The sequence below is a fragment of the Streptomyces sp. NPDC001515 genome (assembly GCF_053597115.1).
The window spans coordinates 54,773-246,056 of record NZ_JBSFHN010000006.1 but is presented as its reverse complement, the minus strand read 5'-3'; the positions used below and the strand labels follow the sequence as shown (position 1 = coordinate 246,056).

171 protein-coding genes, 2 tRNA genes and 1 pseudogene (1 of these 174 only partly in view) are annotated in these 191,284 nt (G+C 72.4%); 98 read left to right on the top strand and 76 right to left on the bottom strand.

Annotated features, from left to right (window positions below; genetic code table 11):
- Positions 1-216: 216 nt before the first annotated feature.
- Positions 217-1,248: a class II fructose-bisphosphatase gene (gene glpX / locus ACWCXC_RS09925; RefSeq protein ID WP_450683603.1), complete on the bottom strand. Its 1,032-nt coding sequence runs from the start codon at positions 1,246-1,248 to the stop codon at positions 217-219.
- Positions 1,249-1,389: 141 nt separating this feature from the next.
- Here glpX and ACWCXC_RS09920 point away from each other — a divergent pair, with 141 nt between their 5' ends.
- Complete coding sequence (locus ACWCXC_RS09920) at positions 1,390-1,908, top strand: DUF4245 domain-containing protein (RefSeq protein WP_450887840.1); 519 nt, start codon at positions 1,390-1,392, stop codon at positions 1,906-1,908.
- 97 nt (positions 1,909-2,005) lie between these two features.
- Here ACWCXC_RS09920 and ACWCXC_RS09915 read toward each other — a convergent pair whose 3' ends face one another.
- The 4 genes from ACWCXC_RS09915 to ACWCXC_RS09900 form a co-directional block, all read right to left on the bottom strand.
- Positions 2,006-2,596, bottom strand: a complete 591-nt coding sequence (locus tag ACWCXC_RS09915) for a malonic semialdehyde reductase (protein WP_450683601.1) — start codon at positions 2,594-2,596, stop codon at positions 2,006-2,008.
- Positions 2,597-2,729: 133 nt separating this feature from the next.
- A complete protein-coding gene (locus tag ACWCXC_RS09910; RefSeq protein WP_450683600.1) occupies positions 2,730-2,981 on the bottom strand; it encodes an exodeoxyribonuclease VII small subunit in 252 nt (83 codons plus the stop codon).
- A gap of 10 nt (positions 2,982-2,991) precedes the next feature.
- Positions 2,992-4,245 (bottom strand): exodeoxyribonuclease VII large subunit, encoded by a 1,254-nt coding sequence (gene xseA, locus ACWCXC_RS09905; protein WP_450887837.1) that lies wholly within the window; start codon positions 4,243-4,245, stop codon positions 2,992-2,994.
- Between the two features lie 101 nt (positions 4,246-4,346).
- Positions 4,347-5,711: an APC family permease gene (locus ACWCXC_RS09900; RefSeq protein WP_450887835.1), complete on the bottom strand. Its 1,365-nt coding sequence runs from the start codon at positions 5,709-5,711 to the stop codon at positions 4,347-4,349.
- Between the two features lie 104 nt (positions 5,712-5,815).
- Here ACWCXC_RS09900 and ACWCXC_RS09895 point away from each other — a divergent pair, with 104 nt between their 5' ends.
- Entirely contained in the window at positions 5,816-6,805 is a 990-nt protein-coding gene (locus tag ACWCXC_RS09895) for a 4-hydroxy-3-methylbut-2-enyl diphosphate reductase (protein ID WP_450683597.1), read from the top strand.
- 77 nt (positions 6,806-6,882) lie between these two features.
- Positions 6,883-7,620 (top strand): polyphosphate--glucose phosphotransferase, encoded by a 738-nt coding sequence (gene ppgK, locus ACWCXC_RS09890; protein ID WP_450683596.1) that lies wholly within the window; start codon positions 6,883-6,885, stop codon positions 7,618-7,620.
- An 81-nt stretch (positions 7,621-7,701) separates the two neighbouring features.
- On the opposite strand, the gene ACWCXC_RS09885 is transcribed toward ppgK, so the two are convergent.
- Positions 7,702-8,244: a DUF6542 domain-containing protein gene (locus ACWCXC_RS09885; protein ID WP_450683626.1), complete on the bottom strand. Its 543-nt coding sequence runs from the start codon at positions 8,242-8,244 to the stop codon at positions 7,702-7,704.
- A gap of 469 nt (positions 8,245-8,713) precedes the next feature.
- On the opposite strand from ACWCXC_RS09885, the gene ACWCXC_RS09880 reads away from it, so the two are divergent.
- The 7 genes from ACWCXC_RS09880 to ychF all read left to right on the top strand — a co-directional run bounded on the left by ACWCXC_RS09880 (position 8,714) and on the right by ychF (position 18,253).
- Entirely contained in the window at positions 8,714-9,580 is an 867-nt protein-coding gene (locus ACWCXC_RS09880; RefSeq protein WP_450683595.1) for a helix-turn-helix domain-containing protein, read from the top strand.
- A 317-nt stretch (positions 9,581-9,897) separates the two neighbouring features.
- Positions 9,898-10,764, top strand: coding sequence for an ABC transporter ATP-binding protein (locus ACWCXC_RS09875; protein WP_450683594.1), 867 nt, complete (start codon positions 9,898-9,900; stop codon positions 10,762-10,764).
- Between the two features lie 91 nt (positions 10,765-10,855).
- Entirely contained in the window at positions 10,856-11,923 is a 1,068-nt protein-coding gene (locus ACWCXC_RS09870) for an ABC transporter substrate-binding protein (RefSeq protein WP_450683593.1), read from the top strand.
- Between the two features lie 191 nt (positions 11,924-12,114).
- The gene (locus ACWCXC_RS09865; protein WP_450887857.1) at positions 12,115-14,217 is read left to right on the top strand and encodes an iron ABC transporter permease; all 2,103 of its coding nucleotides are present in this window, start codon (positions 12,115-12,117) and stop codon (positions 14,215-14,217) included.
- Positions 14,218-14,306: 89 nt separating this feature from the next.
- Positions 14,307-15,491, top strand: coding sequence for a peptidase C39 family protein (locus tag ACWCXC_RS09860; RefSeq protein WP_450887831.1), 1,185 nt, complete (start codon positions 14,307-14,309; stop codon positions 15,489-15,491).
- A gap of 107 nt (positions 15,492-15,598) precedes the next feature.
- Positions 15,599-16,927 (top strand): GNAT family N-acetyltransferase, encoded by a 1,329-nt coding sequence (locus ACWCXC_RS09855; RefSeq protein ID WP_450887855.1) that lies wholly within the window; start codon positions 15,599-15,601, stop codon positions 16,925-16,927.
- 237 nt (positions 16,928-17,164) lie between these two features.
- Entirely contained in the window at positions 17,165-18,253 is a 1,089-nt protein-coding gene (ychF, locus tag ACWCXC_RS09850; RefSeq protein ID WP_450683591.1) for a redox-regulated ATPase YchF, read from the top strand.
- 133 nt (positions 18,254-18,386) lie between these two features.
- Here ychF and ACWCXC_RS09845 read toward each other — a convergent pair whose 3' ends face one another.
- The gene (locus ACWCXC_RS09845; protein ID WP_450887828.1) at positions 18,387-18,650 is read right to left on the bottom strand and encodes a type II toxin-antitoxin system RelE family toxin; all 264 of its coding nucleotides are present in this window, start codon (positions 18,648-18,650) and stop codon (positions 18,387-18,389) included.
- Positions 18,643-18,912, bottom strand: a complete 270-nt coding sequence (locus ACWCXC_RS09840; protein ID WP_007266282.1) for a type II toxin-antitoxin system Phd/YefM family antitoxin — start codon at positions 18,910-18,912, stop codon at positions 18,643-18,645. The genes ACWCXC_RS09845 and ACWCXC_RS09840 overlap by 8 nt, the downstream gene beginning before the upstream one ends.
- A gap of 517 nt (positions 18,913-19,429) precedes the next feature.
- On the opposite strand from ACWCXC_RS09840, the gene ACWCXC_RS09835 reads away from it, so the two are divergent.
- From ACWCXC_RS09835 to ACWCXC_RS09820, 4 genes are all read left to right on the top strand, one after another.
- Positions 19,430-19,714 (top strand): hypothetical protein, encoded by a 285-nt coding sequence (locus tag ACWCXC_RS09835; protein ID WP_450887826.1) that lies wholly within the window; start codon positions 19,430-19,432, stop codon positions 19,712-19,714.
- A complete protein-coding gene (locus tag ACWCXC_RS09830) occupies positions 19,696-20,109 on the top strand; it encodes a DNA-binding protein (protein ID WP_450887824.1) in 414 nt (137 codons plus the stop codon). Before ACWCXC_RS09835 ends, ACWCXC_RS09830 begins: the two co-directional genes overlap by 19 nt.
- Positions 20,110-20,303: 194 nt before the next feature.
- Positions 20,304-20,720 (top strand): hypothetical protein, encoded by a 417-nt coding sequence (locus ACWCXC_RS09825; RefSeq protein ID WP_450887822.1) that lies wholly within the window; start codon positions 20,304-20,306, stop codon positions 20,718-20,720.
- Positions 20,721-20,743: 23 nt separating this feature from the next.
- Positions 20,744-21,265 carry a hypothetical protein gene (locus ACWCXC_RS09820; RefSeq protein ID WP_450887820.1) on the top strand — a complete coding sequence of 174 codons (522 nt, stop codon included), beginning with the start codon at positions 20,744-20,746 and terminating at the stop codon, positions 21,263-21,265.
- Between the two features lie 551 nt (positions 21,266-21,816).
- On the opposite strand, the gene ACWCXC_RS09815 is transcribed toward ACWCXC_RS09820, so the two are convergent.
- The 5 genes from ACWCXC_RS09815 to ACWCXC_RS09795 form a co-directional block, all read right to left on the bottom strand.
- Positions 21,817-23,244 (bottom strand): hypothetical protein, encoded by a 1,428-nt coding sequence (locus ACWCXC_RS09815; protein WP_450887818.1) that lies wholly within the window; start codon positions 23,242-23,244, stop codon positions 21,817-21,819.
- A 107-nt stretch (positions 23,245-23,351) separates the two neighbouring features.
- Positions 23,352-23,981, bottom strand: coding sequence for a DUF6000 family protein (locus ACWCXC_RS09810; protein WP_450887816.1), 630 nt, complete (start codon positions 23,979-23,981; stop codon positions 23,352-23,354).
- A gap of 63 nt (positions 23,982-24,044) precedes the next feature.
- Complete coding sequence (locus tag ACWCXC_RS09805; RefSeq protein WP_450683587.1) at positions 24,045-24,863, bottom strand: SAM-dependent methyltransferase; 819 nt, start codon at positions 24,861-24,863, stop codon at positions 24,045-24,047.
- A gap of 136 nt (positions 24,864-24,999) precedes the next feature.
- On the bottom strand, positions 25,000-25,251 hold the full coding sequence (locus ACWCXC_RS09800) for a DUF397 domain-containing protein (protein ID WP_450683586.1): 252 nt from the start codon (positions 25,249-25,251) through the stop codon (positions 25,000-25,002).
- Entirely contained in the window at positions 25,248-26,117 is an 870-nt protein-coding gene (locus tag ACWCXC_RS09795) for a helix-turn-helix domain-containing protein (RefSeq protein WP_450683585.1), read from the bottom strand. The genes ACWCXC_RS09800 and ACWCXC_RS09795 overlap by 4 nt, the downstream gene beginning before the upstream one ends.
- A gap of 315 nt (positions 26,118-26,432) precedes the next feature.
- Between ACWCXC_RS09795 and ACWCXC_RS09790 the strand changes: the two genes are divergently transcribed.
- Positions 26,433-26,879, top strand: coding sequence for an ATP-binding protein (locus ACWCXC_RS09790; protein ID WP_450683584.1), 447 nt, complete (start codon positions 26,433-26,435; stop codon positions 26,877-26,879).
- Positions 26,880-27,013: 134 nt separating this feature from the next.
- Complete coding sequence (locus tag ACWCXC_RS09785; RefSeq protein ID WP_450683583.1) at positions 27,014-27,445, top strand: hypothetical protein; 432 nt, start codon at positions 27,014-27,016, stop codon at positions 27,443-27,445.
- A gap of 100 nt (positions 27,446-27,545) precedes the next feature.
- Here ACWCXC_RS09785 and ACWCXC_RS09780 read toward each other — a convergent pair whose 3' ends face one another.
- From ACWCXC_RS09780 to ACWCXC_RS09765, 4 genes are all read right to left on the bottom strand, one after another.
- On the bottom strand, positions 27,546-28,118 hold the full coding sequence (locus ACWCXC_RS09780; RefSeq protein WP_450887813.1) for an SMI1/KNR4 family protein: 573 nt from the start codon (positions 28,116-28,118) through the stop codon (positions 27,546-27,548).
- A gap of 122 nt (positions 28,119-28,240) precedes the next feature.
- The gene (locus tag ACWCXC_RS09775; protein WP_450887811.1) at positions 28,241-30,841 is read right to left on the bottom strand and encodes a glycosyl hydrolase family 65 protein; all 2,601 of its coding nucleotides are present in this window, start codon (positions 30,839-30,841) and stop codon (positions 28,241-28,243) included.
- A gap of 232 nt (positions 30,842-31,073) precedes the next feature.
- A complete protein-coding gene (locus ACWCXC_RS09770) occupies positions 31,074-32,171 on the bottom strand; it encodes a threonine synthase (RefSeq protein WP_450683580.1) in 1,098 nt (365 codons plus the stop codon).
- Between the two features lie 120 nt (positions 32,172-32,291).
- Positions 32,292-33,686: a glycoside hydrolase family 18 protein gene (locus ACWCXC_RS09765; RefSeq protein ID WP_450683579.1), complete on the bottom strand. Its 1,395-nt coding sequence runs from the start codon at positions 33,684-33,686 to the stop codon at positions 32,292-32,294.
- A 262-nt stretch (positions 33,687-33,948) separates the two neighbouring features.
- Here ACWCXC_RS09765 and ACWCXC_RS09760 point away from each other — a divergent pair, with 262 nt between their 5' ends.
- The 6 genes from ACWCXC_RS09760 to ACWCXC_RS09735 all read left to right on the top strand — a co-directional run bounded on the left by ACWCXC_RS09760 (position 33,949) and on the right by ACWCXC_RS09735 (position 40,986).
- Positions 33,949-34,701, top strand: coding sequence for a GntR family transcriptional regulator (locus ACWCXC_RS09760; RefSeq protein WP_450683578.1), 753 nt, complete (start codon positions 33,949-33,951; stop codon positions 34,699-34,701).
- A 254-nt stretch (positions 34,702-34,955) separates the two neighbouring features.
- Positions 34,956-36,695 (top strand): purine-cytosine permease family protein, encoded by a 1,740-nt coding sequence (locus ACWCXC_RS09755; protein ID WP_450887808.1) that lies wholly within the window; start codon positions 34,956-34,958, stop codon positions 36,693-36,695.
- Positions 36,696-36,941: 246 nt separating this feature from the next.
- Positions 36,942-37,142 (top strand): SPOR domain-containing protein, encoded by a 201-nt coding sequence (locus tag ACWCXC_RS09750; protein WP_450683576.1) that lies wholly within the window; start codon positions 36,942-36,944, stop codon positions 37,140-37,142.
- A gap of 73 nt (positions 37,143-37,215) precedes the next feature.
- Positions 37,216-37,620 (top strand): (deoxy)nucleoside triphosphate pyrophosphohydrolase, encoded by a 405-nt coding sequence (locus tag ACWCXC_RS09745; RefSeq protein ID WP_450887805.1) that lies wholly within the window; start codon positions 37,216-37,218, stop codon positions 37,618-37,620.
- 177 nt (positions 37,621-37,797) lie between these two features.
- Positions 37,798-38,226, top strand: coding sequence for an ATP-binding protein (locus ACWCXC_RS09740; RefSeq protein WP_450887853.1), 429 nt, complete (start codon positions 37,798-37,800; stop codon positions 38,224-38,226).
- Positions 38,227-38,418: 192 nt separating this feature from the next.
- Positions 38,419-40,986 carry a SpoIIE family protein phosphatase gene (locus tag ACWCXC_RS09735; protein ID WP_450887851.1) on the top strand — a complete coding sequence of 856 codons (2,568 nt, stop codon included), beginning with the start codon at positions 38,419-38,421 and terminating at the stop codon, positions 40,984-40,986.
- A gap of 55 nt (positions 40,987-41,041) precedes the next feature.
- Here the strand turns inward: ACWCXC_RS09735 and ACWCXC_RS09730 are convergent, their stop codons facing one another.
- The 7 genes from ACWCXC_RS09730 to ACWCXC_RS09700 form a co-directional block, all read right to left on the bottom strand.
- Complete coding sequence (locus tag ACWCXC_RS09730; RefSeq protein WP_450683574.1) at positions 41,042-41,755, bottom strand: PspA/IM30 family protein; 714 nt, start codon at positions 41,753-41,755, stop codon at positions 41,042-41,044.
- 59 nt (positions 41,756-41,814) lie between these two features.
- Entirely contained in the window at positions 41,815-43,920 is a 2,106-nt protein-coding gene (locus tag ACWCXC_RS09725; RefSeq protein ID WP_450887803.1) for a TPM domain-containing protein, read from the bottom strand.
- 174 nt (positions 43,921-44,094) lie between these two features.
- The gene (locus ACWCXC_RS09720; protein WP_450887801.1) at positions 44,095-45,567 is read right to left on the bottom strand and encodes a glucoamylase family protein; all 1,473 of its coding nucleotides are present in this window, start codon (positions 45,565-45,567) and stop codon (positions 44,095-44,097) included.
- A 161-nt stretch (positions 45,568-45,728) separates the two neighbouring features.
- Positions 45,729-46,931: a glycoside hydrolase family 1 protein gene (locus ACWCXC_RS09715; RefSeq protein WP_450887799.1), complete on the bottom strand. Its 1,203-nt coding sequence runs from the start codon at positions 46,929-46,931 to the stop codon at positions 45,729-45,731.
- Positions 46,932-47,046: 115 nt separating this feature from the next.
- Entirely contained in the window at positions 47,047-47,958 is a 912-nt protein-coding gene (locus ACWCXC_RS09710) for a carbohydrate ABC transporter permease (protein ID WP_450683570.1), read from the bottom strand.
- Positions 47,955-48,941 carry a carbohydrate ABC transporter permease gene (locus ACWCXC_RS09705; protein WP_450683569.1) on the bottom strand — a complete coding sequence of 329 codons (987 nt, stop codon included), beginning with the start codon at positions 48,939-48,941 and terminating at the stop codon, positions 47,955-47,957. The genes ACWCXC_RS09710 and ACWCXC_RS09705 overlap by 4 nt, the downstream gene beginning before the upstream one ends.
- 5 nt (positions 48,942-48,946) lie before the next feature.
- Positions 48,947-50,197 carry a sugar ABC transporter substrate-binding protein gene (locus ACWCXC_RS09700; RefSeq protein ID WP_450887797.1) on the bottom strand — a complete coding sequence of 417 codons (1,251 nt, stop codon included), beginning with the start codon at positions 50,195-50,197 and terminating at the stop codon, positions 48,947-48,949.
- A gap of 257 nt (positions 50,198-50,454) precedes the next feature.
- On the opposite strand from ACWCXC_RS09700, the gene ACWCXC_RS09695 reads away from it, so the two are divergent.
- On the top strand, positions 50,455-51,435 hold the full coding sequence (locus ACWCXC_RS09695; protein WP_450683567.1) for an acetylxylan esterase: 981 nt from the start codon (positions 50,455-50,457) through the stop codon (positions 51,433-51,435).
- Between the two features lie 258 nt (positions 51,436-51,693).
- On the opposite strand, the gene ACWCXC_RS09690 is transcribed toward ACWCXC_RS09695, so the two are convergent.
- Complete coding sequence (locus tag ACWCXC_RS09690) at positions 51,694-52,749, bottom strand: LacI family DNA-binding transcriptional regulator (protein ID WP_450887794.1); 1,056 nt, start codon at positions 52,747-52,749, stop codon at positions 51,694-51,696.
- A 193-nt stretch (positions 52,750-52,942) separates the two neighbouring features.
- Between ACWCXC_RS09690 and ACWCXC_RS09685 the strand changes: the two genes are divergently transcribed.
- A complete protein-coding gene (locus ACWCXC_RS09685; protein WP_450887792.1) occupies positions 52,943-53,395 on the top strand; it encodes a MarR family winged helix-turn-helix transcriptional regulator in 453 nt (150 codons plus the stop codon).
- A 67-nt stretch (positions 53,396-53,462) separates the two neighbouring features.
- Positions 53,463-54,017, top strand: a complete 555-nt coding sequence (locus ACWCXC_RS09680) for an isochorismatase family protein (RefSeq protein WP_450887790.1) — start codon at positions 53,463-53,465, stop codon at positions 54,015-54,017.
- An 83-nt stretch (positions 54,018-54,100) separates the two neighbouring features.
- Here the strand turns inward: ACWCXC_RS09680 and ACWCXC_RS09675 are convergent.
- A pseudogene (locus ACWCXC_RS09675) lies at positions 54,101-54,283 on the bottom strand (succinate dehydrogenase/fumarate reductase iron-sulfur subunit); the annotation flags it as partial.
- Positions 54,284-54,489: 206 nt separating this feature from the next.
- Here ACWCXC_RS09675 and ACWCXC_RS09670 point away from each other — a divergent pair.
- The 7 genes from ACWCXC_RS09670 (at position 54,490) to ACWCXC_RS09640 (ending at position 65,472) form a co-directional block, all read left to right on the top strand.
- Entirely contained in the window at positions 54,490-56,844 is a 2,355-nt protein-coding gene (locus tag ACWCXC_RS09670; protein WP_450887788.1) for an ABC transporter family substrate-binding protein, read from the top strand.
- Between the two features lie 405 nt (positions 56,845-57,249).
- Complete coding sequence (gene typA, locus ACWCXC_RS09665; RefSeq protein WP_383634564.1) at positions 57,250-59,124, top strand: translational GTPase TypA; 1,875 nt, start codon at positions 57,250-57,252, stop codon at positions 59,122-59,124.
- Between the two features lie 459 nt (positions 59,125-59,583).
- On the top strand, positions 59,584-61,224 hold the full coding sequence (locus tag ACWCXC_RS09660) for a peptide ABC transporter substrate-binding protein (protein WP_450685117.1): 1,641 nt from the start codon (positions 59,584-59,586) through the stop codon (positions 61,222-61,224).
- A gap of 170 nt (positions 61,225-61,394) precedes the next feature.
- On the top strand, positions 61,395-62,327 hold the full coding sequence (locus ACWCXC_RS09655) for an ABC transporter permease (protein WP_383635400.1): 933 nt from the start codon (positions 61,395-61,397) through the stop codon (positions 62,325-62,327).
- Complete coding sequence (locus ACWCXC_RS09650) at positions 62,320-63,267, top strand: ABC transporter permease (protein ID WP_450685118.1); 948 nt, start codon at positions 62,320-62,322, stop codon at positions 63,265-63,267. Before ACWCXC_RS09655 ends, ACWCXC_RS09650 begins: the two co-directional genes overlap by 8 nt.
- A gap of 11 nt (positions 63,268-63,278) precedes the next feature.
- Complete coding sequence (locus tag ACWCXC_RS09645; protein ID WP_450685119.1) at positions 63,279-64,337, top strand: ABC transporter ATP-binding protein; 1,059 nt, start codon at positions 63,279-63,281, stop codon at positions 64,335-64,337.
- Positions 64,330-65,472, top strand: coding sequence for an ABC transporter ATP-binding protein (locus ACWCXC_RS09640; RefSeq protein ID WP_450685120.1), 1,143 nt, complete (start codon positions 64,330-64,332; stop codon positions 65,470-65,472). The genes ACWCXC_RS09645 and ACWCXC_RS09640 overlap by 8 nt, the downstream gene beginning before the upstream one ends.
- Positions 65,473-65,553: 81 nt before the next feature.
- On the opposite strand, the gene ACWCXC_RS09635 is transcribed toward ACWCXC_RS09640, so the two are convergent.
- From ACWCXC_RS09635 to ACWCXC_RS09610, 6 genes are all read right to left on the bottom strand, one after another.
- On the bottom strand, positions 65,554-66,087 hold the full coding sequence (locus tag ACWCXC_RS09635; protein WP_450887785.1) for a hypothetical protein: 534 nt from the start codon (positions 66,085-66,087) through the stop codon (positions 65,554-65,556).
- A 262-nt stretch (positions 66,088-66,349) separates the two neighbouring features.
- On the bottom strand, positions 66,350-67,420 hold the full coding sequence (locus ACWCXC_RS09630) for an ABC transporter ATP-binding protein (protein ID WP_450685122.1): 1,071 nt from the start codon (positions 67,418-67,420) through the stop codon (positions 66,350-66,352).
- Between the two features lie 26 nt (positions 67,421-67,446).
- Entirely contained in the window at positions 67,447-68,487 is a 1,041-nt protein-coding gene (locus tag ACWCXC_RS09625; RefSeq protein ID WP_450887783.1) for an ABC transporter ATP-binding protein, read from the bottom strand.
- 58 nt (positions 68,488-68,545) lie between these two features.
- Entirely contained in the window at positions 68,546-69,526 is a 981-nt protein-coding gene (locus tag ACWCXC_RS09620; RefSeq protein ID WP_450685124.1) for an ABC transporter permease, read from the bottom strand.
- A 127-nt stretch (positions 69,527-69,653) separates the two neighbouring features.
- Positions 69,654-71,423, bottom strand: coding sequence for an ABC transporter substrate-binding protein (locus ACWCXC_RS09615; protein ID WP_450685125.1), 1,770 nt, complete (start codon positions 71,421-71,423; stop codon positions 69,654-69,656).
- A gap of 59 nt (positions 71,424-71,482) precedes the next feature.
- Complete coding sequence (locus ACWCXC_RS09610) at positions 71,483-72,517, bottom strand: ABC transporter permease (protein WP_450685126.1); 1,035 nt, start codon at positions 72,515-72,517, stop codon at positions 71,483-71,485.
- 402 nt (positions 72,518-72,919) lie between these two features.
- Between ACWCXC_RS09610 and ACWCXC_RS09605 the strand changes: the two genes are divergently transcribed.
- The 6 genes from ACWCXC_RS09605 (at position 72,920) to ACWCXC_RS09580 (ending at position 80,230) form a co-directional block, all read left to right on the top strand.
- Positions 72,920-74,551 (top strand): peptide ABC transporter substrate-binding protein, encoded by a 1,632-nt coding sequence (locus ACWCXC_RS09605; protein WP_450887780.1) that lies wholly within the window; start codon positions 72,920-72,922, stop codon positions 74,549-74,551.
- Between the two features lie 120 nt (positions 74,552-74,671).
- A complete protein-coding gene (locus tag ACWCXC_RS09600; RefSeq protein ID WP_450685128.1) occupies positions 74,672-75,595 on the top strand; it encodes an ABC transporter permease in 924 nt (307 codons plus the stop codon).
- Positions 75,588-76,562 (top strand): ABC transporter permease, encoded by a 975-nt coding sequence (locus ACWCXC_RS09595; protein WP_450685129.1) that lies wholly within the window; start codon positions 75,588-75,590, stop codon positions 76,560-76,562. Before ACWCXC_RS09600 ends, ACWCXC_RS09595 begins: the two co-directional genes overlap by 8 nt.
- Before the next feature lie 13 nt (positions 76,563-76,575).
- A complete protein-coding gene (locus ACWCXC_RS09590) occupies positions 76,576-77,553 on the top strand; it encodes an ABC transporter ATP-binding protein (RefSeq protein ID WP_450685130.1) in 978 nt (325 codons plus the stop codon).
- Positions 77,543-78,934: an ABC transporter ATP-binding protein gene (locus ACWCXC_RS09585; protein ID WP_450685131.1), complete on the top strand. Its 1,392-nt coding sequence runs from the start codon at positions 77,543-77,545 to the stop codon at positions 78,932-78,934. The genes ACWCXC_RS09590 and ACWCXC_RS09585 overlap by 11 nt, the downstream gene beginning before the upstream one ends.
- Positions 78,935-79,153: 219 nt before the next feature.
- Positions 79,154-80,230, top strand: coding sequence for a hypothetical protein (locus tag ACWCXC_RS09580; RefSeq protein ID WP_450685132.1), 1,077 nt, complete (start codon positions 79,154-79,156; stop codon positions 80,228-80,230).
- Positions 80,231-80,234: 4 nt separating this feature from the next.
- Here ACWCXC_RS09580 and ACWCXC_RS09575 read toward each other — a convergent pair whose 3' ends face one another.
- The gene (locus tag ACWCXC_RS09575; protein ID WP_450887849.1) at positions 80,235-82,316 is read right to left on the bottom strand and encodes a prolyl oligopeptidase family serine peptidase; all 2,082 of its coding nucleotides are present in this window, start codon (positions 82,314-82,316) and stop codon (positions 80,235-80,237) included.
- Between the two features lie 210 nt (positions 82,317-82,526).
- Between ACWCXC_RS09575 and ACWCXC_RS09570 the strand changes: the two genes are divergently transcribed.
- The 9 genes from ACWCXC_RS09570 (at position 82,527) to ACWCXC_RS09530 (ending at position 91,115) form a co-directional block, all read left to right on the top strand.
- On the top strand, positions 82,527-82,721 hold the full coding sequence (locus ACWCXC_RS09570; RefSeq protein ID WP_450685140.1) for a hypothetical protein: 195 nt from the start codon (positions 82,527-82,529) through the stop codon (positions 82,719-82,721).
- A gap of 72 nt (positions 82,722-82,793) precedes the next feature.
- The gene (gene mshB, locus ACWCXC_RS09565) at positions 82,794-83,693 is read left to right on the top strand and encodes an N-acetyl-1-D-myo-inositol-2-amino-2-deoxy-alpha-D-glucopyranoside deacetylase (RefSeq protein ID WP_450887777.1); all 900 of its coding nucleotides are present in this window, start codon (positions 82,794-82,796) and stop codon (positions 83,691-83,693) included.
- Complete coding sequence (locus tag ACWCXC_RS09560) at positions 83,690-84,139, top strand: DUF6113 family protein (RefSeq protein ID WP_450887775.1); 450 nt, start codon at positions 83,690-83,692, stop codon at positions 84,137-84,139. The genes mshB and ACWCXC_RS09560 overlap by 4 nt, the downstream gene beginning before the upstream one ends.
- Before the next feature lie 335 nt (positions 84,140-84,474).
- Positions 84,475-86,763, top strand: a complete 2,289-nt coding sequence (locus ACWCXC_RS09555) for a hypothetical protein (protein ID WP_450887773.1) — start codon at positions 84,475-84,477, stop codon at positions 86,761-86,763.
- A gap of 164 nt (positions 86,764-86,927) precedes the next feature.
- Positions 86,928-87,863, top strand: coding sequence for an ABC transporter ATP-binding protein (locus ACWCXC_RS09550; protein WP_450887771.1), 936 nt, complete (start codon positions 86,928-86,930; stop codon positions 87,861-87,863).
- Positions 87,860-88,615: an ABC transporter permease gene (locus ACWCXC_RS09545; protein WP_450685137.1), complete on the top strand. Its 756-nt coding sequence runs from the start codon at positions 87,860-87,862 to the stop codon at positions 88,613-88,615. The genes ACWCXC_RS09550 and ACWCXC_RS09545 overlap by 4 nt, the downstream gene beginning before the upstream one ends.
- Positions 88,612-89,790 carry a histidine kinase gene (locus tag ACWCXC_RS09540; RefSeq protein ID WP_450887769.1) on the top strand — a complete coding sequence of 393 codons (1,179 nt, stop codon included), beginning with the start codon at positions 88,612-88,614 and terminating at the stop codon, positions 89,788-89,790. Before ACWCXC_RS09545 ends, ACWCXC_RS09540 begins: the two co-directional genes overlap by 4 nt.
- 10 nt (positions 89,791-89,800) lie before the next feature.
- On the top strand, positions 89,801-90,412 hold the full coding sequence (locus ACWCXC_RS09535) for a response regulator (RefSeq protein WP_383634608.1): 612 nt from the start codon (positions 89,801-89,803) through the stop codon (positions 90,410-90,412).
- Positions 90,413-90,473: 61 nt separating this feature from the next.
- On the top strand, positions 90,474-91,115 hold the full coding sequence (locus ACWCXC_RS09530) for a class I SAM-dependent DNA methyltransferase (protein WP_450887767.1): 642 nt from the start codon (positions 90,474-90,476) through the stop codon (positions 91,113-91,115).
- A 29-nt stretch (positions 91,116-91,144) separates the two neighbouring features.
- Here ACWCXC_RS09530 and ACWCXC_RS09525 read toward each other — a convergent pair whose 3' ends face one another.
- The gene (locus tag ACWCXC_RS09525; RefSeq protein WP_450685989.1) at positions 91,145-91,702 is read right to left on the bottom strand and encodes a TetR/AcrR family transcriptional regulator; all 558 of its coding nucleotides are present in this window, start codon (positions 91,700-91,702) and stop codon (positions 91,145-91,147) included.
- 19 nt (positions 91,703-91,721) lie between these two features.
- Positions 91,722-92,300 carry a sugar O-acetyltransferase gene (locus ACWCXC_RS09520; RefSeq protein ID WP_450887764.1) on the bottom strand — a complete coding sequence of 193 codons (579 nt, stop codon included), beginning with the start codon at positions 92,298-92,300 and terminating at the stop codon, positions 91,722-91,724.
- An 83-nt stretch (positions 92,301-92,383) separates the two neighbouring features.
- Between ACWCXC_RS09520 and ACWCXC_RS09515 the strand changes: the two genes are divergently transcribed.
- Positions 92,384-93,691 carry an MFS transporter gene (locus tag ACWCXC_RS09515; RefSeq protein ID WP_450887762.1) on the top strand — a complete coding sequence of 436 codons (1,308 nt, stop codon included), beginning with the start codon at positions 92,384-92,386 and terminating at the stop codon, positions 93,689-93,691.
- Here the strand turns inward: ACWCXC_RS09515 and thrS are convergent.
- The 5 genes from thrS to ACWCXC_RS09490 all read right to left on the bottom strand — a co-directional run bounded on the left by thrS (position 93,681) and on the right by ACWCXC_RS09490 (position 98,987).
- Positions 93,681-94,910, bottom strand: a complete 1,230-nt coding sequence (thrS, locus tag ACWCXC_RS09510) for a threonine--tRNA ligase (protein ID WP_450887760.1) — start codon at positions 94,908-94,910, stop codon at positions 93,681-93,683. The two genes, ACWCXC_RS09515 and thrS, sit on opposite strands and share 11 nt — an antisense overlap.
- 199 nt (positions 94,911-95,109) lie before the next feature.
- The gene (locus tag ACWCXC_RS09505; RefSeq protein ID WP_450887758.1) at positions 95,110-95,838 is read right to left on the bottom strand and encodes a class F sortase; all 729 of its coding nucleotides are present in this window, start codon (positions 95,836-95,838) and stop codon (positions 95,110-95,112) included.
- A 195-nt stretch (positions 95,839-96,033) separates the two neighbouring features.
- A complete protein-coding gene (locus ACWCXC_RS09500) occupies positions 96,034-96,765 on the bottom strand; it encodes a hypothetical protein (RefSeq protein ID WP_450887756.1) in 732 nt (243 codons plus the stop codon).
- 378 nt (positions 96,766-97,143) lie between these two features.
- A complete protein-coding gene (locus tag ACWCXC_RS09495; RefSeq protein ID WP_450887754.1) occupies positions 97,144-97,983 on the bottom strand; it encodes a transglutaminase family protein in 840 nt (279 codons plus the stop codon).
- Between the two features lie 2 nt (positions 97,984-97,985).
- Entirely contained in the window at positions 97,986-98,987 is a 1,002-nt protein-coding gene (locus tag ACWCXC_RS09490; RefSeq protein ID WP_450887752.1) for a GNAT family N-acetyltransferase, read from the bottom strand.
- A 117-nt stretch (positions 98,988-99,104) separates the two neighbouring features.
- Here ACWCXC_RS09490 and fdxA point away from each other — a divergent pair, with 117 nt between their 5' ends.
- A complete protein-coding gene (fdxA, locus tag ACWCXC_RS09485; RefSeq protein WP_014154250.1) occupies positions 99,105-99,425 on the top strand; it encodes a ferredoxin in 321 nt (106 codons plus the stop codon).
- A gap of 118 nt (positions 99,426-99,543) precedes the next feature.
- A complete protein-coding gene (locus ACWCXC_RS09480; RefSeq protein WP_450685727.1) occupies positions 99,544-100,638 on the top strand; it encodes a bifunctional succinyldiaminopimelate transaminase/glutamate-prephenate aminotransferase in 1,095 nt (364 codons plus the stop codon).
- A gap of 56 nt (positions 100,639-100,694) precedes the next feature.
- On the opposite strand, the gene ACWCXC_RS09475 is transcribed toward ACWCXC_RS09480, so the two are convergent.
- The gene (locus ACWCXC_RS09475) at positions 100,695-101,081 is read right to left on the bottom strand and encodes an ATP-binding protein (RefSeq protein WP_450685726.1); all 387 of its coding nucleotides are present in this window, start codon (positions 101,079-101,081) and stop codon (positions 100,695-100,697) included.
- 416 nt (positions 101,082-101,497) lie between these two features.
- On the bottom strand, positions 101,498-102,451 hold the full coding sequence (locus ACWCXC_RS09470; protein ID WP_450685725.1) for a hypothetical protein: 954 nt from the start codon (positions 102,449-102,451) through the stop codon (positions 101,498-101,500).
- A gap of 97 nt (positions 102,452-102,548) precedes the next feature.
- On the opposite strand from ACWCXC_RS09470, the gene dapE reads away from it, so the two are divergent.
- Complete coding sequence (gene dapE / locus ACWCXC_RS09465; RefSeq protein ID WP_450685724.1) at positions 102,549-103,628, top strand: succinyl-diaminopimelate desuccinylase; 1,080 nt, start codon at positions 102,549-102,551, stop codon at positions 103,626-103,628.
- A gap of 97 nt (positions 103,629-103,725) precedes the next feature.
- Positions 103,726-104,511, top strand: coding sequence for an LOG family protein (locus ACWCXC_RS09460; RefSeq protein WP_450685723.1), 786 nt, complete (start codon positions 103,726-103,728; stop codon positions 104,509-104,511).
- Between the two features lie 60 nt (positions 104,512-104,571).
- Here ACWCXC_RS09460 and folP read toward each other — a convergent pair whose 3' ends face one another.
- Positions 104,572-105,444 (bottom strand): dihydropteroate synthase, encoded by an 873-nt coding sequence (gene folP / locus ACWCXC_RS09455; protein WP_450685722.1) that lies wholly within the window; start codon positions 105,442-105,444, stop codon positions 104,572-104,574.
- Positions 105,445-105,563: 119 nt separating this feature from the next.
- Between folP and ACWCXC_RS09450 the strand changes: the two genes are divergently transcribed.
- Both ACWCXC_RS09450 and ACWCXC_RS09445 read left to right on the top strand, forming a co-directional pair.
- Entirely contained in the window at positions 105,564-105,986 is a 423-nt protein-coding gene (locus ACWCXC_RS09450; RefSeq protein WP_450887748.1) for a hypothetical protein, read from the top strand.
- Positions 105,983-106,579, top strand: a complete 597-nt coding sequence (locus ACWCXC_RS09445; RefSeq protein ID WP_450887746.1) for a DNA-3-methyladenine glycosylase I — start codon at positions 105,983-105,985, stop codon at positions 106,577-106,579. Before ACWCXC_RS09450 ends, ACWCXC_RS09445 begins: the two co-directional genes overlap by 4 nt.
- Here ACWCXC_RS09445 and chcB read toward each other — a convergent pair.
- Positions 106,576-107,391 carry a 2-cyclohexenylcarbonyl CoA isomerase gene (gene chcB / locus ACWCXC_RS09440; protein WP_450685719.1) on the bottom strand — a complete coding sequence of 272 codons (816 nt, stop codon included), beginning with the start codon at positions 107,389-107,391 and terminating at the stop codon, positions 106,576-106,578. The genes ACWCXC_RS09445 and chcB overlap by 4 nt on opposite strands.
- A 326-nt stretch (positions 107,392-107,717) precedes the next feature.
- On the opposite strand from chcB, the gene ACWCXC_RS09435 reads away from it, so the two are divergent.
- Complete coding sequence (locus ACWCXC_RS09435) at positions 107,718-107,885, top strand: DUF3117 domain-containing protein (protein ID WP_003966491.1); 168 nt, start codon at positions 107,718-107,720, stop codon at positions 107,883-107,885.
- A 94-nt stretch (positions 107,886-107,979) separates the two neighbouring features.
- Here the strand turns inward: ACWCXC_RS09435 and ACWCXC_RS09430 are convergent, their stop codons facing one another.
- Positions 107,980-108,645, bottom strand: a complete 666-nt coding sequence (locus ACWCXC_RS09430; protein ID WP_450685718.1) for an O-methyltransferase — start codon at positions 108,643-108,645, stop codon at positions 107,980-107,982.
- A gap of 180 nt (positions 108,646-108,825) precedes the next feature.
- Between ACWCXC_RS09430 and sigE the strand changes: the two genes are divergently transcribed.
- From sigE to ACWCXC_RS09405, 5 genes are all read left to right on the top strand, one after another.
- The gene (gene sigE, locus ACWCXC_RS09425) at positions 108,826-109,587 is read left to right on the top strand and encodes an RNA polymerase sigma factor SigE (protein ID WP_450685717.1); all 762 of its coding nucleotides are present in this window, start codon (positions 108,826-108,828) and stop codon (positions 109,585-109,587) included.
- Complete coding sequence (locus tag ACWCXC_RS09420; protein ID WP_450887743.1) at positions 109,584-110,549, top strand: zf-HC2 domain-containing protein; 966 nt, start codon at positions 109,584-109,586, stop codon at positions 110,547-110,549. Before sigE ends, ACWCXC_RS09420 begins: the two co-directional genes overlap by 4 nt.
- A gap of 125 nt (positions 110,550-110,674) precedes the next feature.
- The gene (locus ACWCXC_RS09415) at positions 110,675-112,462 is read left to right on the top strand and encodes a S1C family serine protease (protein ID WP_450887741.1); all 1,788 of its coding nucleotides are present in this window, start codon (positions 110,675-110,677) and stop codon (positions 112,460-112,462) included.
- Positions 112,463-112,561: 99 nt separating this feature from the next.
- Positions 112,562-113,044, top strand: a complete 483-nt coding sequence (locus ACWCXC_RS09410; protein WP_450685222.1) for a sec-independent translocase — start codon at positions 112,562-112,564, stop codon at positions 113,042-113,044.
- A gap of 117 nt (positions 113,045-113,161) precedes the next feature.
- Complete coding sequence (locus tag ACWCXC_RS09405) at positions 113,162-113,818, top strand: hypothetical protein (protein WP_450887739.1); 657 nt, start codon at positions 113,162-113,164, stop codon at positions 113,816-113,818.
- 69 nt (positions 113,819-113,887) lie between these two features.
- On the opposite strand, the gene ACWCXC_RS09400 is transcribed toward ACWCXC_RS09405, so the two are convergent.
- From ACWCXC_RS09400 to ACWCXC_RS09390, 3 genes are read right to left on the bottom strand one after another with little or no spacing between them, the layout of a single operon-like run.
- On the bottom strand, positions 113,888-115,021 hold the full coding sequence (locus tag ACWCXC_RS09400; protein ID WP_450887737.1) for an Mrp/NBP35 family ATP-binding protein: 1,134 nt from the start codon (positions 115,019-115,021) through the stop codon (positions 113,888-113,890).
- A 44-nt stretch (positions 115,022-115,065) separates the two neighbouring features.
- Positions 115,066-115,620, bottom strand: a complete 555-nt coding sequence (locus tag ACWCXC_RS09395; RefSeq protein ID WP_450685219.1) for a DUF1003 domain-containing protein — start codon at positions 115,618-115,620, stop codon at positions 115,066-115,068.
- Entirely contained in the window at positions 115,610-116,884 is a 1,275-nt protein-coding gene (locus tag ACWCXC_RS09390; protein WP_450685218.1) for a magnesium transporter MgtE N-terminal domain-containing protein, read from the bottom strand. Before ACWCXC_RS09390 ends, ACWCXC_RS09395 begins: the two co-directional genes overlap by 11 nt.
- A gap of 211 nt (positions 116,885-117,095) precedes the next feature.
- Here ACWCXC_RS09390 and ACWCXC_RS09385 point away from each other — a divergent pair, with 211 nt between their 5' ends.
- The gene (locus tag ACWCXC_RS09385) at positions 117,096-117,860 is read left to right on the top strand and encodes a hypothetical protein (protein WP_450685217.1); all 765 of its coding nucleotides are present in this window, start codon (positions 117,096-117,098) and stop codon (positions 117,858-117,860) included.
- Positions 117,861-117,867: 7 nt separating this feature from the next.
- Here the strand turns inward: ACWCXC_RS09385 and ACWCXC_RS09380 are convergent, their stop codons facing one another.
- Both ACWCXC_RS09380 and ACWCXC_RS09375 read right to left on the bottom strand, forming a co-directional pair.
- A complete protein-coding gene (locus ACWCXC_RS09380; RefSeq protein ID WP_450685216.1) occupies positions 117,868-118,386 on the bottom strand; it encodes a hypothetical protein in 519 nt (172 codons plus the stop codon).
- Between the two features lie 45 nt (positions 118,387-118,431).
- Entirely contained in the window at positions 118,432-119,553 is a 1,122-nt protein-coding gene (locus ACWCXC_RS09375; RefSeq protein ID WP_450685215.1) for a magnesium and cobalt transport protein CorA, read from the bottom strand.
- A 407-nt stretch (positions 119,554-119,960) separates the two neighbouring features.
- Between ACWCXC_RS09375 and ACWCXC_RS09370 the strand changes: the two genes are divergently transcribed.
- Positions 119,961-120,545: a suppressor of fused domain protein gene (locus tag ACWCXC_RS09370; protein ID WP_450685214.1), complete on the top strand. Its 585-nt coding sequence runs from the start codon at positions 119,961-119,963 to the stop codon at positions 120,543-120,545.
- Positions 120,546-120,707: 162 nt separating this feature from the next.
- On the opposite strand, the gene ACWCXC_RS09365 is transcribed toward ACWCXC_RS09370, so the two are convergent.
- On the bottom strand, positions 120,708-121,940 hold the full coding sequence (locus ACWCXC_RS09365; protein ID WP_450685213.1) for an MFS transporter: 1,233 nt from the start codon (positions 121,938-121,940) through the stop codon (positions 120,708-120,710).
- A gap of 156 nt (positions 121,941-122,096) precedes the next feature.
- Between ACWCXC_RS09365 and ACWCXC_RS09360 the strand changes: the two genes are divergently transcribed.
- The 3 genes from ACWCXC_RS09360 (at position 122,097) to ACWCXC_RS09350 (ending at position 124,436) form a co-directional block, all read left to right on the top strand.
- The gene (locus ACWCXC_RS09360) at positions 122,097-122,741 is read left to right on the top strand and encodes a DUF6758 family protein (RefSeq protein ID WP_450685212.1); all 645 of its coding nucleotides are present in this window, start codon (positions 122,097-122,099) and stop codon (positions 122,739-122,741) included.
- 75 nt (positions 122,742-122,816) lie between these two features.
- The gene (locus tag ACWCXC_RS09355; RefSeq protein ID WP_450887732.1) at positions 122,817-123,683 is read left to right on the top strand and encodes a PHP domain-containing protein; all 867 of its coding nucleotides are present in this window, start codon (positions 122,817-122,819) and stop codon (positions 123,681-123,683) included.
- Positions 123,684-123,830: 147 nt separating this feature from the next.
- Complete coding sequence (locus ACWCXC_RS09350; RefSeq protein ID WP_450685210.1) at positions 123,831-124,436, top strand: MarC family protein; 606 nt, start codon at positions 123,831-123,833, stop codon at positions 124,434-124,436.
- 74 nt (positions 124,437-124,510) lie between these two features.
- Here the strand turns inward: ACWCXC_RS09350 and ACWCXC_RS09345 are convergent, their stop codons facing one another.
- The gene (locus ACWCXC_RS09345; protein WP_450685209.1) at positions 124,511-124,663 is read right to left on the bottom strand and encodes a hypothetical protein; all 153 of its coding nucleotides are present in this window, start codon (positions 124,661-124,663) and stop codon (positions 124,511-124,513) included.
- A gap of 220 nt (positions 124,664-124,883) precedes the next feature.
- Here ACWCXC_RS09345 and ACWCXC_RS09340 point away from each other — a divergent pair, with 220 nt between their 5' ends.
- Complete coding sequence (locus tag ACWCXC_RS09340; protein WP_450685208.1) at positions 124,884-125,771, top strand: NYN domain-containing protein; 888 nt, start codon at positions 124,884-124,886, stop codon at positions 125,769-125,771.
- A gap of 25 nt (positions 125,772-125,796) precedes the next feature.
- Here the strand turns inward: ACWCXC_RS09340 and ACWCXC_RS09335 are convergent, their stop codons facing one another.
- Positions 125,797-126,642 carry an alpha/beta fold hydrolase gene (locus ACWCXC_RS09335; protein WP_450887730.1) on the bottom strand — a complete coding sequence of 282 codons (846 nt, stop codon included), beginning with the start codon at positions 126,640-126,642 and terminating at the stop codon, positions 125,797-125,799.
- A gap of 207 nt (positions 126,643-126,849) precedes the next feature.
- Positions 126,850-128,787: a DEAD/DEAH box helicase gene (locus ACWCXC_RS09330; RefSeq protein ID WP_450685223.1), complete on the bottom strand. Its 1,938-nt coding sequence runs from the start codon at positions 128,785-128,787 to the stop codon at positions 126,850-126,852.
- A gap of 445 nt (positions 128,788-129,232) precedes the next feature.
- Between ACWCXC_RS09330 and ACWCXC_RS09325 the strand changes: the two genes are divergently transcribed.
- Positions 129,233-129,967 (top strand): ferritin-like fold-containing protein, encoded by a 735-nt coding sequence (locus ACWCXC_RS09325; protein ID WP_383634696.1) that lies wholly within the window; start codon positions 129,233-129,235, stop codon positions 129,965-129,967.
- Positions 129,968-130,060: 93 nt separating this feature from the next.
- On the opposite strand, the gene ACWCXC_RS09320 is transcribed toward ACWCXC_RS09325, so the two are convergent.
- From ACWCXC_RS09320 to ACWCXC_RS09305, 4 genes are all read right to left on the bottom strand, one after another.
- Positions 130,061-130,330, bottom strand: a complete 270-nt coding sequence (locus ACWCXC_RS09320) for a hypothetical protein (protein ID WP_450685206.1) — start codon at positions 130,328-130,330, stop codon at positions 130,061-130,063.
- Positions 130,331-130,653: 323 nt separating this feature from the next.
- Entirely contained in the window at positions 130,654-130,881 is a 228-nt protein-coding gene (locus tag ACWCXC_RS09315) for a DUF3107 domain-containing protein (RefSeq protein WP_450685205.1), read from the bottom strand.
- 130 nt (positions 130,882-131,011) lie between these two features.
- The gene (locus ACWCXC_RS09310) at positions 131,012-131,653 is read right to left on the bottom strand and encodes a TetR/AcrR family transcriptional regulator (protein WP_383634702.1); all 642 of its coding nucleotides are present in this window, start codon (positions 131,651-131,653) and stop codon (positions 131,012-131,014) included.
- Between the two features lie 168 nt (positions 131,654-131,821).
- Entirely contained in the window at positions 131,822-132,037 is a 216-nt protein-coding gene (locus ACWCXC_RS09305; RefSeq protein ID WP_450685204.1) for a hypothetical protein, read from the bottom strand.
- 170 nt (positions 132,038-132,207) lie between these two features.
- Between ACWCXC_RS09305 and ACWCXC_RS09300 the strand changes: the two genes are divergently transcribed.
- The 7 genes from ACWCXC_RS09300 (at position 132,208) to moeZ (ending at position 141,577) form a co-directional block, all read left to right on the top strand.
- Positions 132,208-133,173: an alpha/beta fold hydrolase gene (locus ACWCXC_RS09300; protein ID WP_450685203.1), complete on the top strand. Its 966-nt coding sequence runs from the start codon at positions 132,208-132,210 to the stop codon at positions 133,171-133,173.
- Positions 133,158-134,543, top strand: a complete 1,386-nt coding sequence (locus ACWCXC_RS09295; RefSeq protein WP_450887726.1) for a DUF3152 domain-containing protein — start codon at positions 133,158-133,160, stop codon at positions 134,541-134,543. The genes ACWCXC_RS09300 and ACWCXC_RS09295 overlap by 16 nt, the downstream gene beginning before the upstream one ends.
- Before the next feature lie 189 nt (positions 134,544-134,732).
- Complete coding sequence (locus ACWCXC_RS09290) at positions 134,733-136,541, top strand: glycosyltransferase (protein WP_450887724.1); 1,809 nt, start codon at positions 134,733-134,735, stop codon at positions 136,539-136,541.
- A 607-nt stretch (positions 136,542-137,148) separates the two neighbouring features.
- Positions 137,149-138,384, top strand: coding sequence for a hypothetical protein (locus ACWCXC_RS09285; RefSeq protein ID WP_450887846.1), 1,236 nt, complete (start codon positions 137,149-137,151; stop codon positions 138,382-138,384).
- Between the two features lie 133 nt (positions 138,385-138,517).
- Entirely contained in the window at positions 138,518-139,483 is a 966-nt protein-coding gene (locus ACWCXC_RS09280) for an NAD-dependent epimerase/dehydratase family protein (protein ID WP_450685199.1), read from the top strand.
- On the top strand, positions 139,471-140,313 hold the full coding sequence (locus ACWCXC_RS09275) for a spherulation-specific family 4 protein (protein WP_450887722.1): 843 nt from the start codon (positions 139,471-139,473) through the stop codon (positions 140,311-140,313). The genes ACWCXC_RS09280 and ACWCXC_RS09275 overlap by 13 nt, the downstream gene beginning before the upstream one ends.
- Positions 140,314-140,398: 85 nt before the next feature.
- On the top strand, positions 140,399-141,577 hold the full coding sequence (gene moeZ, locus ACWCXC_RS09270; protein WP_450685197.1) for an adenylyltransferase/sulfurtransferase MoeZ: 1,179 nt from the start codon (positions 140,399-140,401) through the stop codon (positions 141,575-141,577).
- 74 nt (positions 141,578-141,651) lie between these two features.
- Here moeZ and ACWCXC_RS09265 read toward each other — a convergent pair whose 3' ends face one another.
- The 3 genes from ACWCXC_RS09265 to ACWCXC_RS09255 form a co-directional block, all read right to left on the bottom strand.
- Positions 141,652-143,250, bottom strand: coding sequence for an alpha/beta hydrolase (locus tag ACWCXC_RS09265; RefSeq protein WP_450887720.1), 1,599 nt, complete (start codon positions 143,248-143,250; stop codon positions 141,652-141,654).
- Between the two features lie 70 nt (positions 143,251-143,320).
- The gene (locus ACWCXC_RS09260) at positions 143,321-144,928 is read right to left on the bottom strand and encodes an alpha/beta hydrolase (protein WP_450887718.1); all 1,608 of its coding nucleotides are present in this window, start codon (positions 144,926-144,928) and stop codon (positions 143,321-143,323) included.
- Between the two features lie 75 nt (positions 144,929-145,003).
- The gene (locus tag ACWCXC_RS09255) at positions 145,004-147,733 is read right to left on the bottom strand and encodes a lysylphosphatidylglycerol synthase domain-containing protein (protein ID WP_450684282.1); all 2,730 of its coding nucleotides are present in this window, start codon (positions 147,731-147,733) and stop codon (positions 145,004-145,006) included.
- Between the two features lie 221 nt (positions 147,734-147,954).
- On the opposite strand from ACWCXC_RS09255, the gene ACWCXC_RS09250 reads away from it, so the two are divergent.
- Both ACWCXC_RS09250 and ACWCXC_RS09245 read left to right on the top strand, forming a co-directional pair.
- Positions 147,955-148,335: an MGMT family protein gene (locus ACWCXC_RS09250; protein ID WP_450684281.1), complete on the top strand. Its 381-nt coding sequence runs from the start codon at positions 147,955-147,957 to the stop codon at positions 148,333-148,335.
- A 436-nt stretch (positions 148,336-148,771) separates the two neighbouring features.
- Complete coding sequence (locus ACWCXC_RS09245; RefSeq protein ID WP_450887716.1) at positions 148,772-152,383, top strand: ATP-dependent helicase; 3,612 nt, start codon at positions 148,772-148,774, stop codon at positions 152,381-152,383.
- Positions 152,384-152,413: 30 nt separating this feature from the next.
- Here the strand turns inward: ACWCXC_RS09245 and ACWCXC_RS09240 are convergent, their stop codons facing one another.
- Positions 152,414-153,319, bottom strand: coding sequence for an SAM-dependent methyltransferase (locus ACWCXC_RS09240; RefSeq protein ID WP_450887714.1), 906 nt, complete (start codon positions 153,317-153,319; stop codon positions 152,414-152,416).
- A gap of 96 nt (positions 153,320-153,415) precedes the next feature.
- Here ACWCXC_RS09240 and ACWCXC_RS09235 point away from each other — a divergent pair, with 96 nt between their 5' ends.
- Genes ACWCXC_RS09235 through nudC form a run of 3 tightly spaced genes read left to right on the top strand, consistent with a single transcriptional unit; the run spans position 153,416 to position 159,440 of the window.
- Complete coding sequence (locus tag ACWCXC_RS09235; RefSeq protein ID WP_450887712.1) at positions 153,416-157,048, top strand: UvrD-helicase domain-containing protein; 3,633 nt, start codon at positions 153,416-153,418, stop codon at positions 157,046-157,048.
- 10 nt (positions 157,049-157,058) lie between these two features.
- Positions 157,059-158,453 carry a dipeptidase gene (locus tag ACWCXC_RS09230; RefSeq protein ID WP_450684277.1) on the top strand — a complete coding sequence of 465 codons (1,395 nt, stop codon included), beginning with the start codon at positions 157,059-157,061 and terminating at the stop codon, positions 158,451-158,453.
- 42 nt (positions 158,454-158,495) lie between these two features.
- On the top strand, positions 158,496-159,440 hold the full coding sequence (gene nudC / locus ACWCXC_RS09225) for an NAD(+) diphosphatase (protein WP_450684276.1): 945 nt from the start codon (positions 158,496-158,498) through the stop codon (positions 159,438-159,440).
- A 120-nt stretch (positions 159,441-159,560) separates the two neighbouring features.
- Here nudC and ACWCXC_RS09220 read toward each other — a convergent pair whose 3' ends face one another.
- Positions 159,561-159,803 (bottom strand): mycoredoxin, encoded by a 243-nt coding sequence (locus ACWCXC_RS09220; RefSeq protein ID WP_073744993.1) that lies wholly within the window; start codon positions 159,801-159,803, stop codon positions 159,561-159,563.
- A 345-nt stretch (positions 159,804-160,148) separates the two neighbouring features.
- Between ACWCXC_RS09220 and ACWCXC_RS09215 the strand changes: the two genes are divergently transcribed.
- The 5 genes from ACWCXC_RS09215 to ACWCXC_RS09195 all read left to right on the top strand — a co-directional run bounded on the left by ACWCXC_RS09215 (position 160,149) and on the right by ACWCXC_RS09195 (position 164,222).
- A complete protein-coding gene (locus tag ACWCXC_RS09215; RefSeq protein WP_450887709.1) occupies positions 160,149-162,341 on the top strand; it encodes an ATP-dependent DNA helicase UvrD2 in 2,193 nt (730 codons plus the stop codon).
- A gap of 165 nt (positions 162,342-162,506) precedes the next feature.
- Positions 162,507-162,842, top strand: a complete 336-nt coding sequence (locus ACWCXC_RS09210) for a hypothetical protein (RefSeq protein WP_450887707.1) — start codon at positions 162,507-162,509, stop codon at positions 162,840-162,842.
- A 173-nt stretch (positions 162,843-163,015) separates the two neighbouring features.
- Entirely contained in the window at positions 163,016-163,384 is a 369-nt protein-coding gene (locus tag ACWCXC_RS09205; RefSeq protein ID WP_450684273.1) for a WhiB family transcriptional regulator, read from the top strand.
- The gene (locus ACWCXC_RS09200; RefSeq protein ID WP_450684272.1) at positions 163,381-163,740 is read left to right on the top strand and encodes a hypothetical protein; all 360 of its coding nucleotides are present in this window, start codon (positions 163,381-163,383) and stop codon (positions 163,738-163,740) included. The genes ACWCXC_RS09205 and ACWCXC_RS09200 overlap by 4 nt, the downstream gene beginning before the upstream one ends.
- A gap of 278 nt (positions 163,741-164,018) precedes the next feature.
- Positions 164,019-164,222 (top strand): hypothetical protein, encoded by a 204-nt coding sequence (locus tag ACWCXC_RS09195; RefSeq protein ID WP_450887704.1) that lies wholly within the window; start codon positions 164,019-164,021, stop codon positions 164,220-164,222.
- A gap of 37 nt (positions 164,223-164,259) precedes the next feature.
- Here ACWCXC_RS09195 and ACWCXC_RS09190 read toward each other — a convergent pair whose 3' ends face one another.
- Both ACWCXC_RS09190 and ACWCXC_RS09185 read right to left on the bottom strand, forming a co-directional pair.
- The gene (locus ACWCXC_RS09190; protein WP_450887702.1) at positions 164,260-165,738 is read right to left on the bottom strand and encodes an ABC1 kinase family protein; all 1,479 of its coding nucleotides are present in this window, start codon (positions 165,736-165,738) and stop codon (positions 164,260-164,262) included.
- A 41-nt stretch (positions 165,739-165,779) separates the two neighbouring features.
- Entirely contained in the window at positions 165,780-166,925 is a 1,146-nt protein-coding gene (locus ACWCXC_RS09185) for a ThiF family adenylyltransferase (protein WP_450887700.1), read from the bottom strand.
- Positions 166,926-167,112: 187 nt separating this feature from the next.
- Here ACWCXC_RS09185 and ACWCXC_RS09180 point away from each other — a divergent pair, with 187 nt between their 5' ends.
- The 4 genes from ACWCXC_RS09180 (at position 167,113) to ACWCXC_RS09165 (ending at position 170,966) form a co-directional block, all read left to right on the top strand.
- On the top strand, positions 167,113-167,733 hold the full coding sequence (locus ACWCXC_RS09180; protein WP_450887698.1) for a M48 metallopeptidase family protein: 621 nt from the start codon (positions 167,113-167,115) through the stop codon (positions 167,731-167,733).
- Between the two features lie 106 nt (positions 167,734-167,839).
- Entirely contained in the window at positions 167,840-169,498 is a 1,659-nt protein-coding gene (locus ACWCXC_RS09175; RefSeq protein ID WP_450887696.1) for a TerD family protein, read from the top strand.
- 11 nt (positions 169,499-169,509) lie between these two features.
- Positions 169,510-170,190: an AIM24 family protein gene (locus ACWCXC_RS09170; protein WP_450684266.1), complete on the top strand. Its 681-nt coding sequence runs from the start codon at positions 169,510-169,512 to the stop codon at positions 170,188-170,190.
- A gap of 20 nt (positions 170,191-170,210) precedes the next feature.
- Complete coding sequence (locus ACWCXC_RS09165) at positions 170,211-170,966, top strand: AIM24 family protein (RefSeq protein ID WP_450887694.1); 756 nt, start codon at positions 170,211-170,213, stop codon at positions 170,964-170,966.
- 105 nt (positions 170,967-171,071) lie between these two features.
- Here ACWCXC_RS09165 and ACWCXC_RS09160 read toward each other — a convergent pair whose 3' ends face one another.
- Both ACWCXC_RS09160 and ACWCXC_RS09155 read right to left on the bottom strand, forming a co-directional pair.
- Complete coding sequence (locus ACWCXC_RS09160) at positions 171,072-171,620, bottom strand: NUDIX hydrolase (protein WP_450684264.1); 549 nt, start codon at positions 171,618-171,620, stop codon at positions 171,072-171,074.
- Entirely contained in the window at positions 171,617-173,077 is a 1,461-nt protein-coding gene (locus tag ACWCXC_RS09155; RefSeq protein WP_450684263.1) for a zinc-dependent metalloprotease, read from the bottom strand. Before ACWCXC_RS09155 ends, ACWCXC_RS09160 begins: the two co-directional genes overlap by 4 nt.
- 190 nt (positions 173,078-173,267) lie before the next feature.
- On the opposite strand from ACWCXC_RS09155, the gene ACWCXC_RS09150 reads away from it, so the two are divergent.
- The 4 genes from ACWCXC_RS09150 (at position 173,268) to ACWCXC_RS09135 (ending at position 176,561) form a co-directional block, all read left to right on the top strand.
- On the top strand, positions 173,268-174,422 hold the full coding sequence (locus ACWCXC_RS09150) for an SDR family oxidoreductase (RefSeq protein ID WP_450887692.1): 1,155 nt from the start codon (positions 173,268-173,270) through the stop codon (positions 174,420-174,422).
- A gap of 126 nt (positions 174,423-174,548) precedes the next feature.
- Positions 174,549-175,010, top strand: coding sequence for a molybdenum cofactor biosynthesis protein MoaE (locus tag ACWCXC_RS09145; RefSeq protein WP_450887690.1), 462 nt, complete (start codon positions 174,549-174,551; stop codon positions 175,008-175,010).
- Positions 175,011-175,138: 128 nt separating this feature from the next.
- Positions 175,139-175,327: a hypothetical protein gene (locus tag ACWCXC_RS09140; RefSeq protein WP_450887688.1), complete on the top strand. Its 189-nt coding sequence runs from the start codon at positions 175,139-175,141 to the stop codon at positions 175,325-175,327.
- 145 nt (positions 175,328-175,472) lie between these two features.
- Entirely contained in the window at positions 175,473-176,561 is a 1,089-nt protein-coding gene (locus ACWCXC_RS09135) for a YlbL family protein (protein WP_450684260.1), read from the top strand.
- A 31-nt stretch (positions 176,562-176,592) separates the two neighbouring features.
- Here ACWCXC_RS09135 and ACWCXC_RS09130 read toward each other — a convergent pair whose 3' ends face one another.
- Positions 176,593-177,162: a PPA1309 family protein gene (locus ACWCXC_RS09130; RefSeq protein ID WP_450684259.1), complete on the bottom strand. Its 570-nt coding sequence runs from the start codon at positions 177,160-177,162 to the stop codon at positions 176,593-176,595.
- Positions 177,163-177,289: 127 nt separating this feature from the next.
- Here ACWCXC_RS09130 and ACWCXC_RS09125 point away from each other — a divergent pair, with 127 nt between their 5' ends.
- From ACWCXC_RS09125 to ACWCXC_RS09110, 4 genes are all read left to right on the top strand, one after another.
- Positions 177,290-180,223, top strand: a complete 2,934-nt coding sequence (locus ACWCXC_RS09125; protein ID WP_450684285.1) for a UPF0182 family membrane protein — start codon at positions 177,290-177,292, stop codon at positions 180,221-180,223.
- Between the two features lie 51 nt (positions 180,224-180,274).
- A tRNA-Met gene (locus ACWCXC_RS09120) sits at positions 180,275-180,348 on the top strand.
- A gap of 213 nt (positions 180,349-180,561) precedes the next feature.
- A complete protein-coding gene (locus ACWCXC_RS09115) occupies positions 180,562-182,556 on the top strand; it encodes a sel1 repeat family protein (protein WP_450887685.1) in 1,995 nt (664 codons plus the stop codon).
- A 95-nt stretch (positions 182,557-182,651) separates the two neighbouring features.
- Positions 182,652-182,725: transfer RNA gene (locus ACWCXC_RS09110), tRNA-Met, on the top strand.
- 67 nt (positions 182,726-182,792) lie between these two features.
- On the opposite strand, the gene ACWCXC_RS09105 is transcribed toward ACWCXC_RS09110, so the two are convergent.
- From ACWCXC_RS09105 to ACWCXC_RS09090, 4 genes are all read right to left on the bottom strand, one after another.
- A complete protein-coding gene (locus ACWCXC_RS09105; protein ID WP_450887683.1) occupies positions 182,793-183,938 on the bottom strand; it encodes an ABC transporter substrate-binding protein in 1,146 nt (381 codons plus the stop codon).
- Positions 183,939-183,961: 23 nt separating this feature from the next.
- Positions 183,962-184,831: an ABC transporter permease gene (locus ACWCXC_RS09100; RefSeq protein WP_450887681.1), complete on the bottom strand. Its 870-nt coding sequence runs from the start codon at positions 184,829-184,831 to the stop codon at positions 183,962-183,964.
- The gene (locus ACWCXC_RS09095; RefSeq protein WP_450684255.1) at positions 184,828-185,643 is read right to left on the bottom strand and encodes an ABC transporter ATP-binding protein; all 816 of its coding nucleotides are present in this window, start codon (positions 185,641-185,643) and stop codon (positions 184,828-184,830) included. The genes ACWCXC_RS09100 and ACWCXC_RS09095 overlap by 4 nt, the downstream gene beginning before the upstream one ends.
- A gap of 187 nt (positions 185,644-185,830) precedes the next feature.
- Entirely contained in the window at positions 185,831-186,250 is a 420-nt protein-coding gene (locus ACWCXC_RS09090; RefSeq protein ID WP_383634775.1) for a Fur family transcriptional regulator, read from the bottom strand.
- A 175-nt stretch (positions 186,251-186,425) separates the two neighbouring features.
- Here ACWCXC_RS09090 and ACWCXC_RS09085 point away from each other — a divergent pair, with 175 nt between their 5' ends.
- Positions 186,426-187,877 carry a catalase gene (locus tag ACWCXC_RS09085; RefSeq protein WP_450684254.1) on the top strand — a complete coding sequence of 484 codons (1,452 nt, stop codon included), beginning with the start codon at positions 186,426-186,428 and terminating at the stop codon, positions 187,875-187,877.
- Positions 187,878-187,890: 13 nt separating this feature from the next.
- Here the strand turns inward: ACWCXC_RS09085 and ACWCXC_RS09080 are convergent, their stop codons facing one another.
- Together ACWCXC_RS09080 and hisN are read right to left on the bottom strand one after the other, a co-directional pair.
- On the bottom strand, positions 187,891-188,292 hold the full coding sequence (locus ACWCXC_RS09080; protein ID WP_450684253.1) for a CBS domain-containing protein: 402 nt from the start codon (positions 188,290-188,292) through the stop codon (positions 187,891-187,893).
- Between the two features lie 181 nt (positions 188,293-188,473).
- Entirely contained in the window at positions 188,474-189,274 is an 801-nt protein-coding gene (gene hisN / locus ACWCXC_RS09075; protein WP_450684252.1) for a histidinol-phosphatase, read from the bottom strand.
- A 141-nt stretch (positions 189,275-189,415) separates the two neighbouring features.
- Between hisN and ACWCXC_RS09070 the strand changes: the two genes are divergently transcribed.
- Positions 189,416-190,030: a TetR family transcriptional regulator gene (locus ACWCXC_RS09070; RefSeq protein WP_450887677.1), complete on the top strand. Its 615-nt coding sequence runs from the start codon at positions 189,416-189,418 to the stop codon at positions 190,028-190,030.
- Positions 190,031-190,049: 19 nt separating this feature from the next.
- Here ACWCXC_RS09070 and ACWCXC_RS09065 read toward each other — a convergent pair whose 3' ends face one another.
- Together ACWCXC_RS09065 and rsgA are read right to left on the bottom strand one after the other, a co-directional pair.
- The gene (locus tag ACWCXC_RS09065; RefSeq protein ID WP_450887675.1) at positions 190,050-190,373 is read right to left on the bottom strand and encodes a DMT family transporter; all 324 of its coding nucleotides are present in this window, start codon (positions 190,371-190,373) and stop codon (positions 190,050-190,052) included.
- 123 nt (positions 190,374-190,496) lie between these two features.
- A protein-coding gene (gene rsgA / locus ACWCXC_RS09060) for a ribosome small subunit-dependent GTPase A (protein ID WP_450887673.1) crosses the window boundary here: on the bottom strand, positions 190,497-191,284 show its 3' portion. It continues 229 nt past the right edge of the window; only the last 788 of its 1,017 coding nucleotides appear in the window; the start codon falls outside the window, past its right edge; its stop codon occupies positions 190,497-190,499.

The window sequence follows — 191,284 nt, the reverse complement described above, 5'->3', positions numbered from 1 at the left end:
AACGGCCCGGGGCCCGGAAACGGCCCGGGGCCCGGAAACGGCCCGGGGCCCGGAAACGGCCCGGGGCCCGGAAACGGCCCGGGGCCCGGAAACGGGCCGGGTCCCGCCCGCGCGAAGAGGCGCCCCCACCGCACATGGGGGGCGCCTCTTCGGGCGGACGGGACCGGCGCGTCCGGTCCGCCGCGCGCGGCGGGGTTCACCTCGCGCGGCGGGGGCTCACTTCGCGCGGTCGAAGTCGATCGCGCTGTACGCGCGCAGCTTCGAGAGCCGGTGGGTGGAGGCGATCGTGCGGATCGTGCCGGACTTGGACCGCATGACGATGGACTCGGTGGTCGCGGTCTCCGAGCGGTAGCGCACCCCGCGCATCAGCTCGCCGTCGGTGATGCCGGTCGCCACGAAGAACACGTTGTCGCCGCTGACCAGGTCGTCCGTGGACAGCACCCGGTCCAGGTCGTGCCCGGCGTCCAGGGCCCGCTGCCGTTCGGCCTCGTCCTTCGGCCAGAGCTTGCCCTGGATGACACCGCCGAGGCACTTTATGGCGCAGGCCGAGATGATCCCCTCGGGCGTGCCGCCGATGCCCATGAGCAGATCGACGCCGGTTCCCTCGCGGGCGGCCATGATGGAGCCGGCCACATCGCCGTCGGAGATGAACTTGATCCGGGCGCCGGTCTCCCGGATCTCCTTCACGATGCCCTCGTGGCGCGGCCGGTCCAGGACGACGACCGTGACGTCCTCGGGCATCGAGTTCTTGGCGCGCGCGACGCGGCGGATGTTGACGGAGACGGGGGCGTTGATGTCGACGAACTCGGCCGCCTCGGGGCCCGTCACCAGCTTGTCCATGTAGAACACGGCGGACGGGTCGAACATGGCGCCCCGGTCGGCGGCGGCCAGCACGGCGATCGCGTTGGGCATGCCCTTGGCGTTCAGCGTCGTGCCGTCGATCGGGTCGACCGCGATGTCGACCTCGGGCCCGGTGCCGTCGCCGACGCGCTCGCCGTTGAACAGCATGGGGGCCTCGTCCTTCTCGCCCTCACCGATGACGACGACACCGTTCATCGACACGGTGGAGACGAGGGTCCGCATGGCCTTCACGGCGGCGCCGTCGGCGCCGATCTTGTCCCCGCGGCCGACCCAGCGCCCGGCGGCCATGGCGGCGGCCTCGGTGACCCGGACCAGCTCCAGAGCGAGGTTGCGGTCGGGGGCCTCCGGGGAGACCTCCAACTGCGACGGCAGATGATGCTCGGACATCGGAGCGCACCTTTCTGTACGACGACGACCGGATGAGGGTGATGTGACTCTATCGTCACGTCGATAAAATGAGCAGACCGGGTCACTTTTGAGCGGGCGCCCCCGGTTCGGCCGGGCCGGCGCTGATGCGACGATGGGTCCGTGGCAAAGCAGCGTGGCAAGCAGACAGCGCGGGACATGTTCCTGTCGGTGATGGTGATCGCCGCCGTGGCGGGCGTCGTCTACCTCTTCGTTCCGCACGACGACAAGGCCGATCCGGTCAAGGCCGTCGACTACCGGGTGGAGCTCCTGACGGCCCGGCGCGCGGCCCCGTACCCGGTGGCGGCCCCCGGCGGTCTGACGGATGAGTGGAAGGCGACCTCCGTGCGGTACGACGGCGCCTCCGGCAACAGCTGGCACCTGGGCTTCCTCGACCCGGACGGCAAGTACGTCGCGGTCGAGCAGTCCACCGCCGCGGTCCAGAAGTACGTCACCGAGGTGAGCCAGCAGGCCAAGGACACCGGCCGCACCCAGCAGGTGGCCGGGGAGACCTGGCAGCGCTGGGAGGGCCCGCGCTACGACGCGCTGGTGCGCCACGACAAGGGCACGACGACGGTCGTGACCGGCTCCGCGTCGCCGGAGCGGCTGGCCGAGATGGCGGCGGCGCTCAAGACCTCCTGAGCGGAGCGCGTGCGCCAAGGGCTGGCGGACACGGCAAAGGCCCCGGAGCGCTGCTCCGGGGCCTTCCTCGTGTGCGTACGCCCCTGGGGGCGGCGGCTCAGACGGTCGTGACGACCTCGTCGTACGCGAGACGCGGCAGACGCGGGAACCAGGCGTCCTCGCCCGGCTTGCCGATGTTGACGACCATGAGGAGGCTGTGGTCGGCGTCCAGGAACTCCTTCTCGATGCCCGCGGCGTCGAAGCCGGTCATCGGGCCCGCGGCCAGGCCGGCGGCGCGGACGCCGATGATGAAGTAGGCGGCCTGGAGGGCGGCGTTCAGACCGGCGGCCGACTCGCGGACCGGGCGCTCGGAGAAGAACGCGTCCTTGGCCTGCGGGAAGTGCGGCAGCAGGGCCGGGAGCTCCTCGTGGAACTCGTTGTCGGCGGCCAGGATCGCGACCAGCGGGGCGGTCGAGGTCTTGGGCTGGTTGCCCTCGGCCATGTGGGAGACCAGACGGGCGCGGGCCTCGTCCGAGCGGACCAGGACGACGCGCAGCGGCGACTGGTTGAACGCGGTGGGGCCGTACTTGACCAGGTCGTAGATCGCCTGGACCTGCTCGTCGCTGACCGGCTCGTCGGTGAACGTGTTGGCGGTACGGGCCTCGCGGAAGAGGAGGTCCTGGGCGGCGGGGTCAAGAACGAGGGACATCGGGGGATTACCTTCCGGACGTACGCGGGGATCGGGCAACGCGGATCACCGTACGGCAGGATTAGGTTAACTTTCAACTAAAACGGTGGGGGAGTGATCCACTCCACAGCGCGGGCCCCTTGCGCCCGCGCAGCTACTCCGTACCCGCGGACGGCCGGCTCTCCGCCCCGTCGTCCGGGTCCGCCAGGGCCGCGTCGAGCCGGGCCCGCGCGCCCTCCAGCCAGCGGCGGCACACCCCGGCCAGCTCCTCGCCGCGCTCCCAGAGCGCGAGGGAGTCCTCCAGCGAGGTCCCGCCGGCCTCCAGCCGGCGCACCACCTCGATCAGCTCGTCGCGCGCCTGCTCGTAGCCGAGCGTGCCCGTGGCCGCTGCCGCCTCGTCCGTCATGTGATCCACCCTATGCGTCGCTTCGGTCGGTCTGATCGGGTGCGGCCCCGTCCGGCTCCGCGACCCGTACGGTGAACTCGCCGCCCGCGACCCGGGCCCGCAGGGCGTCACCGGCCGGGCCGGCGTCCCCGGGGGAGCGCACGACGTGCCCGTCCGCCCGCTGGAGGACCGCGTAACCGCGCTCCAGGGTCGCGGCGGGGGAGAGCGCGACGACCCGGGCCCGGGTGTGGGCCAGCTCCGAGTCCGCCCGGTCCAGCAGATGGCCCAGGACCCGCCGGCCCCGGCCGATCAGCGCGTCCACCTCGGCGGCGCGCTCGTCGACCATGCGGTGCGGGTGCTCCATCGAGGGCCGCCCCAGGGCGTGGGCCAGGCCCCGCTCCTCCCGGTCGAGCAGCCCCCGTACCGTCCTCAGTGCCCGGTCCCGCAGCTGCCGCACCCGGTCCAGCTCCTCGCCCACGTCCGGCACGACCTTCTTCGCCGCGTCGGTCGGCGTGGAGGCGCGGACGTCCGCGACCAGGTCGAGCAGCGGGGAGTCCGGCTCGTGCCCGATCGCGGAGACGACCGGGGTGCGGCACCGCGCCACCGTACGGATCAACTGCTCGTCCGAGAACGGCAGCAGGTCCTCCACGCTGCCGCCGCCGCGCGCCACGACGATCACGTCCACCTCGTCGAGCGCGTCCAGCTCCTCGACCGCCCGCACCACCTGGTTCACCGCGTGCACCCCCTGCACCGCGGCGTTGCGCACCTCGAAGCGGACGGCCGGCCAGCGGCGGCGGGCGTTCTCCAGCACATCGCGCTCGGCCGCCGAGGCCCGTCCGCAGACCAGCCCGATCAGCTGCGGCAGGAACGGCAGCGGCTTCTTCCGGTCGGCGGCGAACAGGCCCTCGCCCGCCAGGGACCGCTTCAGCTGCTCCAGCCGCACCAGCAGCTCACCGATGCCCACCGGCCGTATCTCCGTGGCCCGCAGTGAGAGCTGGCCGCGCGGCGCGTACCACTCGGGCTTGGCGAGGACGACGACTCGCGCGCCCTCCGTCACCACGTCCGCGATCCGGTCGAACACCTGCCGGAAGCAGGTCACGCTCACCGAGATGTCGTGCGAGGGATCGCGCAGCGTCAGGAAGACCACCCCGGCCCCCGGCCGCCGCGAGAGCTGCGTGATCTGCCCCTCGACCCAGACCGCGCCCAGCCGGTCGATCCAGCCCCCGATCAGCCGCGACACGTCACCGACCGGCAGCGGGGCGTCCGGAGAAGTTTGCAGAGCCATGCGGCGAGCGTATCGGCCGCCACCGACAGCGAAGGGTTCCATGGGCCCCCGGTACCGACGGCGAGCGGTTCCAGGGCCCCCGGCACCGGCGGCGAACGGTTCTACGACCGTCCCGCCACCCGGCCCCGCTGGGCGACGAGCACCGCCAGCCCCACCGCCAGCCAGCAGGCGCCGACGATCTGGGCGCTGCCCGTCGCCTCCACGATCACCGCGATCAGGATCCCCGCCCCGACCACGGGGATCAGCACATGACGCCACCACACGGGCGGCCCCTCCATCCGGCGGACGGCGAACCAGCCGACCACCGACGCGTGCAGCAGGACGAACGCGGTCAGCGCCCCGATGTCCACCACCGAGACCAGATGGTCGAGACCGTCGTCGCGCCGGGCCGCCCACACCGCCGCGACCAGGGTGATGGCGGCGGCGATCAGGATCGCCGGACGCGGCACGCCCGACCGCGCGTCGACCTTGGACAGCAGCGCGGGCAGCCGCCGCTCCCGGGCCATCGCGAAGACCAGCCGCCCGGCGGCCGCCTGCCCCGCCAGCGCCGCGAACGCCGCCCCGATGGCCTTGCTGACCGCCACGAGATCGTGCAGCCAGGTGCCGACCGAGGCGTCCACCGTGTCGTAGAAGGCCGACCCCTGCGCCTCCGGATCGGCGGCCAGCTCGGCCGACGACATCGGCTCCAGGAGCGCCGCCAGATACCCCTGGGCGACGAACAGCGCCCCCGCCAGCACCAGGCAGAAGAGCACCGCGCGGGCCACCTTCCGCGAACCGCCGGCCACCTCCTCCGCGAACGAGGCGATGGCGTCGAAGCCCAGATACGAGAGCACCGCCACCGACACCGCGCCCAGCACGGCCGTCGTGGAGAACCCGGAGTCACCGGTGAGCGGGGTCAGCCAGCCGCGCCGCGCCCCGTCCCGGACGAGCACGACCACCGCCGAGCCCAGGAAGACCAGCAGGACGGCGATCTCCATGGCCAGCACCGCGAAGCCCACCCGGGCCGCCGCCCGGACCCCCCAGAGGTTGAGGAAGGTGGTGACGACCACCGCGAGGGCCGTCCACACCCAGCGCGAGACCTCCGGCACCAGGGCGTTCATCGCGATCCCCGAGAAGAGGTACGCGACGGCCGGGATCAGCAGGTAGTCGAGCATCGCCATCCACCCGGCGATGAACCCCGGCCCCTCCCCGAGCCCCTTGCGCGCGTACGTGAAGACCGAACCGGCCAGCGGGGCGACCCGCACCATCTGGGCGTAGCTGAAGGCGGTGAACGCCATCACGACGGTCGCGGCCACGTAGACGAGCGCCACGGCACCGTCCGACTTGGCGTCCAGGGTGCCGAACACGCCGACCGGGGCCATCGGGGCGATGAACAGCAGCCCGTAGACCACCAGGTCCCGGAAGCCGAGCGTCCGCCGCAGGCGCGCCTGCTCCGTGGAGCCGGAATCCGTCCCGTTGCCGGCCATGAGCCCTCCGTAGGTAGCGTCGGGACCAGTCTCCGTACCCGCCGCCCCGCGCGCCCGTCGGGTACGGCCTTACGGCCCCACCCGCCGAGGAGGAGGCCGTTACGATGGGGCGCATGACTGCTACGACCCCCCGACGCGTCCTCCTCGCCGCTCCCCGTGGCTACTGCGCGGGCGTGGACCGTGCCGTGATCGCCGTGGAGAAGGCCCTGGAGCAGTACGGCTCCCCGGTCTACGTGCGCCACGAGATCGTCCACAACAAGTACGTCGTGCAGACCCTGGAGAAGAAGGGCGCGATCTTCGTCGAGGAGACGGCGGAGGTCCCCGAGGGCTCGATCGTCATGTTCTCCGCGCACGGCGTCGCCCCGACCGTGCACCAGGAGGCGGCCGAGCGGAAGCTCGCCACGATCGACGCCACCTGCCCGCTCGTCACGAAGGTCCACAAGGAGGCCGTCCGCTTCGCGCAGGACGACTTCGACATCCTGCTGATCGGCCACGAGGGCCACGAGGAGGTCATCGGCACCTCCGGAGAGGCCCCCGACCACATCACCCTGGTCGACGGCCCCGAGGACGTGGCGAACGTCGAGGTGCGCGACCCGTCCAAGGTCGTCTGGCTCTCCCAGACCACCCTGTCGGTCGACGAGACGATGGAGACCGTCGGCGCGCTCAAGCAGAAGTTCCCGCTCCTGGTCTCGCCGCCCAGCGACGACATCTGCTATGCCACGCAGAACCGTCAGGTCGCCGTGAAGCAGATGGGCGCCGACGCCGATCTGGTGATCGTCGTCGGCTCCAAGAACTCCTCGAACTCGGTCCGCCTGGTCGAGGTCGCCCTCGGCGCCGGCGCGGGCGCCTCCCATCTGGTCGACGGCGCCGACGAGATCGACGAGTCCTGGCTGGAGGGCGTCTCCACGGTCGGTGTCACCTCCGGCGCCTCCGTGCCCGAGGTGCTGGTCGACGGGGTGCTGGCGTGGCTGGCCGAGCGCGGTTTCGAGGACGTGGAGATCGTCAAGGCGGCCGAGGAGTCCATCGTCTTCTCGCTGCCGAAGGAACTCCGCCGCGACCTGCGCGCGGAGGCGGCGGAGCTGGCGGCCGAGTAGCCGGGGCGGCGGGACGCCGTCCCCCGGGCTTCGCGTTCCGGAAGTGGGCGGGCCCCGCTGCCCGTACCGTGGATCCCATGGAGATCTTCGGTGTGGACATCGGCGGTTCCGGGATCAAGGGCGCGCCCGTGGACCTGGACCGCGGCGATCTGGCGCAGCCGCGCCACAAGGTGCTCACCCCGCATCCGGCCACCCCTGAGGACGTGGCCGGATGCGTGGCCGAGGTGGTCGGCCACTTCGACTGGAAGGGGCCGGTCGGCATCACGTTCCCGGGCGTCGTCACGGACGGAGTGACGCGCACGGCGGCCAATGTGGACAAGGGCTGGATCGACCTGGACGCCCGCGCCCTGCTGACCGGGAAGCTTGGCCTCCCCGTCACCGTCCTGAACGACGCCGACGCGGCCGGGATCGCGGAGATGACCTTCGGCGCGGGCCGGGGCCGCAAGGGCACGGTGATCGTGCTGACGCTCGGTACGGGCATCGGCAGCGCGCTGTTCATCGACGGCAGGCTCGTCCCCAACACGGAGCTGGGCCATCTGGAGCTGCACGGCCACGACGCCGAGAAGCACGCCTCCACGAAGGCCAAGGAGGACGAGGACCTGAGCTGGCACCACTGGGCGCACCGGGTGCAGAAGTACCTGGCCCATGTGGAGATGCTGTTCTCGCCTGAGCTGTTCGTCATCGGCGGGGGCGTCAGCCGCAAGGCCGACAAGTTCCTGCCGCTGATCGAGCACGTACGGGCCGAGACGGTGCCGGCGGAGCTCCAGAACAACGCGGGGATCGTCGGCGCGGCCATGGCGGCGGCGGGGCGCTGAGCCCTCTCCGCACTGCGGACGACGCCCCGCCCGTTCACGGTGGACGCCCCCTCCGCGCACTGCGGACGAGGCCCCTCACGCTTACTGCGGCGAGGTGCGGCGAGGCGTCCGGGGTGCGGCGGCGGGCGGCCCGGCGGGCCGGGATGCGGCAGCGGACGGTCCGGCGGGCCGGGCGGTGTGCGCGGCGATGAGGAGCCGCCGCTGCCGGGCCCGCATCAGCCGGACCTTGCGCACGGTGGCGATGACACCGGCCACCAGCGTGCCGCCGTACAGCCAGCCGGCGTGCACGGCGAGCGCGGTGACGACGGCCATGGTCCGGCCGCCGAAGCCGCCCGTGCCGCCGGCGATCGGGATGATGCCGACGGCGAAGGCGATCGGCACGCTGATCGGCGCGGTGACCAGGTCGGCGGGGCGCACCCAGAGCGCGGTGAGCGCGCTGACCGGGAGGAAGAGCACGCCGTAGACGGTCGGCGAGGCGTCGAGGACCAGCCAGTCCAGGCAGGCGAGGACGAACATCACGGCGGCGGCGAAGAGCCCCGCCCCGATGCCCGTCAGCCGGGGGTTGGGCAGTCGCCGCAGGGCGGGAACGGCCGGGCGCCCCGGGCGCCCCGCCCCGTTCGTCACCCGGTAGACGGTCGCCCCGGAACCCCGTCCGGCGCGGGCGCCGGCACCCGGGGCGCCCGAGGGCCCGGCGGCACCCGGGGCCGCTTTGGTGCCGAGCGGGGACAGGGGGGTCTGCCGGGTCTGCCTGCGCTGCGGGGGACGTGTCCTGGGCTGCTCCACCGGGACAACGTAGGTCGCCGGGTGCCGGGAAGCGGGTGTGGGACACGCGCTTTCGCCGACCTTGGCGATGAGTTCGATGCCACACGGCCCAATGGGAACCGGTTCGGACCGGGGGTTGCGGGGTCTGGACACGGGCGTCCGGGGCTTGTACCGGGCGCCCGGGGTTTGTACGGAGTTCCCCGTACAGAGTTCCCCGTACGGAGTTCCCCGTACAGAGTTCCCCGTCGTCGGCCCGGAGGGCGCCGGGGCGACGGACGGGGGACGGGGACGGGGTGCGGGACGTTCCGGACACGCGCCTAGACTCGTCCGCATGGTCCGGACGTCCCGAGGTGCGATGACCCCGGGGATGTGGCGGCGCGAGGCGGGCACGGTGACCCGCCGGGCCGGTGCCCTGCCCGAGCGGCCCGGGGCCCCCGGTGCCGTCCGCGCGGAGTTCCGGATCGTCCCCGCCCCCACGGAATGGGAGCCCCACGCCCATCACCTGCATGAACTCGTCTGGGTGCGCGGCGGGACGCTGACCTCCCGGGTGGGCGACCGCGTCTTCACCGTGTTCGAGGGCCACGGACTGTGGATGCCCGCCGGCGTGGTGCACGCGGGCCGGGCGACCGAGGGCGCGCGGTTCCACGACGCCTTCTTCGCCCCCGACCGCACCCCCATCGCGTTCGGGGAGCCGAAGGCGATCGAGATGACGCCGCTGCTCACGTCCCTGCTGACCCATCTGGCGCGGACCGATCTCGACGACGCGGCCCGGCTGCGGGCGGAGGCCGTCGTGTTCGACGTGATCCGGCCCTCGGAGCACCAACTGGCGCTGCGGCTGCCCGGTGACCGGCGGATCGACGCGATCGCCGAAGCCCTGCTCCACGACCCGGCCGACGGCCGCTCGCTGGAGGACTGGGCGCGGGAGGCGGGGAGCAGCGACCGGACGATCACCCGCGCGTTCCGCCGGGCGACGGGCCTGTCCTTCGCGCAGTGGCGGCAGATGCTGCGGGTGCACCGGGCGCTGATGCTGCTCTCCGGCGGATGGGATGTGACGTCGGTCTCCGAGAGCCTCGGTTACGCGCAGCCCTCCACCTTCATCGCCGCGTTCCGGCGGGTCATGGGGACCACGCCCGGCGCGTTCTTCGGCACCGCGGACCCGGCGCCCGAGCCGGTCCGGCAGCCGCCGCACCACGGCTGACGCGGACTGCCGGGGGCCCCGCGCCACGGCCGCGCGGCTTTCCGGGCGGTCCGGGTCCTCCGTACGGCGGAACCCGGCGCGGCGGGCCCGGCTCTTCCGGTTTCCGGCGTCCGGGTGTCCGGAATCCCGTATCGGGTGGCGAGAACACCTGATTGTCGGCCCGGTAAGCGGAATATAGACTTCCCGAAGTTAGGTAACCCTTAGTTGTTGCTCGACGTGCTCGGCGCTGCCCGCGTGCGGCCGGGCATGCGGCCCGGCCGGTGACGGCCGGGCGGGGTACCCGGCGTCCGCGCCCCTCCGATCATCCGGACCCTCTCATGTTCACAAGCTCCTTCCGGCGTGCCGGAGAACTCCAGGCCCGTTCCGCTTCCGCCCCGGCGGCGGCGCTCAACGGGCGCGACCTGGTGCTGCGTTACGGCGGCGCCCAGGTCGTCCACGGTGTCTCGGTCACTCTGGAATCCGGGCGGGTGACCGCCCTCGTGGGACCGAACGGCAGCGGGAAGTCCACGCTGCTGCGCGCGCTCTCCCGGCTGCACCGGGCGGACGCGGGCCGGGTGACGCTCGGCGCCCCCGACGGGCCCGACGAGTACGACGCGGCCCTGCTCACCCCCCGCCGGTTCGCCCGCGAGGTGACCCTGTTCTCCCAGTCGAGGCCCGCTCCCCAGGGGCTGACGGTCGCGGAGGTCGTGGCGTTCGGACGCCACCCCTACCGGCGCGGCTTCGCCGGACCGGCCCCCGAGGACACGGCCGCCGTCGACCGGGCCATGGGCGTCACCGGCGTACGCGACATGGCGGGGCGTCAGGTCGGCGAGCTGTCGGGCGGCGAGATGCAGCGGGTCTGGCTCGCCGCCTGCCTCGCCCAGGACACCGGCGTCGTCCTGCTGGACGAGCCGACCAACCACCTGGACCTCAGGTACCAGTTCGAGACGCTCGATCTGGTGCGGGACCTCGTGGAGGAGCACGGCATCGCGGTCGGCATCGTGCTGCACGACCTGGACCACGCCGCCCGGGTCGCGGACACGCTCGTCCTCATGCGGGACGGCCGGGTGTACGCGGCCGGCCCGCCCGCCGACGTCCTCACCGCCGAGAACATCGGCGAGGTCTACGACATCCGGGTCGAGGCCGGCATCGACCCGCGTACGGGCCGCCTGCGCATCGACCCCCTCGGGCGCCACCTCTCCTGACGTGACGCCCCTTCCCCGAGCGGCCCGTACGCCGCCCCCTTCGCATCGTTCCGGCCCGGTCCGTCCGACCGGCCGGAGAAAGAGGATCCCCATGAACCGTGCCCGTCGCCTGACGTCCGCAGCCGCCTCGACCGGGCTCGCCCTGTTCGCCCTCACGTCCTGCGGGACGACCGACGCCGAGACGATCACGTCGGGCAGCAGCGCCGCCCCGTCCGCCGCGTCCAAGGACTGCGCCCAGGACACCACGGCCACCTCGACCGGGCCGGTCACCCTCACCGACGGCGTCGGCCGCCAGGTGAAGCTCGACAAGCCCGCCCAGCGCATCGCCGTCCTGGAATGGCAGCAGGTCGAGGACGCGCTGACCCTCTGCGTCACCCCCACCGCCGTCTCCGACGTCAAGGGGTACAGCACCTGGGTCAGCGCGGAGAAGCTGCCCGCCGGGGTGACGGACATCGGCACCCGCGAGGAGCCCGACCTCGACACCCTCTACGCGGCCAAGCCCGACCTCATCGTCGTCGAGGCGTTCGACGCCGACGACGAGACGGTCAAGAAGCTGGAGAAGCGCGGCGTCCCCGTCATGGCCACGCGCGGGGCGAACCCCAAGGACCCGATCGGGAACATGCGCGACGTGTTCAGCATGATCGGCAAGGCGACGGGCCGCACCGAGCGGGCCGACCAGGTGCTCAAGGAGTTCGACGCGCACCTGGCGGAGGCCAAGCAGAAGGTCGTCGACGCCGACCTGCCGACCCGGGACTTCGTGTTCTTCGACGGCTGGCTGGAGGGCGGCAACCTCACCGTCCGCCCCTACAGCGACGGCGCCCTCTTCACCGAGCTCGGCAAGGAACTCGGCCTGAAGCCCGCCTGGACCAGCAGCGTCGACAAGAAGCACGGCAACGGAGGCGTCGACCCCTCCTACGGCCTCGCGCAGACGGACGTCGAAGGACTCGTCGCCGTCGGCGGAGCCAACCTCTTCTACGCCAACGACGAGGGCGCCGGCGGATACGTCGCCGCGCTGGAGAAGAACCCGATCTGGAAGACCCTCCCGGCCGTGAAGGAAGGCCGCGCCCACGCCTTCCCGGCACGGGTCTGGGGCGCCGGCGGCCCCCGCTCCAACGAGCAGGCGATCGACGCCTACGTCGACGTACTCGACAAGAAGTGAGCACCACGCACACGGCGGCTCCGGACGGGGCGGCGTCGGACGGGGCGGCGTCGGACGGGGCGGCGAGGGGAGCGGCTGTGCCGGGCGGAGCTGCGTCGGACGGGGCCGCGAGGGAGCGGGCCGCGCCGGACGGGACCGTGCTGGACCGGGCTGCGTCGGACCCCGCTGCCCCGCACGGGGCCGCACCGGACCTGACCGGGCCCGACGGGTCGTCGCCGGGCCGGGCCGCGCTGCCGCGCGCCGAGCGTGGCGGCGGCCCGGCCGGGGCGGCCGTCCTGGCCGTCCTGCTCGCCGCGACGGTCCTGGTGGGGCTCTGGCATCTGACCCAGGGAACCTCCGGCGTCGGCGTCGGAGACCTGCTGCGCCATCTCACCGGGCAGCCGGAGAACGCCGACGGAGCGCCGGTCGGCGAGATCCTCACCGGCTCACGGCTGCCGCGCCTGTTCGCGGGCGTGGCGGTGGGCTTCGCCCTCGGCTGCGCGGGGACCCTGCTCCAGTCCGTCACGCACAACACCCTCGCCTCGCCCGACACCCTCGCCGTCTCGGCCGGCTCCTACTGCGCCGTCACACTCGTCGCCGCCTTCGGTATCACCGCCCCGCTGTGGGCGTCGGGCGCGGTCGCCTTCGCCGGCGGCCTGGTCGCGGCGGCGTTCGTCCTGCTCCTCGCGGGCCGGGCCGCCGGCACCTCCGGCACCCGACTCGTCCTCGCCGGATCGGCCATGGCGATGGCCCTCGACTCCGCGACCGGGATGCTCCTCATCCTGTTCAAACAGAACACGACCGGCCTCTACGCCTGGGGCAGCGGCTCCCTCTCCCAGCTGAACATCGACGCGTCGCTGCGCGCGATCCCGCTGATCCTCCTGGTGCTCTGCGCCGCCCTGGCCCTCTCCCGCCGGCTGGACGTCATGAACCTCGGCGACGACACGGCGGCCACCCTCGGCGTGCCGGTCCGCTCCACCCGGGTGGCCGCCGTGGTCTGCGCGGTCCTCCTGACCAGCACCTCGGTGACCCTCGCCGGACCGATGGCCTTCGTCGGCCTGGGCGCCCCCGTCCTGGCCCGGCTGATCGCGGGGCGGGTCCGCGCGCTGCGCCGGCACCTGCTCCTCGTCCCCGCCGCCGGTCTGCTCGGCGCGCTGCTCATCCTGTTCGCGGACGCGGTGCTGCGCGCCGTGCAGGGGGCGGACGGGGCAGCCTCCATCCCCACCGGTGTGCCGACCACCCTGCTCGGCTCGGTCGTGATCGTGGTCCTCGCGCTGCGGCTGCGCGATACGGGCCGGCTGCGGCAGCCCCCGCCGGCCCGGGTCGCCGTACGCTCCCGCCGGGGGTACCTGCTCCTCGTGGCCGGCGCGGTGGTCCTGCTCGCCGTCGCCGTCCTCGTCGCGGTCCTGGCGGGCAGCCTCTGGCTCCGCACCGGGGACCTCGCCCTCTGGGCCCGGGGCACCGCCCCCGGCCTGATCGGCCAGGCACTCGACGACCGGGTGCCCCGGGTGACCGCCGCCGTGCTCGCGGGCGCGGCGCTCGGACTGGCCGGATGCGTCGTCCAGGGCACGGTGCGCAACCCGCTCGCCGAGCCGGGCATCCTGGGTATCACGGCGGGCGCCGGCCTGGGCGCGGCGGGCGTCGCCACCTCGGGTCTGGGCGGCGGACGCCCGGTGCTCATCGCGGTCGCCGTCACGGCCGGCCTCGCCACCTTCGCGGTGATCGCCCTGCTCGCCCGGCGCGGGGGGTTCCTGCCGGACCGGTTCGTCCTGATCGGCATCGGTACGGGATACGGACTCAGCGCCGTCACCACCTTCCTCCTGCTCCGCGCCGACCCGTACAACACGCCCCGCATCTTCACCTGGCTCTCCGGCACGACCTACGGCCGCACGTTTCCCGACGTCGTCCCGGTCGCGGTGGGCCTGGCGCTCGCCCTACCCGTCCTGCTGCTCCTGCGCGAGCGGCTGGACCTGCTCGCCGTCGACGAGGACACCCCGCGCATCGTCGGCGTCCGCGTGGAGCGCACCCGCTTCACCGCCCTGGCGATCGCCGCGGTGCTCGCGGCCCTCGCCGTCGTCGCCGTCGGCGTCGTCGGCTTCGTGGGACTCGTCGCCCCGCACCTCGCCCGCTCCCTCGTGGGCGCCCGCCAGGCCCGATCGATCCCGGTCGCGATGCTGCTCGGCGGCCTGCTGGTGTGCGTGGCCGACGCACTGGGCCGCACGGTCGTCGCCCCCGCGCAGGTGCCGGCGGGCCTGATGATCGCGCTGGTCGGCGCCCCGTACTTCATCTGGGTGCTCCGGCGGTCGCGGGCGTGAGGCCCGGCCCGCCCGCGTCCCCGTACCGCCCCGTCCCCCACCCGTATCGCGTCCCCGTCCCCCATCCGTATCGCGTCAGGAGAGCCGGTATGCCGTCCCCGCGGAAGAGCCCCGTGCGGCCCGTGAAGAGTGCCGTCGTCATGCCCTACGAGCCGACGGAAGAGGTGTCGGCCCGGCTGGCGCGGCTCGGGCACCCCGGGGTGGCGGAGCGCTGGCGGTCCGTGGACCGCTCGGCCCATGCCCCACACGTGGTGGCCGTACCGGGCGGGGACGGCGAGGAGTGGACCGCCGCCGCGCTGGTGACGGCCCGCCCGGGGACGGCGTACCTGAAGATCGTCGATGCCGTGGGCGACGTACCGGCGGCGCTCGCGGCAGTCACCGCCCAGGCGGACCGCCGGGGACTGGTCCAGCTGAAGTGGGAGGGGTGGACGGCGGACCCCCAGGAGGCGGCTGCCTCGGGCTTCACCGCGCTGGACCCGCCGCTCGCGCAGTCGGAGGGCGCGGCCGGACCGGAGACCGGCTACGTGCGCTGGCTGCACGAGAACGGCACGGCGGCGGAGCGCGCGTACGCGGACAAGGCGGTGGCCCCCGTGCGGGGGGACGTGGAGCTTCCATACCCGGACGCGGACGCGGACAGGGCGCCTGCGGCGCCTCCGTACTACGGACAGAGCACCCACTTCACCTGCGGCGCCGTCACCGCCCTGGTCGCCCAGGCGCACGCGGGAGTCCTCCCGCGCGAGGCGCTCGACCGCCGGGCGGAGCTGACGCTGTGGCGCGACGCCAACAACGTCATGGCGTGCGAACCCGTCGGTCTCGGTGTCGCCCTGCGCAGGGCCCGCCCGTCGTCCCGCGTCACGGTCCACCTCGACACCGACCGCCCCGTCCTGCTCGACCACCTCGCGCCGGGCGATCAGGAGTGGCGCGCCCTGCTCCAGGAGGTGGCCCGCACGGAGGCGAAACGCCTGGGCGTCCCGGTCGACCCGGACCGCCTGCCCCTGAGCGCGATCCGGGGAGCGATCGACCGGGGCGACCACGTCCTGCTCCTCCTTTCGCTCGCCGCGATGCAGGGGTTCGACGTGCCGCACTGGGTGCTCTGCCACGGGACCGTCCCCGGCGCCGTCGTGATCGAGGACCCCTGGGCCAACGCGGCGACGGGGGACACCTGGGTCGACGCCCACCTCCTGCCGGTGCCGGACGCGTCGCTCGACACGATGTCGACGATGGCCCCGGGCGGCTTCCGGGGCGCGGTGACTCTGGGGCGTCCGGGACGGTGAGCGGTCCGCCCGGCCCGGCGGCGGCTACCCTGCCCGATGCCCTGCCCGATGCCCGGCCCCCGAGCCGGGTGCCGCAGACCCGAGGAGATGAGGAGAACGTGACCGAGATGGAGATCCGTTCCACGACCGACGAGGACCTGGAGGTCTTCGTCGACACGGTCCACACCGCGTTCGGACAGTTCCCGGAGACCCCGGTCACGGACGGCGGGCGCTGGTGGTCCGCGCTGGAGATGGAGCGGGCCCTGCTCGCCGTGGCACCGGACGGCAGGCCCGTGGGCACCGCCGCCGCGTACTCCTTCGAGCTCACCCTCCCCGGCCGCATACCCGTCCCGGTTGCCGGCGTGACCGCCGTGGGCGTCGTCCCCTCGCACCGGCGACGCGGCGTGCTCACCGCGATGATGCGGCACCAGCTCACCGAGGTCCGGGCCCGGGGCGAGTTCCTCGCCGTGCTGCTGGCGTCCGAGGCCGCTATCTACGGCCGCTTCGGCTACGGCCCGGCCACGTCCACGGCGCGACTGACGGTCCCGAGGCACAGGGCGGCCCTGGCCGCGCCGCGTGCGGACGGGGTGGGGACGGGCGGGGGCGGCGGGACCGGTACGGCCACGGGTGAGGTCGCGGGTTCGGGTGCCGGTACGGCCACGGGTGCGGTCGGGGGTGCGGGTGCCGGTACGGACGTCGGCATCGATGTCGGCGGTGGTGCGGTAGAGGTGCTGAGGCGTGCCGAGTGCGGCGAGATCCTCGAAGCGGTGTACGACCGGTACCGGCGCGCGCAGCCGGGGGCGCTGTCCCGGCCGCCCCGCTGGTGGGCGCTGGGGGCGGGGCAGCCGCCGGTGTCCCCGGCGCCGCGTTACGTGGCGGTGCACCGGGACGCCGACGGCGTGCCGGACGGGTACGCCAGCTACTCCCTCGGTGAGGAGAGCACCCTGACGGTCGACGAGACCGTCGCCACGGACGACGCCGTCTTCACGGCCCTGGCCCGGTGCGTGCTCGGGCACGACCTGGTTTCCCGGATCGTGTTCCGCCACGTCCCGCCCGAGCACCCGCTGCGCTGGCAGCTCGCGGACGTGCGGGCCGGTGAGGTGGGGGGCCAGACGGACTGGCTCTGGGTGCGCCTCCTCGACGTACCGCGTGCTCTGACCGCGCGCGGCTGGTGCGCGGACGGGGAGATCGTCCTGGACGTCGACGACCCGTTCCTGGGGGAGCGGGCCCGCCACCTGCTGACCGTCCGCGACGGGAAGGCCGCCTGCGTCCCCACGGACCGGGACCCGGACCTCTCCCTGGACGTGCGCGATCTGGGCTCGGTCTATCTGGGCGGCACCCGCCCGAGCACGCTCGTACGGGCCGGCCACATCAGGGCGCACCACCCCGGCGCGGCGGCACGGGCGGACAGGCTGTTCGCGACGGAGAGCACTCCGCACTGCCTGCACTGGTTCTGAGCGGTACCGGGCAGGACCGCCGGCGCAAGCCCACCCAATCACGCGCTCGCACTCATTCACGCGAGGTGAGGGTCGATCTCCCGTTCGAGGGAGATCTCCTCGCTCGTGTCCCTGTACCGTGATACGCGCACGTGGACGACGGTGCGCTCGGGCTCCCGCGTGGAAGAGGGGAGCCGGTGGTGCGTCCGGAGTCGCGGCCGACCCCACCCTTCTTGATCCTGAGCGGACGTTTGTGGCATGAGTACTAGTATCGGAATCGTCGGTCTGCCGAATGTCGGCAAGTCGACCCTGTTCAACGCCCTGACCAAGAACGACGTGCTGGCGGCCAACTACCCGTTCGCCACGATCGAGCCCAACGTCGGCGTGGTCGGTGTCCCGGACCCGCGCCTGAACAAGCTGGCCGAGATCTTCGGCTCCCAGCGGCTCCTCCCGGCGACCGTCGACTTCGTCGACATCGCGGGCATCGTGCGCGGCGCGAGCGAGGGCGAGGGCCTGGGCAACAAGTTCCTGGCGAACATCCGCGAGTCGGACGCGATCTGCCAGGTCATCCGGGCCTTCAAGGACGAGAACGTCGTCCACGTCGACGGCAAGGTCTCGCCGAAGGACGACATCGAGACCATCAACACCGAGCTGATCCTCGCGGACCTCCAGTCCGTGGAGAAGGCCATCCCGCGCCTCACGAAGGAGGCCCGCCTCCAGAAGGAGAAGGCCGCCGTCCTGGCGGCCGTCGAGGAGGCCAAGAAGATCCTCGAAGCGGGCGACACCCTCTTCCAGGCCGGCATCACCGCCGGCACCGAGAAGGGCCACCTCCTCCACGAGCTGCACCTCCTCACCACCAAGCCCTTCCTCTACGTCTTCAACGTGGACGAGGACGAGCTGGTCGACGAGGACTTCAAGAACGCACAGCGCGCCCTGGTCGCCCCCGCCGAGGCCATCTTCCTCAACGCCAAGATCGAGTCCGAGCTGATCGAACTCGACGACGACGAGGCCCTCGAACTCCTCCAGTCCATGGGCCAGGAAGAACCCGGCCTCGCCACCCTCAGCCGCGTCGGCTTCGACACCCTCGGCCTCCAGACCTACCTCACCGCCGGCCCCAAGGAATCCCGCGCCTGGACCATCAAGAAGGGCGCCACCGCCCCCGAGGCGGCCGGTGTCATCCACACCGACTTCCAGAAGGGCTTCATCAAGGCCGAGATCATCTCCTTCGACGACCTCGTCGAAGCCGGCTCCGTCACCGAAGCCCGCGCCAAGGGCAAGGCCCGCATGGAGGGCAAGGAGTACGTGATGCAGGACGGGGACGTCGTGGAGTTCCGCTTCAATGTGTAGTCGTACGGATGCCACGCGTTAGTCGCTGATTCAAACGTGCAGGCCAGAAGGGGGCGGACTCCGTTGAGTCCGCCCCCTTCGTCGTCACCGTGCTGGATGGGTGCTGGATATTCTGACGTGAGGTCAGCGGCAATCAGGTCTCGTAGACCGTGGACCGGTGTCCCACGTGAACAACCCAGACCACCAGTTCTCCGTTGTCGATGGTGTAGACGACGCGGTAGTCGCCGACGCGCAAGCGGCGACGTTCGGGCTGGGACACGAGTGCAGTGGTGTTGAAGCCCAGAGGGTCGGTCTCCAACTCGGTCAGCTTGGCCAGGACGCGTAGCGCCATGTCGCGAGGGATCTTCCGAAGTTCGGCCTGCGCCTCGGGGCGGAAGACGGTTCGGTACTCACTCACTGCGCGCCAGCGTCTCCCTCATGATGTCCTCGATCGGGATTCCGGGCGCCGGGTTGGCCATGCGCTCGTCGATGATGCGATTGATCTCGCGCTCTTCCCACTCCTGATACTTGCGCAGTACCTCGATGGAGACGACGGCGGCGACTTCCTTGCCGCGGCGCGTGATCACGGTGGGTACGTCATCGCGGTCGGCGCGCTCCACGACCTCGGCGAGGTGTGCGCGCACGTCTCGGATGGACTCTATGGGCAGAGGCTGCGTCATGCGCCCAAGGGTACCGAGTGTCGCATGTGTACACAACGCGTCGCGGGCCACGAGCATCCGTCGCGCTCGTGCGTCCGGGATGTGCTGGATCAACTCGCACTGTGCCGGATCGCTGCTGGATGCGGGCTCAGAGAACCGCGTTTTGGCAGGTGGGAGCTTCGTGTTGAACGTTTCGGTTCGACGTGTAGCGGGCGACATGCCACCACATCGCTGATCTGGTAAACGTGCAGGTCAGGAGGGGCTCGACTCTGCGGAGTCGGGCCTTTCGTTTTTCCCGTGCTGGGATGGTGCTGGGATGGCTGACCCCTCGTCGCCCCTCGTCCTCCCTGGTCATCCGTGCTGTGCTGGGATCGTGCTGGGATGGGGCGAGGGTGCCCGTGCTGGGATTCGGACGTTGTGCCGCCTGGTGCTGAGTGTGGGCAGGAGAGAAGCCGCCCACACGCCTTCTTCCCGACTCCGGGGCCCGCGCAGCCCCGGGCTGTGGCGCCTTTCCTACTCGTTTGACACAATCGGGGGCATGGCTGAGACGACGTACAGCATCGGGGAGGGCCCGGCGACGCGGGTGAGTCTGTCGCTGGCGGAGGGCACCGCAGAGGCGATCCGGGCGCGGGTGGGCAAGCGGGAGTTCTCCGCGTTCATCGCCGAGGCGGTCGAGCGTGAGCTGCGGGGGCAGATCCTGGATGAGTACCTGGCGGACTACGAGAGCCGCAAGGGGCCGGTCTCTGAGCCGGCTCGTCAGCGGGCGCGGCAGGTCTTCGACGAGGTGTTTGCCGAGGAGGCCGAGTGGCCCGCCGCAGGCTGAGTCACGAGGGGACGCTGGTCCTCGACAGTGAGGGACTCTCTAAGCTGCTCGCCGACGACGAGCAGGTGGTGGCTCTGATCGCTGAGGCGCGCTCGCGCGGCATGGAGGTCGTGATCAGTGCGCTCACCATCATCGAAGCCGTCCACGCGCGTACGAACAAGTCCCGCCTGAACTGGGTGCTCTCCGGACTGCGCGTGGTCCCGGTGGGTGATGAGGAGGCGCGGGCGGCTTCCCAGCTGCTGATGAATGCCAGCTTGCACGGGCACAAATACGCGATCGACGCGACGGTCGCCGAGGCCGCGTTGCGACAGCACCGCCCTGTGGTTGTGTTGACCTCCGACATCGACGACATGGTCAAGCTCTGCGGCGATCGCGTTCGGCTCGTGGCGGTGTGATCGTGCGCTTCGAGCGGTACGAAGCTGAGTCGGAGAGATGCAATCGGCTGCTGTCTGACGCATCTCCGACGGTTGAGAGCGAGCTCGGCTGCTAGCTTCTGGAAATCTTGTCGCGAGCTGTCAACCGCGTGCTATAGCTGATGAGTCACGACACACGGAGTGACGAGATCGTCCGCGTCTTCCAGGGGGAATGTGTGGACCCGCAGATCGTCGCAGTTGCCGGCGCGGCTGGCACCGCCATCGTTTCGGCCATGGCTACGGATGGCTGGCAACGCGCGAGGGACGGCGTCGTAGCGCTCTGGCAACGGTTCCGGCCCGAGTCTGCCGACTCGATTCATGAGGATTTTGAGGAGAACCGGAGAGTTCTCCTCGGTTCTCTCCAAGCAGGTGATGAACACACGCACGCCGCACTCGTCGCTGCATGGAACGGGTACTTGCTCGGGTTACTCGTCGCGCAGCCTCAAGCTCTTGACGCCCTCAGGCAGCTCAACGCGGTGCTTGCACAAGATCACACCAGTAGTGCCCATCCCTCCTTGAACATGACTGCCCATGCAAGCGGTAACGGGCAGGTGTTCCAGGCCGGTCGAGACCAGAGGATCACACAGTCGTGACTCCGCCCAGTCGTGACGGAGAAATGAACGAGCCTTGGTCGATGTGGGCCGCCGCTTCCGATGAGAGCCAGGTTCATCAGGCCGGCAGAGATCAGCACTTCGTCCAGAACCACTATCACTTCGACTCAACGACACCTCGCGTTCGCGAGACAGTTCAGGACGATGACGACGACGAGTATGTCTTCTACATGGGGCCGTGGCACATCCCAGTCACGATTGTGCTCTATCTACTTGCCCCGGTGCCCTTGCTCGTAGGCGGCACTAGTCTGCAACTTGTCTTCGAGGCTGAGCCCGGACCTTCAATCTGGTGGGTCATGGTCTACACGGCATGCACCGTGATCGTTAGTGTGACCATTGAGGTCGTCATGTTGAACAGGGCACTTCTCCGGAGCCCGTGGAGCTTCAGCACGGACACATACGTCAGGGTTCTTCACGGACTGGCCGCCGCTGGGCTCTTCATCTATTCCTTGATCCGACCTCCTGGTGAAGCCGGAAACATCGGACGCCTCGCCCTTGATTGTGCGGAGGTTCTGGGACCGTTGTAGCGCCAGCTGTCCGGGTGCTCGGGGGCAAGGGCGACCGGATGTGCGTTCTTCCCGCGTTTCGAAGTGGCGTTCGGTCACGTCAGTCGGGTCACGGCAGCGTGTCTTGGCATGTTGCGGTATGAAGGTGTTGGTCACCGGAGGCGTTGGTTCCTGTTGGTACACCTGATCAGGCCGCATGTGTTTCGAAGAAGCCGCCCCGGCCCTTGGCTCGTTGCCGCCGCTCTTGTGTAGCGTTGGCGCCCTTGAGTCCCTCTCGCGCTTTGTCGTGAATCCCGTGCTGGGGTGGTGCTGGGATGCACCCATAAAACCACAGGTCAGACTGGTAACTACTGGTCAGAGGTGAGATGTTCTTGCGGTGGCTGGTGTGATCACGGCGTCGGAGCCCGGCCAGGGCTCTCCGCTCAGGGCCTCGACGCGGCCTACGGCCCCGCTGACCTGCTGACCGCTTGGCCGCCGTGAGAGACGGACGACGGGTGGAGTGCCGCAATTGCCCTGCGCAGCGTGGGACATGCGAGCGGTGATTCGGACAGGCCCGGCCGGCGAACGGTGCCTCAGAAGCAGTTCCCCTCCTCCCTCGGCAGCGCCTGCCACAGGTCGAGCCAGTCGTGGAGCAGGAAGAGGGGACGGGTCAGGACGGCGTCGCCGGCGCGCTGGGAGCGGAGGGCCAGGCCCAGGTCGGTGAAGACCGGGTCGCCGGCGACGCTGTACGCGAGGCTGTCGGGGCGTGAGGTGCGGTGGACGAGCCAGTCCTCCACATGGGAAGGCACGCAGCCGGTCAGCGGGGCCGCGTCCAGTCTCACCTGGGGGCCGGTGAGGGCGTCCACGGCGACGCACCCCAGGCGGCCGTCATGGAAAAGGGCCCTGAACCCGCTCCCGGTGAAGTCGGCGTAGTCGAGCTGTGGGAGTTCGCCCCGGTGGGCGCAGGACGAAACGACCGGTCCTTCGCCCAGGATGCGAGTGATCTCCTCCAGCGCCATCCCGAAGTGCAGGGGGCCGACTCCGACGTACGGCGTGAACGTCCACTCGGCGCGCTCCTCCTCCCGTGCGATCCGCCACGGGCCGCCATACCCTGCCGCGCTTCCCGGGACGACCACGGGCGGCTCGGGCGCCGATTGGTGAGGGGCGGGCGGGCTGGACGTCTTCCATTCCTCACGTCGGCTGCCGAGTCGTTCCCGAGCCGCTGTGTCCTCGGGTTGCTCCGCCAGCCAGCGGATTGCCCGCTCCTGCTCCTGACCGGCGAATGGATCCTCCGCCACCGTGCCAGCCCGGTCCAGGGTCACACGGCGCTTCTTCTCCGCAGCGACGAGAGCGGTGATGTCCTCGCCCCAGGCAGCCAGGCGTTCCCGGGCGATCCACCGGTAGTACGAGTCCGCGCTTACGGCAAGAATCTCGCGAACGGCGGGCGCGTACCGGGGTATGAACGAGGTGAGGGCGGGATCGGCCAGGTGCAGGGCGGTGGCCGCGAGCGCGGCCTCCCTCACTGGGGGATCGTTGTCGTCACAGAAATCCGCGATGCGGTCGTGCAGTATGGGCCGTGTCGCACGGGCGGCCGCCAGATCTCGTGCCGTGCCGACGCCGTCCTGGGCATCCAGGCGGGCGATGTCGGCGAACGAAGCCAGCCAGTTCAGCAGTTCGGCGCGAAGCGACCGCACACCGGCCCTGCGCTCCCACCGGTCTTCGGTGAGCGTGCGCGGATCGTCGAGAAGGCGGGCCAGGACGAGGGCTGCCGGGGCGGTCGCCGGGTACAGCTGCTCCCGGTTGAGGAGCAGCCGGTACAGATCGCCCACCACTCTCACCCGGCACGCTGGTTCGGTGGCGAGCACGGCAACGAGAACGTCCGGGGTGTCGGGCACGCCGTGCCGACCCGTGCAGACGTGTGGCCGTTCCTCCCAGGCGGTGCCGGTGAGTTCCGTCTGTGCTCCTGGTGGCAGGGAGCCGGCGGGGGTGCCAGGACTGTCCGCGGTCGTTTCGTCGAGCACCGTCGCAGTGTTCCAGCCGGTGAGGTCGAGTACGCAGGGGGTGCCGGGTGGCCGCCCTCGGTGCCGAGCGGTGGGGCCTCCTGACGCGGCAGGGTCGCGCGTCGGGCCTACGGACGCTCCCAGCGGTTGGCGAACTCGCACTGGAGGTCTGCCCAGCGGTGAAGTTCGGCGGGGCTGTCGCTGGGGTGGCCGAGGCGTCCGACGCCCTCGGCCCACTCGTCCCAGAGGCCGTCGGGCTCCGTGAAGCGGTCGGCGTGGTGGGTGCCGAGGTGGGCGTCGAGGCGGAGGAGGGCGCCCAAGGCTTCGGGCTGGTCGTAGTGGAGATCGGTGCGGGGGAGGTAGCGGTCGAGGTAGGCGGTGAGGATCTCCGCGTCGGCGTGGGTGCCGAAGCGGGCCAGGGCGAAGCAGTAGGCGCCGCCCGAGTAGCAGACCTCGCTCGCCAGGAGCAGGTGGCCCAGGCGGGCGCGGAACCGTTCGCGGCGGTCGACGCCGATCAGCCAGGCGGCGGTGAGGCGCGAGCGCCATTCGTAGGCGAGGAGGGCTTCCAGTTCCTCGTCGTTGATCGCGGCGGCGTCGGCGATCAGGTGCTTGGTGAAACGGGTGGTGCGCCGCCACCGGGGGCCCATGAAGTGCCCGCTGTTCAGCACGAGGTAGCGCGGGAGACCGCCGTACGTCCGCGTCACGTAGCGCTCGACCGCGCGGTTCCGGCCGGTCACGTCGGGATGTGGGGGCGGCATCGCATGCTTCTCCGTGTGAGACGTGACAGGTCGGGGCGTCGCGCGGTGCGGTCTCGGAACCCCCTACCGCTTTATCCCCACCCCCGCCAGCAGACTGATCTCCGCGTCCGCGATCTCTCCGCCGTCCGCGCCCAGGCCGTTCGCGCGCCAGCGGTGGCAGCAGACGAGGCCGGGGGCGATGAGGTCGAGGCCGTCGAAGAAGCGGGCGACGTCGGTGTGGGAGCGGAAGTGGACGGGGGTGCCGGACTTCGTGTAGACCTCGGCGACCTGGTTCCAGGTCGGGGGGTCGAAGTCGGGGGTGCAGTGGTTCATGGCGAGGGCGCTGCCCGCCGGGAGGGGGGCGAGGAGGCGGCGGACGATGGCGTAGGGGTCGTTCGGCTCGGTGATGAAGTGCATGAGGGCGTTGAGGGAGAGGGCGATGGGGCGGGTGAAGTCCAGGACCCCGGCCTCCTCCACGGCGCTCATCAGCGCGTCGGGGTCCGTGGCGTCGGCCTCGACGTAGGCGGTGCGGCCCTGGGCCGTGCTGCGCATCAGGCGTTCGGCGTACTTCAGGACCAGCGGGTCGTTGTCCGCGTACACGACACGCGCCTCGGGGACCACGGACTGGGCGACCTGGTGCAGGTTGGGCTCGGTCGGGATGCCCGTGCCGATGTCCAGCCACTGGCGGATGCCGTGCTCCTGGGCCAGGACCTTGGTGGCCCGGTGCATGAAGGCACGGTTCTCCCGGGCGGTCAGGTACAGGCCGGGGTGGGCCTCCGCCGCCACCAGGGCCGCCTTCTTGTCGACCTCGAAGTGGTCCTTGCCGCCGAGGAAGTAGTCGTACATCCGGGCCGAGTGCGGCCTGCTCGTGTCGAGGTCCCGGCCCGCCTGCCTGGTGCTCATGTGCGTCCCTTCGTGCCTGTGCCCGTGTTGCTGCCCGTGCCCATGTGCGTGTCCATGTCCGCGCTCGTATCGCTGCCCGGGTGTCGATGCCGGTGTAGTGCCTGTGCGGGGAGCTGCTGCGGCCGGTCGGCCGTCCTCAGCCCGCCGCCAGATGATCCGCCAGGCCCGCCTTCACCCCGCGCACGAACGCCGCGATCTCCTCCGGTGCGTAGATCAGCGCCGGGCCGGCCGGGTCCGTCGACTGGCGGACGGCCACGCGGCCGTCGGTGAGCTGCTTCGTCTCGACGCACTGACCGCCGTTGGGTCCGCTCCAGGGGCGCTCCCAGCCCTGGTCCCCGAGGTCGGTGGCGGGCATTCCGTTGTAGATGGACTCGTCGCTGATCGTCATGATGCGTACTCCTTGCGCATGCGGTCCAAGAGCGCCCGGCTGGCTTCGGAGGACGTCAGCAGGGCCATGCGGGTGTGTGCTTCGAGATGGGAGACCACGTCCGCGCGCTGGTCGAGATAGACCGAGGCGGACAGCAGCTCGCTGTAGACGATGTCGGGCAACTCCGGTTCCGCGAAACGGAAGTACGTGAACGGGGCGCACGCGCCCACGTGCGCGCCCGCCGAGAACGGCACGATGTCGAGGCTGACGTGCGGCAGTTCGGAGACCTCCAGCAGACGGTCGAGCTGCTCGCGCATCACCTCCGGTCCGCCCACGACCCGGTGGAGGACGGCCTCCTCCATCACCACCCACAGGGTGGGCGCGTCCTCGCGCTCCAGCAGGCTCTGGCGGCGCAGCCGCAGTTCCACGCGGCGTTCCACCTCTTCGTCGCTGCCGTGCGGGAGGCCGCCGCGCAGCACGGCGTGGGCGTAGTCCGGAGTCTGCAACAGGCCGGTGACGTACTGCGGTTCGTACGTGCGCAGGGTCTTCGCGCTCGTCTCCAGGCTGACGTAGGCGGTGAACCAGCCGGGGACGGCGTCCCGGTACGAATGCCACCAGCCGGGCCGGTTGGCCTGCTCGGCCAGGTCGACGAACTCGTCGATCTCCTGGCGCCCCGCGCCGAATGTCTCCAGGAGCTTCTCGACGTAGAGGGGTTTCAGGGCGACTTCGGCCTTCTCCAGCCGGCGGATCGTCAGAGTCTTCACGCGAAGCGCCTTCGCCGCGTCCTCCAGCGAGGCCCCGGCGGCCAGCCGCATGTCCTGGAGCCGGCGGCCCAGGATCATGCGCAGGACCGTCGGCGCGCTGGTGCCGGAACGGGCTTCGCTCACGTCCTGCCTCCTGAGGGGCCATCAACATGGTCATTCTCGCACTGACTTGATGGGCACACCAGGCTGATAACAGCGCCGCTGAAATTATCAGGGAGTCGGTTGCAGCGTGAACGCGTCCGCGCGCATAGTGGGGGTGTGAGCGATGGGTCACAGCTCCGCAGCAGGGTCCGGGCCGGAAGGGGACGCGCGACACCGACGGTGTCGCCCGCGCCCCACCGCCGTATGCCTGCTCCGACGCGCGTCCCCACCGCCCGTGTTGGGCCCGCATCCCCTCACCGCGCCCGCCCCCGAGGGCAGCGCTGGAAGGCGACATCCGTGACGACGTCCACGCCCCCGGCCCCCGCCTTAGCCCGGTCCGGGTCGCGCCGGGAGTACTGGTTCGGCCTGCCCGCCCTGCGCACCAGCCCCAGATCGGCCCGCGACACCGTGCGCCACCGGCTCCGCGCCTGGGAGCTGCCCGGCGACACCTGCTGCGACGCGGTGCTGCTCGTCTCCGAGCTGACCACGAACGCCGTCCTGCACACCGGCAGCGGCCACCTGCTGTGCGGGATCACGCTGGCCGACGACGAGCGGCGTCTGCGCATCGAACTCCATGACGAGAGCAGCGACCCGGTCCCCCCGCCCGGAACCCGCAGCGGCCCCGGCGAGGAGGGCGGGCGCGGACTCCTCCTCGTCCAGCAGCTCGCCGACCGCTGGGGCTCCGCCCGCTCCACGCTGGCCGAAGGCAAGGTCGTCTGGGCCGAGTTGACCGCTCACGCCTGACGCCCAGGACACCGGTGCCGATGCCGTCGGACCCCCCGCCCGCCCCCGACGGCCCGGCGACGGTACGTCCCCGCCGCGCCCCCTCCGCGCGGCGGGCAGACCCCTCCCCCCTCGAACGTCCGCAGAAGGCGCCCATGACTTCCCTGACCCGCACGACGTCCTCGAACTCCCCGACGCCCCCCGGCTCCGGCCCGGACGGCGGCAACGCCCGCCCCGTCGTGCTGTACGTGTGCGCCGACCGGGCCACCGGGATGACCGGGGAGGCGACGCGGCGCGCCCAGTCCGAGGGCCGCGCCTTCGCGCGGGAACGCGGTCTGACCATCGCCGAGGTGGTCACCGACGTCTACGGCGAGCCGGACCCGGCCCGCCGGCGGGGCTGGCGGCGGGTGCGGCAGCTCGTACAGACCGGTGACGTCACCGCCGTCCTGGTCCGCTGGCCCAGCGCCATCGCCCCGGAGTCCGCCCGCGCGCTGCGCCGCCGCGAGGCCGCCTGGCTCCGCGACCGGGGCGTGCGCGTCCGCTACACCTGGGCCCCGCTCTCCGCCCGGGGCGCGGAATCCCGCTGACCCCGCCCGACCCCCGGCCCCCACCGGCCCGAGCGCCCCGCCCGGCCCCCTCAACCGCCCCGCCCCGCCCGGCCCCCGGGACGGCGAGCAGCGCGTACGCCTACGCCGTCTCCAGGTACGTGCCGTCCACCACCTCGCAGTCCTCCAGGTCCTCCAACTGGCCCGCCAGGTAGGCGACGAAATCCGCCGCCGTGGGGCCGCTCGGGCCCGTCTCGTGGTCCATGTCGAGGATCTGGCCGGAGCGGCCGTCGACGCCGGGCTCCAGGTCCAGCACCGCCCCGTTCCCCGAGCCGTCCGCGTCCAGCGAGATCCAGCCGGTGTTCCACCAGCCGCGCCGGAGCGCTTGGACGGCGCTGTTCTCGTCCGCCTCGAAGTCCGCCGCGTCGTCGAAGTCGCCGGAGTCCAGCAGCTCCCGCCAGATCCCGGTCTCGCGCACCATCTCCGCGCAGGACAGCAGCGTGCCGCCCGGCCAGCAGTCGGACTCGGTCCCGTTGTGGCGCAGGAGCGAGACCCGGACCGCCTCGGGCAGGGTGACACCCAGCTCCTTCTCGGCGGCGGCTATCTCCTCGGGCGTGGCCGGGGGCAGCAGGAAACGGGACGCGTCCTGCTCCGCGTACCACGTCTCGATCTTCTCCCACACGGCCGAAACGGCGTCCTCGACCTGTCCGGGCATGGTGGCTCTCCTCATCGACGCCCAACAACGCTCAAGGCGTCGCAGCCTAGCGCCGGGGTCCGACACCGGCCCCGGGACCCGGTTCCGGGACCGTCCCGGGACCGGTCGCCCGGCCCCGTCGGTCAGGATCGCGTCACCGACAGTTCCCGTACGCCCGCCGGTGCGGCCGGGTCCGAGGAGCGGATCGTCAGACGCACCCGGCGGGCCACCGCCCCGGCCCGGAACGGCTCCCAGCGGCGGCCGTCGACCGAGGTCTCGATCCGGGAGGCGGCGGGGCGCACCCCGGTCCAGGAGGGTTCGACGGCCGCCACCGGGGCCGCGCTCCCCAGGTCGACCGTGAGCGCGCCCGTGGCCCCGTCCGGGGACCAGGCCGTCGCCGGACTGCCGTCCACCGCCGCCTCCGCGTACAGTCCCGGCGCCTCGGACGTCGCCGTCACCGGGCGGCAGCGGGCCGCGTTCCCGGTCGGCGTCAGATCCGGGCGGCGGGTGGGCAGTGCGAGGACCGAGGAGAGGCGGTGCGGGCCGGCGGGCGTCATGACGGTGAACGGGTCGCCCGCCGTGAGCCGGACCCGTGTCGTGCGGGGGCCGATCTCGATGTCGTACGTACGGCCCCGGAAGCGCAGCCCCGTCAGGGTCACGCCCTCGTCCAGCTGCGGCGGCAGCATCGGGTCGAGGCGGATGCCGTCCTCCCGCAGCCGCAGACCCGTCAGCCCGTGCGTGAACACCTGGAGGAAACCACCCTTCCCGGTGAGGAAGTCCTCCGCCGGGAACCCGGAGAGCGGGTCCTGCGCCCCGGCCTTCGCGCCGCGCGCCTCACTGAAGACGGCGTACGGACCGCGCATGAACGGGCGCACGGCGCGCTGGAGGTAGGTGTACGTGGCGCAGCCCGGCTCCCCGGTCGCCGCCGCGTCGATCGCGTGCACCGAATCGGTCATCGCCGGACCGTCCGGATCGGTTCGCTCCGCGTAGTAGTCGAGCGTCGCGGCGGCCGCGCCCGGTTCCATCGGCCACTCCAGCGGATAGACCAGCAGCACGGTGTCGGCCTGCTTGATCGTCGAGCCGTCGTACCCGGCGTACTGGAGGAACAGCTTCCGCTCGGGGTCGTACGGAATGCGCAGACCGTCCGCGACCCGGGTCCAGGCGGGCGGGGCCTCCTGCCCGAGGAGCTGGGCGGCGCGGGCGGCGTGGCGCAGGGCGGTGGCGGCGCCCGCGTTGGTGAACACCCCGTCCGTGACGCCGTTGCTGTACTCGTCGGGGCCCGCCACCTCCTTCACCGAATAGCTGCCGTCGGCGTTGGCCGTGGCCCGCGAGACCCAGAAGTCCGCGATGCCCCGCAGCAGCGGCCAGCCGCGCCCGGCCAGCCAGTCACGGTCCCCGGTGGCCAGGTAGTACTGCCAGACGGCCAAGGACACATCGCCCTGGAGGTGGTTCTGGGTGACGCAGTGCGGCGGGTTCCAGCTCTGGCACTCCGACCAGAGGTCGCCCCGGCTCGCGCTGGTCCACGGATAGAACAGCCCCCGGAACCCCAGCTTCTCCGCGTTGGCGGCGGCCCGGTCGCGGGTGCGGTAGCGGTATTCGACGACCGAACGGGCCAGCTCCGGCCGGGTGGCGAGCAGCCCCGGGTACATCCAGGTCTCCGCGTCCCAGAACACCATCCCCGCGTACGCGTCCCCCGTCAGCCCGGCCGGGGCGATGCTGTCGCGGGCACCGGGCCGGGTGGAGGCGAGCAGTCCGTACTGGGCGGAACGCAGCCACCGCTGGAGGGCGGGGCTGCCCGGTACCGCCACGTCCGCCGACCAGTCCCGGCGCCAGGCGGCGGCGTTGCCGGCCAGCACGGCGGACCAGCCGCGCCCCGCCGCCCGCCGCGACGCCTCGCGCGCCGACCGTTGCGGGTCGCGCGCGGTGAGCGCGGTGTCCACCCCCACGTACTTCTCGAAGGTGTACGTCCGCCCCGCCCGCACCGGCACGGCGCGCCCGTCCGACGCGGCCGGCCGCACCGTCCGCACGACCGCGCCCGCCGTTCCCGTGCCCTTGGTGCGGAAGGTGCCGTCGTCCTTGAGCCCGATCCGGCGCGCCCCGCGCGGGTCCAGCCGGCCGGTCACCGTCGCCGTGCCGCTCCACCGGGGCGTCAGACGCAGCCGCACCGCGCCGGTATGGACGTCGGAGCGGTCCGCCAGCACCTCGTAGACGAGGTCCGTCTCCCGGCCGTCGGACGCGGTCCAGCGCAGCGCGGTCCGCACCAGTCCGCAGCGGAGGAACACCGTCTGCCGGTAGTGCGAGATCCGGTCGGCCGGGGTGGCGGAGCCGAAGGTCTCGCCGCCGACGCGCACATCGAGGTTCGTCCAGCTCGGCAGCGCGGCGGCGACCTCCCGCCCGGCCGCCAGGTCCTTCTCGCGGCCGTAGAGCCCGGCGACGAACGCCCCGTCGTAGCGCGGGGTGAACAGCGGCCAGCCGGTCTTCTCGGCCCGCTCGGCGTACCCCGCCCCGGCCGGCGGGACCCGGTGGCCCAGATAGCCGTTGCCGACGTACGGGTCGTAACCGGCCGCCTCCCCGTACGCGGTGGACGTCAGGGCCCACGCGGGATCGGTGTCCCGGCCGCAGGTCACCGCCGCCGGGGCGGACGGCTCCCGCGTCCGGTCACCGGCGGACGCGACGGGCGGCAGCGGCGCGACGAGCGCGCACACGACGAGACCGGCGAGGAGAGAGGTACGCGAGAGGCTCACGGTACGAACGTAGGGACACGGGGCCCCGGGGGCGGGGCACGGCGCGCGGGTGAACGGCTGACACGGGGACGGCGGGGCCGGGGCCGCCCCTGCCCGTTCAGGAGGTCGGACCGGGGTCGCCCCGCCTGCTCAGGGGGGGCCGGACCGGGGCCGCCCCGCCTGCTCAGGGGGCCGGGACCGGGATCGCCCCTCCCCGTTCAGGCGGCCGGAAACCGGGGCCGCCCCCGTCCGCTCAGGCGGCCGTCCCCGTCTTGAGGCCCGCGCCGCACAGCGGGACGACGATGTCGGCGTCCGTGCGGTCGCCCACCGCCGCCCAGCAGGCCACGCCCGTCGTCTCGACGAAGAGGCCGCGCGCGGCCAGGTCGAGCTGGGCGGCCCGGATCCGGTCCTCCGGCACGGTGAGGAAGGTGCCGCCCGATTCCCGTACCGCCGCCAGGATCGCGCGGGCGCGCGGCGGGCGGGTGATGGCGATGCCCTCGGCGAGGGTGGGCGCGGCCCCGGCCGGGGGATCGAGGAGGTCGTCGGCGCCCGCGTGGAAGGCGGCCGCCAGCGGGGACACCGCCTCGGCCTGCACGGCGATCAGGGCGGGGCGGTGGTCGATCAGCCCCTGGGCCAGCAGCTCCGCCGTGGCCAGTGCGGCGCCGAGCAGCAGCGTGCCGTTGCCGACGGGGACGGCGAGGGCGTCCGGGAGGCGGCCCCCGAGGTCCTCCCACAGCTCGTAGACGTACGTCTTGGTGCCGTGCAGGAAGTAGGGGTTGAAGACGTGCGAGGCGTAGAACGTGCCGGGCGCGTCGGCGGCGGCGCGGGCCGCCAGGGCCGTCGCCTCGCGGTCGCCGGCCACGGTCACCAGCTCCGCCCCGTGGGCGCGGATCTGCTCGGTCTTCTTCGGGGAGGTGCCCTCGGGGACGTACACCGCGCAGGGCAGTCCGGCGCGGGCGCAGTACGCGGCCACGGAGGTGCCCGCGTTGCCGCTGCTGTCCGCGACGACGCGTTCCGGTCCGAGCCGGCGGGCCAGCTCGGCGAGCATCACCGCACCCCGGTCCTTGAACGACAGCGTCGGCATCAGGAAGTCGAGCTTGGCCGAGACCGTGGCCGTGAGCGGGACCAGCGGGGTGCGGCCCTCACCGAGGGTGGTGGCGGGGGAGGAGAGCGGCAGCACCTCCTCGTAGCGCCACAGGGAGCCGACCCGGCCGGGCAGCGCGTCGGCGGACAGGGGCAGGGCCGGGGTGAAGTCCAGGTCCCAGGGGCCCCGGCAGACCGGGCAGCACCAGGGCGCGGACGCGACGTCCGCGCGGGTGCCGTCCTGCGGGCAGTGATACGTGGTGGCCATGACGGCCAGCATGCCAAACACGCCCCGGAGCGGTCGCGGACTCCGCGACCGCCCCGGGGGTGCTGTCCGTACGGGGAGTTGCCCGTACGGGGAGTCGTCCGTCCCGTACGGACCCTTCGGCTACCGCCCGTTCAGCCCGCGGTCGACGGCCTTCGTCAGCTCGCCGTCCTCCGTGTCCCCGTCCAGCGACCAGAACATCGCGCCGCCGAGCCGGTGGTCACGGATGTACGCGGTCTTCGTCCGCAGGACCTGCGGGTCGTCGTACGTCCACATCGTGGTGCCGTCGAACAGCCAGGCGCTGCCGTCGCGGACATTGCGGTGGACCTTGTACGCGCCGGAATCGGCCAGCTTCTTGAGGACCTTGTAGTCCTCGGAGCCGGCCGCCCAGGTGGCGGGCGCCGGGGCCGCCGCGGGCTGCCCCATGCCGGTGCCGCCGCCGGTCACACCGGTCCAGCCCTGGCCGTAGAACGGCATGCCCATCACCAGCTTGCGGGCCGGAGCGCCCCGCTTCAGCCAGTCGCGCACGGTCCGGTCGACGCTGAAGTCGTCCTTCTTCGCGTACAGCGCGGACTGCTGACCCGTCGTCTTCTCGCCGGAGACGTGCAGGTCGTAGCCCTGGAGGTTGACGAAGTCGAAGTCGCGCATGAGACGCGGGACGTCGAAGCCGGCGTCGATCTTCTCCGCCGACGCGGGCACGAAGGCCGAGAGATCGTAGTGCTTGGGTTTCGGCTTGGGCCCGTGGTGGCCCTTGCGCGCGGCGGCCGCGCTGCTCTTGGCGTACGCGTCGAGCTGGACGCGGAACTCGTGCACCAGCGCGGTGAAGTTCCTCTTGTCCTCGGGGCGGTAGACCGTGTCGCTGTCACCGGCGGATCCCGGCCACTCCCAGTCGAGGTCCACGCCGTCGAAGAGACCGGCCGCCGCGCCCTCGCCGCCGCGCGCCCCGTCCACCGGCAGATTGCCCTTGATGTACAGGTCGATGCAGGAGGAGACGAGCGCCTTGCGGGAGGCCGCGGTGCGGACCGCGTCGGAGAAGTGCGTGGACCAGCTCCAGCCGCCGAGCGAGATCATCACCTTGAGGCCGGGGTGCTTGGCCTTCAGCTCGCGCAGCTGGTTGAAGTTGCCCGCGAGGGCCTGGTCGTCGGTGTCGGCCACGCCGTCCACCGAGCCGGCCGCGTCCAGCGGGCGCTGGTAGTCGGCCCAGGCGTCGGCCTCGCCGGCGATGTTGCCGGTGAAGCACTTCCCCTCGGCGTTGATGTTGCCGAAGGAGTAGTTGATGTGGCTGAGCTTGGCCGCCTGGCCGCTGGTGTCCAGGTCCTTGACCTGGAAGTCGCGGCCGTAGACGCCCCATTGGGTGAAGTAGCCGACGCGCTTGTAGGCGGGGGAGGAGCCGTGGTGGCCGCCTTGCTGGTGGCCCTCGCCGGGGCCGCCGTGGGCACTGGCGGTGGGGGAGACGGTGGCCGCCAGGGTGAGGGCGCAGGCGGTGATGGCCAGTCCGGACAGGGTTCTTCGACGCATGAGGCCCGTTCCTGTGCGTGTGCGGAGACATCTGCGGGAGAGGTGCATGGTCGTGCTGTGTGAGGAAGTTATTGGTCTGGACCAAAGGGGGTCAAGGGGTCGGACGGACCGGTTTGGCCGAATGCCCTGTGGTGGCCGGGTGGAACCCATGCCCGCGCGGACGAGGAATCATCACATCAGGTGAAACTCTGGCCTGCGCTTGCGATCCGGAACCCACGGTTGCGACGCTGTTGCAGTCTGTCAACCTCTTGGGGAGTGGCCTGTGACTTTCGGTGAGCAGCCCGCCTATCTGCGCGTTGCGGGCGATCTGAGAGAGAAGATCGCCAACGGTTCGCTGCCGCCGCATACGCGCCTGCCCTCGCAGGCGCGTATCCGCGAGGAGTACGGGGTCTCGGACACCGTGGCGCTGGAGGCGCGCAAGGTGCTGATGGCCGAGGGGCTGGTCGAGGGCCGGTCCGGCTCCGGCACCTATGTGCGCGAGCGCCCGGTCCCGCGCCGGATCGCCCGGTCGGGCTTCCGCTCGGAGTCCGGCGCCAGCCCGTTCCGCCAGGAGCAGACGGCGGAGGGCGCGCGGGGCACCTGGGAGTCCCGCAGCGAGCAGGACGACGCGAGCCCCGAAATCGCCCAGCGGCTCGGGATCGAACCGGGCGACCGGGTGATGCGGACGCGCTACGTGTTCCGGGACGGCGGCGAGGCGATGATGCTCTCCACCTCCTGGGAGCCGCTGGCCATCACCGGGCGCACCCCGGTGATGCTGCCGGAGGAGGGCCCGCTCGGCGGCTGCGGGGTGGTCGAGCGGATGGCCGCGATCGATGTCGTCGTGGACAACGTGGCCGAGCAGGTCGGCGCGCGCCCGGGGCTGGCGGAGGAGCTCCTGGCGCTCGGCGGGGTGCCGGGCCATGTGGTGATGGTGATCGAGCGGACGTTCTACGCCTCCGGGCGAGCCGTCGAGACCGCCGATGTCGTCGTTCCCGCCGACCGCTACCGGGTCGCCTACCATCTGCCGGTCCGGTGACCGGACGCGGCGGTCCCGGCGGTCCGTCCCGGCGTGTGCCGGGCGGCGGATCCGTGCCCGGTGGTGGCGGGTCCGGGCGCGCACGGCGGTCGACCGATATCCGGGCGGGCGCGTCCGGGGCGCGTGACGACAAGTTAACCGCCGTCCGTCCCCCGTAACAGCCGGGCAATCGTCCACGGTGACGGCTTGTCATGTCCCGCTCCTAACTTCCCGTCCGGACCCGCACACCGGCACCGACGAACGGGAAGTCAGCGATGACGGACACAGCCGTACCGAAGACGCAGCCCGCCCCCGGGCCCGCACCCGGGCCCGCACCCGGGGGCGGGGCCGCGCCCCCGCCCCGGCGCAGCTACGCGCGGCTCGCCGCCGACGAGAGCCGCGAGGACTACTCCCTGCGCTACGCGCCGCACTCCTTCCGGCGCTGGTCGCCCGGGACGGTCGCGGGCACCGCGCTCGGCGGGATCGCCTATCTCGCGGACTTCGCGATCGGCGCCTCGATCGTGTTCACTTACGGATTCACCAGCGGACTGGCCTCGATCCTGGCCGCGGCGACGATCATCTTCCTGACCGGCATCCCCATCGCACGGGCCTGCGCCCGCTACGGACTGGACATGGACCTGGTCACCCGGGGCGCCGGATTCGGCTACTTCGGCTCGACCCTGACCTCGCTGATCTACGCCTCGTTCACCTTCATCTTCTTCGCCCTCGAAGGCTCGATCATGGCCCAGGCCATGCACCAGGCCGTCGGACTGCCCGTCGAGGCCGGCTATCTGGTGACGACGCTGATCGTCATCCCGATCGTCTTCCGGGGGATGGGCGCCCTCGCCAAGGTGCAGGCGTGGACCCAGCCCGTCTGGATCATCGGCATGGTGCTGCCCTTCCTCGTCCTGGCCTTCGAGGCGCCGGACGCCTGGGGCGCGTTCGGCTCCTTCACGGGTACGGAGGGGGCGGCGCCCGGCTTCTCCTGGATCGGCTTCGGACTCGGCACCGGCGTCGCGCTCTCGCTCATCGCCCAGATCGGCGAACAGGCCGACTACCTGCGGTTCATGCCGGCCCGTACGGAGGCCAACCGGCGCCGCTGGAACCTCGCGGTCCTCGCCGCCGGCCCCGGCTGGGTGATCATCGGCGCCGCCAAGCAGATCGGCGGCGCGCTGCTCGCCTTCGCCGCCCTGGAGGCCGTCGGCACGACCCACGCGCTGGAGCCGATCGCCCCGCAGATCGAGGCGCTCCGGCCCTGGCTCGGCTCCTTCGCCCTGCCCGCCGCCGCGGTCTTCGTGATCGTGTCGCAGATCAAGATCAACGTGACCAACGCCTACAGCGGCTCGCTGTCCTGGTCGAACTTCTTCTCCCGCGTCACCCACCGCCACCCGGGCCGGGTCTGGTACATCTTCCTCAATCTCGTCATCGCGCTGACGCTGATGGAGATGAACATGTTCGCCGCCCTCAACAAGCTGCTGGGCTTCTACTCGAACGTGGGCATCGCCTGGATCGCCGCGGTCGCCGCCGATCTCGTCATCAACAAGCGGATCGGGCTGAGCCCGCCGTACATCGAGTTCAAGCGCGCCTATCTGCACGCGGTCAACCCGGCCGGATTCGGCGCCATGGTCATCGCCTCGACGGTCTCGATCCTCGCCTTCTTCGGGCTGTTCGGCACCTACGCGGAGGCGTTCTCGACCTTCATCGCGGCCGGGCTGTCGCTGACGCTGTGTCCGCTGATCGCCTGGGCCACCCGGGGGAAGTACTACCTGGCCCGCCCCAACCCGGTGAACGGGCCCGGAGTCGAGGTCCCCGACATCACCGCCACCTATACCTGTGCGGTCTGCGCCACGGCGTACGAACTGCCCGACATCGCCGACTGCCCGGTGCAGTCGGGGCCGATCTGCTCGCTGTGCTGCTCCCTGGACGCCGAATGCGGCGACGCCTGCCGCAAGGACCCGGCCGCCGGGCCGGTGCTCCTGCCGCTGCCGGTGGTGCGCGAGGGCGCCGGGAGCTGACGGGCCGGGCGCCGGAACCGACGGTCCCGGCGCCGGGAGCCGACGGTCCGAGGCCGTCTCACCCGCCCCAGGGGGCGCATTCAGCCGAATGCGCCCCCTGGGCCTTGTCCCTTCCTGGCCGGATGAGTATCTCTTTGTGCAATTCCGTATCCGGTGAGTGAAGGTCAGGCGTACGCTCCGGCATATGCGTACTGCGGATTCCTGGGGATGTTTAGACACATGCACAGCGTTCGAGGGAGGGGTGCGATGCCCGGGAGGGGCACGATGAGCGACAGCGGTGCCGTGCTCCCTTGGCTGGTCATTCGGCAGGACGACAACGGCAACCGGTACCGCGTGGGCCGTTACGCCACGCAGGACGAGGCACAGCGGATGGCGGACAAGCTCGACCAACGCGGCCACAAGCAGCTCTACTCGGTGGAGCGCGCGGGGCAGGCCGCCACCCCCTGAGGGGTGACCGGGTGCGCGGGCGCACGCCCCGTGCCGCTCTGTCGGGGGCGGCGACGGCATTACGCTCCGCACCATGACTGAACGCGTGGTGGTGGCCGGGGCCGTCTTCGACCGGGGGCGGCTCCTCGCCGCGCGCCGCAGCGCCCCGCCGGAGCTGGCCGGGCGCTGGGAGCTGCCCGGGGGCAAGGTGGAACCGGGCGAGAGCGCCGAGCAGGCGCTCGTCCGCGAACTCCGCGAGGAGTTGGGCATCGAGACCGAGCCGCTGGAGCGCCTTCCCGGCGAATGGCCGCTCGGACGCGGCCTGGTGCTGCGGGTGTGGACGGCCCGGCTGGTCTCCGGCGTGCCCGCCCCGCTCCAGGACCACGACGAACTGCGCTGGCTCGGCCCCGGCGAGACCGGCACCGTGGACTGGCTGGAACAGGACCGGCCCGCCGTCGAGGAGGCCGCACGGCGGCTGCCGGACGGCGCCCGCCCCTGAGCGGAGCGCCCTGCCCCCGTCCGCGTGCGCCCCTTTCCCCCGCCGTACAGCCGTTCGTGCGTACGGCATTGCATCCGTACGCCCCACGTGCCGACACGGGCGGTATTTCATCCGTTATTACGGGTATGTGATGGTTAGTCCCCGGATGCGGGACGGTCTTCTGCCGTGCTCTGGGAAGTGATCGGCGTGATCGGAACCGAAGGCGACTGGGCCGAGTGGAGCTTTCCGGCGGTGCCCGGCGCCGTGCGCTCGGCACGGCACGCCGTCCACGAGGTGCTGCGCGGCTGGGACCTCGACGCCGCCGTCGGCGATGTGGCGGTTCTGCTGGTCAGCGAGCTGGTGACCAACTCCATGCGCTACACGGCCGGACCCATCGGACTGCGTCTGGTGCGCCCGCACCCCGACGGGGACGGCCCCTCCGCCCACCCCGGACTGCTCGTGGAAGTCTCCGATCCGGTTCCGGATCCACCCACCGAACGCAGTGCGGGACCCGAGGACGAGGGCGGCAGGGGGCTCCAGCTCGTGGCCTGTTCGGCCCGGCACTGGGGGACCAGGAAGGGAAAGAGCGGCAAGACCGTGTGGTTCGAGCTGGCCCTGCCTGGTTAGGAGTGAGGTGGGACGAGAAAGCGATCACCGCGGTCGGCGGAACCTGGCCGAAACGGACTGAGACCGTGCTGTGATCGTGAACGCCGTGTCGGTCGGGGCCGTAGTGCTGAATACTGCGGGCAGGACCGGTCCGGTGTGTGAGCTGGAGGGGACGGTCGCGTGAGCGAGATACCTGGGACAGCGGGCGACGTGGTGTGGCAGAGCAGTCCGCCTGGCTCGATCTACGACTACATCAGGGTCGCCTCCTTCTCGATCGGCCCGGACGGCCGGATCGAGCAGTGGAGCCACCGGGCCGCCGGTCTCTTCGGCGTTGACGCCCACGACGCGGTGGGAAAGGACCCGGTCGAGGCGTTCCTGCCCGGTGCGCTGCGCCATGACGCCCACCGCCGGATCGGCGAGGTGCTCGACGGCCGCGAGTGGACGGGACTCGTCCCCTTCCGGATGCCCGGCGGCGACGGCCTCGAAGGACTGGCCGAGATCTATGTCATGCCCAGCGAGACGGCGACCGGCGAACGCGCGGCGCTCTGCACCGTCGTGGACGTACGCGCGCTCCGCCTCATCGAGACGGACCTCGCCGCCTCGCAGGCGATTTTCGGCCAATCTCCCTTTGGATTCGTGCTGTTCGGCACGGACCTCACCGTCATCCGCGCCAACCAGCGCTTCGCCACCGTCTTCGGCGGCCGGGCCGACGACCACCGGGGCCGCACCGTCGAGGACTACCTCGCCGGCAGCGAGGCCGAACGGCTGACCGCCACCCTCGAACGGGTCCTTGCCACCGGCGAATCCGTCACCGACCTCCCGCTCGTCGGGACCGTCCCCGGCGACGCCGACCGGCGCCACTGGTCCATGAACCTCTACCGGGTGCACAGCGGCTCCGGCCGCCCCATCGGCATCGCCGGACTCGCCACCGATGTGACCCGCCGCCACATCGCCGCCCGCGAGGCCGCCAGCGCCCGCCGCAACCTCGCCCTGCTCAACGAGGCCAGCGCCCGCATCGGCAACTCCCTCGACCTGGAGACCACCGCCCGCGAACTCCTCGACGTCGCCGTGCCCGGCTTCTGCGACCTGGCCTCCGTCGACCTCTACCAGGCCCTGCTCACCGGCGAGGAGGCCCCGCCCGGCGCGGCGGGTTCCCCGCGCCGCGAGGCCGTCGGCGGCTCCGCCGAACTGCGCCGCGTCGCCTTCGCCAGCGCGGTCTCCGACGCCCTGCCCGACCCCGGCCCGGCCGACGGCCTCGGGGACGGGGACACCGGCACGCGCGGGGAGCCCGGCGCCCCCGCCCTCGGCGCCGTCCACCGCTACGCCTTCGGCTCGCCCGGCGCCATCGCCCTGCGCACCGGCCACGTGGAGGACGTGCCGGGCGACGACCGGGGCTTCGTCCAGTCGACGCTGGCCGTGCCGATGGTCGCCCACGACACCGTGGTCGGCCTCGTCCGCTTCTCCCGTACGAAGGGCAGCGAACCGTTCGGCGAACGGGACCGCGCCCTGGCCACCGAACTCGCCGCGCGGGCCGCCGTCTGCATCGACAACGCCCGCCTCTACCGGCGCGAGCACGAACGCGCCCTGATCCTCCAGCGCAGTCTGCTGCCCCCCGGCGACCCCGAGGCCGCGGGGCTCGACATCGCCTGCCGCTATCTGCCCGGCACCACGGCGACCGAGGTGGGCGGCGACTGGTTCGACGTGATCGAACTGCCCGGACACCGCACCGCGCTCGTCGTCGGCGACGTGATGGGCCGCGGCCTGCGCGCGGCCGTCGCCATGGGTGAACTGCGCACCGCCGTAAGGACCCTGGCCCTGCTCGACCTGGAACCCGCCGAGGTGCTCTCCGCGCTCGACGAGGTCGCCCGGGGCCTCGGCACCCCGGGCGGCTCCGGCGGACTCGGCGGCGGCCAGTGGCCGGCGCGCGGCTCCCACAAGTCCCGGGACGCCGACCTCTCCGAGGTCTACCTCGCGACCTGCGTCTACGCCGTCTACGACCCGGTCACCCGGCGCTGCACCTTCGCCAACGCCGGCCACCTCCCGCCCGTCGTGGTCGAACCGGGCGAGGCCGCCCTGCTCTTGGACGTACCGCCCGGCATGCCGCTCGGCGTCGGCGGCGAACCCTTCGAGGAGGTCGAGGTGGAGCTGAAGGAGGGTGCCCTGCTCGCCCTCTATACCGACGGGCTCGTCGAATCCCGCGACCATCCGCTCGACGAGGGCCTGGAGGCCCTGCGGGCCGCACTCGTCGAACCGGCCCGGCCGCTGGAGGACGTCTGCGACCAGGTGCTCGGCGCCCTCGACACCCGGCACGGCGAGGACGACATCGCCCTCCTGATGGCCCGGATCCAGGGCCTTCCTGCCGAGTCCGTCGGCGACTGGCGGCTGCCCCGCGAGCCCCGCTCGGTGGGCCGCGCCCGCGAGCTGGCCCGGGGCCAGCTGATCGCCTGGGACCTCGACGAACTGGTCGACACCACCGAACTCCTCGTCAGCGAACTGGTCACCAACGCCCTGCGCTACGGCGAGGGCGAGATCCGGCTCCGGCTGCTGAGGGACCGCACCCTCGTCTGCGAGGTCTGGGACTCCGGACTCGTCCAGCCCCGGCGCCGCCGGGCCCGCGACACCGACGAGGGCGGCCGGGGGCTCCAGCTGGTCGGACTGCTCAGCACCGGCTGGGGATCCCGGCGGACCCCGCGCGGCAAGACCGTCTGGTTCGAACTCCCGCTGCCCGACGGCCGCCCCGCCGCCGAGCCCACCGTGGAGCAACTGCTCAGCATGTTCTAGGGCCTCGTCCGGAAGCCCTCGCCGGCCCCGCCCGCGCCCCTGGAACGGGACGCGGTCAGGAGGCGGCCTTCAGCGCGGCCAGCCGGGCCTCCACCTCGGCGCCCTCGCCCATCGCGTCCAACTGCTCGAACTGCGCGTCGAGCGAGGAGGCGGCCAGCTCCTGCTTGCCCTGGGCCTTCGCCTCCTCGCGCCGGACCTTGTCCTCGAAGCGGCTGATCTCGCTGGTCGGGTCCATCAGATCGACGCTCTTGACCGCGTCCATCATCCGGTTCTGCGCCTCGGCGGACTTCGCGCGCGCGACCAGCTCGTCCCGTTTGGCCTTCAGTTCCGCGAGTTTGGCCTTCATCCGGTCGAGCCCGGTCCTGAGCTTGTCCACCACCTCGGTTTGGAGGGCGATGGTCGGCTCCGCCGCTTTCGCCTCCTTCTCCGACTGGAGCTGCCGGCCCAGCGCGACCTTCGCCAGATGGTCGAACCGGTCGGCGTCCGCGCCCGCCCCGCCCGCCCGCAGCTCATCGGCCTTGCGGCTGGCGGCGAGCGCCTTGCGCCCCCACTCCTCGGCCGCCGCCACGTCCTCGCGGTGGTCCTGCTCCATCAGCCGGAGACTGCCGATGGTCGAGGCCACCGCGCCCTCCGCCTCGGCGATGTTGGAGGTGTAGTCGCGGATCAGCTGGTCCAGCATCTTCTGCGGGTCCTCGGCCTGGTCGATCACCGCGTTGATGTTGGCGCGGGCCAGCTGGGTGACGCGGCCGAGAATGGTCTGCTTGCTCATGGCACCTCTCCTGGGTGGTCCTGTCGTCGCGTGCTGCGTACGCCTGCGGCCCCGGCCGGTCAGAACCGGCCGCCGCCGCCCCGCCGGCCACGGGTCCCCCCGCCGCCGAAGCTGCCCGGCCCGCCGCCCCCGCCCCCGAAGCCGCCCCCGCCGAAGCCCCCGCCCCCGAAGCCGCCGCCCCGGCCGCCGCCCAGCAGTCCGCCGAGGATGATCCCGCCGAGCACGGCGCCGCCCATGCCCCCGCCCGGCATGCCGCCGCCCGTCCCGCCGGGTCCCGCGTACGCCCGCACGTCCCCTTCCGCGAGGCTCCGCGCCTCCCGGGCCAGCGCGTCCGCCCGGCGCGCCTCCTCCAGCGCGGTCTGGGCCTCGCCCGAGGCCGCCGCCCCGGCCCGCTCCAGCAGCCGCTGGGCCTCCGCCAGCCGGGTGCGGGCCTCGCTGCCGACCGCGCCCCGGTGGGTGGCGATGTAGTCGGCGGCCGTGCCGACGGCCGAACGGGCGGTGAGCAGGGCCTGATCGAGCAGCGAACGGGCCCGCCGGCCGCCCCGCTCCCGTTCGCGCGCCTCGATCAGCGCCTCGTCCAGCGCCGCGTCCGCCTCCTCCACCCGGCGCAGGGCGTCGACCGGGTCGTAACCGCCCGCGCCCCGCTCCTCGCGCACCTCGGCCCCCACCGTCCGGGCGCGGGCGATCCGGCCGCTCAGACCGGCGGTGGGGACGCCCTCCGCCGTCCCCTCCAGGAGCCCGTCCGCCTCCGCCAGGTCCGCGTCCAGCTCGGTGAGCGCGGCGGGCAGCCGCTCGTCGGCGGCATTCAGGTCCCGGGCGAGCCGGCCGACCCCGTCCACGAGGGTGGCCGCCTGGCCCACCGCGCCCTCGGCCGCCCGGACGAAGACGGCGGCCCCGGCCGTGTCGCCGCCGTCCACCGCCTGCCGGGCCCGGTTGAGCGAGGAGGTCGCGAAGACCAGCCGGTCCTTGGCCTGGTCGACGGCGCCCGCGGCGGGGGCCGACGCGGCGGGGGCGTACCGCTCGCGCAGCCCGGCGAGGGCGGTCTCCGCGTCCGTGACCCGGCCGGTCAGCTCCCGGAACGCGGTCTCGGCGGTCTCCAGCGCCCGGGGCGCGTCCCGCTCCAGCTCCCGCAGCCGGTCGAAGTCCTCGGCGACGGCGTCCAGCCGGGCATCGGCGTCCGCGCACCGCTTCACGATCTCCTCCAGCATCCGCCGGCGGGTGGCGTCGTCCTCCGGGTCCGCGTCGTCGAGCCGCTGGCGCAGCCGGAAGGCCGCCGTCAGCTCGCCCCGGGCGAAGGCGACGGCCTCGGTGAAGGGCGCCGCTGCCTCCTCGCCGAACTGGGCGGTGGCGAAGCCCAGTTCCTCGTCGCTCGTGCGGACCGCGTCGTCCGTCTCCACGAGCACCCGCCGGGCGCGGGCGTCGAGTTCGGGCAGCGGCTCCCCGTCGCGTCCGGTGTCCGCCGGTCCCCAGCCCGTCGCGGCCGGGGTGGTGCGGGTGGCGGTCCGCCTGCGGCGCCGGAGGAGGGCGTACGCGCCGGCCGCCGCCGCCGCGCAGACCACCGCGATCGGCAGCACCAGATCGCCGGCGCCCGTCCCCCCGGACGCCCCCGCGCCGGGGTCGGGGTCGCCCGGGGTGATCGAGGGGGTGGGCACCGGGCTTCCCGCGAGCACCGCCGCGTAGCCGTGCGCGGCGCCGATCGCGGCGCCCGCCCAGTCGTAGCGGCGCAGCGCCGGTTCGATCGCGGTGTCCGCCACGTCCCGGAGCTGGGCGTCGGTGAGGCGGGAGTCCTGGTCCACCGAGTAGGCGTACAGCCGGTCGTGGGTGGCGACGGCCAGCAGCACGTCCTCGCGGCCGAGGCCGTTGCGGTCGGCCGTCGCGTCGGCCCAGTCCTGGGGCGGGCGTCCGGAGAAGTCACGGACGTAGACCACGAAGAGCTGGAGGCGCCGCTCGTCGTAGAGCCGGTCGAGGGCGGTCGCCACCTCGTCCCTGCGGTCGCCGAGCGCCCCCACCCGGTCGGTGATCTGCCCGTCCCGGGACAGCGCGACCGGATCGTCGGCGCGGGCGCCGGGCAGCGGCGGCAGGGCCAGCCAGACCACCGCCAGCAGCACGGTGAGCAGGGCCCGGCCCGGTATGAGGATCCGGGTGCGGCTCTCGGGCGGCGTCACGTCTGCGAGGCTAAGTCCGCCCCCGGGCCCCCGCGACCCGGCCGGGCGGGACCGGGGAGGGGCCGGCGCCCGCGCGGGCCCGGCCGTCCGTTCCCCCACCGCCCCGACCTCCCGCCCCCACCCGTTGGTACGGCCGGGGGACGGGCGGGCGGCGGGACACGGCAGGGGTCCGGCTCAGATGCCGAAGCGCTCCTTCGCGAGCAGCGGGCGCACCCGGGCGCGGAAGCCACCCGTGCGGAACGGCCGCTGGAGCAGGCCGGGGCGCAGGGCCTGGGCGAGGGCGGCGGCGATCATCCCCTGGTCGAGGGCGAGCGCGAAATCGCTGACCCGGCCGGTGGAGACGTTCACCGAGTCCCGGAAGCCGTACCCCTCGTGATACGCGCCGAAGTCGCGGTCCAGCGCCCTGAGGTTGGCCAGCGCCTCGGCCGGGGCGTAGGGCAGGGCGAGGAACGAGGCGTGCGGGGTGACCACCCCGTTGGTGAACGCCGACGGGGGAGGCAGTGGGGCGCCGTCCGTCGTGTACGTGCGGTCGGTGTTGGAGGCGTACCCGTCGAGCTGCATGCCGAGCGCGTCGACGCCGTACTCCTGGTAGCCGCCCTCGGGGACGTTGGCGGGCGAGAAGCCCCAGTAGCCGTACTCCGCCTCCTTCAGACCGTGGTCGATCTGGCCGCGCACATAGCGCGCGTGCGTGCGCCCCCATGAGTGCGGCGACCACTCGGCCTCCGGCACGAACAGCGGGACCATCAGCGCCTCGAACATCGAACCGCCCCAGGTGGGGACCAGCGCGCGGCCCCGGTGGGTGTAGTGGCCCTGCCAGACGCGGATGCCGTCCATCGCCACGTAGCTGCCCTGCGGCCGCTGTTCCTGCTCGTTGCCGGGGGCCAGGGTCCGCAGCAGGTGCCAGTAGTGGTCGGCGGGCAGCGATCCGTCCGCGATGCCCAGGTAACTGGCCATGCGGGGCTCGGTGTTGAGCGCGCCGTAGTGGTGCCCGGTGGGCTCCTCGGTGTCCGGCCAGAAGCCGCCCCGCAGCTGGCCGGGGCCGGCCACGGGGTCCGCCGGGTCGTAGGGCGTGTAGTAGTACGACCAGTCGGCCTCCGCCAGGACGCGCGCGACGCGGGGGCGCAGCGCGGGGGCCGCGTCGGCGGCGATGCGCAGACCGGTGACCAGCCAGGCGTTGTCCACGGAGGAGAGGAAGGGGCGGACCGGGGCGCCGGTGCCCGGCCATGCGGTGAGCACCGAACCGTCGTGCGCGTCGTACCAGTTGAGCCAGAAGCCGTGGTGGCGCTCCAGCCGCTCCACGGTCCGCACGGTCAGCTCCAGCCGTTCGTGCATGGTGGCGTCGTCGATGACGCCGAGACCGGCGGCGGCGACCGTGGACCAGAGCCCGCAGCCGATGTTGGTGGGAGAGGTCTGGCGGGAGAGGACGGGGGCGCCCGGACCGCTGAGGTCGATCGTGTCGGCGGCGAGGCCGAGCCCGGTCGTCATCGCCTCGATCGAGCGGTAGGTGTCGCGGAACCAGCGCAGCAGCAGCGCCTGGTCCGGGGTGCGGGCGAGGGGCGTGGCCCCCGCGGCGGACGCCGTGACGGCCGGGAGGGCCAGGGCCGCGGCCCCGGTTCCGGTGGCGGTGAGAAACGTGCGACGGTCCATGAATCCGGCTCCCTGGGGCAGAAGGGGGAATGGCGGCGTTGCGTGGTGTTGCTCGTGCGCGGTGGTACGGCGAAGCGGTACGGGGGCCGGCGGAGGTCAGGTTCCGCCGGCCCCCGTACGGGGTGGGAGCCGTCAGGTGCTCCCGGTCTCGGGGCCGGCGGTCAGCCGGCGGTGCGCGGCAGCGCGCGGGTGCGGCCCATCTCGCCCAGCCAGACGGCGGAGGGCTTCGGCAGCCGCTCGAAGGTCTCCGGGTCCCAGCCGATGAGGCCGAAGGTGGGCGCGTAGGAGCCCCACTCGTAGTTGTCGAGCGCGCTCCAGGCCAGGTAGCCCTGGACGTTGAGGCCGTCCTCCAGCGCGGCGGCGACCTCGTTCAGCGCACCGGTGTAGTAGTCGACGCGGCGGCTGTCGACGTCGGTGGCGATGCCGTTCTCGGTGACGATCAGCGGCATGTCGGGGCCGGCGATTTCGGCGGTGTGGCGCAGCGCGTACCCGACGGCGGCGGGGTAGTACTCCCACTGGGTCAGGGTGCGCTCGACGTCGTCGGGCGTGGGGATCGGGCCGTCGGCGCCGATCCGCGTACGGGTGTAGGACTGCACGCCGATCCAGTCGTCGCCGCGGGCGGCCTCGATGAAGACGTCCTCGCGGGGGTGGCGGTAGGCGGCGGTGATCTCCTCGGCGCCGGGGAGCGCCTGGTAGACCTGGTTGGCGATGGTCCAGCCGACCTTGATGTCGGGGTTGATCGCCCGGACCTCCTTGACGGCCGCCTGGTGGGCGGCGATCACGGCGGCGGTGGTCTCGTCGTCGGGGGTCGGCAGCCCGGCGGGCGGGAAGCCGATCTCGCCGCGCTTGGCCAGCCCCGCCATGACGGCGATCATGTTCGGCTCGTTGATCGTGCAGACGTGGGCGACGCCCTCGCCGATGACGGGCGCGCAGGCCGCGACGTACCGGGCGAAGAGTTCGGTGGCGCCCTCGGAGGTGAAGCCGCCGCGGGCCTCGAACCACTGCGGGACGGTGAAGTGGTGCAGGGTGACCATGGGGCGCAGGCCGCGCTCGATGGCGCCCTCGACCATCCGGCGGTAGTGGGCCAGCTCGGCGCGGGAGAACTTCCCCTCGGCGGGCTCGATGCGGGCCCACTCGATGGAGAACCGGTAGTCCGTGAAGCCGAGCCCGGCGAGCACGTCCATGTCCTCGTGCCAGCGGTGGTAGCTGTCGCAGGCGTCCAGGCTGGGTTCCTGGATGTGGGTGCCCGCGGTGTGCTCCTTGACCCACCAGTCGCTGTTGGTGTTGTTGCCCTCGATCTGGTGGGCGGCCGTGGAGGCGCCCCACAGGAATCCTTCGGGGAACGGGACCTGGGTGTGCGTCATCGCGAACTGTCTTTCTGGGTGCGTGAGGGGTGCGGCCGGCGCGGGTGTGGGGGCGCGGCCTCGTGGGTGTCGGTGGGGCGGCCCGGGAAGGGGGTCCGGGCCGCCCGGGGGCGGGCTACTTCATGCCCGCGGTGGCGATGCCCTGGGTGAAGTGGCGCTGGAGCGCGATGAACACGACCAGGACGGGCAGCACGATCAGGAACGATCCCGCCATCAGCACGCCGTTGGAGCCGCCCGCCTTGTTGGGATCGGTGGCGAACGTGGCCAGCGCGACCGGCAGGGTGTACTTGTCGGGGTCGTTGGTCGCGATGAGCGGCCAGACGAAGTTGTTCCAGGAGCCCAGGAACGTGAAGATCGACAGGGTCGCCAGGGCGGGCTTCACCAGCGGCATCACGATGCGCCAGAAGATGTACCACTCGCCGGCGCCGTCCATCCGGGCCGCCTCCAGCAGCTCGTCCGGGATCGACTGCATGAACTGGCGCATCAGGAAGACCCCGAAGGCGCCCGCCGCGAACGGCAGCACCAGACCGGCGTACGAGTCGATCAGGCCCATCTTGCTCATCAGCACGAACAGCGGCAGGAGCATCAGGTTGCCCGGCACCATCAGGGCGCCCAGCACCAGACCGAAGATCTTGTTGCGGCCGGCGAAGTTCAGCTTGGCCAGGGCGTAGCCGAGCATCGAGCAGAACACCAGGTTCGAGACGGTGACCAGCACCGCCACGATCACCGAGTTCATGAAGTACAGCGGCAGGTCCAGCTTGTCGAGCAGCTCCCGGAAGTTGTCCAGGGTCCACTCGGTCGGGAGCCAGACCGGCGGGCTCGCGGTCAGTTCGCTCTGCGTCTTGAACGCGGACAGGGCCATCCACAGGAACGGCGCCGCCATGATCAGCAGACCGACGGAGAGCAGGACGTAGACGAGGACCCGCCGCACCGAGCGGGGCCGCTTGCGGCCGGCCGGGTCCGGGGCCTTCCAGGACGTCTGCGACGGCGCCGTCGGGACGGCGCCCGGTGCACGGGTGGCGCTCATTTCGTGTTGTCCTTCAGCAGTCGGAGCTGGAGCACCGTGATGCCCATGATCACCACGAAGAGGACATACGCCATGGCGCTCGCATAGCCCATGTGGAAGAAGTTGAAGCCCTCGCGGTACATGTTCAGCGAGACGGTGAGCGTCGAGTCCGAGGGACCGCCCTGCGTCATCACGAAGGGCTCCTCGAAGACGTTGAGGTAGCCGATGGTGGTGATCACCGTGGCGTAGAGCAGGGTGGGCCGCAGCAGGGGCACGGTGATGGACCGGAACTCCTGCCAGAGGTTCGCCCCGTCCAGCCGGGCGGCCTCCCGCACCTCGGTGGGGATGGCCTGGAGGCCGGCGATGAACAGGACCATGACCGTGCCGAGGTTGCGCCAGACCGCCATCGCGATCATGGAGGGCATGGCGAGCTTCTCGTTGCCGAGGAAGTCGGGGGCGGTGAGGCCCACCTCGGAGAAGAGACCGGCGATCAGACCGTCGCTCGGATCGAGCACGAACCGCCAGACGACGGCGACCGCGACGATCGTCGTGACGACCGGGGCGTAGAACCCGACCCGGAAGAAGGTCCGGGCCCGGTCGATGCCGTTGTTCAGCAGCACCGCGACGACCAGTCCGAGGAAGATCGTGAGCGGGACGCCGACGACCACGAAGTACGCGGTGTTCCACAGCGACTTCACGAACTTCTCGTCGCCGAACAGCTTCGTGTAGTTGTCGAAGCCGATGAAGTTCGCGTCCATCGGGTGGGTGACGTTGCGCAGGCCGAAGTCCGTGAAGCTCATCACCAGCGTGGCGATGATCGGGACGGCCATGAAGACGAGGAAGAGAACGAGGAACGGGGTGGAGAACAGCCACCCGGCCCAGTTCTGCCGCCCCAGTGAGGGCTTCTTCCGCCGCGTCTTCCCGGGCCCGGCGGCCGGGGACGAGGTCCCCGGCCCGGCCTGCACCTCGGCCGGCTGCGCGGCCCTTCCGGTCATGGTGCTCATGGCTCCTACTTCACGAGGCCTTCGATCTGGGACTGCGCGGTCTTCAGCGCGTCCTCGGCGGAGGCCTTGCCCTGGGTCACCTTGGCGATGGCCTGGTCGACCTTGTCGGTGATCTCGGTCCAGTTGGACAGCGAGGGGGAGGACTTGGCGGTGTCCATCTGCTTCTTGAAGACCTGGAGGTCGGCGTCGTCGGCGAGGGCGCCGGAGGTCCAGGCGGAGGTGTTCGCCGGCAGGTCCTTCGTGCGCTCGTACCAGTCGGCCTGGCCCTTGGTGTCCGTGAGGTACTTGATGAACTCGGTGGCCGCGGCCTTGTGCTCACTGTCCTTGGAGACCACCAGGGAGGAGCCGCCCGCCATCGAGACGGAGGAGGCGTCGGCGGGCACGTTGGCCACCGCCCACTTGCCCTTGATCTGCGGCTGGCCCTCGTTGAGCAGGGTGACGTGCCAGGGGCCGCCGAAGAACATCGGGACGCGGCCGTTGCCGAAGTCCTTCACGACGTCGTAGCCGGGCTGCACGGACTTGTTCGACAGGCCCTTGTCGAAGTACGAACCGTACTCCTTGAGCGCCTTGACGGCGGCCGGGCTGTCGATGACGACCTCGCCCTTGTCGTTCACGATCTCGCCGCCGGCCGAGTACAGGAAGGAGTAGAAGTTCTGCACCGTGTCCAGACCGCTGGGCTGGATGGACAGGCCCCACTTGGTACCGGCCTTCTTCTGGTACGCGGTGGCGAGGTCCTTCATCTCCTTCCAGTCGGTCGGAGCCTTGGTGATCCCGGCCTTCTCGGCCAGGTCGGTGCGGTAGTAGAGGACGCGGGTGTCGACGTACCACGGCACGCCGTACGCCTGGCCGTCGACCTCGCCCTGCTGCCAGCCGGCCGGGAAGAAGTCCTTCTTCCGGAAGGTCTTGATGTCGACGGGCTCCAGCACGCCCAGCTCGGCGAACTCGCCCATGTAGCTCCCGCCCATCTGGGCCACGTCCGGCATGGTGCCGGCGGCGGCCGCGGAGACGAGCTTCTGGTGGGCGACGTCCCAGCCGACCGGGGTCACCTTGACGGTGATGTTCGGGTGGGCCTTCTCGTACTCCTTGGCCACATCCGTGAGCTTCTCGCCCTCGGCCCCCATGGCCCAGACGGTGAGCGTCTGCTTGCTGTCCGCGGCGACGTCGTCGCCCCCCGAGCTGCCGCAGGCGGTGAGACCGAGGGCGAGCACGACGGCGACGCCGACTCCGGTGGAGGCGTTTCTGGCGGTGCGGGACATGGAGGGCTCCTCCTTGAGCAATCCGGATGTATGCGCTGCCTGTAAGCGCATACATCACTCTGCGGCAGAGATTCGGAAATCCGCAAGAGGGTGCTAGGTCACACTCGTGCAACATGCCGGTCACGTCATGGGTCAGCTTGAAACGGTACGGGGGGTGTGGGGGTGAAAGAGGGTGATGTGACCGATTACGCATGATTGGTACGGGCCCCGGTGGACACCCCGGCGGTCCGGAGCGGAGGCGGGATAGTGTCGTGATCATGACTTCGTTTGCGCATGACTTCCCTTTTGACCCGGCCTACGGGCACACGCTCGACGACCTGAGGGCCGTGCCCGCCCCGCCCGCCCCCGACGACTTCGCGGACTTCTGGCGGGCCCGCTACGAGGCCGCCCTCGCGGTGGCCACGGAGCCGGAGCTCGGCCCGGTGGAAGAGGAGCGCGACGGGGTCCGGATCCACTCGGTGACGTACACCTCGGTCGGCGGGGTCCGGCTCGGCGGCTGGGTGGCCCTGCCGCTGGAGTCCGGACCGGTGCGCCACGGCTTCGTCATCGGGCACGGGTACGGCGGCCGGCAGGAGCCCGGCCCGGAGGTGCCGCTGCCGCTGCCCGGCTCGGCCGCGATCCTGCCGTGCGTCCGGGGCATGGTGACCCGGGGCACCGTCGAGGGCATACCCGAGGTCTCCTCGGCCCATGTCCTGCACGGCATCGCCTCGCGCGACACCTATGTCATCGGCGACTGCGTGGCCGACCTGTGGTGCGCGGCCTCCGCGCTCCAGGAGCTGGTGCCCGAGCTCGCGGGCCCGGGGCGGCTGGGCTATCTCGGCGAGAGCTTCGGCGGCGGCCTCGGCGCGCTGGCCCTGCCGTGGGACCCCCGGTTCGCCGCGGCGCAGCTGACCGTCCCCACCTTCGGCAACCACCCGCTGCGGCTCACGCTCCCCTGTGCGGGCAGCGGCGAGGCCGTGCGCGGCTACCACGCGGACCACCCCGAGGTCGTGGAGGTGCTCCGCTACTTCGACGCCGCCACCGCCGCCGGGTTCGTGGAGCTGCCGACGCTCGTGGCCGCCGCGCTCTTCGACCCGTACGTGCCGCCGCCCGGCCAGTTCGCCGTGCACAACGCCCTCGCGGGCCCGACGGAGCTGCTGGTCCTCACGGCCGGCCACTTCGAGCACGAGGGCCTGGCGGCCGAGGTGGCCGCGCTGGTGGCGGCCCGGCGAGAGTTCTTCGGCACGCACCTGGCGTAGGGGCGGTACGGCGGTACGCGAGCCCCGGCGCGCGCGTCGGGGCGGCGCGGCGCGGGCGGAGGCGCCGGTGGGACGGCGGGCGCGGCGGCGGGGGCGCGGTGGCGCCGGCCTGCCGCGGGCCTCGCCCTCGTCGGTCGCGGCTCGCGCGGCGGGGGCCGGGCGAGCGCTGCGGGGGCCCGAGCGGGCTTCGTCCCGCCGCGTGCTGGGGCGGGGGCGCGGGGGCCCCGCGCCGAGGGGGCGGGCCCCGCCCCCGCCCCCTCAGCCGCAGCCGCAGCTCGCCCGGCGGACCGGGGTGACCGGGAGGGTGAGGGAGACCGGCTCGCGGCCGGTGTTGTTCAGGCGCTCGACCAGCAGCTCGACGGCCTGCTCGCCCAGCTGCCGGATCGGCTGGCGGACCGTGGTGAGCGGCGGCTGGACGATCCGGCTGAGCGGGATTCCGTCGAAGCCGGTCACCGCCATGTCCTGCGGCACCCGCACCCCGCGCCGGGCGAGCGCGCGCAGGGCGCCCACCGCCATCTGGTCGTTGGCGAAGAGCATCGCCTCGGGCGGCTCCCCGCCCCGGTCGAGCAGCGCCTCGGCGGCGGCGGCGCCCTCGGCCTGCTTCATCATCGGCGTGCGCAGCGCAGGCGCGTCGGGCACCGGCAGCCCGGCGTCCCGGCAGGCCTCGCGGAAGCCGCGGAAGCGGGCCTCCGAGTCCGGCGAGTCGGTCTCGCCCGCCACGAAGGCGAGCCGGTGCAGCCCGTGGTCCTCGATGAGATGGCGGGCCAGTTCGCGCTCGCCCTCCTCGTTGGCGACGACGATGTGGTCGAGGTGGTCTATCTCGCGGGGGCCGGCGAGCATCACCACGGGCAGTCGGCGCGAGATCACCTCCAGGTCCTCGGTCGGCACGGTCTGGGCCAGCACGGCGAAACCGTCGACCCGCCCGGCGACCTTCGCGACCAGGGACTCCGGACCGCCCTCCAGGGAGGCGGCGATCAGCAGCGCGTACCCGTGGCGGCGGGCGGCCCGCTCCATGCCCCGGATGATCTGGTCGGAGTAGAGCATTACCGCGTCGTCGGCGTCGCTGTCGGCCTCCGCGTCCGCCTCGGCGTCCGGGTCCGCGTAGTCCGGGAAGCAGAGCCCGAGCACCCCGGTCGTCCGGCTCGCCAGGCCCCGGGCGTTCCCGCTCGGCACGTAACCCAGCTCCCGGGCGGCCTCCAGGACCCGCTCACGGGTCTGCGCGCGCACCGAATCGGGGGTCCGGTAGACCCGGGACACCGTGGCGATGGAGACGCCCGACCGCTCCGCGACGTCGTACACCGTAGGGGCGCTCACTCGACCGACCGTCCGCTTCTTCTTCCGTACCGACGTGCCGCGACGGAGGTCCGCGCACACGTTTTGAAAGCGCATTCACCCTAGATCGCGGGCCGTGTCAAGAGCAAGGGTGACCGGGAACGGGATGAATCGTCCCGGTCGAGATTGACAGGCTGCCTTGCAAGATTTCCTGCGCATCTCCTACGGTGGGGCCATGGCCCGACCCCAGGCAACCGCCCCCGACCCGACCCCCGAGGAGGTGGCGGACCAGCTCGCCTCCGTGGTCGGCCGGCTGGTGCGCCGGCTGCGCTCGACCTCCTCCGAGAGCCTGCTGACACCGACCCAGCGCTCCGCGCTGGCGCGGCTCCACGACATGGGCCCCACCACCACGGCCGGTCTGGCCCGCGCCGAGTTCGTCCGCCCGCAGTCCATGCGGCTGACCCTGGGCGCGCTGGAGGAGCAGGGACTCGTCGCGCGGTCGCCCGATCCGGCCGACGGCCGCAAGTCCGTCATCTCCCTCACGGACCCGGGCCGGGCCGCCCTGGCCCGGGTGCGCGCCGCCAAGCGCGACTGGCTGGCCGAGGCGGTCGCCGACGGGCTCGACGGGGCCGAGCGGCGCACGGTCGCCGAGGCGGTCGCGCTCGTCGAGCGGCTGATCGGCGCCTGACCGGCCGGCCGCGCCCGCCACGTACCACCGCCTCGTCCTCAGGCACCACCCCGCAAGGAGCCCCCGTATGACCGCCACCACGCTCGACCCGGCCACCGCGCTGATCGTCGTCGACCTCCAGAAGGGCATCGTGGGACTGCCCACCGCCCACCCCGCCGCCGAGGTCGTCGCCCGTGCCGAGACGCTCGCGGACGCCTTCCGGGCCAAGGGCCTCCCGGTCGTCCTGGTCCGGGTCACCGGGGGCGCCCCCGGCCGCACGGAAGGACCCGCCCGCTCCGGCGGTGCCCCGGCCGCCGACTGGGCCGAGATCGTCCCCGAACTGGGCCCGCGCGAGGACGACATCGTCGTCACCAAGCAGCAGTGGGGCGCCTTCTACGGCACCGACCTCGACCTCCGGCTGCGCCGCCGGGGCATCACCCAGGTCGTCCTGGCCGGCATCGCCACCAGCATCGGCGTGGAGTCCACCGCCCGCGCCGCGCACGAGCACGGCTACCACGTCACCCTCGCCACCGACGCCATGACCGACATGAGCGCCGAGGCCCACGACAACAGCCTCGCCCGGATCTTCCCGCGCCTGGGCGAGACCGACACCACGGACGCGATCGTCAAGCTGCTCGGCTGAGCCCGGACCGTGCGGCGGCCCGCTCCTCGGGGCGGGGCCGCCGCACGGCCGTACCGGCTCAGGACGAGGCGTCGCGGCGCCGGATCCGCCTGCCGCATCCGGTACTCGCCGGGTGCCACGCCCTCCGGCGGCACGAAGGCCGGCACCTCCCGCGCCCTGGCGTAGTCGAACGACACGTCCGTCACGAGATCGCGCACCACGGGGAAGGCCCGCGGTGGGGTGACCGTGCTCGTCTCGTCGCGGTCGAAGACCGACATCCGGGTCATGCGCATCGCTTTCCGGCCGCTGCCCGCACTCCGCCGCCCGGGTGAGCTTCGCGGGGGCGTCCGCCGTGTCCGCGTGCACTCCCGCGCGCGGGCGCCTTCAGTGGACGGACGGAATCAGTGTGATCAACTGCAAATGCCACCAAAACGCATCATCCGGCTCATTTGCGTAGGCAGGTGGGCCGGGCCGTCCCCGGAGGTAGTCAGTCATGTCCCACGTCGGCGTCCCGCGCGGGACATCCCGAAAGCGCCGCTCGCTCGCCCTGCTCACCACGGGGGTGCTCGCCCTCCCCGTCCTGGCCGGCTGCAGCGCGGACCACGACGACACCCCGGCCGCCACCGTCGTCCCGCAGGACATCGCCCCCGCCGCCCGCGCCCGCGTCGCCGACGGGGGCACGGTCACCTGGGCGATCGACGCGATGCCCGCCACCCTCAACGCCTTCCAGGCCGACGCCGACGCCGCCACCACCAGGATCACCGGCGCTCTGCTGCCCACCCTCTTCCCGCTCGACGCGACGGGCCGCCCCCAGCTCAACCCGGACTATCTGGAGTCCGCGAAGGTGGTCGAGACCGAGCCCCGGCAGGTCGTGCTCTACCGCCTCAACCAGCAGGCCGTCTGGAGCGACGGCCGGGAGATCGGCGCCCCCGACTTCGTCGCCCAGTGGCGCGCGCTGAGCGGCAAGGACTCCGCGTTCTGGACCGCCCGCAACGCCGGGTACGACCGCATCGAGAAGATCGAGCGCGGCGCCGACGACCTGGAGGTCAAGGTCACCTTCGCCAAGCCGTACGCGGACTGGCGCTCCCTCTTCTCCCCGCTCTACCCGAAGCAGGTCACCGGTTCCCCGGACGCCTTCAACGACGGGGCGCGCGCCACCCTCAAGGCCACCGCCGGCCCCTTCCGGCTGCGCGCGGTGGACAAGGAGGAGGGCTCCGTCACGCTGGCCCGCGACCCGCGCTGGTGGGGCTCCCGGGCCAAGCTGGACGAGCTGGTCTTCACAGCGGTCGGGCCGGAGGACCGGACCGAGGCGCTGACCGAGGGCACGGTCGACATCGCGGACGTCGACGCGGCCGTTGCCCACCGCATCACCCGGGCCGCCGGGGGCACCACCGCGGGCGCGCCGCCCGCCGCGGGCCCCGGCGCCGAGCTGACCCCGGCCGCCGCCCTGCGGTCCTGGGCGCTCGCGCACGGCTCCGACGAGGAGGCGGCCGAGGAGGCGCGGGCGGCCCGCGCCGAGCAGGCCGAGGCCGCCGAGGTGTACGCCGCCGAACAGAAGGAGCTGCGGGCCTATGTGGTCCGCAAGTCCCTGGAGCCCGCCTACACCCAGCTCGCGCTGAACGGCGAGTCCGGACCGCTCGCCGACGACCGGGTCCGGCGCGCCGTCGCCCGCGCCCTGGACCGCCGGCAACTCGTCGACCTGGTCCTGGGGCCGCTCGGCCTGCCCGCCCAGCCGCTCGGCAGCCATCTGGCCCTCGCCGGGCAGCCCGCGTACAAGGACAACAGCGAGGCGCTCGGCGGCCAGGACACCGAGAAGGCCCAGGCGCTGCTGGCCGCCGCCGGCTGGACCCGCGAGGGCGCGGCGAAGACGGACGGCACGAAGGCCGGCAGCGAGAGCGACCACCAGAAGGAGGAGGAGAAGGAGAAGGAGGAGAAGGACAGGAGCAAGGAGCAGGAGAAGGGCAGGGAGAAGGACGACGGCAAGCCCCGCACGGCGGCGGACGAGCCGTCGAAGGACGACGGCCTCTACATCGTCGGGGACGACGGCAAGCCCGGCGAGGGCCGGGACGCCGCGGCGCACGCGATCGCGCCCGCCCCCGCCGCCGCCCTTCAGGGCGAGGCCGTGCTCCGCCAGGCCGGCCGGCTCGGCGGGACCGGCACCTCCGAGGACGCGCCGTTCCGGGTCACCGCCCAGGACCGGCAGCCCGGCGGCGCGGCCGGTGCCTACGCCCCCGTCGGGACCGCCGCCCCGTCCCCGGCGGCCGACTCGGCGCGCGGGCCGCTCGGCAAGAACGGCAAGCCGCTGACCCTCCGCTTCGTCCTGCCGTCCGGACCCGGCTCGCAGTCCCTGCGCACCGTCGGGGACCGGATCGCCTCGATGCTCGACACCATCGGCATCCGTACCGTGATCACCAAGGTCTCCGACGACAGCTACTTCAAGGACCACATCGCCTCCGGCGACTACGACCTGGCGCTGTACTCCTGGCCGGCCACCGCCTACCCGGCCACCGACGACCGCCCCGTTTTCGCGAAGCCGGTGCCCGCCACCGACGGATCCCTGCTCGTCGAGCAGAACTACACCCGGGTGGGCACCGACCACATCGACCAGCTCTTCGACGAGGCCGTCTCGACCCTCGACGAGGAGGAGGCCCAGCGGCTGATGAAGCAGGCCGACGCCCGGATCTGGGCCGCCGCGGGGTCCATCCCCCTCTACCAGCGCCCGCAGCTGGTCGCGACCGGCCGGAACCTGGTCAACGCCGGGGCCTTCGGCCTCGGGACGCCGCACTACCAGGACATCGGGTTCAAGGCCCCGAAGGCCGCCCCAGCCCCCGCGCATCCCAAGAAGTAGCAGGTCAACGCTTGATCGAAAGCTCAGAAGCAGCTCAAGTCCCTTGCCCGCCGGCCTGCCGGCGGGCAAGGCTGTGCCCACCCGCCGACCCGGGTGACCACTCCGCCGCCTGCCAGGACCCGGGGCCCCAACCCCGAGGACCGCGCCGCGGAGTCCGCTCCGTCCCCCACCCCCCACGACGGAGCCGCGACTTCGGAGCCCCACCTCCGGAGTTGCCCGGCCGCCCGCCCTCCGGGGCCGCCCCGCTCAGGCGCCCCATGGCCGGTATCGCTTGCCCGGGAAGCCGCAGGGGCGGCAGGCCCGTACCATGGGAGGAGCCGTGGCGCGTCCGCCCGGCGGGCGTACGAGGACTCACGACCGACTAAGACGCCTGAATCCCCGATCCGAGAGAAGCGCAAGCCACCCATGCCCACGCGCCACGACATCCGTAACGTAGCCATCGTCGCCCACGTCGACCACGGCAAGACCACGCTGGTCGATGCCATGCTCAAGCAGGCCGGCTCCTTCGCCGCGCACGCTGCCGAGTCCCTCGACGACCGCATGATGGACTCGAACGACCTGGAGCGTGAGAAGGGCATCACGATCCTGGCCAAGAACACGGCCGTGAAGTACCACCCCAAGGATGGCGGCGACGTCATCACGATCAACATCATCGACACCCCCGGCCACGCCGACTTCGGCGGTGAGGTCGAGCGCGGCCTGTCGATGGTGGACGCGGTGGTGCTGCTGGTGGACGCCTCCGAGGGCCCGCTGCCGCAGACCCGCTTCGTGCTGCGCAAGGCGCTGACCGCCAAGCTGCCGGTCATCCTCTGCATCAACAAGACGGACCGGCCGGACTCCCGGATCGCCGAGGTCATCGACGAGACCTACGACCTCTTCCTGGACCTGGACGCCGACGAGGACCAGATCGAGTTCCCGATCGTCTACGCCTGCGCCCGTGACGGTGTCGCCTCGCTGACCAAGCCGGAGGACGGCACGGTCCCGCAGGACAGCACCAACCTGGAGCCGTTCTTCAACACCATCCTCTCCACCGTACCGGCCCCCGAGTACGACGAGGAGGCCCCGCTCCAGGCGCACGTCACCAACCTGGACGCCGACAACTTCCTCGGCCGTATCGCGCTCTGCCGGGTCGAGCAGGGCGAGCTGCGCAAGGGCCAGACGGTCACCTGGATCAAGCGCGACGGCACCCAGTCCAACGTCCGCATCACCGAGCTGCTGATGACCGAGGCGCTCACCCGCAAGCCGGCCGAGAAGGCCGGTCCGGGCGACATCTGCGCGATCGCCGGCATCCCGGACATCATGATCGGCGAGACCCTGGCCGACACCGAGAACCCGATCGCGCTGCCGCTGATCACGGTCGACGAGCCCGCCATCTCGATGACCATCGGTGCCAACACCTCGCCGCTCGTCGGCAAGGGCGGCAAGGGCCACAAGGTCACCGCCCGCCAGATCAAGGACCGCCTCGACCGCGAGCTGATCGGTAACGTCTCGCTGCGCGTCCTGGACACCGAGCGCCCCGACGCCTGGGAGGTCCAGGGCCGCGGTGAGCTGGCGCTCGCCATCCTGGTCGAGCAGATGCGCCGCGAGGGCTTCGAGCTGACCGTCGGCAAGCCCGAGGTCGTCACCAAGCAGATCGACGGCAAGACCCACGAGCCGATCGAGCGCATGACGATCGACTCGCCGGAGGAGCACCTCGGCGCCATCACGCAGCTGATGGCGACCCGCAAGGGCCGCATGGAGACCATGACGAACCACGGTTCGGGCTGGGTCCGCATGGAGTGGATCGTTCCGTCCCGCGGCCTCATCGGCTTCCGTACGGAGTTCCTGACCCAGACCCGCGGCACCGGCATCGCGCACTCCATCTTCGAGGGCCACGAGCCGTGGTTCGGCGAGCTGCGCACCCGTCACAACGGCTCGCTGGTCGCCGACCGCGCGGGCACGGTCACGCCGTTCGCCATGGTCAACCTCCAGGAGCGCGGCGTCATCTTCACCGAGGCCGGCACCGAGGTCTACGAAGGCATGATCATCGGCGAGAACTCGCGCGCCGACGACATGGACGTGAACATCACCAAGGAGAAGAAGCTCACCAACATGCGCGCGGCCTCCGCGGACACCACGGAGAACGTGGTCCCGGCCCGCAAGCTGTCGCTGGAGCAGTCCCTGGAGTTCTGCCGCGACGACGAGTGCATCGAGGTGACCCCGGAGACCGTGCGTATCCGCAAGGTCGTCCTGGACCAGAAGGACCGCGGTCGCGCCGCCTCGCGCGCCAAGCACAACTGACCCGCCACCGGTAGGCCGTTTCCGGCCGACGATCCGTCAGCGTCAGGCATTGCAGAAGCCCAGGGCCCTCACAGACACTGTGGGGGCCCTGCGCCGTGGTCAAGCGATTTTGCCTCCACTCGTCCACGATGTGAGACACATCCGTTCGATTATCGGAGGTAGCTCTCCGAAACGTGTGTTAACAGTCCGTTTCGGGGGTGTCTGTCTGGGATCAGTTTGTCCGGATTTTGATCCTTGGTGCCGGTGGATGTTGTCAAACCGAGACCCTTTAAGTGTGGTTTACGGCCCAGTCGTACTTAATAGTTGGCTCCATTGAGCTCGGGTCAATGGGTCACGCACTGTGGGGAGTGCCGACTCACGAGCACACTAAGGGCACTGAAACGATCACCGTCAGGGGTGTCGGTGATTCGACCCAGTGCCCTTCTTGTAGTCAAAAGTGGACTCATGAGGAGGAAACCCATGCGTGGTGCCAAGAGCGCCAAGTGGGTCGCGGGAGCGGCCATCATCGCCCTGGCTGCGACTGCCTGTGGCGGCGGCGACGACGACGCCGACAAGGGCAAGGGCAGCGCCAAGGGCGCTGTCAACGCCGACGGCATCTTCTCCGTCGAGGTCGGTGAGCCGCAGAACCCGCTGCAGCCGGCCAACACGATGGAGTCGAACGGCAGCATCGTCACCGACGCGATCTTCTCGCAGCTGGTCGACTACGACCCGTCCGGCAAGCTTGAGATGATCAACGCCGAGTCCGTTGACACCAAGGACTCCAAGCTCTGGACGGTCAAGCTCAAGAAGGACTGGAAGTTCCACGACGGCACCCCCGTCACCGCCGAGTCCTACATCAAGGCGTGGAACTGGGCCGCCAACAGCAAGAACAACCAGACCAACGCGTCCTGGTTCGGCGACATCAAGGGCTTCAGCGACGTCCACCCCGACGACGCCAAGGCCAAGCCGAAGTCGGACGTCATGTCCGGTCTGAAGAAGGTGGACGACTACACGTTCACCATCGAGCTGAACGCCCCGCTGCCGTACTTCGCGTACAAGCTCGGCTACACGGTCTTCTCGCCGCTGCCCGAGTCCTTCTACGCGGACCCGAAGGCCGCCGGTGAGAAGCCGGTCGGCAACGGCGCTTACAAGTTCGTCAGCTGGGACCACAAGAAGCAGATCAAGGTCGTCCGTAACGACGACTACAAGGGTCTCGACAAGGCGAAGAACGGTGGTGTGATCTTCAAGAACTACACCACCCTGGAGACCGCCTACGAGGACCTGAAGTCGGGCAACGTCGACGTGCTGCGCCAGATCGGCCCGAAGGACCTCCCGGTCTACCGGTCCGACCTCGGTGACCGCGCCGTGGACAAGCCGTACTCCGCGATCCAGACGATCGCCGTGGCGTTCTACACGGACCAGTTCAAGAAGATCGACCCCAAGGTCATCCAGGGTCTGTCGATGGGCATCGACCGCGCCACGATCACCAAGACGGTGCTCCAGGGCACCCGTGAGCCCGCCACCGGCTGGGTCGCGCAGGGCGTGCTCGGCTTCCAGAAGGACGCCACGGGCGACGTCACCAAGTACGACCCGGCGAAGGCCAAGCAGCTCATCAAGGACGGCGGCGGCGTCCCGGGCAACAAGATCTCGATCCAGTTCAACGCCGACGGCGGCCACAAGGAATGGGTCGAGGCGGTCTGCAACAGCATCACGCAGGCGACCGGCGTCGCGTGCGTGGGCGACTCGAAGGCCGACTTCCAGGCCGACACCAACGCCCGTGACGCCAAGCAGGTCAAGTCCCTGTACCGCTCCGGCTGGGTGCTCGACTACCCGGTGAACGCGAACTTCATCTCGGACCTGTTCCGTACCGGTGCCGCCGGTAACCAGGGTGACTTCTCGAACAAGGGCCTGGACGCGGAGATCAAGAAGGCCGACTCCGCCGCCTCCCTCGACGAGTCCGTCGCGGCCTACCAGAAGATCGAGAAGGAGCTGGTGAACTACATGCCCTCCATCCCGCTCTGGTACTACAAGGTCAACGCCGGCTACTCGGAGAAGGTCCAGAACGTGGACTACGCGCAGGACGGCGACCCGATCCTCACCCAGATCGAAGTCAAGAAGTAACCACACCTACGTAGTCCGCGCGCAGACGCGCGGCCGCCGCTGACGAGCGGTCCGCGTCTGCCCGCACGGCAGTGGCCGGGGGGCCCTTCCACGTGTCCGACGACCCCACAGGGGGAGCCGGAGCGGGGGAGGGCCCGTCGGCTGCCGCCTGCCTATTACATGGAGGCATGATGGGGCGCTATGTCGCACGACGACTGCTCCAGATGATCCCGGTCTTCCTCGGGACAACGCTGCTGATCTTCCTGATGGTCTACACGCTGCCCGGCGACCCCGTGCGCGGGCTCTTCGGGGACAAGGGAGTGGACCCGGCGACCCTGGCGAGACTCCGCCACGAGAAGGGTCTGGATCTTCCGATTCTGCAGCAGTACTGGAATTACATGACAGGCATCGTCCTGCATTTCGATTTCGGTGAGCAGATAGCCAGTGGGCGTCCCGTCACGGACGTGCTCGGCGACGCGTTCCCCGTCACCCTCCGGCTGGCCGGCATGGCGTTCGTCATCGAGATCGTCATCGGCATCGCGCTCGGTGTCGTCGCCGGTCTGCGCGCCGGCCGGCTGACCGACAACGTGATCCTCGTCTTCACGCTGCTGATCATCTCGATCCCGGTCTTCGTCCTCGGCTTCATCGTCAAGACGGTCTTCGCCTTCCAGCTCGGCTGGATCGACCCGAACGTCTCGGGCGACGCCAAGTGGGGCGAACTCCTGGCGCCCGCCATCGTGCTGGGCTCCCTCTCCCTCGCCTACATCGCGCGGCTCACCCGTACGACGATGGCCGAAAACCTGCGCTCCGACTACATGCGCACCGCCATCGCCAAGGGTCTGCCCAAGCGCCGCATCGTGGGCGTGCACCTGATGCGCAACTCGCTGATTCCCGTCATCACCTTCCTCGGCACGGACCTGGGCGCCCTCATGGGCGGCGCGGTCGTCACCGAGGGCCTCTTCAACGTCAAGGGCGTCGGCGGCACGATCTACGAGTCCATCGTCAAGCGCGAGGGCACGACGCTCGTCGGCCTCGTGACCATCCTGGTGCTCGTGTATCTCCTCATGAGCCTCATAGTCGACCTGCTGTACGCGGTCCTGGACCCGAGGATCCGTTATGCCTGACGTGACCAAGACCGCTCCCGCGCCCGAGGACGCCACCCCCGCCGTGGACCCGTCGGCGCCCGTGAAGGCCGACAAGGCCCGCAGCCTGTGGGGCGACGCCTGGCGTGACCTGCGCTCCAACTGGTACTTCATCATCTCCTCGGTGCTGATCGTCATCCTCGTCGTGATGGCGATCTTCCCGGGCCTGTTCACCAGCGCCTCGCCGACCTCCGCCGACCTGGTGCACCACTACCTGGGCAAGCCGGAGCTGGGCAAGATCGGCTCCGAGGGCTGGCTCGGCTACGACGGCCAGGGCCACAGCGTCTACGCCCGCGTCATCTACGGCACCCGGGCCTCGGTCACCGTCGGCATCTGCGTGACGATCCTCGTGACGATCTTCGGCGGACTGATCGGCATGCTCGCCGGTTACTTCGGCGGCTGGGTCGACGCGCTGCTCGCCGGCTTCTTCACCAACGTCTTCCTCGGCATCCCCTTCCTCCTGGGTGCCATGGTCGTGCTCCAGTCCTTCACCGACCGGACGATCTGGGTGGTCATCTTCGCCCTGGCGTTCCTCGGCTGGACGCAGATCGCGCGTGTCATGCGTGGCGCGGTGATCGTGATCAAGCAGTCGGACTACGTGCAGGCCGCCAGGGCGCTGGGCGCGGGCACCGGCCGGATCCTCTTCCGGCACATCCTGCCCAACGCCATGGCCCCCGTGATCGTCGTCGCCACCATCTCCCTCGGCGTCTACATCTCGGCCGAGGCGACCCTGTCCTACCTGGGTCTCGGTCTGGCCGCGCCGACCGTCTCCTGGGGCATGGACATCTCGGGTGGCGCGGCTCAGATCCGCGTCGCGCAGCACATCCTGCTGTACCCGTCGATCATGCTCAGCATCACCGTTCTGGCGTTCATCATGCTCGGCGAAGCCGTCCGCAACGCCCTCGACCCCAAGTCGCGATAAGGAGGGCGAACGTGACCACCATCGACAAGACGGCCTCAGTCCCGTCCCCGCGCTCGGGTGACGACTACGTCGGCCCGCTGCTCGAAGTCCGTGATCTGCACGTGGAGTTCCACACCCGCGACGGTGTGGCCAAGGCGGTCAACGGAGTCAACTACAGCGTGAACGCCGGGGAGACCCTCGCCGTTCTCGGTGAGTCCGGCTCCGGCAAGTCCGTGACGGCGCAGGCCATCATGGGCATCCTCGACATGCCGCCCGGCAAGATCCCGCAGGGCGAGATCATGTTCCGCGGCCAGGACATGCTCAAGATGTCCTACGAGGAGCGCCGCAGGATCCGCGGCCAGAAGATCGCGATGATCTTCCAGGACGCGCTGTCCTCGCTGAACCCGGTCCTCACCGTCGGCTACCAGCTCGGCGAGATGTTCCGGGTCCACCAGGGCCTGTCCAAGAAGGAAGCCCGCGCCAAGGCCATCGAGCTGATGGACCAGGTGAAGATCCCGGCCGCCGCGGCCCGGGTCTCGGACTACCCGCACCAGTTCTCCGGCGGTATGCGCCAGCGCATCATGATCGCCATGGCGCTGGCCCTGGAGCCGGACCTGATCATCGCGGACGAGCCGACCACCGCACTCGACGTGACCGTCCAGGCGCAGGTCATGGACCTGCTCGCGGAGCTCCAGCGCGAGTACAACATGGGCCTGATCCTCATCACCCACGACCTGGGTGTCGTCGCGGACGTCGCCGACAAGATCGCGGTGATGTACGCCGGCCGGATCGTCGAGACCGCTCCGGTGCACGAGATCTACAAGCGCCCCGCACACCCGTACACCAAGGGTCTGCTGGCGTCGATCCCGCGCCTGGACCAGAAGGGCCAGGAGCTCTTCGCGATCAAGGGTCTGCCGCCCAACCTGCTCAACGTGCCCTCGGGCTGCGCGTTCAACCCGCGCTGCACGGCCGCGCAGGACATCTGCCGTACGGACGTCCCGGTGCTCAGCCCGGTGACCGAGAAGGACGGCACCGAGCTGGCCGGCCGCGGCAGCGCCTGCCACTTCTGGAAGGAGACGATCCATGGCTGACATCAAGAAGGATTCCGTGGACGCCACCCCCAACGTCACCGAAGTGGAGACCGTCGACGCGGCCACCGAGGAGGAGGCCGTCGCCGCCATCGACGCGCCCGTCTCGCAGGGCGAGCCGATCCTCCAGGTCCGCAACCTGGTCAAGCACTTCCCGCTGACCCAGGGCATCCTGTTCAAGAAGCAGGTCGGCGCGGTCAAGGCCGTGGACGGCATCTCGTTCGACCTGTACGCGGGCGAGACGCTCGGCATCGTCGGTGAATCCGGCTGCGGCAAGTCCACCGTCGCCAAGCTGCTGATGACGCTGGAGCGGGCCACCGCGGGCGAGGTCTTCTTCAAGGGCCAGGACATCACCAAGCTGTCCGGCCGCGCGCTGAAGGCCGTGCGCCGCAACATCCAGATGGTGTTCCAGGACCCGTACACCTCGCTGAACCCGCGCATGACGGTCGGCGACATCATCGGGGAGACCTTCGAGATCCACCCCGAGGTGGCTCCCAAGGGCGACCGGCGCCGCAAGGTCCAGGACCTCCTGGACGTGGTCGGGCTCAACCCGGAGTACATCAACCGCTATCCGCACCAGTTCTCCGGCGGCCAGCGCCAGCGCATCGGCATCGCCCGCGGCCTCGCGCTCAACCCGGAGATCATCATCTGCGACGAGCCGGTCTCCGCGCTCGACGTGTCGGTGCAGGCGCAGGTCATCAACCTGATGGAGAAGCTCCAGGACGAGTTCAAGCTCTCCTACGTCTTCATCGCGCACGACCTGTCGATCGTCCGGCACATCTCGGACCGGGTCGGCGTCATGTACCTCGGCAAGATGGCCGAGATCGGTACGGACACGCAGATCTACGACCACCCGACGCACCCCTACACCCAGGCGCTGCTGTCGGCGGTCCCGGTCCCCGACCCGGACGCCCGCGAGGGCCGCGAGCGGATCATCCTCACCGGCGACGTCCCGTCCCCGGCCAACCCGCCGTCGGGCTGCCGCTTCCGCACCCGCTGCTGGAAGGCCCAGGACAAGTGCGCCACGGAGATGCCGCTCCTGGCCATCCCGGAGCGCTTCAAGTCGGCCGACACCCCCGCCGCCCACGAGTCGGCGTGCCACTTCGCCGAGGAGAAGGACGTGGTGGGCGCGGCCTGACGCGTCCACCGGGCCCTCCCGGCACACCGGACCCCCGACGCCCGCAAGGGCGCCGGGGGTCCGGTGTTTCCCGCGGAGGGGCTACTTGTACTGGATGGCCCAGAGGTTGTTGTTGCGCTTGACCGGGGCGATGTTGTTGCTCTTCTTCCAGACCTTGCTCTTCTTGCAGCCGGTGGAGACGGGGATCATGCGGTACTTGGTCACGCTGAAGCCCTTGGCCTCGTGGTACATCATCAGCCGGCCGCGGGTCTTGCCCTTCTTCTTGGCGACCTTGGCGGAGTAGGTCCAGGTGTCGGACTTCGACCAGGTCTTGCCGACGGAGACGCTGAAGGACGTCGACGCCTTGGCGAAGATCACGCCGGCCTCGGCGCCGATGGTGGCCGTCCCGGTGGCGGTCCAGGAGCCGGTCTTGTTCTTGGCGTAGCTGATGGTCACGCCCGGTCTCGCCCAGTCGCTGTGGACCTGGGTGGCGCGCCAGACGGTCTTCTTGTCGCCGATCGAGTAGATCGGCGTGTCGTCGCACTTGACCCGGGCCGACGCCGGGGCCGCGGCGCCGGCGACGACTCCCGCACCGAGCAGTGCGGTGGTGATAACGGTACTGATGACGCGCTTCACGCGGATCCTCCTGGAATGCGGGCTTTCCTGTGCGCTGCGCGTCACACGTTATGAGCCAATTACCGTGTGGCAAAGGGGACTTGAGGGACTGTTGAGCATTGGGATGAGGAAGTGCCCATTCCGTCCCGGACCGGTCACGACGGCGTCCCGAAGGGCCCGTCCCCGCAACGCGAAGGCGCCCGGAACCATCGGGTTCCGGGCGCCTCTCCCCGTACCCGGGGAACAGGGCTCGCAGGGGCTCGGGTCAACAGGCCGGCGCGTCCTATTCCTTCTTCGGGCCGGGCAGCGGGCCGGCGGGCGCCGTGCGTGCCGTCGGTACGGCCGTGGCGGCGGCGCTGGGCTCCTCCGGGTAGTGGCAGGCGGTCAGATGGCCCTCACGGCCGCCCTGGACCCGCACCAGCGGCGGCTCCTCGGTCGCGCAGGTGTCGGTCGCCTTCCAGCAACGGGTGCGGAAGCGACAGCCCGACGGCGGGTTGACGGGGGAGGGGACGTCCCCGGTGAGCCGGACCCGCTCGATGACCGGCTCGTCCTCGGCGGTGGGCTCGGGGACGGCGGAGAGCAGCGCCCGGGTGTACGGGTGGCGGGGGCTGCCGTACAGGTCCTCGCGGTCCGCGATCTCCACGATCCGGCCGAGGTACATCACGGCCACCCGCTGCGAGAAGTGCCGCACGATCGCCAGATCGTGGGCGATGAAGAGGAACGCGATCCCCAGCTCCTCGCGGAGCTTCTGGAGCAGGTTCACCACCTGCGCCTGGATCGACACGTCCAGCGCCGAGACCGGCTCGTCCGCGACGATCAGCTTCGGCTCCAGGGCCAGCGCGCGGGCCACCCCGATGCGCTGGCGCTGGCCGCCGGAGAACTCGTGCGGGAAGCGGTTGTAGTGCTCCGGGTTGAGCCCGACGGTCTCCAGCAACTCCCGGACCCGGGCCTCCCGGCCGCCGGGCGGCTCGATGCCGTTGATCTCCATCGGCGCGGCGACGATCTTGCCGACCGTCTGGCGCGGGTTCAGCGAGGCGTAGGGGTCCTGGAAGATCATCTGGATCTCGGACCGGATCGGGGCCAGCTCCTTGCGGGAGGCGTGGGTGATGTCCTGCCCCCGGTAGGAGATCCGGCCCCGGGTCGGCTCCAGCAGCCGGGTGATCAGCCGGCCCGTCGTCGACTTGCCGCAGCCGGACTCGCCGACCAGGCCCAGGCTCTCGCCCGCGCCGATCGTGAAGTCCAGACCGTCCACGGCCTGGACGGCCCCGATCGTCCGCCGGATCGGGAACCCGCCCTTGATGGGGAAGTGCTTGGTGAGCCCGGAGACTTCCAGGAGGGGACCGGTGCTGCTCATCGTAGGGAAATCCCGTCTCTTGTACGTCAGTTGGGCCGGATGGCGGCGAGTTCGGCGAAGAACCCGGTGCGCTGCTGCGCGGTCAGGTGGCAGGCGGCCCCGCGTCCGTCCACCACGTCGAGCGGCGGCTGCTCGCTCGCGCAGCGCCCCCCGCCCACCTGCTCGGTGAAGGTGCACCGGGGGTGGAAACGGCATCCCGTCGGAGGGTTGAGCAGGCTCGGCGGGGTGCCGGGGATCGGTGAGAGCGGCACGTCCAGCGGGCCCCGGAGGCTCGGCATGGAGCCCAGCAGACCCCAGGTGTACGGATGCTGCGGAGCGCGCAGCACCTGCTCCTTGGTCCCGCGCTCCACGCACCGCCCGCCGTACATCACCAGCACGTCGTCCGCGATGTCGGCGATGACCCCGAGATCGTGCGTGATGAAGACGATCGAGGTGCCGAACTCCTGCTGGAGGTCCTTGAGCAGGTCCATGATCTGGGCCTGGACGGTGACGTCGAGCGCGGTGGTGGGCTCGTCCGCGATCAGCAGCGCCGGGTCGCAGACCAGCGACATGGCGATCATCGCGCGCTGGCGCATGCCGCCGGAGAACTGGTGCGGATAGTCGTCCACCCGCAGGTCCGGCTGCGGGATGCCCACCTTGGTGAGCATCTCCACGGCCCGCGCCCGCGCCTCGCGCTTGGAGGCCCCGGTGTGCTTGCGGTACGCCTCCCCGATCTGCCGGCCGATCGTGTGGTACGGCGACAGCGAGGCCAGCGCGTCCTGGAAGATCATGGCCATCCTGTTGCCGCGCAGCCGCTCCAGCTCCCGCTCCGACGCGGTCAGCAGGTCCTTGCCGTCGAGCAGGATCTCGCCCTCGATCTCGGTGTGGTCGGGATCGTGCAGCCCCAGCACGGACAGGTTGGTGACCGACTTGCCGGAGCCGGACTCGCCGACGATGCCGAGGGTCTTGCCCTTCTCCACGTCGAAGGAGAGACCGTCGACGGCCTTGACGACGCCGTCCTCGGTCGAGAAGTGGACGTGCAGGTCCTTGACGGACAGAAGCGGGGGCTGCTGGTCGGTGCTCGTCACGGGGACGCTCCAGGGGATGGTGCGGGAGGCAGGGGTGGGCCGGAACGGGGGAGCGGGGTCAGGCGAGGCGGATCCGGGGGTCGATGAGGCCGTAGACGGCGTCCACGACGATGTTGGCGAAGACGATCGCCCCGGCGGCGACGACGGTGACGCCGAGCAGCATGGGCAGATCGCTCCGGTCGACCGACTGCACCGACAACTGCCCCAGCCCCTGGAGGCTGAAGGTGGCCTCGGTGATGATGGCCCCGCCGATCAGGGTGCCCAGGTCGATGCCGAAGATCGTGACGATCGGACCCATCGCCCCGCGCCAGGCGAAGCGGAAGAACACCGACCGCCGCGACAGGCCCTTCGCCCGCGCGGTGCGCACATAGTCCTCGCTGAGCTGTTCGACCAGTTGCGAGCGGGTCATGCGGGTGTAGTTCGCCGTGAAGATGATCGACAGCACCAGCCAGGGGAGCAGCAGCCCCGAGGCCCATTTCGCCGGGTTCTCGGTGAACGGGGTGTACGAGGGCTGCTCCAGCAGGTTCATCTGCTGGACCAGCAGGAACATCGCGATGTAGCCGACGAAGTAGATCTGGAGCGAGGAGCCCAGCAGCGAGAGCGAGCTGGCGATCTTGTCCAGCGCCTTGCCGTGCTTGACCGCGGCCAGCATGCCCGCGCCGACGCCGAAGACCACGAAGAAGACGGCCGCGCCCAGCGCCAGGGAGAGGGTCAGCGGCAGCCGGTCCATGATCGTGCCGAAGACGGGCTGGCGGTTGGTGAAGGAGTAGCCGAGGCAGGGGGCCGGGCAGTGGCCGTAGTTCCCGTAGTCGCGGCCCAGGAAGATCCCGGTCAGCCAGTGCCAGTACTGGACGGGCATCGGATCGGCGATCCCCAGGTTCTGCTTGATCTGGGTGAGCAGTTCCGGGGTGCAGACCTTGCCGCAGGCGAGCCGCGCGGGGTCGCGGGGGATCGCGTAGAAGAGGTAGAAGGTGAGGGCGCTGATGATCAGCAGGATGACGAGAGCGCCGGTCACGCGGCGGATCAGGAAGCGAAACATGGGCCGTGGCTTTCCGGGTGCGGCGCCGTCGCCGAGGTGGGTGGACGGGAGGGGTGCCGGGGTCGGGCACCCCCGGGGCCGTGGCGGGGGAGGACGCCCGGTCGAGGCGCCCTCCCCCGCGGGAGTGCTACGGCATGGCGAACAGCTTGGTGATGGCGATGCCGGTGTTGCCGGAGTCGTAGACCATGCCGCCGACCTTGGAGCCGTGCAGCCAGTTGCGGATCGGCCAGTAGTCGGGCACGCAGGCCGCGAGCTCCATGATCTGGCGGTCGATCGCGCCCCACGCCTTGTTGGCCTCGTCGACGTCGGTGATCTTCGCGGCGGCGTCGATGGCGCGGTTGACGCTCGCGTCGTTCAGCTGCGGCCAGTTGGAGGCGCCGTCGGCGATGACCCGGCCGTCGAAGGTCGGCTGGAGGGCGGTGTAGCCGCCCGGCCAGTCCGCCGACCAGCCGGCCGCGAACATGTCGAAGTGGTTGTCGATCTGGGCGATCTGGCTGTAGAAGGAGGTCTTGTCGACCTGCTTGGTCACCACGTCGAAGCCGGCCTTGGTCAGCGCCGCCTTGATCGCGACGGCCTGCTTGACCTGGTTGTCGGACTGCTGGAAGGCGATGACGATCTTCTGGCCCTCCTTGCCGGCCTCCTTCAGCAGCGCCTTGGCCTTCTCCGGGTCGCCCGCGGGCTTGGCCTTCTTGCCGTAGATGTCGAAGTCGGCGTGGCCCGGGGTGAGCGGGCTGATGATCGTGGTGGCGATCTCCGAGGAGGCCGCGCCGCCGCGGATCAGCTGGGTCTGCTGCGCGGGCCAGGCGTAGTTGAGCGCCTGGCGGACCTTGACGTCGGTGATGCGCTTGGTGTTGATCGCGTAGTAGTACGTCGCGGCGTCGAGGTGGGTGAGGACCCGCTTCTTCAGCGCCGGGTCGCCCAGGACCTTCTGGATGCGCTCGGGGGCGATCTCGTTGAGCATCGACAGGGTGTGCTGGTCGTTGCCCTGGTCGGCGATGTAGCGGTCCGTGGACGCCAGCGACTGGAAGCCGAACTGGAGCAGGAACTTGTCCGGGTACGCGTTGCGGATCGGGTCCGTCGCCGGGTCCCAGTGCTCGTTGCGGGAGAGCGCCATCGACTTGCCGATCTTCCGGCTGTCGATCTTGTACGGGCCGCAGGAGAAGGGCTGCTTGTCGTAGTCCTCCTTGGTGTCCTTCGCCTTCGGGACCATGGAGAACGCGCGCATGCCCAGGGTGAAGTTGAAGTCGCCGCGGGCCTCGGTGAGGTGGAAGGTGACCGTGCGGCCCTGGATCTCGATCGAGTCGAGGTGCTTGCCCTCGTAGGGGCCCTTGTACTTGTCGCCGCCGACCAGCCACTGCTGCGGGTAGCGCGGGCCGAAGGTGACGAACTTGGCGAAGAGCCGCTCGAAGGTGTGGCGGACGTCGTCCATCGAGATGTCGGTGCCGTCCTGCCACTTCACGCCCTCCTTGAGCGTGAACGACCAGGTCTTGCCGCCGTCCTTGGTGGTGCCCGCGTCCGTGGCGAGGTCGCCGACCAGGGTGGTCGTCCCGTCCATGGCGACCTTGTAGCCGACCAGGCCGCGCATGAAGAGCGGGGTCAGATAGCCCTCGTACGAGGACCAGATCTGCGCCGGGTCCAGGTGGTCGCAGTCGATCTGGTCCATCGTGTAGATGGTGCCGCCCTTGACGGCGCCCGGGACCTCGGGGGCCGGGCCGGTGGAGTCGGCCTTGGTGCCGACCAGGATCGCGTCCTTCTTGGCGCCGCTGACCTTGGGCGCCTTGGACGTGCCGCCCTTTCCGCCGCCGCCCGCGTCACCGCTGCTGCACGCGCTCAGGAGGGTGGTGGAGGCGGCGGCCACCCCGGTGGCTATCACGAAGTTTCTGCGGGAGAAGGACATGGCGGATCGATCCTTAGGGTCGAGGGACGGGGCACGTACGAGGGCGGGCGGAACGCGGGTCAGCCCTTGGACTTCGGGTCGAGGGCGTCGCGTACGGAGTCGCCGAGCAGATTGAAGGCGAGCACGAACACGATCATGGAGATGCCCGGGAAGAGCATGAAGGTGATGTCGTCCGTGTAGAAGGACGCGCCGCGCTGGATCATCACGCCCCAGTCCGGGGTCGGGTCGATGATGCCGACGCCGAGGAAGGCCAGACCGGCCTCGGCCGTCACGAAGGCGGGGAGCGCGAGCGTCGCCTGGATGAGGATCGGCGTCCAGAGGTTCGGCAGCAGCTCCCGGAAGATGATCCGGGTGGGCGAGGCGCCGGTGACCTTGGCCGCCTCGACGAACTCCCGCTCGCGCAGGGCCAGGACCTGCCCGCGCAGCAGACGGGCCATGGAGGCCCAGCCGAAGGCCGTGAGCACCAGGATCAGCGAGGTGGCCCGCAGCGAGGTCGGGATCTCGTCGTCGGGCCCCACGAAGAGGCTGTAGACGACGGGCATGAAGGCGATGAAGAAGAGCGTCGACGGGAACGAGAGCAGGATGTCGATGATCCGGCCCACGAGGTAGTCCGTCCGGCCGCCCAGATAGCCCGCGGTGGTGCCGACGATCACGCCGATGACCGTCACCAGCAGGGTGGTCGCGGTCGCGATCAGCAGCGAGGTGCGGATGCCGTACAGCAGGAACGTGAAGACGTCGCGGCCGAGTTGGGGTTCGATGCCGAACCAGAAGTCGCCGCTGATCCCGCCGTTGGGCTTGATCGGGTAGGCGAACTCGTTGAGCAGGCCGGGTATGTCCTGACCGTACGTGGCGTACGGGTTCTTGCCGTACAGCTTCGCGATCAGGGGCGCGGCCAGCGCGATCACGAAGAAGAACACGACGATGAAGGCGGACACCACGCCGGTCTTGTCGCGCTTGAAGCGGATCCAGGCGAGGCGGCCCGGACTCCTGGCGTCAGCGCCCTTGGTGGTGCTGTCGGGCAGCCGGGTCTCCCCGATCGGGTCGATGGGTGTCAAGTCCACCGACAGACCGGGGGCCGGGGATGGCGTGGTCATCGTGCTCCTGTCCCCGTGCGAACGCCTCCTCCCGGTGGGAGGAGTGTGAAGAAGAGGTTGGGTTGGACCCAATCAACCCGGTTGACAGCGGTCAATCGGCTGTGGAAGTCCATACGCGGTCTTTAGGTTCTTGACCCGAACTTGTCAAATCTTGATCGTCCGTCATCTGGACAGTCCGTCGTCCGACCCCGGCGCATCGGTGCAATCCGGACCTCTGCGTCCGATCCCTGGTGTGTCCGTTTCGTTATCCGGGTCGAGGCGCTCCGGTGCCGGGAATGGCCGAAGGCGTGCGGTCACCCGGACGGCGGAGTCACACCATTCGGCCGTCGTACGGATGCACAGATTCCGCTATGAGGTGATATTTGACCCCAAGTGAGACGGAGCAGGAAGAGGAGGCACTCCATGCGCGGAGCCACACAGGTCAAGTGGGCCGCATGCGCGGTGGCCGTAGCCCTGGCGGCGACGGCCTGCGGCGGAGGGGACAGTGGCAGTGGCGGCGGTGGTGCCGACGGGATCGTGAGCTCTTCGTGGGGTGACCCGCAGAACCCGCTGGAGCCGGCCAACACCAACGAGGTGCAGGGCGGCAAGGTCCTCGACATGATCTTCCGGGGTCTCAAGAAGTACGACCCGAAGACCGGCGAGGCGACGAACATGCTCGCCGACAAGATCGAGACCAAGGACAACCAGAACTTCACCGTCACCGTCAAGGACGGCTGGACCTTCAGCAACGGCGAGAAGATCACCGCCAAGTCCTTCGTCGACGCGTGGAACTACGGCGCCCTGCTGAAGAACAACCAGAAGAACGCCTACTTCTTCGGCTACATCGACGGCTACACCAAGGTCCACCCCGACAGCGGCTCGGCCAGCGCCACCACGATGTCGGGCCTCAAGGTCGTCAACGACATGACGTTCACCGTCAAGCTGTCGCAGAAGTTCTCGCTCTGGCCCGACACCCTCGGCTACCCCGCCTTCGCGCCGCTGCCCAAGGCATTCTTCACGGACCACGCCGCCTGGGTGTCCAAGCCGATCGGGAACGGCCCGTACACCATCGACAAATACACCAAGGGCTCCTCGATGAGCCTGCGCAAGTGGGACGACTACCCCGGCGACGACAAGGCGCAGAACGGCGGCATCGACCTCAAGGTCTACACCGACAACAACACCGCCTACACCGACCTGACCGCCGGCAACCTCGACCTGGTCGACGACGTGCCCGCCTCCCAGCTCAAGAACGTCAAGTCGGACCTCGGCGACCGCTACATCAACACCCCGGCCGGCATCATCCAGACGCTCGCCTTCCCGTTCTACGACCCGCAGTGGAACACCCCGGGGGCCGTGAAGGTCCGCCAGGGCCTCTCGATGGCGATCAACCGCCCGCAGATCACCGATCAGATCTTCCAGAAGACCCGCACCCCCGCCTCCGACTGGACCTCCCCGGTCCTCGGCGACGACGGCGGCTTCAAGAAGGGCCTGTGCGGCAAGGAGTGCACGTACAACGCCGCCGAGGCCAAGAAGATGATCCAGGACGGCGGCGGCATCCCGGGCGGCCAGCTCAAGATCTCGTACAACGCGGACACCGGCTCCCACAAGGAATGGGTCGACGCCGTCTGCAACAGCATCAACAAGGTCATGGGCAACAACAAGGCCTGCGTCGGCGCCCCGGTCGGCACCTTCGCCGACTTCCGCAGCCAGGTCTCCCAGCAGAAGCTGCACGGCGCCTGGCGCGCGGGCTGGCAGATGGACTACCCGCTCATCCAGAACTTCCTCCAGCCCGTCTACTACACCAACGCCTCGTCCAACGACGGCAAGTGGAGCAACAAGCAGTTCGACGACCTCGTCAACAAGGCCAACGCCGAGTCCGACAAGGCGAAGGCCGTCTCCACCTTCCAGGACGCCGAGAAGGTCATGGTCGAGCAGATGCCGGTCATCCCGCTCTGGTACCAGAACGGCAGCGCCGGCTACTCGGACAGGGTCACCAACGTCTCGCTGAACCAGTTCAGCGTCCCGGTGTACGAGCAGATCAAGGTCAAGTAGCGGACCGGGCCGGGTGGCCGGTGCCCGGGTCCCTCCGGAGCACCGGCCACCCGGCCTTCCCGTCCCCGTGACCGCCCCCGACCCCCCGAGCCCCCGACCCCGCGACCCCCGGAGCCCTTCATGGGACGTTATGTGATCCGGCGGCTGCTGCAGATGATCCCGGTCTTCTTCGGCACCACGCTGCTGATCTTCCTCATGGTGAACGTGATGGGTGACCCCATCGCGGGTCTCTGCGGCGACCGCCAGTGCGACCCGGCGACCGCCGCCCAACTCCGTTCGGAATTCGGCCTCGACAAGCCCGTGTGGCAGCAGTACCTGACCTACATGGGGAACGTCTTCACCGGCGACTTCGGTACGGCGTTCAACGGCCAGAAGGTCACCGAACTGATGGGGACCGCGTTCCCCATCACCATCCGCCTCACCCTCGTCGCGATCGTCTTCGAGATCGTCATCGGCATCAGCCTCGGCGTCGTCACCGGCCTGCGCCGCGGCCGGCCCGTCGACACCACCGTGCTGATCCTCACCCTGATCGTCATCTCCATCCCGACCTTCGTCACCGGTCTGCTCCTCCAGCTTCTGCTCGGCGTGCAGTGGGGCGTCATCAAACCGTCGGTGTCCCCCGAGGCCCCGCTGAACGAGCTGCTCATCCCCGGGCTCGTCGTGGCCTCCGTCTCCCTGGCCTACGTCACCCGGCTCACCCGCACCTCGATCGCCGAGAACGCCCGTGCCGACTACGTCCGCACCGCCGTCGCCAAGGGCCTGCCCCGGCGCCGCGTCGTCGTCCGGCACCTGCTGCGCAACTCGCTGATCCCCGTCGTCACCTTCATCGGCACGGACGTCGGCGCCCTCATGGGCGGGGCGATCGTCACGGAGCGGATCTTCAACATCCACGGCGTCGGCTACCAGCTCTACCAGGGCATCCTGCGCCAGAACTCGCAGACGGTCGTCGGCTTCGTCACCGTGCTGGTCCTGGTCTTCCTCGCCGCGAACCTGATCGTCGACCTCCTGTACGCCGTACTCGACCCGAGGATCCGCTATGCCTGACCAGACACCGGACGAGGCGATCTCGTCGGCCGGAGCGGGGGCGACGATGGACCTCGCCCTCGACGAGGGCGACACCCTGGAGAAGACGCCCGGCGGACCCCGGGGCACCGGACCCGACACCAAACCGCAGAGCCTGTGGTCCGACGCCTGGCGCGATCTGCGCCGCAACCCGGTCTTCATCATCTCCGCGCTGATCATCCTGTTCCTGGTGATCATCTCGATCTGGCCGCAGCTCATCGCCTCCGGCGACCCGCTCGACTGCGACCTCGGCAAGGCCCAGCAGGGCTCCCAGCCCGGCCACCCCTTCGGCTTCGACGGCCAGGGCTGCGACGTCTACACCCGCGTGGTCCACGGCGCCCGCAACTCCGTGACCGTCGGCATCTGCTCCACCATCGGGGTCTCCCTGATCGGCAGCATCCTCGGCGGTCTGGCCGGATTCTTCGGGGGCGCGTGGGACGCCATCCTCTCGCGGCTCACCGACATCTTCTTCGGCATCCCGGTCGTCCTCGGCGGCCTGGTCTTCCTCTCCGTGGTCACCAGCTCCACCGTCTGGCCGGTCATCGGCTTCATCGTGCTGCTGGGCTGGCCGCAGATCGCCCGCATCGCCCGCGGCTCCGTGATCACCGCCAAGCACAACGACTACGTCCAGGCCGCCCGCGCGCTCGGCGCCTCCAACGGGCGGATGATGCTGCGCCACATCGCCCCGAACGCCGTCGCCCCGGTCATCGTCGTGGCGACCATCGCCCTGGGCACGTACATCTCCCTGGAGGCGACGCTGTCCTTCCTCGGCGTCGGCCTGAAGCCGCCGGCCGTCTCCTGGGGCATCGACATCTCGGCCGCGTCCCAGTACATCCGCAACGCCCCGCACATGCTCCTCTGGCCGGCCGGAGCGCTGGCGGTCACCGTGCTCGCGTTCATCATGCTCGGCGACGCGGTGCGCGACGCCCTCGACCCCAAGCTGCGCTGAGGAGTCCGCTGCCATGCTGCTCGAAGTACGCGATCTGCACGTGGAGTTCCACACCCGCGACGGGGTCGCCAAGGCCGTCAACGGAGTCAACTACTCGGTGGCCGAGGGGGAGACGCTCGCCGTCCTCGGCGAGTCCGGGTCCGGGAAATCGGTCACCGCGCAGGCGATCATGGGCATCCTCGACATGCCGCCCGGAAAGATCAGCGGCGGCCAGATCCTCTTCAAGGACCGCGATCTGCTCACGCTGAAGCACGAGGAGCGCCGGAAGATCCGCGGCCAGGAGATGGCGATGATCTTCCAGGACGCGCTCTCCTCCCTCAACCCCGTGCTGACCGTGGGCGAACAGCTCGGCGAGATGTTCGTCGTGCACCGGGGACTCTCCCGCAAGGACGCGAAGGCCAAGGCCGTCGAACTCATGGACCGGGTGCGGATCCCGGCCGCCAAGGAACGCGTCGGCAACTACCCCCACCAGTTCTCCGGAGGCATGCGCCAGCGCATCATGATCGCCATGGCGCTCGCCCTGGAGCCCTCGCTGATCATCGCGGACGAACCCACCACCGCCCTCGACGTCACCGTCCAGGCCCAGGTCATGGACCTCCTCGCCGAGCTGCAGCGCGAGCTGAACATGGGCCTGATCCTCATCACCCACGACCTGGGCGTGGTCGCGGACGTCGCCGACAAGATCGCCGTCATGTACGCGGGCCGGATCGTCGAGACCGCCCCCGTCCACGAGATCTACAAGGCTCCCGCCCACCCCTACACCAAGGGCCTGCTCCGCTCGATCCCGCGCCTGGACCAGAAGGGCCAGGAGCTGTACGCGATCAAGGGCCTGCCGCCCAACCTGCTGCACATCCCGCCGGGCTGCGCCTTCAACCCGCGCTGCCCGATGGCCCAGGACGTCTGCCGCACCGACGTGCCCCCGCTGTTCGACGTGGCCGAGCACCGTCAGAGCGCCTGCTACTTCTGGAAGGAGACGCTCGATGCACGCTGACCACTCGGGGCGCAGGGAAGCCCGCGAGGAGGGCCGGACGGCCCGCGACCTGCTCTCCAAATCGCGGCAGGAGAGCGCTTACGCGGGCGGCGAACCGATCCTGGAGGTGCGCGACCTCGCCAAGCACTACCCGCTCACCCAGGGCATCCTCTTCAAGAAGCAGATCGGCGCGGTGAAGGCGGTCGACGGGGTCTCCTTCGACCTCGCCGCCGGGGAGACCCTGGGCATCGTGGGGGAGTCCGGCTGCGGCAAGTCGACCGTGGCCCGGATGCTCGTCCACCTGGAACAGCCGACGGCCGGTGCCATCCGCTACAAGGGCGAGGACGTCACCAAGCTCTCCGGCCGCGCGCTGAAGGCCGTGCGCCGCAACATCCAGATGGTGTTCCAGGACCCGTACACCTCGCTGAACCCGCGCATGACCGTCGGCGACATCATCGGGGAGCCGTACGAGATCCACCCCGAGGTGGCACCCAAGGGCGACCGGCGCCGCAAGGTCCAGGACCTGCTGGACGTGGTCGGGCTCAACCCGGAGTACATCAACCGCTATCCGCACCAGTTCTCCGGCGGCCAGCGCCAGCGCATCGGCATCGCCCGCGGCCTCGCGCTCAACCCCGAGATCATCGTCGCGGACGAACCGGTCTCCGCGCTCGACGTCTCCGTGCAGGCCCAGGTCGTCAACCTGCTCGACCGGCTCCAGGCCGAGTTCCACCTGAGCTACGTCTTCATCGCGCACGACCTCTCCATCGTGCGGCACATCTCGGACCGGGTCGGGGTGATGTACCTCGGCCGGTTCATCGAGATCGGTACGGACGCGGAGATCTACGACCACCCCACGCACCCGTACACCCAGGCGCTGCTGTCCGCCGTCCCCGTGCCGGACCCGGCGGCGCGCGAGTACCGCGAGCGGATCATCCTCCACGGCGACGTGCCCTCGCCCGCCAACCCGCCCTCCGGCTGCCGCTTCCGCACCCGCTGCTGGAAGGCCCAGGAGCGGTGCGAGCTGGAGGTGCCGCTGCTCGCGGTCCCCGCCGTCTTCCGGCTCACCGACACCCCGGCCAAGCACCTCTCGGCCTGCCACTTCGCGGAGGAGAAGCGGGTGGTGCCGCCCGAGGGCACCCTGGAGACCGTGGGGGAGGACCTGGTCGACCGTCCGGAGGAACTGGCCGCGGAGGCCCGGAAGGCCGAGCCCGCGACGACCGGCGAACCGGCCGAGGCACCCGAACCGCCCGCCGAGCGGACCCCGGAGGGCGAGGGCCCCGCCGAGGAGCCGCCGCCCGCGCGGGCCCCTTCGGACGAGGCCGCCACCGAGGAGCCGCCGGACGAGGGGGGCCGGGGCGGGGACGACGGGCCGCCGCCCTCCGGTAGCCGCCGGGTGATCTGAGCCACCGGGCCGTTAACGCGGGGGCAACCCGGCCGACGCACGTCCGATATACGGACCCCTCAGCATGGAGAGCGTACGGCCGTGCGGGTGCCGTGTACCGGCCGGCGGGACGTGGGTCCCGTCGGCCGGTTGCCCGAACGGGCCGTGCCCACCGCCCTCTTGTCGACGGGGCCGGTGCGGGGGAGTATCGCTGGGGTGATACTCACCCGTGGTGCAAGAGTGACCGGCGCCGCTCTCTGCGCGGTGCTGGCCGTGATCGTCGCGTGCTGGCTCGTACGGGACGTCAGGGCCGTGGAAGTGGACCACCTGTGGCGCTACTGGACCGGGTGGAGCGATTCCGGCCGCACCGGTGTTCCCGCCACTTCGGCGGCCGACGTGGTCCTGCTCGTGGTGTACGCGGCCACCGCCGTCGCCGCGCTGAGTTCCCCCGCGGCCGGCAGCGCGCTCGTCGCCGCCGGGGTCGTCACCGTCGCCGTGCGACTGCCGGGCGTCTGGACCATCGGCGGCGAGCAGATGGCGCACGCCTACTCCGACGACCTCCGCTCCCGGGCCCTGATTTGCGCCTTCGTGGCCCTCGCCGCCGGAATCGGGCTGTTCGTCACGGCCGGGGCCGGGCGGCGGCCGACGTTCGACACCACCGAGGAACTGCCCGGCAAACCCGGACCGGGCGCCGCCGTCACCACCTTCCTGCTGCTCGGCGCGGCCGGAGCGGTGATGATCGCCTGGGAGATCCGCCGGCTGGTGAGGACACCGGATGCCTTCCCCGAGTGGTACGTGGGCGGCGGACGGATCCTCCAGGAGCTGACCGGCCCGCCGCCCGGCTGGGCCGCCGTGGTGCCCGCCCTGCTGGCCGTGTACATCGCGTTCACCGCGCTGGCCCCCGCCGTGCACACCCGGCCCTTCGGCCTGACGACCGCCGCCCTGCTGCTGGTCTCCGGCGGGATCCAGGTGGTCCGGGCCGCGCACCAGGACGTCTTCGACCACTTCGGCTCGCTGCGCACGGAGGACCAGTTGCTGGTCGCGAGCTGGTGCTTCGAGACCTTCGTCGCCCTGGTGGTCCTGCTGGTCCTGAGCCCCAGGGGCCTGCCCGGGACCGACGGCGGCCCGTACGGCCCCGGGCCGGGCTACGGGACCGCTGACTACGGCGCGCCCGGCTACGGCTATCCGCCCCCCGGCCCCTCCTCCTACGCGCGCGACCCCGGCGCCCGGCCGCACACCCCGGGCTACGGCTATCCGCAGGGCGGCGGAGGCTTCGGACCGCCCCCGCCGCCCTCGCAGCCGCCGCCGGGCTGGTGACCGCTCAGAGACCCAGCGACCGCTTCAGGAAGTCCACCTGGAGCAGCAGCAGGTTCTCCGACACCTTCTCCTGCGGGGTCATGTGCGTGACCCCGCTCAACGGCACCACCTCGTGCGGACGGCCCGCCGCCAGCAGCGCCGAGGAGAGCCGCAGGGTGTGGGCGACGACCACGTTGTCGTCCGCCAGACCATGGATGATCATCATCGGGCGGACCTGCTCGGCGGCGTGCGACAGCCCCTCGTCGGTGACCAGCGAGTTGTACGCGTACACCTCGGGCCGCTCCGCGGGGTCGCCCAGATAGCGCTCCGTGTAATGGGTGTCGTAGAGACGCTGATCGGTCACCGGGGCGCCCACGATCGCGGCGTGGAAGACCTCGGGGCGGCGCAGCGCGGCCATCCCGGCCAGGAAGCCGCCGTACGACCAGCCCCGGATCGCCACCCGGCCCAGATCCAGCGGGAACCGCTCCGCGAGGGCGTGCAGCGCCTCGACCTGGTCGTCGAGAGTGAGCGCCAGATCGTGCTTGACCGCCTTCTCCCAGCCGGGGGAGCGGCCCGGGGTGCCCCGGCCGTCCGCGACCACCACGGCGAAGCCCTGGTCGGCGAACCACTGTGAGGTCAGATGCGGGTGGTGCGCGGCGAGGACCCGGCGGCCGTGCGGCCCGCCGTACGGGTCCATCAGCACGGGAAGCGGCCCGTCCGCATCCTGGTATCCGGTGGGGAGCAGCACGGCGCACGGAATCCGGTGTGCGCCCCCCTCGGTGAGGACCGGCCGGGCGGACAGCACCGGTCGCTCCGCGTGGTCGGCGACGGTCGCGACCGGCTTGCCGTCGCGCAGCACCCGGGCCGTCGCTCCGGGGGCGTCGACGGAGGTGGAGACGAGCACCGTGACCCCGCCGGAGCGGACCGCCGTGTGCACGCCGACGCCCTCGGAGATCCGCTCGACCCCCAGTTCGTTGACCCGGTACACATGGGTCTCGCCGATCTCCGGCGCGCTCGCCCGCTCCCCCGCCGAGGCCGTCACCAGGATGTCCGACGCGCCGATGTCCAGCACCGAGCGGATCTGCAACTGGGCGCCGGTCAGCGGGCGGTCGCCGACCGCGAGGACCCGCGCGCCGCCCTCGTCCGCGATCCGCACCAGCCGTCCGTCGGGCGTCCAGCCCGGGACCCCGGGGAACAGTTCCAGCCAGTCCGGGTCCTCGTCGGCATGCACCGTCCGGGTCGCCCCGGTCTCCGGGTCCACCGCGAGATAGAGCTGGCTCCGCTGGTCACGGGCCTGGACGAGCAGGAGCGGCGCCCCGTCCGACGACCAGTGCACCCGGGCCAGATACGGGAACCGGCCCCGGTCCCAGACCACTTCGGTGCGCTCCCCGGCCAGCCCCACGACGAAGAGCCGCACCTCGGCGTTGGGGGTGCCGGCCGCCGGATAGGCGACCTCGGCCGGCGGCCGCTCCGGGTTGGCCGGATCGGAGATCCACCAGCGGCGCACCGCGCTGTCGTCGACCCGGGCCACCAGCAGCCGGTCCGACTCCGGCGACCACCAGAAGCCGCGCGCGCGGGCCATCTCCTCGGCTGCGACGAACTCCGCCAGACCGTAGGTGACCCGGCCGTCCTCCGGCTCGGCCAGCGCGCGGTCGTCCTCGCCGTCGGAGCCCACGACCCGCAGCGCGCCCTTGGACACGTATGCGATGTGTCGTCCGTCCGGGGAGGGGCGCGGATCGATCACCGGACCCGGCACGGGCAGGGCGCGCGCCGTACCGGACCGCAGCCCGGCGGCGTACAGCTTCCCCGAGAGCGCGAAGGCCGCCAACTCGGCCGCCCCGTCCACCGCGTAGCCGACGATGCCCCCGGCGCCCTCGCGGCTCCGCTCGCGGCGGGCCCGCTCCTGGGCCGACAGCCGCTCCGCCGAACCGCCCAGCAGCACCCCGGGATCGGCCACGACCCGCTCCCGGGGGGCCGAGGCGTCGCTCAGGTCCAGCACCCAGAGCCTCCCGCTCCGGTCGGTGCCGGACCCCGTCCTGAGGAAGACCACACGCTCGCCGTCGGGTGACACCGTGAACGCGCGAGGTGCACCGAGGGTGAATCGCATGGTCCGGGCGTACTGCGACGGAAAGGTGATCTCTGGCGTAGTCATATGCCGAACCTATCGGCCGGGGCACCGGTGCGTGCCCCCCTCGTGCTGCCGTGCGCCGACCAATGCCTTCGTACTCATAGTTATGATCCGTAGCGCTCGGTGGGTATGAACCTGCTGGCTCCACGCGTGCTGCCCGTTCCGACCGTACAGATGGAGGTGACCGCCGTGGCGCTCTCGATTTCGGCGGTGGTGCTGCTGGCGATCGTCGTCGTCCTGCTGATCCGGAAAGCCGGACTGAAGGGCGGTCACGCGGTCGTCTGCATGCTCCTCGGTTTCTATCTCGCCAGTTCGTCCGTGGCCCCCACCATCTCCGAGCTGACCACGAACGTGGCCGGAATGATCGGGGGCATCAAGTTCTGACGCCGGCGGCCGTCCGGCGCCTCCCGGCGCCGCCGTCCGCCACCGGGGCCACCGGCTCGTAGGGTGGTCCCCATGACGGATCTTCCCGCCCGGCGTCTGCTCCTGGTGCACGCGCACCCCGACGACGAGTCGATCAACAACGGCGCCACCATGGCCAGGTACGCGGCCGAAGGCGCCCTGGTCACGCTGGTGACCTGCACCCTCGGCGAGGAGGGCGAGGTCATTCCGCCCGGACTGGCCCATCTCGCCGCGGACCGGGACGATGCGCTCGGCCCGTACCGTCGCGGCGAACTCGCCGCCGCCATGAAGGAGCTGGGGGTCACCGACCACCGGTTCCTCGGCGGCGCCGGCCGCTACCGCGACTCCGGCATGATGGGCACCCCGCCCAACCACCGGCCGGGAGCCTTCTGGTCCGCCGACGTGGACGAGGCGGCCGGCCACCTCGTGGACGTCATCCGCGAGGTCCGCCCCCAGGTGCTCGTCACCTACGACCCCGACGGCGGCTACGGGCACCCCGACCACATCCAGGCGCACCGGGTCGCGACCCGCGCCGCCGAACTGGCCGCCGACCCCGGCCACCGCCCCGGCTCCGGCGCCCCGCACACCGTCGCCAAGATCTACTGGAACCGGGTGCCGCGCACGGTCGCCGAGGAGGGCTTCGCCCGGCTGCGGGCCGCCGACCCCGCCCCGTTCCCCGGCGTCGCCGCCGTGGGCGACGTCCCCGGAGTGGTGGACGACGCCCGGATCACCACCGGGATCGACGGCGGGGCGTACGGCGGGGCCAAGGCCGCCGCGATGCGCGCGCACGCCACCCAGATCACGGTGGACGGCCCCTGGTTCGCGCTCTCCAACGATCTGGGCCAGCCGCTGTTCACCACCGAGTACTACGAGTTGGTCCGGGGCGTCCCGGGAGCCCCGGAGGGCGCCCGCGAGACCGACCTCTTCGCGGGCCTGACGGAGGCGGACCGATGAGCACCGAACGATCGCGGGCCGCCGCCCGGACCAACGCCCCGCCCCGGGACGTTCCGGGCACCGGCCTGGCCGCGCCCCTCAACCCCCGCCGGATCGCCGCCCTGCTGGGCCTCGCGGTGGTCGGCGCCTGCGCCGGCATCGCCGGGACGCTGGTCCAAGCGGCCTGGTTCCCGGGCGGGTTGCTGCTGGCTCTGCTCGCGGCCGGCGGCCTCTTCTACGGCGGGCGCGTGCTGATGGGGACGCAGCCCGGCGCCGTCGCCCCCGCGGCGGGCTGGTTGATTTCGGTCATCTTTCTGCTCGGCGGCCGGCCGGAGGGCGACTACGTCTTCGGCGACGAGCTGGGTCTGATCCTCTTCATGCTCGGAGGAATGGCCATCGCTGTGATCTGCGCCACCCTGGCGCGGGTGCCCCCGCCGGGGGCGGACGGCGGCCCATCCGGCAAGTGACGTGCCACGTCCCCTCCCGTCGCGCCCCCGTCCCGCCCGGCCGGTGCGCACTCGTTTCCCCCGGTCGCGGGGTGTCTGTCGGCGGCGGACAGTATGGTGGTCCGCGCGCCTAGTCGGGTGCTGAAGATCTTGACCGGGCTCGCGGGCCCGGCACGCACATCTGCGGCGTCACCGAACGCCCTAATAGCTCCGCTATGAGGACGCTCCGGCGCCTCGCAGCTGCACGCGCCAGCGGCCGCTCCTGATCCGGCCAAGATCTCCGGCAACCTTCTGGTCGTCCCCCATGCCGTGGCACGGGGAGAGTACGGGCGGCGAGCCAATCGGGAGAACCTGCTTTGAGTCGTGAAACTGACAGTTCGTCCTCCGGGCCCCAGGGGCGCGGTGGAGCCGCGTACCCCTCGGGTACGCCGCCGTACGGATCCCGCCAGTATCCGTCGCTGCACCCGTCCGACGCCCCCGAGGAGTCCCCGGAGCCGGGCGAGCCGTCCGCGCCCGCGGAACCGAAGACCGAGACGACCCTGACGACGCGGATCCGGATCAACATCCCGGGGTCCCGCCCCATCCCGCCGGTCGTCATGCGTACGCCCGTCGGCGAGGGGGAGGGCGGTGCCGAGCGCACCGGCTCCACCCCGCGTCCGGGCACGGCGGCCGACGGCGCCCCGGCGCCGGAGACGGCCGGTCAGGACACTGGTGAGACCGCGGTCGTGACCGACTCCGCCGCCGAGAAGCCGGCCAAGGAGAAGAGCGGCAGCGACTGGTTCGCCCCGCGCAAGCCCGTGAGCCCGGCCGCCGCCCCCGCCGCCCCCGCACCGGGCGGCACGAGCGGTACGGACGGCGCCGGCTTCTCCGCGAACGGCGTCGGCGGCCCCGGTGGTACGGACGGCGCGGGCTTCTCCGTCAACGGGGCGGGTGGCCCCGGTGGTACGAACGGAGCGGGCCTCTCCGCGAACGGCGCCGGTGGTACGGACGGCGCCGGCTTCTCCGTCAACGGGGCGAACGGCCCCGGTGGTACGGACGGCGCCGGCTTCTCCGTCAACGGGGCAGCGGCCCGTGGTGACGGCCCGTCCGGTCCGGACGCGACCGGCGGTCCCGCCGAGGGGCGGGGCCCCGGCCCGGTCACCCCGCCCGGCGGCCCCCGCGCCGATCTGCCCTACTTCTCCGACGGACCGCAGCGCTCCGGCGACCCGGCCGCGTCCGGCCCCGAGGGCTTCGGCCCCGACGGACCCGGCGGCCCGCGCTCCACGCCCAACCTCGGAGTCCGTACGCCCGGCCCGGCCGGCCCCACCACGGGCCCGGCCACCGGCACCTCCCCGCTCACCCCGGACCTCGACGGCCGCTCCCCGTTCGCGCCGGGCGGCCCCAAGGGACCGGGCGGCCGTCCGCAGGGACCCGGCGGTGTGCCGCCGCGGATGTCCGACGACACCGCCGTGCTCACCCCGCAGGCCCCGGCGCCCCCGGCCGCCCACGTTTCGGGCGACACGCTGAACAGCGGCATCCCCGTGGTGCCCGCGGACCGCGGGCCGTCCGGGGGGCCGTCCCCGTTCCCCGGCGCCGACGGCGGTCCGCGCACCCCGGACGGCGCCATGGGCACCGGTCCCGCGGGCCCCGGCGGCTTCGCCGCCCAGGCCCCGCAGGCCGCGCGCTCCGCCCCGGAGCCCTCGCCCGCCCCGGCGAAGAAGGGCCGCTCCAAGCTGGTCATGCTCGGCGTGGCCGCCGTCTGCGTGCTCGGCCTGGCCTACGGCGCCGGGCTGCTGATGAACCACTCCGACGTCGCCAAGGGCACCACCGTGCTCGGCGTCGACATCGGCGGCGGCACCCGGGACGACGCCGTCCAGAAGCTGGAGGCCGCCCTCGGCGAGCGGTCCAAGGCCCCGCTCCAGCTGACCGTGGACGGCAAGGAGACGCAGCTCGCCCCCGACAAGGCCGGGCTCTCCCTGGACAGCCAGGCGACCGTCCGCGCGGCGGCGGGCAGCGACTACAACCCCGTCTCCGTCATCGGCTCCCTCTTCGGCGGGGAGCGCACCGTCGACCCGGTCATCCCGGTCGACGAGGAGAAGCTCGGCGTCGCCCTGAAGGACCTGGCCGGCGCCTCCGGCACGGCCACCGAGGGCCGGATCGAGTTCGTCCCGGGCAAGGCCGTCGCCGTACCGGGCAAGGCGGGCAAGACCCTCGACGTCAACCAGTCGATGGTCTCGGTGCGCGACGCGTACCGCGCGCAGGTCGAGACGGGGCGGACGAAGACCGTCGAACTGCCCGTCACCACACGCGAACCCACCATCACCAAGGCCGAACTGGACCGGGCGATGAAGGAGTTCGCGGAGCCCGCGATGTCCGGTCTGATCACCATCAAGGCGGGGTCCAAGCAGATCCCCTTCGGACCGGCCAAGTCCCTGCCGAAGATCCTCTCGATGGTCCCGGTCGACGGAAAGCTCGTCGACCACTACGACAAGAAGGCCATCGAGGAGCTCTGCGGCGGAGTCTTCGACGGCATCATGATCACCAAGGGCAACGGCACGAAGCACGAGGTCGGCCCGGACGACGTGGCCTTCGCCATGAAGGGCGCGCTGCTCGGCAAGACCCCCGCCGAGCGGACCGTCACGATCGACCTCGGCGGCAACGGCTGACCCCACCCGCACCGCACGCCTCCGCCCCCGGCCCCACCCGGCCGGGGGCGGAGCCGTACCGCCGGCCGCACACCGCCGTCACCCCCGGGGCATGACATCTGTCATCGCGGATCCACGACCCCCGGCCCTGCCGTGGGCACCCCCCGCCGCGCCAGTCTTGGCCCATGACAACGACAGCCACCGAAGCCACCGCCGCCCGCACCGCGGCCGTCAGCTTCGACCGGGTCGGCAAGGCCTTCGGCGCCGTACGGGCCGTCGACGGACTCACCCTCGACCTGCGCCCCGGCGAGACCGTGGCGCTCCTCGGGCCCAACGGCGCGGGCAAGTCCACCACCCTCGACCTCCTCCTCGGACTGCGCACCGCCGACACCGGCACCGTGCGGCTCTTCGGCACCACCCCGCAGGCGGCCATCGCGGCCGGCCGGGTCGGCGCCATGCTCCAGAGCGGCGGACTGATGGAGGACGTCACCGTCGGGGAACTGGTCCGGCTCGCCTGCGACCTGCACCCCCGGCCCCATCCGGTCGACGAGGTGCTGTCCCGCGCCGGGATCACCTCCCTCGCGGGCCGCCTGGTGAACAAGCTCTCCGGGGGTCAGGAACAGCGCGTCCGCTTCGCGCTCGCCACCGCCGGGGCCAACGACCTGATCGTGCTCGACGAGCCGACCACCGGCATGGACGTCACCGCCCGCCAGGCGTTCTGGGCCACCATGCGCGAACAGGCCGAGCAGGGCCGCACGGTGCTCTTCGCCACCCACTACCTCGAAGAGGCCGACGCGATCGCCGACCGCGTCCTGGTCCTGCACAAGGGCCGGATCCTCGCGGACGGCACGGCGGCGGAGATCAAGGCACGGGCCGGGGCCCGCCGGATCTCCTTCGCCCTGGACGTCCCCGTCGACGAGGACGCCCTGCGCGCCCTGCCCCACCTGACCCGGCTCGACGTCAGCGGCTCCCGCGTCCGCATCCAGTCGCACGACGCCGACGCCACCGTGCACGCCCTCTACGGCCTCGGGCTCTACCCCCGGGAGCTCGAAGTCGCCGGACTGGGCCTGGAACAGGCATTCGTCGCCCTCACCGAGGCCGAGGAGGCCAGGACCGCATGAACCAGCTCCTCTCGTGGCCGCTCGTCCGGCTCGAAGTCACCCGCACCCTGCGGAACAAGAAGTTCATGTTCTTCTCGGTCATCTACCCGTCGGTGATCTACCTGCTGATCTCCAGCACCCGGAACACCACCGACACCGTTCCCGGTTCGGACCTGACCCTCCAGGGCTTCTTCATGGTCTCCATGGCCTCCTTCGGCGCGCTGACCGCCGTCCTCATGGGCAACAGCGAACGCATCGCCAAGGAACGCGAGAAGGGCTGGGTGCGGCAGTTGCGCCTGACCGCCCTGCCCGGCCGGGGCTACGTCCTGGCGAAGATCGCCGGTTCCGCCATGGTGACGCTGCCCTGCGTCGTCGTCGTCTTCCTCGTCGCCGCCACGGTCAAGCACGTCCGTCTCGACGCCTGGCAGTGGTGCGCGCTCACCGGCGTCATCTGGGCCGGTTCGCTGGTCTTCGCCGCCCTCGGGGTCGCCATCGGCTACGTCGCCGGCGGGGACGCCGTCCGCCCGATCACCATGATCATCTACTTCGCGCTGTCGATCCTCGGCGGACTGTGGATGCCGAGCACCACGTTCCCGCAGTGGCTCCAGGACATTTCTCAGTGGCTGCCCACCCACGCGTACGCTGCACTCGGCCAGGCCGTCGAGACCGGCGGGGCACCCCACGCCAGGGACATCGCCGTCCTCTGCGCCTCCTTCCTGCTCTTCACGGGCGGCGCGGCCTGGCTCTACCGGAAGGACACGTTGAAGGCGTGAACGAGGACGAGACGTCGGTGGGCATCGGCAGACCGCCCACGAGCGCCCGCCAGACCCGGATCAAGCTGCTGTGGATCTGCGTCTGGCTGGCCTTCATGAGCGCCCCGGTCAAGGACCTCGCCGAGGGCCGCCACACCCCCTGGGCCACCGCCCTCGGCACCCTGGGCCTGCTGGTCTTCGTCGGGACCTATCTGGTCCTCGTCTTCCGCCACACCTCGCGCTCGCGCGACCCCTTGCGGGTCCGGGCCACCCTTGTCGTCCTCGGGGCGCTCGCCGTCCTGCTCTCGCTGACCTTCGGCACGCCCTGGCTGGTCCTGTTCGTGTACGTCTCGGTCTCCGTCGGGGCCACCCTGCCGATACGGGACGCGCGGTGGCTCATCCCCCTGGTCGGCGCGGTCCTCGCGGGCATCGCGCTGGCCGGCGACCATCCGCGCTCCATCATCCCGGCGCTGCTCGTCCCCGCGCTCATCGGCGGCTTCGCGATGACCGGCGTACAGCAGCTGATCCGCACCACGATCGAACTGCGCGAGGCCCGCGCCACCGTGGCCCAGCTCGCCGCCAACGAGGAGCGGCTGCGGCTGGCCCGCGATCTGCACGACCTCCTCGGCCACTCCCTCTCCCTGATCACCCTCAAGAGCGAGCTGGCCGGGCGGATGCTGCCCGACCACCCCGAACAGGCCGCCGCCCAGGTCGCCGACATCGAACAGGTCAGCCGCCAGGCCCTCGTGGACGTCCGCAGCGCCGTCACCGGCTACCGCCGCCCCACGCTCCCCGGCGAACTGGCCGGCGCCCGCACCGCGCTGGCCGCCGCCGGCATCGCCGCCGAGGTCCCGGACGAGGCCCCCGACGACGTCCCCGAGAAGGCCGAGGAGGCGCTGGCCTGGGCCCTGCGCGAAGCCGTCACCAATGTCGTGCGGCACAGCGGAGCCCGTCGCTGCACGGTCGCCCTCACCCCCCGCCAGACCCTCGGCGGACGCATCCTCGAACTGACCGTCACCGACGACGGCCGGGGCTCCTCCGGTACGAAGCCGGGCAACGGCCTCACCGGCATGTCCGAGCGCCTGGCCGCCGTCGACGGAACCCTGCGCACCGCCGCCGATGCCCGCACCGGCCGGGGCTTCCGCACCGTCCTCACCGTTCCCCTGGAATCCGGCCCCGGGCCGGACAGGCCCTAGGATCCCGGGAATGAGCATGATCAGACTCCTCCTCGCCGAGGACCAGTCCATGGTCCGCGAGGCCCTGGCGACCCTCCTCGGCCTGGAACCCGACATCGAGGTCGTCGCCCAGGTCGCCCGGGGCGACGAGGTCGTCGCCGCGGCCGGCGCGCACGAGGTCGACGTGGCCCTCCTGGACATCGAGATGCCCGGCATGACCGGCATCGAGGCGACGGCCGAGCTGCGCCGCGCCCACCCCGGGGTCAAGGTCGTCGTCGTCACCACCTTCGGCCGCCCCGGCTATCTGCGCCGCGCGATGGAGGCGGGCGCCGACGCCTTCCTGGTCAAGGACGCCCCGGCCGCCGAACTCGCCGCCGCCGTACGCAAGGTGCTCGCCGGGGAACGCGTCATCGACCCCACCCTCGCCGCCGCCGCCCTCGCCGACGGAGCCAGCCCGCTGACCGAGCGTGAACGCGACGTCCTGCGCGTGGCCGCCGACGGCTCGACCAACGCGGAGATCGCCGCCGCCCTGCACCTCTCCCAGGGCACCGTCCGCAACTACCTCTCCATGGCCATCCAGAAAATGGCCGCCCGCAACCGCGCCGAGGCGGTCCGCCTGGCCCGGGAGAAGGGCTGGCTGTAGGGGCCCGGGCGCCGGCCCCCGGTGGCCGTGCCGTGGGGAAAGGGCCCTAGGGTCGGGCGCCATGGCGGACATGACGCGGGTGACCGGAGCGACCAGGGCCTACTACGACACCGTGGCCGAGGAGTACGCGCCCCGGGTGCGCGAGGCGTTCGCGCGCGATGTGTGGGGGCGGGCCGTGCTGGCCGGGTTCGCCGAGGAGGTGCGGGGCGACGGCGGCGGCCCCGTCGTCGATCTCGGCTGCGGGCCCGGCCATGTGACGGCCCATCTGAAGGGTCTCGGGCTGGACGTGTCCGGCGTGGACCTGGCCCCGGGCATGGTGGCCGTGGCCCGGCGCGAGCACCCCGGTCTCCGGTTCGAGGTGGGCTCCATGGACGCCCTGCCGCTGCCGGACGGGGAGCTGGCCGGCGCCGTCGCCTGGTGGTCGATCATGCACACGCCCCCGGATCTGCTGGACGTCCTGCTCGCGGAGTTCCACCGGGTGCTGGCCCCCGGCGGCCGGCTGCTCCTCGGCTTCCACGCCGGGGACGACCGCCCTCACACCGGCCGGGAGCGCGAGGGCGGTGTCGCGTACGCCATCCATCTGCTGGACCCCGGCCGGGTCGCCGCTCTCATGGAACGCGCCGGATTCGCCGTCACCGTCCGGGTGGAGGGCGAGGGCGGCACCTGGCCCTGGGCGTGCCTGGCCGGCACCTCCGTCAGGTGAGGTGCCGGCCAGGGGCCGGGGCGCCCGGGTCAGGGGCGCGGTGCGGGGGCCCGGGTGATGCGGGCGATGGCCTCCACGGTCAGGGCCCGGTCGTGCGGCTCGGTCTCCAGGGCGCGGTGGATGGACAGACCCTCGATCAGCGCGTCGAGCTGACGGGCCGTCGCCGGGTCGAAGTGCCACTCCAGGGCGACCCGGCTGCGCCGCATCCACTCCCGGGTCAGCTCGCGGTAGGCGGGCTTGCGGGCGGCGAGGGTGTACAGCTCATGGGTGAGCACCAGCTCGCGCTGGTTGTCACCGGACAGGTGGTGGACCAGATCGGCCACCGCCTCCCGGGCCTCGTCGGTCGTCGTGGCCGCGCCCAGCCGCTCCTCGAAGACGGCGACGATCCCGCCGGAGAAGCGGGTGAACGCCTCCCGCAGCAGCTCGTCCATGCCGGCGAAGTGGTACGTCATCGAGCCCAGCGGCACCCCCGCGAGCGCGGCGACCTTCCGGTGCGAGGTCCCGGCGACCCCCTCCCGCGCGATCAGGTCGAGCGTCGCGCTGATGATGCGCTCCCGCCGCTCGGGGTCGGTCTGTCCGGTCGCCACGCTGTTGTCCTCGCAAGGTCTAGATCGAGCGGATCACCCGGGCCGGATTGCCCACGGCGACGACGTTGGCGGGAACGTCCTTGGTGACGACGGCTCCCGCGCCGATGACGCTGTTGTCCCCGATGGTCACCCCGGCCAGCACGATCGCCCCGCCGCCGAGCCAGACATTGTCGCCGATCGTGATCGGCCGCGCCGCCTCCAGCTTGTCCCGGCGCGGCTCCGGCTCCACCGGGTGGGTGGGCGTGAGCAGCTGGACGTTCGGCCCGATCTGGCAGTCGCGGCCGATGGTGATCGGGGCGACGTCCAGGGCGGTGAGGTTGTAGTTGACGAACGTGTCCTCGCCGACCGTGAGGTACGTCCCGTAGTCCACGTACAGCGGCGGCCGGATGTGCGCCCCGGCGCCCAGTCCGCCCAGCAGCTCCGCGACCACCGGCCGCGCGGCCTCCGGGTCCTCCGCGTACGCGGCGAGATACCGGGCGGACAGCCGGACCGCCCGCTTCTGCGCCTCGATGATCTGCGGGTCGTCCGCGATGTACAGCTCGCCGGCGAGCATCCGCTCGTGGTTCGTACGCGGGTCCCCCGCGAAGTGGTCCGTCATGGGTACGAGCGTACACTCCAAGGCGTACGGTCGTACGCTCGTACGCGCACCGCTCTCCGAACCCATCCGCAGGGGCCCGCTTCATGGATGCCGCCACACGCCGCTGGCGTGCCGCACTGTTCCTCTTCATGCTCGCCGCAGGCACCGGCATGGCCTCCTGGGTCGCGCGCACCCCCGCCGTCCGCGACGGGCTCGACGTCTCCACCGGCGCGATGGGCCTCGTCCTGTTCGGGCTGTCCACCGGCTCGATGGCCGGCGTCACGGCCTCCGGACCGCTGGTGCGCCGCAACGGCGGCAGGGCGACGATCCTCGGCGGCACCGTCCTCATCGTGGCCGGGCTGCTCGTCGTCGCCGCGGGCACCGCGCTGCCCCAGGCGGCCGTCGTCTTCGGCGGACTGGCCCTGTTCGGCGGCGGGATGGGCATGAGCGAGGTGGCCTTCAACATCGAGGGCGCCGCCGTCGAGACTGTCATCGGCCGGTCCGTCCTGCCCGTGCTGCACGGCTGCTTCAGCCTGGGCACGGTCGTCGGCGCGCTCCTCGGCATGGCGCTCACCGCCGCCGCGCTCCCCGTCGGCTGGCACCTCGCGCTCGTCGCCGTCCTCATCGCCGCGGCCGGGACCCGCGCCGTCCTCGCCATCCCGCCCGGCACCGGCAAGGAGACCGCACCGGCCGCCACCGGCCGGCGGAAGGAGCGTGGCGGGCAGTCGCGGGTGTGGCGGGACCGCCGGCTCGTCCTGATCGGCGTGATCGTGCTCGCCACCGCCTTCGCCGAGGGCGCGGCCAACGACTGGCTGCCGCTGCTGATGGTCGACGGCTACGACGTGAGCGCCACCGCCGGTTCGCTGACCTTCCTGCTCTTCGCCACCTCGATGACCCTCGGCCGCTTCGCCGGCGGCCCGCTCCTGGAGCGGTACGGCAGGGTCCGGGCCGTCCGGCTCAGCTGTGTGACCGCCGCGCTCGGCCTCGCGGTGGTGATCGTGGCACCGAGCCCGGTGATGGCGGGCGCCGCCGCCGTGCTGTGGGGGCTCGGCGCCTCGCTCGGCTTCCCCGTCACCGTCTCCGCCGCGGGCGACCATCCGCACGACGCGGCGGCCCGCGTCGCCGCCGTCTCCACCGCCGGGTACTTCGCCTTCCTCGTCGGCCCGCCCTCGCTCGGCTTCCTCGCCGACCACATCGGACTGCGGCTCACCATGGGCGTCGTCCTCGTCCTGGTCGCCGTCGCCGCCGCGCTGGCCGGGGCGCTGCGCACCGAGCACGACACCCCGGCCCCGGCCCCGGACGCGGACACGGGCAGGGGCCCGGGCACGCCCCCGACGGCGGACGCGGACCGCGACCCGGACCGGGGCACGGGAACGGACCCGGACGCGCGGACCGCGCCGGTCACTCCCTGACGGCCTCCTCCCACAGCGCGGTGCCGCGGGCGGCCACCAGCGCCCCGATCCGCTCCACCAGCTCACCGGCCGGCAGCGGACCGGGCCGCCGCCCGTCCCGCAGCCGGAGCGCCACCCGCCCGTCGGCGGCCTCCGCCGCCCCGATCACCGCCTGGTACGGCACCAGCCGCGCCTGCCGGATCCGGGCGCCCAGACTGCCCCGCTCCCGGCCCCTGACCTCCGCGCGCAACCCGGCCCCGGCGCACCGCCGCACCAGCGCCTCGGCGGCCGGCCGCTGCTCCTCGGTGACGGGCAGGGCCACCAGCTGGACGGGGGAGAGCCAGCCGGGGAACGCCCCGCCGTGCCGCTCGACGAGATGGGCGACGGCCCGCTCCACGCTGCCGAGGACGCTGCGGTGCACCATGACCGGGCGGTGCCTGGCCCCGTCGGCGCCGATGTAGTGGAGACCGAAGCGCTCCGGCTGGTGGAAGTCGATCTGGACGGTCGACAGGGTCGACTCCCGGCCCGCCGCGTCCGCCACCTGGACGTCGATCTTCGGACCGTAGAACGCCGCCTCGCCCCCGGCCGCCTCGTACGGCAGCCCGGACGACTCCAGGACCTCGGTCAGCAGCGCGGTCGCGCGCTTCCACAGCTCCGGCGCGGCCACGTACTTCCCGCCGGGCCCCGGCAGCGAGAGCCGGAAGCGGGCCGGGCGGATGCCGAGCGCCCCGTACACCCGCCGGATCAGCTCCAGCGCGGCCCGCGCCTCCTGGGCGACCTGCTCCAGGGTGCAGAAGATGTGCGCGTCGTTCAGCTGGATGGCCCGCACCCGGGTCAGCCCGCCGAGCACCCCGGACAGCTCCGCCCGGTACATCCCGCCCAGCTCCGCCATCCGCAGCGGCAGTTCGCGGTAGCTGTGCGCCCGGGAGCGGTAGATCACGGCGTGGTGCGGGCACAGGCTCGGCCGCAGCACCACCTGCTCGCCGCCCAGCTCCATCGGCGGGAACATGTCCTCGCCGTAGTGCGCCCAGTGGCCGGAGATCTCGTACAGCTCCCGTTTGCCCAGCACCGGCGAGTACACGTGCCGGTAGCCGGCCCGCCGCTCCTCGGCGCGGATGTACTCCTCCAGGGTGTGCCGCAGCACGGCACCGTCGGGCAGCCAGTACGGAAGGCCCGCCCCGATCAGCGGGTCGGTGTCGAACAGCTCCAGCTCACGGCCGAGCCTGCGGTGGTCGTGCACGGTGGCCTCCTCGCGGACGAGGGACGGACGACCGCGCGGAGAAGCCCCGGGGCGTCCGCCCCGGGGCTTCTCACTGGTCAGCAGTCAGCGCGCCGGGACACTCTCCGGCGTCGTCGTCATCGCGGCGCGCTTCATGCGCGGGACGCTAGCAGCCGCCCGCCGCCGGGCGCACCCGCCTTTTGCGCGCGGGCACCTGGGCTCAGCCCTTGCGGGACGAGTCGAGATGGGCGAACACGACCACGTTGTCCTCGTAGTCCTTCGCCTTCCGGTCGTAGGTGCCCCCGCAGGTGATCAGCCGCAACTGGGCGTCCGGGGTGTCGGCGTACACCCGCTTGTCGGGGAACTTCGCCTTGCTGAACGTCTCCACGGTGTCGACCGTGAACGTGGCCACCGTGCCGTCGGCGCGCGTGATGTCGAGCGTCGAGCCGGGCCGCAGGAACCGCAGCTGGAGGAAGACCGCGGGACCGGTCGTCGTGTCGACGTGTCCCGCGACGATGGAGGCGCCGCGCTCGCCGGGCGTCGCACCGTCCTTGAACCAGCCGACCAGGTTCTTGTCGTTCGGCGGCGGCGCGTCCAGCCGCCCGGACGGGCCGATCGACAGCGGGGTGAAGGGGGCGTCGACCGCGATCGCCGGGATCTTCAGCCGCGTCGGCACCGAACGGGACAGGGCCGGTGCGGCGGGGGTGGGGGAGGGGGAGGGGGATGCCTGGCGGGGGACGGCGGCGGCCGGGGAGGAGGCGGGAGCGGCGGCGGCGGGCGGGGCGGGTGGTTTGTCGTCGGCCGAGGAGCCGAACGAGTGGTAGATCAGCAGCATGCCGACACCGGCCGCGACGGCCGGCCAGAGCAGGGTGCGGCCGAGCGTGGCGGTCTCGGAGGAGGGGGCGGAGGGAGCGGCGGTGGGGGAACCGGGCGACTGCGGGGCGGCCATGGGAACGGAACCTTTCGTCCGTACGGGGATGGGAGGGGGCTCCCCGCGGGAAGCGCCCTGGGCCCGTCCGTCTCCGGATCGGAACCGGACGGGCCCGGCGCGCCCGCGCCCGGTCCGGGCGGGAGCCCCGGGGGAAACGACGGCGCCGCGGCCGCCGTCCGGAGGGACGGCGGCCGCGACGGCGAAGCGGCCGGGTCAGGCCATCGCGCCACCCGTCGCCTGACGGCGGCGCAGCTTGTACGCACCGACGCCGACGCCACCGAGGAGCAGGAGCGAACCCGCGGCCAGGCCGCCACCGGTCATGGCCATCGCGCCACCGCCGGTGTGCATGCCGCCGCTGGGCTTGTCCTTCTTCCAGCCCTCGTCCGTCTTGCCGCCCTCGTCGTTGCCCGGCTGCCACTCCTTGGCGACCGTGGACGACAGCGCGCCACCACCGGCGTGCATGCCGCCGCTGGGCTTGTCCTTCTTCCAGCCCTCGTCGGTCTTGCCGCCCTCGTCGTTGCCGGGCTGCCACTCGGTGACGGCCTTCGCGAGGGCGCCGCCGCCGGTGTGGACGCCGCCGCTGGGCTTGTCCTTGTACTTGCCGCCCTCGTCGTTGCCGGGCTGCCACTCCGTGACGGTCTTGGCGAGGGCGCCGCCGCCGGTGTGGACGCCGCCGCTGGGCTTGTCCTTCTTCCAGCCCTCGTCCGTCTTGCCGCCCTCGTCGTTGCCGGGCTGCCACTCCGTGACGGCCTTCGCGAGGGCGCCGCCGCCGGTGTGGACGCCGCCGCTCGGCTTGTCCTTCTTCCAGCCGCCGTCCTCGCTGCTGGAGGACGAACCGCTGTCGTGCTCCCAGTCGCCGGCCGCGAGGGCGTAGGCGGACGGAGCGGTGAGGGTCAGTACGGCCGAGACGGCGGCCGTGGCGAACAGTGTGCGGGCAGAGCGCATCTGAACACGTGTCCTTTCGTCGCGACTGCGGAGCGTGACGGAATGTCAGCCCAGAGGGACGCAGCGGCTACGTGATCCACCGTCAGCCCGGATTCCGGGGGGCGCCATCGGAGACCTCCGCATTGGAGCGACGGCATGGGCCCAATGAGTGGCCGGATCCGGATAATCACCCGTTGGACGGCACGCCGCGCCGCCCGGAGGTTTGGCGGGGACCGCGTCCCCCGTTCGCTCGACGGTGCCCCACCGCCGTACGGGGCACAGGACACGGCCCACCGGCACCGGAGCCGCGTACGGCACAACCCCCTCGACCGCGAGGAGTACCTGATCCGCACCGGCACCGCGGGCGGTCCGGGCCGACCCGCGGGGCCCACCGCCCCGTCAGTTCAGCAGCGCCCGCGCCGCCCTGGCCTGGTGGCGCACCGATTCCGCTGCGGCCGGATCGACCGCCCCGACCACCTCCGCGTACGCGTCCATCTCCGCCGCCCCGCGCCGGAACTCCCCGGACTGCACCAGCAGCCGGGCCCGCTCCAGGCGCAGGGCGGCCGGATGCGAGGGCAGCAGCAGCGACAGCTCCACCGCCCACAGCCCCACGTCCGTGCGCTCCGGGCGGGCCGCCGCCCAGGCCCGGATGTTGTTCAGGATCCGCAGCACGATCTCCAGCGGCCGGGCCGGCTCCCGCGTCGCCGCGTCGAGCCGCCCCCCGGTCGCCCCCGTCACCAGCAGCTCCGCGTCCTCCTGGGACAGCGGCCGGCCCCCGGCGAACGGATCGGCCAGCACCCCCTCGGCCGGATCGCCGAAACCGACGACGAAATGGCCCGGCAGCGCCACCCCGTACACCGGGGCCCCGGCGCGCCGCGCCACCTCGATCCACACCACCGACAGCAGGATCGGCAGCCCGCGCCGCCGCCGCAGCACCTCGTGCAGCAGCGAGGACTCCAGCCGCCGGTAGTCCGCCGCCGCGCCCTCGAAACCGTGCCGCTCGCCGAGCAGTTCGGCCAGCGCCGACGCCCAGGCGCGGCCACCGCGCAGCCCGTAGGGCAGGTGCCCGGCGAGCGTGTCCAGCTCGATCTGCGCCGCGTCCATGGCGGCGGTGTCCAGCGCGGGATCCGCCTCCGCCGCCAGCAGCAGACAGAGCAGCGCCAGATCCGGCCGCTCCGCCCGCGCCTCCTCGGCGAACCTGCGCCGCCGCGCCTCCCGGCCGTTCTCCTCCCCGGCCACGGCTACGCCGCCCGGAAGTGGTGGTACAGGTGGTGCGTCGCGAAGCCCATCCCGTCGTACAGGGAGCGGGCGCCGTCGTTGTCCGTCTCGACCTGGAGCCAGGCGGCCGAGGCGCCCTCGTCCGCCGCCTGCCGGGCGAGCGCGGTCATCACGGCGGTGGCCAGCCCCTGTCTGCGGTGCTCGGGGGCCACCTCCACGGCCATGAAACCGGCCCACCGCCCGTCCACCACACAGCGCCCGATCGCGGCGGGCGCCGCGTCGCCCGCGTCCCCGGGCACGGTCGCGAACCACACCGAGGGCCCGCTGCCCAGCACGGCGGTGACCTCGGGCCCGGGGGCGGTGGAGCGCTGGTAGCGGGAGAGCCAGGCGTCGTCCACCGCGCGGCTCAGCCGCACCCGGCCCACCTCGGCCGGCAGATCGGCGATCGGGGCGAGCGCCGCGATCCGCACCTGGGCCGAGACCTCGCGCCGCCAGCCGTGCTCCTCCAGTCCCGCGCACAGCCGCTCCTGGGTGTCCCCGGCGCCCGTCGCCGCCTGCACATAGGCCGGCAGGTTCCGCGCCGCGTACCAGTGCCGGACCCGTTCCAGGGCCTCCGGCAGCGGCAGGCCCGGATCCCCGAGCGGCAGGGCGGAGTTGGCGCGCCGGGTGAACCCGGCGGCGGCGCGCAGCCGCCACTCGCCCAGCGGCTCGCTCTCCAGCGGCTGCCAGGCGCGCGCGTACACGGCGGCCAGTTCGGCGAAGGAGGCCGCGGGGCCGCGACGGCGCGCGGGGGCGGCCGGCACCACCTTCCCCGCCACCAGAGCCGACGCGTCGATGCGGACCGACACCCCGTCCTTGGGTGTGACGGACAGCACACCGTCATTCCAGGATGTGAGAACTCCGACCGTATCGGTGAATTTCGCACCCTCGGGGCCGCCTTCGGTCAGGCGTCGGACCGATACCCGTTTACCCACGTCAGCCGGTGCAATTCGGACCTCCAGCCGTCCGCCCATGGTGAATTCCACAGCTCTGTCCGCCCCTCCTGTTCGGATCGTGCCCGGGAACGGAGATACTAGGTGCGGGCATCGACGACGCCGCGCTCCCGCGCGAGAGCCAACGCCCTACCGAGGAGGAACGACAGCGTGACCTACGTCATCGCGCAGCCTTGTGTCGACGTCAAGGACAAGGCCTGCATCGAAGAGTGCCCCGTCGACTGCATCTACGAGGGCAGCCGGTCCTTGTACATCCACCCGGACGAGTGCGTCGACTGTGGAGCCTGTGAGCCGGTCTGCCCGGTCGAGGCGATCTTCTACGAGGACGACACCCCGGAGGAGTGGAAGGACTACTACAAGGCGAACGTCGAGTTCTTCGACGACCTCGGGTCGCCGGGTGGTGCCTCCAAGCTGGGTCTGATCGAGCGCGACCACGCGTTCATCGCCGCCCTGCCGCCGCAGAACCAGTAGCAGCGTCCCGGCACGTGCGTCACCCCGGTCCCGTACGGCTCGCTCCGTACGGGACCGCGGTGTTTCCCCGCCGTCCCGGGCCACCCCGAGTGCACCCCGTACGAGAAAGCAGAGATCCGTGTCCGCAGTCTCCTCCCGTCTCCCCGTCTTCCCGTGGGACCGGCTCGCGCCCTACAAGTCGACGGCGGAGAGCCACCCGGACGGCATCGTGGACCTGTCCGTCGGCACGCCCGTCGACCCGGTGCCCGAGCTGATCCAGCGGGCGCTGGTCGCCGCGTCGGACAGCCCCGGCTATCCGACGGTGTGGGGGACGGCCGCGCTGCGGGACGCGCTCACCGGCTGGGTGGAGCGGCGCCTGGGCGCCACCGGCGTCACCCACGCGAACGTGCTGCCGGTCGTCGGCTCCAAGGAACTGGTGGCCTGGCTGCCGACCCAGCTGGGCCTGGGCCCCGGCGACCGGGTCGCCTACCCGCGCCTCGCCTACCCGACGTACGAGGTCGGCGCCCGGCTCTGCGGCGCCGAGCCCGTGGTCTACGACGACCCGACGGAGCTGGACCCGGCGGGCCTCAAGCTGCTCTGGCTCAACTCGCCGTCCAACCCGACCGGCCGGGTCCTCGCCAAGGACGAGCTGATCCGCGTCGTCGCCTGGGCGCGCGAGCACGGGGTGCTGGTCTTCAGCGACGAGTGCTACCTGGAGCTGGGCTGGGAGGCCGAGCCGGTCTCCGTGCTCCACCCGGACGTCTGCGGCGGTACGTACGAGGGAATCGTCGCCGTCCACTCGCTGTCCAAGCGGTCCAACCTGGCCGGCTACCGCGCCGCGTTCGTCGCGGGCGACGCGGCCGTGCTGGGCGAGCTGCTGCTGATCCGCAAGCACGGCGGCATGATGACGCCCGCGCCCGTCCAGGCGGCGACCGTCGCGGCGCTCGGCGACGACGCGCACGTGGCCGAGCAGCGCCGCCGCTACGCCGACCGCCGCGCGGCCCTGCGCTCCGCCCTGGAGTCCCACGGCTTCCGGATCGAGCACAGCGAGGCGAGCCTCTACCTGTGGGCCACCCGCGACGAGCCCTGCTGGGACACCGTGGCCCACCTGGCCGAGCGGGGCATCCTGGTGGCGCCCGGCGACTTCTACGGACCGGCGGGCGACCGCTTCGTGCGCGTGGCGTTCACCGCCACCGACGAGCGCGTGGCCGCCGCGGTCAAGCGGCTGGGCTGAACGCGCCGAAGGGCCCCGGGAGCGACCGCTCCCGGGGCCCTTCGCGCGGGTGCGGGTCAGCCGCCGATCGGCAGACCGCCCATGAGCTGGCCGCCGCCCGAACCGCCCTTGGCCGCGCCGCCGAGGGCGTTCGCCGCCCCGCCCTGCACGGTCTTGCCGACGCTCGCGGCAGTCGGGGCGGCCTGCTTGCCGGCCTCGCCGAGGGTCTTGCCCGCCACCGGCAGCGCCGTGTCGACGACCTTGGCGCCGGCCGGTCCGGCGACGTCGCCGGCCGCGCCGTTCACCGCCTGGCCGAGCCCGGCGCCCTCGACGCTGGTGAGGCCGCCGAGCTCCGGGGCCAGCTCCGCGGCGCTCGCGGCGCCGGCCGCACCGACCACGGGGGCCGCACCCGCCGCGAGCAGCAGCGCGGTACGGGCGATCCGGCGGGTCAGGGGGAGAGACATGATGCTCCTTCGACGGGGAGGGGAAAGTCGTGTTGTCCGTGGACCGGACGCCATGACAACCGCCCCGGGGCAGGGGGAGGTTGCGGTGCCCCCGGGTAAAGACTGAGTAACGCGTCACATAATCCACAGCGGAGGAACCCGGGCGGACCCGGCATTCCGCAGCCCCGTGCCGAACCGTCACTTCCCATGCGTCCCAAGGGAAACAGCCGCTGCGCGAGACGCCGGGCGCACGACCGCCCGGCCCCCGGCGGCGCACACGACGGATCCCCCGGGCGGGCGACAGCTCGTACGGGGGTTCGCTGGGCGGATCGGGGGTCCGCGCGCCCCGGGTGCCTGCCGGTTTCCGGCCTACCGCACGAGGCGCGTCCGCCCCGTTGTGCGCCTGATGCACGAGGCGCATCCGCACGGTCGTGTGCCTACCGCACGAGGCGCATCCGCACCGTCGTGGTGCCGGACGCCTTGCCGCCCTCCGCGCGCTCCGTCCGCCAGCCCGACTCCGACGTCCACTGCCGGCCCGCGTACGCCACCTCGTCGATGCCCAGCGCCTCGGACTGCGCCACCGCCCAGTGCGCCAGCTCCCAGCCGTGCTGCGGGGCGCCGCCCTTCGCCGGGCGGTCGGCCCGGCCCACCGGCACGGAGAGCGCCGCCGGGTCCGCCTTCGCCCCGGCTGCCCCGCCCGCCGCATCCGCCGCCTCCGGGAGGACGCCCTTGCCGAAGGAGCGGACGAGCGCGCTCCGCAGCTTCTCCGGACGGCCGGTCCCGGCCGTGCTGCGCGGCGGCTCGCAGTTCAGCGCGGCCGGCGTGCGGCCGGTCAGCGCGGCGGCCAGTAGCGCGGCGTCCGGCTCGTGCTTCGCGTACGCCTGCGGGAAACCGCTGCGCTGGACGCGCTGCGCGGCGACGGTGAGCGGCAGCCGCGAATAGCCCGGCACCTCCGCCAGATGCGCGTAGAACTTCCCGGCCGAGTACACCGGGTCCATGATCTGCGCCTCCGTGCCCCAGCCCTGCGAGGGACGCTGCTGGAAGAGGCCCAGCGAGTCCCGGTCGCCGTGCTCGATGTTGCGCAGCCCGGACTCCTGCATCGCCGTCGCCAGCGCGATCGTCACGGCCCGCTCCGGCATGCCGCGCGTGGTGCCCACCGCGGAGATCGTCGCGGCGTTCGCCGCCTGCTCGGCCGTCAGCCGGTACGTCCGCGAGCCGCCCGGGGAACCGTCGGCCGACTCCACCGCGCACTGCTCCGAGCCCCGGCCGCCGGTCAGATACTGCGCGGTCAGATAGCCGGCCACGGCGACGAGCACGGCGAAGGCCGCCGTGAGGCGCAGACGGCGGCTGCGGGCGGTGTGTCGGCGGGCGGGAGCAACGGTCCGGGGCACGGGGCCACCGTACGCGAGCCGCCTGTGGCTGTCCGGGGCCCGGTTCCCCCCGCGTACCCGGGGAAGGGGGCCCGGTCAAGGTATTAGGGTCGTGGCCATGGCCGACAGCACCCTTGACCTCACCCTGGACGGACCCGCGCTCACCGCGCGGCTCGTCGACTTCCCCTCGGTCAGCGGGGAGGAGAAGGACCTCGCCGACGCCATCGAGTCGGCGCTGCGCACCCTCGGACACCTCACCGTGGACCGGCACGGCAACAACATCGTCGCCCGGACCCACCTGGGCCGCGCCGAACGCGTCGTCCTGGCCGGCCACATCGACACCGTGCCGATCGCGGACAACGTGCCCTCCCGGCTCGACGCGGACGGGCTGCTCTGGGGCTGCGGCACCTCCGACATGAAGTCGGGCGTCGCCGTCCAGCTGAGGATCGCCGCGACCGTGCCCGAGCCCAACCGGGACCTCACCTTCGTCTTCTACGACAACGAGGAGGTCGCCGCCCACCTCAACGGCCTCGGCCACATCGCCGAGGCCCACCCCGACTGGCTGGCGGCGGACTTCGCCGTCCTCCTGGAGGGCTCCGACGCCGAGGTCGAGGGCGGCTGCCAGGGCACCCTGCGCGTCTTCCTGCGGCTGGAGGGGGAGCGGGCCCACTCCGCGCGCAGCTGGATGGGGTCCAACGCCGTCCACGCCGCCGCCCCCGTGCTCGCCCGGCTGGCCGCGTACGAACCGCGCCGGCCGGTGATCGACGGCCTCGAATACCACGAGGGCCTCAACGCCGTCCGCATCGAGGGCGGCGTCGCCACCAACGTCATCCCCGATGCCTGCACCGTCGTCGTGAACTACCGCTACGCCCCCGACCTCACCGAGGAACAGGCCCTGGCCCATGTCCACGAGGTCTTCGAGGGCTGCGGCGTCGCCGAGTTCGTCGTCGACGACCACTCGGGTGCGGCCATGCCCGGCCTTTCGCACCCGGCGGCCAAGGCGTTCATGGAGGCCGTCGGCGGCACCGCCCGGCCCAAGTTCGGCTGGACGGACGTCGCGCGCTTCGGCTCGCTGGGCGTCCCCGCGGTGAACTACGGCCCCGGCGACCCGATCCTCGCCCACAAGCGCGACGAGCACGTCCGGACCGACCGGATCGTCCACTGCGAGGAACGGCTCCGCTCCTGGCTCACCAGCTGACCCACGGCATTCCCCTGTCCGTAACCTCCGGCGATCTACGCTGGGCGTGAGACGGGGCGCCGCAGGACGCCCCCGACGTCGGCGGAGGGAGCAGGTCATGGGCAACCCCGAGGATGCGCGGATCCCCGAAGGTGCGGAGATCCCCGAGGGCGCGGTCAGGCCGGAGGAACAGCGACTCGGCCCGGTGCTGCGCCGCAGGGACCAGGTGCAGCCGGGCACCACCGATCAGCGGCTGCTGGACTCCGAGGGCGATTCGGAGTGGGTGCACACCGACCCCTGGCGGGTGATGCGCATCCAGTCGGAGTTCGTCGAGGGCTTCGGCGCGCTCGCGGAACTGCCGAGCGCCATCAGCGTCTTCGGCTCGGCGCGCACCGCCGCGGGGACCCCGGAGTACGAGGCGGGCGTGCGCATCGGCCGGGCGCTGGTCGACGCGGGCTTCGCGGTGATCACCGGCGGCGGCCCCGGTGCGATGGAGGCGGCCAACCGGGGCGCCCGGGAGGCCGGTGGCATCTCGGTGGGCCTCGGCATCGAGCTGCCCTTCGAGTCGGGGCTCAACCCGCACGTCGACATCGGGGTGAACTTCCGTTACTTCTTTGTCCGGAAAACGATGTTTGTCAAGTATGCCCAGGGCTTCGTCGTGCTTCCCGGCGGCCTCGGCACCCTCGACGAACTCTTCGAAGCGCTCACCCTGGTCCAGACCGGCAAGGTCACCCGCTTCCCCATCGTCCTGTTCGGCACGGAGTACTGGGGCGGGCTCGTCGACTGGCTCCGCACCACCGTGGTGGCCCAGGGCAAGGCGTCGGACAAGGACCTGCTGCTCTTCCACGTCACGGACGACGTGGACGAGGCCGTCAACCTGGTGACCAAGGAGGTCGGCCGGTAGCGCGGACCCGGCGACGGCGCGGAGCCACCGGCCCCGCCCCGTTCCCGCCCGCCGTCGCCGTTACGCCAGTCCGCGCCGGGCGACGGCGGGCGCCCGGTGACCGGCGATGGACGCCACCATGTCCAGCACCTCGCGGGTCTCGGCCACCTCGTGCACCCGGTAGACCCGCGCCCCCAGCCACGCGGACACCGCCGTCGTCGCCAGCGTCCCGAGCAGCCGCTCCTTGACCGGCCGGTCCAGCGTCTCGCCGACGAAGTCTTTGTTGGAGAGCGAGACCAGCACCGGCCACCCCGTCTCCGCCATCTCGCCGAGCCGCCGGGTGGCCTCCAGGGAGTGCCGGGTGTTCTTCCCGAAGTCGTGACCGGGGTCGATCATGATCCCGTCCGGCCGGACGCCCAGTGCCACGGCCCGGTCGGCGAGCCCCGTGGTGACCCGCAGGATGTCCTCCATCACGTCCGCGTACCCCGCCCGGTGCGGCCGGGTGCGCGGCTCGGCGCCGCCCGCGTGGGTGCACACCAGCCCCGCCCCGTACCGGGCCGCGACCTCCGCGAGCTTCGGGTCGACCCCGCCCCAGGCGTCGTTCAGCAGATCCGCGCCCGCCTCGCACACGGCCGCGCCGACGTCGTGGCGCCAGGTGTCGACGCTGATCACCACGTCCGGGTGGCGTCGGCGGACCTCCGCGACGAAACCGACCGTGCGGCGGGCCTCCTCCTCGGCGGTGACCTCCTCGCCGGGTCCGGCCTTCACCCCGCCGATGTCGATGATCGCGGCGCCGTCGGCCACCGCCCGCTCGACCCGCTCCAGCGCGGGCTCGTCGTCGAAGGTGGCGCCCTGGTCGTAGAAGGAGTCGGGGGTGCGGTTGACGATTGCCATGATCACCGGTTCGTGCGCGCCGAACTCGCGCCGCCCCAGCCTGAGCGCACCGCTTCGCATCCCGTGTCTCTCCTTCGAATCCGCCCGGACGATCGCCCCCAGGGCCGACTGCGACCCTAACTGTCGGTCCCACGTGGCACGATCGGACCCGGACGAATTCCGCTCCCGGGGAGATACGCGTGTTCTGGTTCTTGCTGCTCGCGATGGTGGTGGTCGTGGCCGCGGTCACGCTCGCGGTGGTCGGCGGAGGGAGGAGCGCCATTCTTCAGGACGTGGCGCCCGAACTGCTGACCGACCCCCTGCCCGAGAGCCGCCCGGTCGGCCGGGCGGACGTGGAGGCGCTCCGGCTGCCCGTCGCCCCGCGCGGCTACCGGATGGCGGACGTGGACGACGCGCTGAGCCGGCTCGGCGCCGAGCTGGCCGAGCGCGACGCCCGGATCGCCGAGCTGGAGTCGGCCCTCGCCGGCGCCCAGGCGGTCCGCTCCGGCGGGCCCGACCTCCTCAAGGAGACGGACGAACGCCCCGCGGCCCCCTGGGAGGCCCCGGAGCGACCCGCGGCGCCTCCGGCTGCGCCCGGGTCCGACGAGGAGGACGGCCGATGAGCGGCGGGCCCGAACCGGCGGCCGACGGCCGTCCGCGCTGCCCGTGGGGCCTGTCCACCGAGGACTACCTCACGTACCACGACACCGAATGGGGCCGCCCGGTCCACGGCGACGACGCCCTGTTCGAACGGCTCTGCCTGGAGGCATTCCAGTCCGGCCTGTCCTGGCTGACGATCCTGCGCCGCCGCGAGGGCTTCCGCTCCGCCTTCGCCGGGTTCAGCATCCCGAAGGTCGCCGAGTTCACCGACACCGACCGGGAGCGGCTCCTGGCCGACGAGGGCATCATCCGCAACCGCGCCAAGATCGACGCCACCCTCGCCAACGCCCGGGAGCTGGCCGGCTGGGCCGAGGGCGAGCTGGACGAGCTGATCTGGTCGTACGCCCCCGACGCGGCGGCCCGCCCCGCCCCGCGCACCCTCGGCGACGTGCCGGCCGTCACCCCGGAGTCCACGGCCCTGGCGAAGGACCTCAAGAAGCGCGGACTGCGCTTCATCGGCCCGACCACGGCCTACGCCCTGATGCAGGCCTGCGGCTTGGTCGACGACCACCTCGCGGAGTGCGTGGCCCGGGGCGGGGGCGGGCCGGCGGTCTAGCGGCCGACGTACTTCGGGTTCCGGTCCTTGTCGAGGAATGCCTGGACCGCGATCGCGTGGTCCTCCGAGACGCCCGCCGCGGTCTGGAGTTCGTCCTCCTTCTCCAGGGCCTCGTCCAGGCTGTGGGAGGCGCCGTAGGCCAGGGACTCCTTGAGCGCGGCGTAGGCCACGGTGGGGCCGGCGGCCAGGGTGCGGGCCACGGCGGTCGCCTCGGCGAGGAGGTCGGCGGCGGGGACCAGGCGGTTGACGATGCCCAGGTCGTAGGCGTCCTGGGCGGAGATCGAGCGCGGGAAGAGCAGCAGATCGGCGGCGCGGCTGTGGCCTGTCAGCCGGGGCAGCGTCCAGGAGACGCCTGAGTCCGCCGTGAGGGCGACCCCGGCGAACGAGGTGTTGAACGAGGCGGTGTCGGCGGCGATCCGGTAGTCGCAGGCGAGCGCGAAGCCGAGGCCCGCGCCGGCCGCCGCCCCGTTGATCCCGGCCACGACGGGCTTCCGCATGCCGGTCAGCGCCCGCACGATGGGGTTGTAGTGCTCCCGCACCGTGCTGAGCGCGTTGCCGCCCTCCGTCTCCCGGGCCTCGGCCAGCTTGCCCAGGTGCTCCTTGAGGTCCTGGCCGACGCAGAAGGCGCGCCCGCCGGCCGCGGTGAGCAGGACCGCCCGCACGGCGGTGTCGGCCTCCGCCGTCCGCAGCGCGTCACGCAGGGCCACCTTGGCCGCCGTGTTCATGGCGTTCATCGCGTCGGGGCGGTTGATCGTGACCGTCGCCAGCCCGTCGCTGACCTCGTAGAGCACGGCGTCCTCGTGATCGGCCATCTGCGGCCCCCTTCGCGTCTCGTTCACCAAGCGTGTCCAGGCAAGCATGGCCGACTTCGGCGGAGGCCGACATGTGAGCTGCGTCTAACATTTCCGCTCCGATGGTGGGCGGAAGGTGGGGGGAAGAGGGCGGAGTATCGCAGCCGGATCGCCGAATTGGGTGGTTTTGACTGAGCGCGTTGCGCAAGCGATGCAGAGCGATGTTGGTCATTGGGGCCGGTGATGCGGGATAATGGCCTGGAAGCAATGTGTTCGATGCCGGTGAGGCAGCGCCTGTCATGGGGCCGCCGGTTGCGATTGAGCTGGTTTCAGGAAGGGGAACGAGCATGGCGGCCATGAAGCCGCGGACGGGCGACGGCCCGCTCGAGGTGACAAAGGAGGGGCGGGGCATCGTCATGCGCGTTCCGCTCGAAGGCGGCGGTCGGCTTGTTGTGGAGCTGACGCCGGACGAGGCCGATGCACTCGGCGATGCCCTCAAGAAGGTCGTCGGCTAGTACCGCGTCCACACTTCACCACTGCCCGGCACGGCATCCGTGCCGGGCAGCGGTGCGTCCGGGGGCGGGAGCGGCCGGCCGGGGCCGGTGGCGATCAGCCGCGCCGGACCGCGCAGAGCAGACCGTCGCCGACCGGCAGCAGCGTCGCCATCAGCTCCTGGCTCTCGCGGACCGTGCGCAGCAGCTCGCGCAGGCGCAGCACCTCGGCCGGCTGGGCGGCGGAATCGACCGTTCGGCCGTCCGCGAAGACGCCTTCGAAGCAGACCAGACCGCCGGGCCGCAGCAGGCGCAACGATTCAGCGAGGCAGTCCAGGCTCTCCAGCCGGTCGCCGTCGCAGAACACGAGGTCGTAACCGCCGTCCGCCAGCCGGGGCAGGACGTCCAGGGCGCGGCCGGGGATGAAACGGGCCCGGTTGGCCGCGAAGCCCGCCGCCCGGAACGCCTCCCGGGCGAACTGCTGGCGCTCCGGTTCGGGATCCACCGTCGTCAGCACCCCGTCCGGCCGCATCCCGTGCAGCAGATAGATGCCGGACACCCCCGTCCCGGTGCCGATCTCGGCCACCGCCTTGGCGTCCGTCGAGGCAGCGAGAAGGCGCAACGCCGCGCCGGTGCCCGGTGACACCGAGCGGAGCCCTGCCTCCCGTGCCCGGTCCCGGGCCCAGCGCAGTGCCTCGTCCTCGGCGACAAAGGCGTCGGCGAACGCCCAGCTCGTCTGCCGGTTGGCGGTAATGACCCTCTCCTGTCCCCATAGTTGGCGCAACGGTGACTGTATCCGCTGCTCCCGGGAACCCGCAGATGGGACCGGGCGTTAGAGAGGGAGCGGGGGAAAGCGTGTGGACCGGGCCCGCGGATCGGGCCCGGGAGCGGCGACGAGGTCCCGGGGAGATTCCCGGCCCCAGCAGGAAAAAAGGCTTATCCGGAGCTAACGGGCGAGGTGGCTATGGTAGGGGCTCCACTGGACACCACCAGAGCCGATAGGGGAGGTGCGGCTGCGCCTGTGGATCGGGGAGGAGTGCTGCGGCGCTTTCTCAGGTCGGCCGGCGAGCCGAAATCCGTGACCAACATTGCTGACCGTTCTTCCAACGACTCCGCGACGACCGCGACCTTCGCCTCGGATGCGGAATCCCAGGCGTGGACGCCGCCCACATGGGAAGAGATCGTCAGCACGCACAGCGGCCGGGTCTACCGCCTCGCCTACCGTCTGACGGGCAACCAGCACGACGCCGAGGACCTCACCCAGGAGGTCTTCGTCCGGGTGTTCCGCTCGCTGTCGACGTACACCCCCGGGACCTTCGAGGGCTGGCTGCACCGCATCACGACCAACCTCTTCCTGGACATGGTGCGCCGCAAGCAGCGCATCCGCTTCGACTCCTTGGGCGACGACGCCGCCGAGCGGCTGCCGAGCCGCGAGCCCTCCCCGCAGCAGGTCTTCAACGACACCCACTTCGACGCCGACGTCCAGCAGGCGCTGGACACCCTCGCGCCCGAGTTCCGCGCCGCCGTCGTGCTCTGCGACATCGAGGGACTCTCGTACGAGGAGATCGCCGCGACCCTCGGCGTGAAGCTCGGCACCGTGCGCAGCCGGATCCACCGCGGGCGCTCGCACCTGCGCAAGGCGCTGCGCCACCGCTCGCCCGAGGCCCGTGCCGAGCAGCGCTCGCTGGCCGGAGCCGTGGTGACGGGGGAGGTCGGATCGGCGTGAGTGGCACAGGTCCGACCCCTGCGGAACACCACCTGGGGGACCGCCTCGCCGCGCTGGTCGACGGGGAGCTGAAGCACGACGCCCGCGAGCGGGTGCTCGCCCATCTCGCGACCTGCGGCAAGTGCAAGGCCGAGGCGGACGCCCAGCGACGCCTGAAGAGTGTCTTCGCACAGTCCGCCCCGCCCTCCCCCTCGGAGGGCTTCCTCGCCCGCCTCCAGGGCCTTCCCGGCGGACCGGGGAGTGACCCCGACGGCCCGGGAAGACCCCTGGGAGGCCCCGGGCGCTTCGGCGCGGGCGTCTTCCCCGTCGCCAGGCCCTCCGCCGGGCGGGGCGAGTCCTCCGGCCCCGCTGACGGTTTCGGCTACCTCCCGACCCTGCACGGCTCGACCGCGGTGCTGCCCGCCGCCGAGGCCGGGGCGGGCTTCCGCATCCACGAGGTCGGCCGCGAGGCCGACCGCTCGCCGTGGCGGGGACGCCGGTTCGCCTTCGCGGCGGCCAGCGCCGTGTCCCTGGCCGCCATCGCGCTCGGCGGAGCGCTGCCGACCGGCTCGTCCGGTTCGGACACCACCGCGCGCGGCGGCGCGGCGGGCCGCAGCGTGGCCCCGCTCAACGCGGACGCCCGCGCCCAGAGCGGCACCGTCAGCCGCCGAGGCGGCGGCCACAGCCTGGGCACCGGCGACCGCCGCGCCGCCCTCGCGATGAACGCCGCCCCGCTGGCCTTCTCCGCGGCGCCCTCCCCGGCCGGTGCCGCGTTCGGTCGCGGACCCTTCGCGCTGCCCGTGCAGACGACCGTGTCCGCGCCCTCGCCGATACGCCCCGACGGGACGAACCCCTTGTTCGCCGCTGCCCTGGGCCGTGGGCTGCCGGCCTCGCCCTCGTCCGAACCGTCGCGTACGCCCACGTCCGCCGCCGGGCTCCCGGCCTCCACCGACCACGGACTCCCGCTCGCGCCCCGTCGCTGACACCGGTTCCGCCGTACGGGGCCGCGCAGGCCACCCGTAAACCTGGTTGAATTCCGGCAGGATTTCCGGAGGGGCGCTCCGCAGGGGGCGTGCAGAGGCCGGTTCGCGGCAGTTGCGGGGAGAGCATGGACGACGGGAAGACCACCGAGCCCAGGGCGAAGTGGTGGAGCCGGCCCTCGGCGGGGCACGGCACGCGCACGGCGCCTCAGGACCCGTCGTCCGTCGAGGACGCGGTGCCCCCGGTGGACACCCCCGTGGAGCCCGGCGCCCCGCGCGACGCGGTGCCCGCCGCGCCCGAGGCCGCTGTGGCACCGGCCCCCGGGGCGGACCTCCGGAAGGCATCCCCCGGCGACGCCCAGGCCCCCGACGCCCCCGCCGCTCCGCAGTCCGCCGCGCCGCCCGTCGAGCTCCCGGCGCAGGCTCCCGCGCCCGCACCGGCCCCCGTGCCGCAGGCCCCGCAGCCACTGCACGAGCCGGACCAGTACAGCACCCCGCCCTACGGCGGCCCCGGCCCCTGGGCCCCCGCGCCCCCGGTGCAGCGGCCCACCCCGGCGCACGGCACACCGGTGCCCCCGCCCTACGCGGGGACCAACGGCGCGGGGATGGCGATGCCGCCCGGCGCCACACCCCCGTACGGCACCACGCCCCCGCCGCACCCCCAGCCCGGCCCCGTATCGCCGCACCCGCAGGCCGGCGGGCAGGGACCGTCGCCGCAGTGGGGCCAGTACGACCCCTGGGGCGCGCCCAGGCAGCCGCTGCTCGCGCCGCCGGGCCCGCCGCCCGGCGGCGACCGCGCCCCCCGGCGGCGCGGGCGCGGCACGGTGCTCGTCGGCGCCCTGCTCCTGGCCCTGGTGGCGGGCGGCATAGGCGGCGGCATAGGCGCCTACATCGAGCGCAACGGCGGCTTCACCCGGATCGAACTGCCCCAGGACGACGCCGACGCGGGCGGCCGTGCCCCCGACAGCGTCGCCGGTATCGCGGCCAGCGCCCTGCCCAGCGTCGTCACCCTGCACGTCAGCGGCAGCGGCGAATCGGGCACGGGCACCGGCTTCGTCCTCGACGACCGGGGCCACATCCTCACCAACAACCACGTGGTCGCCCCCGCCGGTTCGTCCGGCCGGATCACCGTGACGTTCAGCGGCGGCGAGACCGCCGAGGCCGAGATCGTCGGCAAGGACAGCGGCTACGACCTGGCCGTCGTCAAGGTCGACGGCGTCTCCGGGCTGAAGCCGCTGCCCCTGGGCAACTCCGACAACGTCCGGGTCGGTGACCCGGTGGTGGCGATCGGCGCCCCGTTCGACCTGTCCAACACCGTCACCTCCGGCATCATCAGCGCCAAGGACCGGCCGATCACCGCCGGCGGCGAGAAGGGCGACGGCAGCGACATCAGCTACGTCGACGCGCTCCAGACCGACGCCCCGATCAACCCGGGCAACTCCGGCGGCCCGCTGGTGGACACCCACGCCCACGTCATCGGCATCAACAGCGCCATCCGCGCCGCCGACAGCGGCTCCGCGACCGAGGGCGGCCAGGCCGGTTCCATCGGCCTCGGCTTCGCCATCCCGATCAACCAGGGCAAGCGGGTCGCCGAGGAACTCATCAACACCGGACGGGCCACCCACCCGGTCATCGGTGTGACGCTCGACATGAAGTACACCGGCGACGGCGCCAAGGTCGGGCCCAAGGGCGCGGACGGCAAGTCGTCCGTGACCGAGGGCGGACCCGGGGCCGAGGCCGGCATCCGGCCGGGCGACGTCATCACCGCCGTGGACGGAAAGCGCGTGCACAGCGGGGAGGAGCTGATCGTGAAGATCCGCTCCCACCGTCCGGGTGACCGGCTGAAGCTCACGCTGACGCGCGGAGGCAAAGACCTGTCCATGACGGTGACACTCGGCTCGGCCACCGGCGCGTGACGGCCACGTGGAGCTACCGCGCGGACAGTTTCGCCGGGTACCGTGTGGCGTGTCCGGACCTCATCCGACCTGGTCGCGGAGAACACGAGGAGCCGCAAGGTGTTCAATGACATAGGCCCACTTGAGCTGGTCACGCTCGCCGTCATCGGCGTGCTCGTCTTCGGCCCGGACAAGCTCCCCAAGGTCATCCAGGACGCCTCGCGCTTCATCCGCAAGATCCGTGAGTTCTCGGAGAGCGCCAAGGAGGACATCCGCTCGGAGCTCGGCCCGGAGTTCAAGGACTTCGAGTTCGAGGACCTCAACCCCAAGACGTTCGTCCGCAAGCAGCTCATGGACGGCGACGACGACCTGGGGCTCAAGGAGATCCGCGAGAGCTTCGACCTCCGCAAGGAGATCACCGAGGTCGCCGACGCGGTGAACGGCCGCGAGACGGCGTCCGTCGAGGCGAAGAGCGGCGTGTCGGGCGCGAGCGCGGCCCCGGTCACGGCGGCCAACGGCTCCCCGGGCGCCCCCGACCTGCTGAAGAAGCGCGAACAGCCGGCCAAGGACGACCGCCCGCCGTTCGACGCCGACGCCACCTGACCCCGGTCAATCCCGGCTCGTTCGGACGCTGTCGCTATTCTCCATCTGTCCGGTGGTGTGGACGCCCGCGGGGGGCGGGCCGCTCCGGACCTGACGATCGAGGAGGCGGCCGGGCAGATGGAGACGACGAGTCGGGTGGGCGCGGAGGACGCGCCGGACACAGCCACGGCGGAAGGGGTGCCGGAGGCCCGGCTCGCGGTCGACGGCTATCTGCGGGCACCGTTCCCCTGGTACGGACTGGACGAGGCCTTCACCGGCCCCCGCTGGCTGATGCAGGTCGGCACCGCCGCGGACGGCACGGTGCAGCACGGCTCCACCGGCCACGGCGAGGAGCCCTCCGTGCGCGGCGAGGCCGGCGCGGACCGGCAGCGTTTCGCGGCGGTCGTGACCGTCGCCAGCAGCCCCGTGCGGCGCAGCGGCGACGGCACCGGGGTCCTGGAGGCGACCACGGTCTCCTCCGCCGCCTGGCTGGCCGGCTCCGGACTGCTGGCCTACACCTGGCCCCCGCAGCTGGACCACAGCCTGCGCGACGACTGGCTGGCGCAGCAGACCGAGACGGCGTTCGAGCTCGCCGACGATCTGGAGGGCCCCGCCTGGTCGGTGCTGTCCCTGCCGGTCGACGGGGTGCCGGTGCCCTTCCACTACCGCGAGTCCGAGTTCGGCTGGGTGCTCGCCGGATCCGCGCAGGGCGTGCACATCGGCGCCTACGGGCGCGGCATGAGCGCCTACGGGCTCGGGTTCTCGGCGATCGAGGACATCACCTCGTACGCGTAGGACCGCCGCGTCGCACGGAAGAGGCCGGAAGCCCTCGGGCTTCCGGCCTCTGGCGCGTCGGGGCGCGGCTCAGAACTTGTTGCGCGGGGTGATGCCCAGCGACATGCCGGACAGGCCGCGCTGACGGCCGCCCAGCCTCTGCGCGATGGTGCGCAGGGCCTTGCCGGCCGGGGAGTCGGGGTCGGACAGCACGACGGGCTTGCCCTCGTCGCCGCCCTCGCGCAGCCGCACGTCGATCGGGATCGCGCCGAGCACCGGCACCTCGGCGCCGACCGTGCGGGTCAGCCCCTCGGCCACCTTGGCACCGCCGCCGGAGCCGAAGACGTCGACCATCTCGTCGCAGTGCGGGCACGGCATGCCCGACATGTTCTCGACGACACCGACGATCTTCTGATGGGTCTGCACGGCGATCGAACCGGCCCGCTCGGCCACCTCGGCCGCGGCCTGCTGCGGGGTCGTGACGACCAGGATCTCCGCGTTCGGCACCAGCTGGGCGACGGAGATCGCGATGTCGCCGGTGCCCGGCGGCAGGTCCAGCAGCAGCACGTCCAGGTCGCCCCAGTACACATCGGCCAGGAACTGCTGGAGCGCGCGGTGCAGCATCGGGCCGCGCCAGACGACCGGGGCGTTGCCCGGGGTGAACATGCCGATGGAGATGACCTTCACCCCGTGCGAGGACGGCGGCATGATCATGTTCTCGACCTGGGTGGGCTTCCCGTCCACGCCGAGCATCCGGGGCACGCTGTGCCCGTAGATGTCCGCGTCCACGACGCCGACCTTGAGGCCGTCGGCGGCCATCGCGGCCGCCAGGTTCACCGTCACCGAGGACTTGCCGACGCCGCCCTTGCCGGAGGCGACCGCGTACACCCGGGTCAGCGAACCGGGCTTGGCGAACGGCACCTCGCGCTCGGCGGTGCCGCCGCGCAGCGAGGCCGCCAGCTCCTTGCGCTGGTCGTCGCTCATCACGTCGAGCGTGACCTCGACCCGCGAGACGCCCTCGACGCGGGCCACCGCGTCCCTCACGTTCGCCGTGATCGTCTCGCGCATCGGACAGCCGGAGACGGTCAGATACACCGTGACAGCGACCACACCGTCAGGATCGATCTCGACCGATTTCACCATGCCCAGCTCGGTGATCGGGCGGTGGATCTCCGGGTCGTTCACTGTCGCCAGTGCCTCAAGCACCGCGTCTTCCGTAGCCATACGGACGATGGTACGGCGCCCCGCACGATGGGCGAGTAGCCCGGTCAGCGGTCTTCGTCACTCTCGGCGGCGACCAGGGCGCGCCGGTCCTCCAGCTCCCTCATCAGGTCCTCCAGCTCGGACCGGATCCAGTCGCGGGTGGCCACCTCGCCCAGGCCCATCCGCAGCGCGGCGATCTCCCTGGTCAGGTACTCGGTGTCGGCGATGGAGCGCTCGTTCTGCTTGCGGTCCTGCTCGTGGGTGACCCGGTCGCGGTCGTCCTGCCGGTTCTGCGCCAGCAGGATCAGCGGGGCCGCGTACGACGCCTGGAGCGAGAGCATCAGCGTCAGGAAGATGAACGGGTACTCGTCGAAGCGCAGACGGTCGGGCGCGAAGACGTTCCACACCACCCAGACGATGATGATCAGCGTCATCCAGACGATGAACCGTCCGGTGCCCAGGAAGCGCGCGATGCGCTCCGAGAACCGGCCGAACGCCTCGGGGTCGTACTCCGGCAGCAGCCGACGGCGCGGCGCCTTCGGCAGGTCCAGCCGGGCCCTCGGGCCCCGGCTCAGCGCCGTCGAGCCGTTCGACGCCCTCGCCCGGTCCTCACCGGCCATGGAGCACCCCCTCGCGGCCGTGGAAGTCCGTCTCCCGCCAGTCGTCGGGCAGCAGGTGGTCCAGGACGTCGTCGACGGTCACGGCACCGAGCAGCGAACCGCTCTCGTCCACCACGGGCACCGAGACCAGGTTGTACGCGGCCAGATAGCTGGTCACCACCGACAGCGGGGTCTCGGGGGACAGCGCCACCAGATCGCTGTCCACGAGCGAACTGACCAGCGTGAACGGAGGGTCGCGCAGCAGCCGCTGGAAGTGCACCGTGCCCAGGTACTTGCCGGTGGGCGTCTCGTCGGGCGACCGGCAGACGTAGACCTGCGCGGCCAGCGAGGGGGACAGGTCGGACTGGCGGACCCGGGCCAGCGCGTCGGCCACCGTCGCGTCCGGGCGCAGGATGATCGGCTCGGTCGTCATCAGACCGCCCGCCGTCCGCTCCTCGTACGACATCAGGCGCCGCACATCGGCCGCCTCGTCCGGGCGCATCAGCGTGAGCAGCCGCTCCTTGTCCGCCTCGGGCAGCCCGGAGAGCAGATCGGCCGCGTCGTCGGGGTCCATGGCCTCCAGGACGTCGGCAGCGCGTTCCTCCTTCAGCTTGCCGATGATCTCCACCTGGTCGTCCTCGGGCAGCTCCTCCAGGACGTCGGCGAGGCGGTCGTCGTCCAGGGCGGCGGCGACCTCCGCCCGGCGCTTGGGGGTGAGGTGGTGCAGGGCGTTGGCCACGTCGGTGGGGCGCAGCTTCTCGAACGTCGCGACCAGCGACTCCGCGCCCTGCCCGTGCTCCTCCAGGGAGAAGCCGCGCACGGCCGACCACTCGACGGTCAACGTCTCGCCCTTGCGGCGCAGCGCCCCGCCCCGGCCCTTGCGGACGAAGTACTTGTCGATCTCCCAGTCGCGGCGGGCCGGCAGCTGCTGGATGGCCACGTCCAGGATGGTGACCTCCTCGCCGGTCTCCACCAGGCTGACCCGCCGGTCCAGGAACTCGCCGAGCACCAGGCGTTCGGTGGGCCGCTGTTCGAAGCGGCGCATGTTGACCACACCGGTGGTGATGACCTGCCCCGACTCGACGCCGGTCACCCGGGTCATCGGCAGGAAGATCCGCCGCCGGCTCACCACCTCGACCACCATGCCCAGCAGCCTCGGCGGCCGGCCGCCGACGCGGAGCATCGCCACCAGATCGCGGACGCGCCCCACCTGGTCGCCGTTGGGGTCGAAGACCGGAACGCCGGAGAGATGGGAGACGAAGACCCGGGGCGTGCCTGGTGCCATGGGTGCGCCTCCTCGGTCACCGCCGGGCCGCGACCGGCGGCTTGGGGCCGCGGTCCGGCCGTTCCTGCACGTGTACGACGTGATCAGGCTAGCCCGTACCGTCGCGGCCCGCCCCGGCGAGCGGTCCGTACGGCTCTGCGCGGGCCCCGCCGGCGGCACGGGTACGCTGCCGTCTGCCACCCCCGCCACGCAGCTGAGAGGCAGTGCGCCCGTGACCTCTTCCGTCCGGCCCGTCCGGGCCCGCCGCCGGACCGCCGTCCTCGCCGTGCTGCTCTGCGCGGGGCTGGGGCCGGCCCTGACCGCCTGTGCGGGCGAGGACCCGGACAAGGGGACCAACGGCGTCGCCAAGCTGACCGGGCCGCAGATCGAGGAGAAGGCGCGCACCGCAGCGGACGCCGCGGACGCCGTGCGGCTGGCCGGGACGCTGGTCAGCAAGGGCGGGACGTACCGCATCGACATGAAGCTCAAGGACAAGGGCGGCGCGGGCTCCGTCACCTCCAAGAAGAGCACCTTCGAGCTGCTGCGGATCGGTGACCAGCTCTATCTGAAGGCCGGAGCGGGCTTCTGGAACCACGAGGACGACGGGAAGACGAGCCACGCGGGGGGCGCCGCCGCCGACAAGCTGCGGGGCAAGTACGTCAAGGTCCCCGAGGACGATCCCACCTACGAGCAGCTGCGCGGTTTCACCGACAAGAAGGTGCTGCTCGACGGGATGCTCACGCTGCACGGCACGGTCGGCAAGGGGGACCGGGGCACGGTCGGCTCGGTGCGGACCATCCGGATCCTGGGCGGCAAGGGCGAGGGCGGGGCGCTGGACGTCTCGCTGGAGGGCACGCCGTACCCGCTGAGCTTCGCCCGGGGCGGCGGCGGGGGCGTGGTCACCCTGGCCGACTGGGGCAAGGACTTCCCGCTCGCGCCCCCGGCCGAGGACGACACCGTCGACTACGGCAGGCAGCTGCCCAAGACGTCCTCGTAGCCCCGGATCAGGGGCGGCGCAGCGACCGCTTCAGCAGACGCGGCAGACCGGCCGGGACCGGCAGCCGGGTGGTCGCCGTCGTCGGCAGCGGGGCCGCCGCCCCGGAGCCGGCGGGCGGCTCCGTGCGCGCGTCCAGCGGGGTGAGCCGGAGGATCCGGCACTCGCGCGCCCAGCGCTCCGGCATCCGCTCCGCGTCGGGCGCGTTGAGCCGCTTGCCCTTCAGCTCGTCGACGGCGGCCCGCCACTCCTCGGAGTCCGGCACGAGCTGGGTCACCGAGGCGGACCAGGCGACCAGGCGGCCGCCCTTGTCCTTGGAGCGGACGGTCACCTCGGCGGTGGCGCCGTCGGTGAGCCCGGCCGGGAAGGGCTGCTCGCCGGGGCCGTCGCCGACCAGATGCGCGGCTCCCTCGTGCCACACGTGCCACAGGGCCCGCGCGGGGCCGGTGCCGCGCACCCAGATGAGGCCCGACTTCTTGGTGGCCTCCTCGACGAGGGCCGGTCCCAGCAGCGCGTCAGCAGCAGTCATGGGGCAGAGCTTACGGCCGGTACGGGGCCCCGGGGCAACGGTGCGTCAGAGCCAGCCGTTGCGCTTGAGCATGCGGTGGATGGAGAAACAGACCACCCCGATGAAGCCCATGACCATCGGGTAGCCGTACTTCCAGCCCAGCTCGGGCATGTGCTTGAAGTTCATCCCGTAGACGCCGCAGATCATCGTCGGCACGGCGACGATCGCCGCCCAGGAGGTGATCTTGCGCATGTCCTCGTTCTGCGCGACCGTCGCCTGCGCCAGATTGGCCTGGAGGATCGAGTTCAGCAGTTCGTCGAAGCCGATGACCTCCTCCTGCACCCGGACCAGGTGGTCGGCGACGTCCCGGAAGTACTTCTGGATGTCCGGGTCGATGAGCCGCATCGGCCGCTCGCTGAGGAGCTGCATGGGGCGCAGCAGCGGCGAGACGGCCCGCTTGAACTCCAGCACCTCGCGCTTGAGCTGGTAGATCCGTCCCGCGTCGGAGCCGCGCGGGCTGCCCTTGTCCGGGGTGGAGAAGACCTCGATCTCCACCTCGTCGATGTCGTCCTGGACGGCGGAGGCCACCGCGATGTAACCGTCGACGACGTGGTCGGCGATGGAGTGCAGCACCGCGGAGGGGCCCTTGGCGAGCAGCTCGGGGTCGTCCTGGAGCCGGTGGCGCAGCGCGCGCAGCGAACCGTGGCCGCCGTGCCGGACGGTGATGACGAAGTCCCGGCCGGTGAAGCACATCACCTCGCCGGTCTCCACGACCTCGCTGGTGGCGGTGAGTTCGGTGTGCTCGACGTAGTGGATCGTCTTGAAGACGGTGAACAGCGTGTCGTCGTAGCGCTCCAGCTTCGGCCGCTGGTGGGCGTGGACGGCGTCCTCGACGGCGAGCGGGTGCAGCCCGAACTCCCGGGCGATGCCCGCGAATTCCTCCTCGGTCGGCTCGTGCAGGCCGATCCAGGCGAAGCCGCCCTTCTCCCGGACGCGGAGCATCGCCTCGTGCGGGGTGCGGCAGGTGCCGTCCCCGTCGGTGAGGCGGCGGCCGTCGCGGTAGACCGCGCAGTCGACGACGGCGCTGGAGGCGGACGGGTCGCGGGTGGTGTCGTAGGCGTTGTGCAGGGTGGCGGGCTTGCGCAGGGACGGGCGCACCACGGCGCGAAGGTCACGGATCATCGACATGGCTGACTCCTTCACGGAGGGCCGTCGGGCAGGCCTGGCACAGCCCGGAATGGGGACGTGGGCTCACGTCCGCAAAGCGGGCGGCACCGTGCGGGCACGACGACGGCGTTCGCTACAGACAGGCAGAAAGGGAGTGCTCTTCCGTCGCGCGACAAGCCGGTGGTCCGGACCGGGTGGGCGTCAGATCACAGAAGAAAAGTGCCGAGCGGAAGAGCGGCTGGTACTGCACGGTCGACTTGGATCCACCGCAGCCCCACCTCCTCCGGTCGGTCCCCCGTGGGGGATGACGTTGGGCCGGGACTGAGAGCGACGCTTCTGCGTGCTGTCCCGACCGGACCCCAGGCTAGCAGCCGCTCCAGGGTCAATCCCTTACTTTGCCCGTTCCATACGCGACCTATGCTCGCCGCATGGCAGAAATTCTTGCGCTGGTCGAGGCACGTCTGCGGACGGCCCTGGGTGAACCGGACGCACGTGCGGCAGTGACGTTTCTCGGGACGGACCGGATCGAGGTTCTCCGCTTCATCGACGGGGACGTGGTGAGGTACGCCACCCTCGGCATGTCCGCCCAGCCGATGGCCGATCCGACGGCCGTCGTCGCCGATCCGGTCAAGGGCCCGCGCGCGGAACTGGTCCTCTCGGTCCGGTTCGGCCTCGCCGACACCGACCAGGTGCTGCGCAAGCTCGCCGTGCTGGCCGCCTCGCCCCAGGTGGAGGGCGTGGTCGTGGCCCCCGGCGCCTCCCTGGACGTGGGCGAACCGCTGTGGCCCGGGGCGCCGTTCACCTCCGTGCTCGTCGCGGAGCCGGGCGGTCTGGTGGAGGACCTGGAGCCGGGCGGCGGGAGGGATCCGGTGCACTTCCTGCCGCTGCTGCCGATGACGCCCAACGAGGCCGCCTGGAAGCGGGTGCACGGGGCCCAGGCACTCCAGGAGCGCTGGCTCTCGCACGGCACGGACCTGCGCGACCCGCTGCGGGGTTCGGTGGCCCTGGACTGAGGGGCCGAGGAGATACGGCGACGGGGCGGTCCTCCGGCGGCACGCCGACGCCCCGCGCCCGTACGCCGACGCCCCGCGCCCGTACGCGAAAGCCCCGCCGCGCGGCCAGGAGGGGGAGCCGCGGGCGGGGCGGTGCGGGGGTGACGGGCCGTCCGGGCCGCGTCAGTCGGCGAAGACCGTGACGCCGTCCTCGGTGGCGTGCCGCGGCTCCAGCTCCTGCGCCTCGTGGGTCAGGGCCGACCGGCGGACCCAGACGACGGCCGCGCCGACCAGCGCCGCGACGGCGGCGACCACGAACGGGATGTGGATGTCGCTCCACTCCTCGATCTTCGGGGCGAGGTAGGGCGCGGCGGCGGCGGCGAACCAGCGGACGAAGTTGTAGCCCGCGCTGGCCACCGGGCGCGGGGCGTCGGAGACCCCGAGCGCCAGCTCCGTGTAGACGGTGTTGTTCATGCCGATGAAGGCGCCGGAGACGATGGTGCAGACGATCGCCGCGGTGTGGCTGCCGTATCCGAGGACCACCAGGTCCGCGGCGAGCAGCACCAGCGAGGCGCCGAGCACCTTGAGCGAGCCGAACCGCTCCTGGAGCCGGGGCGCGACGAGCACCGAGAAGACCGCGAGCAGCAGGCCCCAGGCGAAGAAGACGGCACCGGACTTGTACGGCGTCATGTTCAGCACGAACGGGGTGAACGCCAGGATCGTGAAGAACGCGTAGTTGTAGAAGAACGCGGAGCTCGCGACGGAGGCCAGTCCGCCGTGGCCGAGCGCCTTGAGCGGGTCGAGCAGGGACGTCTTGCGGGCGGGCCTGGGCTGCTCCTTCAGGAACGCCGTGATGCAGACGAAGCCGATCGCCATCAGCGCGGCCGTGCCGAAGAACGGGTAGCGCCAGCTGGCGTCGCCGAGCAGGGCGCCGAGCAGCGGCCCGCAGGCCATGCCGAGGCCGAGCGCCGACTCGTACAGCAGGATCGCCGCCGAGCTGCCGCCGGCCGCCGCGCCCACGATCACGGCGAGGGCCGTCGAGACGAACAGCGCGTTGCCCAGCCCCCAGCCCGCCCGGAAGCCGACGAGTTCGCCGACGGAGGAGGAGGTGCCGGAGAGCGCGGCGAAGACCACGACCAGGGCGAGACCGGCCAGCAGCGTCTTGCGGCCGCCGATGCGGCTGGAGACGAAACCGGTGACCAGCATCGCGAAGGCGGTGATCAGGAAGTACGAGGTGAAGAGCAGGGACACCTGGCTCGGCGTCGCCTCCAGGCCCTTCGCGATGGACGGCAGGATCGGGTCCACCAGACCGATGCCCATGAAGGCGACGACGGATGCGCCCGCCGTGGCCCAGACGGCCTTCGGCTGGCGCAGGATGCTGACCGTTCCCTGGTCGAACGGATCCTCTCCCCGCATGGGCTTCTCGCTCTCCACTAGATCGATGCGTTATGCACAGAATAAGTTAGAGCGCCTAATGAATGCAAGCTACATCTAAATCCGCAGGTGGGAGCCACGCTGCGGAAGGGTGATCGTCCTTGACGCGGCGACGGCCGGGGAGGACCGTTGGACGCTATGAGGGGCGAACCCAGTTGCCCGAAGTGCGGAGGCCGGGTCAGGGCGCCCGGTCTCTTTGCCGACACCTGGCAGTGCGACGAGCACGGCAGCGTGCACCCGTTGCAGCCGGTGATCCCGCCCAGCGTCGAAGGGCTCGGCGTCGTCGTGCACCGCGCCCGCGTTCCGGTGTGGATGCCCTGGCCGCTGCCCGTGGGCTGGCTCTTCACCGGAGTCGCCTGCGCCGGGGACGACCGCAGCGGCGGCCGGGCCACCGCCGTCGCCTGCTCCGGACCCGCACCGTTCGGCGGCGTCGGGGAGCTGCTGCTCGTCGCCGAGGAGCTGGGCGTCGGACTCGGGGCGCGGTACGCGGGGATCGAGGGCCCTGATCCGGGCCCGGGTCTGGCCGTCGACGGCCCGCCGGACGTGAAGCTGCTCGCCGCCGGCCGGCCCACCCCGCTCTGGCACGTCAAGGACGCCCCCGCCGACCGGGCCGTCTTCGCCGGCGAGGCGCGCGGACTCTGGCTCTGGGCGATCGTCTGGCCCGAGCAGTCCGGCCTCCTGATGTACGACGAGCTGGTGCTGACCGATCTGCGCGACGCCGGGGGAGAGGTCGACCTGGTGCCCTGCGGCGCGCTCACGCCCCGGCTGCTGACCGGACCCTGACCGTCCGGAACGGGTCCGGCCGCCGGTTATCCTTGAGCGTCCCCCACCCGTCCCGCGAGCACTGGAGTCCGCGTCGTGCGCATCGACCTGCACACCCACTCCACCGCGTCCGACGGTACGGACACCCCGGCCGAGCTCGTGCGCAACGCGGCGGCCGCCGGGCTCGACGTCGTCGCCCTCACCGACCACGACACGGTCCGGGGCCACGCCGAGGCCCTGGCCGCCCTCCCCGAAGGGCTCACCCTCGTCACCGGCGCCGAGCTCTCCTGCCGCCTCGACGGCGTCGGGCTGCACATGCTGGCCTACCTCTTCGACCCGGACGAGCCCGAGCTGGCCCGCGAGCGCGAGCTGGTGCGCGACGACCGGGTGCCGCGCGCCCGCACCATGGTCCGCAGGCTCCAGGAGCTGGGCGTCCCCGTCACCTGGGAGCAGGTCGCCCGGATCGCCGGCGACGGCTCCGTCGGCCGCCCGCACATCGCCACCGCCCTCGTCGAACTCGGCGTCGTCGAGACCGTCTCCGACGCCTTCACGCCCCAGTGGCTGGCCGACGGCGGACGCGCGTACGCCGAGAAGCACGAACTGGACCCCTTCGAGGCGATCCGGCTGGTCAAGGCCGCCGGCGGCGTCACCGTCCTCGCCCACCCGGGCGCCGTCAAGCGCGGCGCCGTCGTCCCCGAGTCCGCGATCGCCGATCTGGCCGCGGCCGGACTCGACGGCATCGAGGTCGACCACACCGACCACGACGAGCCCACCCGGGCCCGGCTGCGCGGCCTCGCCCGCGAGCTGAACCTGCTGACCACCGGGTCCAGCGACTACCACGGCAGCCGCAAGACCGTGGCGCTCGGCGCCCGCACCACCGACCCGGAGATCTACGGCGAGATCACCCGGCGCGCCACGGGAGCCTTCCCGGTGCCGGGCGCCGGCGGACCCGCCACCGCGTAACCGCACCCGCTCCGCCCGTACCGCCCCGTCCGCGCCACCGTGCGACGGCCGGGCGGTGCCCGGCGCGCCCCGCCCCGCCTCCCGCGATCTCCGGGAGGCCGTCGGCGCGCCACCCCACCCCCCCGCTCTCTCCTCGCAAGGCTCACCGTGTTCGACGTCGCTGTCTTCGGATCCCTTTTTCTCACCCTTTTCGTGATTATGGATCCGCCCGGGATCACCCCGATCTTCCTCGCCCTCACCGCCGGCCGGCCCGCCCGGATGCAGCGCAGGATGGCGCTCCAGGCCGTCGCCGTCGCCTTCGGCGTGATCGCCGTCTTCGGCCTGCTCGGCCAGCAGATCCTGGACTATCTCCATGTCTCCGTTCCCGCCCTGATGATCGCGGGCGGGCTGCTCCTGCTGCTCATCGCGCTCGATCTGCTGACCGGCAAGACCGACGAGCCGACCCAGACCAAGGACGTCAACGTCGCGCTCGTCCCCCTCGGCATGCCCCTGCTCGCCGGACCCGGCGCGATCGTCTCGGTGATCCTCGCGGTGCAGCACGCGGACAGCGTGTCCGGTCAGATCTCCGTCTGGACGGCCATCATCGCCATGCACCTCGTGCTCTGGCTGACCATGCGCTATTCGCTGCTGATCATCCGCGTCATCAAGGACGGCGGCGTCGTCCTGGTCACCCGGCTCGCCGGCATGATGCTGTCCGCCATCGCCGTCCAGCAGATCATCAACGGCGTCACCCAGGTCATCCAGGACGCCTGACCGGCCCCGGACAGCACGGCGCCCCCGCACGGACCTTCCGTACGGGGGCGCCTCGTCTTTACTTCATCGCGGTGTTACGAAGCCGGGCTTTCGGCCGGGCGGATGTAGATGCGCTGGCCCACGGAGGCGGCCTGCTGCACGATCCGCTTGACGGAGGCGGCGTCCACGACGGTGCTGTCCACGGCGGTACCGTCGACATCGTCGAGTCGCATGATCTCGAAGCGCATACGGCTTCCCTTCGTCTGATCCTCCTGATGGAGAACTGCTGGGAGGACGGATTGACCGTCCGCAAGGATGTGGGGCGCGGGCAAGGCTCTCTCGCGCCCCATGGGATGACAACGACTTGCCTCCTGCAATCATTCCCTACGCTAAGGAAAAGTTTTGGATGTCTAAGTACCAGCGAGTAACCGGTTGTACGCGGACGACGACCTCCGCGGCGGGGCCCGTATGAACGAGGACGGGATCGCCGAGCGCCTGGACCGCGCCAACGCCCTGCTCCAGCGGATGCTCGCCGAGGTGTCGAAGACCCCCTCGACCCACGCGATCTTCGTGGACGCCGGCTATGTCTACGCCGCGGCCGGGCTGCTCGTCACCGGCACCGAGGACCGGCGCTCCTTCGACCTCGACGCCGAAGGACTGATCGAGGCGTTCATCGACAAGGCCCGCACCATCTTCGCCGACAGCCGGCTGCTGCGCGTGTACTGGTACGACGGCGCCCGGCGGCGGATCCACACCCCCGAGCAGCAGTCCATCGCCGAACTCCCCGACGTCAAGGTCCGGCTGGGCAACCTCAACGCCAACAACCAGCAGAAGGGCGTCGACTCCCTCATCCGCACCGACCTCGAATCCCTCGCCCGCCACCGCGCCATCAGCGACGCCGCCCTGGTCGGCGGCGACGAGGACCTGGTGTCGGCCGTCGAGGCCGCCCAGGGGTACGGGGCCCGCGTCCACCTCTGGGGCATCGAGGCCGGGGAGGGCCGCAACCAGGCCGAACCGCTGCTCTGGGAGGTCGACAGCCAGCGCACCTTCGACCTCGACTTCTGCCGCCCGTACGTGACCAGACGCCCCGTCACCACCTTCGAGGACGACACCCCCGCGCCCTCGCGCGAGACCGTCCGCTTCGTCGGCGCCCAGATCGCCGCGGAATGGCTCGCCACCCGGGGCCGGGAGGCCCTCGCCGATCTGCTGCCGGGCCACCCCTATCTGCCGGGCTCGGTCGACCAGGACCTCCTCGTCGAGGCCGAACGGCGCCTCCAGCACTCGCTGCGCGGCCACGCCCCGCTGCGCCGCGCGCTGCGCGACGGCTTCTGGCAGCACCTCCAGGCGCAGTACTGACCGCCGCGGCCGTCCCGTCCGCCGCCTACAGACCGTCCCAGAAGGCGACGAGCGCGGCGGCGGTCGGTCCGGGGCGGCCGGTGTTGGGGGAGTGCTCGGCGCCCGCGATCCTGGTCCGGTGCGCGCCGAGGCGTGCGGCCATCGCGTCCAGCAGCGGCACCGGCCACACGTCGTCGCTCTCGCCGGAGATCACATGGACGGGCAGTCCGGTGGCGGCCAGCTCGGACACCCGGTCCGGCTCGGTCGCCAGCTGCCGTCCGGTGGCGATCAACTGCTCGGGGCGGTGGCGCAGCCAGCGCCGCCGCAGGTCCTCGCCGCCCGTCTCCGCCTCGGCCGGTGGGTCGAAGGCGCGCATCGCCGCCCAGACGTCGTCCATGGTCATGGTGGCCAGCGCGTCGCCCAGGATCTTCACCTTGATCTGCTGGGCCTCGACGACCTCGGCCGGCCCGGACGACATCAGGGTCAGCGAACGGAACGGCGCGCGGTCCAGCAGCACGGCCGCCCGCGCGATCTGTCCGCCGAGCGAATGGCCCAGCAGATCCACCCCGCCCGCGCCGACGCCGAGCGCGGCGGCCTGGGCCAGCACGTCCCGGGCCAGTTCCTCCTGCGCGTACGCCTCCGGGCGGTCCGGCCCCTCCGTCTCGTACTGGCCCCGCCCGTCGACGGCCACCGCGCGATAGCCCGCGTCGGCGAGCGGTTCCAGGAGGGCGATGAAGTCCTCCTTGCTGCCGGTGTAGCCGGGCAGCATGAGGACGGTGCCGCGCGGCTCCCCGTCCGGTACGGCGTCCAGGACGGCGAAGTCCCCGCGCGCGGTGCGCAGGGCACGGGGGCGGGCGCAGGGGGGCGGGGTGAAGGTCGGTGGCCTGCTCATGGCACGAGGTTAGGGCCTTTCCTCCCGATCGGGCCGGAGCGGGCCGGATCCGGCAGCGGGGTGCGGCGCCCCGGGGCTGCGCGGCGGCGGAGTCGCGTCCGGGGCCGTCGCGGCTCGGCCCCGGAAACGCCGGACGGGCCCGGAAACGCCGGACGGGCCCGGGGGGAAACGATCCCCGGGCCCGTCCGGCTGTCACGCGTGGTGCGCTCAGCCCTCGGTCTTCGCAGCGGTGGTGCGCGGCGAGCGTCGGCGGCGCGGCTTGGCCTCGCCCTCGGCGGCGGCCGGAGCCTCCGCCACGGCCGACGTCTTCGGCTTGGCGGCCGCACGGGTGCGGCGGCGCGGCCGGGACTCCGGCTCGGGCTCCGCGATCGGCGCGATCTGGAAGTCGACCTCGTCCTCGGCGGGCTTGATCACCCGGCGGCGGCGCGGCTTGGTCACCGTCGGCGCCTCGGCCACGGGCTCGGCCACGGGGGCGGTCTGGAACTCCGCCTCCCCGGCCGGCTTGGCCGCCCGGGTGCGGCGGCGGCGCGGCGCGGCCTCGGCCACCGTCTCCGCCTCGGTGTCGATGACGACCTCGGGCTTGGCGGCCCGGGTGCGGGTGCGCTTCCTCGGCGCGGCCTCCGCCTCCGGCTCGGCCTCCGCAACCGGAGCCTCGGCCACGGCCACCGCGCTCGCGGCGGCGGTCTCGGCGACCTCGGCCGCCTCGGCGGCGGACAGCCGGCCGCGACGGCGGCGGCGCGGCGTGCGCGGCTCGGCCGGAGCGTCGGCGGCGGGGGCCTCCACGGCCTCGGCGGCCGGTGCGGGCACCGTCGCGGCGTCCTCGCCCAGGGCGGCACCGCCCCGGGTGCGCCGGCGCTGGCGCGGGGTGCGCGGGGCGCGCTCCTCGCGGGTCGCGGGCGCGGGAGCCGACCGGCGGCCCCGGCCGCCCGTCTCGCCCAGGTCCTCGATCTCCTCGGCCTTCAGACCGGCACGGGTCCGCTCGGCACGGGGCAGGACGCCCTTGGTGCCGGCCGGGATGTCCAGGTCCTCGTAGAGGTGCGGGGAGGTGGAGTACGTCTCGGCCGGGTCCGGGAAGTTCAGGTCCAGGGCCTTGTTGATCAGCTGCCAGCGCGGGATGTCGTCCCAGTCGACCAGCGTGATCGCGATGCCCTTGGCACCCGCGCGGCCGGTGCGGCCGATCCGGTGCAGATAGGTCTTCTCGTCCTCGGGGGACTGGTAGTTGATGACGTGCGTGACGCCCTCGACGTCGATGCCGCGAGCGGCGACGTCGGTGCAGACCAGCACATCGACCTTGCCGTTGCGGAAGGCGCGCAGCGCCTGCTCGCGGGCGCCCTGGCCGAGGTCGCCGTGGACGGCGCCGGAGGCGAAGCCGCGCTTCTCCAACTGCTCGGCGATGTCCGCGGCGGTGCGCTTGGTGCGGCAGAAGATCATCGCGAGTCCGCGGCCCTTGGCCTGGAGGATGCGCGAGACCATCTCGGGCTTGTCCATCGAGTGGGCGCGGTAGACGTACTGCGCCGTGTTCTTGACGGTCGTGCCCTCGTCGTCGGGCGAGGTGGCGTTGATGTGCGTCGGCTGCGACATGTATCGGCGGGCCAGCGAGATGACCGCGCCCGGCATGGTGGCCGAGAACAGCATCGTCTGGCGCTTGGCCGGCAGCATCGTGATGATGCGCTCGACGTCGGGCAGGAAGCCCAGGTCCAGCATCTCGTCGGCCTCGTCGAGGACGAGCGCGCGGACCTTGGAGAGGTCCAGCTTGCGCTGGCCCGCGAGGTCGAGGAGCCGGCCCGGGGTGCCGACGATCACATCGACGCCCTTCTTCAGGGCCTCGACCTGGGGTTCGTACGCCCGGCCGCCGTAGATCGCCAGCACGCGCACGTTGCGCACCTTGCCGGCGGTCAGCAGGTCGTTGGTGACCTGCTGGCACAGCTCGCGGGTGGGAACGACGATGAGCGCCTGGGGGGAGTCCGTCAGCTCCTCGGGCCGCGCGCGGCCCGCCTCGACATCGGCGAGGACGGTGACGCGCTCCAGCAGCGGAAGGCCGAAGCCGAGCGTCTTGCCGGTGCCGGTCTTGGCCTGGCCGATGACGTCGGAGCCGGAGAGGGCGACGGGGAGCGTGAGCTCCTGGATGGGGAACGGGGACGTGATGCCGACGGCCTCAAGGGCCTCGGCCGTCTCGGAAAGAATCCCGAGGTCTCGGAACGTAGTCAGGGTGCTGCCTCTTCTGTGAAACGCGGTCCGAGGCGAACGAAGGGGGTCGTACCGTGCCGGGGTTGGTCATCCGGCCGTGGGGCCGGGTGGCGCGGGACCACTGCCGTCGCTCGAGCGCTCGTGCCGCTGAGGGGGCCCCTCATCTGCGGCCGTGCGTGTCGCACACACCGCGTGGAGGGCTGTCGGGTCGGAGCCGATCGGGCCACCGACCGGGCATCCTCATTCAATTTCGCGCAACGAGCAGATGCAAAGTGCTCAGTAAGCGCATTACCACTGTACCCCGGATTCGCGCATCTGTGTTGGGTGAATTCGTCGGGAGCGTGGAGGGCGAGGCGGCGGCCGTGCCCTTCCACCCCCGGCGGGGCGGGCTATTCTGCGGTCCATGGAGACGCCTGACAACGCCACTGACGCACCCGCATCCACCAGAGTCGCCGACCAGGACTGGGCCACCGCCTCCGCGGAGCCTCAGTACCGGGCCGCCGTCGTCGACCTGCTGGGCGCCCTCGCCTACGGGGAGCTGGCGGCGTTCGAGCGGCTCGCGGAGGACGCGAAGCTGGCGCCGACCCTGGCCGACAAGGCGGCCCTGGCGAAGATGGCGTCCGCGGAGTTCCACCACTTCGAGCGGCTGACCGACCGGCTGACCGCCATCGAGGTCGAGCCGACCGGCGCCATGGAGCCGTTCGCCCGGGCGCTGGACGACTTCCACCGCCAGACCGCGCCGTCGGACTGGCTGGAGGGCCTGGTCAAGGCGTACGTCGGCGACTCGATCGCCAGCGACTTCTACCGCGAGGTCGCCGTCCGGCTCGACTCGGACACCCGCTCGCTCGTCCTCGCCGTGCTCGACGACACCGGCCACGGCAACTTCGCCGTGGAGAAGGTGCGGGCCGCGATCGAGGAGGACCCGAGGGTCGGCGGCCGGCTCGCGCTCTGGGCCCGCCGGCTCATGGGCGAGGCGCTGTCCCAGGCCCAGCGCGTGGTCGCCGACCGCGACGCGCTCTCCACCATGCTGGTGGGCGGGGTCGCGGACGGTTTCGACCTCGCCGAGGTCGGCCGGATGTTCTCCCGGATCACCGAGGCGCACACCAAGCGGATGGCCGCCCTGGGGCTGGCCGCGTAGGGCGGCGCGGGGCGAGGAAGCAGGGGGCCGGGCGCCCCCTCGGACCGCCCGGCGGCGGGTCGGACCGCCGCGCTCGGACCGCCCGGCGGTGGGTCAGACCGCCGCCGAGCGCCCCAGCCGCCGGTTGCGCGGCCTGAGCAGCAGCGACAGCGTCACCGCGGAGATCAGCACCGAACCCACCAGGGTCGCCGCCGCATGCCCCGGGCCGAGCACCGAATGCGTGAGGTAGGCGCCGAACAGCGCCCCCAGCGCACCGGTCGCCAGCACGGCGCGACGGGACGGCAGCCGCGGCGAGAAGCCGCGCAGCGCGGCCCAGGACAGCACGAGCCCGAGCACGACGGAGCCCAGGGTTTCCAGGATCACGGACGGTCACCTCGCAGACGCGGGCCGGGCACTTCGGTCGAGGCCGTCCTACCCCCGGGCGGCGGAACGCAACCCTCCCCGGACAGGCTTCGCCCAGCCGACGCACAGGAACGGGGAGCCTCCGGGCTCGGCCCCGGAGCGCCGGAGAAACGCAGAGCGGTCCGGGATACGCAGGGCGACCCGGGATACGCAGGGCGACCCGGGATACGCAGGGCGACCCGGGATACGCAGGGCGACCCGGGATACGCAGAGCGGTCCGGGATACGCAGAGCGGCCCGGTGGGATTCCCACCGGGCCGCTCCCGCGGTCTGCGTCCGGGCGCGCTACAGCGCGCCGAACCCCACCCGTCGGGTGCTGGGCTCGCCGATCTCCACGTAGGCGATCCGGTCGGCCGGCACGAGAACCTTCCGGCCCTTGTCGTCCGTGAGGCTGAGCAGCTGCGCCTTGCCGGTCAGCGCCTCGGACACCGCGCTCTCGACCTCTGCGGCGGAAAGCCCGCTCTCCAGAACGATCTCCCGGGGCGTGTGCTGCACCCCGATCTTGACCTCCACGGCTATGTCCCTCCGACGGTCAGTCCCTGCGCGGTGAGCCGCGCCGTACGCAGGACACATTAGCCCGCTGAGGGGACGGGACAGGGCCCGGCGGGCCACGCCCGCAGCGAACAGGCGCGCAGGGCGCCGGTCAGTGCTGTTCGATGCCGTGCAGCGGGAAGCCCGCGATGCCCCGCCAGGCCAGCGAGGTGAGCAGCTGGACCGCCGTATCGCGCGGAATCGCCGACCGGCTGGAGAGCCAGTAGCGGGCGACCACCTGGGAGACCCCGCCGAGACCGACCGCGAGCAGCATGGACTCGTCCTTGGACAGCCCCGTGTCCCCGGCGATCACGTCCGAGATCGCCTCGGCGCACTGGAGGGAGACCCGGTCGACCCGCTCACGGACGGCCGGCTCGTTGGTCAGGTCCGACTCGAAGACCAGCCGGAACGCCCCGCCCTCGTCCTCGACGTACGCGAAGTAGGCGTCCATCGTCGCGGCGACGCGCAGCTTGTTGTCCGTGGTCGAGGCCAGCGCCGTGCGCACGGCGTGGAGCAGGGACTCGCAGTGCTGGTCGAGCAGGGCCAGATAGAGCTCCAGCTTGCCCGGGAAGTGCTGGTAGAGGACCGGCTTGCTGACCCCGGCCCGTTCCGCGATGTCGTCCATGGCCGCGGAGTGGTAGCCCTGCGCGACGAAGACCTCCTGCGCGGCGCCCAGCAGCTGATTGCGTCGCGCGCGGCGGGGCAGGCGGGTGCCCCTCGGGCGCGCCGCCTCGGTCTGCTCGATGGCTGTCACGCCGCCTCCCAGAATTGTGTTCGGACCCAGCAGTTCGGTGCACGCTGCGCCATACCGTCATCGTACTTTTGGGTAACCCGGGTATGCGCGGCGCGGACGCAGAATTTCACGGACCGGACGTCGGCGGTAGCCGCAGATTCCCCGGCCTCCGCCGCATAGCGGGACGTTTCAGCGGTAATCGTCCTCGTCCTGTGTGACGACCCGGGCCTGCTCCGCCGCGTCCGCCTCGTTGGCCTCGTCCCGGGCCACGTCCGTCAGCGGTTCGTCGTCCTGCGGACTCAGCTCCGCCTGCTGTTCGGCGGCGTCCGCCTCGGGGGTCTCCCGGTCCGGTTCGTCCGGCTGTACGTCCGCGAAGGTGTCCGGGTCGTTGGGGTCGGCCGTCATGGAGCGCTCCCTTTCCTCGCGTCGGGTCCTCGCTTCGGTCCTCAGCTTCGAGCCTAGGCTCTGCCCGGAGTTCCGGCGCGGAGGGGAACGGCGTCACCCGTCCCGGACGGTGCGAACGCTGTGACGGCGAACACATGAACCCCGGTGTGATCGTCTCGTAACATTGCCGCATGTCTTCGACCGAGCTGCCGGGAGTCCGCGGCGCCGCCGCGGCGGTGTCCCCCACGGTGAGCACCGTCAAGGTCGCGGAGGGCGAGGCGCTGCGTTCCGTCACCCTCCCCGGACTGACGCTGACCCTTCGTTCGCGGCGGCCGGACCGGCCCGGACTGCCCCCGGCCCTCTTCGTCCACGGCCTCGGCGGCTCCTCGCAGAACTGGTCGGCGCTGATGCCGCTGCTCCAGGACGTGCTGGACTGCGAGGCCGTCGACCTGCCCGGCTTCGGGGACTCCCCGCCGCCGGACGACGGCAACTACTCGGTCACCGGGCACGCGCGGGCGGTGATCCGGCTGCTGGACGCGGGCGGACGCGGCCCCGTCCACCTCTTCGGCAACTCGCTGGGCGGCGCGGTGGCCACCCGGGTCGCGGCGGTCCGCCCCGATCTGGTCCGCACCCTCACCCTCGTCTCGCCCGCCCTCCCCGAGATCCGCGTCCAGTGGTCGGCCGTGCCGACCGGACTGCTCGCGGTCCCGGGAATCGTCTCCCTGTTCGCCCGGATGACCCGGGACTGGAGCGCGGAGGACCGCACCCGCGGAGTCATGGCACTCTGTTACGGCGATCCGGCGCGCGTCTCCGCGGCGGGCTTCCGCGACGCGGTGGCCGAAATGGAGCGGCGGCTGGCGCTGCCGTACTTCTGGGACGCGATGGCGCGCTCGGCACGTGGCATCGTCGACGCGTACACCCTGGGCGGACAGCACGGGCTCTGGCGACAGGCGGAGCGGGTGCTGGCCCCGACCCAACTGGTGTACGGCGGACGGGACCGGCTCGTCTCGTACCGGATGGCACGCAGGGCGTCCGCGGCCTTCCGCGACGCGCGACTGCTGACACTGCCCGACGCCGGGCACGTGGCGATGATGGAGTACCCGGAGGCGGTCGCCCAGGCGTTCCGGGAACTGCTCGACGAATGCGGCGGGAGCTGATCCGGGGCGTGGGACGACACAGTCGAAGGGGCCCTGGGCCCGAGGCGCCCGGGACCGGGCCCGCCGCGGCGAACCCGGAAGCGGTGCCCGGCGGCGGTCCGCCCGCCGGCAGCGGCCGGCGCCGACGGCCCGGCGGCACCCCTTCCGACGAGGACTTCGACCCGTTCCGGTCCGGGTCCGAGGTGCGCGGCGGCCATCCCGAGCACCGTGAGCCCGGCGGCGGCTGGGGCACCGGTCCCCTCGCCCGGTACGGAGAGCGGCCCGCTCCGCCGCACGGGGGTCCCGGCACGGACGTCCGGCCCCCGGCACCCGACGGGGCCCGGTCGCCGGACGGCCCGGCCAAGCCGCTGATACCGGGTCCGCGCAGGGAGTTCGTCGAGGCGTTCGACGGTCCGCGGGCGGCACCCGCGCCGCGCGAGGACGCGGTGCGCGGGGACGCGGCGCGCGGGAACGTGGCGCGCGGGGACGCGGTGCCCCCGGCCGATCCGTACCGCTCGGTCACCGCGGGGGGCGAGCGTCCGCCGGAGGGCGACGGCGCGTCCGGCAGGACGGCCAGGTCCGGCCGGGGCCGGACCTTCACCGGCATCGCGGCGGCCGCCGTGACCACCGTGCTCGCGGTCGTCGTGGCCGGCCAGGTCGCCCAGGACGCCACCGGCGGCCGGAGCGGAGAGGCGCGGGCCGCGGGCGTGGACCGGGACGGGTCGGGCGACGCCTCCCGTTCCGACACCCGCAACACCCCGGACCCCGAGAGCGTGGCGTCCAAGCCCCTCACGTATGAACAGAAAATGGCCAAGCCTTACCCGCTGGCGGCGAAGCTGGAGGGCCCGGGGACGTTCGAGACGGTCCCCGGCCGGGCGAAGGCCCCCGGCAAGGGTCAGGTGCACCGCTACCGGATCGACGTCGAGAAGGGCCTCGGCCTCGACGCGGCGCTCTTCGCGGACGCCGTCCAGAAGACGCTCAACGACGACCGGAGCTGGGCCCACGACGGAGCCATGACCTTCGAACGGGTCTCCACCAAGGACGCGGACTTCGTCATCACGCTCGCCAGCCCCGGCACCACCGCGGACTGGTGCCGCAAATCGGGGCTGGACACCACCGAGGACAACGTCTCCTGCGACTCGGCGGCCACCGAGCGCGTGATGATCAACGCCTATCGCTGGGCCCAGGGCTCGTCCACCTTCGGGCCGGACAAGCTCTTCGCCTACCGCCAGATGCTGATCAACCACGAGGTGGGCCACCGGCTCGGCCACAACCACGTGAGCTGCCGGACGCCGGGCGCGCTCGCGCCGGTGATGCAGCAGCAGACCAAGTCGCTCGACATCGACGGCATCGAGTGCCGCCCCAACCCCTGGGTGTACCCCCGGGACTGACTGAGCCTCCGGGAACCCTCTCCAGCGCGGCTAAACGCCATCAGGGCGGGAAAGTTACGCCGGTTCACCCCTTTCGGTGGTGCGACGGACAACCGTCCGTCGCACCACCGGCGTATCCGCTTACGGTCGTCCCGCTGTGAGTCGCCGAACCAACGGCGGCCGCCCACAAGGGAGATCGGGGGTGCACTCGTGCGGATCGGACTGCTCACCGATGGTGGTTATCCGTACGCGTCCGGTGAGTCCAGACTCTGGTGCGACCGCCTGGTGCGCGGTCTCGCGCAACACGAGTTCGACCTCTTCGCGCTGAGCCGTTCCGCCGAGCAGGAGGCCCAGGGCTGGGTCCGGCTCCCCGAGCAGGTCGGCCGCGTCCGCACCGCCCCCCTGTGGACCGCCGACGAGGACACCCTCGGACTGCACGCCCCCCGGGGGCTTGTGGCCCGTGTGCTGGGCGGCGGCAGCGCACGGACGTACGGGCGGCGCGAACGCCGGCGCTTCACCACCCACTTCACCTCCCTCGCCACCGCGGTCTGCGTGGCCGCCCCCACCGGCGACGGGCGCGAGGGCGGACCGGGGACCCCCGACGCGGACCCGGTGGCGCGGGGACTCGCGGACGCGCTGTTCACCGAGGGGCTCTACGGACTGGCCGAACTGGCCTGGGAGCACGGCGGACTGCCCACCGCCCTGCGTTCCGAGACCGCCCTGCGGATCCTGGAGACCGCCAGCCGCGCCCCGGGCACCGGACGCACCGTCCAGACCGCCACCGTGCCCGACCTCCTCGCCTTCGCCGCCGAACTCGACCGCGCGCTGCGCCCCCTGTCCCTCGACTGGTACGACGACGAGGGCCTCGGCGCCGTCGACCTCTGCCACGCCGCCTCCGGCGGCGTCGCCGCACTCCCGGGGCTGCTGGCCAAACGCTTCTTCGGGGTGCCGCTCCTGGTCACCGAGTACGCCGTGCGGCTCCGGGCGCACTACCTCGCGGCCGGCGGCGCGCCCCTGAGCGCGCCGGTGCGCGCGCTCCTCGCCACCTTCCACGGCAGGCTCGCCACCGAGGTCTACCGGCAGGCCGCGCTCATCACCCCCGGCAACACCCACGCCCGCCGCTGGCAGGAGCGCTGCGGCGCCGATCCGGCCAAGGTGCGCACCGTCTACCCGGGGATGGAGTCCGCCCGCTTCGCGGCGCTCGGCGAGCGCGAGGACGACGGCGGCCCGGACACGCTGGTCTGGGTCGGCCGGATCGAACCCGCCAAGGACCTGCTCGGTCTGCTGCACGCGTTCGCCGAGGTGCGCCGGGCCGAGCCCGGCGCCCGGCTGCGGATCATCGGCGCGGCGGCGCAGGGGACGGAGGGCGCCGGCTATCTCGCCCGGTGCCGGGCCCTGGCCGAGCAGCTCTTCCCCGACGAGGCGGCCGACGCCCACACCGTGGGGGACGGCCCCGTCTCCTTCGAGGAGATCGGTGACGCCGAGGTCCCCGACCTCGCGCGGGCCTACGGCGCGGGCGGGGTGGTGGTCCTGTCCAGCGTGGTCGAGGGCTTCCCGATCAGCCTGGTCGAGGCCATGTTCTGCGGCCGGGCCACGGTGTCCACGGACGTCGGCGCGGTCGTCGAGGTGATCGGCGGTACGGGACTGGTGGTGCCGCCGCGCAACCCCCGGGCGCTCGCGGACGCCTGTCTGGCGCTGCTGCGCGACCCCGAGCGCCGTGCGCGCCTGGGCGCCGCCGCGCGCGCCCGCGCACTCGAACTCTTCACCGTCGAACAGAACCTCGCGGCCTTTCGCGGCATCTACCTGGAGCTGATCGCGCGGGCGCCGATGCGCCGAGCCCCCGGGCCCGTGGACGACACGGAGCCGCGCCCCTTCGCCACCCCGCCGGAGGCCCATGTCCTCGGGCTGTGGCCGCCGGACGACGCGCCGCGCCACGGGGAGCCGGACGACCGGATCCCGAGCTGGGCCGGTCAGGGCGTCGGAGCTGGGGCGCGCGGGGCGGGTGACGGCGATGTGTGACCAGGAGACGGCCGCGTCCGGCCGTACGGACCGACCGGGACCGGCCCGCGCACCCGGAGCGTGCGAGGCCCCCGGCGACAAGCGCGGAGGAACGACGATGGGCCGCCCGACCGAGGTGCCCGAACCGCTCGGCACCCCGATGACCAGCACCAACGGCGAGCACCGCTCGGGCGGTGCGGCCGCCGGCACGCTCGTCGCGGACCTCGCCGACCTCTCGGAACCGGCCTGGGCATGCGACGAAGACCCCACGGCCCCCGCACCCGGGACCGGCGGAGTCTCGGCACCCGGGACCGGCGGAGCCCTCGCGTCGCACACCGCCGCGCCGGACCCGGCGGGGCCCGCCCCGGAGCCGAGCGGCGGGGGGCCGGCGGGTGCGGTCCCGGCCGCGGACGAGGCCGAGGCCGCCGAGGCGGATGAGCCCGCCGGTGGTGAAGCCGACGCCGATGCCGACGGTGAATCCGGAGCCCACGCCCATGCCGACGAGACCCGGGCCTCGCGCCCGGCCGGAACCACTCCCACGGGCGCGCCCGGCTCGGCCGACTCGTCCGGCCACGGTCCCACCGATGCCTCCCGTTCCGTGCAATCCGGTGACGGCGCGGATGCCGGCATCTCCGCCGACGCCGTCCGCCCCGTACGGGGCGGAGTCGATGCAGCCGCCGTTCCCGAGGCATTACGTGCTGCCGACACGGGCACGGACGGGGACGGGGACGCCGCCCTCGCCCCCGGCACCCCCGCGACCGCCCCCGCCGGTACCCCGGGCGGGCCGGGCGCCGGGCGGCGGGGGTCCGTGGACCCGGTGAAGGCGCTGATGCACCGCCATCGCGATCTCTGCGAACGCGCCGTGGACCCGCTGGAGATCGCCGCAGGGCTGGAGGCCCACGGCGTCACCGACCGCACCGCCGCCCGCTACCGGCACCGTGATGTGTTCTCGCTCGCCGAGGAACTCTTCGCACGGGTCCCGGGCGTGCCGGGTGAGCGCGCGGAGGCGCCCCGCACTCCGGCGCGCGACATCGAGACGCGCGCCGCCTGGTCGCTGCGGGCCCTGCTGCCCGGCGCCGCCTGCCTCGCGACCTTCGCGACTCTGCGGCTCACCGACGGCGTGCTCGGCGGCGGGGCCCGGCTCGCCGTCGGCGCGGGCGGCGCGCTCCTCACGTTCGTCTGCCTCGCCGTCGCCCTGCGCAGCGGCCCCCTCAGCGCCCACGGCCGGGCGACCGGCGCCACCGGCCCGCTCTGCTGCTGGCTCCTCGGCTACGTCGTCTACGGCGAGGCATTCCTCCACCAGGTGCTCTCCGGCGGACCCGAGGGCCCCTGGGACCTCACCCCGGCCCCGCTGCTCGGCCTCGCCGTGGCGGTCGCGCCCGCCGCCTGGTGCGCCCACCTCTTCTCCGTGCACGCCCACCGACGACTCCGCGGCAGCCGGGCACTGGAGGAGTTCGCCGCCGGGGTGCGCCCCCTGCTCTTCGCCGCCGTCGCCGCCTTCCTCTGTGTGCTGGCCGTCCTGCTCCGCCTCGCGGACCTCGGGGCCGGTCCGGGCGGTTCGGCCGTCGGGGCCGCCGCGCTCGGCGTGCTGCTCCTGCTGGCCCGGCTCCTCACCGTGCACGGCTTCCCGGAGCCGGCCGCCACCGGTCTCGGCGCCGCCTGCGCGGTCGAGGCCGCCGCCCCGGCCCTGATCCTGGCCGGCCGGCTGCCCGGACTCGATGGCGTCGCCCGCCCCGTGCAGGCGCTCGTCGAGGCCGGGGGGACCGGCGCCGTACCGGCCCTGGCCTGCGCCGCCGCCGCGCTCGGCCTGCTGGTCACCGCCACGGCAGCCCTCTCCAGGGCCTCCGCCCACACCGCCGCCTGAGGCGGCCCCAGACGCCCCGCGGAGCCGACGCCGCGGGTTTCCACCCCCACCGCAACTGCCCCAAGGAGACAACGGACATGACCCCCCAATACCCCGCACCGGCAACCCGCCGTCGGCACCGAGGGGGCGCACGATGAGGGTGCTGCTGCTCGGAGCCAACGGCTTCCTCGGCCGGTTCGTCGCCGACCGGCTGCTCGCCGACCCGGCCGTCCACCTCACGGCGCTCGGCCGGGGCGACGACGCCGACGTGCGGTTCGACCTCGCGGGCGGCAGCCCCGGAGCGCTCACCCGCTTCCTGGACGCCGTCCACCCCGGTGTCGTCGTCAACTGCGCCGGAGCCATTCGGGGCGGCGCCCGCGATCTGACCCGGCACAACACCGTCGCCGTCGCCACCGTCTGCGAGGCCATGCGGCGCAGCGGCTGCACCGCCCGCCTGGTCCAGGTCGGCTGCTCCTCGGAGTACGGCCCCTCGCAGCCCGGCTCCTCCACGGCCGAGGACGCCGTCCCGCGCCCCGGCGGCCCGTACGGCGTCAGCAAGCTCGCCGCCACCGAACTGGTCCTGGGCTCCGGCCTCGACGCGGTCGTCCTGCGGGTCTTCTCGCCGGTCGGCCCCGGCACCCCGGCGGGCTCCCCGCTCGGCCGGCTCGCCGAGGCGATGCGCCGGGCCATGCAGGCGGGCGACGGAGAGCTGAAGCTCAGCGGACTCGGCGTCCAGCGCGACTTCGTCGACGTGCGCGACGTCGCGCGCGCCGTGCACGCCGCCTCGCTCTCCGCCGCCCAGGGCGTCGTCAACATCGGTACCGGACGCGCCGTGCGCCTGCGCGACGCGGCGGCCGTCCTCGCCAAGGTCGCCGGGTACGCGGGCGCGCTCCACGAACTGGACACGCCCCCCGGCCGGCTGCCCATCGGCGCCCCCCGCACGTCCGCCGAATCGGTCATGGAGCACCTCTCGGCGACGCCCTCCCCCTACCCGGACGGCTGCGGTGCCTGGCAGCAGGCGGACGTGCGCACCGCCCGCGACCGGCTCGGCTGGCGCCCCCGGATCAATCTGGAGGAGTCGCTGGCCGATATCTGGATGGAGGCGGCGTGCCGCATCTGACCCGTACCGGCACCGTCCCCCGGGCCTGCGGGGCCGAACGGTTCGGCTTCGGCGTCCCCGGCTGCGCCCATCCGCTGCTGGCCCCGGCCGAATGGGCCGAGCTGGCCCGCCCCGGCACCCCGCTGCACTGGGCGGTCCTCGACGTCGACAACGGCCCGGGGACCCGGCCCGACCCGCACTGCCTGGACGCCGCAGGACGGCTGCGCAACGCCAGGGAGCGGGCGGCGGCCGACGCGGGGGCGCACGACGCCGTCCGCGCCTCGGCCGGGCGGCTGCTCGGCCGGCTCGACGTCGGCCACGGCACCCGCCCCTTCGGCGAACTGCTCGACGACGCCCGCTGCTATCTGGAGTGGTACCGGGTCGACGGCTTCTACCTCGACCACTGCCCGGCCGACCGCCCCGGTCTGCCGGGCGTGCGGCGCCTCACCGCCACGCTCGCCGCCTTCCTGGCGGACAGCGGGGCCGGCGGGCGCCGGGGCCATCTGGTGCTGGGGCACGACACCCATCCGTATCCCGGGTACGCCGAGGCCGCCGACCAGCTCGTCACCTTCCGCGGCACCTGGTCGGACTACCGCTGGTCGCAGGTGGCGGAGTGGACAGCCGACTACCCGCCGAGCCGCTTCGCCCACGTCGTCCACGGGGTGCCGCGCACCCACCTGGAGGAGGCGATGCGGATCGCCCGCTGGCAGGGCGCCGGGACGATCTTCTTCACGGACCGGACCGTGGACGCCGCTGCCGGCGATGGACCCGGACAAACCGATCCATTCGCGACGCTGCCCAGGTACTGGGACGAAATCGTCTCGCGGATCGGACCTCATATCTCGGAATGAGAAGGGGCGTGGCAGTGTTACGGCAAGAACAACCGTACGTAGTCGAAGTACGTAGAAACCGACCACCTGCATTGTTGAGGTTCCTGTGTCGCTGCCACCCCTGGTCGAGCCAGCTGCTGAGCTCACCGTCGACGAGGTCCGCAGGTACTCCCGCCACCTGATCATCCCGGACGTCGGGATGGACGGGCAGAAGCGGCTGAAGAACGCGAAGGTGCTCTGTGTCGGCGCCGGCGGCCTCGGTTCGCCGGCCCTGATGTACATGGCCGCCGCCGGTGTCGGCACGCTCGGCATCGTGGAGTTCGACGAGGTCGACGAGTCGAACCTGCAGCGCCAGGTCATCCACAGCCAGGGTGACATCGGCAAGTCCAAGGCCCTGTCGGCCAAGGAGACCGTGCAGGGGATCAACCCCCTGGTCAACGTGGTCCTTCACGAGGAGCGGCTGGAAGCCGACAACGTGATGGACATCTTCTCCCAGTACGACCTGATCGTGGACGGCACGGACAACTTCGCCACCCGCTATCTGGTCAACGACGCGGCCGTGCTGCTGAACAAGCCGTACATCTGGGGCTCGATCTACCGGTTCGACGGCCAGGCGTCCGTCTTCTGGTCGGAGCACGGCCCCTGCTACCGCTGCCTCTACCCGGAGCCGCCCCCGCCGGGCATGGTGCCGTCCTGCGCCGAGGGCGGTGTCCTCGGTGTGCTCTGCGCCTCCATCGGCTCCATCCAGGTCAACGAGGCCATCAAGCTGCTCGCCGGCATCGGTGACCCGCTGGTCGGCCGGCTGATGATCTACGACGCCCTGGAGATGCAGTACCGCCAGGTCAAGATCCGCAAGGACCCGAACTGCGCGGTCTGCGGCGAGAACCCCACCGTCACCGAGCTCATCGACTACGAGGCCTTCTGCGGCGTCGTGTCCGAGGAGGCCCAGGAGGCGGCGGCCGGTTCCACGATCACTCCCCGGCAGCTCAAGGAGTGGATCGACGCCGACGAGAAGATCGAGATCATCGACGTCCGCGAGCCGAACGAGTTCGAGATCGTCTCGATCCCGGGCGCGACGCTGATCCCGAAGAACGAGTTCCTGATGGGCAACGCCCTCCAGGACCTCCCGCAGGACCGCCGCATCGTCCTGAACTGCAAGACGGGCGTCCGCAGCGCCGAGGTCCTCGCGGTCCTCAAGTCCGCGGGCTTCGCCGACGCGGTGCACGTCGGCGGCGGCGTGATCGGCTGGGTCAACCAGATCGAGCCCGAGAAGCCGGTGTACTAGAACGGCGTCGAAGGGGCCGGTCCGCACCACCCGGTGCGGACCGGCCCCTTCAACATGTCCGGCACGCGTGCCGGTCAGGAACAGGTCGTCCCGTCCTTCGGCACCTTCCCGTTCAGGAAGTACGCGTCGACCGTCGAGGTCACACAGCTGTTGCCGCCGTAGGCGCCGTGCCCCTCGCCCTTGTTGGTGACCAGCACCCCGACGCCCTTGCCGAGCTTGTCGGCCATCCTGCGCGCCCCCTCGTACGGCGTCGCCGGATCGCCCGTCGTCCCGACGACCAGGACCGGACCGGCGCCCGGGGCGCTCGCCTCCGGGGTCAGGTGCTCGCCCGCCACCGGCCAGCCCGAGCACCAGCCCGCCGTGTCCCAGGCCAGGAACGGCCCGAAGACCGGCGAGATCCGGGTGAACTCGGGCAGCAGCGCCTTGGCCTGGGCCGCCGTCGGCCGGGCCTTGCTGTCCGCGCAGGAGATCGCCCGCTGCGCGTGGTTCTGGGTGTCGTAACGGCCGCTCGCGTCCCGGCCGTTGTACGAGTCGGCGAGTTGGAGCAGCATCGAGCCCCGGCCGCGCTCCGCCTCGTCGAGGGCCTGGGTGAGCGTCGGCCAGCTCTCCTCCGAGTACAGCGGCAGCACGATCCCGGTGATCGCCATCGATTCGTTGAGCGTGCGGCTCGTCCCGGTCGGCAGCGGTTTCGCGTCGATCCGCTTCAGCAGGGCGGCGATGCGGCGGGTGCCGGCCTCCGGGTCCTGGCCGCGGTCCTTCAGATAGTTGTCCAGCGCCCGCTGGAAGCCGATCGTCTGGTTGCGGGCGTGGCCCGTGCTGTCGGCGGTCGGGTCGACGACGGCGTCGAAGACGGTCCGCCCCACGTGCCCCGGGAACAGGTGCGCGTACGTGCCGCCCAGCTCCGTCCCGTACGACATCCCGAAGTACGTCAGCTTCCGGTCGCCGAGCACCTGGCGGATCAGGTCCATGTCGCGGGCGGCGTTCGTCGTGGTGACATGGGGCAGGACCTTGCCCGAGAGGCGCGCGCAGCCGGCCCCGAAGTCCGCGCCGTCCTTCATGAACGCCGCCGTCTCGGCCGCCGTGTCCGGCGTCATGTCGACGTCCCGGTACGCGATGTCCTGCTCGCGGTCGCTCCGGCAGCGCACCCCGGCGCTCCGCTCCACCCCGCGCGGGTCGAAGCCCACCAGGTCGTACCGGGTGTTCAGCGTTCCGTAGCCGTCGGCGGCGCGCGGCAGGATGGACACCCCGGAGCCGCCGGGGCCGCCGAAGTTGAACAGCATCGAGCCGAGCCGCCGCCCCTTGTCCCGGGCCGACTTGCGGATCAGGGCGATGCCGATCGTGTCGCCGTCCGGCGCGGCGTAGTCCAGCGGGACGCGGACCGTCGTGCACCGCCACGCCGAGCCCGGGGCGCTGTCGCCCTCGGGGGCCTTGCAGCGCTTCCAGTCCAGTCGCTGACCGGTGAGCGAGGCGGGCAGCGGCTTCGCGGCGTCCGCCGCGGGCGAGGCCGGCGCGGTGGGGGAGCCGGACCCGGCCGGGGACGACGCCGCCGGTGCCGTACCGCTCGCCGCCCGATCGCCGGGCTTGTCGTCCGACCCGTCCCCGCAGCCCGCGAGCGCCCCCGCCAGCAGCAGCGCGGCGGCGGCCAGCGCCCCGGTCCGTGCGTGTACGACCACGTGTACGTCCCCTCCCCCTGTGACTGCCGCTCCGGCAGTGCGCCCATCGTAGGCGCGGCCGGACGGGCCCCTAACCGCACACCGTTCCGGCCGGCGGCACCTTCCCGTCCAGCAGATAGCCGCCCACCGCCTTCTGCACACAGGCGTTCTCGCTGTTGTACGCCCCGTGGCCCTCGCCCTTGTACGTCATCTCCACGCCGACGCCGTCGCCCAGCGCGCGGGCCATCGCCCGTGCGCCCGCGTACGGGGTGGCCGGATCGCCGGTGTTGCCGATGACGAGGATCGGGGCGGCGCCCGGGGCGCCGACGTCCGGGTGGTTCCAGACGCCCTCGACCGGCCAGTCGGTGCAGCTCATCAGGCCCCAGCCGAGGTAGTCGCCGAAGACCGGCGAGGCCTCACGGAAGGCGGGAAGCCTCTCCTTCGTCCCGTCCAGGGTGAACCGCTGCTTGGAGTCGGCGCAGTTGATGGCGGTGTTGGCCGCGGCGGAGTTGTCGTAGTGGCCGTCCTCGGAGCGGCCGTTGAGGGAGTCCGCGAGGGCCAGCAGCAGTCCGCCGTTGCCGCCGTCGGCCTCGTCCAGGCCCTGTTCCAGCAGCGGCCAGGTCTCCTTGGAATAGAGGGCGGCCGCGATGCCGGTGGTGGCCTGGGTCTGCGTCAGTTTCCGGTCGCCCAGCCCCGCGATCGGCTGCTTCTCCAGGTGGTCGAGGAGGACCGCGACCCCCTGTTCGACCTCCTTCGGGGTGGCGCCGGGCAGCTTGCAGGCGTCGCCCCGGTCCACACAGTCCCGCGCGAAGTTGTCCAGGGCGAGCTGGAACCCCCTGGCCTGGCCGAGGGCGGACTCCTCGGCGTCCTCGGTCGGGTCGACGACCGCGTCCAGGACCGCCCGGCCGACGCGCTCCGGGAACAGATGCGCGTAGACGCCGCCCAGTTCGGTGCCGTACGAGATGCCGAAGTAGTGCAGCTTGTCGTCCCCGAGGACCTGGCGCATCAGATCCATGTCGCGGGCGGCGTTCGTCGTGCCCACGAAGGGCAGCTCCTCGCCGGAGTTCTTCTCGCACGCCTGAGCGAACGTCTTCGTCTGCTCGGTGAACGCCTTCTCCTCGGCGGCCGTGTCCGGCGTCCCGTCGCCCTGGAAGCGCTTGTCGAGCCGCGCGTCGTCCTCGCACTCCACCGCGGCGCTGCGGCCGACCCCGCGCGGATCGAAGCTCACCAGGTCGTAGCGGGTGCGGAGCTTGTCGTACGCGGTGCCGAAGGCGGGCAGCGTGGCGACGCCGGAGGCGCCGGGGCCGCCGAAGTTGAAGACGAGCGAGCCGATCCGCTTCTTCCCGTCGACGGCGCGGGCGCGGACGAGGGCCAGTTCGATGGTGTCGCCGTCCGGGTGGGCGTAGTCGCGCGGAGCCTTCATGAACGCGCACTCCCACACGGCACCGCCCGGCAGCGGTGACGGCGACGCCCCGCCGCCCTGGGCCTGCGAGGGGGCCGGGCACGGCGTCCACCGCAGGCGCTGCGAGCCGAGCGCGGACGGGGTGGTGGACGCGGCCACGATCTCGGCCGTGCGCACCACCCCGTCCGGCAGTTCGCCGCTCCCCTTGTCACCGCCGTCCGAGCAGCCGGTGAGCGGAAGGAGCACGGTGGCGGTGGCGGCGAGGGCGGCGGCACGCAGGGCGGGGGAGGTCCTCATCACCCCATCGTGCGGCGGCGCCCCGGGGGGTGCACGGGGCGCCGGTCCAAGCGGGTCAACCGGGCGGGGCCGCTCCTACAGCTCGCCCTTGCGCGTCAGATGGTTGAAGCACAGCCAGCCCGGCAGCACCGGCAGCCACAGCGTCATCAGCCGGAACAGCAGAACGGCGGGCGCGGCGACCTCCTTGGGCAGGCCGACCGCGATCAGACCCAGCGTCAGCGCGCCCTCCACCGCGCCCATGCCGCCCGGCGTCGGGGCCGCCGAGCCCAGCGCGTTGCCCGCCAGGAAGACCACCGCGATGCTCGCGTAGCTGAGGTGCGGGGTGTCCGGGCCGCTGAACGCCCGGACCGAGGCGTCCAGACACATCACGAACACCCCGGTCAGCAGCAGCATCCCGCCGATCCCGGTGAGCAGCTTCTGCGGCCGCTGCACCACGTCCAGCATGCGCGGCACGACGCCCGCGAACAGCGACCGCACCCGGGTCACCACGAACTTCCGCAGGAACGGGATGGCCGTCACGACCAGCACCAGCACGGCGACCGTCAGCAGGCCCGCGATCACCGTCCGGGACGGCGTGAGCGAGGACGGCGTCTTCTCCGTCCCCGTCAGATAGCCGAACGCGGCCAGCAGCACGATGTGGCAGCCGAGCCCGAACAGCTGCGAGGCGCCGACACTGGCCACCGCCAGCCCCGGCCGCACCCCCGACCGCTGGAGGAAGCGGGTGTTCAGCGCCACCCCGCCCACCGCGGCCGGCGCCACGATCTTCACGAACGAACCGGCGACCTGGGCCAGCACCGTCTTCCCGAACGGCACCCGCTCGGGCACGAAGCCCAGCAGGCTCATCGCCGCCGCCACATAGCTGAGCGCCGAGAAACCGAGCGCCGCCGCCACCCAGCCCCACTCCGCCTGCTCCACCACGGCCCCGAAGTCGGCCTCGGTGACCTGCGAGATCAGGAAGTACGCGGCGATGGCGCCGGCGATGAAGCTGAACAGGGTGCGCGGCTTGATCCGCTCCAGCCGGACCGGCTCGACCGGTGCCTGCGGCCGGATCAGCAGCACCTCCTGGCGGATCCGGGAGAGCAGATCCTCCTCGCGGGCGCCGTCCAGCGCGTCGTCCATGGCCCGCTTCTCGGCCTGCTTCTCGGTGCGCTGCGACTTGCGGGCGGCCTTGCGCCCGGTGGTCCGGGACAGCTCCGCGTCCTGCGCCCGCGCCCGCTTCGCCGCGTCCGACGCCTCCAGCACGGCCTCGCGCTCGCGCTGCGACCGCTCCCGGGCCAGTCGGCGCAGCTGCGCCCGGGTGGACCGGCTGAGCGCGATCGGCTGGAGCAGCGGCAGGCAGTCCGCGACGGCGTCCGGCCCCAGCACCTCCAGCGCCGCCGCCACCGCCCGCTCGGGACCGATCCGCAGCCCCGTGGTGGTGAGCAGTTGCGCCACGTCCATCCGCAGCACCAGATCGCCCGCCGCGATCTCGCCGCCGCGCAGATCGGTGACGAAGACCGTGCCAAAACGATCCACCAGGACGGCGTCGCCCGTGAGCCTGCGGTGCGCGATGCGCCGCGACTGGAGCGCCTTCACCTGACGCCAGGCGCCGCGCACCAGCGCGTCGGTGATCTCGCCGTCCTCCAGCGCGTCCAGGGAGCGCCCGCCGATGTGCTCGTAGACCAGCATCACGGCGTCCGGGCCCAGCTCGGAGGTGGCGATCAGCTTGGGGGCGTTGGCCCCGGCGGCGATCGCCGCGTACGCGAGCAGCGCCTCCTGCTCCAGCGCCTGGCGCAGCGACTGGATGGACCGCCGCTGGGTGAAGCCGCGCAGGGTCAGCCGCCGCCACACCCGGTAGAAGAAGCCCTGGGCCTGCTGTTCGCGGTCCACGACCGTCACGTCGAGCGGCGGGCCGTCCTCCAGCGAGACCAGATAGCGGCGCCCCCGGTCGCCCTGGTCGACGTAGTCCGGCGCGTCCTCGGCCCGTATGGCGCTGACCGGTCGGAAGCCGACGTGGCGCAGTCCGGCCATCAGATGCTGACCGGTCGGCCGGACGTTGGGCGAGCCGACCGCGTACAGCGTGCCGTAGGCGACGGTCCAGCCGATGAGCACGGTCAGGATGATGGAGAGCGGTGTCGTGTACCCGCCCACGAGCATGGTGAACGCGTCCAGCAGCAGGACCATCCACAGCACGACCCGCCAGCGCGGCCGTCTCGCCATGCCGACAGCCGTCATGTAGGCGATCACCGGGGCGAGATAGCCGTGCACCGGATCGGTCAGCTCGGCACCGGGCTGCGGCTGCGTCAGCGCGTCCTGGATGGTGCCGGAGGCGGACTTGGACACCCACAGGTCCGTGGCGAGCGTCACCCCGTGCGCCAGCACGGCGGCCAGCACCCCGTCGGCGATCCGCAGTCCGTCGCGTTTGACCAGCCGCTCGATGGCGAAGGCCACCGGAACGAGCAGCACGGCGATGCTGGAGACCAGACCGGCCAGCTTGATGAGGAGGTCGGGCGCCTGCCCGGTGCCCTTGTTGATGTCCTGTTCGAGACCGGTCGTGGTGCCGTGGGCGAAGGCGGCGACGGAGAACAGCACGACGATCGCCAGCACGCCGACGAGCAGCCGCAGCAGATCGGAGGGGCGGTGCACCCGGGCGGGCAGCAGCGGTTCGTCGCCCGAGACCCGGTCGGCCCCCGGCGCGTCGGAGGCCGCGAGCGTCGACCCGGCCGGACGCTCCGACGGGTCGCGCGGCGCGGTGTCCGGCTCCGGCCCGCCCTCGTGGGGGCGCGGCTCGGCATCAGAGGCGTCGGCCGCCTTCGGTGGCTGCACGCCCTGCTCCTTCGTCGCCTCTGATGGATCTTCGTCTTCTCGTATCACCGGTCACCGCCCGCACGATGGTGGCACGGGCGGCCCGCGCAGGGGGGCATCAGGGTGGGATGCCCCGACGCGCGATGCGCAACATACGCCCCATTCCCCCCGCCCGCACAGTTCGCCGGGACCCGGGGGAAGGCGCCCCCGGACTGTCGGTGCGGTACGGCAGGATGGGCCGGATGAGCGAACCTTCGACCGGCGACGCGCTGCCGGAGTACGTGGAGCGCGTGCTCGACGTCGCCGAGCTGATCCCGCCCGGCCGCGTCATGACCTACGGGGACATCGCGGAGTGGCTCGGCGAGGGAGGCCCGCGCCAGGTCGGCCGGGCCATGGCGCTGTACGGGGCCGCGGTGCCCTGGTGGCGGGTGGTGCGCGCCGACGGGACGCTGCTGCCCGGCCACGAACTGCGCGCGCTGGACCACTACCGCGAGGAGAACACCCCGCTGCGCGAGGCCCCGCGCGCGGCGCAGGGGCATGTGCCGCGCCTCGACATGCGGCGCGCGCGGTGGGACGGCGTGCCCGGGGGGCCGGCCGGTGACGGCGGGGAAGCTCACACCTGACAGCTTCGGCCATCCGGGCGCCCAACCGGCGGAGCCGGGTCCGAGCGAGACACCGGAAGTACGGGACGTACGCGCCCGGCGCCCCCGGCCGCCGACACCCGCGAGGCGCCGGAACCCGCCGCCGACGGCGGCCCCGACGCCCTCGGCGACGACGGCGGCCCCGGCACCCCGACGACGGCCTCCGCCCCGCCGGAACCCCCGGCGACGACGTCCCCTGCCCCGCCGGAACCCCCGGCAACGGCGGCCTCCGCACCCCGGCGCCCCGGCGGAACGTGACGATCCACGCATCCGTCCCGTCCCGATCCGGTCCCCGGCCGGAGTAGCGTCGTCAGTTCGCGGCATCCGCCGCGCCCCGCAGCCCCGCAGCCCCGCAGCCCCGCAGACCCACAGCCCGACAGCCCCGCAGCGCAGACCCACCAGGACCGGCGATCCCCACGTGAGTTCCTCCTCCACCACCCGGCACAGTCCGCACCGTCCGACACGGCGCCGGACCGCGGGCGCGTACCGTCTGGTGCGCACCCCGCCGGGCTCCGTGGAGCCCCCCCTCCTGGACGCGGCGCAGCGCGCCGTGGTCGACCACCCCGGCGGACCGCTGCTGGTCCTCGCCGGTCCCGGTACCGGCAAGACCACCACGCTCGTCGAGGCGGTCGCGGCCCGCGTCGACCGGGGCGCCGACCCGGCCCGGATGCTGATCCTCACCTTCAGCCGCAAGGCCGCCGTCGAACTACGCGACCGCATGGCCGCCCGGCTCGGCGCCCTCAGGGGCCCGCAGGCCACCACCTTCCACTCCTTCTGCTACGCCCTGGTCCGCGCCCACCAGGACGCCGATCTCTTCGCGGACCCGCTGCGGCTGCTCTCCGGCCCCGAACAGGACGTCACCGTCCGCGAGCTGCTGGCCGGCCAGCTCGACCTGGAGAAGGAGGGGCTCTCCGGCATCCGCTGGCCCGAGGAACTGCGCGCCTGCCTGACCACGCGCGGCTTCGCCGACGAGGTGCGCGCGGTGCTGGCCCGCAGCCGCGAGCTGGGCCTCGGCCCGGACGCCCTCGCGGACTTCGCCCGCCGCACCGGCCGTCCTGACTGGGGCGCCGCCGCCGCGTTCCTCGCCGAGTACCTGGACGTCCTGGACGCGCAGGGCGTGCTCGACTACGCGGAACTGGTCCACCGGGCCGTGCTCCTCGCCGAGCGCCCGGAGGTGTCCGCGCTGCTGGCCGGCCGGTACGACACCGTCCTCGTCGACGAGTACCAGGACACCGACCCGGCCCAGGTCCGGCTGCTGCACGCGCTGGCCGGCAACCGGGGGAGCACCCCGGGCGGCGGCGGGGGCCGGAACCTGATCGCGTTCGGTGACCCGGACCAGTCGATCTACGCGTTCCGGGGCGCCGATGTGAACGGCATCCTCGACTTCCCCGAGCGCTTCCGCCGCGCGGACGGCGCCCCCGCCCCCGTCGGCGTCCTCACCACGTCGCGCCGCTCCGGCGAGGCGGTGCTGGCCGCGACCCGGCTGCTGACCCGCCGGATGCCGCTCAACCGGCTGCCCTCGGCGAAGGTCCGCGCCCACCGGGAGCTGGCCGCCGTCCGCGAGGGCGGCAGCGTGGAGACGTACACCTACCCGACCGCGTCCGCCGAACTGGAGAACATCGCCGACCTGCTGCGCCGGGCGCACCTGGAGGACGGGGTGCCGTGGCGCGAGATGGCCGTGCTGGTGAGGGCCGGCGGCCGGACGATCCCCGCCGTGCGCCGCGCCCTGACCTCGGCGGGCGTCCCCCTGGAGATCGACGGCGACGACCTGGCCCTGCGCCACGAACCGGCGGTGGCCCCTCTTCTGACCGCCCTGCGCGCGGTGGCGAAGGCCGCACTGCGCCGGGGCCGGGACACGGAGGTGGAAGCGGCTGCTGGCGACGGCGGGGCTAGTGGTGCCGAGGGGGCTGAAGGTGCCGCCAGGGCCGGTGGTGCCGACGGAGCCAGTGGTACCGACGAGGCTGAAGGTGCCGCCGGGGCCGGCAGTGCTGATGGAGCCGGTCGTGCCGATGGGGCTGAAGGTGCCGCCAGGGCCGGTGGTGCTGACGGAGCCGGTCGTGCCGACGGGGCCGAAGGTGCCGCCAGGGCCGGTGGTGCCGACGAGGCTGAAGGCGCCGCCGGGACCGAAGAGGCGTCCGACGCCCCGCCCGTCACCTCCTGGCTGGACACCGAGACCGCGCTGACCCTGCTCTCCTCGCCGCTGGGCGCCATGGACGCGGCCGATCTGCGCCGGCTGGGCCGCGCCCTGCGCGACGAGGAGCGGGCCACGGGCAACCGGCTGCCCGCGCCCTCCGGCGACCTGCTCGCCCGCGCGCTCGCCGAACCGGAGCGGCTGGTCACGCACGATCCTGCGTACGCCCGCGGGGCGCAGCGCCTGGGCGCGCTGCTGCGCACGGCGCGCGAGCTGCTGGAGCGCGGCGGCACCGCCGAGGAGGCCCTGTGGGAGCTGTGGTCGGGAACCCCGTGGCCGGCCAGGCTGGAGCGCGCGGCCCTGCGCGGCGGCGCCGCCGGGCGCAACGCGGACCGCGACCTCGACGCGGTGTGCGCCCTCTTCGAGACCGCGGCCCGCGCCGAGGAGCGCACCGGCGGCCGGGGCGCGCTCAACTTCCTCGAAGAGGTCGACGCCCAGGACATCGCCGCCGACACCCTCTCCCGCCGCGCGGTGCGGCCCGACGCCGTACGCCTGATGACCGCCCACCGCTCCAAGGGCCTGGAATGGCGCCTCGTCGTCGTCGCCGGGGTGCAGGAAGGGCTCTGGCCCGACCTGCGGCGCCGGGGTTCGCTGCTGGAGGCCGACCGGATCGGCCGCGACGGCATCGCCCCGCCCCTCACCCCCGGCGCACTGCTCGCCGAGGAGCGCAGGCTCTTCTACGTGGCGGCGACCCGCGCCCGCGACCGGCTCGTCGTCACGGCGGTCAAGGCCCCGGCCGACGACGGCGACCAGCCCTCCCGCTTCCTCACCGAACTGGGCGTCGAACCCCGCGACGTCACCGGCCGCCCGCGCCGCCCCCTCGCCGTCGCCGCGCTCGTCGCGGAACTGCGCGCCACCACCGTCGACCCCGAGGCGTCCGACGCGCTGCGCGAGGCCGCCGCCCACCGCCTGGCCCGGCTCGCCGCGCTCAGCGACGACGAGGGGCAGCCGCTCGTCCCGTCGGCCCACCCGTACCGCTGGTGGGGGCTGCACGAGCCGACCCGCTCGGCCGTGCCGCTGCGCGACCGCGACCAGCCGGTGACCCTTTCCGGCAGCGCGCTCGACCAGCTGGCCCGCACCTGCGCGCTCCAGTGGTTCCTGGGCCGCGAGGTGAAGGCCGACGCCCCGGCGACCGCCGCCCAGGGCTTCGGCAACGTCGTCCACGTCCTGGCCGACGAGGTGGCCTCCGGCCGTACCCCGGCGGACCTGGCCGTCCTCATGGAACGGCTCGACTCGGTCTGGGACGGGCTCGCCTTCGACGCGCCCTGGAAGTCCCGCCAGGAGAAGGAGCAGGCCCGCGCCGCCCTGGAGCGCTTCCTGCGCTGGCACGTCATGGACCGCGCGGGCCGCACCCCGGTCGCCAGCGAGCACGACTTCGACGTGACGCTGGAGGCGGGGGAGTACGAGGTGCGCATCCGCGGCTCCATGGACCGGGTCGAGCGCGACGCCGAGGGCCGGGCCTACGTCGTCGACTTCAAGACGGGCAAGCAGTCCCAGACGAAGGACGAGGTGGCCCGCCACCCGCAGCTCGCCGTCTACCAGCTCGCCGTGCGCGAGGGCGCCGTCGACGAGGTCTTCGACGGCGTCAGGCCCGAGTCCGGCGGCGCCGAACTCGTCCAGCTGCGCCAGGCCGCCCCCAAGAAGGAGGGCGGCGACACCGCGCCCAAGGTGCAGTCCCAGCGGCCGCCCGACACCGAGTGGGTCTCCGACCTGCTGGCGACCGCCGCGGGACGGGTCCTGGACGAGCGCTTCACCCCGTCGGCCGGCCAGCACTGCGCCCACTGCGCGTTCCGCTCCTCGTGCAGCGCGCAGCCGGAGGGCAAGCACATCGTGGAGTGAGCCCCCGCCGGACACGGCCGGGCCCGCCGGTCAGGGCTTGCGGGCCACCACGCCGTACACGCTCACGTCCGCGTCCGTGACGTCGTTGATCCGCTGGTAGCGCGTACGGTCCAGCTCGTCCAGGCCCGCCACGAACTCCGGATCCGGATCGGCGGCCTCCGGCAGGTCCACGACCGCCTCGGGACGCCACCGGTGCACCGGCACGACACCCGGCTCCAGCATCTCCAGGCCGTTGTCCGTGACGAAGCGCACCACCTGGGCGTGCGAGCGGCGGACCATGGCGAAACCGCGCTCCTTGAACGCCTTCGTCACCTGCCCGACCTGCTCCGGATTGAGATCGGAACCGACGTTGCTCAGGATCAGATAGCTGCCGGGCGCCAGGGCGCCGAGCAGCCGCTCGACGACCGGGTACGCCACCTCGTCCTCGATGAAGTGCAGTACGGCGGCGAGCACCAGGGCGACCGGCCGGTCCAGGTCCAGGGTGCGGCGCGCCGCCTCCAGGATCGTGTCCGGATCGCGCAGATCCGCCTCGATGTAGTCGGTGCGCCCCTCCGGGCCGCTGGTCAGCAGGGCCTGCGCGTGGACGAGGACGACCGGGTCGTTGTCCACGTAGACCACACGGGCGTCCGGCGCGATCCCCTGCGCGATCTGGTGCACGTTCGCCTGCGTCGGCAGCCCCGTGCCGATGTCCAGGAACTGCCGCACCCCGGCCTCCGTGGCCAGCGTCACCGCCCGCCGCATGAAGTCCCGGTTGTGCCGCACCGTGAGGTACCCGCGCGGATTGGCCCGCAGCGCCATGGCCGCGGCCTCCCGGTCCGCCGGGTAGTTGTCCTTGCCGCCGAGGAAGACGTCGTAGACCCGCGCGGGATGGGCCTTCGTCGTGTCGATGCGCTCCCGGAGTCTCGCGGCGTCCGGGGCGGGTGCGTCGGCGCTCATATGACCGTCCTCATAAGGCTGTTGATGCGACAAGCAGTCAATGTAGACGGTGATCGCGGGTCGGGGTTGTCGGTGGGGCCGGTTAGCCTCGGTGGAGTGTCCTCCCGTCTCACCGATCCCGAGCAGCTCAAGGAGCTCCTGGGGATCCCCTTCACCCCGGAGCAGACGGCGTGCATCGTCGCGCCGCCCGCCCCCCAGGTGATCGTCGCCGGCGCCGGGTCCGGCAAGACCACGGTGATGGCGGCGCGCGTGGTGTGGCTCGTCGGGACCGGGCAGGTCGCCCCGGAGCAGGTCCTCGGCCTCACCTTCACCAACAAGGCGGCCGGCGAGCTGGCCGAGCGCGTCCGCAGGGCCCTGGTCGCCGCCGGGGTCACCGACCCCGACACCCTCGACCCGGACGACCCCCCGGGCGAGCCCGGCATCTCCACGTACCACGCCTTCGCCGGAAAGCTCCTCACCGACCACGGGCTGAGGATCGGACTGGAGCCGGCCACCCGCCTCCTCGCCGACGCCACCCGCTACCAGCTCGCCGCCCGCGTGCTGCGCGAGGCCCCCGGCCCGTACCCGGCCCTGACCAGGTCGTTCCCCACGCTGGTCAGCGATGTGCTGGCGCTCGACGCCGAGCTGGCCGAGCATCTCGTGCGCCCCGAGCAGCTCGCGGCGTACGACACCGAGCTGCTGCGCATCCTGGAGGACGCCCGGCTCACCAACGCCGACCTGCGCAAGATCCCGGAGACCGCCGAGGCCCGCAGGGAACTGCTCGCGCTCACCCGCCGCTACCGGGACGCCAAGCGCGCCCGCGACCTCCTCGACTTCGGCGACCAGATCGCCCTCTCCGCCGAGCTGGCCCTCACCCGCCCCGAGGTCGGCGCGCTCCTGCGCGAGGAGTACCGGGTGGTGCTGCTCGACGAGTACCAGGACACCTCCGTCGCCCAGCGGCTCCTGCTCTCCGCCCTCTTCGGCAGCGGCCCCGACGGCGTCCCGACCGGCCACGCCGTCACCGCCGTCGGCGACCCCTGCCAGGCCATCTACGGCTGGCGCGGCGCCTCCGTCGCCAACCTCGACGACTTCCCCCGCCACTTCCCGCACGCCGACGGCACCCCGGCCGCCCGCCACTCCCTCAGCGAGAACCGCCGCAGCGGCGGCCGTCTGCTGCACCTCGCCAACGGGCTCGCCGCCCCGCTGCGCGCCATGCACGAGGGCGTCGAGGCCCTGCGCCCCGCCCCCGGCGCCGAGCGCGACGGGCTGGTCCGCTGCGCCCTGCTGCCCACCCACGCCGAGGAGATCGCCTGGCTCGCGGACTCGATCGCCCATCTGGTGCGCACCGGCACCGCCCCCGGCGAGATCGCCGTCCTGTGCCGCACCGCGGGCGACTTCCCGCGGATCCAGGCCGCGCTGGTCGACCGGGACGTCCCGGTCGAGGTCGTCGGCCTGTCCGGACTGCTCCACCTCCCCGAGGTAGCCGACCTCGTCGCCGTCTGCGAGGTCCTCCAGGACCCGGGGGCCAACGCCTCCCTGGTCCGGCTGCTCACCGGCCCCCGCTGGCGGATCGGCCCCCGCGACCTGGCCCTCCTCGGCCGCCGCGCCCGCCTCCTCGTCCACCGGGCGGTCCACGGCGAGGACGCCGACCCCGACCGCAGGCTCGCGGAGGCCGTGGAGGGCATCGACCCGGCCGAGGTCGTCTCGCTGGCCGACGCCCTGGACACCTTCCTCGACTCCGGCGGCGAGGACGACGACCGGCTCCCCTTCTCCGCCGAGGCCCGGATCCGCTTCGCCCGGCTCGCCGCCGAGCTGCGCGATCTGCGCCGCTCGCTCGCGGACCCGCTGATGGACGTCCTGCACCGGGTGCTGGCCGCCACCGGACTGGAGGTCGAGCTGTCCGCGTCCCCGCAGGCCCTGGCCGCCCGCCGCCGCGAGACCCTGGCCAACTTCCTCGACGTCGCCGCCCGCTTCGCCGCCGCCGACGGCGAGGCCACCTTGCTCGCCTTCCTCGCCTTCCTGCGCACCGCCGCCCAGTACGAGAAGGGGCTCGACAACGCGCTGCCCGGCGGCGAGAACACCGTCAAGGTCCTCACCGCCCACAAGTCCAAGGGCCTGGAATGGGACGTGGTCGCCGTGCCCGGCCTGGTCACCGGCCAGTTCCCCAGCAGCCGGGCCCGCGAGGTGTGGACCGCCCAGCCCCAGGTCCTCCCGCACGCCCTGCGCGGCGACACCGCCACCCTCCCCGCCCTGGACACCTTCGACGCCCGCGGGCTCAAGGGCTTCAAGGAGGAGATGAAGGAGCACCAGAACACCGAGGAGCTGCGCCTCGGCTACGTCACCTTCACCCGCCCCCGCAGCCTGCTGCTCGGCTCCGGTCACTGGTGGGGCCCCGACCAGAAGAAGCCGCGCGGCCCCTCCGCCTTCCTGCACGCCCTGTACGCCCACTGCGCCGCCGGGTACGGCGAGATCGAGGTGTGGGCGGACGAGCCCGCCGAGGACGCCGAGAACCCCTCCCTGGCCGAGGCCGCCGCCGAGCACGCCTGGCCGCTGCCCCTGGACGACACCGCCCTCGCCCGCCGCCGCGCCGCCGCCGACCTGGTCATGGCCCATCTGACCGCCCTGGCGGCCGGCTCCCCGACCCCGGACGCGGCGCGCCCGCAGGACGACCGCGCCTCCGCCCCCAGAAAGCCCTTCGCGGGGGATGGCGGCCCCTTCGCGGAGGAGGACGGTCTCTACGGGAACGACAGCCCCTTCGAGGACGGCAGCCTCTTCGAGGACGGCAGCCTCTTCGAGGACGGCGACCCGTTCCCGGAGGACGCGCCGTTCCCGGAGGAGCCGTTCCCGCAGGACGCGGCGTTCCCGGAGGACCCGTTCCCGCAGGACGCGCCGTTCCCCGACGAGGAACGGCCCGGGGGCGGCCCGGCACCCGCCGAGGACGCCCCGTTCCCCGGCGAGGGACCGGCCCCGGCCGAGGCCCCCGCCCCCGTCCGGACGGACGCCCCGCACGTCCCCGCGGCCCGCGCCCCCGTGCGGGAGCCCGGCCGGCTCACCCCGGAGGAGGCCCGCACCCTCGCCTCCTGGGACCGCGACCTCGATGCCCTCGCCGGGGAGCTGCGCCGCGCCCGCGCCACCGTGCGCGACGTGCTCGTACCGGCCTCGCTCTCCGCCACCCAGCTGCTGCGCCTGGCCGACGACCCGGACGGCTTCGCCCAGGAGCTGGCCCGGCCCATGCCCCGGCCCCCGCAGCCCGCCGCGCGCCGGGGCACCCGCTTCCACGCCTGGGTCGAGTCCCGCTTCGAGGAGCTGCCGCTGCCGATGCTCGGCCCCGACGAACTGCCCGGGGGCGACGAGAACGACGCCGACATCGCCGACGAGCGCGATCTCGCCGAACTGAAGGAGGCGTTCGAGCGCACCCCGTACGCCCGCCGCACCCCGTACCGCGTGGAGACGCCGTTCCAGATCACGCTGGCCGGCCGGGTGATCCGGGGCCGCATCGACGCGGTCTACCGCACGGGCGACACGTACGAGATCGTCGACTGGAAGACCAGCCGCACCCTCACCGCCGACCCGCTCCAGCTCGCCGTCTACCGCCTGGCCTGGGCCGAACTGCACGGTCTGCCGCTCACCGACGTCACGGCCGCCTTCGTCTTCGTCCGCACCGGCGAGTGCGTCCGCCCGGCCCGGCTCCCGGGCCGCCCGGAGCTGGAGAGAATCCTCCTGGACGAGCCACCGCCCGCGGCCCGATAAGCTGAAGGTCATGAGCGACACCCCGGACAACGCCGTCCGTACGTACACCGAGCAGCACCGCGCGGCCTTCCTCGATGACCTCGCCGCCTGGCTGCGCATCCCCTCCGTATCCGCCCAGCCGGAGCACGACGGGGACGTACGGCGCAGCGCCGAGTGGCTGTCCGCCAAGCTGACGAAGACCGGTTTCCCGGTCTCCGAGATCTGGGAGACCGACGGCGCGCCCGCCGTGTTCGCCGAGTGGCCCTCCGACGACCCGGACGCGCCCACGGTCCTCGTGTACGGACACCACGACGTCCAGCCCGCCGCCCGCGAGGACGGCTGGAGCACCGACCCCTTCGAGCCGGTGATCCGCGACGGACGGATGTACGGACGCGGCGCGGCCGACGACAAGGGCCAGGTGTTCTTCCACACCCTGGGCGTCCGCGCCCACCTCGCCACCACCGGCCGCACCGCCCCCGCCGTCCACCTCAAGCTCCTCGTCGAGGGCGAGGAGGAGTCCGGCTCCCCGCACTTCCGGGCCCTGGTCGAGCAGCGGGCCGCCCGGCTCGCCGCGGACGCCGTGATCGTCTCCGACACCGGCATGTGGGACGAGGCCACCCCGACGGTCTGCACCGGCATGCGCGGCCTCGCCGAGTGCGAGATCGAGCTGCGCGGACCGGACCAGGACATCCACTCCGGATCCTTCGGCGGGGCCGTCCCCAACCCGGCGACCGAGATCGCCCGGCTGGTCGCGGCGCTCCACGACGCCGACGGAAGGGTCGCGGTCCCCGGGTTCTACGACGGTGTGGCCGAGCTCACCGAGACCGAACGCGCCCTCTTCGCCGAACTGCCCTTCGACGAGGCCACCTGGCTGCGCACCGCCCGCTCCGGCGCCGCGTCCGGCGAGGCCGGATACTCCACGCTGGAGCGGATCTGGGCCCGCCCCACCGCCGAGGTCAACGGCATCGGCGGCGGCTACCAGGGCGCCGGGAGCAAGACGATCATCCCGTCCGCCGCCCAGGTGAAGATCAGCTTCCGGCTGGTCGCGGGCCAGGACCCGGACCACGTCCAGAAGGTCGTCCGCGACTGGGCCGAGTCCCGTGTCCCCGCCGGAATCCGTCACCGGATCACTTTCCTCCCGGCCACCCGCCCCTGCCTCACCCCCCTGGACCACCCGGCCCTGCGGGCCGTGGCCCGCGCCATGGGACGAGCCTTCGGCCAGAAGATCCTCTTCACCCGCGAAGGAGGCTCGGGACCCGCGGCGGACCTCCAGGACGTGCTCGGCGCCCCCGTCCTCTTCCTGGGCATCTCCGTACCGTCCGACGGCTGGCACGCCCCCGACGAGAAGGTCGAACTGGACCTCCTGTTCAAGGGTGTGGAGACCACCGCCCATCTCTGGGGCGAGCTGGCGGCCGCACTCCGCTGAATCCTGAACACCCGATCCATCCCGGGGGAGTAGGAAGCACCTGTGAGCACCTTCGACAACGCCACCACGGACCGTCCCATCGGCCTGACCGCGCCGAGCGGCATCGACCGCGCCGCCCACCACCGCCTCGACGAGGCATGGCTGGCCGCCGCGTGGAGCCACCCGACGACCCGGGTCTTCGTCGTCTCCGGGGGGCAGGCGCTGATCGACGACACCGAGGACGGCACCGAACTGGTGATGACCCCCGCCTTCGAGGCCCCGGTCACCGAGACCCACCGCTACTTCCTCGGTACGGACGCGGACGGCGTCAGCTACTTCGCGCTCCAGAAGGACTCGCTGCCCGGCCGCATGGACCAGTCGGCCCGCCCGGCAGGACTGCGCGAGGCCGGACTGCTCCTCGGCCCCCGCGACGCCGGGCTGATGGTGCACGCGGTGGCGCTGGAGAACTGGCAGCGGCTGCACCGCTTCTGCTCGCGCTGCGGCGAGCGCACGGTGATCGCCGCCGCCGGCCACATCCGCCGCTGCCCGGCCTGCGGTGCCGAGCACTACCCGCGCACCGACCCGGCGGTCATCATGCTCGTCACCGACGACCAGGACCGTGCGCTGCTCGGCCGCCAGGTGCACTGGCCGGAGGGACGTTTCTCCACCCTGGCCGGATTCGTCGAGCCCGGTGAGTCCATCGAGCAGTCCGTGGCCCGCGAGGTGTTCGAGGAGGCGGGCATCACGGTCGGCGAGGTCGCGTACATGGCCAGCCAGCCCTGGCCCTTCCCCTCCAGCCTGATGCTCGGCTTCATGGCGCGGGCCGAGACCTTCGAGATCAACGTCGACGGCGAGGAGATCGAGGAGGCCCGCTGGTTCTCCCGCGACGACCTGACCGCCGCCTTCGAATCCGGCGAGATCCTGCCCCCGTTCGGCATCTCGATCGCCTCCCGCCTGATCGAGAGCTGGTACGGCAAGCCGCTCCCGAAGCCGGTCCGCGCGAGCTGACCGGCGCCCGGCACGGGCCCGAACGGAAACGGAACCGCCCGCCGCCCCCGTCCACGAGGGAGGGGAGCGGCGGGCGGTTCGTGTCCGGCTCCGCGGGGCGTGCCGGACCAGAGCGTCGGATCAGGCGCCGATCTTCTGCTTGACCTGGGCCAGCGACGGGTTCGTCAGGGTCGAGCCGTCCGGGAAGAGCACGGTCGGAACCGTCTGGTTTCCGCCATTCGCCTTCTCGACGAAGGCCGCCGACTCCGGGTCCAGCTCGATGTTGACCTCGGTGTACGCGATGCCCTCGCGGTCCATCTGGCCCTTGAGCCGACGGCAGTAGCCGCACCACGTGGTGCTGTACATCGTCACAGTGCCCGGCATGTCTTCGCGCTCCTCTGTCTCATCCGATTCCGGCACCCCGCCGCGCCCCGTCACTGTCCGGTTCCTCACATCCGGAACCGCCGGGGCGCACGTTGCCGCACGGAGGGGGAACGTACGTGACCTGGCCGGCATTCCCGCGACCGCCCCCGGGCGTCCGGGACTCCCCGTTCACGGGACCGCCCCGGTCCTCTTCACGGGACCGCGCGGGCCGTACTCATGGGGCCGCGTCGGCCGGACTCATGGAGCCGCGCGGGTCGTACTCATGGGGCCGCGCCGGTCGTACTAATACGGCACCCCTGTGGACAAGCCCCGCTCCCGCCCCTCACGACCTGGCAGCATGGCGGGGTGACATCAGCAACGCATTCCACCCTCTTCCCTCAGGTCCCCGACTCCGCCGACGCCGTCCTGGACGGGCTCGACCCCGAGCAGCGCGAGGTCGCCGAGGCCCTCCAGGGACCGGTGTGCGTGCTGGCCGGAGCCGGTACGGGCAAGACCAGGGCGATCACGCACCGCATCGCCTACGGGGTGCGGGCCGGGATCCTCCAGCCGACCAGCGTGCTGGCCGTCACGTTCACCAACCGTGCCGCGGGAGAGATGCGCGGACGCCTCCGCCAGCTCGGCGCGGACGGCGTTCAGGCGCGCACCTTCCACTCCGCGGCCCTCCGCCAGCTCCAGTACTTCTGGCCGAAAGCAGTCGGTGGCGCGCTGCCCCGGCTGCTGGAGCGCAAGGTCCAGCTGGTCGCCGAGGCCGCCACCCGGTGCCGCGTCCGCCTCGACCGCACCGAGCTGCGCGATGTCACCGGCGAGATCGAATGGGCCAAGGTCACCCAGACCGTCCCCGCCGACTATCCGGCCGTCGTCGCCAAGTCCCAGCGCGAGGCCCCGCGCGACCCGGCCGAGATCTCCCAGGTCTACGCGATGTACGAGCAGCTGAAGCGCGACCGCTCGGTGATCGACTTCGAGGACGTCCTGCTGCTCACCGTCGCCATCCTCCAGGACCGCCACGACATCGCCGACCACGTCCGCCGCCAGTACCAGCACTTCGTGGTCGACGAGTACCAGGACGTCAGCCCGCTCCAGCAGCGTCTCCTCGACCTCTGGCTCGGCGACCGGGACAGCCTCTGCGTCGTCGGTGACGCCAGCCAGACGATCTACTCCTTCACCGGAGCCACCCCCGACCACCTGCTGAACTTCCGCACCCGCCACCCCGGCGCCACCGTCGTCAAGCTCGTCCGGGACTACCGCTCCACCCCCCAGGTCGTCCATCTGGCGAACGGGCTGCTCTCCCAGGCCCGCGGCCGGGCCGCCGAGCACCGCCTCGCCCTGGTCTCGCAGCGCGAGGCCGGCCCCGAGCCCTCCTACGTGGAGTACGCGGACGAGCCCGCCGAGGCCGAAGGCACCGCCCGCCGCATCCGGGACCTGATCGCCGCCGGCGTCCCGGCCGGCGAGATCGCCGTGCTCTTCCGGGTCAACGCGCAGTCCGAGGTCTACGAGCAGGCCCTCGCGGACGCGGGGGTGCCCTACCAGCTCCGGGGCGCGGAGCGGTTCTTCGAGCGCGCCGAGGTGCGCGAGGCGGGGGTGGCCCTGCGCGGCGCGGCGCGCGCCGGGTCCAACGACGCCCTGCTGGACGACGCGGAGGACCTGCCCTCCGAGGTGCGGGCCGTGCTCTCGGCCCTGGGCTGGAGCGCCGAGCCGCCCGCCGGATCGGGGGCGGCGCGCGACCGCTGGGAGTCCCTGGCCGCCCTGGTCCGGCTCGCCGAGGACTTCGAGCGGGCCAGGACCGGCGCGACCCTCTCCGACCTGGTCGCCGAGCTCGACGCACGGGCCGCCGCCCAGCACGCCCCCACCGTCCAGGGCGTCACCCTGGCCTCCCTGCACTCGGCCAAGGGCCTGGAGTGGGACGCCGTGTTCCTGGTCGGGCTCACCGAGGGCATGATGCCGATCACCTATGCCAAAACGGACGAGCAGATCGAGGAGGAGCGCCGGCTGCTCTACGTCGGTGTCACCCGCGCCCGCCTCCACCTCGGCCTGTCGTGGTCGCTGGCCCGTTCGCCCGGCGGCCGGGCGAGCCGCCGCCCCAGCCGCTTCCTGAACGGACTGCGCCCCGGCTCGACGGCGCCCGGCGGGCGCGCCGCCGCCGTCGGCGGGGGAGGCATCGAGCGCCCGGCCGGTGCCGCCCGGCGCAGGCAGCGCGGGCCCGCGCGGTGCCGGGTCTGCGGCAAGACCCTGACGGATGCGGGCGAGATGAAGCTGATGCGCTGCGACGACTGCCCGTCCGACATGGACGAGGCGCTGTACGAGCGGCTGCGGGACTGGCGCGCCGTCCGCGCGGGCGAGATCGGCCAGCCCGCCTACTGCGTGTTCACCGACAAGACGCTGATGGCCATCGCGGAGGCCGTGCCCGGCACCGAGGGCGAGCTGGCCGGGATCTCCGGGGTCGGCGCGCGGAAGTTGGGCCGGTTCGGTGCCGCCGTGCTGGACATCTGCGCAGGTGGGGACGGGTTCGATCGGTCCGGGGAAGAGGACGGCGAGGGGTGAGAAAAACTCGTCGGAAAAATAGTTTGCGCGCGCCCCAGTCATCACCATAGGTTCTTAACCACGGGAACAGCGGCTTCTCTGAAGCCCGGGTCCTGTGCTGTACTTATCCGAATACGCAGGACCGGTTCACCCGGTCCCCCGAGACGCCGAGAGGAGGCGATTGAAGTGATCAGCATCATCGAGACCAACAAAATGACCGATCTCTCGGTCGTCTCCGCCTGCTCGCTCGGCCTCGCCTGCTCCAAGGATGTCTCGCTGCGTGGCACCGGTCTGTCCGGCATTCCTGCCTTCGGTCCGCTGTTCCTGTCGAGCCTTCCCGTGCGGGAGCGCAATGAGCGACCGGCCCAGGCACCGGCAGCAGCAGTAGCGAAGGGACAGGCCCCGGCCTATGCCTTTGCCGCCGTCGGTGCGGGAGCGGGAGCCGAAGCCGGCCAGAAGATGACGCACCACCACACGATGTGGGCCTTCCGTGGGCCTGAACCCTGGAGTGATCCAGCCTGATCGACGATCAGGCCGGCGCCTTCAGGGCCGCGGAACCCCACTCGGGATCCGCGGCCCTTTTGTTTTGTCCGAACGGACGAGACAGCGCGAAGGAGCCTCGGAACAAACAGGACCTGGTACCAGCCGCCCCCCGGCCAACACGCCGGAAACGACCAGACGAGGACACCACCACCGTGCAACTCGAAGCGCACGCCCCGTCCGTACCGCCTTCCGACACGATCTCCCCGCCCGGCTCCACGGAGGACTCCACCTTGATCCCCCTCACCGCGCTCACCGCGCTCGACGACGCCATCGAGAACCTCGGCGTACCCGTCCCCTGCCGCTCCTACGACCCGGAAGTCTTCTTCGCCGAGTCCCCGGCCGACGTCGAGTACGCCAAGTCCCTCTGCAAGACCTGTCCGCTCGTCGAGGCGTGCCTCGCCGGCGCCAAGGAGCGCCGCGAGCCTTGGGGTGTCTGGGGCGGTGAGCTCTTCATCCAGGGCGTCGTCGTCGCCCGCAAGCGCCCCCGTGGCCGTCCGCGCAAGAACCCGGTCGCGGCGTGACCGCCGACCTGGGGGTCCCGGCCCCCAAGCCCCTGAAGCGCATCGGAACCATCGACCGTCCCCTCACCCACGACCCCCGAAACCAGGCAGCAATGACCCTCCCCACCAGCGAGCCCGTCGGCTCCGCGACACCGGACGTCACCATCATCGGCGCGAACGACTCGCGTCAGAACAGGACCCGAGAAATGCAACTCATCCCAGAAGCCCTGGCTCGTGCCCATATGCACGACCGCCTGCGGGAAGCGGAGTCGGAGCGCCAGGCCGTACGCCTGGTGGCCGCCCGCCGCATGCAGCGCCGGGCCGAGCGCGCCTCGATGCGCGCCCGCCGCGCGCTCGCCATGGCGGTCATGCACTGACCCGAGCAGGACCGCACACCCGCAGAACCCGTAGAACCCGCAGTACCCGCCGGGGCGTAGCCGCTCTCTGTGCCCCGGTCCGCACCACCACCCACAGCAGCACCCCTACCGCGGGGCCGGTCCGCTCGGACCGGCCCCGCGGTCGTGCGCGCGCACGACCGGGAAGCCCGGTCCTTCGCTCGTCGGTACCTCGATGCCCGGTGGAGGCCGACGGGAGCCGGGGCGGAGGAGCCGCCGCTGTGGAGGCGGGGGCACGGCGACGGCGTTATCGTCGCGAGATGGACGAGCCGCGGCAGCACCCCGGAGAGGCCGGTACCGACACCGTCGTGTGCGCCCTGTGCGGCGCCCGCACGGAGGACGGCACCCCACCGCCGACCTGGCTCTTCTCCGTGGAGAACGGCAGCCGCCGCTACTTCTGCGAGGTCTGCTCCCGCGCCCACATCAGAGCGGTCGAGGGCCGCCTCGACTCGACCTGGTGGTGACCGCCGGAGCCCACCGGGACAGCCCGCCCGAGCCCACTCACACCATCTCCGTCTTCGGCTCCACACCCGGTTCGACGTCCGGCTCGACACCCGACGCGGCGTCGGACGCGGGGCCCTGCTCGACACCCGACGCGGCATCGGGCACGGCGTCGGCGCCGGCCTCCGGCAGGACGAACCCGGGGAGCCAGGACTCCAGTTCGTCGCGCAGCCGGACCGTGGCACCCAACTGGCACAGCACCCCGATCGTGCTCAGCGTCACCCGGTGTATCAGCAGATAGGAGGGCGGCAGGTTCAACTGCTTGCCCAGCTGATGGGCGGGCGAGCGGGGGTCCGCTATGCGCGCGGCCTGGCTGCGCATCCACCCCCGGGTGAAGGTGAACTCCTCGACCTCGGCCGGCTCGATGATCGGCAGGAGATAGTCGAGCACCGCGTCCGGATCGAGGTCGATCGAGTCCTTGACGAACCCCTCCGCGCGCAGCAGTTCGTACACCGCGACGGCGTCGCCCCCGAGCGTCAGCCGCAGGGAGTCCCCGATGGTCCGGGGCAGCCCACCGGGCAGCCGGTCCACCGTCCCGAAGTCCAGCACCCCCAGCCGCCAGCCGTCCGCCCCGTCCTTCGGATCGGCGCCCTCCTCACCAGCCGGGGGCAGGAGCCGGAAGTTCCCCGGGTGCGGGTCGGCGTGCAGCAGTCCGGTGCGCGCGGGGCCCGAGAACAGGAACCGGGCCAGCAACTGCCCCGCCCGGTCGCGCTGCTCGCGAGTGCCCCCACTGATCACCTCGGCCAGGGGCACCCCGTCGACCCACTCGGTGATCAACACCTGCTCGCCCTGGTGGACCACCCCGGGGACCACCACATCGGGATCGTCCGCGAACTCCTCCGCGTGCTCCCGCTGGGACAGCGCCTCCTGCGCGTAGTCCAGCTCCTCCGACACCCGGTCGCGCAGCTCCGTGATGAGCGGCTTGATGTCCATGCCCGGAACCAGCGGCCCGAGCAGTCGGGCGAACCGGCTCAGCTGGGTCAGATCGGAGAGCAACGCCTCCCCGGCGCCCGGATACTGCACCTTCACCGCGACGTCCCGGCCGTCGTGCCACACCGCCCGGTGCACCTGGCCGATCGAGGCGGCGGCCGACGGCTTGTCGTCGAACTCCACGAACAGCTCCCGCCACCCCTCCCCGAGCCGCTCCTCCAGCACCGCGTGGACCGTGGCCGCCGGCATCGGAGGCGCGGCCTCCTGGAGTTTGGTCAGGGCCGCCCGGTACGGTCCGGCGACCTCCTCGGGCAGCGCCGACTCGAAGACGGAGAGCGCCTGGCCGAGCTTCATCGCGCCGCCCTTCAACTCGCCCAGCACCTTGAAGAGCTGATCGGCCGTGCGCTGCTGGACCTCGCGGGCCACCAGCTCCGCGGACTTCCCTCCGATGCGCTTGCCCAGTCCCCACGTGGCACGGCCGGCGAAACCCAAGGGCAGCGCGGCCAGCTTGGCGGTACGGGTGACCGCCTTCCGGGGAAGATCAGACATGTGCCCCTCCAATTCCCAGACTGCCGCGCTGCGTGCGGCGGTTACCCGGCCATTGTGTCGTGCGCCGCGCCGGCGCCGGAGGTGCGCACCCCCTCAGTGTGCCCACCCGCGCCACAGGAACAGTCGAGGTGCGCTGCGATCCGCTCCCGCCGCCAGTCCAACAGCGGCAGCGCCGCCTCCCAGCGCGTCCCCGTGCTGCCGGGCAGCTCTCCGTCGAGGAAGGCCAGGGCGTGCGCCGCGGCCAGCCCCGCCACCGCCGTCGCCAGGGCCAGATCGCAGGCCTGCGCGGTGGACCGCCGGCCGGACCGCCACTGGGCCACCATCCGGGGCCACTGCGGATCCCGGTCGCGCCGCGCCCGGTCGAGGCACCCCGCACACGCCGTGCCGCCCGGCAGCACCAGCGGTCCGACGAACCCGGTCGCCTCCACCACCCCGGCGTAGAGGTGCGGGGTGCCCGAGGCGATCCACGGCTCGGCGGTCCCGGGATCGGGGACGTAGGCCGTGAAACCGTCACGGGGAGCGATGACGATCAGCGACAGCCCCGGCTCGCTACCGCGGTGGCACGCGCCCCGGCCCCCGGAGCGGAGCGACGGCCCGGGGGAGGAGCGGCGGACGAGCCGGCCCGCCGCCGTGTCCCGGCGCTCGCCGACCGCCGACGGCGGCAGCCCGCCGGGCGCCACATCGCGGGGCTCGGCGCATCCGGCGTCCAGCACCTCCACGCGGCCGACCCCGGCACCCGAGAGCACCGCCGCGAGCGCCGCACCGACCCGGCCCGCGCCCCGGACCTGCACCCGCATGGAGCGGCGCGCGGCGAGCCGGCGCATCGCACCGCCCGGTTCGGGATGGACGACGGAGAGCGAGGCGAGGTCGGGCCGCCGGCGCTCCAGGGCGTCGGCCCGTGCCCGCAGGGCCTCGGCGTCCGGGCCGCCCGTCCGTACGTCGTCGAGGAGCCCGGCTTCCGCCAGCCGTCCCACCAGGGTGTCCACATGGTGATCGCTCAGGTCGAGCGCTCTGGCCTCCTCGCGCAGCAGCGGCATACCGCGCGTTCCGTCGAGGAGTTCCAGAAAACAGCCCGTGGCGCCGTCCATCGGGCCGACCTTCACGGCATGCGCGGGTGTCACGCCGAATTGCACGGTTCCGTTGCCGCGCCAGGCGCGACGCAATGCGGGTTTCAACATCGGATGCACGGCTTCCCCCGGTCTGTGCGGCTGTGCGCGTTGCATTGCCAGAATGCGACGGGACGCGCGGACGCGGGAAAAGTTGTCCACAGGCGAGGGGTATTAGTCGTTCAAATGGTGCAAGGCTCGGAACGGATCATGGGGCAACCGTCCCGGAGGCGGGACTTCTCCCACGCACAGCGGGTAACGTCGGGGCGTGCCCGCCGACCCGTCACCCGGCTTCGGGGAGACCTCCGCGCGCCGCGCCGGAACCCACCGGCGCAGTGCGGCCGACCACCAGCCCCGTGCGTCGGCGACGAGCGCGGTCGAGGTCCGCAGGAGCACCCGCCGCAGCCGCACGGTCTCCGCGTACCGGGAGGGCGACCGCACGATCGTGCTGATCCCCGCCCGGATGTCCGAGGCCGAGGAGCAGCGCTGGGTGAGTGTGATGCTCGACAAGCTCGCCGCCCAGGAGAACAAGCGGATCCTCGGCGACACCGAGCTGGCCGAGCGCGCGGAGCGGCTGTCCGCCCAGTACCTCGGCGGCCGGGCCCGGCCCGTGTCGGTGCGCTGGGTCACCAATCAGAACACCCGCTGGGGCTCGTGCACCCCCGCCGAGGGGAGCATCCGCCTCTCGCACCGGCTGCAGGGCATGCCGGAGTACGTCGTCGACTACGTCCTCGTCCACGAGCTGGCGCATCTGCTGGTTCCCGGGCACGGCCCGCGGTTCTGGCGGCTGCTCGACGCCTATCCCCGCACCGAGCGGGCACGGGGCTATCTGGAAGGGGTCGTGGCGGCCGAACGGCTGCCCCACCTGCCCGCCGCGCGCGGCGAGTGACGTTCGCGATTCTGTACCGGGTCGGTACCGGCTTGGTCCGGTGCCGGAGTTTGCGGTTAGCCTGGCGCGACGCATTCACCTTCGGGATGGGGGACGGTCGTTACGCATGGCCAGGGAATTCCAACGCGGCCACAAGGCCAAGATCAGTGATCTGACACCGGGGACGGACCTGTACGTAGGTGTGCAGATCGCAGGCCCGGGGCTGTCCTTCGACATCAGCTGCTTCGGCCTGGATGTCAATGAGCAGCTGTCCGACGACCGTTATTTCATCTTCTTCAACCAGCCGAAATCGCCCGAGGAGTCCATTCAGCTGCTCGGCGCCCAGGCCGGTGACACGGAGTCCTTCCGTGTCACGCTGGACCGCATTCCGTCCCACATCCACAAGCTCTCCTTCACCGCGACGGTGGACGGCGCGGGGCAGATGTCGCAGGTCGGGCCCGGATACATCCGGATCGTCGCGGGTGGCGAGGAGGTGGTGCGGTACGCGTTCACCGGCTCGGAGTTCACCACCGAGCGCGCGGTGATGCTGGGGGACTTCTATCTCAAGGACGTGTGGCGGTTCGCCGCCGTCGGCCAGGGCTTCGACGGCGGTCTCGAGGCCCTGCTGAAGAACTTCGGCGGCGAGGTCGCCGAGGAGGAGACCCCGGCCGCCCCGCAGCAGCAGTCCGCCGCCCCGGGGTTCGCCCCGCCCGCGCAGGCCACCGCGCCGCCGGCGTTCGGTGCCCCGGCGCCCGCCGCGCCGCAGGCCCCGCAGCCCGCCCCGTCCTTCGGCGCCCCCGTGGCCCCGGCCGGTCCGGCGCCCGCGCAGCAGCCGATGCACGCGGCGCCGACGATCGCGGCGCCCCTGGCTCCGCAGGGCGGCAGCGTCCCGCCCCCTCCGCCGCCCGCCCCGTACGGCCAGCAGCCCCAGCAGCAGTTCGGGCAGGTCCCGCCGCAGGCCCCCGCCGCCTTCGGCCAGCCCGCCCCCGCCCCGTACGGCCAGCCGGCCCCGGCTCCGTACGGCCAGCAGCCGCCCGGCATGCCGCCCCAGGGGATGTCTCCGCAGGGCATGCCCCCGCAGGGGATGCCTCCGATGGGCATGCCGCAAGGGGTGCCGCAGACCGGTGCCGGACTGGTCGCCGCGCTCCAGCCGTACAAGGAGACCCCGACCGGTCAGCGCTGGACGCCCCAGAATCAGAAGCTCATGCGCGTCGACCTCACCGTCGGCGGCGCCGGGGTGCTGGCCCGACAGGGCAGCATGGTGATGTACCAGGGCAAGGTCGACTTCTCCTACAAGGGCGCGGGCTTCGCGGGCCGTATCGTCGGCAATGCCACCGGCCAGGAGATGCAGCTGATGCGGTGTACCGGCCGCGGCCAGGTCTTCCTCGCCGAGGACGCCTCCCATCTGCACTCCATCGAACTCCAGGGCGACGGCATCTGCGTCTCCGCCGAGAACGTCCTCGCCTTCGACGAATCGCTCCAGTACGAGGTCCGCAGGATCGAGGGCCACGGCATCCCCGGCGGCGCCCTGTTCACCATGCAGTTCCAGGGCAGCGGCACCATCGTCGTCAAGACCCACGGAACCCCGGTGGTCCTGCCCGTCACCCCGACCACCTTCGCCGACTGCAACGCCGTGGTGGCGTGGTCCTCGGCCTCGCAGGTGATCATCTCCAGCCAGGTCCGGCTGCGCCGCAACGCCTACCCCGGCCACAGCGGCGAGACCGTGAACCTCCAGTTCCGGGGCGCACCCGGCAACTTCATCGTCGTCCAGCCCTACGAGGTCTGAGGGAGCCCGTCATGAACCAGCAACTCGCGGGCTACGTCCCGACCCCCGTCACGGCCCGGATGGAGAACCACGGCCATTCGATGCTGAAGGTCGCCATGGCGACCGGCCAGGACCTCTTCGCGCGCACCGGCTCGATGGTCGCGTACGAGGGCTTCATCCAGTACGAGCCCGACCCGCCGGCCGTACGCCAGATCGCCTCGCAGTGGATCACCGGCGAGGGCATGCCGCTCATGAAGTGCACCGGTGACGGGCTTCTCTACCTCGCCGACTACGGCGCCGACGTCGTCGTCGTCCACCTCAACAACGAGTCGCTCTCGGTCAACGGCACCAACGTCCTCGCCTTCGACGCGAGCCTCACCTGGGGCGTCGAGCGGGTCAAGGGGCTCGCCAAGTTCGCGGGCCAGGGCCTGTGGAACGTGTGCATCTCCGGCAGCGGCTGGGTCGCCATCACCTCGCGCGGCACGCCGATCGTCGTCGACTGCGGACGCGGCGAGGACGAGACGTACGTCGACCCGGACGCCCTGGTCGCCTGGTCCCCGAACCTGAAGGTGAAGGGCAAGCGCAGCTTCAAGGCGTCCTCGCTCATCGGGCGGGGCAGCGGCGAGGCGTTCCAGATGGCCTTCTCCGGCCAGGGGATCGTCGTCGTCCAGCCGAGCGAGGACAGCACCGACCGGCTGCGCGTCCGGAACTGACGGGGAGGGAGAGCACCACCATGCAGAGTTCGCTTTTCGGCTACACGGAACAGCAGTCCCAGGAGCGCTACACCGTCCAGAACCCGCAGCTCCTCAGGGTCGCGCTGACCGGTCAGGACGACGTCCTCGCCCGCAAGGGGGCCATGGTCGCCTACCAGGGGCTGATGGAGTTCGACGGGGAGTACCAGTCGCAGGGCCAGCGGCGCGCCCGCGCGAGCACCGGTGAGGGCCTGGACCTGATGCGCTGCTCCGGCCAGGGCACCGTCTTCTTCGCCAACCTCGCGCAGCACGTCCACGTGGTGGACGTCGACCACGACGGTCTGACGGTGGACAGCGCCTACGTCCTCGCGCTCGACTCGTCGCTGCACTTCGAGGTCATCGCGGTGGACAGTCAGTACGGCATCTCCGGCACCGGCAAGTACCAGCTCAACATCTCCGGCACCGGCAAGGTCGCGCTGATGACCTCGGGTCAGCCGCTGATGATGCAGGTGACGCCGGACAAGTACGTCAGCGCCGACGCCGACGCGATCGTCGCCTGGTCCAGCTCGCTGCGGGTGCAGATGCAGGCCCAGACGCACTCCTCCGGTGTGTTCCGCCGGCGCGGCAACACGGGCGAGGGCTGGGAGCTGAGCTTCCTCGGACAGGGTTACGCCCTGGTCCAGCCGAGCGAGGTGCTGCCGCCCCAGAGCGCCCAGATCGGACAGGGCCTGCGCGCTCAGTACGGCATGGGCCAGCAGGGCGTCCACGCGCAGAACCAGGGCAACGCCTGGAACTGAGCCACCCGCCCCCGTGTGCGACGGGTGAGCCGGGCGCACGGCGGTGGACGGAGTAAGGGGCGGTCTCGCAGGAGACCGCCCCTTACCCGTGCTCCATGGGCCCGGCTACCGGGCGCCCTCCAGCACCGCACGCGTCCGTTCCACGAGCCGGACCACCGAGGTGTCCGCGACGGCGGCGACCTCGTCGTAGCCGAACCAGCGCAGGTCCAGGGACTCGTCGCTGATCCGCTCGGTCGCGCCGGTCGGCGCCAGCGCCGCGTACTGCACGTCCAGATGCCAGTGGCACGGCGCGGGGATCGGATGGCGGTCCAGGACCACCGGACCGCCGTCCAGCAGGGTCAGACCCGGGATGCCGGACTCCTCCGACGCCTCCCGCAGCGCGGCGGCGGCCAGCGAGGCGTCACCGGGCTCGCAGTGGCCGCCCATCTGCAGCCACATCTTCAGCTTCCGGTGCAGCGTGAGGAGCACCTTGCCGCGCTCCGGGTCGACGACCAGGGCACTGGCCGTCAGATGCCCGGCGCCGCACGCCTTCCACATGCCGTCCGGATGGTGCGCCAGATGATCCAGATAGGCCAGGCGCAGCTCCTCCTGGGCGGCGTCCGCCCCGGTCCCGTACCCCTTCAGTACCAGGACGGCGTCGTCGTGCAGGCTCACTTGTCGGTGTCGTCCTTGTCCTTGCCGTGGTCCTCGCCGTCGGCGTCGTCCGGGCCGGGGGCCTTCTCGGGGGATCCGGCCGCCGTCCCACCCGAACCGCTCGCCGCCTCGCCGAGCATCTTGTCCAGCTCGGAGAAGTCCATCTGCTCGTGGTGGACGAAGCCGTCCGGGTCGTCCAGGTCGTGGGCGGTGGGCAGCATGTCGGGGTGCTCCCACAGGGCGTCCCGCCCGTCGAGCCCCCGCGCGTCCGTGAGCGAGGCCCACAGCCGCGAGGCGTCCCGCAGCCGCCTCGGCCGCAGCTGGAGGCCGATGAGCGTGGCGAAGGTCTGCTCGGCGGGCCCGCCGGAGGCACGGCGCCGGCGCATCGTCTCGCGCAGCGCGTCCGCCGAGGTCAGCCGGGCCTTCGCGGCCTCGTGCACCACCGCGTCCACCCAGCCCTCGACCAGCGCGAGCGCCGTCTCCAGACGGGCCAGCGCGGCCTTCTGCTCGGGCGTGTCCTCCGGCTGGAACATGCCCTGCTGGAGCGCCTCCTGAAGCTGCTCCGGCTGCGAGGGGTCGAACTGGCCGACCACGTCCTCCAGCTTGGAGGTGTCGACCTTGATGCCGCGCGCGTACCCCTCGACCGCCCCGAACAGGTGCGAGCGCAGCCACGGCACATGGGCGAAGAGCCGCTGATGGGCCGCCTCGCGCAGGGCCAGATACAGCCGCACCTCGTCCTGCGGCACGCTCAGGTCCTTGCCGAAGCGCTCGATGTTCAGGGGGAGCAGCGCGGCCTTGCCGGCCGGGCCGAGCGGCAGCCCGATGTCGGTCGAACCGACGACCTCGCCGGCCAGCACGCCGACGGCCTGCCCGATCTGCTGGCCGAACATGGCCCCGCCCATCGAGCGCATCATGCCGATCAGCGGCCCCGCCATCGCCTGCATCTCCTCGGGCAGCACATCGCCCATGGCGAGGCCGACCCGCTCCGCGACCGGGTCGACGAGCTTCTGCCACGCGGGCAGGGACGCCTCCACCCACTCCGCGCGGCTCCACGCCACCGTCGACACCGCGCCGGAGGGCATCGAGGTGACCCCGTCCAGCCAGAGGTCGGCCAGGCGCAGCGCCTCGTCGACGGCGGCGCGCTCGGACGGGCCGACGCTCGCGTCCTTGGTGCCGTCGGAGGTGCCCTGGGAGACCGTCTGGCGCGCGATCTGCTTGGCCATGTCCCAGTTCACGGGACCGCCCTCGTAGCTCAGCATCTGGCCGAGCTGCTGGAAGGCCGCGCCCAGGTCGTTCGGATTCATCGAGCCGAACATGGCGGCGAAGGGGTTGTCACCGCCCGTGCCGGGACCGAAACCGAACGGGTTCGCCGGACCGCCCGAACCCTGCCCACCTCCGGTGGGGTCGTTCTTCTTGCCCTTGTCGCCGTCGTCCGGCTCCTCCGGCGGAAGGCCGAATCCGAATGGGGTGTCACTCACGGGTTTCCTCGGCTCGTAGGGCCGTCGGTTCTCACCGACGGCGACTGCCCGACATCACCATCCAGCGTAGACACCAAGTCCGCTCGGGGCCTCAGTGCTCCGCCTGCTCCCGGGCTGCGGCAGGATGGACGCCACCTGGTACGCACGCGTCCTTCGGGTACGTACTGAAGACAACCGCTGGAGACGCCCGGTGAGTTCCCCAGATCCACAGGTTCGCGCAGCGCGAAACCTGTCCACCCCCCCTTACGAGGACGAGCCCGAGAAGAAGCCCGGTCCCCACCGCTCCAGAAGCCGCGGCCTGGTCGTGGCCGTCACCGGAGCCGCGACGGGCGTCGGTGAGCTGCTCACCGCCCGCCTCGCGGCCTCCGAGGAGATCAAGCAGGTCATCGCCATCGACGAGCGGCGCGGCGAGACCTCCGACGCGACCTGGCACATCCTCGACGTGCGCGATCCCGCCATCGCGGAGAAGCTGCGCGGCGCCGACGTCGTCGTGCACCTGGCGCTCGACCTGGACCTGGAGACCGATCCCGCCGCCCGCACCGCGTACAACGTGCGCGGCACCCAGACCGTGCTGACGGCGGCGGCCGCCGCCGGTGTCCACCGCGTGGTGCTGTGCACCTCGGCGATGGTCTACGGAGCGCTGCCCGACAACGACGTGCCCCTCGCCGAGGACGCCGAGCTGCGGGCCACCGCCGAGGCCACGGGCGTCGGTGACCTGCTGGAGATCGAACGCCTCGGCCGCCGCGCCCCGCGCGCCCACCCCGGCCTCCAGGTCACCGTGGTCCGCCCCACCGTCCTGGTCGGCGGGACGGACACGGCCCTGACCCGCTACTTCGAGTCGCCGCGCCTCCTGGTCGTCGCCGGATCCCGCCCCACGTGGCAGTTCTGCCACGTGGACGACCTGGTCACGGCGCTGGAGTACGCCGCCCTGGAGAAGATCGACGGCGAGTTCGCCGTGGGCTGCGACGGCTGGCTCGAACAGGAGGAGGTGGAGGAGATCAGCGGCGTGCGCCGCATGGAGCTGCCCTCCGCCGTCGCGCTGGGCGCGGCCGCCCGGCTGCACCGGATCGGTCTGACCCCCTCCCCGGCGGGCGACCTCGCGTACACGATGCATCCCTGGGTCGTCAGCGTCAGCCGGCTGCACGACGCGGGCTGGCGCCCGGCGTGGACCAACGAGGAGGTGCTGGCCGCGCTCCTGGAGGAGGTCGAGGGCCGCCACACCGTCGCCGGCCGCCGCCTCGGCCGCAAGGACGCCACCGCGGCCGGGGCCGCCGGGGCGACCGTGGCCCTGCTCGGCACCGCGGCGCTGGTGCGCCGCGCCCGCAAGGCCCGCCGGCGCATCTGAGGCACGCGGGCACACCCGGGGGCCCGGGCCCTCCGCGGGAGCTGTAGGAGGCTCCAAGGCGGAGGGCGGCCCGCCGGGCGAAAGCGCTATTCCGCGTTGTCCGAGCCGTACGGCACGATGGACTCCATGGCACCCACGCATGACCACCCGGGCGAGCACGCGGCACAGGACCCGATCCGGCTGCTGGAGATCCGCGACACCCCGCTCTCCGTCGACGAGGTCTTCCGGGCCGTCGGGGACGATGCCGCCGGCGGCATCGCGCTCTTCGTCGGCACCGTGCGCAATCACGACGGCGGCCAGGACGTCGGCGCGCTGGGCTATTCGTGTCACCCCTCGGCCCAGGACGAGATGCGCCGGGTGGCGGAGAAGGTCGCCGCCGACTTCCCGGTCCGGGCGATGGCCGCGGTCCACCGGGTGGGTGAACTGACGGTGGGCGATCTCGCGGTCGTCGTGGCGGTCTCCTGCCCGCACCGCGCGGAGGCCTTCGATGCCTGCCGCAGACTCATCGACGACCTCAAGCACGAGGTCCCCATCTGGAAGCACCAGCGCTTCTCGGACGGCACCGAGGAGTGGGTCGGCGCCTGCTGAGGGCCGGCCGCGCACAGCGGCGGCGACCCCGATTTGCGTAACCGCCCCCCTGCCGTGAGCGTTGGTTCTGCAGACGGTTAATCTGCTGATCGGTCAGTTGCGGTCGCTCATGGGGTAGGGAGGTCGTGATGGCAGCACTCGCCTGGTTGTTGATTCCGCTTTTCGCTGCGTTCGGTGCGGCGATATGGGGAAGCTGGGCTGCCCGTAGTCGTACGACCGGCGATGTCACCGAACTCGCCGGTTATGCCCGGTTCCGCGAGGCGATGGAGAAGTCGCACTCCGGTTCCGAACCCGTCGAGCAGATATCCAACGTCTGACGCCATCCCCGGCGTACGCAGTCGCCAATCCGCGATCCGTCGTCCGCCGTCGCGGCGCCACCGGGCCCTCGCCGGCCGCGGTCGCCGCTCCCGTACGGACCGGCCCCGGCGGTGCACGGGCGGACCCTTCCCGTACTGTCGTTCCATGCCACGCCGCACCGCGACGATGCTCGCCTCGACCCTGATCCTCATCGCGCTCCTCTGTGCGGGCGTGCTGATCAAGGTTCCGTACTCGGAGATGTCCCCCGGACCGACCGTGAACACGCTCGGTGACGTCGACGGCGAGCCCGTGCTGCAGATCACCGGCCACAAGACCTACGAGACCTCCGGCAACCTCAACATGACGACGGTCAGGGTCACGGGCGCCGACTACCACATGAACCTCGTCGAGGCCGTCTACGGATGGCTGGCCCACGACACCGTCGTGGTCCCGCACGACACGCTCTACCCGAACGGCAAGACCGAGGAGCAGTCGACACAGGAGAACGCCGAGGAGTTCAGCCAGTCCCAGGAGAGCGCCAAGGTCGCGGCCCTCACGGAACTGGGCATCCCGGTGAAGTCCCGGGTCGTGGTCTCCAGCGTCGTCAAGGACAGCCCCGCGCAGGGCAAACTCCACGCGGGCGATGTGATCAGAAACGTCGACGGCACGGTCGTCGAGCAGCCCGAGGACGTGGCGAAGCTCGTCACCCGCCACAAGCCGGGCCAGGACGTCACCTTCACCGTCGTCCCGGCCAAGACCGCGGCGGCGGCCGAAAAGGCCGGCAAGGAGCCCGAGGGCACCGAGAAGATCGTCATCACCACGGAGAAGGCCCCCAAGGAGAACCGGGCGATCGTCGGCATCCAGGCGGGAACCGACCACACCTTCCCGTTCAAGATCGACATCAAACTCGCCGACGTGGGCGGTCCGAGCGCCGGCCTGATGTTCTCCCTCGGCATCGTCGACAAGCTGACCCCGGGCCAGCTGACCGGCGGACGGTTCGTCGCCGGCACCGGCACGATCGACGACAAGGGGAAGGTCGGCCCGATCGGCGGGATCACCATGAAGCTCGTCGGCGCCCGGGACGCCGGCGCCCGCTACTTCCTGACCCCTGCCGAGAACTGCGCGGCGGCCGCCTCCGACACCCCGGACGGGCTCACCCTGGTCAAGGTCAAGACCATCGACGACGCCAAGAAGTCGCTGGACCGGATCCGCACCGGGGACACGGACGGCCTGCCGAGCTGCTCGGCGGGCTGACCGCGTCCCCGCGCGGCGGGGTGGGGGCGGGTCAGGACTCGAAGGTGGCGGCCAGCGCCTCGGCCAGCCCCGGGACCAGCCCCGCGCCCGTCAGCACCTCGTTCGGCGAGTCCTTCTCGCGCAGCCGCACGGCCGACTCACGGGCACCGTCGCGCAGCACCGCCACGGTCATCCGGACCTCCTGACGGTCCGGATGGCGGGCGACCCACGCCGTCAGCCGGTCCTCGTCGAGGTCGTCCGGCACGGACGCCTCGGCGGACGGCGGCAGCATCAGCCGCTCCACCGTCATCGCGCAGCCGACGACCGCGTCGGGCCAGGCGATCGTGGCGAGGAACTCGTCCAGAGCCGTACCGGCGGGCAGCTCCTCCTGTTCGATGGGGGTGAGGGCGGAAGCGTTCGTCGTGTCGCCGTCGAGCCCGAGCTGGGCGGCCAGGCCCGGCTCCTGGACCCGCAGCTGAGCGGTGTCGACCAGGGCGAACAGCCGGGCGGGCTGGTCCCAGCCGAGCGTGGAGATGTACTCGTCGATTTCGAGCACGGCGACGGTCAGGGGACTGGCTGCCATCGGGGGGCCCGAGGGGGAAACGTTGGACATGGGCAACATCCTGCCTCCTTCCGCCCCGGTAACGGGAACTAGGTAAAGCGTCAGTAAGTTGCATAGGTGGGCTCTACGATCGCTGGGCCCGCTCCACACGACCGCGAACTTCGAGGTGCGCACGTTGGCTTTCCAGATGCCGGACCGCGGCGGAGGCCCGACCGGGCCACGGATCAGAGTCGGCCGCCCGTCCCGGCGCGCCCGAACCCTGCTCATGACACTGGGCGTCCTGGCGATTCTCGCCATGGCGTTCGTCATGTTCGCCGGGTTCTGGACGGACTGGCTCTGGTACAGGTCGGTCGCGTATTCCTCCGTCTTCACCACCACCCTGTGGACCAAGATCGGGCTGTTCCTCGTCTTCGGACTCCTGATGGCCCTGGCCATCGGCGTGAACATCTGGCTGGCGCACCGGCTCCGGCCGCCGCTGAGCGCGATGTCCCTGGAGCAGCAGAGCCTGGACCGCTACCGGATGACGCTCGCCCCGTACAAGAAGTGGGTGCTGCTCGCGATCACCGCGCTCGTCGGTCTGATCGCCGGAGCCTCCGCCTCCGGGCAGTGGCGCACCTGGCTGATGTACGTGAACGGCGTGTCCTTCGGCCAGAAGGACCCCCAGTTCCACCTGGACGTCTCCTTCTACGCCTTCGATCTGCCCTGGTACCGCTTCCTGCTGGGCTTCGGCTTCGCGGCCACGGTGCTCTCGCTGATCGCCGCCGCACTGACCCACTACCTGTACGGCGGGCTGCGCATCACCAGCCCCGGCGCGCGGGCCACGGGCGCGGCCACCGGCCATCTCTCGGTGCTGCTCGGGATCTTCGTCTCGCTGAAGGCGGTGGCCTACTGGCTCGACCGCTACGGCCTGGCCGTGAAGTCCAGCGACTTCAAGGCCACGGACAACTGGACGGGTCTGCGCTACGTCGACGCCAACGCGTACCTCCCGGCGAAGACGATCCTGTTCTGCATCGCCGCGATCTGCGCGGTGCTGTTCTTCGCGACGCTCTGGCGCCGCACCTGGCAGCTTCCGGTGATCGGCTTCGGGCTGATGGTCCTGTCCGCGATCCTGATCGGCGGGCTGTACCCGGCGATCGTCCAGAAGTTCCAGGTCCAGCCGAACGAGCAGGCCAAGGAAGCCCCGTTCATCCGGAAGAACATCGAGGCCACGCGCCAGGCGTACGCCATCGACGACGCGAAGGTCACGGATTACGCCGGCAAGTCGACCACCGACGACGAGGCGAAGCTCCGGGCGAGCGCGGACAGCGCCGCCAGCTACCGGGTGATGGACCCGAACGTCGTCTCCCCGGCCTTCCAGCAGCTCCAGCAGAAGCGGAACTACTACCAGTTCCCCAAGACGCTGGACGTCGACCGGTACAAGGACGAGAACGGCCGGGAGCAGGACACGGTCATCGGTCTGCGCGAGCTCAACCTCCAGGGCATCCCCAAGCGCAACTGGATCAACGACCACTTCACCTACACCCACGGCTACGGCGCCATCGCCGCCAAGGGCACCTCCACGGGCAAGAACCCGAAGGGTTCTCCCGACTTCACCGAGTCCGGTCTGCCGACCACCGGTGAGCTGGGCGAGTACCAGCAGGAGATCTACTACGGCGAGAAGACCGAGCAGTACTCCATCGTCGGCGGGCCCCAGAAGGAGCTCGACTACGAGGACGACGGCGAGAAGACCACCAGCTACCAGGGCAAGAGCGGCGTCAGCCTCTCCAACGCGTTCAACCGCGCCGCCTACGCGGTGGCCTTCAGCGAGCCGCAGATCCTGTATTCGGGAGCCATCGGCGACGGTTCGCGGATCCTGTACAACCGCACGCCCAAGGAGCGCGTCGAGGCGGTCGCCCCGTGGCTGACCATCGACGGCGACGCCTACCCGGCCGTGGTGAACCACCGCATCCAGTGGGTGGTCGACGCCTACACCACGACCAACGGCTATCCGTACGCCTCGCGCACCACGCTCGGCGACACCACGGCCGACTCGCTGACCACCAACCAGCGCGCGGTCGTCGCCCAGCAGAACCAGGTCAACTACATCCGCAACTCGGTGAAGGCCACCGTCGACGCGTACGACGGCAAGGTCACGCTCTACGAGTGGGACACCGAGGACCCGGTCCTCAAGACCTGGCGCAAGGCGTTCCCGGGCACCGTGAAGCCCAAGGCGGACATTCCGCAGGACCTCATGGACCACCTGCGCTACCCGCAGGACCTGTTCAAGGTGCAGCGCGAACTGCTCACCCGCTACCACGTCACCAGCCCCGCGCAGTTCTACAGCGGCAGTGACGCCTGGCAGGTGCCGGACGACCCGACCAACAAGGAGTCGGGTTCCGTTCCGCCGTACTACCTGAGCATAAAGATGCCGGACCAGACGGCTCAGAAGTTCTCGCTGACCACGACGTTCACCCCGAAGGGGCGGCCCGACCTCGGGGCGTTCATGGCGGTGGACGCCGATGCGGCCAGCAAGGACTACGGCACCATAAGGCTGCTCAGAGTCACCTCCACGGTGAAGGGGCCCGGTCAGGTACAGAGTGAGCTCAACGGCAACGACGACGTCGCCGAGTTCGTGAGGAACCTGAAGGGGACCGACTCCGACATCGAGTACGGCAACCTGCTCACGGTGCCGCTCGAAGGGGGCTTCCTCTACATCGAGCCGGTGTACACGCGCGGTGGCACGCAGAACTACCCGCTGCTGCGCAAGGTGGCCGCCTCCTACGGATCGAAGATCGTCTTCGAGAACAGCCTCGGGGAGGCGCTCAACGCGGTCTTCGGGGTGGAGGGCTCCGACACCGGCGAGCCGCCGGGGGACACCACGCGACCGCCGGGTGACACCACGCAGCCGCCGGCCACCGGGGACACCGCGCTGAAGAAGGCCATCGCCGATGCGCAGAAGGCCTACTCCGAGGGCGAGGCAGCCCTGAAGAAGCAGGACTGGGCGGCCTACGGCAAGGCCCAGGACGACCTTCAGGACGCGCTGGAACGGGCCGCCGCCGCGCAGCCCAAGCCCTCCGGGCAGAGCGGAGCGGACGCGCCGAAGAAGCCGGCCGCGTCGGCGAGCGCCGACAGCGGCGGCTGAGCAGCCGGTGAAGCTCCACCTCCGCGTCGTGATACGGTGTGAACACAACGACGCGGGGTGGAGCAGCTCGGTAGCTCGCTGGGCTCATAACCCAGAGGTCGCAGGTTCAAATCCTGTCCCCGCTACTGAATGACGAAGGCCCGGATCCTCCAGAGGATCCGGGCCTTCGTCATGTCGTGATGACTTTTCTGTGCAGGCTGCGTGAAGTGCGGTTCATGTGACGCCAGTTGGGCACGAGCGTGTTTGACTTGTCTCCCTGTGGGCATGTCGACAAAACGCTGAAGTGACCTCACTGACCGCGCGATAGCAGGTGTACGCGGGTTGCAGGTGGTGGGACGATGGTATTTATGGGGGACAGGGCAACTCTGTTGGAGACAGGGCGGTTTGTGCAGAAGCGCGTCCATCCGGCGGAAAAAGTGGCAGATGAGCGGTTTGCCGCTGCCGCCGCGCAGTACAACGACCACATCGAAGCCTCCGAGACCGACCACCGCACCGAGACCGCCGACAGCGTGGAGGACGCCGACCGCGCGGACACCGAGGCGACCGCGGACAGCGCCGAGAACGAGGCGCGCCACCGCCGTGCCGCCGACGCGGGGGACACCACGTCCATGAGCGTGCTCGGCGCGCTGCTGCTGCGCCGGGGGGACCTGAGCGGCGCCGAGCCGTATCTGCGCGCGGCCACCGCCGACGGCGACCGCGCCGCCGCCAACAACCTGGGCGTCCTGCTGCACCAGCGCGGCTACCCGGACGAGGCGGCCGGCTGGTGGCGGATCGCCGCCGTCGCCGGTTCCGCCGCCGCCGCGCACGCGCTGGGCCGCCACTACCGCGAACGCGGCGACGAGCCGGCCGCCGAGTACTGGCTGCGCCAGTCCGCCGAGCAGGGCCACGCGCTCGGGGCGTACGCCCTCGCCGACCTGCTGGAACACCGGAGCGACGTGGGGGCGGAGCGCTGGTTGCGCGCCGCCGCCGAGCAGGGCCACCGCGAGGCCGCCTACCGGCTCGCCCGGCTGCTGGAGCGCGGAGCCACCGACGACGCCTTCGGCCCCGGCCTCGGACCGCGCGGCGGCCCGGACCGCTCCGCCGCCCGCCGCGACGACGGCCCGGTCGCCGGGCCCGGGACGGGACGCGTGGGCGAGGCCGAGCAGTGGTACCGCCAGGCCGCCGCGCGGGGCCACCGCCGCGCCGCCCTGCACCTGGGCGCCATCCTCGAACAGCGCGGCGAACCCAAGGAGGCCGGCCGCTGGTACCTGATGGCCGCCAAGGCCGGCGAGGCCCGCGCCGCCTGTGCGCTGGCCTTCCTGCTGAAGGACGCGGGGGACACCGAGAGCGCCGCCGTGTGGTGGCTGCGCGCCGCCCAGGACGGCGACGGCAACGCCGCCAACGCGCTCGGCGCGCTGCACGCGGCCCGGGGCGAGCAGCAGACCGCCGAGCGCTGGTACCGCGCGGCGATGGACGCCGGAGACGTCAACGGGGCGTACAACCTCGGCCTGCTCTGCGCCGCCCAGGACCGCACCCCGCAGGCCGAGCAGTGGTACCGCCGCGCCGCGTACGCCGGTCACCGCGAGGCCGCCAACGCGCTGGCCGTGCTCCTGCTCCAGGCCGGGGACGCGACCGGCGCCGAGCCCTGGTTCTCCAAGGCCGCCGAGGCCGGCAGCGTCGACGCCGCCTTCAACCTCGGCATCCTGCACGCCGGGCGCGACGAGGACCGTACGGCCCTGGTCTGGTACGAGCGCGCCGCCGCGGCCGGGCACACCGAGGCCGCGCTCCAGGTCGGCATGGCCCTGCTGCACCACGGCGAGGAGCGCGAGGCCGAGCGCCATCTGCGCTGCGCGGCCGGGGGCGGCAGCGCCGAGGCCGCCTTCCGGCTGGCCGGGCTGCTCGACGCCCGGCTGCCCGCGCCTGGCCCGCCCGCCCTCGGCGAGCCGATGCCGCAGAAGAGCGAGTGCGAGGAGTGGTACGAGCGCGCCGCCGAGCAGGGGCACCGCCGCGCCCAGGTCCGCGTCGGCATGCTCGCCGCCGCGCGCGGTGACGTGGAGAGCGCCGGGCGCTGGTACCGGGAGGCCGCCGAGGCGGGCAGCCGCAACGGCGCCTTCAACCTCGGACTGCTGCTGGCCCGCGAGGGCAGCGAGCGCGAGGCGGCGCTGTGGTGGAGCCGGGCCGCCGCCGACGGCCACGGCCGGGCGGCCCTGCGCCTGGCCCTGCTGGCCGCGCGCAGGGGCGAGCTGGCCGAGGGGCAGCGGTGGTGCGCGCGCGCCGTGGAGCTGGGGCCGGCCGAGGTCGCCGAGCGCGCGGCGCGGCTGCGCGAGGCGCTGCACCAGGAGCTGACCGCGTAGGGCCCGTCGGGGAGCCGCCCGCGGACGGGCCCGCCCGGTCCCACGTAAAGGAATTTGCGCTGGTCCGGGGCGTCACGTACTGTTGGGTTCACCGACGCGGGGTGGAGCAGCTCGGTAGCTCGCTGGGCTCATAACCCAGAGGTCGCAGGTTCAAATCCTGTCCCCGCTACTGAAGACAGAGGGCCGGGTCCTGAAAAGGATCCGGCCCTCTGTGTGTGTCCGCGCGTGGCAGCCGCTCAGGGCCGGTGGCCGACCGCCTCCTCGTAAAGGGACCTGTTCACGGCCTTGTCCTCCGGCACGGGCGCGCCCTCGAAGACGCCCGCGTCGGCGTACGCCCGCTGGAGCCGGTCCGTCGTCCCCTTGCGGATCTCCCAGTCCATCCGCAGCGACGGGGTGGACCTCAGGGTGGCCTCGTCGATCTTCATCAGCCGGGCCAGCTCGCTGACGAAGGCGGGGCTGGACTTGTAGTCACCGGCGAAGTAGGTGTTCACCGTGCGGATGTAGGCGCGGAGGAAGGCGACGCCGGCGTCCGGGTCCTTGTGCAGCAGGTTCGGGCCGAACAGGAGGCCGCCCAGTGGTTCGCCGAGCGGCTGGCCGCCGAGGAAGGCGTACCGCCGGTCGCCGTCGACCTTGCGCCAGACCGGGTCCAGCAGCCAGGCCGCGTCCACCCCGCCGCCGCGCAGCGCGGTGAGCACATCGGCGGAGCCCAGTTGCTGGAAGCTGATCCGGTCCAGGCCGCCGCCGTGCTTCTTGAGCGAGGTGTCCATGGCGTACGCGATCACGGACCCCTTGCCGATCATCGTGCCGAGCTTGCGCCCCGCCATGTCCACCCGGTCGGCGCTCTCGCCGTCCTTGAGGCGCACCCACAGGCCGCTCCTGGAGTCGGGGTCGGGGGAGAAGTTGCCCGCGACCCAGGTGATCGCGAAGCCGCCGTTGATCCCGTTCATCACGGCGGCCTCGGGGGCGGCCCACTGGGCGTCCACGTCGCCCTTGGCGAGCAGGGGGAGGGCGTCGGGCGTGGGCAGCACCTTCAGTTCGACGTCCAGGCCCTCCTTCGCGAACTCGCCCTTGGCGACCGCGATCTGGAGGGGGGCCACGTACTCGGCGCTCAGTGTGCCGGTGGCCACGGTGATCCTCCGCTTCTTCGCCAGCGGCCGGGCGGCGGGCGCGCCCTTCTGGCAGCGGGCCGGCGCGCGGCCGGGGGACAGGTCGGCCGGATCGGTCCAGCTCCCGGTGGCGCAGCCGGCCACGGGTGCCACGGTACGGGGCGACGCGGCCGGGGCGGTGCCGTCGGCGGGGTCGTTCGCGGCGCAGGCGGCCGCGCCGAGCAGGGACACCGCGACGAGCAGCGCGGTGCGGACGAGGGACGGACGGGTACGCACGGTGCCTCCGTAGGGGGAGTCGTTCACGACTGGCCGCGGCCGCGGTCGCGCGGGGCCCACGGGGTGAGCACCCGGCCCGCGATCCGCACCACTTCGGAGAAGACGACGCCGAGCACGGCGACGCAGACGATGCCGACGAACATCACGTCGTTGCGGAACAGGGCGCGCGAGTCGAAGATCAGGTGGCCCAGTCCGTCGGCCGCCGCGATCTGCTCGGAGGCGACGATGACGAGGACCGCGACCCCGGCGGCGATGCGCGCGCCGACCAGGACGGCCGGGAGCGAGGCGGGCAGCAGGACGTGCCGGAACATCTGCCAGGGCGAGGCGCCGAAGACCTGCCCGGCGTCCCGGTGGCCGGACGGGACGGCGAGGACGGCGGCCATGGTCGAGATCCAGACGAAGAAGAAGACCGTGGCGGCGACCAGCGCGATCTGCGGTCCCTCGCCCAGGCCGAACATATTGAGGAAGACCGGCAGCAGGGCGAGTTTCGGGACTACGTAGAGGGCGTCCAGCAGCGGTTCCAGTGCGGCCCTGACCAGGGCGAGCGAGCCCATCAGCAGCCCCAGCGCGTAGCCGGCGACGGTCCCGACGGCGTATCCGGCGACGACCCGCTTGAGGGTGGCCCGGACATCGGGCCACAGCTCGCCGTCGGCCGCGCGGTCCCAGCCGTCCGCGAGGATGGTGGACGGCGCCGGGTAGACGCGCGCGTCGATCCAGGAGCGGGCGGCGGCCAACTGCCAGAGCAGCACGAGCACCAGCGGAACGGCGACGGCGAGAGCCACCTCCAGCGTGCGGCGCCTGCGATGGGCGCGTACGGGATGCAGCTCCCGGGGGCCGGGGCGGCGGACCAGCAACTGTTCGCCGGCGGCGGCGGGCTTCACCGTGGTGCTCATGTCCGCACCGCCCCGCTCGTGACCTCGCCGCGCAGCAGCTCCCACAGTTCGCTCTTGAGCGCGGTGAACTCGGGCGCGGAGCGGACGGCGCCGGTGCGCGGCCGGGCGAACGGCGGCCGGCGTTCGGCGATGATCCGGCCCGGACGGGCCGACATCACCAGCACCCGGTCGCCGAGCACCAGGGCCTCCTCCAGGCTGTGGGTGATGAAGAGCGTGGTGGTGCGGGTGGTCTGGGTGAGTTCCAGCAGCTCGTCCTGGAGGATCGTGCGCAACTGGGCGTCGAGCGCGGCGAAGGGCTCGTCCATCAGCAGCAGTTCGGGTTCCACGGCCAGCGCGCGGGCGATCGCCACGCGCTGGCGCATCCCGCCGGAGAGTTCGGCGGGGTAGGCACCGGCGAAGTCGGCCAGTCCCAGCCGGGCCAGCCAGTCGCGGGCCCGGCCGTCGGCCTCGCGACGCGGCACGCGCTGGATGTCGAGACCGAAGCGGACATTGGCCAGGACGGTCTTCCAGTCGTGGATCCCGTAGTCCTGGAAGATCATCGCGGCCGGACGCGGTGAGGCCGTCCGGATCGACAGCTCGCCCGCGCTGGGGCGGAGCAGGCCCGCGGCGATCCTCAGCAGCGTGGACTTGCCGCAGCCGGAGGGGCCGACGAGGCAGGTGAACTCACCGGGGGCGACATCGAGGTCGACGGGGCCGAGGGCGGCCAGGGCGCGGCTGCCGCGTCCGAAGGAGCGGGACAGGGCGCGGGCGCGCAGCTTGGGGGAGGTGGAGGGCGCGGCTGACGGGGGTGGGTTCGGGTGCGGGTCTCCCACGGGTCTCTCCTCGTACGGATCGAGGTGACCGGCCGTCCCGGGGGCGGCCGTGATCGCGGACGACGATATGACGACCCGTCAGATTCGGGAAGGGGGTGCGCACCGGATCGCCGGAGCCGGCGGGGTGCGGACAGCGCGCGACGCCCCCGCCGGGAGGCCGGCGGGGGCGTCGGTGGTGCGCGGTGGTTCAGCCGGTCGCGGCGCAGCTCGGGCAGATGCCCCGGTACGTCACCTCGACGCCGGAGACGGTGAAGCCGAAGCGCTCGCCGTCCGGAAGGTCGGCCAGCGGGTCGCCCGCGGGGTGCACGTCGCGGATCGCGCCGCACCGGCCGCACACCAGGTGGTGGTGGGGACGGTGGGCGTTCGGGTCGTAGCGCTTGGCCCGGCGGTCGGTCGTGACCTCGACGACCTCGCCGAGCGTCACCATCTCGCCCAGCGTGTTGTAGACGGTGGCGCGGGAGATCTCGGGCAGCCGGGCGACGGCGCGGGCGTGCACCTCGTCGGCCGTCAGATGCACATGGTCCCCGTCGAGGACCTCGGCCACGACGCGCCGCTGCGCCGTCATGCGCCAGCCGCGTCCGCGCAGTCGCTCCAGGAGGTCACTCATGCCCACCAGCCTAACAGTGGTGTGGACCAGGTCCCGAACTCGTGTGACTTTGGACCGCACATTGACTTGGACTTAGTCCAATGTAGGATCGATTTCACAGAAGGCAGGGACAGGCCGCGCACACCGGGACCGCATCGCGGGAGACCGGCGGCGCGGAAAGACGCAGGAGGCGCACGTGACACAGGGACCGCTCACCACGGAGGCCGGCGCACCGGTGGCCGACAACCAGAACAGCGAGACCGCCGGTGTCGGCGGCCCGGTCCTCGTCCAGGACCAGTCGCTGATGGAGAAGCTCGCCCACTTCAACCGGGAGCGCATTCCGGAGCGCGTGGTGCACGCCCGCGGCGCCGGCGCGTACGGCACGTTCACGCTCACCCGCGACGTCTCGCGGTGGACCCGGGCGAGGTTCCTCTCGGAGGTCGGCAAGCAGACCGAGACCTTCCTGCGGTTCTCCACCGTCGCGGGCAGCCTCGGCTCCGCCGACGCGGTGCGCGACCCGCGCGGCTTCGCGCTGAAGTTCTACACCGAGGACGGCAACTACGACCTCGTCGGCAACAACACCCCGGTGTTCTTTATCAAGGACGCCATCAAGTTCCCCGACTTCATCCACACCCAGAAGCGCGACCCGTACACCGGCTCGCAGGAGGCGGACAACGTCTGGGACTTCTGGGGGCTCTCACCCGAGTCCACCCACCAGGTGACCTGGCTCTTCGGCGACCGGGGCATCCCGGCGACGCTGCGCCACATGAACGGCTACGGCTCGCACACCTACCAGTGGAACAACGAGGCCGGCGAGGTCTTCTGGGTCAAGTACCACTTCAAGACCGACCAGGGGATCAAGAACCTCACCCAGGACGAGGCGAACAAGCTCGCCGGCGAGGACCCGGACAGCCACCAGCGGGATCTGCGCGAGGCCATCGAGCGCGGCGACTTCCCGTCCTGGACCGTGCAGGTCCAGATCATGCCGGCGGCCGAGGCGGCGACGTACCGCTTCAACCCGTTCGACCTCACCAAGGTGTGGCCGCACGCCGACTACCCGCCGATCGAGATCGGGAAGCTGGAGCTCAACCGCAACCCCGAGAACGTCTTCGCCGAGGTCGAGCAGTCGGTCTTCAGCCCGGCGCACTTCGTGCCCGGCATCGGCCCGTCCCCGGACAAGATGCTCCAGGGCCGCCTCTTCGCGTACGGCGACGCGCACCGCTACCGCGTCGGCATCAACGCCGACCACCTGCCGGTCAACCGCCCGCACGCCGCCGAGGCGCGCACCAACAGCCGCGACGGCTATCTCTACGACGGCCGCCACCGGGGTGCGAAGAACTACGAGCCGAACAGCTTCGGCGGACCGGCCCAGACCGGCCGCCCGCTGTGGGAGCCCATACCGGTCACGGGCGGCACCGGCTCCCAGGCGGCCCCGTCGCACGCCGAGGACGACGACTTCGTGCAGGCCGGCGCCCTCTACCGGCTCTACTCCGAGGACGAGAAGGCCCGGCTGATCGACAACCTCGCCGGCTTCATCGCCAAGGTCTCGCGCGACGAGATCGCCGAGCGCGCGATCGGCAACTTCCGGCAGGCCGACGCCGATTTCGGCAAGCGGCTGGAGGCCGCCGTCCGCGAACGGCGCGGCTGACCGGGGGCGGGCCTCAGCCCGCCAGCTCCACCGGACGGCGCCGGGCCGGCGTCCAGCAGCGGATGATGTCGCGCACCGAGACGATGCCGACCGGTCCGTCGCCGTCCAGCACGACCAGATGCCGGAACCCGCCGTGCGTCATGGCCTCCGCCGCCTCCTCCAGGGTCCAGGTGGGGGCGGCGAAGACCACCTCGGTGGTGGTGTGGGCGGAGGCGGTCTCCGTGTCGGGGTCCTGGCCCGATCCGACCGCGTCGAGGATGTCGCGCTCGGTGAGGATGCCGAGCCCGCAGGTATCGGGATCGTGGACCACGGCGGCTCCGATCCGGCGCGCCGACATCAGTCGGGCGGCGTGGCGCAGGGTGTGGGCCGGGCCGATGGTCAGGACCAGCGTGCTCATGGCGTCTCGGACGAGCATGGGGGAGCCACCTCCTTCGTGAACCGGCCACGTGAGCCGATTCACAAGTTCACAAGCGGGGGGACTCTCAGGGTCGCACCGATGCGGTACGGCAACAAGGGGTGGTGAGGGACGTTCGAGGGGCGCGCGGTGGTGCGGCACGCCCCTCAAACGCCGGTTCGGGCCGGGCGCGGCCCTTCCCTCAGTAGCGCTGGTTCAGATACCCCAGCAGTTCGTGGTGGAGCGTTCCGTTCGACGCCGCCGCGTTCCCGCTGTGCGGGCCGTCGACGCCGTCGAGGCCGGTGAACCGGCCGCCCGCCTCCTCCACGATGATCGCGTTGGCCGCCATGTCCCACAGGGACAGCTCCGGCTCCGCGCAGATGTCGATGGAACCCTCGGCGACCATCATGTACGGCCAGAAGTCGCCGTAGCCGCGCGTGCGCCAGCAGGCCCGGGTCAGGTCCAGGAAGCCGTCGAGCCGGCCCTGCTCCTCCCAGCCGGTCAGCGAGGAGTACGCGAACGAGGCGTCCGCGATCCGCTCCACCTTGGAGACGTGCAGCCGGCTCGCGGAGGTCAGGCTGCGGCCGGTGAACGCGCCCGCCCCCTTCGCCGCCCACCAGCGCCGGTTCAGCGCCGGCGCCGACACCACGCCGACCACCGGCCGGAAGCCCTGCTCCCCGGCCTCCATCAGCGAGATGAGCGTCGCCCAGACGGGGACGCCGCGCACGTAGTTCTTTGTGCCGTCGATCGGGTCGACCACCCAGCGGCGCGGACCCGTGCCCTCGATCCCGTACTCCTCGCCGAGGATCGCGTCCCGTGGCCGTGCCCGCTGGAGATGGCCGCGGATCAGCTCCTCGGCGGCCTTGTCGGCCTCGCTCACCGGCGTCATGTCCGGCTTGGTCTCGACCTTGAGGTCCAGGGCCTTGAACCGGTCCATCGTCGCGGCGTCGGCGGCGTCCGCCAGCACATGGGCGAGGCGCAGATCATCGTGGTAATCGGGCATGCGGTCACAGTATCCACCGCCGCCGGGGGCGGGCCACAGGGTCCCGGGGGCCGCGAGGACCCTTGACAGCACCGGAGACCCGCTCAAATCTGAAACGAGGATCCCTGGGGCTTCGGGTGCGTGGCGGTCCGGGAGGCGACGATGCCGACGGCGCGGGAGGCACTGCTGGACGCCGCGCGCGCGGCGCTGTCCGCCCGGCCCTGGCCCGCCGTGCGCATGGTCGAGGTGGCCGCTGCGGCCGGGGTCTCCCGGCAGACCCTCCACAACGAGTTCGGCGGCAAGGACGGACTGGCCGCCGCCCTCGTCGCGGGCGCCGCCGCCGGCTATCTCTCCGGTGCCGAACGCGCCCTGGCGGCCCCCGGCTCCCCCGGCGACCGGCTGGCCGCCCTCGCCGCCTGGACCGTCCGCGCCACCCGGGCCGACGCCCTGGTCGCGGCCCTGCTCACCGGCCACTGGGACGCGCGCCTGCCGCGTCCCGCCGCCCTGTCCCGGCACCTTCCGCCCCGGGCCCGCCGCCACGACGGCGCCGGGCCGCCGAGCCCCGCCGAACTCCTCGGCCGGGTCCGCGACCGCGCCGTCGCCGTACTCACCGCCGAACACCCCGCCCGCGATCCGGTCGCTACCGCCGTGACCTGCGAACTCGCGCTGCGGCTCGCCCTCTCCTACGCCCTGGTGCCCCCGCCCCCGGGGCTGCCGGGCGACGGAATGCCGCTGGTGCGGAACGTGGTGGACCGGCTGCCGGACGTGGCCGCCTGAGCGGGGCGCTGCGGACGGATCAGTGGGACGAGCCGGAGAGCTGGAGGCCGATGACCCCGAGGATGACCAGCGAGATCGAGACCAGCTTCAGCGTGGAGACCACGTCGTTGAGGAAGACCATGCCGTAGATCGCGGTCCCGGCCGCTCCGATCCCGGTCCACACCGCGTACGCGGGCCCCACGTCGAGCTTCTTCAGCGACAGGGTCAGCAGACCGAAACTCCCCAGGGCGAACGCGGCGAAGGCGATGGTCGGCCAGAGCCGGGTGAAGCCGTGCGAGAGCTTGAGGCAGACCGCGAAGCCGGTCTCCAGCAGTCCCGCGACCACGACCAGCAGCCACGCCATCGTCAGTGCCCTCCCACGTCGGTGGCCGCCCAGGGCCGTTGGGCGTGATTATGCACTTACCGGTCGCGGGTGATCGCAAACGTCGCCGGGCCGGTCACCGCGCGTCGGCCCGCCCGGCGGGGGTCAGTCGCCCTCGCGCCGCTCCCGGGTGTCCAGCAGCCGCCGGAGCGAGTCCAGCCGCGCCGGATCCGCGTGCCCGGCCGCCACCCAGGCGTCCAGCGCGCATTCCGGTTGCCGGCTGTCGTGGGTGCAGCCGCGCGGGCACTCCTCGGCGCCCGGCTGGAGGTCGGGGAAGGCGTTGATGACCCGGGAGGGGTCGATGTGGTTCAACCCGAAGGACCGGACGCCGGGGGTGTCGATCACCCAGCCCCGGTAGTCCGGCAGCGGCAGGGCGAGCGCCGAGGTGGTGGTGTGCCGGCCCCGGCCGGTGACCGCGTTGACGACCCCGGTGGTGCGCCGCCTGTCACGCGGCACGAGCGCGTTGACCAGGGTGGTCTTGCCGACGCCGGAGTGGCCGACGAAGGCGGTGACCCGGTCGTTCAGCTGCTCGCGGACCCGCTCCGCCGCGTCCCCGTTCTCCAGTTCCTCGCGGCTGGTCACGACAAACGGGACGCCCAGCGGGGTGTACGCCTCCAGCAGCCTGTCCGGTGGGGCGAGGTCGGACTTGGTCAGGACGAGGAGCGGTGAGAGCCCGCCGTCGTACGCCGCCACCAGACAGCGGTCGATCATGCGCGGGCGGGGTTCCGGATCGGCCAGCGCGGTGACGATGGCCAACTGGTCGGCGTTGGCCACCACCACGCGCTCGAACGGGTCGTCGTCGTCCGCCGTCCGGCGCAGCACCGAGCGGCGCTCACCGATGCGGACGATCCGCGCCAGGGTGTCCTTCTCGCCGGAGAGATCACCGACCAGCG

Bases quoted from the DNA above. Each gene is read 5' to 3' on its own strand.
- ACWCXC_RS09695 (WP_450683567.1), top strand. From the start codon at position 50,455: ATGACTTCGTTTGCGCATGACTTCCCTTTTGACCCGGCCTACGGGCAC.
- ACWCXC_RS09125 (WP_450684285.1), top strand. From the start codon at position 177,290: ATGCCGGACCGCGGCGGAGGCCCGACCGGGCCACGGATCAGAGTCGGC.
- ACWCXC_RS09460 (WP_450685723.1), top strand. From the start codon at position 103,726: ATGGGCAACCCCGAGGATGCGCGGATCCCCGAAGGTGCGGAGATCCCC.
- ACWCXC_RS09900 (WP_450887835.1), bottom strand. From the start codon at position 5,711: ATGGCCGGCAACGGGACGGATTCCGGCTCCACGGAGCAGGCGCGCCTG.
- ACWCXC_RS09260 (WP_450887718.1), bottom strand. From the start codon at position 144,928: ATGAGGACCTCCCCCGCCCTGCGTGCCGCCGCCCTCGCCGCCACCGCC.
- ACWCXC_RS09380 (WP_450685216.1), bottom strand. From the start codon at position 118,386: ATGACTGCTGCTGACGCGCTGCTGGGACCGGCCCTCGTCGAGGAGGCC.
- ACWCXC_RS09115 (WP_450887685.1), top strand. From the start codon at position 180,562: ATGGTATTTATGGGGGACAGGGCAACTCTGTTGGAGACAGGGCGGTTT.
- typA (WP_383634564.1), top strand. From the start codon at position 57,250: ATGCCCACGCGCCACGACATCCGTAACGTAGCCATCGTCGCCCACGTC.
- ACWCXC_RS09660 (WP_450685117.1), top strand. From the start codon at position 59,584: ATGCGTGGTGCCAAGAGCGCCAAGTGGGTCGCGGGAGCGGCCATCATC.
- ACWCXC_RS09685 (WP_450887792.1), top strand. From the start codon at position 52,943: ATGGCCCGACCCCAGGCAACCGCCCCCGACCCGACCCCCGAGGAGGTG.
- ACWCXC_RS09820 (WP_450887820.1), top strand. From the start codon at position 20,744: ATGAACGAGCCTTGGTCGATGTGGGCCGCCGCTTCCGATGAGAGCCAG.
- dapE (WP_450685724.1), top strand. From the start codon at position 102,549: ATGGCCGACAGCACCCTTGACCTCACCCTGGACGGACCCGCGCTCACC.
- ACWCXC_RS09895 (WP_450683597.1), top strand. From the start codon at position 5,816: ATGGGGCGCATGACTGCTACGACCCCCCGACGCGTCCTCCTCGCCGCT.
- ACWCXC_RS09655 (WP_383635400.1), top strand. From the start codon at position 61,395: ATGGGGCGCTATGTCGCACGACGACTGCTCCAGATGATCCCGGTCTTC.
- ACWCXC_RS09640 (WP_450685120.1), top strand. From the start codon at position 64,330: ATGGCTGACATCAAGAAGGATTCCGTGGACGCCACCCCCAACGTCACC.
- ACWCXC_RS09710 (WP_450683570.1), bottom strand. From the start codon at position 47,958: ATGAGCGCCACCCGTGCACCGGGCGCCGTCCCGACGGCGCCGTCGCAG.
- ACWCXC_RS09750 (WP_450683576.1), top strand. From the start codon at position 36,942: ATGCCCGGGAGGGGCACGATGAGCGACAGCGGTGCCGTGCTCCCTTGG.
- ACWCXC_RS09140 (WP_450887688.1), top strand. From the start codon at position 175,139: ATGGCAGCACTCGCCTGGTTGTTGATTCCGCTTTTCGCTGCGTTCGGT.
- ACWCXC_RS09595 (WP_450685129.1), top strand. From the start codon at position 75,588: ATGCCTGACCAGACACCGGACGAGGCGATCTCGTCGGCCGGAGCGGGG.
- ACWCXC_RS09475 (WP_450685726.1), bottom strand. From the start codon at position 101,081: ATGTCTCTCCCCCTGACCCGCCGGATCGCCCGTACCGCGCTGCTGCTC.
- ACWCXC_RS09590 (WP_450685130.1), top strand. From the start codon at position 76,576: ATGCTGCTCGAAGTACGCGATCTGCACGTGGAGTTCCACACCCGCGAC.
- hisN (WP_450684252.1), bottom strand. From the start codon at position 189,274: ATGCCCGATTACCACGATGATCTGCGCCTCGCCCATGTGCTGGCGGAC.
- ACWCXC_RS09070 (WP_450887677.1), top strand. From the start codon at position 189,416: ATGCCGACGGCGCGGGAGGCACTGCTGGACGCCGCGCGCGCGGCGCTG.
- ACWCXC_RS09700 (WP_450887797.1), bottom strand. From the start codon at position 50,197: ATGTCCCGCACCGCCAGAAACGCCTCCACCGGAGTCGGCGTCGCCGTC.
- ychF (WP_450683591.1), top strand. From the start codon at position 17,165: ATGAGTACTAGTATCGGAATCGTCGGTCTGCCGAATGTCGGCAAGTCG.
- ACWCXC_RS09630 (WP_450685122.1), bottom strand. From the start codon at position 67,420: ATGAGCAGCACCGGTCCCCTCCTGGAAGTCTCCGGGCTCACCAAGCAC.
- ACWCXC_RS09535 (WP_383634608.1), top strand. From the start codon at position 89,801: ATGAGCATGATCAGACTCCTCCTCGCCGAGGACCAGTCCATGGTCCGC.
- ACWCXC_RS09345 (WP_450685209.1), bottom strand. From the start codon at position 124,663: ATGCGCTTCGAGATCATGCGACTCGACGATGTCGACGGTACCGCCGTG.
- ACWCXC_RS09250 (WP_450684281.1), top strand. From the start codon at position 147,955: ATGAGCGAACCTTCGACCGGCGACGCGCTGCCGGAGTACGTGGAGCGC.
- ACWCXC_RS09585 (WP_450685131.1), top strand. From the start codon at position 77,543: ATGCACGCTGACCACTCGGGGCGCAGGGAAGCCCGCGAGGAGGGCCGG.
- ACWCXC_RS09280 (WP_450685199.1), top strand. From the start codon at position 138,518: ATGAGGGTGCTGCTGCTCGGAGCCAACGGCTTCCTCGGCCGGTTCGTC.
- ACWCXC_RS09145 (WP_450887690.1), top strand. From the start codon at position 174,549: ATGGCACCCACGCATGACCACCCGGGCGAGCACGCGGCACAGGACCCG.
- ACWCXC_RS09530 (WP_450887767.1), top strand. From the start codon at position 90,474: ATGGCGGACATGACGCGGGTGACCGGAGCGACCAGGGCCTACTACGAC.
- ACWCXC_RS09805 (WP_450683587.1), bottom strand. From the start codon at position 24,863: ATGAGCACCAGGCAGGCGGGCCGGGACCTCGACACGAGCAGGCCGCAC.
- ACWCXC_RS09605 (WP_450887780.1), top strand. From the start codon at position 72,920: ATGCGCGGAGCCACACAGGTCAAGTGGGCCGCATGCGCGGTGGCCGTA.
- ACWCXC_RS09880 (WP_450683595.1), top strand. From the start codon at position 8,714: ATGGTCCGGACGTCCCGAGGTGCGATGACCCCGGGGATGTGGCGGCGC.
- ACWCXC_RS09670 (WP_450887788.1), top strand. From the start codon at position 54,490: ATGTCCCACGTCGGCGTCCCGCGCGGGACATCCCGAAAGCGCCGCTCG.
- ACWCXC_RS09340 (WP_450685208.1), top strand. From the start codon at position 124,884: ATGAACGAGGACGGGATCGCCGAGCGCCTGGACCGCGCCAACGCCCTG.
- ACWCXC_RS09705 (WP_450683569.1), bottom strand. From the start codon at position 48,941: ATGAGCACCATGACCGGAAGGGCCGCGCAGCCGGCCGAGGTGCAGGCC.
- ppgK (WP_450683596.1), top strand. From the start codon at position 6,883: ATGGAGATCTTCGGTGTGGACATCGGCGGTTCCGGGATCAAGGGCGCG.
- ACWCXC_RS09135 (WP_450684260.1), top strand. From the start codon at position 175,473: ATGCCACGCCGCACCGCGACGATGCTCGCCTCGACCCTGATCCTCATC.
- ACWCXC_RS09505 (WP_450887758.1), bottom strand. From the start codon at position 95,838: ATGGCCGCCCCGCAGTCGCCCGGTTCCCCCACCGCCGCTCCCTCCGCC.
- ACWCXC_RS09545 (WP_450685137.1), top strand. From the start codon at position 87,860: ATGAACCAGCTCCTCTCGTGGCCGCTCGTCCGGCTCGAAGTCACCCGC.
- ACWCXC_RS09360 (WP_450685212.1), top strand. From the start codon at position 122,097: ATGAGGGGCGAACCCAGTTGCCCGAAGTGCGGAGGCCGGGTCAGGGCG.
- ACWCXC_RS09445 (WP_450887746.1), top strand. From the start codon at position 105,983: ATGAGCGGCGGGCCCGAACCGGCGGCCGACGGCCGTCCGCGCTGCCCG.
- ACWCXC_RS09325 (WP_383634696.1), top strand. From the start codon at position 129,233: ATGGAGACGCCTGACAACGCCACTGACGCACCCGCATCCACCAGAGTC.
- ACWCXC_RS09600 (WP_450685128.1), top strand. From the start codon at position 74,672: ATGGGACGTTATGTGATCCGGCGGCTGCTGCAGATGATCCCGGTCTTC.
- ACWCXC_RS09175 (WP_450887696.1), top strand. From the start codon at position 167,840: ATGGCCAGGGAATTCCAACGCGGCCACAAGGCCAAGATCAGTGATCTG.
- ACWCXC_RS09650 (WP_450685118.1), top strand. From the start codon at position 62,320: ATGCCTGACGTGACCAAGACCGCTCCCGCGCCCGAGGACGCCACCCCC.
- ACWCXC_RS09855 (WP_450887855.1), top strand. From the start codon at position 15,599: ATGGAGATCCGTTCCACGACCGACGAGGACCTGGAGGTCTTCGTCGAC.
- ACWCXC_RS09810 (WP_450887816.1), bottom strand. From the start codon at position 23,981: ATGCCGCCCCCACATCCCGACGTGACCGGCCGGAACCGCGCGGTCGAG.
- ACWCXC_RS09370 (WP_450685214.1), top strand. From the start codon at position 119,961: ATGGCAGAAATTCTTGCGCTGGTCGAGGCACGTCTGCGGACGGCCCTG.
- ACWCXC_RS09875 (WP_450683594.1), top strand. From the start codon at position 9,898: ATGTTCACAAGCTCCTTCCGGCGTGCCGGAGAACTCCAGGCCCGTTCC.
- ACWCXC_RS09800 (WP_450683586.1), bottom strand. From the start codon at position 25,251: ATGACGATCAGCGACGAGTCCATCTACAACGGAATGCCCGCCACCGAC.
- ACWCXC_RS09770 (WP_450683580.1), bottom strand. From the start codon at position 32,171: ATGGCCACCACGTATCACTGCCCGCAGGACGGCACCCGCGCGGACGTC.
- ACWCXC_RS09240 (WP_450887714.1), bottom strand. From the start codon at position 153,319: ATGAGCGCCGACGCACCCGCCCCGGACGCCGCGAGACTCCGGGAGCGC.
- ACWCXC_RS09435 (WP_003966491.1), top strand. From the start codon at position 107,718: ATGGCGGCCATGAAGCCGCGGACGGGCGACGGCCCGCTCGAGGTGACA.
- ACWCXC_RS09515 (WP_450887762.1), top strand. From the start codon at position 92,384: ATGGATGCCGCCACACGCCGCTGGCGTGCCGCACTGTTCCTCTTCATG.
- ACWCXC_RS09300 (WP_450685203.1), top strand. From the start codon at position 132,208: ATGTCTTCGACCGAGCTGCCGGGAGTCCGCGGCGCCGCCGCGGCGGTG.
- ACWCXC_RS09745 (WP_450887805.1), top strand. From the start codon at position 37,216: ATGACTGAACGCGTGGTGGTGGCCGGGGCCGTCTTCGACCGGGGGCGG.
- ACWCXC_RS09295 (WP_450887726.1), top strand. From the start codon at position 133,158: ATGCGGCGGGAGCTGATCCGGGGCGTGGGACGACACAGTCGAAGGGGC.
- ACWCXC_RS09500 (WP_450887756.1), bottom strand. From the start codon at position 96,765: ATGCGCTCTGCCCGCACACTGTTCGCCACGGCCGCCGTCTCGGCCGTA.
- sigE (WP_450685717.1), top strand. From the start codon at position 108,826: ATGGTAGGGGCTCCACTGGACACCACCAGAGCCGATAGGGGAGGTGCG.
- xseA (WP_450887837.1), bottom strand. From the start codon at position 4,245: ATGGCTCTGCAAACTTCTCCGGACGCCCCGCTGCCGGTCGGTGACGTG.
- ACWCXC_RS09910 (WP_450683600.1), bottom strand. From the start codon at position 2,981: ATGACGGACGAGGCGGCAGCGGCCACGGGCACGCTCGGCTACGAGCAG.
- ACWCXC_RS09165 (WP_450887694.1), top strand. From the start codon at position 170,211: ATGCAGAGTTCGCTTTTCGGCTACACGGAACAGCAGTCCCAGGAGCGC.
- ACWCXC_RS09195 (WP_450887704.1), top strand. From the start codon at position 164,019: ATGGACGAGCCGCGGCAGCACCCCGGAGAGGCCGGTACCGACACCGTC.
- chcB (WP_450685719.1), bottom strand. From the start codon at position 107,391: ATGGCCGATCACGAGGACGCCGTGCTCTACGAGGTCAGCGACGGGCTG.
- ACWCXC_RS09715 (WP_450887799.1), bottom strand. From the start codon at position 46,931: ATGACGCACACCCAGGTCCCGTTCCCCGAAGGATTCCTGTGGGGCGCC.
- ACWCXC_RS09170 (WP_450684266.1), top strand. From the start codon at position 169,510: ATGAACCAGCAACTCGCGGGCTACGTCCCGACCCCCGTCACGGCCCGG.
- glpX (WP_450683603.1), bottom strand. From the start codon at position 1,248: ATGTCCGAGCATCATCTGCCGTCGCAGTTGGAGGTCTCCCCGGAGGCC.
- mshB (WP_450887777.1), top strand. From the start codon at position 82,794: ATGACGGATCTTCCCGCCCGGCGTCTGCTCCTGGTGCACGCGCACCCC.
- ACWCXC_RS09765 (WP_450683579.1), bottom strand. From the start codon at position 33,686: ATGCGTCGAAGAACCCTGTCCGGACTGGCCATCACCGCCTGCGCCCTC.
- ACWCXC_RS09610 (WP_450685126.1), bottom strand. From the start codon at position 72,517: ATGACCACGCCATCCCCGGCCCCCGGTCTGTCGGTGGACTTGACACCC.
- ACWCXC_RS09065 (WP_450887675.1), bottom strand. From the start codon at position 190,373: ATGGCGTGGCTGCTGGTCGTGGTCGCGGGACTGCTGGAGACCGGCTTC.
- ACWCXC_RS09400 (WP_450887737.1), bottom strand. From the start codon at position 115,021: ATGGCTACGGAAGACGCGGTGCTTGAGGCACTGGCGACAGTGAACGAC.
- ACWCXC_RS09090 (WP_383634775.1), bottom strand. From the start codon at position 186,250: ATGAGTGACCTCCTGGAGCGACTGCGCGGACGCGGCTGGCGCATGACG.
- ACWCXC_RS09415 (WP_450887741.1), top strand. From the start codon at position 110,675: ATGGACGACGGGAAGACCACCGAGCCCAGGGCGAAGTGGTGGAGCCGG.
- ACWCXC_RS09620 (WP_450685124.1), bottom strand. From the start codon at position 69,526: ATGTTTCGCTTCCTGATCCGCCGCGTGACCGGCGCTCTCGTCATCCTG.
- ACWCXC_RS09575 (WP_450887849.1), bottom strand. From the start codon at position 82,316: ATGCGATTCACCCTCGGTGCACCTCGCGCGTTCACGGTGTCACCCGAC.
- ACWCXC_RS09915 (WP_450683601.1), bottom strand. From the start codon at position 2,596: ATGTCCCTCGTTCTTGACCCCGCCGCCCAGGACCTCCTCTTCCGCGAG.
- ACWCXC_RS09190 (WP_450887702.1), bottom strand. From the start codon at position 165,738: ATGTCTGATCTTCCCCGGAAGGCGGTCACCCGTACCGCCAAGCTGGCC.
- ACWCXC_RS09100 (WP_450887681.1), bottom strand. From the start codon at position 184,831: ATGAGCACCACGGTGAAGCCCGCCGCCGCCGGCGAACAGTTGCTGGTC.
- ACWCXC_RS09335 (WP_450887730.1), bottom strand. From the start codon at position 126,642: ATGAGCAGGCCACCGACCTTCACCCCGCCCCCCTGCGCCCGCCCCCGT.
- ACWCXC_RS09080 (WP_450684253.1), bottom strand. From the start codon at position 188,292: ATGCTCGTCCGAGACGCCATGAGCACGCTGGTCCTGACCATCGGCCCG.
- ACWCXC_RS09230 (WP_450684277.1), top strand. From the start codon at position 157,059: ATGAGCGACACCCCGGACAACGCCGTCCGTACGTACACCGAGCAGCAC.
- ACWCXC_RS09860 (WP_450887831.1), top strand. From the start codon at position 14,307: ATGCCGTCCCCGCGGAAGAGCCCCGTGCGGCCCGTGAAGAGTGCCGTC.
- ACWCXC_RS09395 (WP_450685219.1), bottom strand. From the start codon at position 115,620: ATGGCCGGTGAGGACCGGGCGAGGGCGTCGAACGGCTCGACGGCGCTG.
- ACWCXC_RS09365 (WP_450685213.1), bottom strand. From the start codon at position 121,940: ATGCGGGGAGAGGATCCGTTCGACCAGGGAACGGTCAGCATCCTGCGC.
- ACWCXC_RS09615 (WP_450685125.1), bottom strand. From the start codon at position 71,423: ATGTCCTTCTCCCGCAGAAACTTCGTGATAGCCACCGGGGTGGCCGCC.
- ACWCXC_RS09870 (WP_450683593.1), top strand. From the start codon at position 10,856: ATGAACCGTGCCCGTCGCCTGACGTCCGCAGCCGCCTCGACCGGGCTC.
- ACWCXC_RS09220 (WP_073744993.1), bottom strand. From the start codon at position 159,803: ATGCCGGGCACTGTGACGATGTACAGCACCACGTGGTGCGGCTACTGC.
- ACWCXC_RS09520 (WP_450887764.1), bottom strand. From the start codon at position 92,300: ATGACGGACCACTTCGCGGGGGACCCGCGTACGAACCACGAGCGGATG.
- ACWCXC_RS09755 (WP_450887808.1), top strand. From the start codon at position 34,956: ATGACGGACACAGCCGTACCGAAGACGCAGCCCGCCCCCGGGCCCGCA.
- ACWCXC_RS09730 (WP_450683574.1), bottom strand. From the start codon at position 41,755: ATGAGCAAGCAGACCATTCTCGGCCGCGTCACCCAGCTGGCCCGCGCC.
- folP (WP_450685722.1), bottom strand. From the start codon at position 105,444: ATGCGAAGCGGTGCGCTCAGGCTGGGGCGGCGCGAGTTCGGCGCGCAC.
- ACWCXC_RS09720 (WP_450887801.1), bottom strand. From the start codon at position 45,567: ATGGACCGTCGCACGTTTCTCACCGCCACCGGAACCGGGGCCGCGGCC.
- ACWCXC_RS09550 (WP_450887771.1), top strand. From the start codon at position 86,928: ATGACAACGACAGCCACCGAAGCCACCGCCGCCCGCACCGCGGCCGTC.
- ACWCXC_RS09560 (WP_450887775.1), top strand. From the start codon at position 83,690: ATGAGCACCGAACGATCGCGGGCCGCCGCCCGGACCAACGCCCCGCCC.
- ACWCXC_RS09835 (WP_450887826.1), top strand. From the start codon at position 19,430: ATGGCTGAGACGACGTACAGCATCGGGGAGGGCCCGGCGACGCGGGTG.
- ACWCXC_RS09840 (WP_007266282.1), bottom strand. From the start codon at position 18,912: ATGACGCAGCCTCTGCCCATAGAGTCCATCCGAGACGTGCGCGCACAC.
- ACWCXC_RS09375 (WP_450685215.1), bottom strand. From the start codon at position 119,553: ATGTCGATGATCCGTGACCTTCGCGCCGTGGTGCGCCCGTCCCTGCGC.
- ACWCXC_RS09305 (WP_450685204.1), bottom strand. From the start codon at position 132,037: ATGACGGCCGACCCCAACGACCCGGACACCTTCGCGGACGTACAGCCG.
- ACWCXC_RS09390 (WP_450685218.1), bottom strand. From the start codon at position 116,884: ATGGCACCAGGCACGCCCCGGGTCTTCGTCTCCCATCTCTCCGGCGTT.
- ACWCXC_RS09680 (WP_450887790.1), top strand. From the start codon at position 53,463: ATGACCGCCACCACGCTCGACCCGGCCACCGCGCTGATCGTCGTCGAC.
- ACWCXC_RS09780 (WP_450887813.1), bottom strand. From the start codon at position 28,118: ATGCCCGGACAGGTCGAGGACGCCGTTTCGGCCGTGTGGGAGAAGATC.
- ACWCXC_RS09785 (WP_450683583.1), top strand. From the start codon at position 27,014: ATGACTTCCCTGACCCGCACGACGTCCTCGAACTCCCCGACGCCCCCC.
- ACWCXC_RS09405 (WP_450887739.1), top strand. From the start codon at position 113,162: ATGGAGACGACGAGTCGGGTGGGCGCGGAGGACGCGCCGGACACAGCC.
- ACWCXC_RS09130 (WP_450684259.1), bottom strand. From the start codon at position 177,162: ATGTTGCCCATGTCCAACGTTTCCCCCTCGGGCCCCCCGATGGCAGCC.